A 230,686-nucleotide genomic window follows, 5' to 3' on the forward strand; every position below is an offset into this window, starting at 1 on the left:
CAGCAGTTCTTAAAAGCTGAAGCATTGAAAAACGAATTAAAAGACTACTATCTAAATCCGCAATGGATGACGGATCGTGAAGCGGATATGCCAATTGAATACTCAGGTAAAGAGTATTCAATCTTTAGTGAAGATGCGCTTTGGAGTATGCTCAGCGACCATGATGAGTTAGCAAGAAAGTGGATGCGTCTGGGGCTTGATGCGATTGATAAGAAGTAAAAATCGCCCTAAATCACCCCAATACCACTCAACAATAATTGCCCGCCTGCAAATAATAGCAACACGCCAAAGGCACGCTTAAGCGTGAGCGCAGGTAATACATGGGCAAGCTTGGCACCGACTTTTGCCATAGCGAAGCTAACGACTGAAATACATATAAATCCTGTGACATGGACAAAGCCTATCGTACCCTCAGGTAGATTGACCACATCTTGACCAAACCATGCAAATCCTGCCGCGCCAGCCAATGCAATCGGTAGACCGCAAGCCGCTGAAGTACCGACCGCCTGCTTCATTGGCAGTCCTGCCCAATTTAAAAACGGTACGGTCAAACTACCACCGCCGATGCCAAAGATAGACGATGCCATACCAATCCCTGTCCCCGCGCCAAATTGAACGCCAGCTGGCGGTAACGGCTTGCCCAATTGTTCTTTATTGGATAAAAACAACATTTTTAATGCAACCAATAATGCGCCAACACCAATGATGGCCTGCAATACCTTGCCATCAATCATATCAGCGATGCCTGCACCCACTAGACTACCGATGACCAAGCCTAATGCCATCTTGCGCCATACTTCCCAGCGCACACCGCCACGCTTATTATGTGCAGTCAATGAGCTAATAGAAGTCACCACAATGGTCGCAAGAGAAGTACCAATCGCTAAATGCGTAACGACTGCAGGTGAAAAATCATAGGCAGTAAAAATCCACACCAATGCTGGGACGATAATCATGCCGCCGCCGACGCCAAACAAACCCGCACTGACGCCCGCAAACGCTCCTGCAATCACAAACCATACATACAACATCATCGAATTGGCCTTTTGCTTGTTTTTTGAATGTTTTTGTCGTGCCTGACTACTTTTTTGTCTTCTTATTTTTTTGCCTGTCTACTTGGCGCATACTCTCAAGCTAAATCAGAGGTATTAAATAGGTATAATCGACCATATTACATTTGCCAAACTCTCAGCCGATCTTTATGCTGTTTGTCTTATATTGTCTACTTAAGACAAGTGCCAGTATACCAAAGATTACCCATACGACCTTAACTACAGTGACTAAATTTATGCCGTCATCAGCCAGCACCTCCGTCTATTTATCTGAGCTTACGCATTGTCATGTAATCAGCAGCGCCTCTACCAATACTGAGCTGATAGAACGTGTCCAAGATGACACACTGAGCGCCACTGAATTACATCTATTGACGGCTGAGACTCAAAGCGCAGGACGTGGGCAACGGGGGCGTTCATGGCAATCACCGCGCGGCAATGTCTATCTGTCGTTATACCATCCAGTGCATACATCCATTAGCGGCTTGTTATCGTTACTCGTCGGTGTCGAGCTGGCAAAAATGCCTATTATCCAAACGTTAAATGAGCAGCTGCGCGCGCAAGGTTTGACCCCTATTGGCGTCAAATGGGCCAATGACTTGGGCTTTTATCAAAACCTGCCTAAACCAGATGAATCTCAATCAAACAAAGCCACACTAGACACCCAAATTATTCAATTTAATAAACTTGCCGGTATTTTGATTGAACCCGTATGGAAAGCAGGTAAATTGGTCGGTGTGGTCATAGGTGTTGGACTCAATGTACAAGCTGCACCAAAGCTAACCGCGCAAACTTGCGAAGGCATGAGCTATCAAGCGATCAGCTTACAAGACATTTACGCGATGCTGAAAGCAGATACCAATAATAAGAGCAACGATATCAATCTACCAACCTTACAAACGCTTTATCAACAAATGAGCAAAGCGTTGATAGCAGCGATGACGCGCTTTGAGCACTTTGGGATAGAAAAGCCAACTGGACACACTTATTATCTGGACAGCTTTTTGCAAGAATTTGCGACGATGGATGCACTGGCAGGTCTGCGGTTACGTGTGACTCAAGACCATGATGATAAAGCGCATGTGGTGACTGGTCATGCCTGCAGTATCGATACAAACGGGTGTTTGCAATTGCGTGAAGATAACGGTAAGATTTCTGCGCTTTTTACGGGCCGTATTGACGTAACTCGTGAGGCTTAGAGCACATACTTAACGAGCACTATATAAAGGGATTTTTATGCTCTGGTTAGATCTTGGAAACACCCGTCTTAAATACTGGCTCACTGATGATATCGGGCAGATAGTCGCACACGATGCCAAGCAGCATTTGCAAGCGCCTGCCGAATTACTCATGGGTCTAACCGATCGCTTTGAACGTTATGCACCTGACTTTATCGGTATCTCGTCTGTACTGGGTGACGAGCTCAACGCCAAAGTAACAGAAACGCTGAGTCGTCTAAACATCCCATTTGAGTTTGTCCATGTCGATGCGGCGCACCCATTGATGCGTAGCGACTATAATGATGAGCAACTTGGCTGTGATCGTTGGTTACAGATGCTGGGCGCGGTCGATAAGAAAAAACGTCAATGTGTAATTGGTTGCGGTACAGCGGTGACAATTGATTTGATTGATCACGCGACACATTTAGGCGGTTATATTTTCCCCAGTATTTACTTGCAGCGTGAGTCATTGTTTTCTGGTACCAAGCAAATCACCATCTCTAACGGTACTTTTGATAGCGTCAGTCAGGGCACCACCACGCAAGATGCGGTACATCGCGGTATCTTACTATCTATCGTTGGGGCGATCAATGAGATTAGCCGTCGCCATCCCAACTTTGAAGTGATCATGACTGGCGGCGATGCATCCATTATCGCCCAGCACGTCAACCGTTCAGTGCGCTTGCGTGATGATTTATTATTAAATGGTCTGGCACGCTATTTTGACCATAGCAAACAGACATAATGATTTTATAAGATAGAAAATAGACATAAAAAAAGCAGGACGTTTTGAGCGACCTGCTTTTTTGTTATAGCCTGTTCGATTTCAAACCCATACAGAGTGCTAATGGGATGAGTTTTCACAGCCTCTGTCACGCCTGCGAACAGCAAGCAAGAAAAATTTAGCCCATTAGCACGAGGATATTAATGTATCGATGTTGTTTTGAAATTAATATCCAACGAACATTCAATAATTTTTACTTAGTCTCGTTAAACAGTTCACGACCGACCAGCATACGGCGAATCTCACTGGTACCTGCACCGATTTCATACAGCTTAGCATCACGCCAAAAGCGACCCAGCGGATACTCATTGGTATAGCCATTACCACCGAAGATTTGAATGCCCTCGCCCGCCATCCACGTGGCTTTTTCAGCGCACCATAAAATCACACTGGCACAATCTTTACGTACTTCTCGACTATGACCTGCGCCGCGTTGGTCTAGCATATCGAGATTTTTACCGACAGTATATAAGAAGCTACGTCCCGCTTGCAAGATGGTATACATGTCTGCGACTTTACCTTGAATGAGCTGAAACTCACCAATCGCTTGACCAAACTGCTTGCGGTCGTGGATATAAGGGACGACATTGTCCATCACTGCTTGCATAATACCGATAGGACCTGCGGCCAATACTGCGCGCTCGTAATCAAGACCACTCATCAGTACTTTAACGCCTTCACCAACGCCACCTAAGATATTTTCTTTAGGGACTTCAACATTGTTAAAGGTCATCTCACCGGTATGACTGCCGCGCATGCCTAGTTTGTCGAGCTTTTGTGCTGTACCAAAGCCTTCCATGCCTTTTTCAACGATAAATGCCGTCATACCTTTGGCGCCCATCTCAGGGTTGGTCTTAGCATAAACAACCATCACGTCTGCATCAGGACCATTGGTAATCCACATTTTGCTACCGTTTAATATGTAGCTGCCGTCTTTTTCTTCTGCTTTTAGTTTCATACTGACCACATCAGAGCCAGCGCCCGTCTCACTCATTGCAAGTGCACCAACGAATTCACCACTGATTAATTTTGGTAAATACTTTTGTTTTTGTGCCTCATTACCATTGCGTTTAATCTGGTTGATACATAGGTTTGAGTGCGCGCCATAGCTTAGAGCGACGGATGCAGAAGCGCGGCTAATCTCTTCCATCGCGACCATATGGGCGACGTAGCCCATATCAGCACCACCGTACTCTTCAGGAACGGTAATACCATGCAGACCTAGGTCGCCCATCTTTTGCCACAAATCCATTGGAAACTCATCGCTACTGTCAATTTCAGCCGCGCGCGGGGCAATCTCATTAGCCGCAAACTGCTGTACCACATCACGTAACGCGTCGATATCTTCGCCAAGCTGAAAATTTAATCCAGGTAAACTCATAACTATTCCTTGTATATAAATGTTTTAATAATTAAATTTTAATCTGTTTTTAGAGCCATTACATCTTCAGTGCATTTAGTTAGGACTGACGCTTATTAATCAGCGCACGTGCCACGCTAGAACCATTGCGGCGACCGAGAAACTCACTAATACGCTCACCTGTTACGACCAATTTATCTAAATCAATGCCAGTGCTAATGCCCATACCATGCAGCATATAGACGACATCCTCGGTTGCGACATTGCCCGTTGCGCCTTTGGCATACGGACAGCCGCCAAGCCCCGCCACTGAGGTATCAAATTCGCTGACGCCCATCTGTAAGGCGGCCAAGGTATTACTAACGGCTTGACCATAAGTATCATGAAAATGGCCTGATAGCATAGCTATATCAGCATATTCTAAAGCGGCTTGTAGCGCGCGCTGTACTTTCAACGGAGTACCAACACCAATGGTATCGGCAATACCAATCTGCTCTGAACCAATCTCAACCAAACGCTTGGTCACGTACGCCACTTGGCTTGGGTCAATCTCGCCCTCATAAGGGCAACCGACCGTACAAGAGATAACGCCGCGCACTTTGATGCCATGCTCTTTTGCCGCAGCGGCAACGGGGGCAAAACGTTCAATACTTTCATCAATACTACAATTGATGTTTTTCTGACTAAAGGTTTCACTGGCTGAACCAAAAATTACGATTTCATCAGGACGGTGCACGATGGCATTCTCAAAACCGCGCATATTTGGTACCAGTACCGAATAGATAACGTCATCACGCTTATTACCTGCAAGCGCGGTCATCAGCTCACTGTTGTCGCCCATTTGTGGCACCCATTTTGGCGAGACGAAGCTGGTTGCCTCCAGCTTTTTCACCCCTGCTGCGATTAAATCGTTGATAAGCGTCTGCTTCACTGCAGTTGGCACTGTCGTTGATTCATTTTGCAAGCCATCACGTGGACTAACATCAACGATTCTGACATGGTCTGGATACGAATGGCTCATGGTTATTATCCTTTTATTGCCCTTATACTTCGGTTCTTAAGCTTCACTAGCTTCGGTATCGATACGGAGCAGCTCATCACCATCAGCCACTGAGTCACCTGCTGCAAATAACAACTCTGCCACTACCCCATCAGTCGGTGCGGTAATGGTATGTTCGATTTTCATTGCTTCAATAACAGCGAGTGGCTCACCTTTTTTGACTGTGTCGCCGACTTCTACTTTAAATGCCACTACCTGACCTGGCATTGGTGACTTTAAGCTGCCGACCGCTGCAGACTCTTCGCCCACGTGCGCCATGATATCGATCAGCGTAATCTCGTCACGACCGCTGTCGGTGAACACATAAACGATCTCATTATGTACCCAACTTTGAGCGCTAATACGTGCGCCATCAATCCATAAAGTATGATTATGTGCGTCGCTGCTGGCGTAACTCACATCACTCTCATAAATACTTTCTGTCTGAGCGGCTACATTAACATTATTTTGAGTATCGTTACTTGCGATCTCTTTTTCAATAATCAATGTAAAGCTGCTGGTATTTTCAGCACCCTTTTTGCTGTCAGAATAATGTGCGTTGTGCCAATTGCTAATACGAGCGCTATAAGATTGCTCATCATAAACCAAGCTAAACGATCTTGTATAATCGTTATAAGCACGAAAACCAGTAGGCTTACTAAATGGATCTGCATCTGTACCTTGGGCAGCGCCTTCACTGGCAAGCTGCTGCGTAATAGCAGTCACAACCAGCGTCGATAACTCAAGCGGATGCTGATTAAACAACTCATCATGCTCACGTTCAATCAACGCAGTATCAAGATTGGCTTTACTAAATGACTCAGTATTAAGAATATAACGCAAAAACGCCACATTCGTCGGTAAACCAACGATGCGCGTTTGTCCCAGTGCTCGATCGAGTTTCGCCAATGCTTGCTCGCGCGTTGGCGCATGAACGATAAGCTTTGCAATCATAGAGTCGTAAAACGGGCTGATTACATCACCTTCGCGTACACCATCATCGATGCGCACGCCTGCGCTGTCATTATTAATTATAAAGGTACTATGTTCAGGCTTTTGATAGGTAAATAAAGTACCTGTCGCTGGTAAGAAGTCATTGTCAGGATTTTCAGCACAGATACGCGCTTCAATCGCATGACCATTGATCGCAAGCTCATCTTGCGTTTTTGGTAATGGCTGACCTGCCGCGACCAAGAGTTGCCATTCAACCAAGTCTACACCAGTAATGGCCTCACTGACTGGATGCTCAACTTGCAGACGGGTGTTCATCTCCATGAAATAAAAACTCATAGCGCCTTCGCGCTGTTCAACGATGAATTCAACCGTACCTGCACCAACATAGCTAACGGCACGCGCGGCTTCTATCGCTGCTGTCCCCATCGCTTTACGCATAGCCTCATCAACGCCTGGCGCTGGTGCTTCTTCTAGCACCTTTTGATGGCGACGCTGTACCGAGCAATCACGCTCAAACAGATGCACATAGTTGCCGTGCGTATCACCGAATACTTGGATCTCGATATGGCGTGGTTTGAGGGCGTATTTTTCAATCAATACTTGATCATTACCAAAGCTGGTAATCGCTTCACGGCGACATGAATCTAACAAGTCAATAAAGTCGCTGCCCTGCTCTACGATACGCATGCCTTTACCGCCACCGCCAGCGCTGGCTTTAATCAATACCGGATAGCCAATATCATCTGCTTGCTGTTTTAAAAACTGGGCATCTTGATTGTCACCATGATAACCCGGTATCAGTGGCACGCCTGCCGCTTCCATCAAACGCTTGGACTCAGACTTACCGCCCATGGCGCGAATCGCATCGGCAGATGGACCAATAAAGACCAGACCTGCGTCTTGACAGGCTTGCGCAAAATCCGCATTTTCACTCAAAAACCCATAACCCGGATGGATCGCTTGTGCGCCAACATCGAGAGCAATTGCAATGATCGCATCGCCTTTAAGATAGCTATCTTTCGGGGACGATCCACCCAAATAAACCGCTTCATCACAGACAGCGACATGCTTGGCTTCGCGGTCAGCATCAGAATAAACAGCGACGGTATTCACACCCAGACGCTTGGCAGTCGCGGCCACCCGGCAGGCAATTTCACCACGGTTGGCGATTAGAATTTTAGAAAACATAACTATCCCTGTGTCTTGTCATTTTTATTTGTCGTCTTGGCTATCGTTGTTTGCGGCTAGTCTACCGTCAACCAGTCAGGCTTACGTTTTTGCAAAAACGCTTGTACGCCTTCCTTACCTTGTGTGGATGAACGGATATCAGCAATGCCTTTTACCGTATCGGCAATTAAGTCATCACTAATAGGCGCGCCTGCAATATCATGCAACAGCTGCTTGCAAGTTTTAACCGCATCGGGGCTGTTTTTGACCATCTTGGCACAGAATGTTGCCACTGCCTCATCTAATACTTCTTCGCTGACTCGCTCGTGGATAAAACCAAGCTGACGCGCTTTTTTGGCATCAAACACTTCAGCACTTAAGAAATAACGCTGTGATGCTCTAGCACCTAGCGCTCTAATAACATAAGGGCTAATCGTTGCAGGGGCTAGTCCCAAACGCACTTCACTCAAGCAAAAGTTCGCAATCTTAACGGCGATAGCCACATCACAAACAGCCACTAGACCCATACCACCTGCATAAACGTCACCTTGAATAGCAGCAACTGTCGGCTTAGGACACTCATAGATAGTTTTAAGCATTTGCGCGAGTTTATCAGCGTCCGCTAGATTTTCTTCATAGCTATAATCTGCCATGGCACGCATCCAGTTAAGATCGGCACCCGCACAGAACGCTTTGCCGGCAGCCGCTAACACGATGACTCGCACATTATCATCAGCGCCAAGCGTGGTAAAAACCTCGGTCAGCTCGGCAATCATTTCATCATTAAAGGCATTACGTATCTCAGGACGATTTAACGTCACCGTCGCTACGTGCTGCTCAATATCAACCAATAGGCTTTTATAGTTATTCATAAAGGGTTATCTCAATGTTTTATAGTAACTTTCTCTATATTTCCTATGTATGTATCTTTTTATAGATAATTAATTAAAAGACACTTAATCAAACTTTTAGTCAATCCATAATAATATTAATACAAGGAAACCGAATGTAGATGTACAAATCGTACTTCAAATAAGGTTGACGCAGTAGTAAATTATTATGGGCAGACCTTAAAATTCTTACATTCTAAAGACCCCATAAGTCGTCTCTTCAATCGGTGCATTATAGGCAGCGCTAAGACCTAAAGCCAGTACGTTACGAGTATCAGCAGGATCAATCACGCCATCATCCCACAGGCGCGCCGTCGCATAATAGGGATGGCCCTGCTTCTCATACATATCAAGAATCGGCTCTTTAAATGCAGCCTCATCCTCGCTACTCCATTCTTCGCCCTTACGGTCAAAATTATCACGCTTGACGGTTGCCAGTACTGAGGCTGCTTGCTCACCGCCCATGACAGAAATACGCGCATTTGGCCACATCCACAAGAAACGAGGGCTATAAGCACGGCCACACATGCCGTAGTTACCGGCACCAAATGAGCCACCGACAATAACGGTAAACTTCGGCACTTTGGCATTGGCAACTGCCATCACCATCTTAGCACCGTGACGAGCGATACCTTCGTTTTCATACTTACGCCCGACCATAAAGCCAGTAATATTCTGCAAAAATACTAATGGAATTTTACGCTTACAACATAGCTCAATGAAGTGTGTGCCTTTTTGCGCTGACTCACTAAACAAGATACCGTTATTGGCGATAATGCCGACTGGCATGCCTTCGATATGCGCAAAACCACAAACTAGCGTGGTACCGAAGCGCGCTTTAAATTCATCAAAGGCACTGTCATCGACGATACGAGCGATGATTTCTTTAATATCAAAAGGTTTACGCTTGTCTGTTGGAATGACGCCATATAGCTCTTTGGCATCATAACGTGGTGGACGGGGTTTGATTTGATTCGGAATTTGCTTAGCAGGACGATTGAGATGACTGACGATATTACGGGCAATCGACAACGCATGGGTATCGCTTTGTGCTAAATGATCGACGACCCCCGACAGGCGAGTATGCACGTCGCCACCGCCCAAATCTTCAGCGGTGACCTCCTCCCCCGTTGCTGCTTTCACAAGTGGTGGCCCACCCAAAAAGATGGTGCCTTGGTCTTTGACGATAATAGATTCGTCACTCATCGCTGGCACATAAGCGCCACCCGCCGTACAGCTACCCATGACTACGGCAATCTGTGGAATGCCTGCAGCACTCATATTGGCCTGATTAAAGAAAATACGACCAAAGTGCTCTTTGTCTGGGAATACGTCATCTTGGTTTGGCAAGTTCGCGCCGCCTGAGTCCACCAAATATACACAAGGTAAGTTGTTTTCTTGGGCGATTTCTTGCGCGCGCAAGTGCTTTTTGACCGTCATCGGATAGTACGTGCCGCCTTTTACCGTAGCATCATTACAGACGATCATGCATTCAGTACCGTTGATACGGCCAATACCAGCAATCACGCCAGCTGCGGGAATATCCTCGCCATACATATCATGCGCGGCCATTGGAGCCACTTCTAAAAATGACGTACCCACATCAAGCAAGCGCTCGACACGCTCGCGCGGGAGTAGCTTACCACGCGCCAAATGCTTGGCACGGGCACGCTCTGAGCCGCCTTGAGCGACCTTACGCAGGTGTATATATAAGTCGTCGACCACTTCTTGCATAGCAGCACTGTTTTGCTGAAAGTCGCTCGCGTTTGGGCTCAACTTACTGGTTATGATAGTACTCATGATATCCCTTTTCTTTAATGCGTAGAGGTAAGTAGCTTTTTTAGGCAGATTATTCTAAGCGTTACTCACATAATTAATCTTTAATATTTTAGGCTCAGATGTTTTAGGTTCAAATATTTTAGACCTTATAAACAAGCTTATTACAAGCTCAGCTCGTCTTTCATCATCTCAACGATTTTATACTTTTGAATCTTGCCTGTAATGGTCATCGGGTATTCTTCGACGAAACGATAGTAGGTCGGTATTTTATAATGGGCAATGTTATTACGGCAAAATTCCTTCACCTCTTCTTCGGTTAAGCAATCAGGCTCTTTGGGAATAATCCATGCTGCTAATACTTCACCGTACTTAGCATCAGGTATGCCAACGATTTGCACATCGCGAATCTTAGGATGGCGATATAGATAGTTTTCAATCTCTACTGGGTAGATATTCTCACCACCACGAATGACCATGTCTTTGCTACGGCCTACCACTTTGACATAACCATCTTCATCCATAGTAGCCAAATCCCCTGTGTGCATCCAATTATCTTGAATGGACGCGCGAGTTTTGAAGCGGTCACCCCAATAGCCTTTCATCACCGAATAGCCGCGCGTGAGTAGCTCGCCTTTTTCTCCTAGCGGGACAGTCTCACCTGTTTCGGTATCGATGATCTTGACTTCGAGCGCTGGCTGCACCAGTCCGACAGTGGAAACCTGCTTTTCAAGCGGTGTGTGCTTGTTTGTCTGACAAGATACTGGACTGGTCTCGGTCATACCATAAGCAATAGTGACCTCGCTCATGTGCATCTCATCAATGACGCGGCGCATGACTTCAATCGGACAGCTCGAGCCTGCCATAATACCGGTACGCAAAGTGGATAAATCATATTGGTCAAAATCTGGATGATCGAGCATCGCGATAAACATCGTTGGCACCCCATGCAAACCAGTACACTTTTCTTCTTCGACTGCTTGCAGGACACTTAATGGATCAAAACCATCGTTAGGATATACAATACAACCGCCATGGGTCAAAATGGCTAAATTACCAAGTACCATACCGAAACAGTGATAAAGCGGCACAGGAATACACAATATATCATCGAAAGTGAGGTTCATCGCCTCACCGATAAAGTAGCCGTTATTTAAGATATTACGATGGGTTAAGGTCGCACCTTTTGGCGTGCCAGTCGTACCACTGGTAAATTGCACATTAATAGCGTCAGTATTTTTGAGCTGCGCTTGCCGTTCGGCAACGCGTGGGTCGTTAGCATCACCTTCGCTTATCCAGTCAGAGAACCTTTGCATATAACTAAAAGTCTCATCATTACCTGGCTCATCAATCCAAATAATACGCTCAATCGTCGGTATTTCGACCAAATCTAGCTGATTATAAGTTTTATGATAAATCTCTGGACACAGCTCACGTACCATTTGCGTATAATCGCTAGTCTTGAAATGGCGCATTAATACGAGTGCCGAGCAGCCCAATTTATTCAAGGCATACTGTAATTCAAAGGTGCGATAGGCAGGATTAATATTGACGAGGATAACGCCAACTTTAGCGGTCGCTAATTGCATCAAAAGCCACTCGCTATTGTTGTGCGACCAGATACCGATGCGATCACCAATCTCAAGTCCCATCTCTATAATGGCGCTGGCGAGTTGATTGACCTTTTGTTGTAGTTGCTGATAAGTCCAGCGGATACCTTGATGGCGAACGACCAATGCTTCACGCTCTGGATATTTAGAGACAATAGCATCGAAAAAATCACCGATAGTCGCTTCAATCAGTGGTACATCAGGACCTTTGTCGTAGCTTTGAGAAAGTGGCGCATTGGCTGAGCGCGCACCCATGTTGACGCTGGGAATGTTAGCTAGGATAGTATCGAAATCAATATTTTGTGTCATAACGAGTCCTTTCGTTTTATCTTTTTATTCTATATAAAAACAGCCCGTAAGCCGATTTTTCATCCTTGAATCTATATCATATATTATTATCTATAGTAACGCTTCAAATGAAAGACTGTCAATATTATCGATACAATATGTATCATTTAAAAGCAATTTTTAAGAAAGACACATCTTCCATTACTGATTTGTCAGTATTAAGTATAACCAGAAGTAAAAAATCAGCTTGCTACCACTAGGGCATAAAGCTGACTTTATCAGTGTTTAACACTTCTGTCTTTATATCTTTAGCATTCAGTTGTAAGTCTTTATAAAAATAGCACTTATAAATTAATGCTTATAAATTAATGACTTATGTTTGTTAGCAGCTATCTATCTACCATAGTCTACTCTAAACCTAGCTCCTCTATCATTTGTTCAACGATTTTATACTTCTGAATTTTGCCCGTCACGGTCATTGGATATGCATCTACGAAGCGAAAATAGGTCGGCACTTTATAATGAGCGATATGGTCACGACAAAATTGCCTTATCTCTTCTTCGGTCAAATTTCCCGGCTCTTTGGTAATGATCCACGCCGCCAACACTTCCCCATATTTTTTGTCAGGCACGCCAACGATTTGTACATCACGTATCTTAGGATGACGATAAAGGTAATTTTCGACTTCTACAGGATAGATATTTTCGCCGCCACGAATGATCATATCTTTACTACGCCCAACCACCGTAATGTAGCCGTCTTCGTCCATCGTTGCCAAATCACCCGTATGCATCCAGCCATCCTGAATGGCTTTTCGAGTTTTAAAACGGCTGCCCCAATAGCCTTTCATGACCGCATAGCCGTATGTGAGTAGCTCGCCTGTCTCTCCAATCGGGACAACATCACCCGTTTCGGTATCCACGATTTTGACCTCAAGCGCTGGCAGCACCATCCCTACTGTCGACACTCTCTTTTCAAGGGGCGTTTGTGAGCTGGTCTGACAAGAAGCTGGACTGGTCTCGGTCATGCCATAAGCAATGGTTACTTCACTCATGTGCATTTTATCCATGACGCGGCGCATGACCTCAATAGGGCAGCTAGAGCCGCCCATGATACCGGTGCGCAAACTGGACAAATCAAAACTATCAAAATCTGGATGATCCAGCTCCGCGATAAACATCGTCGGGACGCCAAGTAAGGCGGTACATTTTTCTGCCTCCACTGTTTGCAATACTGTCAGCGGATCAAAGCCATCATTGGGATAAACCGCGCAACCACCATGGGTTAAAATGGCTAAGTTGCCACCCACCATGCCAAAGCAATGATAGAGTGGCAATGGGATACATAGCCTATCCTCTTCGGTAAGTTTCATTCCTTCGCCCATAAAATAGCCGTTATTTAGGATATTACGATGCGTTAAGGTGGCGCCTTTGGGTGTGCCAGTTGTGCCACTGGTAAACTGCACGCTAATAGCGTCGGTGTTTTTGAGCTGGGCTTGGCGTTTTGCAACGCGAGGGTCATTGGCATCTCCCTCTGCCATCCAACTAGAGAACTTTTGCATAAAATTAAAGTCTTCATCGCTCTCTGGCTCATCAATCCAAATAATGCGCTCAATGGTTGGAATCTCCACCAAATCAAGCTGTTGATAGCTTTTATGATAAATTTCAGGGCATAGCTCGCGAATCATTTGCGTATAGTCACTGGTTTTAAAATGACGCATCAATACCAAGGCCGAGCAGCCCAATTTATTCAGCGCATATTGCAGCTCAAAGGTACGATAGGCAGGATTAATATTAACTAAGATGACACCGATTTTCGCTGTCGCTAATTGCATCAGCAACCATTCGCTATTGTTGTGCGACCAAATAGCGATACGATCACCTATTTCAAGCCCCATCTCAATCATGGCACTAGCCAGTTGATTAACCTTTTCTTGTAGCTCGCGATAGGTCCAACGGATATTCTGATGACGCGAAACCAGTGCTTCACGCTCAGGATATTTATGGACAATGGCATCGAAAAAATCACCGATGGTCGCTTCAATCAGCGGCACATCAAGTCCTTTATCATGGCTTTGAGACAGTGGCGCATTCGCTGAGCGCGCACCTACATTAACTTTGGGAACATTATTAAGAATACTGTCGAAATCGATAAGCTGAGTCATAACGAGTCCTTTCGTTTTGCTATTAGTTTGATTGTTGCCTTATAAGCATTCAAAGCGCTGCTAAGGTAAATACAATATTCCTCCTTGAATATTCTGTTAACTATATGATCTAGTTAAATCATGCCCTAACCAATATAGCGCCTCAAATAAAAGCCTGTCAACAATATTGATACAGTACGTATCGATTATGATTGTTGCGCAGTACCATCAAGTTAACGATTAACAAAAAGTATCCGCTAGATATTAAAAAAAGCCAGCGCTGCATTGGGATGGCAGCACTGGCTATGATTTAAGAAGTTTTAGCAATTAAGCTTTAGGCATGACAGGCGCTTTAATAGTCACTGTCGCACTGACTTCGTCGTTATCATCTAGCAAATCCATGATTAACTCGTCATCAGTTTCAGTCTTTACCTGCCAATTGCCTGTCGCTTGTGGCACACCAGTCGCCATGACAGAGATGGCTTTATTTTTTAAACGAATCATCGGTGGCTTATGCTCATAGCCCTCATGCTCATGACCTAATATATCGTCGGCAATGGTAGCCGCTTGTGCTCGTAGTGGCGCGACATAACGACAGGCAACGCCATTGATGGACATGCAGTCACCAATAGCATAAATATTAGAAGCATTGGTACGTAATGTTGTCGCATCGACCACGATACCGGTACGGCGATTGAACTCAACCCCAGCAGCGGCAGGCAATTTATCATCGACAGTGAGGCCTGTACTAGCTATCACATGGTCTACGATTAAGGGTTCAGGCTGCTGATCAGCCGTAGAGTCGGCACCTGCTATCGGCTTATAGTTTACTTGTAATTTATCATGGCCACTTGTACTGTCATTATCATTGGCGCTGTCGCTAACACGCGTCACGTCAGACACTTGATAACCACCCAAAAAGTTAATCCCTTGAGATTTGACTGCTTGAGCGATACGAGCTGTGGCTTTTGACGGTAGCATTTGTGAAAGCGGTGCATCATTTAAATCAATCAGCGTCACCTCATGCCCAGCTTTTAATAAATCTTCTGCAATCTCCGTCCCAACCATACCCGCTCCGACGATAGCGACATGTTGACTACCCGTTGCCAGCTTTTCTTGCAGTTGACCAAAGCGTTCAATATGATTAACGTGCCAAACCAAATCTTCTGGCAAGCTTTGCGGAAAGATAGGATGAGCGCCCATTGCTAGTACTAATTTATCATAGCCAATAGTGGCGTAATCCACATTGGCCGGATCTGAGCGCGTAGCAGAGATAAGATGTAATTGCTGACTGGCTGCATCGATGTCACTGACTTGGGTATTGGCAAGTAAATTGACGTTTGCATTCTTAGCTGCATCACTACCTGTAGCCCGTACTAAGTCCGACGCGCGTTTGTTTTGACTAATCGCCATGGTTAGCATGGGCTTGTGGTAACGATCTGCACTATCTGTCGTGACCAACGTGATTGCAATGTCTTTATCTTTCGCACGAATGGCGTCAATGACATGCCAACCCGCCAGTCCTGCCCCAACAATGACGATACCTTTTGATGTAGATGAATGTTCTGCACTCATATAAGCTCCCATTAAGTTGACTATTATGTTTGTTAAGTTTTACAAAATTTGCTGGATATGATTGCTCTTATTGTATCAGTAAACAGCCATGCACTCATCTATTCTCCCGCATCGCTTACGATGTAGTCACTCATTTCAATATTGAGGATATAAACTTACTTACACAAAAAAGCGCCTATTTATAGACGCTTGATATCATTATAAAATGAAATAAACTTTTAATGGTTCAAAATCTTTGACAAAAACATCTGCGCGCGTTCACTTTTCGCGCCTTCAAAGAATTCATCCTTACTACAATTCTCAACGATATAGCCCTCATCCATAAAAATAATACGATTGGCCACCTGGCTGGCAAAGCCCATCTCATGAGTCACACACATCATTGTCATACCGTCGCGTGTCAGCTCGACCATCACATCAAGTACTTCTTGAATCATCTCAGGGTCAAGAGCGGAGGTTGGTTCATCGAACAGCATCGCTACGGGATCCATTGCAAGCGCACGGGCAATGGCGACCCGCTGCTGTTGACCTCCAGACAACTCGGCCGGATACTTCGCCGCTTGCGCTGTCAGTCCCACCCGATCCAAATATGCCATCGCTTTCTTTTTGGCCTCAGACTCTTTACGGCCCAATACTTTAATTTGTGCGACGGTCAGATTGTCGATAATGGTTAAATGTGGAAACAGCTCAAAGTGCTGAAACACCATACCAACGCTACTACGCAGCTTAGGTAGGTCAGTCTTTGGCGCACCGACTGAAATACCATTGACCATAATCTCACCTTGTTGAAAAGGCTCAAGACCATTGACAGTCTTAATCAAGGTCGATTTACCACTGCCCGATGGGCCACAAACCACTACCACATCACCCCTATGTACGTGGGCAGTACAGTCGCTCAAAACCTGGAAGTCGCCATACCATTTGCTGACGTCAGTCATTTGAATGACTATCTCATCACTGGCATGACCATTGTTTGTCACCAGTCCGCCAAAGTCATTTGTATACGTATCAGCATTACTCATCACTGGCTCCTAACCACATTATTTTAAAGTTATTAAAAAACACTCAAAACCTCAGACGTTTTTGTACATGTTGCACACCGATAGAAGCGCTTAAGCTGATGACAAAATATACTGCGCCTGCGCCTAATATATAAGGTGTCAATAAACCCATCAGCTCACCACGGACGTAGGCTGCACGGAAAAAGTCTGTCAAACCAATAGCAAATACCAACGTCGTATCTTGGAATAAAATAATACATTGTTGTAAGATAAGTGGCAGCATTTTGCGAAAGGCTTGTGGTAATACGACCAAACGCATGGTCTGCCCATAAGTCATACCCAAGGCTTTTGCAGCATTGACTTGCCCACTACCAATAGACTGAATACCTGCCCGTACCACTTCTGAAAAGTAGGCGGCTTCGAACATCATAAAAGCAACGACACATGAAGCAAAGGCGGCATCAAGTTGCAAGTATTTACCAGCTACCCAAAAATAAATCATCGGTACGGCAAAATAAAACCATAGTAATACTAGTAACAGCGGTACAGAACGAAAGTAATTGACGTAGAGTTTGGCGGGTACTTCTAGCGCCTTAATACCAGATAAGCGCATTAAAGCGAGTACGGTTCCTAAACTGATACCACCGAGAATGGCTAAAAACAATACTTTTAAGGTGGTTAGCATGCCACCCATTAGACCTGGATAGGCCGTTGCAAGTTCGGTCATCATACTCATTTCTGACTCCCTGCAATAAGCCCTGGTACACGCAGTTTGCGCTCAATCAAACCCATGATGGCGATTAAGGATAGATTAAATACCAAATAGATAACAGTCGCGTAAGTATAAATCTCAAGGTTATTTTGAGTATATTCGCTAATGGTTTTGGTCTGGCTAATGAGCTCCATTACGCCGACCAAAGAGGCCACTGATGCGTTTTTAAAGCAGTTGGTCAGCTCAGAGCTAAGTGGCGGCAAGATGATACGAAAGGCTTGGGGTAATAAGACTTGTTTATAAGCTTGCGGAACACTAAACCCAAGAGCGTAAGCGGCATTGATTTGACCTTGTGGTAGTGACTCAATACCCGTACGCACTTGCTCAACGATACGCGCAGCGGTAAATAAGCCAAGCCCGATACTTGCTGAGAGCATGGCTGAGGTATTCGGAGACAAGTCTTTATACCACCATTCTTGTAAGGCCGGTGTTAGCCAACCAGGGGCGACATAAAACCAAAAGAATAATTGAACCAATAAGGGGATATTACGAAAAAAAGTGACGTAGGCGGTGCCGACACTGCGCGCAGTCTTACTTGGCAAGGTGCGCATGATACCAAAGATGGTACCAATGATCATGGCTATCGCCCATGCAATACTACCAATCAATAACAACCAGCCAAGACCGGTGATCATCCAATGTAAGTACAGCTCATTACCGATACCGGTTTGCTCAAAGAGCACACCCCAGTTCCAGCTATAATTCATTTTGTCTCTCCGAGCAGCGGAAGATAGACTCAAGCGTTAGGTCAATCTAGATGATTTTCCTAAGCGCATGAGTCGGCTATAGTGAGGGACAAATGTCTTATTGTGCAGCGTCTTGTGGCTGAGCACTATCGTGCGGGTTAGCAATTAAAGCCTTTAAGTTGTCTGACATCTCAAAGTTGAGATTGACGTTTTTCGGTGGAATAGGGGTTAAGAACCATTTATCATAGATGCTGTTAATCTCACCTGAGCTAAAGGTATTGGCAAGCGCTTCATCGACCACCGCTTTAAACTCAGGGTCGTCTTTGCGCATCATACAGCCGTAGATTTCAAACGACTGTGGTTCACCTACGATGACCCATTCATCAGGATTTTTGGCTTTGGCTTTTTCGCCAGCGAGCAGTACATCATCCATCATAAAGGCATCGGCACGGCCGTTCTCTAACATCAAGAAACCTTCACCATGATCTTTTGCAGAGATGACGTTGGTGTCCATATTATTTTCATCATTATATTTGCGAATGTAGCGCTCTGAAGTCGTACCGGCCGTAGTAACTAAGGTTTTGCCTTTTAAGTCTTCAAAATCTTGAATGCCAGAGTCAGTTTTGGTTAACAAGCGCGTCCCAATCTCAAAAAAGCCATTAGAGAACGCAACTTGTTTTTGGCGCTCCTCATTATTGGTCGTTGAGCCACACTCAAAGTCTACCGTACCGTTTTGTACCAGTGGGATACGAGTTTGTGAAGTGATAAGATTATAACGGACGTTTAAATCTGGCATGTTTAGCTTTTGCTTGACCGCTTCGACAACTTTCATCTCTAAATCGTGTGCATAGCCCATTGGCTGGTTGGGATCATCAGCGATATAAGAAAATGGGATTGAGGAGTCACGATAACCGACGACGATAGTGCCAGAATCTTTTATTTTTTGTAGGGTACCACTAGCACTCGCGGCAGTTTCCGTCTTTGCAGCGTCGTCTGCTGGAGCTTCGCTGGTCGTTTGATTACTGTTATTACAGCCAGCTAAGCCAAACGCCATAGCAGCAACTAGTGTTAGAGGTTTTGAGAGCGAGTAAGCCATAAGATACATCCTTTTATCAAATTAGTACAAATAGTGATAACTCTGAACATTGTTTATCCTACTGTCCAGCATCCTTGCTGTTACTTTCAGTTATCATAGAGCAACTTAATGTTACTGTACAATACTTTTAACACTCTTAATAGACTTTTCTACGTATATTCATAATATCTCATGTATTGCAACAAGATTTGTATCAGCACATAAAGTCTCTATTGGAACACTATGACTTAAACTTAATTATCATGCTTGTGGCGTTGTTGATAATTTACCAATAATCCCCATAAAGTTAGCAACTTCTTAATCATACTAACGCCTTATGACTCAAACCAATCACAATACTCAAATAACGACAGCTGCCACGGCTTCTACCAATAATGACGTACGTCAGCGCTTTTTTATTCAAGACTCACCTGTACGTGGTGATGTCGTTCGTCTATCACGTAGTTATGCCAGTACTATCGCTCAAAAGCCCTACCCTGAAGCGATTAAGCGCTTGCTAGGTGAGATGCTAACGGCGGCCAGTTTGCTTATTGGTACTGTCAAAATAGACGGCCGCTTATCTATTCAATTACAATCATCAGACAGCGACAGTTTGCTGAATTGGGCAATGGCTGAATGTGATCAAAACGGTATTATTCGTGCGCTTGCCAGCTGGAAAGCTGATACAGATGAGCAAGTACAAGCATGGGAAAACATGACCCGTGCTAATGAAGCCTTCGCTGAGCTTGGGGCTATGGGTCAAGGTGTGTTATTTATTAATATTCAGCCCGATGGCGGTGAGGCGTATCAAGGTATCGTTGAGCGTAGCCATGACAATTTGGCTGATTGCTTGGCCCATTATCAAAAGCAGTCTGCACAAATTCCAACGCTGATTAATTTGGCATCTGACGGTTTGCAAGCGGGTGGTATATTGGTACAAATGCTGCCTCGTACTGCTGAGGAAACCTATGAGGTAGAACAAAACGAAGACGCGGGTATCGATGATGATCTATGGACGCGTTTAAGCGTTTTGACTCGTACGGTCAAAGCCGAAGAGTTGACCACACTTGATACCAACGAAATCTTGTATCGTTTGTACAATGAAGAAAACGTCGTCGCCCCTGACCCTGTCGAGCTAGCCTTTGGCTGTACTTGTTCACGTAAAAAGTCAGAGATGGCGATTGAGCAAATCGGTGAAGCAGAAGCTTTGGATATCATCGAAGAGCAAGGCGGTACTTTTGAGATGGATTGTGGATTCTGCGGTGAAGTTTATAAATTTAACAAAGACGATGTTACAGCGATATTTGCTGAGTAGTTATTATTAACTTACTTTGTTTTATTTGAACTCATAATTAAAACCCTCAAGTGTAATGCTTGGGGGTTTTATTTTACTGGATGAATGTAGATAAAAAAATAAAACTACACCCTCACCTCGATATTTTCAGGATAAGAATGGATGCAAGTGCCAAGTACATCTCCGTCCTGATTAGCGCTACTCTGACCGTTATCCAGCAGCCATGCGACCACTTGTTTGTGCACTCTATCGTTATAAAGTAAATTGTAATGACTCACGCCATAGAAAATAGCCTTGTGTCCTTCAGGTACTGACAAAGCATGTTCACCATCATATTCCCCTAGCGCAGATTCTATCGTCACCAGACCATCACCTAATAAGCTTGTGGCCTTGGAGTCGTAATGAGCTTCAACTAGTGTGGCGGCGATAAAATACGTATTGACATGTAGCGGCAACCGCGCAGGATGATGGAACTCTTGCGGCAGTACACTGCGACCTTCTAAAGACATCCAGTCATCGTCACGAATACTACCATGACGCAAATCGATGATGCCTGTACTACGTAAATCGCCCAGCTTCGCAAGTGATCCTGCAAAAGGCAGTTTGGCTATCATATCCTGTACAAAATAGCCGATACGCTCTAGGCTTGCCCCATGATGCGGTGAACCAAGAGTAATCAAATTACCCACTCGCTTTACCCAATCAAAGCCTTGCTGTTTACCGTAAAACAAGGCACTACGAGCGACCAATCCGCCCATGCTATGTCCAACTAAGTCTATCTGACTGATGTTTGGATTATGTGCTACCAGCTCTTGTAGTACTTTGGAGAAGTTACGACCATTGAGCGAGATACGTCGTCCGGTATTGTAATCAAGATATAGAACGGTAGATTCTGGCAGACTGCGCTTAATATGTGCACCAAGGCTGTTTGGTTCAGCTGGTTGCCAGCTTAAGTGACTCATGCAAAGACCATGGCACAAGATAATAACGCGTCCTGATATCTCTTTGTTTTGCAGCTGTCCACTTCTTGGACGTGAGGCGCTATCGTATAAAATCATGGGAATCGCGAGGGGATTGTCATGATTGACCAGATGATCGCCCATCACGCCATTTAGGACGTTGATAAGCTGTTTAAAAGATTCTGGTAGCGGACGGGCGTCTTTTTGACTAATTACGTTTTTATACAATCGCAGTGCCAATGCTAGATTATTGCCAACTAAGGATGCTACCCGGCGTACCGCTCCATAGATTCGACCGGTGAGACCACGTTGCCATTTACTGACATTGCTTTCATTAAAACGCCCCAAAAGACGTAAAACAATCTCACGGTGAATAGCTTCTACAATATCAGTTACCTCCACCACTCCCATTGTAGCAAGCTGTGCTAATCCCTCAAAAAAGTCGCTTAAAGATATAGGATTATATGCAATGGTGGTTCTATCATCGTTTGCCTGTAACTCTATTGCATCATCGATATAGATATATTCAAGCTTAGCCAGCTCTTCATATAAGTCACCTTGAAACCTTGAGCTAGCATCAGAGCCAGAGCTTATATTAGGCTCAAGCTTATTTTTGGCAAATAAATTGTGAATCGAATCGATAGAATCTAGATTGTTCATAGTTTTGACGTATCTGGTGATAAGAGTACCTATTCATAGTATCTGCTATATCAGATAAACAAAACCTCTATCCTGTCACATAAGATTGCTGTGCTCATCTTCAATAAATACGAACAACTCACCCTCTATGTCGTTCTCACATCCGTTGCAAACGACTCTGCCAGTATCACATCTCCGTCCTCGCGAGTAATCATGACCGTAGCTGAGCGCGGTGTACTACCGCCTGCGACTGCACCCCACGTATTACCAGGATGCTGAATGTTAATAAATAACGTTTTGAAATCTGGTGTTAGGGTAATACCCGTCACCTCGCAGCCTTCAGGACCGACAAAAAAACGTTTGATATTATCATTATTTGCTCTCATACCGACACGAGTTTGTTGTCCTGCCGAGGTAGTTTTGAGCGTGCCATCGCTGACATTACCCGGTAATGCTGCGAGCAACATACAGTTAGTAGTGTCGGTATAAGCGCCGTCATCAGTCTGAATCCACAATACCCCACGTGGGTCAAAGTACAGACCATCTGGGGAAGAAAGGTCGTTATTGTCATTTAATTGCGATAAGTTCTCTGCTGACAAAGTACTCGGCGCAGCAAATAGATAAATATCCCACTCAAAGCTCGTTGCCGCATGATCACCTCCTGCTTCTGCCCAGCGAATAATATGACCATTGTCATTGCCGCGCGCTTTACCACGAGCCTCATAACTACGCGGGTTGGTTGCAGACACTGGTTGGTCATCACGTTCACCGCGATATTTATTATTGGTCAAAGTCACATAAACTTCACCAGTAATGGGACTGACCGATACCCATTCAGGACGGTCCATCTTGGTTGCCCCTAACGTGTCAGCAGCAGCACGAGCAAACACTAATACGTCATCTTGTCCATTGAAGGGCAGCACGCTATTAGAGGCATCCAGTCCGTTTTGACCATGAACCAGCGGCTGCCACTCACCACTACCATCGTCATGAAAGATTGCAACGTATAGCGTGCCCTCATTCATATACTTGTCACCGGCTTTTAGGCCCATCCCTATATCTTTATTGGACCACAAAGCTTTGGAGACAAACTTATAAATATATTCACCGCGAGCATCATCACCCATATAAAAAACCACTGGTTTGCCTTGCTCAACAGGTGCATAGGCACAGTTTTCGTGAGCAAAACGACCCAACGCTGTGCGTTTTTGTGGCATAGAATGTTGGTCAAAAGGGTCGATTTCAGTGATATAACCAAAAGTGTTAAAACCATTTCGGTAATCGTCAGTCGCGGTTGCACCGACAGCAGTCATGTCCCAGCGGGAAAATTCATCAGAGATTTTGGCGTCTTTGGCTTCTGGGGTATGCCATAAATACCCTGAGCTGGCAAAATTTTCTATGGCACCATAACGCTCACGACCATAATTCTGCGCGGCAGTTAATTGACTGGAATCTTGACCACGGGCAAAGACTCCTAAGAAATTCTCTTCTGTGGTCAAATATGTACCCCAAGGCGAGAGTCCTGCACCGCAATTATTATTAATCCCACGAGTCTGAAAGCCTGTTGGATCAAATTTGGTCTTGACCAAATCAGAGCCAGCAACTGGCCCTGCTAACTGCGATTGAGTACTGCTAGTAATACGGCGATTATATTTTGAATTGAGTACCATCTCATAACCTATGCCATCGGCACGGCGAGTCATCTCAACTACAGCCACGCCATGACAATTGGCTTCACGGCGCACATCGCTTGCGAGGCGGCGATTTTTGAATATAGGCGCAGCATTATTATCTTGGATTACATGGTAACCAAACGGGCTTAGCTCGCTACTATTTACGTATTCATGGTTCATGACTAGCAGACCATTCTCTGATTCTTTAGCATCGTATCCATGACCCTTTTTGCCAAAGAACCACATGCCATCATGGTTATCACCCATACGCCAATCAAACGACTCAGCGGACTGCTCACGATTGTCTTTCCAATCATTAATACCAGAAATTAATGGTGTGCCCAGTGGTAATATCATCTCAGCTTTATAACCTTCTGCTACACTCATTGTTTCGGCAGTGGAGTGTGCGACTGCTTCAAACTTTAAAGTCTCAGGACGCTTTAAATCACCTTGCGCAGGAATAGCAGCATTATTGTCGTTATTGACAATGGGGCTTCCAGTACTACTTTCATCATTGTCAGCACATCCGACTAAAGGAAGTGCGCCAAAAAAAGCAGCTGCTGTCAATCCTGTACCACCTTTTAGGATACTACGGCGGTTTAGACGACGATCGATAATGCTTTGAAAGTCAGTATTATGAGTAGGATTGGAGTCTTCAACAACTTCGTGGGCAAGATTTTGCTTATCATTCAGTAGTGTCATTTTATTCAATAATGTCATTGTCAGTCACCTTGCTGTTAGGCTGGATTAGCATAAACGGGGTCAGTAGCAGCTTTGTAATTACCACTACGAAAATGCGGATTACGCTTGAGTCTATTGAACTTTTATGACGATACGATGACATTTAAATAACAGGCTTTATTTAAACAAAAAAATCCCAAGCATTGGCTTGGGATTTTATATTTTCAGACATCAAGTTTTTATTTAAGCTTATAGTTAAAGCAACACTATTGCACTCGCGCCTGCCACTCATGGGCGCCCAGTACCAGCTTTAGCTCGTCATCTGCATGCAGTATACCAACCCCACTTGGGGTGCCGGTCATAATCACATCACCTGCTTGCAAACTAAAAGCATGGCTAATCTCGGCAAGTAACTCATAAACAGGAAACAGCATTAGCGCGCTATTACCATCTTGCTTAAGCTCATCATTAATATAAAGCTGGTAGTGCACATCGCTACAGTCGCCAAACGCTTGCGGATCAATCCAGTCAGCGAGCACACATGCGCCATCAAAGCACTTTGCCCGCTCCCATGGATGGCCTTGTTCTTTGAGCTCACTTTGTAAGTCTCGCAAGGTCAAATCTAGCCCTAGCGTGACTGCTTCAATTAAACCAGTCGTACTGACAACCTCTTCTAACGAAGCTGACTTTAAATCCTTGCCCAAACGTATACAGAATTCTGCTTCGTAATGTACTGGATATACTTTTCCACGAGGTGTATCACGGACACTACTAGGAATAACGTCTGATAAAGAGATAATACTTGAAGCAGGCTTGATAAATAGTAATGGACGCGTTGGAACAGCATTGCCAAGCTCAGCGGCGTGGGCAGCATAATTACGACCGACGCAGACGACTTTGCCTATCAAATGACGCTTGTTTTGGTTGCTGGTATCATCGTCTATGCTAAACTCATTAGCCTCTCTAACAATGTCATTAATCAAAGAAACATGGGGGGATTCAGTCATAATGCGTTCTCACTATAAAAGGAAGTCATACGAGCATTTATCAAGCAACTTTCATCACTATTTTTCATTATTATCTTTTAGTAGCGGTCAATCAATCGCTCTATCGTAATGTATAATCATCTGTGTAATAGAAACATGGTCTTATATCACGGGATAGTACGTGTCACGACATCTGGTGGTACGTAGCTGGTATGACGATTCATGCGTTTTTCAAACCTGCCAAAAACGAATAAAATCACCCATGACAGTAGTAAGTAGACGACACCTGCAGCGAAGAATAATTCCATCAAAGTATAAGTACGGGCGCTGATAGTACGAGCTACCCCAGTGATATCCATCAGCGCAATTGTTGAGGCTAAGGCACTACCCTTAAGCATAAAAATCACTTCGTTACTATACGCTGGAATCACAATACCAAATGCTCGCGGCAAAGTAATACGGGTGAGCTTTTGCCATTTTGACATGCCGATCGCATCGGCCGCTTCAAGCTCACCGACTGGGATGGTCTGAATGGCTCCACGAATAATTTCGGCAAGATACGCACTCGTATTCATCGTAAACGCGATAATGGCACACCAATAAGCTTGGCTAAGTACTGGCTCCCACAAGAACGAATCACGAACGGCTTCAAACTGGCCAAGACCATAGTAAATCAAGAATATTTGTACCAGCAGCGGCGTACCACGAAAGAAGAAGATATACAAAAAAGGTATAATCTGTACCAACCAGCTTTTGGATAATCTTAATAACGCTAAAACCAAACCTAAAAATAGCCCAATGATGCCTGAGACTACCACCAGTTGCACGGTCAACACTGCACCGCCCAATAGATCTGGGATATGATCAAAAATAACCTGCCAATTCCAATCCATGAGTATCTCTCCTCTACCCTGTGGTCGATTGACGGCTAAGCTTCTTTGCATAGCGTGCTGCTGGATTTGCACGCCATTCAAGCCACATCATAAAGCCGGTTATGAGCATCGTCAGCCCCAAATAAATAATCGCTGCTGCCATATAAAACGTAAAAGGCTGCTGGGTTGACTGAGCGGCGCGCGATGACTGATACATAATATCTTTAAGACCGATGACTGATACCAAAGCGGTATCTTTGAGCAGTACCAAAAATAAATTACCCAAACCTGGTAGGGCAATCTGCCACACTTGCGGTAAAGTAATCCGATAAAACGTCTGAAGAGGACGCATGCCAACCGCTTGAGCCGCCTCACTTTGACCTACTGGAATCTCCTGAATGGACATCCGTAAAATCTCGGTCGCATATGCACCAAAGGCAATAGACAAGGCCATGACCCCGCCCCAAAACGCACTGATCTCAATATAGTCGTTATAACCAAACTTTTTGAGTACGCTCATCAGCAGTATAGAGCCGCCATAATATATAAACAGCACCAATAGTAGCTCAGGAATACCGCGCATCGTGGCTGTATAGACAGTCGCAATTTTACGTAGTATCCAAATCTTGGACAGCTTAGCAGTCGCACCCAAAAGCCCGAGGACCATGCCTATAACTAAGCTGGTCAAGGCAAGCTTGATAGTGACGGTTGCGCCGCTCAGTAAGAGCGCGCCAAATCCTTGTAAGTCAAACACAGTTGTCCACTCAGTCTCTTTATATTAGCAAGTTAGCAGAATGTTAGTTAAAAGAATCAGTATCAATCGTCTTATATTTTCTAGAGCAGCAACTCAGTTAAACTTGTGCACAGACGATGATGGATTGACTCGGTAGAAATGCGCCGTGATTTTATCATAATCGGCAAGCTCTATGTTACTGCTCATAAGCAAAACCTGTCTATAAATGAACATTGCTATTGTCAAAACCCCGACTACGAGGATAAATTTGGCAAGACTGTACAGTCAGTAAGATAAAAAACCATCGACAAAATAAAAAGGATATCACCAGTTTGGCAATATCCTTTTGACTAATAAGATAAGTATTTTGGGGTTGGCTTATAAATCATTAGAGCAAGACATCTCTATTGAGCAGCAGTATCTGCGATAGGTTCATCGGTTACCACAGTTGGCGTAGCCTCATTATCAGTATCAGTCTCAGTCGCCGGCATAGCAAAGTACTTTTGGTTGAGCTTATCGTAAGTACCATCAGCTTTTAGATTCGCCAATGATTGATTAATTTTTGCTTGCAAAGCATCGCCAGGACGCACAGCGATTGCAAAGTTATCATCGATATCGATCTCATCACCTTTGACCACATATCCGCTACCTGATGGTGAGCTTAACCATTCTAGCGCTGGCAGCTTATCAGAGATCATTGCATCAACGCGACCTGACCCTAAGTCCAAAAACGCATTGCTCAAAGTATCATATAACTTCATATTGGCTTTTGGATAAGCCTCCTCTAACCACTGTGAAGAGATGGTCGAGCGCTGGGCGGCGATAGAGTGAGCATCGATATCACTACTCAGACTTGGATCAAAGCCACTGTCTTTTTTGGCCAAAAATACCAAGGTATTGCTAAAATAAGGATCAGTAAAGCTGACTTGCTGCGCGCGCTCTGGCGTTATAGACATCGCAGCTACAATCGCATCATACTTGCCGGCCTTCAGGCCAGGAATGATACCGTCCCAATCTTGCGCCGTAATCTCACAGGTGACTTGCATATCCGCACAAATGGCATTGGCCATATCGACATCGAAACCGCCGAGTGTCCCATCTGCATTGGTATAGTTAAAAGGCGCATAAGCGCCTTCGGTACCAATACGTAGCATCTCACCTGACTCAGTCGCCGCCGTAGTCTCATCAGCTGTTGCATTAACGTTCTCAGCACTGTCTTGACTATTACTACAACCAGCTAACGTAAACGCTGCCGCCATAGCCAATGAAGGAGCTAATAAACGATTCACTCTAGTCGATCTCACAACAGACATATTCGCCATTACGATCGCGGAAACAAAATGGTTGCTCATAATCATCCTTGATATTTACTAAAGACCAACAGCTCAGATTTTACTTATTAAATCCGCTATTAATTAGTCGCCGATTCTGTTTGCTCTTCTTCAGCAATCATAGCATTGGCATCGACGCCCTCTTCGTCCACGACGACAACTTTTTCAACACCGTCGGTGGTTGCCGCTTGTTGGGCCGCAGCGGTTGTGCTGGTACCAAAGTAGCTACCAGTGATCTGATCATAGACACCATTAGACTTTAGCTCAGCCAACGCTTCATTGAATTTGGCAACTAGAGGATCACCTTTACGAAAGGCCATGCCCATGGCATCTTCTTCGGTACTAATCTCTTGGCCTTTGACTTCATAGTCTTGACCAGCTTCTGTCTTTAGCCAATCAATACCTGTCACTTTATCTGACATCATTGCACGTACGCGACCTGAAGTTAGGTCTAGATAGGCATTGTCTTGAGTATCATAAAGCTTGATGTCAGCATCAGGGTATTCGTCTTGCAGGTACTGTGACGAGACCGTTGAGCGCTGCGAAGCTACAGGCTGTCCTTTTAGGTCAGCGACACTGATGTCATCGCCTTTTTTGCCGATTAAGATAATGCCAGTGTGAAAGTACGGATCCGTAAAATCTACCACTTCTTTACGCTCAGGTGTGATCGACATACCAGCGATAATCGCATCGAATTTTTGTGCATTAAGTCCAGGAATAAGACCATCCCAATCTTGAGAGATTACCTCACACTCAGCTTGCATTTGCGCACATAGCGCATCGACCAGTTCAATCTCATAACCGATAAGTTTGCCATCAGCATCTGTGTAGCTAAATGGCTTGTAACTTGATTCGGTGGCGATTTTTACATTAATAGGCGCATCAGAAACTGCTGTATCAGAGGCAGCGCTCTCTTCTGGTGCAGTACTATTGTTACAGCCAGCCAGCATCAGCATAGCAGCGCTAAGCGGTGCCAACCATTTGGCTTTATTTACGATTGATGATGTCATAGATATTGTCATAATTGCTACTCTCTTATTTCTAAAACAGATTTTTATTGACCAAAGTTTTCTTGTTCAAGACGAGCAAGCTCACCGTTGCTGCGGATCTCACTCAACGCCTTATTAAAGTCATCTTTAAGAGAGTCGTTTTTACGTACAGCGATAGCAATGTTGTCATCATTATCTATCTCATCACCAACAATACCAAAGCCTTCGGGGTTATCTGCTAACCACGATTTGGCAGATACTTTTTCGGCCAATACAGCATCACTACGACCAGATTTTAGGTCTAGGTAGGCATTATCATAATTATCATATAATTGAACCGTATTACCGTCTTTACCTTCATAATTGTCCTGCAAATAAGCACCTGGAGTCGTTGAACGTTGACCGCCCAACGTCAGGTTTTGCATTGCCATTGGATCAAAACTGCCAGTCGTATCGGTCAGCCATACCATGGTATTTGCAAAGTAAGGCTCAGTGAAATCAACCTTTTCTTGACGCTCAGGAGTAATCGACATACCTGCGACCACAGCATCATACTTTTGAGCCAATAGACCTGGAATGATACCGTCCCAATCTTGTGCGACGATTTCACAGTTGGCTTGCATCTGCTCACACAAAGCATTGGCAACATCGACATCGAATCCTGCCAAGCTGCCGTCAGCATTAGTATAGTTAAAAGGAGGGTAAGCACCCTCAGTTGCGATACGAATCGTCTTACCAGCCGCGTCCGCTGCCGGTGCATCAGCGTTAGTATCAGCGGCCTCGTTGGCAGGTTGACTACAGGCACTAAGTGCAATGGCCGCGGTGATGGTCATTGACGACCACAATAGGCGAGAGTTCGACATCATACGTTCCTCATTTTTTAATAAAATTTTGATAAAGATTTGTGTAGTTTTAACGTCTGGCATCCTTGCCAGATATAAATACAATAACAAGTATTGACATTTTATGAACAACTCGATAATACCTCACTCAAATATCAAAAACAAACGTTTTGCATATTGACTGTTATTATCGAGCAATAAAGCATCAAATGAGGATAAAAGACATACCTAATGTTTGTATGTTATCGCCACTATCTGACACTGTCAGAATGACTCAGAATGACAAAGTCAAATAGTGGTCAGGTAATTGATTATCTGAAGCTAAGGCTAATATATGGCACGCTATATAAAAGATTATAGATAAGTTTAGCTATTAGTTTTGATTGTGCGATGCCATAAACTCTTTGACTCGCTCTGAGGTAGGGTTGTCAAACACTTGTTCGGGTGTGCCTATCTCTTCAATCACACCTTGGTGCAAAAACACCACTTTGTTTGAAACTTCACGAGCAAAGCGCATCTCATGAGTGACAATTAACATCGTACGCCCCTCCTCTGCTAAGTCGCGCATAACGGTCAGCACTTCATTGACCAGCTCAGGGTCAAGTGCAGAAGTTGGCTCATCAAATAATAATACCCGTGGTTGCATAGCAAGTGCACGAGCGATCGCAACACGTTGACGCTGACCGCCTGATAAGTTGGCAGGATAAGCGTCTTTTTTATCAAGCAAACCAACTTTATCTAGCAGTTTTTCTGCATCAATGATAGCCTGCTCTTTTTTGACTTTTAATACTTGTGTTGGTCCTTCAATGATGTTTTGAAGAATGGTCTTATGCGGCCACAAATTAAAGTTTTGAAAGACAAAACCCACACGGGCCCGTAAGCTATCAAGCTGCTTGTTGTCTGCTGCTTGCATCTCGCCAGATTTGGTTGGCTTTAGCATGAGCTCTTCATTGCCAATGCTTATATGCCCTTGTGTTGGTTTTTCAAGTAGATTAATACACCGTAGTAAAGTCGATTTACCAGAGCCAGAAGACCCTAAGATAGAGATCACATCGCCATCATAAGCAGTCAACGATACACCTTTGAGCACAGCCAATGAGCCGAAGCTTTTATGAAGATCTTGTAACTCTAAGGCAATAGGGCGAGTCGAGTTTGCGGCAGTCTCAAGCATGGGTCGGTAGATTTCCAATAAAAATAAATAAAGGGAGAAGCGTAATAATAACTTAAAATGATGCTAATAAGTTCTATAGGACGTTTGCGCCACATTGTCGCCTAAAACAAGACCAAAAGGCAAACTTTCTATCTATTTTTTGTGCTTGATATCTCTTGCTTCTTTATCCTTTTTCCATAAAAATAGCTCAGACAGCGTTAGCATATCTGAGCTTACATATGATATTACTGTTTTTTATATAAAACTGGTAATAGTCAGCTTAAGTTATAGCCAGTTTATAGGCTTATCAACAGCCAGTCTGTAAGCTTATTAATAGTAATTTAAGAGATTAAAATTAGTAGGTTGATACATGCTCTTCTGATTCGCTACCGTCTAGTATCTCAGTGTCGTCAGCCACTTCAGACTCATCAGCCGTAGCAACGGCAACATCATCATTCACCATAGGATCATCAGAGATATCTGCACTGTTGACTCCTTCTGTGACTTGCTCGACATCATCAACACTAGTGGCATCTTGCTCTACTTCTACTTGCGCATCCATAGCTGTTTCGTCTTCACTCATAGGTGCTTCTTTATCTGCACAAGCACTCAATGTTAAAGCCGCTGCTGCTAAAGAAGCGTAAAGCCACTTTTTATGCATAGGTTTGTGAGTGGTCGTATCTGAGGTAGTCATATCTTTAATAGTATTCATCTGAACTCTCCGTTGCTTAATAAGCATAATGGGATGAAAAAATTTTCTAAACCCACTTAATGGATATTGAGTTTAGGGAATGTCTGGTTATTTAGTACTCAACTATACTGATAACTGTTTGTCACTACCTTAGTATTTACAGCACAGTTATGTTAAAAGTGCGTAACCGCGTACGTATTAAGTTTTTTATATGATTATTTTGAGTTAACAGACTTACGAATAGACAATATTTTGATTTAAATCTTATATTTATAAAGGCTGGCAAAGACATTGTAAGTGACAAAAATTGCTAAGTAAAAGCAGATACTGTTCACAAATTCATCTTTACTATCGACGGTAACTCCTCTATGTTAAATAGCATCACGTTGTGAAGGCGAAAAAACGTAAATTCTTGCCAATGACAACCCCTTATTAGTGAAAAACTCTCATCCACACACACAAGGAACCCTTCTATGAGTCAATCAAATACCGCAGATGTCGCTACTTACATGCAACAAGTCGGCAAACAAGCTCGTACAGCATCGCGTACGCTTGCCGCTGCCAATACTGGCGATAAAAATTCAGCATTGATAGCGATTCGTGATGTATTAGTTGATAACAAACAAGATATTTTATCTGCTAACAAAATCGATATGGATAACGGTCAAAAAAACGACCTTGAAGCAGCACTCTTAGATCGCTTAGAGCTCAACGAAGATCGCTTTGAGGGCATGCTTCAAGGTCTAAAAGATGTCGCAGCCCTGCCTGATCCTATCGGTGAGGTCACCGATATGACCTATCGCCCATCTGGTATTCACTTAGGTAAAATGCGCGTGCCACTTGGCGTCGTTGGCATGATTTATGAGTCACGCCCAAACGTTACTTTAGAAGCTGCTTCATTGGCCCTAAAATCAGGTAACGCCATTATTCTACGCGGTGGCTCTGAAGCCTTTGAATCCAATCAAGCAATCGCTAAATGTATCCACCAAGGCCTAAAAAAAGCGGGCCTCTCTGAGCATAGCGTACAAGTACTGCAAACCACAGATCGCGCTGCCGTTGGCGAGCTTATTACTATGACAGAATACGTCGATGTCATTGTACCGCGTGGCGGCAAAGGCTTGATTGCTCGTATTAGTAATGATGCCAAAGTACCCGTCATCAAACACTTAGACGGTAATTGCCATACCTTTATCGATAGCGACGCTGATTCAAAAATCGCCATCGATGTCAGCGTCAATGCAAAAACCCATCGCTATGGCACATGCAACACGATGGAGACGTTATTGCTCGATGACACGATTGCAGATGAGCTATTACCGAAGATTGCTGAAGCTATCGTACAAGCTGATGACGCCATGCAACTACGTCTCGATGATAAGGCGCAAGCTCTCTTGAATGACAATGCCAAGCTTGAGGGTCACCTATCGTCTGCAACCGATGAGGACTGGGATACCGAATATCTAGCGCCTATCTTAGCGATTAAAATCGTGGCAGGCATCGATGAAGCCATTGAACATATCAACACCCATGGCAGCCATCATACTGATGTCATCATTACTGATAACTATACTAAGTCGCAGCGCTTTATTCGTGAAGTGGACTCAGCAAGCGTCATGATTAATGCTTCTAGTCGTTTCGCAGATGGTTTTGAGTATGGCTTGGGCGCAGAGATTGGCATCTCAACCGACAAGATTCACGCGCGTGGCCCGGTAGGACTCGAAGGCCTAACCTCACAGAAGTGGATCGTCTATGGACATGGTGAGACACGTGCCTAACTTGTTGTCTCTTGTTAACTTTTACTCCTTAACCTACCACTTATGACCTAACCTCAAGTATAATCCACAAAAAACGTCAGCCCCATTGCTGGCGTTTTTTTATTGAGGGTAAATGGGCCATAAAAACTCACTTTCTCAATGAAAACCATGATAAAGATCAGGTTGCAACATAACGAAAACATTATATAGGAACATGGTCTCATGCAAAGTGGCAAAATTAAGCACTATAACTCAGATAAAGGCTATGGCTTTATCGATGTTGATGAGCAAAGTGAAGATGTCTTCTTTCATGTCAGTAACGTCAGGTTGTCGCAGCCAATTACCGTAGGTCAACGAGTCTATTTTAATAGCGAACGTAACCATAAAGATCAATTGCGAGCAACTGAGGTTACGGATGCTTCGTTGAGTATCGAAGAGAGTTCCGCCAAAGTAAATCACGCCTCAATACGTTCAAACCAAAGTCATCAGAGCGGCAGTCAGAGACTAAGTGACGTGAATAGCCGTAACGATACTAGTAACTCTAATAGGCAGAACAAAAAAAGCTGGAAATCGACTGCTCTTAGCGTACTTATTCTTATTGCCATCATATTCTTTGGCTATACAGAATTAAAGCTGGCGTTACTCGGTGATGCTCCATCTAATACTACGTCAACCTCTTCTTATATTGAGACACAGACAAACGCTATCACTGGCGACCCTCAGATAGACCAAACAGTCGCGCTGATTCAACAAGGTGGACCTTTTCCATATCCGAATAAAGACGGTACTACCTTTTATAATCGTGAAAGCAGACTGCCTGCCCAGTCCCAAGGCTACTACCGTGAGTACACCGTACCTACGCCTGGGGTGTCTCATCGAGGAGCGCGGCGTATTGTCACTGGTGGCAACCCTCCTACCGTCTATTATTTGACCATCGACCATTACGATAGCTTTCAAAAACTGCAGGTAAACTGATATGAGCCAAGCCATTTACTATATTAATCAAAACGGTATAACACTTAGTGATAGCATTCCTGAGCAGGCTATCGATATCCCAATCGGTAAGGTTTTTGATAAAGAAACACTTTTAACAAGTTTAGCCGAAGCGTGCGATTTCCCCAGCTACTTTGCCCATAACTGGGACAGTGCGTGGGATTGTTTGACAGACAGTAAATTTGCATATCTAGCGCTTAATTTGGCTGCGGTAGAGAACATAAACACTGAGGACTTTAACGTTTTTAAAGGCATTATTGAAGATGCCTATAAGGACTTCGGCAAGCCGCAACTTTGGGTGACTATGCCGACAAAAGACAAGGATTAGTCGCTAATTATCACGAGACCTAAATTTGGGATAAATATAATTTTGTCCCAAATTTGGGTTAATTTATATTTAGAGAAAGGATTGAAGTATGGAGATTACTTTAAATGGCTATTACACCTTGATACTAGCCACTTTAGTACTACTGCTAGGGCGTTTTTTGGTTAAAAATATTAAATTTTTAGAAAACTTTAATATTCCAGAACCAGTTGCAGGTGGTTTGGTCGCTGCAGTCGTTGTTTATATATTAAATATATTTTGGGGATTTAGCTTTAACTTTCACCAAGGATTGCAAACGGCGACCATGCTGATGTTCTTTGCCTCTATCGGTCTGAGTGCTGATTTTAGTAAGCTCAAAGCAGGTGGTACGCCATTATTAGTTTTCACCATTGTGGTTTCCGTTTTTATTATCTTGCAGGATATCGTTGGTGTCGCGATGGCAAGTGCTCTTGGACTTGACCCTTTACTTGGGTTGGTCACAGGTTCTATCGCGCTTACTGGTGGACATGGTACAGCAGGCGCCTGGGGCATTACTTTAGAGGAGCAATATGGCGTAGTCGGTGCAACGACTCTAGGTATCGCTGTTGCAACTTATGGTCTAGTCGCAGGCGGCGTAGTCGGTGGGCCTGTAGCTCGTCGGTTGATTCAAAGGCTTGGTATAGAGCCAACTCCCTACAATCAAAGTCCAAGTGATATCGAAAAGGTAACAGGCGCGCAGTCACTATATAGTACCAAGCACGACGAAGACGACATTTTAAATGATAAAGAAATCTTTGAAAGACCTGACCACATTCGTCTTATTACTGCGTCCTCTACTATCGAAACTTTGGCATTGTTCGCCGGTGCACTGGCGTTTGCAGAAACCATGACATTGGTTGCAGCCGATACTTGGTTTGAGTTGCCTACCTTCGTCTGGGCGCTGGCAGGCGGTGTGATTATTCGTAACGTACTGACGATATTTTTTAACTTCGAGATGTTTGACCGTGCCATTGATGTATTAGGTAACGCCTCTTTAAGCCTGTTTTTGGCCATGGCATTGTTGTCACTAAAACTATGGCAGCTGACTGATTTGGCAGGACCTGTACTGATTATCTTAATTGTACAAACGGTGATTATGATTATCTATGTGTACCTAGTAACCTTTAAGGTAATGGGCAAAAACTACGATGCTGCTGTCTTGTCAGCAGGACATTGTGGTTTTGGTATGGGAGCAACGCCGACTGCGATTGCAAATATGCAGGCGGTCACCGATCGCTACCTGCCTTCGTATAAGGCGTTCTTAATTGTGCCAATGGTTGGTGCATTCTTTGTCGATATTGTCAACGCTACGGTATTGCAAATATTCGTTAATTTGCCGTTTATGTAAAAACAAGACTTTTTAGACCAGTCTTAGTAATAATTAAAGCCCCAACTACACTTTGGTTAGTTGGGGTTTTTAGTTAGCGTGTTTACTGATCACATAGTTTAAAGAACAAACCTTACGTTTTTGTTACGCAACTTATAATGACACCAAAACCATTAGCCGTTATCAATGTTGTATAAAAATATTGAGGTAAATTATGTTAGTGTTTGCAGTAATCATTGTTGTATCAGGCGCCCTTATCGTCGGGGCGCTTTGGGGTTTGTATGGACGACTACCTAGCTGGCTTGAAGGCAACTTGTTGGCGGTCGCAGGCGGCGCACTGACGATATCAGTGGTCATCGAGCTATTACAACCAGCTGTGACTGATAGCGGAATTTGGATCACAGCGGCTTTCACTTTATTAGGCGCCATCGTATTTGCAGGTGTTGACTACCTGATTGATGAAAAACTCAACTCAGACGGCGGTGGTGGACTATTGGCTGCTATCACACTTGACGGGGTGCCTGAAAATTTGGCGCTAGGCGTATCACTTCTAAGCGGTAACGTAATGCAAGTCGCTGCATTAGCAGGTTCTATCTTGTTGTCCAACCTTCCAGAAGCGGCCGGCGGTGCCAAAGAGATGCGCAAAAATGGCAAAAGTAACAAGAAAGTGCTCATGCTCTGGATCGGTGCTGCTGTTTTGTTATCGCTTGCTGCTATCTTAGGTAAGGTGCTGCTCAAGGGCGTTGATGAAGAGATTATTAGTGCTATCGATTGTTTCGCTGCTGGAGCTGTTATTGCTTCTCTAGCGACTGAGGTGTTTCCAACTGCTTTTAAACGCGGCAACCACTGGGCGGGTATCAGTGCGAGTGTTGGCCTGATATTGGCGTTGGCCTTAAATCAGCTTGGTGGTTGATGTGTTTGGCATGGCTGATACGTTGGCTGCCTAATCTCCGTGTACTATAATTCTGAATACTATGACCAAACCATCAATGTTCCAAAATCACGACTGGAAATTTAGCTATAACAAGGCTGTCAGTTACTCATAACCTTAAGCATAAAAAGACAGACTTTTTTATAACAAGAAAAAACCGCTCAGCCTAAGCTGAGCGGTTTTTTTTATCCAACGACTAATAAGCGCTGGCTAAATTAAGAGAACTGGCTTACTGGTTTTTTTCGTAAACTGGTAGCTCTTTACAGATGGCTTCTACTTTGTCACGTACATCAGCCAAGACTTTTTCATCACCGCGGCTATCTAGAACATCACAAATCCAGCCAGCCAAATCACTAGCTTGCGCTTCGTTAAAACCACGTGTAGTAATCGCTGGCGTACCGATACGGATACCAGAGGTGACAAACGGAGATTTTGGATCATTTGGTACAGCGTTTTTATTGACAGTGATATGCGCATCGCCAAGCCATTTATCCGCTTCTTTACCCGTCATTTCTTGCTTAACCAAGCTAATCAGCATTAGATGGTTTTCAGTACCACCAGAGATGATTTCATAACCACGCTCTTGGATAACTTTAGCCATCGCTTGGGCGTTTTTGACGACTTGCTGCTGATAGGTTTTGAAGTTGTCTTCTAGCGCCTCTTTAAAGCAAATCGCTTTGCCCGCGATTACATGCATCAATGGACCACCTTGGTTGCCTGGGAATACCGCAGAATTGAGCTTTTTCGCCAGCTTCTCATCGCGAGCCAAGATCATACCTGAACGCGGGCCACGTAAGGTTTTGTGCGTTGTCGTAGTGACTACATCAGCAAATGGTACTGGGCTTGGGTAAACGCCACCAGCGATAAGACCAGCCACGTGTGCCATATCTACTAGTAAATACGCGCCTACTTCGTCGGCGATTTCACGGAAACGTGCCCAATCTACAACCTGTGAGTATGCTGAAAAACCAGCAATAATCATTTTAGGCTTATGCTCTTTTGCCAAACGCTCAACTTCATCATAATCGATAAGGCCAGTGCCCTCGACCAAGCCGTACTGTACGGCGTTGTAGTTAAGGCCTGAAAAGTTAATATGCGCGCCATGAGTTAAGTGACCACCCGCGTCTAGGCTCATGCCTAGTACCGTGTCGTTAGGCTCAAGCAATGCTAAAAAGACGGCTGAGTTTGCTTGGCTGCCTGAATGCGGCTGTACGTTGACATATTCAGCACCGAACAACTCTTTTGCACGATCAATAGCCAATTGCTCAACGACATCAACGTGTTCACAACCACCGTAATAACGCTTGCCTGGATAGCCTTCAGCATATTTATTGGTAAGGTCTGTACCTTGCGCTTCCATCACAGCTTGCGAACAGTAGTTTTCTGAAGCAATAAGCTCGATATGGTTTTCTTGACGTACACTTTCAGCTTCCATGGCTTTTGAAAGTTCTGGATCAAAATCCTTGATAGATATATCTTTAAACATATAAATGTCCTATATATTGACTATTATTAGAAAGGCGTTGTTAGAAAGAAGAAGCCTAGAGACGGCATCTCGGTAACAGCAATAGTTTTGATGTACTTCTGCACTTAGTGTATCGCTATGGGCAAGTGTAACATGAAATTTTATGTTATGAACGCAAAAAACCCTTACCTTAAGCTAAGCGAATTAGATGGTTTTATAGCGTGAATAAATGGCCAATAAAATAAGCGTTTTTCTTATCTTAATACATGCCAACACATGTTAAATACGTCATATCTAGCAATGTTTATCTAGCAAACCTACGATTATTAAAAACCCTCAAGCATCACTAGACAAAAATGCTGATAAAAAGGTTTCACTAATAAGTAGTTTACGTCTATACCAGTCATAACACGTTTGACGTTGCCACCCATCGTCAGTTAAGCAAATAGAGCGCTTATTAGGTAAAGTACGGCTGCGTTTAAATAAGACATAGCCGATAGGAATACCTTTTAATTGCTGCAGACGACGCGCACCTCCCTTTAGACTTGCTAAAGGAAAGACACTCTGCGCCTGTACCCAAGGCTTATCATCATTACCATACAACCGAACTTCGCGTACCCACGCTAGTATTGGACGATTAAGTGCGGAGCTATGCAGACCTAGTTGCCGCTTTTGGTTTAACGTAAGCTGACGATAACCTTCAAAGCTACGCTCTACGCGTAATGGCTGCCCTGCCTTTTCTTCTAGCATTGCAGTCAATGAACCTTCGGCATTGAGCCATGGTAATAGCTCAATGGGCGGTGGCAAAGTATTGAAATAATCAAAGGAGTAACTGGGCATAAGTGACTAAATGTGAGAAGTTAGAAAAGAAAAGCTAATATTACTCATAACTCTCAAACCTTATCAATCATGATCAGTAAACTCTGGCATGTTATCAATATTAAACGGTAATGCATCGTGCGCTTGCTGGCGATATCGCGCCATTTGTAGTCGATCTTTTGCGCAAAAGTCAGCAATCGCTGGTGCAAAACGTGGATCATAAATACGGTGCAATGAGTGTGTTTTAGTTGGAATAAATCCTCTTATGAGTTTGTGCTCACCTTGAGTACCGGGATCAAAATGCGTCAAACCTTGCTCAATGGCAAACTCAATGCCTTGATAATAGCACAGCTCAAAATGCAAACTATCATACTCACCAAGCGCACCCCAATAGCGCCCATATAAAGTCGCATTGTCGCTATGGGGTTTGTCGTATAAAAACAAGCTACTGGCAATAATCTCATCATTAGTATCGTAAGCTTGTACTAACAACAGACACTCAGGCATCTGTTTTGCTAATGCCATAAAAAACGCTTCTTTTAAATATGGCTGCTGTCCGCGGACGGCATAGGTCATTACGTAACAATGATAAAATGCCTTCCAATCCGCCTCAGTAATCTCATCTCCGCATTTACGAACGCAACGAATCCCCTGGGCAATCACTTTTCTACGCTCAGCACGAATATTTTTACGTTTTCTAGCCGTCAATGTCGTTAAGAACGTATCAAAGTCTGTAAACGGCTTGCCATCTTGCAGTAAATCCTTATTTTGCCATAAGAACTGACAGCCTTGGCGCTCAAGGATAGGATTATTTGCAGTAAGCGCCTCTATTTCAGTATGGGTTATTTGTGCCGGATCACTCACATTATGAGCAGGCATTGCTGACATTGCCAGCTTGGCCAATTCTGGCGTTACAAACAGTCCATGCCAACTTGACGCTCCTACTTGCTGGGCAATGTCGTCTACTCCTGCCATAATCATTTTTACGATATTGGTATCAAGCGTTTCGCCAGCCGCCAACCATAAGCGCTGCCCAGTAATTGGGGTATAAGGAGAGCTTGTCACTAGGCGCGGATAATAGTCAAGACCATATTGCGCGTAAGCTTGCGCCCATGCATGATCAAACACAAACTCACCGCGATGATGATTTTTTACAAATACTGGCATGACGGCGACAGCTTGAGCGATATCTACTGGTTCTATGATAGTATCGATCGTAGCTTTGTGACCCACATCATCTGTACGATAAACCAAAACGAAAATAGGCAACCATCCTGCCTGCTCGCCAATGGCATGTGTATCTATCAATGCCTGCCAAAAGGCAAACGACATAAAAGGCGTATCAGGCAATTGCCAATCGATTTGACTCTGCCAGCTTGTGTCTTTGAGTAGTACATATTGTAAATTCATAATTCTCACATTGCATTTTCTTTATGGTTTAGCGTATCAAACGTCAACTATTTTGCTGTCACAATTTGCAAAATATCCCATTAAAGCAAACAATAATGTTCAAAAAATTGAGCTTTATGCTCAACCAATACAAAAAGTCATCTACAACGCTGCAGATGACTTTACTTATTATGTTGTATGATTATAGCCAAGCAAGGCGTTTGCTACATAAACCACAGATATTTACGTTATCGATTGGTTTTATAAATATACCAAAAAATTTGCCCCTAGATAATAGTTGCAAAAAACGTTAATTGCATGGAAAAGATGATATCAGTGTCGATGACTGGTAGAATAAAGCTGTTATTAGATTAATATAATTTAGATACATAGGATATGAGCAAAAACAGTACACTTAGTTCATTAAACAAGATTGACATTGAGCGAATTTATAGCGGATTAGCTATAATGTGCTGTCAATCAGTTACTTTTAAAAATGGTTTCTTTAGGGCAACCTTTTGAAATCTTATATTAACGCCTGTAAATGAATATGAGTAATAGAAAATTTTAAGCCGTTTCAACTTTTGGAACTGCATATAATGTACTGGTTATAGCCATATAGTTCGTTATCGCTTAGTAGCATTTAGCATTTAGCATTTAGCATTTAGCATTTAGCATTTAAAATAATACTAAGCCTTATTATTAACTACCGACTAAAGGATTACCCTACTAAAATGTCAAAAATTATTTATACAAAAACTGATGAAGCCCCAGCGCTAGCAACTCTGTCGTTCTTACCTATTGTTAAGGCTTTTACACAGACGGCAGGGATTGCTGTTGAGACCAGCGATATTTCTGTTGCTGCCCGAGTATTGGCTGAATTTCCTGAATACTTAAATGAAGAGCAACGCGTTCCTGACAATTTGGCTGAGCTTGGTCGCCTAACACAAGAACCTGATACCAATATTATCAAACTACCTAACATCAGTGCCTCTGTGCAACAGTTGAAAGCGGTAATCAAAGAGCTACAAAGCAAAGGCTACGCGATACCCAATTTTCCAGAAGATCCTCAAACGGATGAAGAAAAAGAGCTGCGTAAGCGTTTTGGTAAAGCGCTGGGTAGTGCAGTAAACCCTGTACTGCGTGAAGGTAACTCAGATCGCCGTGCACCAAAGGCTGTCAAAAACTATGCTCGCAAACATCCGCACTCTATGGGTGAATGGAAGCAATGGTCAAGCACGCACGTATCGCACATGCACGGCGGTGACTTTTATGATGGTGAGCAGTCTATAACATTAGATAAAGCTCGCACTGTCCGCATGGAATTGTCGCTCGATGACGGTACTAAAAAAGTCTTAAAACCTGAAATTGCGTTGCAAGACAAAGAAGTCATCGATTTGATGGTCATGAGTAAAGATGCACTGCTAGAGTTTTATGAGCGTGAAATGGAAGACTGCCGCGAAGCTGGTATTTTGTTCTCATTGCACGTAAAAGCCACCATGATGAAAGTTTCTCACCCTATCGTCTTTGGTCATGCAGTAAGAATCTACTATAAAGAAGCCTTTGAAAAACATGGCGCGTGTTTTGATGAGTTAGGCATCAACGTCAACAACGGCATGGCTGATCTATACGATAAAATTTCAGTATTACCAGCATCGAAGCGTGAAGAGATTGAGCAGGACTTACATGCCTGTCAAGAGCATCGCCCGCGTCTGGCCATGGTCGACTCTGCAAAAGGTATTACCAACTTCCATTCTCCAAGCGACATTATCGTAGATGCTTCTATGCCTGCTATGATTCGTAATGGCGGTAAAATGTGGGGCGCCGATGGCAAATTATACGATTGCAAAGCCGTTATGCCTGAGTCTACTTTTGCTCGTATCTATCAAGAAATGATTAATTTTTGCAAATGGCATGGTAATTTTGATCCAACGACGATGGGTACTGTCCCTAATGTCGGCCTTATGGCTCAAAAAGCTGAAGAGTATGGCTCGCATGATAAGACCTTTGAATCTAGCGATACAGGTATGGCACGTATTGTCGATATTGACACCGACGAAGTCTTGCTCGAAAAAGACGTCAAAAAGGGTGATATCTGGCGCATGTGTCAAACCAAAGACTTACCGATTCAAGACTGGGTGAAACTTGCTGTACGCCGCGCACGTGAATCAAATACGCCTGTTATCTTTTGGCTAGATCCATATCGTCCGCACGAAAACGAGCTCATCAAAAAGGTTAATATGTACTTAAAAGACCATGATACTGATGGCTTACATATTGAGATCATGTCACAGGTTCGTGCGATGCGTTATACCTTAGAGCGCGTGGCGCGTGGTCTGGATACTATTTCTGCGACTGGTAATATCTTACGTGATTATCTAACAGACTTATTCCCTATCTTAGAGTTGGGCACGAGCGCAAAAATGCTTTCAGTTGTACCTTTAATGAAGGGTGGCGGTCTGTTTGAAACGGGTGCCGGTGGTTCTGCTCCAAAGCACGTCGAGCAGCTGGTAGAAGAAAACCATCTACGTTGGGATTCGTTGGGAGAGTTTTTAGCCTTAACTGAGTCTTTGGAGCATTTGGCCAAAAACGATAACAATACCAAAGCACAGGTATTGGCAGATACGCTTGATAAAGCGACAGAAAAACTGCTATTGAATGACAAATCACCATCACGCAAAACAGGTGAGTTAGATAACCGTGGTAGTCACTTCTATCTGGCTATGTACTGGGCTGAAGAGCTTGCGGCACAAGAGCAAGACAGCGAGCTAAAAGAGAAATTCTCTAAATTTGCGCAAAGTCTTGAGAGTCAAGAAGACGCTATCGTTAAAGAGTTCAATGACGCTCAAGGTAAATCTGTAGATATCGATGGCTACTATTTTGCCGATGAAAAGTTGGCTGAGCAGGCGATGCGCCCTAGCACAACATTCAACGAAGCTATCAATTCGTTATAAGTACGTAATTGGTTAAAATAACAACACCCCAACGGTCTAAGATCGTTGGGGTGTTTTTTTCGGTTTAAGAAATTAGTGAAACAAAGAATCACTATGTAGCGTTATAAGCAACGCAGGTTTAAAGCTGACGTTCCATGAACTTTTAAGCGCTCATATGCTTGATGACTGCTGCACCGAACTCCGAGGTACTAAGTAAGGTAGCCTTTGGCATCAAGCGCTCAAAATCATAAGTCACTGTCTTATTAGCAATCGCACCTTTTATACCTTCAATAATCAGGTCTGCTGCTTCAACCCAGCCCATATCACGTAACATCATCTCAGCTGACAGTATTAACGACCCTGGATTTACTTTGTTTTGACCTGCATACTTTGGCGCAGTACCATGAGTGGCCTCATAAACAGAAACAGCGCCGCCTTTATTCGCGCCTGGTGCGATACCAATACCGCCAACTTCTGCTGCCAGTGCATCAGAGATATAGTCCCCGTTTAAGTTTAGTGTTGCCACCACTGAGTAATCTGCAGGACGCATTAGTATTTGCTGTAAGAATGCATCGGCGATGACGTCTTTAATGACAATCTCATTACCTGTTTTGGGATTCTTCATTGTCATCCAAGGACCGCCATCTAACAACTCGGCGCCAAAACGCTCCGCAGCTAACTCATAGCCCCACTCTTTAAATGCACCTTCGGTAAACTTCATAATGTTGCCTTTATGCACTAAGGTTACATTTGGCAAGTCATTATCGATAGCATGCTGGATGGCTTTGCGCACTAGGCGCTGTGTGCCTTCTTTTGATACAGGCTTGATACCGATACCGCAGTCTTCAGGGAAGCGTATTTTATCGACACCCATCTCATTTTGTAAGAAGTCGATGACCTTTTTGGCATCTTCACTACCCGCTTTCCATTCAATACCAGCGTAGATATCTTCTGAGTTTTCACGGAAGATGACCATATTGGTCAATTCAGGATGTTGGACTGGACTTGGGACACCCTCAAACCAACGTACTGGACGCTGACAGACATATAAGTCAAGCTCTTGACGTACTGCAACATTTAATGAACGAAAACCGCCGCCAACTGGTGTGGTTAATGGACCTTTGATACTGATGACATAGTCTTTTAAGACATCTAATGTCTCGCTTGGCAAGTAGTCACCTTCGTAGATTTTGGCAGCTTTTTCACCAAGGTAGGCCTCCATCCAGATGATTGATTTTTTGCCATGGTAGGCTTTGTCTACAGCAGCATTGACCACCTTTATCATGACAGGCGTGATATCTATACCGATACCATCACCTTCAACGAATGGAATAATGGGATTATTAGGAACGTTTAACGACAAATCAGCGTTGACTGTCACTTTTTCTCCGTCTCTTGGTACGATAACCTTGTTATAAGACATAAATAAAATTCCTTGATTATGTGTTAGGGTTCTCAGGCCCATTGATCACTTTGTTATGTGACAAATATTTGCTATAAATATTTCAATTACTAGCACTACAAACACCTTTATCCAATCATGGTTTTGTAATTGAGATTAGCTAACATGATGTTTGTTTAGTATGCTATTGACTCAATATTCCTTTCGTTTTGTCTGACTATGTTGAACGCTTATCAACTGGTATATTTATAATATGATGGCTGTTCATGCTTAGTACATACTTAGTATAAGTAAAGAATAGTGCCTATTTTAACATCTATTCTCAAACGGTTTGGTTTCAAAATGTCAGACGATAATAGGTAGCGCAGTCTTCCTTTGTATCACATAAAATCTTTTCTTTTTTGTTTGGATATATTTGCCTTATGTCAACCTCAAGCCTTGTTTTATTTAACAAACCTTACGGAGTACAAAGTCAGTTTCGTGACGATAGTAACAATGACCATACTACGTTATCTGAATACTTCACTGACAAGTCTTTGAGAGTGGCTGGTCGATTGGACGCGACTTCAGAAGGCTTACTTATTTTGACAAGTGATGGACGGATAAACAAAGCCATCACGCATCCACCAAAGGCCAATGATGGGCACAAACAAGGTAAAACTTACTTGGTACAAGTTGAGGGTATCCCAACTCCTGAGCAACTACGTCAGCTTGTAACAGGTGTTGTTTTAAAAGACGGTAAGACGCTGCCTGCTAAAGTCAAACATCTAAACGAAGACGAATTACCGATGCCTCTTTGGGCACGTAACCCGCCTATTCGCGAGCGTAAAAGCGTCCCTGACTCCTGGCTAATGCTGACCATTTACGAAGGGAAAAACCGTCAAGTACGTCGTATGACAGCGCATGTTGGCCTGCCTTGCTTGCGCTTAATCAGATGGTCAGTGGCTGGGTTTGAATTGGGCGATCTAGGTGTTGGTGAGTTTGTACGTATTCACTTAAGTAAAGAGCGCTGTCAGCAGTTAGGTATCATAAAGTAATAGAACACAGGTTGTAGCAAATTTGCTGCTGACATTTAAAACGTTAGCGACTCGAATTAGCAAGACTAATCTGCTAATATCCATTATTTGTTGTGTTTTAGCCAAATGGTTTGTCAATTTATTTATTCATTCATTTGACTGACTAGCGGCTTATTTATGTTAAGGACATATCATGGCTTCTTATCGTTATCCTCTTCCTGCTATAGCTATTAGTGTTACAACGCTACTTGTGCTTAGTGCTTGCCAGCCAATCACTGAAAACTCAGAAAGTACAGTCCTTCAAAACGATGAGACAACGACCATAGAAGAGGTTGTAGCACCTTCAACTCAAGCAACTGAACAAGCAACCAAGGTAGATGAAACGATTGATGGGCATGCAGGTCATCATATGCCAGATGCAGCTATGAGCGCTGATGATGTACAAATGAGCGATATGCTCAAAGATTACAGTAAGTCGATGGCAAGAATGCATGATGAGATGATGATCGGGATGAATTATAATGATCCGGATACTGCATTTGCCAAAGGCATGCTTGGACACCATCGCGGTGCCTTAGATATGGCAAAAACTGAGCTTAAATACGGTACTGATGAGACTATGCGTAAGCTTGCGCAAGACATTATAGACTCACAGCAAGTTGAGATTGATACTATAAATAAGTGGCTTGCCAGTCATCCTGATGCCGCTAAACCCAAACCTGATACTCAAGCAATGCAGCAAGCCTATGCTAAGGGTATGGAAACTATGCATGGGGAGATGACACTTGGCATCGCAGACCCGATGCCTGATATGGCATTCGCTCGCGGGATGCTGCCACATCATATAGGTGCAGTAGATATGGCAATGGTGCAGATGAAGTATGGTAAAGATACAGAAATGCGTCAGCTTGCACAGCAGATCATTGATACACAGCAGCGTGAAATTGAGCTGATGCAAGATTGGATTGCTCTGCAAGAGATCGATAATAACGAGCTCAATCAATAGCCTTACTTTTGATAACGCTCTATGCCATCAAGCCACATTTGCCAAGCCGGAACAGTCTGTTGACGCGCTCCGTCTTGCTCTTGCGAGCTGTCTGTTTTAGCCAACCGTAAATTTATCTTATGTGGAAATGCTTGTTCCACTCTATCTTGACCTTGCATGATCACGTTAGGCAATACGGTGACACACATCAGCTCATCACGGCGGAATAGATGACAAGTAACTTTATGCTGAGCGTTACTTAAAGCTGTTAGTTGTTTACTATCAGCCTTGATACCATCGATAGCGATAATGACATCATGAGCTGATATTCCAGCCTTTGCTGCAGCGCTACTACGTTGTACCCGATTGATTTCTAGACCTGCTGGTGTCTCAGTGTAACGTATGCCCCAAGGTATCTTTTTATCGGCTGTTTCTTTGACACCATCATGAATGGTAATTCCATTGTCAGTAAGCAAGCGCTCAAGAGGCAACTCCTCCACCCCATTGACATAACGGCGCTCAAAGTCTTCCCAGTCTGCTATTGGCATAAACTGACCGATCACCGTACCCATATCAGCACTACTGATACCAATGCGCTTATTGTCCTTTTGCTTGGCCTGCTCATAAAACGCTTTCACCACATCGAATAGGCGGTAGCGACCAGCGCTTTTTTGCTGTAGCGTCAAGTCTAAGCAAAGAGCGACTAATGCGCCTTTGTTGTAATAACTGATCCCTGCATTGCCAGTATTTTCGTCGCTACGATAAAGCTTAATCCACGCATCAAAGCTTGATTCCGCGACACTTTGGTACGCTCGTCCATCTGTCTGATAGTAGCGATTAATTTGTTCAGCTAATAGTTTGAGATAACTTGCTTTATCAATTACCCCTGAGGCTTGCAGCATAAAATCATCAATGTAAGAGGTAAAACCTTCAAACACCCAAAGTAGCGGTGTGAATACTTCTTTGCGCAAATCAACCTCTAGCATCACATCTGGGCGTACGGTCTTGACCCACCACGAATGAAAGTACTCATGGCTACATAAACCCAAAAAGCGCTGATAGTCGCTACTTGGTATCTTAGGCTCATCAAAACTTGGTAAGTCACGGCGCGGGGTGATCAGGCTGGTAGAGTTGATATGCTCAAGGCCACCATAATCTTGACCACTGGCGTAAGTCATAAAGGTATAGTCATCAAACGGCGCATCACCCAGCCAATTGACATACGTCTGACAAATCTGCGTCACATCTTGCTGCAAGCGCCCCATGTTGGCGTTGTGTTTGCCAGAGATAAAAAATCGATGACTCAATGTCTGATGCATATCGTCTTGAACGATAAAGTTAAATGATGTTTGAGCGGCAATCTCAAAAGGATGATCTATCAGCTCATAGTAACTGTCTGCTAGTAAACTATAGCTATGCTTACCATGACCATCTTGCGCATCAACGTGTAGATGCGTGGCCTCAAGACCGCATGCCAGTGTGATATCACTATCATCATTAGTCGTCAGATTCTGCTCTGCTAAAAATGTGGCTGGTACGATAAGGCTTACCTGTACTGGTTTTCTCTCTTGTCCTTCTACAGCCAAGGCAAGCGACGTAAAATTTCCATACAAACGCTGCTGGTCGACATAGGCAGTACGCACTGATAAGTCATAACAATAAACTTCATAATGGACGCTTAGCAGCTGCCCAGCTTCAACCTGTGGTAGTTGCCATGTATTTTTATCAATCTTATTAGCACGTTGTTTGAAAGAGCTGGCACCACTATGTTCTTTACTTTCTTGATTCTCTATTCGGTAATAAACTGCCGTAATATTACGAGCAAACTCACGCATCAAATAGCTGCCTGGTATCCATGCTGGCAACCATAAGCGCGGTGATGCTGTATCTGCTATAAAGCTTAGCGTAACATCGACTAAATGCTCAAAAAAGCGGTCAAAATCGAGCTGATAGCTAATATCAGTAGTAAGTTTTGGTGCAGACTGATGATTTGATGAGCGGTTTTGTGATAAGGATAGAGTTGTCATATTAGATACTTATTATGGTGTTTAACGTTATGGTAGAAGCCTCAAGTGCAAAACGCAACCAATAAGCAATGAGTAATATGATCAATGCATCTTAAAATGAATACAGAGTGATTGAGACGGTGAATAAAACAATGACTGAGGTAAATTTTTTAACTCTTGTCTGGCAAAACGTAAAGTTAACGAGACAAAGTGGTATCAGTAGCGCATCAACACGCTTGCCCTGTGTTTATTTTAAGCTGACTGATATAGTAAAAATTGAATAAATTTCATGAATATTGGCATTTTTTATGTTTTTTGCCTTGAAAGTTATTATTACCATCTCAATTAAAGATGCTAACTGTTAAAGTTACTTTTATAAGTTTAAATAAACTGACGATAATTGACTAATGATATGGCTTTTGGCTTACTGATTGGCTTTTTTAGGTTTATTGCAACCGCATCTAATTTTTTACATAGATATATTTAGGATAATTTATGACTACTATCGCAAAAGACACTGCCGTCAAATTTAATTACACGCTAAAAGACGACGAAGGCAACATTCTTGACCAGTCACCAGAAGGTCAACCGCTTGCTTATTTGCATGGCCATAGCAACATTATTCCAGGCCTTGAGCAGCAGCTAGAAGGTAAATCTGCTGGCGAAAAAGTTAATGCAGTCGTTGAACCTGCTGATGGCTACGGCGAATACCAAGAGCAAGCAGTACAGCACGTGCCACGTGATAACTTTCAAGGTGTTGACGATATCCAGCCTGGTATGCAGTTTCAGTCAGAAGCTGGTGGCCAAGTTATGTTAGTGACGGTTACTGAAGTATCTGATGATCAAGTGACTGTTGATGCCAACCATCCACTAGCTGGCAAGCGTTTAACGTTTGATGTAGAAATTCAAGAAGTACGTGCAGCAACTGAAGACGAACTCAACCACGGCCATGTACATGGCGCAGGTGGCGTTGAGCACTAATCTATCATAAATGAGATAGAACGTTGAACAATGAGTAGTAAACATTACTTATTGTTTAAACCAAAAAAACCAGTAGCGATGTCTACTGGTTTTTTTTGGTCTAAACGATAAGAGTAGTTGTCTTTGAACATTATCGTAAAAAAGATGTTATGGATGTCTTGGAAATAAAACCATTCCCTTTCAAACGTAATAAAACCGCACAACGACAAGCGCTATGCGGTTTCTATCACCAACCATCCTTGTTTACGTTATGCTATACCCAATCCCAAGACATAGTATAACTGTTAGGCATCCAGCCTTATCATCCGTAATGAGCAATCCATCCCTGAAACAATTTATAAACAACCTACAAATACCAATCCCTAGTATTAAACATAGTATCGTCAAACTGTGCACTGGGTCTATAATCGCAGATTGCCCCTCGCTTAGTAAGAGGTTGAAACGACATTGTCTGTAAGCATATGCTTACAGACAATGTTCAAGGTATTTAAGGCTCTATTGTTGTTTGCAGTTTTTCTTTAGGACTGGGCGTCGCTTTTGGATCAGCGCTTAGCATTAAATAAGCCGCCTCGCTGATAAAAGCTTCGTCCTCTGGTAGCTGCGGACGTTCATCAACTTTCATTTTGCTGCGCTCTTCAAATTTTGCATCCATGGCTGCTTGATAAGTATCCCAATTGGCATATGGACTCTTACCTGTCGCTATTAAACGTTTATTCTCAGCTTGCAATGAGCGCTGCTCAATCAACTCCATCTTCGCTCGGCGACTATTTATATCCAAATCAATGGGCTTTTTTTCATCATCCATATCGCGTATGTCATTTAGAGTAGATAGATAAACAAACTGCGGATTTTGCTGTTGACGTATTTTCGATTGCTGGTTCAAGGTGGCAAGCGTGTCTGAAGCAAACTTACCTTCAGGCTTATATGCCGCTGTTTTGATAGTATCCCATGGTAGCGCTTTTTTCTGTGCGCGCTCACCAAAGGTAGCATCATCATATATATTTACCAACTCTACATCAGGTACAACCCCTTTATTCTGTGTACTACCCCCTGTAATACGATAAAACTTACGCTGAGTTAATGTTGCAGAACCCAGCGCTAGATTATCCAACTGAATCTGTGCAGAGCCTTTACCTGTCGTTGTGCTACCAACCACCAAACCTCGTCCATAGTCCTGAATAGCTGCCGCAAAAATCTCACTAGCAGAAGCTGAAGCTAAGTTTGTGAGCACCACTAACTTGCCATCATATAGCTGTTTGCCACCATCATCATCGCGATACACTTGAACATTGCCACGGTTATCACGTATTTGTACTAATGGCCCACCTTTGATAAATAACCCTAGCATCTTTGCTACTTCATCCAAAGAGCCGCCTGGATTGTTACGCAGATCCACCACCAGACCATCGATATTTTCTTTATTTAGGGCTTTGATTGCCTTTTCAGTATCAACACTGACACTACGATAATCTTCACCATTGCGCCGCGCACGATAGTTCAAATAAAAGCTTGGTATCTCAAGCACACCAATGCGTTTTGGCGTGTCATCAATGTTAGGACGTTGTACCTCTACGATACGGTGCGTGACTCCTGATTCTTCTTGCTCGATAATGTCACGTACGACTGTAATAGTACGAGCACTCGCCTCTGGTGTATTGGGCTGACGCACTTTTAGAGTCACTGAAGTCCCACGTTTACCGCGAATCAAACCGACAATCTCACGCGTTGACCAGCCGACCACATCGATCATGGTTTTGCCATCTTCAGCGATACCGATGATGAGATCGTTGGGTTTGATTTGACCCGTTTTGGCCGCAGGCCCACCATCGACTAAAGTGACGATACGTGTATAATCTGGGTTTTTACGATCTGGACGAATAGAGACCCCGATTCCTTCTAGCTGTAAGCTTGACTGAATCTGTAGCTCAGTCGCCTGAATAGGCGCATAATAGTTACTATGTGGATCGTAAGTGAGCATGGCAGTATTGAGTACTGTCTCCATAATCTCATCGTCTTTTAGACGTGACATCTGCCCTTGTTGGCGCGACAAACGATTTAATAAAATCTCACTTGGCGTACGCTGATCATCACGTACTAAATCTTGACCACGAGTAATGTCAGGGTTATCTAAAAATATCTGCTCTTTGCCTTTTTCACTTTCCTTACCTAAAGAGATACTTATTAACTGAAATTTTAACTGACGTGCCCAATAATCACGCTGTGCTTTTTTGGTTTTAAAATGTTCAAGCTTCTCTCGGTCAAGAATGATGGTCTCATCACTTGTCAAATCAAGATCCGTTTTGAGCATTCTTGTGGCCATATCGAAGTACTCATTTGAGCGTTTGCGATAACGCTCAAAAATATCGATACCAGCAGATAGATCACCGCGCTTGAGTCGATTGCCAAATTCGCTTGCATATTTCTTTTCGAATTCATCAACATCAGATTGCAAAAACAACGTATGATTTGGGTCTAGATTATCAATGTACATAGACAAAATTTCACTGCCCATTTCACTATCAAGTGGTTGGTTCAAATAATGACTGCGGTCTAATAGTGCCGCGACTTGCCTAGTTGTAATTTTTTGTTCAGGAGTTTGGACAAACCCTTCAGTACCAGTATCTGCTACTGCTGTACCATAGCTTTGTGTCAGAATAAGCCCAGCTACGCCAACTGACGCTGCGCTGAGTAACCACTGTGCTGGTTGTTTTTTCATTATGTGTACCTGGTTGTTTTAAGTGATAAAATGCCTAAAATGTGTCTTAAATTGTCCTATCAATATGTCTTAAACGGGTTTGTTACTATAGAATACTTTGCGTTCAATATTAGCATGGTCATTGGCTTACAACTGTCTCAAACTGTATAAACAATCTTACACGCTACGTCTTTACATACCAAACTTTCTATCGTCTTTATTGTACGTGCTATCATATTTATAGTAATGGTTTGATCAACGCCAGTTATACAACTTAAGTTGTGGTAATAATTCTATACTTAAATGGTAGCGATGATAAATATACTAACAGCTGTATCTGCTAAATTAACATAGGTCTGATAAGCGACAACTGGCATAATAGGTTGATAGAAAAAGGCAGTTTTCACCCATGCTGCTTTAATGATGTCATCATCAAACCAATAATATCAATAACCAGTCATTATCAAAACTCATAATATAAGTGCACAGCACTCTAAGGATCTTGCCATGTATGGTGTGTTAATGATCGATATCGGTAGCACCGCATTGACAAATGAAGACATCAGTTTACTAGAACAAGCCCAAGTTGGTGGCGTAATTTTGTTTGCACGTAACATCGTCGATGCCGCACAAGTACGCGCGCTATGTGACGATATTCGCTATCATAACCCTGATATTCTCATCGGTGTCGATCAAGAAGGGGGGCGCGTTGCTCGGTTACGTAATGGGTTTACACCAATACCCGCTATGGGTAAGCTTGGTGAGTTGTTTGATCATCATTCAACTGAGGCGCTAAGCTGCGCCTATGATTGTGGTTATTTGATGGCTGCTGAAGTATTAGCAGTGGGGGTTGACCTCAGTTTTGCACCAGTACTTGATAGAGATGGCATTAGTCAAGTAATCGGTGACCGTAGCTTTCATAAAGATCCGCAAGTGATCGTCGCTTTGGCCACACAGTTTATGCGTGGTATGAGAGCGGCTGGTATGGCAACCACAGGCAAGCATTTCCCTGGTCACGGCGCTATCGCTCCTGACTCTCATGTGGCAGAAGCCATTGATGATCGCAGCCTTGATGAAATACTAGCCACTGATATGCAGCCTTTTGCCCAGACATTACCATGGCTCGATGCACTGATGCCAGCGCATGTGATATTTTCGCAAGTAGATGATAAACCTGCAGGTTTTTCCAAGGTTTGGTTGCAAGACATCATTCGTGATCAGCTCAAATTCGATGGTGTTTTATTTTCTGATGATTTATGTATGGCAGGCGCACAAGCGGCTGGCGACATTAGCGACCGTGTACGTGCAGCCATCAAAGCCGGTTGTGATATTGCTCTAGTATGCAATGATCGCATTGCAGCTCATGAAGCGGCCAAGGTTGCTCAAGAACTGCCCTACCCTAACCAAAGCCGCCTCAAAACTATGTGTGGACAGGTACCGTCATGGCAAGGAGATTTAAAATCGACCTGCCAGCAGTTTGAATATTGGCAGCAAGCTAAGGAGAATGTTCTAAAGACGTTTTTTAATGCTCAATCTGATTTTTCGCTACCCCAAAGTGAATATAAGGAACTAGACCCAACTGACTACAGATAAATAGTTTTGGTAGTTAAGTAGTTTTTATCGTCTTTGAGGACATTTTATATAACAAAAAAACGCACCCTTAAAAGGTGCGTTTTTTTAAATTAGCAGTTAAATTTAATCCTTATTGTGGGTCTAATACCGTACCTTGAGTAGGATCATCACCATCTGGCAATACATCATCATTGTTGTTGTCTAATGGATTTAAATCTGGATCTGGCACAGTAGCATCTACGCCATTGTCATCACCGTCCACCGTCATATCATCATTATTGCTATCCAACGGATTTAAGTCTGGGTCAATAGCATCATTGGTAATCGTACCACTGGCACCTGTACCATTCAGTGTAGCTTCGTCGTTAACAACAAATTCGATACGACGATTGCGGAAGCGTCCTTGTTCGGTCGAGTTATCAGCGATAGGCTCGCTTTCACCCATACCTTTGGTTGTAAGCTTACTTGCATCAACACCTTTAGAGACCAGATACTCTTTTACGGCTTCAGCGCGGTCACGAGACAATTCCATATTGTATGCATCAGAGGCCTGATTGTCTGTATGTCCGATAATCACTAATTCAACGTTAGGGACTTCTTGGACAACATTGGCAGCACGATCAAGAAAAGGTTTGTTCACCTCTGGAATCATCGCTTTATCAAGCTCAAAGTTAATCACCTGAATACTCAAAGCACGAGCAACATCACGAGGGTCTGGGTTTTCACCAAGATTATCGACAGCAGCCTCTGCTGCAACCAAACTATTATCAATCTCATTCTGTAGATCTAATGGGCCCTCTGCTTTTATAGACAGTGCTGGTGCAGCCGCTTGTAAGTCAGAGATGAGCTTATCAAGTACATCTGTATCAGCCGAATTAACCACGATTTCATCGCCTTTGATGATCATACTAGCGTTTGGCACACTTTTGATAATTGGTAAGATAGAAGCCAGTTGTGCAGCAGCTGGCATATCTGTTGAAAAATTATCATCTACATCTGCACGGCACTTATCAGCCTCATTGCCGAAGGTGCTACTCATAGCATTCATAATGGTTGTTTGTAATGTCTCATCACCCACATTCATACGGCATGCATATAAGGTATTTGCCTCGCCAGTAGCAATACGAATAGAGGCCGGCTCCACACTAGCGGCGACCGCAGCTACCGCTTGACCATCATCTTCAACTGACTGTTCAGTAACGACTGGAGTAGCTACAGGTTCTGGATTGTCTTGACACCCTCTTAATAACGCCCAAGCCAATGCACCTAAAATAATCAAACCGATAATAGGTAGCAAAGCTTTCATAAAACTACCAGATTCTTCTTCTTTGTGCTGAAGTGGCGCCATACTGGTAGTATCAGAAATGCGCGTACCAGCGGCAGCACCAGCACCAAGCATACCAGCAGGAACTACTGCACTGGCCCAAGCAGGAATATGATGCTGATAATCAGCAGAATTATCGCTTAAGAACTGTGGTACAGGCGTCGTACCTGCTAGGTTTTTGATTTCATGATAAGCAAGTGGCGCTGCCATAGCGACTAAACCACGAGCCGCCGTTGCGTCCACATTATGAGCACCAGCAAGCTCACGTGAAATACTGTCACGGTGCGAGCCGTCAGTCCATACGCGATCATAAAAGCTCTGATCATCGCGGGCAATATTTTCGTTAGCAAAACGTCCATAGGTGTCTTTATCTGCTAAACGTGCAGCAAAAATCGCATAGAATTGTTCTAGCAAACTTTTTTTAGCGGGAGACTGATCATCTCCTAATACTGCAGGGCTAACGGTACGTGTTAAATGACCAATGATATCCATAATGTACTTCCTCCAATCATTCTTGTTTTATGTCTAACTCATTCAAAAGATATAAAAAATCTATTATAAATCTGTATATAGATAAATAGTCCAAATAAAAAAGTGCTGAGCACCTTATATTCTGACTAATTTTATTCATATAAGATTTACAATTAACTACTCATTTATAAAACTTAACTATCAGATATTATAAAAGCAATGCATAAATCAACTCTACAAACACGCTGTTGTGCAAATGATACATTAGGTAATTTTTGAGATGTGGCACGTAACTGTATCGCTAATACCTTACAACTTCTTAACATAAAGATAAAAATAGTATGAAGATCAAATATCAATCGCTACGTAGACTTTGATTAAATCGTTAAAAACTGTTTGAATATTTCAGTGCGTGCTTATCTTTCCTGAACGATATTCTTATCAACTGGCCTCTCATTACGTAGCTTCTCAGCGACAATCGTAGTATTGGCCAAATTATCAACCTCTGCTGCTGACATAGAACCAGTTGAAGTGGTATACGAGCGCTCGTTGTTAGGCTGGTTATTCATATCTTTATTAGCATTGGTATTGTAGGGTATTGTTTCTGTTGTACTACTTGTATCGTTATTTGATTGCCATGCACTCTGGTTGGAACTCATATCGTTATTTTGAAGGTTATTGTTTTGAGGATAAGTCTCGTCATAAGTATTGTTTAGTGGTTTTTTTATATCGCTAGACTGATTATCGCGACTGTTCATCATACTTATATCATCGTTATTATTGACGGTTATCTCGTCGCTATTTGCTAATGGTAAGGGCGCAGCATGGGTAATCATTGCTGTCGGTATTATAGTCCGTACATCAGTCACTAGGCGTTGGAGTAATACGTCATCCGGTACTTCTAGGTTAAGCGCGGCGTTCTGTAGTTGTAATCGTGCAAAAGGAACTGCGCGCAGTAGCGTGAATACACGGGGCAACGCTTCTACATCGATGTTGGATAAACGCTTAGCAACACCTTGCTTTACTTCTAGCATACAAGAATTTGCTTGCTCTCCAAAGCTGACGTGTAAGGCTTGATTCAGCGCATTTTGTAACACTGTATCCCCTACAGTCGCGGTACAAGTATATATATTCCCACTGTCATCTATCACAACCAATAGCTCCACTGGTGATAAATCTTCTACGGCAGGCTCAGTTGTCGGCTCAGCTTTGACAGGTATATCAGCAACTGGCCCTACAGGTGCAGCGGTTAGATAATTAGGCTTGATGACGAATACCCATGCTAGCCCGATGGCGAGCAGTGCGCCAATCAATAGCAAGACCTTTACTATCAGATTATTCCTCGGGTTACGAGTACGGCCTTTTAAACGACTCTCAGAAGTGTCTGAGTCACGATAGTCAGATGGATTAGCATAAATAGTATCTGTCGTATCGATTAAAGGGGGTTGTTTATCTAAGTTTATAGCGTCGTTGTCTGCATCCTTTGGCGATATGACCTTCTCTGCCCATACTGGCAAATAAGGCCTAACTGACAGTTGCTGCGTCTGTAAAAAAACAGGTAAAAACTGACCATCGGCTAACACATTCAGCTCTTGATAGGTCAGCGATGCAGCATTGTTTAGTAGCTTTTCGGTGGTCTGTGTATCAACATGATGGCTTGTCGCCAATTCATCAATTAACCATTGACGCAGGCTTGCCTTTTGCCATAGCTGCTCAAACATCGTGATGCTTGAGATCTCAGGGCTCAAAGTTGCTGGTACTGATATGTCTTGATCAGCATGTAACAACTGCGTATATACATCAGGCTGAGCTAAACGTGCAATAAAAATGGCATAAAACTGTTCAAGTAAACTAACATGCGCCACGTTATTATTATTACCTAACACCGCTGTCGTTACCGTTTGGTCAAGCTGATCAATGATAGTCATAAATATTGCCTTTGAAGCGAGATAATATATAGGGGATTCACGTCAAAACCGATGTAATACAACTGAGATGAAATGGCCGTATTCTTAGTCATAGTAGCGCGCAGAAAATACTTATCTTGTTTGTATGTGATTATTAAGTTAACGATTTTATTTTGAACTGACTATAGTTAATTTGCTATAAAAACGATACAGCAAGACTGGTATAAATTTTTTACAGGGTCTGTCAGCGTAGACACAGCAATCAAGAAAAATTTATATCAGTTGTGCATCACGTTACAACGTATCGGTTTTATTCGGTATCGACTATATAGTAAAGGTAATAAAAGTAGCTTTTGTAAATATGGCTATAATATGCGCTATTGATTATTTAGTTAATCATAATTTTAGTTATTAGATTTTAAAAAAACCAAAATAGCTTTTTTCATTGAATGGTTATATCGATATTATACTTTTAAGCAAAACTAATTTTAAAAGTCGATAGTAAAAACCTATAAATAAACCCTAATGTCGCTCCTGCGGTCGATTTAAAAATATGATTTATGTACGTTAAATTAATTACCTATTCAGTATAATTTGTATACGTATGTAAATTCATTCAACCTATGGCCGTCTTTTAACTTTATAATCTGACCCATTGGTCGCTGTATCTATGATAGATGCTGATAATATGCATCTAATCTATCGTACCAAAACGTAATTTTTGACGTATATTAATCTCTAAAAGCACCTTGAGCTGTAGCAACTAAGCTTGCAACGTCTTTGTTTATCAGGCTTGGCCTAAGGATTACTCTTTGTTTAATCACACGACACTTATCATTATAGTCACAGTCATCGTAAGTTTATTAGCATGGCAAAATAAAACGCTGTTTAATCGATTAATTTTTTACCCACCAGCGGTAAGTAATGGTCAATGGTATCGCTTTGTCAGTCATGGCTTTATCCATGCTGATAGTATGCATTTACTGTTTAATATGTTTACTTTGTATTTTTTTGGTCGCGCTATAGAAGGGCTTTATCAGCCATTTTTGGGTGGATATGGGTTTGTGGCTTTTTATTTGTTGGCCATTATCATTGCAATGATACCAAGCTATCTGCAAAATAAGAAAAACGCCAGTTATTTAAGCTTAGGTGCATCAGGTGGCGTATCAGCGGTATTGTTTGCTTTTATTCTGTTGGCGCCATGGGAGTCCATCTATCTGTTTGCTATTGTGCCGATTCCTGCGATACTGTTTGCTGTTGCTTATGTTGCCTATAGTATCTACGCTGACAAACGTGGTGGCTCTAATATCAATCATATGGCTCATATGTGGGGCGGTGCATTTGGTGTGGTAGCGACCATCATTCTTGAGCCACAAGTACTGCCACATTTTATTAATGCTTTACTTTCTCCTAGTTTTTAGCTTATCTAGTATATGGTGTCATTTACTTTTTAATCTCATTTACTTTTAGGTTTTGATAACGACTTATGATTATAGATGTTATTGGTGATATTCACGGTTATGCTGACAAACTGACGGGATTGCTTGAGCAATTAGGTTATGTCCATAATGGGCAATACTTTGTGCCGCCAGATGGTCATCGTGCGCTCTTTATTGGTGACTTAATTGATCGCGGTCCTCAGCAAGTAGCGACCCTTGAGATTGCTTTTGCTATGTTAGATGCTGACGTCGCTGATATCGTCATGGGCAATCACGAATATAATGCAATCGCGTTTGCAACGCGTGATCCCAACAACCCTGAACGCTACTTGCGCTCACATGATGAAGTCCATACGCGTCAGCACGAAGCATTCTTGGCTGAAGTCCCCTTTGACTCAGAGCTACATCATTATTGGCTACAGCGCTTTTATGAGATTCCTTTATGGATTGAGACTGATTATGCCTGCTTTGTCCATGCTTGCTGGGATGTGGACAGCATGGCGCTGCTCAAACCCTTACTTACAGCCGATAACTGCCTAACCCCTCATGCGCTTGCAGTGACTTCAAAAGAACACACCCCACCATTCGATGCTTTAGAGCGTGTGCTAAAAGGTGTGGAGACGCCATTACCGGATGGCATTGTTATGATTGACAAAGAAGGCACTAAACGCTCACGTGTGCGGGTACGTTGGTGGCTCGACAAGTTAAGATCGCGTACGCTTCATGAGATTGCCCGCGCACCCACGTCAGCACTGGCACAGATTCCAGTTGACGCTTTGGCTGAGAATATTGACTTTGCTATAAAAACTCATAAGCCTGTGTTTGTCGGACATTATTGGCTGGCAGGCGAGCCTGAACCGCTCAGCTCGCAGGTCGTTTGTACGGATTATTCAGCAGCGATTGATAGTGGTTATCTGACTTGTTATCAGCTCGATACCACTCAACCGCTACCTCTACAGTCTGCCAACTTTGTGCAATATCGCCCTCATTAAACCATATTCATTTAACGAATATGAGGATAATGTGAGTATTATCATTAAAACATGGCTTTACGGCTATAGCATAATTTTTGTATGATGGTCGTTTTGAGGGTATTACATTATGAGCACCGTATTGGCGACCGAAAACCCCAAGCCTGTCTCCTCTCCTACTGGCCAGCCAAAAGTGGGTATCATCATGGGTTCGCAGTCTGATTGGGCAACCATGAATTGTGCCGCACAGCTACTGGCCGACTTTGATATTGCTTTTGATTGCGAAGTTGTCTCTGCCCATCGTACGCCTGATAGACTATTTGATTATGCAAAAGGCGCCAAAGACAAAGGCTTACAAGTTATTATTGCTGGTGCAGGCGGGGCTGCGCATCTACCAGGTATGTGCGCCAGTCAGACGCCGCTTCCTGTATTCGGTGTACCAGTGAAATCATCGATGCTAAGCGGTTGGGATAGCTTACTCTCTATCGTACAAATGCCTAAAGGCGTGGCGGTTGGGACCTTAGCAATCGGTACTGCTGGCGCTTATAATGCAGCCTTACTTGCGATTCAAGTACTGGCTTTGCATGATAGTACCATCGCTGCCAAACTTGATGATTTACGACACACTCAAACTGAGACCATCTTAGCCAGTCCTACGCCTGGTATTATTAACCGTTAAACAATATTTGTATAACCATGATTCCTCATTTTCTTCATTGAGATGAGTTAAATTTAATGGTTCTCCACTTGATATTTAATTTCAGATAGGTTTTACTGACTACAAGGTGCATACATTGCACCTTTTCCTATTTTAAACCGTACGTTTTAATTCATTTTTAATCCAAAGAGTTTCTCATGACCACAGCAAACGCTTATCCTGTTACGCAAACTATCCATACCATCGGTATCTTAGGCGGTGGTCAGCTTGGTATGATGCTCGCACAATCTGCTCTGCCACTTGGCTATCAATGTATATTTTTAGAAGACAACCCTGACTGCCCTGCCAGTCTTTATGGGCAGGTATATAGCAATGAGCAATTAGACGACTTCATTGCTGTAGCCGATGTATTTACATTGGAGTTTGAAAACACCCCAACATCGACTGTCGAGAAGTTAGCAAACCTTGCAGCGGCGGGCAAAAAACAAGGTATGTTTCCACCGCTCATCGCCCTCGATATCGCTCAAGATCGCTTGAAAGAAAAGCAGATGTTTAATGATCTTGATATCGCGACGGTACCTTTTATGGCGGTGAGTACGCAAGCTGAATTAAAACAGGCTTGTGAGCAATTAGGCTTGCCTATTGTCCTCAAAACCAGTCGCGGTGGTTATGACGGTAAAGGTCAATACGTCATCAAGCAAGACAGCGATATCAAAGCCGCTTGGCAAGATCTTAAAGATGCAGTCAGCGGTAAAGGCAGTTTAACACCAACTCCTGCGCCCCTTATTGCAGAAGGCTTTGTTAACTTTAGCCGTGAGGTCTCTATCATTGCAGTCCGCGCCCAAGACGGTAGTGTGCGCTGTTATGACTTGGTTGAAAACCATCATCATCATGGCATTTTAGCCAAGACCCAAGCACCTGCCGTTGGTACCAGCCACATATTTAATCAAGCCAAACAAGCTATTACTACGGTTATGAACCATTTAGGTTATGTCGGGGTGATGGCACTAGAATTATTCGTTGCTAAAGATGCGCGCGGTCATGATTATCTACTTGCCAATGAAATTGCACCGCGCGTGCATAACTCGGGACACTGGAGCATTGAAGGCGCTATCACTAGTCAATTTGAAAACCATATCCGCGCGGTCGTTAACTTACCATTAGGCGATACAGATAATGTCCATCCTGCGATTATGGTCAACGTACTAGGACAGTATCCTGATATCAGTGCGGTGCTGGCTATCGATGGCGCGCATTATCATAGTTATCACAAGGCGGAGCGTGAAGATCGGAAAATCGCCCACATAACCTTGATGCCTAACGATGTGACCGACTTAGAGCCTTCAATGGCTAAATTGGTAGCCGTGTTACCTAACAAAGTTGGCTTAGATAAAGAATATATGCCTATCCAAAAAAGTCAAAAACAGCAAGATGAGCCAAGCAATCAAGATGCCACAGAGCTTGATGACAAAAACGAAACGTCCATCAAAAACACTGATATCAAAAACACTGACATCGAAAATACTGATTTAGCAAATAAAGACAGTCAAATGGCTAGTGCGCCTGACGTTAAGGCAAAGACAGAAAAGGCTAAGAAATAATGCAAATTTGGGTGGATGCTGATTCGGTACCGTTAATTGCTAAAGACTTGATTATCAAAACTGCCGAGCGTACGCAAACAGTGGCAATATTCGTCGCCAATCAGCCTATTAAACTACGTAAGTCACCGCTGCTCGTCATGACCGTGGTGCCGTCGGGGTTTGACAAGGCTGATGACTATATCGTAGAACAAATACAATCAGGCGATTTGGCTATTACTAGCGATATTCCTTTGGCCAATGATATTTTGGACAAAGGTGGCTTGGTTTTGACAACCCGCGGTATGGTCTATGATAAAAACAACATCAAGCAAAAGCTCAATATGCGCGATTTTATGGATACCATGCGTGGCACTGGCGTGTTAGAGCTACAAGAGATGAGTGGACAAAAGCCTTATGGCGATCGCGACAAAAAAGCCTTCGCCGATGGTCTAAACAAACTGGTACGTTAACTTTTCAGTTCTTAATCATCTCACCTCCCTTGCAAACCTTATACACTCTATAACCAAACACTATGCAACTGGCACGCTTCATAACGAAGTGTGCTACCTATTCTTGTTACCGTATATACAGTTTTCAATACTTACTTTTGACAAGTAGTTTTTGAATACAAAGTACTCTTATTATAAAGATTTATAGCATAACGACAATACAAACAAAAATAGGAAAGAATATGAAAATTTTAGTCATAGGTGCCAGTGGTCGCGTTGGTAGTGATCTGGTTGAGCGATTATTAGCTGATAACCATCAAGTGGTCGGTACTACCCGTCAAGATGAAATATTATTTAATGATGATAATTACACGCAGTTAGATTTGGACATTACCGCCGAGAAAAATGCTATTCAGAGCCAAATCGCTGATGATATCGAGGCAGTATATTTTGTCGCTGGGTCTGGCGGTAAGGGCGTGTTAGAAGTTGATTTGCATGGTGCGGTTAAGACGATGCAGGCGGTAGAGGACAAAGGTATCAAACGTTATATCATGCTAAGCACCGTGTTTTCATTGGATACCAGCAAATGGGACAACCCTGCTATCGCTGACTTAAAAGACTATTACATTGCCAAGCATTATGCGGATCAGTGGTTAGTGAATAACAGTACACTCGACTACACTATCGTGCAAGCTGGTGCTTTAAAAGAGCGTGCAGGCACTGGTAAAATCGCTGTAAACAGTACTGAGGCTGGTGAAAATGCCATTGAGGACGTTGCCGCTACGTTAGTAGCAGTATTAAATGCCGATAATACCAATAAGCAAGTCTTTAGTATGCAAAATGGTGACACTGCTATTAGTGATGCTATTGCAAAATTATAATATAACGTAGCGCTAAAAGAGCTAAAGCGAGTAAGCCTAAAGGTTTGCTCGCTTTAATTTTGGAACGCCTTGTAAAGTAATTATGTTATCAAATAGCTAGAGTAGCGAAGAGGATTGTGACATATCAACTTAGTAACAAACCAACTTAGTAACAAGCCAAATTAGTATCTAAGCTAATTAATGCTAAGCTAATTAATGCTAGGCCAAGTCGCTTGGAAAAGTAATGACTTCTTCTAAGCTGGTTACCCCTGATAGCACCATAAGTAGCCTATCTAAACCCAATGCAATACCGCTACAAGCTGGCAAATCATCACAAGCGGCAAGCAGATGCTCATCTATAGGCATGTTCGGTAAGTCATGACGCTGACGCAATAGATTGTCTTGTTCAAAACGCTGCTTTAATGCTGCACCGTCTGCCAGTTCATCATAAGCATTGGCAATCTCAATCCCATTGATATATAGCTCAAAGCGTTTAGCAACTAGATTGCCGTCTTTGTCTAACTCAGTCTTAGCGAGAGCCGCTGTGGCAGGTGGATAGTCGATAATTATCGTCGGTAATTCGTGTCCCAGATTTGGCTCGACAGCATGGCTGAATAATAAATCTAACCACCCTTGCCGACTATCTTCTTTATTATCTATATCAGTATCAAAATCAAAACCTGCCAACCCTTTGTCTTCTGCAACCGCTTCTAGTGCTTCTATACTGGCCGTCAAAGGATGGATTCCCACAAAGTCCATAAATGCGTCAACATAACGATAGTGATTCATGACTACCGGATAGCCATATAACGCCTCTAACAATTGACCTAGCTCGTCAGCTAGCTCCGTCAAACTATAGTACGGCTGATACCATTCAAGCATGGTAAATTCAATATTATGCCGCGTCCCTATCTCATTATCGCGAAATACAGAGCAAATCTGATACATAGGCACTTGCCAGCTGGCAAGAAGACGCTTCATCGCAAACTCAGGCGAGGTATGTAGATAATAAGTATACGGCTTATCTTGATAAGTGACTTGCGCAGCCACTGATTGCAAAAAAGTATCGGTATTACCCGCTTGCGATAGTAGTGGCGTCTGCACCTCAAGCACTTGACGCGTTGCAAAAAACTGGCGTATACCACTAAGCAGTTTTGCACGTTTTTGTGCCATGGAAAGTGTCATAGTTGGCGCGTAGACAGGCTTAGAAGTATGAGTAGAAGTACGGCTTGATGGGTTCATTATTATCCAATATGATTATTAATAATATCTTCTTAAGATTGATATCTACCGTCTTTAAAACTGCCACTCACGGCGCAAATGATAATCACGACGCAGCTGGTCAAAATCCGCGCCACTTACCTGTCCATTAGTTACTTTTTCGCGCAGTTCTCTATCATCCTGCATAATGTCATAAAACTTTATCAGTCTATCTGGATAGGCTTTAAGCTCAGACCATAGATACATGTTGACTGGCAATAGCTGCTGCATAGCTTGTGTAGGCGTGACAGCAAATTCTTCACATAATGCATCATAGACCATTTGCGTACCGCGTAGCTTGCCTTCTAAGGTATAACCAGCGATATGCGGGGTGGCGATAGCCAGCTTTGTTAGTAACTGTTCAGATATGTACGGCTCATGCTCAAACACATCGAGCACTACTTGACGCTCATTACTCTTGATGTCAGCTTGTAATGCTGCTGCATCGATAACTGGTCCGCGTGCACTATTAATGAGTAAAGTTTTGGACGGCATAGCATCTAATACGATTTTATTAATTAAGTGCCGCGTAGGATAATCACTACCACTAGGATTATTATTGTCTTTTTTGTCAGTCAGCGGTACATGTAAGCTAATAACGTCACTTTGGCTAATGACCTCATCAAAGCTGGCATTATTGATGTTCGATGCAGGTAATAGCGGATCATAACCCAATACTTGCCAGCCAAGATCAGTAGCGTATTGCGCAAGTATACTACCAATATTACCAAGCCCGATAATACCCAATGTCGGTGACGTCGATAGCTGCTGCCAGTACTCTGGGCGCAAGGTTAAGATAGCCGTCAACACATATTGCGCCACCGAATGCTTGCTACAACCCGCTGCATTGGCAAAAGTAATATTGCGTGTTGTCAGATACGCTTGGTCGACATGATCAGTACCAATCGTCGCTGAGCCGATAAATTTAACGCTATCATTGTCTGCCAATAAAGCTGCATCAACCTTGGTCACAGAACGGATTAACAATACATCTGGTTGCAGCTTAGCCACCAATTGCGCGTTGATATCTCGTCCAGCAACTTTGATAATATTAACCGTTTGATAAGTATTTTGGCCCAACGTATTTTCATTAAAAAAATCTTCAAGACCAGCGATATTGCTATCAGCGATGATGGTAAGCTTATGATTGATTTTAGATGTCATAGAATCAGAGCTTATAACATTAGACATAAATGAGCGCCTCGATTAATGGTGGATAGATAATATGGACATACGCTATTAGACAGCAATACTGCCTAACGAATAACTCAGCTTTTTGTTTTCTTTTTTATCAGATCATCAAAATCTAACAACATCTGATTATCTACTAGCGTCACCTCTTTTGGCGCAAAAATCTCATCTCTATGCTGAGAGATCCATTCACGCCATACAGCAAGTCCAATGGCCAGCACTACTGGTCCGATAAATAGACCGACAAAACCAAACGCGGTAAGACCACCCAACACACCAATAAAAATAATAATAAAAGGAATTTTAGTCGCACCACTAATTACAATCGGACGTATCAAATTGTCCACCCAACTAATGACTAAAATACCCCACAATGCCAGACCAATGCCTTCTGTCGTATGCCCTTGACTCAATAGCCAAAACGCCACCGCGCCCCACGCAAACGGCGTACCAAACGGTATTAACGCAATCATAAAAGTTACGATGGTCAGTAAAATAGGGCTGGGTGATCCTGAGAAATAATAGCCAATACCGGCAAGCAGCGCTTGTGCCAATGCAGTCAGACCGATACCGTATACCACCGCGCGTGTGGTTGTACCAACCGAATCAATATAACCGTCGATTCGATTGCCAATGACGTTGCGTAGTGCCTGACGAATCTGACGTATCAAACTGGTCCCATCCCGATAAAAGAAAAACAGCGTCATTAGCGCCATACCAAGCTTGGCTAAAGTACTGAGTACCACATCTAGGGCTACTTTGCCATAGTATAAATGCGATTGAATCCAAGCGCGAAACGCCTCAAGTGTCCCTTCAGGGTTTTTGTTAATTTGCCACAAAATATCTTTTATCTGCTGACCGATAACGGGCAATTCTTTAAAATAATCGGGTACATCAAGGTAGCCTACCTTCACACGGTAGATTAAGTTGCTATAGAGACTAAGCGCCTCTTGTTGCAAAATAAACACTCCTATCACCAGTGGCACTCCGATAATCAACGAGATACTGACCGTCATAATACCAGCACTAAAATCCGGACTAAGTCTGACTTTTTCATGAAAAAAGGTATAGATTGGAAAAGTCACGTAGGCTAATATCGCTGCCCATAAAGCTGGTACAATAAAAAACTGCACTACCTGAAAGCACAGAATAAATAACATTATCAGTAAGGTAATAGCGAGCAGGCGTTGAATGACGACTTCTTTTGTCCAGTTTTCAATCATAACTTTTGAACCAAGCATTGACAGTAAGAAATTAGCGAGCTTTTTACTGCAAAATTTATAAATGAATAGACATCCGCTTATAGATGATGTCTACAAACTATATCCATGTATAACAGAGCTATATAATAAATCTGTTTGATAAATTTGAGAGTCTTTGAACTTTTATTTTTGTTCTTTATGCTGTCAACTATATCCTATTCACAGCTCAATAACTTATATACAACAACAAATAATTTATTGATTGACCTAACTGACTCAATATTGTCAACTTGGTAAAAAAACTTAAATATTGGCAATCATTATGCAATAACGTTCTATAAATAAACAATGATGTGTTGTAATTTTTACTTACAATTTCACTTTTATTTAGCAAAAAATTGACGTTTATGTGATACAGAAAAATTAATACTTATTACAATAATACTTAGACAACTGAGTAGTCATCTATAGGGGTAAATCACTGCTGCGTTCTCGTAGGTTATACAATTGATGTTATACTAAAGCTATTAATTTGATTTTAACAATACTATGTAGATTTTTCGGACAATATTCTGTGCAAATGTCAATATCGCCGATCGTATGCAGGCGATTATTAGTATTGATTGATACTGTTTACCTAAAAATATTAGCATACAGTCTAATAATTAAAACGTGATGCCTGAGCAGGCTATAACTGCTAGCACCGTTCTATAGATACTTTTATTTTGGGTTCACAATAGCCCACCAATTTTCGTTGATATACTTATAGGAATAACAACAATGTCAAAAGACACTGATAACTCTAATCTTACGGCAGACAACTCTGCTAATACAACGAGTTCACCTTCAAACGATAGGTCTGCAAACAATGTAGCGCCAAATGAGGTTACCTTCGCTTTAGCCCAATCACATTTTTTGGTAGGGGATATCTCTGCCAATGCTAACAAAATGCGTCAACTTGCCATCCAAGCGCGCGATCAGGGCGCTGATGTCATTGTCTTCCCAGAATTGGCTTTGCTAGGCTACCCACCGCAGGATTTACTGCTTCGTCCAAGCTTATCTGGACGCATCAAAAGCGCATTATCGGCTCTAAGTGATATTCAAGATATTGTGATGATCGTCGGCTATCCACATGTTGACCATCATGGCACCTTTAACTCAGCCGCTATCTTGCATAATGGCCATCAAAAAGGTTTTTATCATAAACAGTTTTTGCCCAATTATGGGGTATTTGATGAACGCCGTTACTTTGATAAAGGCCGTAATCAAGTGTTATTTGATTATAAAGGCATCACCATCGGACTACTTATCTGCGAAGATTTATGGGAAAAAACACCCATTGCAGATCTCAAACAGCAAGGCGTCGACATCATTGTCAGTCTTAATGCTTCTCCGTTTGAGACGGGTAAGCAAGATATGCGTAAGACCATGCTGACTCAGCGTAGCCGTGAACACAAAGTACCCATTGTCTATGTGAATGCAGTAGGTGGTCAAGACGACTTAGTATTTGACGGTGGTTCTATTGTCGCGCAAGCCGATGGCTCTATCGCTCATGAAGCTCCACGCTTTTTAGATCAATTAATGCTAGCGACTTTAAATGTTGATAGCAATGCATTCAACACTCAAGAAAAAGCGCCACTAACGCTGAGCCGTGAGTCAGAGATGTACCAAGCGTTAGTCGTTGGGCTACGTGATTATGTCAATCATTCAGGATTTGGTGGCGTACTGGTTGGTTTATCAGGTGGTATCGATTCGGCCTTGACCTTGTGTATCGCTGTAGATGCTTTGGGTGCAGATAAAGTCTATGCTGTCATGATGCCTTATGAGTTCACTTCAAAGATAAGCTTAGAAGATGCTCAAGCACAAGCGCGTCGTCTAAATGTCTCTTATACTGTCTGCCCTATCTTTGATGCCGTCGAAGGTATTCGCCATACGTTAGCGCCATTATTCAACAAGTCACCTGCTGACACCACTGAAGAAAATATCCAAGCACGTGCGCGCGGTGTTATCTTGATGGCATTGTCTAATAAATTTGGACATTTGGTCATTACGACTGGCAACAAGTCTGAGCTAGCAGTCGGCTACTCTACTTTATATGGTGATATGGCTGGTGGCTTCGATGTGCTAAAAGACGTTTATAAATCACAGGTTTATAACTTGGCAAGCTATCGTAATCGCTTAGAGGATACGCCTGTGATTCCTGAGCGGGTCATTACTCGCCCGCCATCAGCTGAGCTACGTCCTGATCAAAAAGATCAAGACAGCCTACCTGATTATGAGGTATTAGATGGTATTTTAACCTTGTATATCGATGAAGATATGGGTTATCAAGCGATTGTCGATAAAGGTTTTGATGCCGATATGGTGGCCAAAACCATCAAAATGGTGGACAATAGCGAATATAAACGTCGTCAGTCACCGATTGGTACGAAGATTAGTCAAAGAGCCTTTGGGCGTGAACGTCGCTATCCGTTAGTCAACAAATGGTCGATTAATAGCTAAAAGTTTATTGGTTTTACTGTTTGGTTTTGATCATACCTTTATATTATTATGTTTATTATTAGCTGGGCACTTCTTGTCCAGCTTTTTTTATTAGCAGTACCTTAATTCCTTAGTATGATAGTTTTAGCATGGTTATTAAATATTTTATACAAGTACAAATACGTATTCGGTAACTATTCTATCAATGTATAAATCATAGTTATCATAACTTGCGGTGCTGCCTTTTTATTTACTTTCAAACCTTTCTATTCTTCTACCTTTCTTTGAGTACTTCATGAGTTTGCTAACCGCTAGTATCTGCCTTCTTTTGTTGCTTGCCCTAAGCGCTTTTGTTTCTGCTGCCGAGATTGCCATTGCCGCTGGTCGCAAAATTAAACTACAAATTATGGCAAAAGAAGGAGAAGTCCGAGCACTTGATGTCCTACATATGCAGGACAATCCTGGTAGCTTTATCACAGTAGTACAAGTGGTTTTAAACGCTGTCGCTATTTCAGCTGGTGCAGTGGGCGAATCAGCTATCAGTCCTTATCTACATCTTTTATTTAACAATGAAGCTATAGCATCGATTGTCTCTTTTGTCTTGATTACAAGCTTGTTCTCTTTGCTGGCTGACCTGATGCCCAGACGTTTGGCAATGTCTAGTACTGAGATTATAGCCGTGCGACTCGTACGGCCAATGATGCTTTTAATTTTTGTGTTCAAACCCATCATCTGGGTATTTGATGGTGCGGCAAATGTTATTTTTGAGGTGTTGGGTATATCAACAGCACGTCAAGATGATATGACGCCAGAAGATATTTATGCCGTTATGGATGCTGGGGCCGAAGCTGGGGTGTTAAAAAAGCAAGAACATCATTTGATAGAAAATATCTTTGAGATGCAAGAGCGGACAGTCACCTCAGTGATGAATCCCCGCGAACATATTGTTTACTTTGATACCAAAACAAGTACCGACAAAGTGGTCGAGACCATGATCGAGCAACCCCATAATAAGTTTTTGGTGTGCAATGATGATGACTTAGAGCATATCGTTGGTTATGTAGAGTCTCGTAGCTTTTTAGCGTTAGTCCTTAATCAGCAAAAGGTTAGTTTAACCGATAAAGCGCTATTAAAGCCGGCCCTATTCGTGCCTGACACCTTGTCTTTGTTTGAAGTGCTAGAGATGTTCAAATCCACTGGTGCGGACTTTGCCGTCATCGTCAATGAGTATGCAATGGTCGTGGGTGTCATAACGCTTAAAGACGTGATGAGCATTGTCATGGGTGAGCTTGTTACATTAGAAGATCAGCCTATTGTCCAGCGTACTGATAACTCTTGGCTGATCGACGGTATGACGCCTATCGAAGATGTGGTTCGTGCTTTAGATATCGTAAACTTACCGCGCAATCAAAACTATGAAACCATCAGTGGTTTTATGATGTATATGCTGCGAAAAATACCCAAAAAAACGGATACCATCGAATATGCCAACTATCGGTTTGAAATACTAGATACTGAGAAATTAAAAATCAATCAGATGCTAGTGACCAAACTTGAAGAAACTGCCTAGACATTCTGCAAAAACAGCTCTTTCTTGGAGAGGTCTGTCGATGATCTCAAAGACAAATAGTGAGAACAGTAAGTAACCTAATCAATCTCGTGCACCAAATATCGCTGTGCCAACCCTTACCATCGTAGAGCCGTTAGCAATAGCGGCTGCCATATCATTACTCATACCCATACTAAGCGTATCCCAAGCTTCTAAATCCGGATGTTCTTGCTTTATCTTTTCAAATAACATCTTGGTGCGTTTAAACGCATCTGTATTAGACTTAGCAGGAATAATCATTAAACCGCGTAATTGTAGGCGCTCATAGCCTTTGATAGCTGCTAGTAGGTCGGATAAATCTTCAGGGCGACAACCTGACTTACTCTCCTCATCATCTATATTAAGCTGTATAAGCACATTCAGTGGCGGCATATCTGTTGGACGCTGATCGTTCAGACGTTTTGCAATGATGTCACGCTCAAGCGTTTGTACCCAATCAAAGTTTTCGGCAATGTCACGAGTCTTGTTACGCTGAACATGCCCAATATAATGCCATACGATAGAGGCAGCTTCAGGCTGACCTTGTAGTGTCTTGATTTTTTCAATGGCTTCTTGCAGATAGTTCTCACCAAAATCCCGTTGTCCTTGCCGAGCCAATATAGCGATCATATCAGCAGGTTTGGTTTTCGAAACTGCAAGCAATATGACGTCTGACGCTGATCTAGTAGCTCTTTCCTGCTCCGTTATTAAATCATTAGCCTGCAAACAGGCTTGAGTTACTTGTTCGTTAACCTGTTGCCAGTTGGCGATTAAACGATGCTCATTCATATTGTATCCTTCTTATTATCTTTTCTGTCATCCAAAACTTGGTTTATAAAACCTTGAACATATAATGCTTGGCAAAAATTTTCTAAGAAAATTATACCGTTAATCGTCATTATTTACATTTAATCTGTTTCTTTTATGATAGAAATTGACTATTATTGTTATTAATTTGTTACTTTAGCTCACTTGCACTACTAAAGTAGGTATGAGCTGTAAATAAAGTAAAGCTAGTGTTATTAGTCTCCTAATAGCTCTATCAAACTTTAAAGTAATTTCAACACAGAAACTCTTTATTGCTCATTTTTACTGTACTGCTAGATAGGAACGCTCGACCATGGCTGAAAAAAGCAACTTAAGCATTGAAGATCTGCTGCGATTTACTGTTAAACATAAAGCATCAGACTTGCATCTATCAGCTGGCATGCCCGCCGTTATTCGAGCAGATGGCGAAATTACGCGTATTAATATGCCGGTTATGAGTCATCAAACTGTGCATCAGCTGATTTATGACATCATGAATGATAAACAGCGTGCCGACTTTGAGGAGTTTTTTGAGACTGACTTCTCGTTTGAGATTCCAAACCTAGCGCGCTTTCGGGTAAATGCTTTTAATCAAAACCGCGGTGCTGGTGCTGTCTTTCGTACCATCCCTTCAGAAGTTCTTACTTTAGAGGACTTAGGAATGGGTGATGTATTTAAACAAGTTTCGAACTTTAAACGTGGTGTAGTACTGGTAACAGGGCCGACTGGTTCTGGTAAATCTACTACCTTAGCGGCAATGATCGACTATATCAATGATACACGTAAAGAGCATATTTTGACTATCGAAGACCCTATCGAATTCGTTCATGCATCCAAAAAGAGCCTTATCAACCAGCGTGAGGTCCACCGTGATACGTTAGGTTTTGAGCCTGCATTACGCTCCGCACTGCGGGAAGATCCAGACGTTATTTTGGTCGGTGAGCTACGTGACCTTGAAACGATTCGTTTGGCTTTGACCGCTGCTGAAACTGGTCACTTGGTGTTTGGCACTTTGCATACCAGCTCTGCCGCGAAGACAATTGACCGTGTGATCGATGTTTTTCCGGCTGCTGAAAAAGATATGATTCGTGCAATGTTATCTGAATCGCTGCAAGCCGTTATTTCACAGACGCTACTACCAAAGCAAACAGGTGGACGTGTAGCTGCTCACGAAATCATGCTCGGTACACCTGCCATTCGCAATCTCATACGCGAAAACAAGATTGCCCAGATGTATTCTGCTATTCAGACTGGTGCTGGTGACGGCATGATTACGCTCGACCAAACTCTCAAAAACTTAGTCAGCAAAGGCACTATTAGCAAAGACGTCGCTCGTCCTTATGCAAAACAGCCTGAAGCATTTATATAACACTGATTTGACCCTCTTATTCTTACATTATATTTAGTACCTTTAACTTATTTTTTAATAACTCACTTTTAATTTGGATATGATATGGACTTCGATAAACTACTGCAACTCATGGTTAAGAAGAACGGCTCTGACTTGTTTATTACAGCTGGCGTTGCGCCTTCTATGAAAATAAACGGTACTATTTGTCCTGTAGGACAAGCGCCATTAACGGGTGAGCAAACTTTGCTTTTGGTCAAAAGTCTTATGACCTACAATCAGCAAAAAGAGTTTGAAGACACCAATGAATGTCAGTTTGCCATCTCAGATAAATCGCAGCTGGCACGCTTTCGGGTCAGTGCTTTTATGCAGCGTGATATGGCAGGCATGGTTTTACGAAAAATCGAAAACAAAATTCCAACGGTTGAAGAGCTGCGCCTGCCTCCTTCGCTAAAAGAGTTGGCGATGAAAAAGCGTGGTATCATCTTATTAGTCGGTGCTACAGGGACAGGCAAATCAACCACGCTTGCTTCTATGATCGGTCATCGTAACCAAAACTCTCATGGTCATATTATTACTATCGAAGATCCCATTGAGTTTGTACATCAGCACAAAGGCTGTATCGTCACGCAGCGTGAAGTTGGTGTCGATACTTTATCATTTGAAGCTGGGCTAAAAAACACCTTGCGCCAAGCGCCTGATGTTATCCTTATTGGTGAAATTCGTAACCGTGAAGTGATGGACTATGCGATCCAATATGCTGAAACAGGACATTTGGTTTTTGCAACATTGCACGCAAATAATGCCAACCAAGCGATCGATCGTATTATCCATTTCTTTGAAGCTGATCGTCACAATCAGTTGTTCATGGATCTCTCGCTCAACTTACAAGCTATTGTTGCGCAGCAGCTTATCCAAACGCCAGATGGCAAAGGCTACCGTGCAGCAATTGAGGTGTTGCTTAACTCACAGCTGATTAGTGACTATATCCGTAAGGGTGAACTACACGAAATCAAAGAAGTAATGACGCGCTCACGTGATAGTGGCATGCAAACCTTTGATCAAGCATTGTTCGACTTATACGAAAATGGTGACATTACTTACCAAGATGCGATTAAACATGCGGACTCTCCAAATGACTTGCGCTTAAAAATCAAACTAAACAGTAAAAATGGCAGTAAAGACATTGAAGAAAATGCCAGCAGCTTGTCTTTAAATATTGGCTAATTGCAATTTATTGAAATCAAGAAAACCAAGCATGCAAATAAAAAACCGCTTTCAAATTGAAGGCGGTTTTTTGTTTTAGTTAAGTCTATTGATTATTTTGCACTGTCTTTACATTCTTGATTGTTACAAATACCATATAACACCAGTGAGTGCCCAGACAGTTTAAAGCCATGCTCCGCTGCTACTTTTAACTGCTCTTCTTCAATGACCTCGTTATGAAACTCAATAATCTTGCCACAAACATCACAAACCAGATGATCATGATGCTCTTCTTGAGTGATTTCGAACACTGACAAATTGTTTTCAAAGTTATGACGTTCAACAATACCTGCTTGCTCGAACTGCGTCAATACTCGGTAAACTGTCGCCAATCCTACATCTTCGCCTTGCTCAATAAGCGCCTTGTATACCTCTTCTGCACTCATATGATGCAGCTCTGCTCTCTCAAGTAGCTCTAAAATTTTAATACGCGGTAAAGTTACTTTTAATCCTGCTTTACGTAAGTCCTGATTGGTAAAAGAAGCCATAATATCCCTTCTGACTGTTAAAGTCTTAACAAATAAAAATTGAAGAATAGTTATAGTGAATTAGTAGCTAGGCTATGCCCTCACTTTAAAAATGATGATAAAAATAAAATATATTGTAGTTATAAGCTTATGAATTGACACTATAAATTACTGAGTATATCAGGTAGCATTTGGTAAATAATGTCGTAAGTGGTAGGCAATTGCAAGTAAATGACGTATCATTTGTTCAAGATTGCCGGCAAGACTTGCCCAATATGCATTTAGCCGCGCCTAACCCATTTTTATGAGCCATCTTACCATGATAAAGCTATTAAATCGTTCTCCCCTTGGCCGTCAGTCATCTCATTACTCAGCCAATCTGCGCAAAATTATGATTACTGCAACCCTTGGCATTACTGTTGCCTTATCTGGTTGCTCATTATTTAACGTTTATAGAATTGATTTACCACAAGGTACACCAATTACTCAAACTCAAGCTCAAAAACTACAAGTAGGCATGAATCAAAACCAAGTATTGTACATACTAGGGAGCCCTGCTATCAAAGACACATTAGCACCCAATCGTTGGGATTATATCTACGACTACCAGGCAGGCACAGAAGGTGAGCGCAAAGGTATCACAGATGTCAAAAATGCCAGCCAGCATTTGATTGTCTATTTTGATGCCAATGGTATTGTCACTCGTATCGAAGGTATAGAAACCCTACCTCAGTCTTAACCATTTATATTTGCTTTTTTTTATCACGATTTTTGCGCTGAGACATGGGATCAGCGCTTAAGCTACGGTATACCTCGATGCGATCTAGAGGTTGTAATATGTAGCTTATAGGCTGTTTTTGTGCATAAATTCCTACATGCCAGCGCTTGGCAGTAGGCGTTATCATACTTGCTACTTGTTCGCACCATACGGCCAAGTTAGGAAACTGAATTAACCATCCAGCTTGTTCTAGTGCTTCATATAGAGTCGTACCTTCAACGACTTGTAATGTCAGATAATGTTGGCGCTTTACATCTTCAGCATAGGCCAGTTGCACTGTCATCATGGCTGGCTTATGAGAGCGTTTAGACGTATTCTCTATCAACTCAGCCATAGCAGTATCCAACCTACTAATGCTAAAATCAGTGCTAACGGTACAATGAGACGAATGGCCACGCGCCATAGGTTGTACGATGCTTCACTGCCAAAGTTTAAAGACTTACGCAAGTGACTGATTTTCATATGCCAGCCGGCAAATATAGACAGCACTAGCACTGCAATACTACTCACTATAACCAATAGACCCACTAGCCAAGCTGTCGGTACTATTGTGACTAGTAACAAACCTACAATCAATGTTATAACCAAGCCGACCACTAGGCCAAATTTATGCGCTAGCTGCTGGGCGCTATAATATAACAAATAGCTTGCTACAAATAATACGCCTGCATGGTATAGCAGTTGCCCAATGGGCGGTAGTGCTAAGCCACTACTGAATAATGCAATGATACCAATGACTAGCTGCAGTATCCAGATGGGTAGCACCAGTTTGGCAGCACGATAGGTATGAGGAGCCTTAGTCGAATGTGACTTGGTTACATTGAGACCATCTGGCTCTACTGCAGTTACTATCTGCTTCGTCACTAGATGCTGACCAAACCAGTATAGTCCAGTACCTGCTCCTACACTGACCAACGCAAGTGCAACCGCTCGTGCCCATTCGGTTAAGTTAATGTTCGTCATGGCGAATTCAACTTGCGGGAGGCCATTGGTCAGGCCCATCACTAAGCCTACAACCATCAGACCTAGACCTATAGGCAGAGGCGCGACCCCAAGCAAGCTTAACAATACTGCAATCACCATTAAACCACCAGCAACCGCAAAAACTGGCAAGCTAGGAGCGCTATTCAGCTCTGTCAGCGCAGATAAAAGACCGCTACTTGCTCCAGATATTATAAGTGCAGCAATCGCAATCGCTACTATCGCTGTCAACCAACCAAAACTACGCCATAACGGACTAGCATCAGCTTCGCGGGTTAGTTTTTGCATGCCTGCTAAGGGTGCTTCAATACTACGATAAGCCAAAGCAATCTCTGCATAAATCACTGGCAATGAAACCAATACCATCGCAAATAGCCACAACAACCAAAAGTCTATTTCACCAATTGAAGTAGGTGCAAACCAGCGAAAAAGCAGTAGTGGCAACAGTGCTGCCATAAAATAAGAAGCATAGCGGACCATCATAATCTCAATCCAAACGATCTAAAGTGAATAACAATAGGCAATTATACAGACCCATTAAGTATACAGACCCATTAAGGAAGCTGTATTTCTTTATACAATATAGGGACAGGCACCTATAAAAAAACCCCGAAAACGGGGTTTAATAATCAAATAGGCATCAATTAATGAATAGCACTTACATAATCCGACAAGATACGAATATCACGATCTGACAGTCTCGCTGCTACCGTCTGCATCATACCCATCTCGCCTTCTTTGGCTGCATCGTTGACACGTTTTTGATCGTCGCTTGCGATATCGTCCACGCGGCCCGCTGCACGGAACAGTTTTAACTGAGTAGCGATATATTCTGCGTGCTGACCACCTAGTTTAGGAAATGCGGCCCAATCATTACCAGCTGCATCTGGACCATGACAGCCTGCACAACCAATCACACCGCGTGACTTATCGCCACCTAAATAAAGCTTGGTTGCTTCTTGATTGGTTGCAGGATTACCAAAGCCCACGCCCCAAGGTGACTGCTCAGCATAGTATCCTGATACGTTAGCCATATCTTGCTGCGACAAATTAGCAACCTGCGACTGCATAATGCCGTTTTTGCGGTATCCAGATTTAAAATTGACCAATTGCTTATATAAGTACTTTACATTTTGACCGCCAAGATTTGGCTGAGCTGGCACGACACTCACTCCATCAACACCATGACAAGCGGCACAGACCGTTTCTGCAATTTGTTTACCTGCATTAGCGTCATATTCAGGAACAATAATAGCAGCTTGTACGCTGAAACTTGCAACACATAAGCTGGCGGCAGCGATTAACTTTTTCATTGATACAGATCCTACTAACTCGCCGTAAGTATTATCTCGATTGATTGTATTAACAGAGCACTCACCAAATCACACAAGCACGTCTATAGCTTGACTAAATTAATCATGAAATTTGCGGTGTTCATAACAAGCAGCCCGAAAGCACTTACTAACATCAGGGTTTATTTGCAATTATTATAGCAAGACTTTAAAGAATTTGCCTACTTAATCATAGTAACTAACGTTTTTTTATCTAAAACTAAGCATACAACATATTTTGTAAATCATCTGCCTGTTTTATAAAATCTTATAGGTATCATTAGGATACTCAAAGGTCTATAAAGTAGAATTGACAGCTAAGTTTCTCGCTACTTACTCATATATTCAATCAATTTGCGATAATCATCATCACTACAGCTATCACATAATCCGCCCGCTGGCATTTGAATCATGCCACCCTTTACAGAATCAATCAGTGCAGGCATACCTTTTCGTTCTATAAGGCGTTGCCACTGAGCGCTATCACCTTTCTTGATGGCATTTAATGCCCCACTGTCATGGCAAGCCGCGCATGAGTCATTGTAGATTTTGGAGATATCAGTTGCTGCATGACTACTCGTCATAGCAATGCTGATGACAAGTGCCACCATACTACTACTCAAGGCTTGGCCTATTTTAATGCTACTAATATTTAATAAACGCATATGATATCCTCTTTAACAGAATAATCATGTCTACAATTATTCGATACATAAACTTGTTAACTGATAATATCTTATATTGTAACGATATATGTCGAGTCAAAGTAGTATTATCTCGTTTAATGTTAGTAACGCTTAAGCGTTGTATGATAATTTTGCTAAGCTGCTATTCACTTTAGTGTTATGCTGTCATATATAGAACGGCAGAGATAAGCAATATACCAAATAGATCATCGTAACACTCATCCTTTATCTGGCTGCTTATTGGTATTAAAAGTCATTCTAAGTTTTATATTATCGATGTGACAGCTAGCCGCTTATCTTTTTTTGACTTGTTCTGTGATGTTATTTCAAACTTCGTTTTAATTTTTTGATTGTTAATGAGTCATTTATGAGTACCCCGTTTAAAGATGTTGCCGCTGAACATGCGGTGTTTAATACCAAAGCCCGCCAGCGTATCCAGCAAACTGAATTTATGACGTCGGCGCCTACTTTTCGTCTTTGTCCGCCAGATATCGGACTAGAAGTCGCTTTTGCAGGACGCTCAAATGCGGGTAAGTCCTCGGCTATCAATGCGTTAACCAACCAGCGTCAGCTTGCCCGCTCGTCTAAAACGCCGGGACGTACACAAATGATAAACTTTTTCAGCATTGGTGATACCAACAGACGCTTGGTTGACTTACCAGGCTATGGTTATGCAGCTGTCCCGCTTGAGATGAAAAAAGAATGGCAGGTAGAGTTAGAAGAGTATCTGGTATCACGCTCAAGTCTTGCAGGTTTAGTGCTGATGACAGATATTCGCCATCCTCTTAAGTTCTTTGATGAGCAGATGCTACATTGGGCTAAAGATGGCGAGTTGCCTGTCCATATCTTATTGACTAAGGCGGACAAACTCAAATATGGGGCATCAAAAAATGCCTTACTTAATACTCGTCAAGCCCTAAAAAAACTGGGGTTAAACTGTACTATTCAGCTGTTTTCTGCATTAAGAAAAGAAGGCCTTGATGAGCTGGCAGGCGTGATGGGCAAATGGTACGATTACAAACTTGATGATGACAAGCTGGTTGAGTCAAATCTTCAGTCGCTTCCTGCTACTCAGCTAGACGCTGAACCACAAGATGTTAAATCACAAGATAGTCAGTAAGATGCTGAATAACCATCATCTGCATAAATTAAAAAAGGGTTTATCATAATTAGTGATAAACCCTTTTTCTGTTCATTACGTCTCTTATTTTAACCACATAGTAGCTCTGTTAAAGCTTGGGGTGTATCAACTTGATAAGTCGGCTGCTGAGCGGCGAGCTCTTTATTGGTTGCCGTACCATAATCTACAGCAATACTGGTCATACCAAGCTTGTTCGCCATTTGAATATCATAAATACTATCACCGATAAATACAGCTTTAGATATACTGTGCTGCGTATGCTCTAAGATATCTGTCAGCATCTGCGGGTTGGGCTTGGAGCCTGACTCATCAGCACAACGAGTTATCTCAAAGTAGTGCTGGCTAGCAGATGCGGTAAGCACCCTATCAAGACCTCGTCTTTTCTTACCCGTCGCTACAGCCAATTTGCGGCCTTGCTGCTGCAACGTTTGTAACATGCCTTCTATAGGAGTAAAAAACGGTGTACGGTGACTGTTAGGAATGTAGTAGTCAGCATAACTTTGTTGAATAGCAAGCTTTTGTGACTCATTCGCTTGCGGATATAAAATCTCAATACCATTCATTAAACTCAATCCGATAATATCTTTGACTGCTTGATTAGTGGTGCAAAAACCATGCGCCTCTCCAGCAACATGCATGGACTCAACGATTAAACCGATCGAATCCATCAAAGTACCATCCCAATCAAAGATAACCAACGTCTTATCTGCTAAGCGATGATTAGACTGTTTACTCATAAATTTACCTTAGCGCACGGCAATAAACCAAAAATTCGATGTCAATACATTAGTAGTCAATACATTAATATAGGGGAGGGTTAAGTTTATTCTGGCAATGCAGTTTGCTCCGGCAACCAGTCTGCCATATCATCTGGTAACGGGGCGGTAATGATTTTATAGCCTGGAATATCTAGTCGCCATGCGTGCAAGCACAAGCGATGAACGCCTGATTTATCATGTACATTATACTTGTCATCACCCAAGATCGCATGACCGATATGGGCCAAATGTACACGGATTTGGTGCGTGCGTCCTGTCAATGGTTTGGCTTCAATCAAGCTGACTGGCTGACCTGCCAGTATAAAACGGCTATGTACGATGATATCCGTTTGGCTGTCTTTAGATTGCAGGTCCTGATTTTGTGAGGTACTGCTATCCACTTTGACACGGCGCTCACCATTAGCAAGCGTGTAACGTAACAGTGGGGCATCAATACGTTGCTCATTCAGAGCAGGCTGCCCTTTTGCCAGACATAGATAGTGCTTTTGAATGGTTTTGTCAACTAGGTGCTGCTGCAGCACTTTAAGTGTTGAGCGCTTCTTAGAAATCATAAGCAGGCCTGAGGTATCTTTATCAATACGATGAATCAGCTCTAGGTACTTTTTACCAGTCACCTCACGCATGGCCTCGATAACACCAAAATCAAGTCCACTACCGCCATGTACTGCGATACCAGACGGCTTATTGAGTACCAACAGCCCATCATCTTCATACACTACGCGCGCTAATAGGCTCTTCGCAAACTCAGTACTAATGATGGGTTTTTCGCGGGTTGCCAACTGAATAGGTGCGATACGTACGACATCGTCGCGCTCTACTCTATCATGTGCTTTGCAGCGCTTATTGTTCACTCGAACTTCATCTGACCGTATCATTTTATAAATATGAGATTTTGGCAGCCCTTTTAAGCGGTTTAATAAAAAGTTATCTAAACGCTGGTCATGCTGATGGCGAGTAACTTCAAGGTAGTTAACCTTTCCAAAGTTGCTAATTTCATCATCAGCGCTTTGTGGGCGCGTCTTGCTATTGAATATTGCTGGAGCTTCATGGGTAGGTGCATCGTCAGTCATTTTGGAATTTGTCATTTTTAGTTAGGTATTTACACAAAGATTTGTTATAGTTTACCATGTTGAGCGCCAATTAAGCAGAGACTAAGACAATAATCGTTATTGTCTTAAACAACTTATTGTTATCATTATTACTGGCTAGTAATGAGTTGATCTGGCGATTTTTGCACGCATCATCTACTTTCAGGACATCCTGCTCAGTAACGTCTGGCGTGATGTCCAATAAAAGGTATTTATACCAAATTAATCGCTTCGGTGATAATGGCAAACATGCTAAATTATCAAGCGGTAATAGAACACAACTACTCATTAACACACGGCCATGACTTGATTTTTTAATCATTGGGTTGGTGCAGCTGGGTAAGTAATGTTAATCCGATGTTAAGAGTTTACAGCTGCCTGAATATTGGCGGTCAAACAGATAAAACGATTGTCATACAAACAATGTATAGCCTACCGAGCTTGTAAGCCGGTTACCTATTCTGTTTGCCAAGTACGCCCCGCTGAATAACAGTGCAGTGGCACTTTTAACTTAAGATTCTTCTAAGACAGTTAGATGTTATAAAATAATAGATAGATAAAATCATTGAATTAATTTGAGCTGATATTAAGACGTTCGCTAGTGTTAACAGTTTAGACAAAACGGCGAATAAATTGTGACTTTGTGGTAAGTGCTTGGATACCCTTACAAAGTAAACCAGGTACGCCTTATATGTCAATAATCTTTGTAAAACCTAACATAGTAATGTGTTAGGTACTAGCCTTGAAACCAGTATAGGATGATTGGCATTAGATCATGTTACAGCCCTACACTCTGTATCAAAATTACTTAGAACGATTATTTTAGTCACTTTAAACACAGTCGTTAAATTTGAACCAACGATCAGCGACGATGACCTTTTAATTCGATACCTGTATTTATCCGAGCAGTACGCTCGCCCTACATCTACTAATTTTTAGTATTAGCATGACTTATCATCGCCACTTTACTTTGATTATATTTATGTTGTTTGCTGTCCATTTGGCAGCCTGAATAATCTGTTGGTGCTTTTTATCGTTAAAGCCGCTTGATAGCAGATTTTTTATTCAGAACCACTCAATATAATAACCCTTCTTGTCATTGTCCTGTGTACTCATAGGATAATAGTATGAAACGCATTTTGATTAACGCCACTCAAAACGAAGAAATTCGTGTCGCTTTGTGTAAAGGCAATCATCTCTACGATTTTGACCTAGAAAACCGTACCCGCGAGCAAAAAAAATCCAACATTTATAAAGGCCATGTCACCCGTGTCGAGCCATCACTTGAGGCCGTATTCGTTGAATACGGTTCACAGCGTCAAGGGTTTTTGCCTATTCGTGAAATCTCTACCGAATACTTAAGTGGCAACCCACGTGATGAAAATATCAAAAAGCTTATTAAAGAAGGCGATGAGCTGATCGTCCAAGTTGAAAAAGAAGAGCGCGGCAACAAAGGCGCGGCTCTCTCCACTTATGTCTCGCTCGCTGGTCGTTATTTGGTACTGATGCCCAATAACCCTCGTGGTGGTGGTATTTCGCGTCAAATCTCCGGCAAACTACGCGAAGATATGAAGCGTATGCTTGCCAATCTTGATTTGCCTAAAGGTATGAGTGTCATCATTCGTACTGCAGGTATTGGCAAAACTCAAGAAGATCTGCAACACGACCTAAATCATCTGCTCAATATTTGGCAAGCCATTCAAGAACAAAACAAAAAGTACCCATCACCACGCTTGGTTCATCAAGAAGCAGGTGTGGTGACACGTGCGGTACGTGATTATCTGCGTGACGATATAGCTGAGATTTGGATTGATAACGAAAACGCTTACATTGAAGCGGCAGGATTTATCGATGCAGTGATGCCAACACAAGCGGACAAACTACGCAAATATACTGACTACGAGCCTATGTTCGCACGCTTTAGCATTGAAAAGCAGATCGAGACCGCTTACCAGCGTGAAGTACGCCTGCCATCTGGCGGCTCAATCGTCATTGACCAAACTGAAGCGTTGGTATCAATCGATATCAACTCGGCCAAATCTACTAAAGGTTCAGACGTCGCTGAAACTGCCTACCATACCAACTTAGAAGCAGCTGATGAAATCGCTCGCCAATTACGTCTACGCGATATGGGCGGCTTGATTGTCATTGATTTCATTGACATGAATGACAATAAGCACCAAAAAGAAGTCGAAAAACGCCTGGTTGATGCGACCAAATATGACCGTGCTCGTGTTCAGTTCGGCGAGATATCTAAGTTTGGTTTGATGGAGATGAGTCGTCAACGTCTACGCCCATCATTAGAAGAGTCTACTGGCTATATCTGCCCACGCTGTCATGGCAACGGTATGATTCGTGATCTGCGCTCTTTATCATTGTCTATCATGCGCCAAATCGAGCAAATCGCTTTAAAAGAACGTCAAGGTGAAGTACAAGCAGAAGTACCAACTGACATTGCCGCATTTATTTTAAATGAAAAACGCGACAGCTTGGTTTATCTTGAACAAGACAGCGGCACACGTATCACTATCCTGCCACATGCTCACCTAGAGTCGCCCAATTTTAAATTGCATTTTAATCGTGATGGTTTTGCACCGACAAGCTATGAGCGTATCACTGATACGCAGCAACAAGAGCATAATGACCTCGGTTATGACGTTGACTGGCAAACATCAGAAAAAGAACGTCCTGAGCAGCAGCCTACTCGTCAGCCGCGTAAATCAGCTGATAACAAAAGTAGCCCAGACAATCGTGCAAGCAATCAAAGTAACGGACGCGCGTCATCATCGAATGTAGGCCAAAATAGCCATCGAAACAATGGCTCAAATAACGAACCAAAAAATACCGACAACCATCAGCATACTGACAATACGCAAGTAAGTACGCAAGTCTCCTCAGCGCGTGCTGCCACAAATCATACTACACAGAGTAATCAGCAGGTCTCTACTACGCAGCCAAAAGCCGTTGCTTGGCTGTCTAATCTGTTTGCGCAAGCGCCGCAAGCACAGACTGCAAACAGTGTTAGTAGTCGTGATGCCGCTGAAGCTATTGAAGCATTAGTCAATACTGGGGCGCAAAGCTTAGGTTCGTTTGGGCAAGTGGATCGTACAGCGTTAGATAACAGCCAGCATTCATCAAATCAAAGTGATGATCCGCAAAATGTACGTCAGCAAGACGATAACAATACTCAAAGTGTCACTCAATCATCAAAGCAAAGCGCGCTTGATGATGACAAAAAAGAGAGTCACAGCGACGATAGAAGAAAGCGCAAGTCACGCAAATCAAAATCTTCTAAATCGCGTCAAAGAAAAGATCAGCGCGATGACAACGATAGCGCAGATAATAGTACAGATGATACCAACGATAATAATCGATCTGATACGCAAGATGGACGCGAACGTGATAATAAGCGTGGCAACGATCGTAACGGCAATCGTCAAAACACTCGCCAAGACAACCGTAATAATCATCAAAATGCCAGCGAGCGTACAGAAGATAGTACCTCGAGCGAGCAGTCACGTACGAAACGCAAGCCTCATAGCCAGCGCAACTCACGTGGTAAGCTTGAACGCGGGCAAACCTTAACAGTTGACAATGATACTAAGCAGAATAATCAGCAGTCCACTGCCAATGCGGCAAAAGGTAAACCACAAGCGAATGCTCAGCGCGACCAAGACCCCAATGAAGTAGTATTACAGGTCAATGAAGCGCCGACTAAAAGCAAGGCTTCAGAAGTAGTGCATCTTTCTTTGGACGACAGTAAATCGAGTCAATCGTCGTCTAAAGCTATGGATACGCAAGAAGCTGGTCAGCATAATGTTGATGACAAAGACAAGGCTGCTAAACAACGTCATCCAGACAAATCTGAGACGACAACATCTAAGTCAGAAGATCGCTCATCATCCACTGCGAGTAGCGCTAAACCTACTGAAAGCTTAGTTGAGAGCAAGGCTCAAAGCGCTGAGTCAAAAGGTAATTCATCTGATAGCACATCATCATTTGAAGAGAGTAAAGAAGAAGTCGCTAATGCTAAGGCAACCTCTCAGCCATCGGCTCAAAAAGTAGCTTTAGAGCCAAAAGCAGCTAAAGCTAGCAGCATACAATCTGCTGCTGATACTCAGCCAGCTGAAAACGATGAGTCTAAAAATGGTAATAAAGCTGATGTGATAAGCAGTACAAATGAGGATACAAAAGGTAATAACGCCCTCACGTTTACTCACGAGGCCTTATTTGCCGCTCGTTATGTGACTGCTGATAAGTTTGGTCAAGCAAGCAATGACCCACGTGTCGTCCGACGTCAGCAGCCAACACCAGTCGCTGAGACTAATGCACAGGCGAGTTCTGCACCTGCTACCATTCGCGGTACAGTTGGTGAGTTTATTCACGCAACGTTAGCAGATGCACAAAGCCGCTTGGCAGATAAAGGGGTTATCAGCTGCTTTATTCAAGCGATTGAAGCACATACGCAGCATACTGACGCTACTGACCTGACTAACATTGACACTAGTCATGCAGACGATAGCCAAGATGAGGCTTTTGACTTTAGTAATTATGGTTATCAGCCTTTAGATGCTGATTACTTGACCCAGTTTGATGCCATGACTCAAGCAGCGAGCCAATTTGCTACTGCTCAAGGCAAGACAGAGGTCGCACCTCAGGCTATTGGTCAACGTGCTAGTAATGATCCACGTGGGCAGCATCCTGACTATCGTGCTGAAGAACAGCAGGCCATATTGAGCATTTCTGATGACCATCAAGTCGATGCTCATGAAACCGCAGCCGCTGCATTGGCCAGTGAAGTACAAGCTGACGACATCACTGTTGAGAGTGAACAGCTGTTAAAAGCAGATCAGGCGTTACTTGATGATAGCAAAGCTGCTGAGCATAGCGATGCTACAAAAGAGGACAGCCAAGCAGCTAAATCAAAGACGACTATTGCCAGTTATAAAAACATGATCGAGAGTGTCGCTGAGCAGCTGCTGCCACAGACTGGTATGTTTAATTTGACCACGCCAAAGGTGCCAAAAGCGCGTAGTCGTAAGCCAAAGTCTGAACATATAAAGCCTACGCAAGCTGAAAAGTCTGAAAATGACCATTCAAGTAGCGACAGTTGATTATTAGCCCTGATATAATTTGTATAATTGGTATAACGCAACTTTTATAGCAATTTTATACTTATAATTTAAAAAGCCCCAAAGTTACCAGTAACTTTGGGGCTTTTTAATGTTTATATAGTAATCAGATAGTGTTAGTGCTATGACGCTTTAATGAGCGGAAGCTCCGTTACCGCGTAACTTATTGACCATAGTAAAGATAGCGACCACTACCGCACCAATAATAAAGCCTATCAAACCATTTAACAGCGCTGTCGTCACACTTTCAAAAATGCCGGTTAAGTGCGCCAGATCCTCTACTCCATGATGTAAAAAACTGATACCGTGCACTAAAATACCGCCGCCCACTAAGAACATCGCCAACGTGCCAGCGATAGATAGAAACTTCATCAATTTTGGTGCAGCTGCAAACATCACCTTGCCAAGCTTTTGTTTAAAACTGCTTTCTTGCTCCATTAAATGCAAGCCTGCGTCATCTATTTTGACAATACCGGCAACCAAACCATAAATACCAACCGTGATAGCAATCGCTAAAATAGACAATACCAGACTACGCTCTAACAATGTGGCACTCGCCGTTGACCCCAAAGCGATGACAATAATCTCTGCTGATAAAATAAAATCTGTACGTATCGCGCCTTTGATTTTTTCTTTTTCAAATGCCACCAAATCCACTGTTTCATCGGCATTGGCAAGGCGACGCGCACTTTGTTCTTCGTCATGCGGCAAAGCATGTGGCCAAAATCTATGGATAACTTTTTCAGCGCCTTCATAAACCAAAAATAAACCACCGCACATTAATAAAAAGGTTACCAATGGTGGGTAAACGGCACTGATAAGCAGCGCAGCTGGCACCAAGATAAGTTTATTAACAAAGGAACCTTTTGCTACCGCCCAAACAACTGGCAACTCGCGATTGGCTTTGACACCAGTGACCTGTTCAGCGTTTAGCGCAAGATCGTCACCCAATACACCAGCGGTCTTTTTGGCCGCAACCTTAGTCATTACTGAAACATCATCTAATATCACACTGATATCATCAAGTAGGGTTAATAAACTGGCACCTGCCATGCTCTCTCCTTAGCGTAAAATCGCTCAAATAGTTAATAAGTATTAAAATTGATCATGTTGATTTGTCTTGTTTACTGTAGCCTACTGAGCTACTGCAACATATGAAATAGTAGGAATGTAGCTTATTTTACTTTTTTGTTCGATCATTACCAAATTATTAGTTAAGTAAGTTTTGGTTTTGACTGTCATTTATAAAAATATGTTAGTATATGGCACTTTATCACTATTTATGTTATGACTCACTGCTTACTTTATAATTGAGATGATTCGTCATCATAGCCAGAGTGTTGTAGCTTAGAATTTATTCGTTTGACTGCTGATAAATAAAGAGACTTATATCGTCTGTCTTTATACTGAGTTTTTATTACAATCATGATCAAGCGCGTCCGTTTATAGGAAATGCCGTATGTCCTTACCCTCTGTATCTACTAGCCTAAAGCCTGCTAACATCTCTACTCGTCGTAAGCTCTCAGGCGCCATTATCAGTGCGCTACTAGTTACTGTCGCGACAGGCTGCTCAAACAATACTGCCGATACTACCAGCAAGACCAGTGTGGTAAGTAGCACAAAGGCAAGTAGTACAACCAGCACCTCCAAACCTGCTGCCGATAGTGATCAATCGGTCGTTACAGCATTGCAATCGAACCTAGGAGCGTCTGGTATCGACGAAAAAATTGTCTCCGCAGTACCAACAGAGATGGATGGTATTTATTGGGTAACCGCTGAAGGGTTGCCAGCATTTTTTACTGATAAGTCAGGCAAACATATCATTCAAGGTCAGATCATCTCTGTCGGACAAGGCGAACCTGTCGATATTAGTGGTGCGTTAGTTGCTCGCACTGCGCAAGAGGCGCTCAAAGCTGTAGACAAAAAAGACATGATTATTTATCCAGCTAAAGGCGAGACTAAGTCAGTGGTGTACTCTTTTACCGATGCTGATTGTCCTTACTGCACTAAATTGCATTCAGAAATGGATGAGCTCAATGCGCTAGGGATTGAGGTTCGTTACCTAGCTTGGCCTCGTAGCGAAGGAAGCATTCCCAAAATGGAAGCCATTTGGTGTAGTGAAGATCGCGTTGCGGCTATGAATCAGGCAAAATCAGGCGCCAATGTCATGGCTCCTAGCTGTGAGAGTCCAGTAAAAGAGCAAATAGAATTGGGCGCCCGTCTTGGTGTACGCGGAACGCCTGCCATCTTTACTGAATCTGGTCAGCAGATTGGTGGTTATCTACCAGCTAAACAATTGGCACAGACAGCGATCGATGCCAGCTAATCGCCTACTATAATATCATCGGCTTTAGCAACAGTCAGCTTAGGTAGACGTCACAATTGCTTGTCGGTATGATACGGTGAGATGCTATATAAAAATGGCTTTATTGGTAATAGTTAACGTTACAAGAGCCATGTTTTCATCTTATATAATTTACTATCATTTAATTTTCTGAGGATACTGTGAGTAAATCCATCAAACTAGCGATACTTGGCCTAGGTACCGTCGGTACTGGCGTGGTCAATCTAATCAATGATAACTTAGCTGAGCTTAAACGTCGTAGTGGACGCGACATTATTATTACCGAAGTTGGTACACGTCGTCAGCGTGATGATATCGACCCTAGTATCGTCCAAAACGATGATTTGATGGCAATTGCTGCAAGTGACAACGTCGATATTGTCATCGAAGTCATTGGTGGTACAACTCTTGCCAAAGACATTATTATGCATGCCATTAAGAATGGTAAACACGTCGTTACAGCCAACAAGGCGTTACTTGCTGAGCATGGCAATGAGATATTTGCGTTGGCGGAGGCCAATCATGTGCACGTGGCTTATGAGGCAGCAGTGGCAGGTGGTATTCCTATTATCAAGGTTATGCGCGAAGCACTTGCCGCCAATAAAATAGATTGGTTAGCTGGTATCATCAACGGTACTGGTAACTTCATCATGACTGAGATGCGTGATAAAGGGCGTCCATTTAAAGACGTTTTGGCAGAAGCACAAGAGCTTGGCTATGCTGAGGCAGACCCGACATTTGATGTTGAAGGTATTGATGCTGCTCACAAGCTTGCTCTACTCGCCTCTATCGCCTTTGGCATTCCATTACAGTTTGACAAAGTATATTGCGAAGGTATCACTGGTATTACGCTACAAGACGTCAACTACGCTGAAGAGCTGGGCTATCGTATCAAGCATTTGGGCTTTGCCGTTCGCCGGAGTAGTAAAGATGATCCACAAGGCAGCGCTGGCATTGAGCTACGCGTACATCCAACATTGATCCCGCAAGACGCTTTACTTGCCAATGTGAATGGGGTAAAAAACGCGGTACTGGTGAACTCACATCCTCTAGGACAAACGCTGTATTGCGGTGATGGCGCAGGCGCAGGCGCTACCGCCTCAGCAGTAATGGCAGATGTCATGGATCTTGTACGTGTATTAGGCCCCAACGATCGTAACAGTCATAGCGAGCACAGTAATCATGTGCCTCATTTGGCGTTTATGCCGGAAGAGCTATGTGATACGCCTGTCTTACGTGCCGAGCAGATGATAACAGGCTATTATCTGCGTGTACACGCTTATGACAACCCAGGCGTATTGGCGGATATCACTCGCATCTTAAGTGATGCTGGTATCAATATCGACGCTATTTTACAAAAACCTGCTCACAAACTTGGACAAGTACCTGTCATTATTTTGACATTACCAGTCATTGAAAGTCAGATGAATCTGGCGATTGAAAAGATCGAAAAATTGACTGCGGTTGCTGATAAAGTCGTCCGTATTCGCTTAGACGAGTTGGCCTGATGATATAAATCAGTAGTGACCAGTGAGTTATCTTAGTAAACCTTGATTTTTATCTTAACAATGCACATTATAATAATGATTCTTTATTAACGATTAGTGAGGCACAGTGTTCATCTAAAGCGCTGAGTTTTAATTTAAAACAGGTAAATGAGGCAGAATAACGATGTCGAACGATGCAATTGTAATTATTAATGGTGCGCGTACGCCAATGGGCAGTTTTCAAGGCGCTTTAAAAGATGTCAGTGCTACAGAGTTAGGTGCGACAGCTATCAAAGCAGCCGTTGAACGTTCAGGTGTGAGCAGTGACAATATTGATGAAGTCATTATGGGATGTATCTTGACCGCTGGATTGGGTCAAGGCCCTGCTCGTCAAGCCATGCGTCAGGCAGGTCTACCTGATGAGACTGGCGCCGTGACGATCAACAAACTTTGTGGTTCGGGTCTAAAAGCGGTTATGCAGGCGCATGATGGTATCAAAGCAGGTAGCTTTAATGTGGCTGTCGCTGGTGGTATGGAGTCGATGACTAATGCGCCATATATTATGCCAGGGGCACGTGGTGGCTATCGCATGGGGCATAAAGAAGTCAAAGATCATATGTTCTTAGATGGTTTAGAAGATGCAGAGACTGGTCGCTTGATGGGTCAGTTTGCGCAAGAAATGGCCGATGAAAAAGGCTATACGCGTGAACAAATGGACGAGTTTGCGATTGAATCACTAAATCGTGCGTTGACTGCGATTAAAGAGGGTCATTTCAAAAACGAGATTGAGCCTGTCACTTTTGAGACTCGTAAAGGCGAACAAACGGTCGAGGATGATGAAGAGCCAGGTCTTTCTAATGCAGATCGTATTCCTAACCTACGTCCTGCGTTCGCCAAAGAAGGCACCATCACTGCAGCTAATGCCAGCTCAATCTCAGACGGTGCTGCTGCTGTCGTGATGATGAAAGAGTCACAAGCGCAGTCTGAAGGTCTAGACTACCAAGCCCGTATTATTGCGACTGCTTCTAACTCACGTCATCCAAGTGAATTTACCATTGCTCCGATTGGTGCGATCGAAAAAGTATTGGCTAACGCAGATTGGTCAGTTGAAGACGTCGATCTTTGGGAGATCAACGAAGCCTTTGCCATGGTTACTATGGCGACGATGGATGCGTTAGACATTGATCATGCAAAGGTTAATATCGAGGGCGGTGCTTGTGCTTTAGGTCATCCTGTAGGTTGCTCAGGCGCTCGTATCCTGATCACGCTTATCAACTCATTACAGCGCACTGGTGGTAAAAAAGGTATTGCAACCTTATGTATCGGTGGCGGTGAAGCGGTAGCAGTAGCTATTGAGTTGTCTTAATCAAAAGACATTGTCAAAAGCTTTTATTATGACGCTATTGGATATGTCGTCACAATGCATCTAGTCAGATGACTGTGTAATACTTATCATTTTGATACTGATAACTCCATAACCGTACTATTAATCAATAGTACGGTTTTTTTTGTGCATGGCATACAACAATATGGTTAATATTTATGTGTGTAAAAATGCGTTAACTTATACCCAATTGATGTTATGACACTTACAGCCTATTACACGCAATTACGTCAGTTGCACATTTTGCTACCTTGTTTCTATATCTCGAGTAAAATCGCGATGTTACGATAGTTACAAGTTGATGCAGTCACTGTTTAGTTGTCAGTCAACAATGATAAGCATGATTCTTTATCGTTACTGACTGAATTCACTACTTATAACTGCAAATAATGAAGTAGAGGAAGAGTCGGTGTATTCTGACTTATTCAACGACATATTTATCATTGGCGTTATTTTTTGACGCTACTATTTTATTTATAAATAACCATTTACTCATATAAAAGGAAGACAATAATGAGCCAACTAATTCGCTTACAAGACATCCAAGCAACTCATCGTGACCTTATTGGTGATGACTATTATGACCCAACAGGCAAAACTGCTTACGGTGTCAATGAAGAAAAAATCGGTAAGATCGATGGCGCACTAGTAGAAGATACTACTGGCCGTATTCGCTATCTAATCGTTGACGCAGGCGGCTGGTTTAGCTCAAAAGAAGTTTTAGTACCAGCGGGTTTAGCGCGTATTGTTGGTGATGATGTATTCTTTGATAGTTTAACCAAAGCACAAGCTGATGCCATGGAAGAGTATGATCATGACTATCAGTATAGCTATAAAGAGCAGTACGAAAAAGATCGTCAAGCATTTGTAGCTGACACTGTACCAGCAGAAGAGCGTATGGAAGTTGCAGACCATGCTTATGATGCACCAAACACGCTAGAACTACTAGAAGAGCGTCTGACAGTAAATAAAGATCGTATCGTTGCAGGCCTAGTAAAAGTCGGCAAGCATGTTGTGACTGAAGAGCGTAACGTTGAAGTAGATCTTGAAGAAGAGCATGCTAACATTCAACGTACTACTGTAGATCGTCCATCAGAGCGTCGCATTGGTGACGTGACTGATAACGAGACTATCGAAGTTGAACTAGAAGCTGAACGTGCTCGTGTTAACAAAGAGACTTATGTTTCAGAAGAAGTTAATGTCGGTAAGACCACTGAGCGTCACACTGAAACCATCGTAGAAACTATTCAGCGTGAAGAGCTAGATATTGACCGTGATGGTAATGTTGTTGACCGTGAAGGTAACATCGTAGACCGTGATGGTATCACTGCTGAAGATGTACGTAGCGCACGTGGTATGTAATATTCTGATCTATCGTTTATCCTAATATGATAACTGCGATTAGGTAGCGTGAATATATAGCTAAGTAATCATCCTTAGCGAATTAAGGTCAGAGTTTGTCTCTGGCCTTTTTTTATGTCTTTCCCATGAATAATAGGCTTATATGTCGTTATCTAATCATATTAGTAAAATACTTGCCAATAATAAGGAACGTAATGATGAATACTAACCACGAAAAAGAGACCAATAATAAGTACAGTGCAAACGAAAGCGAAAACCAACGAGCGGGTACGACACCGCTATCAGCGTCTACGGCAAAGCTAGAGGATCATGCAGGAGAGAATAAACTGGCAGCGCCGCATACTACGGATAGCAGTGCTATTAGTAACCGTTTAGAATTACTAGAAGAGCGTCCAGTCATCAACAAGGAGCGCCTAGACGTCGGTAAAGTGACAGTGACTAAGCATACCCGTACCAAGTCTATTGAAGTGCCAATTGAGCTAGTAGAAGAGTATGTCACGATTCGCACTGAGTACAACGATGCTGAAAGCCAAGATCTGCTATCAGGTAACTATGATGAAAAAGACATTTTACGCCATGTTGAACCCTCATTAGATAGTAAGGCGGTAGTCACTATCAATGGTAAACAAATAGAAGTTGGCGATGCTCCTGTTGAAATCGTTTTATCACGTCAAGTGGCAACCATTACAAAAGATACTTATGCTATTCAAGAAATCGAAGTCAATAAGACCACGCATACGCATACAGACAGTATCCAAGTTGAGCTACAACACGAAGAACTAGATGTAACCGAGGAAGGGTTTTTAGAGCACGAAACTTCTCGTGTTCGTAAAGACTAGTCCTACCCGAAGCAAACTTATTTATTAAAAATAAGCGTGTTAAAGTTGAAAGTTAGAATATAAAAAAAGCAACGTGAACGTTGCTTTTTTTATGTCAGAATTAAAGTATACGGCTATTAATGCCTAGGTCTTATTACACTCGTAAGTACTGATATCCGTTTCGTCCTCGCCTGCTGTACGCATGACGCCTGTTGCACGCTCTTCGTGTGCCACGCGCCACTGAGTAAAGCCTTGACCACCATCCATAGCTGTATCAACTTCAAATACTTCAGGGTTGGTGCCTTCATTGGTTTGCATCAATGTAACTGTACCCATATCAGTACCGATAACCACTTGATTGGTTTCATCTTTATAAGTCGCTTCAACTTTTAAAGCAGGTGTACACAAATAAGTTATTTGAGTCAGATCAGTATTAACATTGGCAATCGTATCATCCTGTACTTCATTTAACGAAGCATCCTCAGTCGCGACGACGGTATCACTAGGGTCTGCTGGATCAGCCGACATTGGTACTGACTCTTCAGCGTTGATGCTATCCTCTAGGCTCGGCTCTGGCTCTTGCTGCTGCTGACAAGCACTGATGCTAATCGCACTAGCGAGTAAACCTGTCATCAAGGCCGTCATACGTAATTGTTTTAATTGTCCTAGATTCATCATTGTCTCCCAGATTGTTATGGTAAATACTATAGCGTGTCCGCCTATATTCGCCTATGTTGAATTTGTAAACAGTCATGACAAATTATCAAAATTCTTATTTGATAATCATATAGGTCTATCCATAGCCTACGTTAAGCAGCCAATGATCTTGCATAAAAATACCTATCACTGCTAACAGGGATAGGTAATTAAAATAAGCAATTAGGTATAAATTTTGGTGTTAGATTTTTCCATGGCATTGTTTGTATTTTAGACTAGAGCCACAAGGACAAGGCGCGTTACGGCTGATATTCATACCGGCATACGGGTTTGGCTCAGCGTCATTTGCATTATCAGGAATACTGACTCCTGCACTTGCGCCTGCTGCTACGCCTCCAGCAAGATTGACACGCATCTGACCGTTTGCCCGTTCACCTGGGTTTTGAGGGCGCGGCGTTGGCTGCGGTTCACCTGATAAGTTATCGACATCGTTATGCTCGAACTGCATTTTCATGCGCTCAGCATCTGCACGTTGCTGCGCTTCTAGTGCTTCTAACTCTTCTTTAGTTGGAATATGGACACGTGATAGATCTTGCACTGTCTCTGATTTGATAGCACCTAGCATCATCTGAAACAGCTCAAAGGACTCACGCTTATATTCTTGCTCAGGGTTCTTTTGTGCATAGCCACGCAAGTGAATGCCTTTACGTAGCTGATCCATCTGTGTTAAATGCTCTTTCCAATGCTTATCAAGGCTTTGAAGCATAAAGTGACGCTCAAGCTGGGCGGCGCTTTGGTCGCCCATTTGCTCACGGCGACCATGATAATGCGCTAGTGCTGTTTCGATAATTTTTGCTCGCAAGCCTTCTTCATCAAGACGACGGTCTTCATCGAGCCAATCATTGAGTGGCATGTAGACTTTGAACTCTTCTTCAAGCTCATCTTCTAATCCATCAACATTCCACTGATCATCGACAGAACCTGGCGGGATAAATTGATTAATCATGGCATTATAGACTTCATGATGCATCACTTCGATGGCATCCAGTAAATCCATATCATCGAGCAAATCATCACGCTGAGCATAAATAACTTTACGCTGCTCATTGGCCACGTCATCATACTTTAGCAAGTTTTTACGCGCATCAAAATCTCGGCTCTCAACCTTACCCTGAGCGTTTTCAATCGACTTTGACACCATCTTATGTTCGATAGCTTCGTCTTCTTTGAGACCCATAGCACGCATCATATTGACCACGCGATCACCAGCAAAGATACGCATGAGATCGTCTTCAAGCGATAAGAAAAAGCGCGACATACCAGGGTCACCCTGACGACCGGCACGGCCACGTAGCTGGTTATCGATACGACGAGACTCGTGGCGCTCAGAGCCGATAATATGCAAACCACCTGCGGCGACCACTTGATCGTGCTTGATTTGCCATTGGGCTTTTAGGCGTTGCATCTCATCAGCACTGACTGAGTCTATGTCTTCAATAAATGACTGCCAGTTACCACCCAAGATGATATCGGTACCGCGGCCTGCCATGTTGGTTGCAATAGTAACGGATTTTGGGCTACCCGCCTGCGCGATGATATCAGCCTCGCGCTCATGCTGCTTGGCATTTAGGACGTTATGCTTAACGCCTTCTTGATCGAGCAAATAAGATAACTCTTCACTGGCTTCAATCGTCGCTGTACCGACTAGCACTGGCGCGCCTTTATCCTGTATCTCTTTAATCTCGCGAATAATGCCTTTGTATTTACCCAGTTTGGTCAAAAATATCTGATCATCCATATCGACCCGGGCTATGGGCTTATGGGTTGGGATGACAATCACTTCCAAATCATACGTCGACTTAAATTCTGCCGCTTCGGTATCGGCCGTGCCGGTCATACCTGATAACTTGTCGTATAAACGGAAAAAGTTCTGGAAAGTTGTGGTTGCAAGCGTCTGGTTTTCGGCTTGAATCTCGACGTTTTCTTTGGCTTCGACCGCCTGATGCAGACCTTCTGACCAGCGACGACCTGGCATCGTACGGCCCGTATTTTCGTCAACGATGACCACTTCGCCTTCATCGACGATATAGTGCACGTTTTTGACAAATATGTGATGGGCGCGAATAGCCGCTTGTACGTGAGCTAATAAGGGTAAACGGCTTGGACTATACAGACTCTCATTTTCACCAAGCTCGCCTACTTCGATTAAGAAACTCTCAATCTTTTCGTAGCCTTTTTCGCTGATTTCGATTTGACGGTTTTTTTCATCAATCCAAAAATCTTCATCTTCATTATTCTTATTGGCTTCTTCATCTTTTGAGCGCACAAGCACCGGAATAATAGTATTAATCAGTGCATACATCCTTGATGAATCCTCGGCTTGACCTGAGATGATCAAAGGCGTACGCGCCTCATCGATTAAGATAGAGTCAATCTCATCAATGATACAAAAGTTCAGCGGGCGCTGCTTTTTCTCGCTGAGACTAAAGACCATATTGTCACGCAGATAATCAAAACCGTACTCGTTATTGGTACCATAAGTGATGTCCGCTTGATAAGCATCGACCTTTTCTTGTGCTGGTTGCTGTGAGTAAATCACTCCAACCGTCAGTCCCAAAAAGTTAAATAGTGGACGGTTCAAGTCCGCATCACGAGCGGCCAAGTAATCGTTGACCGTGACCACGTGGACACCTTTACTACTAATAGCATTTAGATAAATCGCCAAGGTCGCCATCAAGGTTTTACCCTCACCGGTCTTCATCTCAGCGATTTTGCCTTCGTGCAAGGTGATACCACCGATCAGCTGCACATCATAGTGACGCATGCCATTGACCCGCAGTGACGCTTCACGGCAGACGGCAAACGCTTCAGGCAATAGCGCATCTAAGCTCTCACCTTTTTGAAAGCGCGCTTTGAACGCTTCTGTTTTTTGTTGTAATTGTTCATCAGACAGAGCTTGCACGCCAGCCTCTTGGGCATTAATCTTGGTGACCACCTTACGCATACGTTTTAGTTCGCGGTCATTTTTGGTGCCAACCACACTGCCTACAATCTTTGATAACATAATTTTTTAACCTATGGAAATATTCGATAATTAGCGTAAATATAGTCAGCACAACACAAAATCGATAAGTGACGCCAAATGCATAGTCACTTATGATAGATATAAATCGTCGTTGTACATTGCTTGCAAGCGTGTCTTCGTACCAAAAACCCATGTCTTAACAGCACTATGCCGCTTGTAAAGTGCATCGACTATAGTAGCCAAAGCTTTACCCGCCGTCCTATCATCATCCGACCCAGTACTATCTGATGAAGCATCGCCAATAAAATGTGCCGTCATTATATATGGTTATGGCGCGGATGAATACAAGGGCAACCGGCGGATATTTGCCAGCGCTGAAACGCGGCAGGTCATGTTAAAATGGTAAATATTTGGCTATCGCCAAGCGCTGTTATCTACCTACCGTGTACCCAACTCTATACCTTTTATCAGCAATATTTAAGCCAAGCAATATAAGAGAACATGAATGTCTGCTAAACCACTTGATGTAAACCATGCCACCTCCAAAACCCTAACCATAGGCGATGCTGTCTACGATTTGGCCCATCATACGCCAATGATGGTGCAGTATCTGACCATGAAAGCGCGCTACCCAAATGCCTTGTTGCTCTATCGAATGGGCGATTTTTATGAGCTGTTTTTTGATGATGCCAAGCGTGCCGCGCAGATATTGGACATTACTTTAACGCGCCGCGGCACTGACAAAGCCGGCAACACTATCGCGATGGCAGGTGTACCCTTTCATGCTGCAGATAGCTACATGGCACGGCTCATTGCCGCTGGGCAAACGGTGGTGGTCTGTGAGCAAATCGATGAGGCAGCCGATAGCAACTCTTATCCAAGCATCGGCGAAAAAAGCAAAAAAGATAATACGCTACACAATAAAGGTAGCACTAAAGCCGCTAAGGCTAAGCCGCCCACCATCATGCGCCGCGAAGTGGTCAAGACGCTGACTGCTGGGACGATAACCGATGATGCACTTATCGCGCCCAATCAGACGCCTACTGTCGTCGCCATCGACATCGCCACACCGAATCCAAAGGCAAAAGATCGTAAACTGCCTATCCAAGCTGCAATCAGTCAACTGGACTTGACGGCAGGGACGCTCACCACTCAAACCCTAAGTGTGGATAGTAGTACAAGCGTTGCAACTGGAGAGAATAGTGATATAGCAACGCTACAAGCGCAAATGCTCACTGTCTTGGCACGCTTTGCCCCTAGTGAGTGTATCATCAGTGAAGCCACCAGTGAAGACTGGCTACTGTGGTTACGTAGTCATCTCGACTGCCCTATCATCGAAGTGGCGGCCAATGACTTCCACCGTGAGCACGCGACCGCAACGCTGTGTCAGCAGTTTGACGTACAGCGCTTAGATGGTTTGGGTATTAGTGATGCGCCCCTCAGTCAATCTAGCTGTGCTGCGCTGATACATTATGCACGCCAAACGCAGCAGCGCCAAGTGCCGCAGGTCAACCAGCTTATCGTTGAACACAGTGACGACTATCTGATTATCGATGCCAACAGCCAGCAAAATCTTGAATTGTTTACGCCTGTTAGTGCGAATGGAACGTCTCTGATATCGGTACTCAATCACTGCAAAACGCCCATGGGACGACGGTTATTGGTACAGCAAATGAAGCGTCCACTACGCTTACATACTCGTATCAACCAGCGCTTGGATGCGATAGCCAGCCTAATAGAAGTAGACAGTGCAAAAAACCATTTATCCAATAAAAATGCGATATTAATCACACACTTAGTCACACACTTACGCGACACCCTCAATGCCATTGGTGATATCGAGCGTATTAGCAGTCGTATCGGTCTGATGAGTGCCAAACCGCGCGATCTACGTAAGCTCGCCGATGGGATTGCCAGTAGCAATCATCTAACGACGCTACTGACCGAAGCGGGCATCCATCCTGAGCACACAGGATTACTACCGATGCTGATGCAGCAACTGCCCACTCAGCTGCCAACCGTACAAGCCGTCGCCGACCTTATCGAGCGCGCTATTGTCATAGAGCCACCTGCTCATATCCGTGATGGCGGTATGCTTGCAGCGGGTTATGATGAAGACTTTGATCGCTTGACCCATCTGCATGACAATATCCAAGCGACCCTTGATGAGATGGCAGAACGTATGCGGCAAGAGTGTCAGCTGCCAAGTCTAAAAGTCGGCTTTAATAAAGTCAGTGGCTTTTATTTTGAGCTGCCCAAGATGCAGGCTCAAAATGCGCCCAGTCACTTTATCCGTCGCCAAACACTCAAAAACGCTGAACGCTTTATCACTGATGAATTAAAAACCGTCGAAACCGAATATCTAAGCGCACAAACCTTGGCACTGGCGCGAGAAAAACAGCTATATCAGCAATTGCTGACCACGCTTAGCGACCATTTAACCGAGCTACAACAGTTAAGCGCCGCTATCGCTCAGATAGACGTCCTTAGCAATTGGGCGCAGCTGGCTATGACTCATAACTGGCAACGTCCAGTCATGCATGATGGCGCATCAAATAGCGTTATAAATAGTAAAAATGCAAAAAAAGAAGACAATAAAAACAGTAACGCTCAGCAAAACCAGCTGAACTTTGACGGCGCTAATCAAAGTCAGGCTCAAAGCCAACGGTCAGATCAAGCGCAAAGCCAAACCAGCATCGATATCCGTCAAGGTCGTCACGTCGTTGTCGAAGCGGCGTTAAATCCAGCCAATACGCACCAACAAAACACGCAAAATGACCATCCTAGCCATTTCGTTGCCAACGACTGCGCGCTTGGCAGCGATGAGCATCCCGAACGCTTATTAATCATTACTGGCCCTAATATGGGCGGCAAATCGACCTATATGCGTCAGACTGCCCTGATCGTGCTACTCGCTCATTGCGGCAGCTTTGTACCGGCTGAACACGCTCTTATCGGTGATATCGACCGGATTTTTACTCGTATTGGTTCTGCCGATGATCTGGCTGGCGGCAAATCTACCTTTATGGTGGAGATGATCGAAACCGCCAATATTTTGAACTTGGCAACAGATAGATCACTGGTACTCATGGATGAAGTCGGCCGCGGTACGGCAACCACTGATGGGCTTGCTATTGCACACGCTTGCGTCAATCGGCTACTTGAGATTGGTTGCTTGACCTTGTTTGCCACTCATTATTTTGAGCTGACTGCCCTGGCAAACAACGAGCTGGCAAATAATAAGCAGGCAGACAACGAACTATCAAACGATGAGCTGACAAATAAAAACGACAAGATTCGCAATGTGCATGTCGCGGCAAGCGACGTTGATGGGCAGCTATTACTGCTACATCAAATCCGTGAGGGCGCGGCAAGCTCCAGCTTTGGGTTGCATGTCGCCAAGATGGCAGGCATACCAGCACAAGTGCTAAACGATGCCAAACGTTATCTTATCGACAACTTAAGGTCTGAGCAGACCAAAAGCACTGATGACAAAACTGAATTAACTAAGTCGGCAAATGATAAAGGCCAGACATTCGATCAAAGTGATATAACTGAGGCGACTGTAGAAACCAATGCACAGGCAAGTTATCTAGCAGATAATAAACAACAAAAACAATTGCTTAGCTTATATGACGAGCTGATAAATACTGATCCTGACAGTCTAACGCCCAAGCAAGCTCATGACTTATTGTACGATCTTAGACAACGCATCAGTCGCTAAAGGGGTTTGTTAAAATCGTTTAAAAGCGCTAAAATATGCATTATTTTCATTATTCTATTCAGGCATTAGCCGAATCAATAACAGGTAGACCTCAATATGACCTTCGTCGTTGCAGATAATTGTATTCTTTGTAAACATACTGACTGTGTGGAAGTCTGCCCTGTGGACTGCTTTTATGAAGGGCCAAACTTCCTTGTCATTGATCCTGATGAGTGCATCGACTGCGCACTATGCGAGCCTGAATGCCCAGCCAATGCGATCTTCTCAGAAGATGAAGTGCCTAAAGGGCAAGAGATATTCATTGAGCTGAACGAAGAGCTGGCGCAAAAGTGGCCAAACATCACGGAGATGAAGCCGCCTATGCCAGACGCTGAAAAGTGGGACGGTGTCGAGGGTAAGATTCAGTATCTTGAGAAGTAGATTGATTTATTAGATAATTACTCTTAATGATATAGAGGCTGTAGCTTTTTGCTATAGCCTTTTTTATTGAAAGGCTTTTGATAAGCTATATTGTAGGGTAGGTTAGCAAAGCGTAACCCGCCAGACGTTATTCAAAATGAAATTATAGAAATAGCTAAATTTTAATCATGATAATATTGTTTTATTATAATTAACTTTTTCGTAGAACCCATGAAAAACTATCGTAGAAATAGACAAGCTGGGGCAACTTATTTTTTCACGTTTTGTCTAAATGATAGACGCAGCTCTCTTTTGACTGACTACATCGATGAATTAAGACAGGCTTATAGGAAAACTCAGTCAAAACTACCTTTTACTAGTGAGGCTATGGTAATACTTCCCGATCATATTCATGCGCTATGGACGATGCCCAACAACGACGATAATTATCCTGCCCGTATCAGGCTATTTAAAAGTCACTTTAGTCGTCAACTGCCTCAATCGCTCAAACAAACGAGCAGTATCAGTCGCACCAATCGTAAAGAAACTGGCGTTTGGCAACGGCGATATTGGAAACATACGATACGTGATGAGTTAGATTTTAATAATCATATGGACTATATTCACTTTAACCCTGTCAAACATAAGCTGGTAAGTTGTGCCACTGATTGGGCGTATTCTAGTTTTTTGCATGAGGTTAAAAAAGGAAGGTATGCTAAGGATTGGGCTACGGAAGCATTTGATAATGAAGCTATTGGAGAATAATAAATTTTGGGTTAATTGATCTTTTGCTACTAACAAAGGCGGGTTACGCTGCGCTAACCCACCCTACATAGTCAAATTAACAAAATTAACCTTTCGTAGGGTGGGTTAGTTTTATCAAATTCTTAACAAGAATTTTGTTAAAACGTATTCCGCCACTTTGTATTATGCTAATAGAAAATCCTATTTAAAGAATTTTCCTTGCAAGCCCTACTCTCTCGCTGCTTTTTAAATCTAAAAACCATTTAACGATATGATAACGTTAGATGGTTTTTTTATAGACTCTTTATAGACCGATAATAATACCTATCTAACCTAGGCAAATCATCAGTATGCACGGGTTGCTGCGCATTAAAAAATCCAGATTGAGCCAGCTTTTGACTACCAGGACAGGCAAAATTACATAGCATGATATTTTGTAGATTGACACTGTCGTATTTGGTCAGCACGTAGGCGGTATCTCCAAATACTTCTTGCCAATTTTTGAGAATGGTTTGGGTATAGCCATGCTCCTTTCGCGGTATGCCGATGATATTTGCCATGATATCGTTACTGTTGGCTTTGAACTGTGTCAACGCTTCAAGCGTGTACAGATTACTCGCAACATGTTGACCTTGAAAGGCATCAATGAGCATAAAATCATAACGGGCTTCTTTATTTCGGGTCAAATAGCCTCGAGCATCATCGCCTATAAACTCAATATTTGCCGCGATGGGTGCTTTTAAAAAGTGTTTTTCGATAATCTTTGGTAAGTCTTTGTCAATGTCGATAACGGTAAGCGCCATCTCGGGATTGTAATGTGCCACTTCACTTGGTGTGCCCATACCTGCACCACCCAAAAACACCAAGGTCTCGGGCTTGGTTTGTCCGATGGCTTCTACGGCAATCTCACCATACCAATGACAGTTTTTTTTGGTGGCGTATACCCAGCAGCTACTCGTCGACTGTCCTGGCTTGTCAGTGATAGTGACTGCCAAGTCTCTACCCGCCAGCGTATCTTTGATAAACCAAGCCCCTGTCGCGGTCTGGTAGCCAGTATCCACTCTGTTCATCATAATAAACGCCGCCGTCATGACTAGTGCCGAGGTAAAGAGCAAATAGTTGGTGACATGATCAGACGGCTTGATCGGCTCGTCGCTCTCTATTTGGATGGCAAGCTTGGTACAGAGCCATGCACTAAATGCCAATGACGCTATAAATAGCGCCAAGCTACTCATAAGCCCAATATAAGGCAACAAAAAAATCGGCGTCACGGTTGAGCCAAGTACGCTACCTACCGTGGTAATCGCTACCATCGTGCCAGCGTTTTTGCCCGCGTCAACACCATCGTCATTTTTGTATTTCAATGACAAAAACTGAGTAATAAGAGGAATGGCAGTTGAGCCAAACGCTAGCCCTACCCCGAACAGCAACCCGACACCGATTGCGGCGATGATAGGGCTGTCGGTACTGGATGTCATGGCTGCCAGTAGGGGCAACTGAATAATACAGGCGATGGCATGAGAGATGGCGGACAATGACAACACATAGCCTGCCTTTAGTAACGCTTGCCTTGGGGTGTATACTGCTTGCGATAAGCGCCCGCCATACCAGTAGCCAACGGCGATGGCGATCAGTACCATTGCCAGTATAACGCCAGTGATGGAGATGGATGAGCCAATATAGGTGGCTGATATACGAATGGCATAAATCTCGATACCAAGACCAGCAAAGCCTTCAAGTAGCGCAATGACCAAACATATCATTAAGACTTTTTTTTGCATAAGCTGAATCATTATAGGGGTGAGCAATTATGCAGAGTTTACACTATTCTTATTATTAGATGGGATGGTAGCTATGGTTAGTTACCTATGAGGATTTATAAATAAAAAAAGCCAACGTGACGTTTGGCTTTTGAGATATTGAGTAGGGTTTTTTGTAGGCTGGGTTTTTAACCCAGCATCGTGAACTTGCAGAATAAAAAAGCTGGGTTAAAAACTCAGCCTACGCCAACTAAGGCAGTATACGACACGGCGAACCGTTAGGAATATCACATTCAATACGAACATTTGAAGGTTGTTTAGCAGTCGCTATGATTTTTTGTTGAGTCTCTAGTGTCCAGCCTGTAGCATCGGTTATGGATTGACAAGCACTTATAACTGGAGCAATTATTGATACACTAGTATTATTTTCGTCTTTGAGCGTATAAAACACCTTATTACTATACCCTTTGACTTCTGATAAACAAGCGCTTTGTTTGGCTTTAGAAATATATTGCGTATAAATAGGAGTCGCAATCGCAGCCAATAAACCAATGATAACCACTACAATCATCATCTCTACGACTGTAAAACCTTTTTGTAATTGTTGAGTCATTATATTCGACTAAAGTTGTATTTAATGAGTAAGGTATAAAGCAGAAACTATGCCAATATGATTGTCTATTTAGTACTAATGGGTTTTTAAATATAAAAAAGCCAAACATGATGTTTGGCTTTTTAAGTAGTACGCTCATATTGTGAGCTGGGCTAAAAGTTCGGCCCACCCTTACTAGTTTTTAACTAGAATTACCAATATTTTAAGTTGGAGCAGTACATGTACCTACACTATTGCCTTCGATTAAGTCTTTAGCCGTCGTTTGAGTTACAGTTGTAGAATTACACCAAGTAATACCAGTACTACCTAACGTAGGAGTAAACGCTATTTTTTTGCCATCTACTCCACCACTGTTAATTCCTGTAGCTAAGGTCATTACAATCACACCATTCTCTGTAGCAACAGAAGCTACTTCTTGAGTTGCTGTAAAACTAGCATCTGCTGTAATTCCGTTAGAACCACTATCACAATCAGTTAATGCGCCTGTTTCTTGAGCACACAAAGCAACCTCAGTTTTTAAAGTTTGAGCAGCTGTAAGAGCTTTTCCAACTTTTGCTTTAACTGTATAGTTCTGATACTGGGGAATAGCGATCGCAGCTAGAATACCGATGATCGCAACAACGATCATTAGCTCGATAAGGGTAAAACCTTTTTGTGTAGTAGCGTTCATAAGAACTCCTTTAGATAATAGGTTGACAGCGTCGCCATATATTAGTTGGGCGTAGATACCTGCTGTCAGTGATATAAAATGCACGCTACCATATAGCGCATGCTGTCTTAATATGACTCTTAACAGGAGTGTTGCAGGTACTGTGCCAACTTTTTAAAGGAGAGGGGTCGAGATTTGATTATTTTGCTCACACTCAGTGTGTCATTATCCGTGCTTAAGATAAGCGGTTTTATTTAGCGATTGAACGGTAAAAATATAGTTAAATATTATTAGATTATAAAAGTTATTTAAGATAACTAACTACTAAAAAACGAATGGTAAGCTAAATTAAAATAGAATTAATAGGTAAATAAGGACTAAATACTAGTAACAAATTTTGTCACCATTTTTATCATCATGATAATGTTACTAAATTGTTGCAGCAAATTGTCACTCTCCAAAAAAGGTACTTTGGTCTAGATTGGAGAGATGACATTTTGTGTCAGGATGGGTTGATGGCGGGCGTATCAATTGTGGTATAAAGCTAACGATAAGAGCTAATTCCACTCATCGCCTGTACCGCAAGTTGCGACATTATTGACGTTACGGCATTTATTGCCTTGATAATTAAGGCTTAATGCACCGTCATTTGCCATCTGAGTACCAGCTTTTGGCGTAGCGGTAATACGCCATTTGGCGGTAAGCGGGTTGGGCGTAATAGCGATAGTATAAAGAGCATCGCCTTGCTTGGGATAGTCGCCAGCCAAATCTGTATTCACACCGCTACTGATAGCGTCATAGCTACCTTGTGCCAATTTGCGACTTTGAATCTCGGAGGCGATGTTTTGCATCTCAGTCATCATGTCCCCGCGTTTGGTCTTGATGGTATAGCCTTGATAGCTAGGCAAAGCGATGGCTGCGAGTATGCCGATGATAGCGACGACGATCATCAGCTCAATCAGGGTAAAGCCTTTATTACTATCTTTTGTTTGCATTACCAGCTCTCCGAATAGCTACCACAATCACTAGAGGCGAGAGTGACACTACTGTCATTATTTTTAGTTTTGCACTGTATGCCGTTGCTACTTAATAGGATTTTTTTGGCGGATGCATAGTTGCTATTGGGCTCTGCCATCATCTTCCAAGAGCGACCAACGGCATTGCTTACATTGCCACCTGTCTGCGTAGCGACTAGGCTTTTGGTTGTATCAGTCCCATCGACCAGACTGATCTTGTAGCGATAGTTGGTCGCATTGCTGCCTTTTGGCAGATAAATGGTTTTATTGTCAGATTCATCAAACCCGTAAGTCATCTCTCCGTTTGCATTGATGCTCTTTTTGGGGACAAAGCCTTTATAAGTTAATGCCGAGGCTCGCCAGCGGTTCAGCTCTATCTCTAAGCGCTTCATTTGCGACTGTGTTTCAAGCTCGGCATTACGTATGACATATTGACGATAAGAAGGCACGGCAATCGCTGCTAATACTCCGATAATCATGACCACAATCATAAGCTCAATCAGAGTAAAGCCTTGATTATGAGCGCCTCGAGGAGCGCTATTATTGGGTAGGATATACTTATGATGCATAATCGTTTTATCCTAGTCAGAGGACTTTCGATACCAGCGCTGGGTGTCAAGCACATAGCCGCTCGTATTACCGAATATACCTGCTGATCCCATACCATCTGTATCAGAGGGTCTGCCGCTGCCATTGACATTATGCGGTAAGACGTCGGGCGTGGTATCCAAAAAGCTTCTATCACCGTAGCCACTACGATTTTGATCGACAGCTTGTTCGGAGAATGTTTGGTTGCCTATCAGGACTTGCACATTGGTAAAGTCTTTACTAAAAGCGCCTAGTGATAGCTCTTGTATGCCTTTACCTGCACGTACAAACCCGCCTGTGCCATTTTTGGAAGTATCATCTTCACAGACTCCCCACGGCAAGCAATACAATTGACGCTCAGAGCCACCAACTACTTGAGCTGAGCAGGTATTGACGGTCGTGTCATACTGCATCTCGGGGCTATAGGCGGTCATATAGTAAATACCGCCCATCGCTAAGCCATCTCCCATGCTTTTGACGTGTTTGATGTTTGAATAACCATCAAAATAGGTCAACGGATAGCTCCAGCCTTGCAAGACACCGTTTTTTAGGGCAGATATCACCCCAGACTTGGTTTTTGGTATTGGGGAAACAATGTCTGTAGGCGTCGTTATCTTGTCGAAAGGTAGTGATGCCAAGTCATTCAATGTCAGATCGTCTGCTTCTAAAGCGATATTATTACCGTATAAGTTTTGATCGACGATATCTCTATCTATGATGCCAAAGACTCGATTGGACTCTAATAGGCTATTACGATGACGTGATAATGGACTACTACGATCTCCTGAGGCGATATTTACTACAGCTATACGCTGTGTATTGGCACCATCAGGCTGAAAGAAGCTGACTGATGGCTGGGCGTAAAATCGGTATTGTAGACCTTTATTGACCAATAACTTTGAGGTCAAATCACTAATGCTATCACCACTGGTATTTAGCACTCGTACGACGCGGCGCACAAAGGTATTGAGACCTGTACTTGAGCTGATGCTTTGACCGTTCTGCAGATCGACGCGGTATAACTGACCGCCCAAATCTCCGAAGTATAAATGATCAATGAGTCCATCGTTGTCACGATCTAGCGTCGTAATTTCACTGACGATACTATGCTTCATAGAGGATACGCTGACGTTTTTGCCACCTGTCGTCGCGCCTGATATCGAAGCAATCAGCGCTCCTGTATCTGCATCGGCAATATATATCGCATTGCCTTTTGCTTGAGCAATACTGCTACAGCCTTCAATATTATTGGTAATAGAGTTTAGTTTAAAGGTAGGGTCTTCATAACATTTGTCATAGCCACCAGCGAAGATGATGACGTCTTTGATAGCGTTTTTACCAGCGCCTATCTTGACTTTACCGACGACAGGCTTTGACATAATCATACCCATACGGCTATAGCCTGACGTTGTATCATTGATCGTAAACAGCTTGCTTGGCTTGGTCATCGTGCTTACGTCGAGCCCGTATAGGCCTACCCCACCTTTGCTCAAGCCGCCATATACTTTCATACTACTGGCAGAGACAGAACCACTACCATCAGCAGCGAAGCTATATTTGTACTCGCCCGTTGATGTCCATGGCGCATCCACCCCAAATACTGGCGTTTTTGTCTTCGCATCGGTATTTATCGCTGCATCTTTTAAGGCTTTTAGTTGGCTTTTTATGAGTACCTTTGGGACAAAAGCGAGGGCTTCTTCACCAGTTGCAGACTTTGCCAAATGCAGCGCGCCTTCCATAGAACCAAACATCACGTAGTCATTACGATCACTTGGGTCGGTGGAGATTTGACCTGCATCAGCATCGATGACGCCATTGCCATCGCTGTCTTTATCAGGTGAGTTGATATTGCCGCCATAGCTGACTACGGTTGGCTTGGAATGTAGTACCCCGCCCAAGACCTTAACGTCGCCGCTAGGAGAGGTAATCAGCTTTGCAAGCTCAGTTTCTTGATTGCCAGCTGCGTTTATCTTATTGATTAAAGCGGTATCAATATTGATGTCATAGCCCAAAAAGCTAAGTAGATATAGCTTCTCTGCTGCGCCATAGCTGCTATCTAATTCATCAAATCCTACTAACTTACCAGCAGTCACTGCTACTTTTTTAAGTCCAGTGCCACTCTCGACATAGACGGCGCGAGTAGTATTATTGGCGGCGGTTGGTGACTTTAGTTGTGCGTAAAACCCGCCTGCGGTGATGCGATCATTAACATTGATCGTATTACCATTACTATCGACACTTTGATAGTTTTTGGTGCTCCATAGATCACGAGCATTTGGATTTAGATCTGCTGGGAACTTTTTCCCTGTTGTATCGATATTACCGTCTTTATCGATGTTGACGTATAGGCGTGTATCAGCAGTGGTGCCCTTTGCGGACTTACCGTATAGCGTACCTTGATTGACTTCATACTTCTTTAGGTTGCCTGGCCATACCATAAGATTAGAGCCTACTTTGGGCTCAAGCATCGGCAGATAAGCATAAGGTTGAACGTTTTGTGCACTTAATGGATCTTGAGGAATGGTAATCGTGCCCGAGGGTATACTGGCTAACTCGTTATCGAGCTTGGTCACAAAGGACAACACACTATTGACGATGTCTTTTGAGTCCTTGGCATAATAAAAGCCACCCTCACCAAAGCCGCCCACACCAGCATAACCGTTAAAGCCTGTCTTGGTATCCTTAGATTCCATACCTAAATTACATGAATTCTGCGCATCTTTATTGGTTAATAGATCACAGCGGTAGTACTTTTTCTCATAAGGCGTGCCATCATGCAGAGTTGCTTGTATTGACTGGTAATTATCAGAATTATTAAAAACATCAAAACTACTACCAAAACCTACCATAGCCGTTTTAATGCCTTTATCATTTAATGCCTTAGCATAGTCACCGATACAATCCCAGCGTGCGTTACTCCCAGCAGCAGCACCCGTATTGTTCATTAAACCGCTACATTGAAAACTTTGATTGGTCAGCGTTGCATTCATTATATACTGAGTATAGTTTGCTCCGTTGTTAGGCTCACCATCTGTCAACATGTATACACCAGTACCAGCACATTGTGAGCTTTCTGGCTTGATATAATTGTTGTTGTTACGAATAACACCATCGTTGGTCGTGTTCAAAAAACCGCTATAGGTACTTGTACCTGCAGCAGTAGAAGTACCCATTACATAAGCGCCTGCTTCTGCAAAGGCCCTAGCAATCGGTGTACCACCACTAGGAGATACATCTGCTACGTATTCTCTTATGTCCTCTTTTTGATCATCATTTAAAGGCTTAGCAGCAACGCCTATCTTTCCATAGCGCGCATTATTGTAGCCATACGCGCCTGCACCCATACTGACACTACTGTCCATTCTCGGGTTACGAAGCAGTTTAAATACGGCGACCTTTAACGCACTCATTCTATCCAAGCGCCAGTTGGTTGGTACATCACGCGCAGCAATCTCAGTGACCGTGCGGGTATCTTCAGTACTAGTGTCTATACAATAATTGATGTTATAGCTCTCGCCATCATCGTTACGGGACTCACTGATAAAGTTTATCTTAACATTTGAGTTATTTGTTTCCCGATAATAGCAAGGTTTATTGTTATCGCCTTTTAAATTAGGTGTTTGATAGTTGTAGGTTACATTGGTAGGCACAATAACAGTATAATCTCTGTAATACCCTCGAGTACATTTCCCTTTCCAGTTATATTTAGTACAAACAAACTCTGTTCTTGTTTGTTCTCTATTTTCTACTATTGTAAAAGGGTCGTATTGATAATCTTTGCTACCATAGTCATCCCATAAGCTTCTACTGTCCATACTGCCTGACTTATCAAGCATCAGCATAACTGTGGGTTGAATCTCGCCCACAGGAGGTTGGTAGATCGACAGATCTCCCAAAGTGTTATAGCTTGCAACCCCTCTGGCGTCATAACTAACTGCCGCTTGAGACTTGGTAGCCATACCAATAGTAGATAATGCCAATGTAAGCGCTGTGACTTTAAACAACGTCTGAGGAGTACAGGGTTGTACTGATAATGAATTGAGCTTTTTCATGTTGTACTCCTTGGAGTGTAAGTATTGTTACAAGACAGCATAGAGCTTCTTTGGCTTAGTTTTTTGAACCTGTTGCGCCAGCGGCTTTGGGCGTACCAGATGCAGTAACATTTAATAGCTTTTGACAAGCGTCGCTAAACGCATTGTTTGCAGTACCTTTGCCGTAGTCCAAGCATTTTTTAGAGGTCAGTATATTCTCAAGCTTGACATCCTCTACTAGGGTCGTCGCTGGGACCCCAATACGCGCTAAACACTGCGTCAGTGTCTCATCGTAATACTTGGTGATGTCTTTATCGTCTTTGTCTTTAGCGCTATAGCCAAAGTCAGCAGCGTTTTGATTGGGTTTTTTTAGACATTCTAGGATGTCGCTCTCTTTTGCTTGCGTAAGTCCAGGTAAGAACGAGCTACTAAACAGACGAAAGTTCGGTGAGCTACTAGCAACGTTAGTCGTGGTGATGGTCTGCTCTAAGGGTACAAACTCAAAAGGCCCTGCCGCTACCATATCGCTACTAGGCCGAGTGACCGCTACTTGCGTCATCACGTTGTTGCGTGCGCTACTAAAATCTTCTGCTTTACTGACACGGCAAAACCCGCCCGTATTTGAAGCGCCTGTCGTCAGCTTACTACCACCGCTTGGATCAATCACGGTTGCTTCATTCATTCTAAAAAAGTAGTCGGCGCGCGGACGATAACAAAATACAATTTGATCCCCGCGATTCTCTTCTGCTCCAATGTTCATAAAGTAACCAAACATACCAGCTGAGCTAAGCGCTAGGTTTTTTTGAGTCACTGCGTCGGCATCAGTTGTGTCTACATTGATAAGCTGCTCGATACTTTTATTATTATTGTCTGCTGTGTTCAGTAGCAGTGCATCTGCTTGATCACTCGTTGCAAGTTTTAAGTCTGTCGTACTGCTTCTTACTGCTATAACGCCTGCTAGCGTAATAAGAACTAAAAATAATAAAACCACAATCAAGGCGACACCTTGCTGATGAGTAGGCATAGACAAATGCTTTTTCATAGTATTTCGCCTTATATTGAGGGTTTCTGTCTTGCGTTTCGCAGCGCAATTTCATTTTGAAAAATAAAGCGTAAGTATTTTTTTTCTACATCGGTTGCATCCGTTTTTAGAGCGACATCATTACCCAAAACGGTAAAATTATTAGATAGCTCTGAGGTTTGGACGACGTTGTTGGAGCGTATGATGCCGCCCACTTTTACTGATATAACATCTGGTTTGTCTGTCAGATCAGTGTATTGTTTGACCGTGTAATAGCGTATGTCATCAGCCTCTTTGGTGCCGAGCAAGATATCGAAGTAATCCATATTTTGAATAACGACGACGCCTTTATCGCCGAAGTCTTTTATCCGGTTTTTGGCGGTCAATACAGTAGCAGGCTTGTCTGCTCTACCTTGCTCTTTATAGTCATCCATATCTTCGGTAATGTATTTGCCAGCGTCACAATATAAAGAGAGTTGATTGGGTTTGGAGGCATCTTGAGCATTTAAATAATAGCGCTCTATAATGATTTGGCCATCAATGACTTTTTTGACTTTATTAATATTAACTTCTCTTGGACCCAAAGCTGCCCTACCTTCACAGTCAAACATATTCTGCGGCGCTCTAAACTGTATCGTTAGCTGTCCGCTTGGTGTGTCTGTCGCAGTCATCGCTGACCATTGATTGCCTGAGCCTTTCGTTGTTACATCGCCAGTATTGGTTAGTAATGTCAGAGGTATTTCTTTATCACCATCCAACTTTATGTTTTTTAGGTTGCCAGCTTGGGTCAACACCACCCCTGCCCCAGCATTGGTATCATTGATAGTGTCTGCCAGTCCCAAGTTAGCCAGTCGTATATGCTCTTCTAGCACAGGGATACCAAAGACGCTTGAGTCAATAATGCTTGAGCCTGCTTCTTGTAGAGTGACCGATCTAACATTGGCAATATAGACTTGCATTACCGCTGCTGATATCAATAAACCCAATACTAAAGAGATCATCAGCTCCACCAAGGTAAAACCTTGCTGAGTTGGCGGTAGCGTATTGGTAGGCTGTTTGGATAGATGACGATGTATAGTAGACATCAATAAGCCTCCATAATAAAACATGAGGCGCTAGGCTTATAAGTGCCGTTGGCATCCGTACAAGAATACTTTTCGTCATTCATAGTCGGTTTAGTCTGACTCCACGCTGCAATGATACATTGGCGCTCATTCATATCATTGGTATCTGTACAGACCTCCATATTCAGCGCGATTTCTTTTTCACAAGCAGCGACGAGAATGATGCCAACATTATGGTTGACCATCTCATCGATACTACAGTCGTCCGTATTACAATCAGGAGCTGCAGTACTATAAGTTTTGACATCTTTACAGTAGGCGCTTATGTCGTAATCGCTATTTACTTTTTTACTGCTTTTATAAACGCTATTTACCTGCTCTCTATAGATTGGACCAGTATTTGGTAGTATGCGCATACTCTCTGACAAAGACTTCATAGTAGATATAGAGCGAGTACGCATCAGGCTCTCATCAGTCGCTTTTATAGCGCTCATTTGCATAGCACTAAAACCCAATACCGCCACTGTGAGTAGCAGCAGCGCTACCATAACCTCGATTAAGCCCACACCTGCCTGAGTCGTTTGTGTCTTCATTAGCAGCTCCCAACGGCCGTAATATTGATATTAGCGATACTGTTAAGGCTGACTTGCCTAGGAGTCTCACTAGTAGAAGCATCATCGCAAACGGTATAGCTAACGCTGGCGCCACCAGCCATGACTTTATTAGGCTGAAAGGTAACTTCAGTGACCGTAGTAGGAGTAATCTCTTGATTGATTGTGCTTTGAGAGGCGATATTATAGGTAGACAAAACGGTACTACTGTCGTCCTGTAAGGTGATGGTCTTGGGCGTGCTACTGTCGTATACCACTGTGATGTTTTGCCGGCGTATGATACTTTCAGCTTTCGCTTCTTTAAGCGCACTCTCTATGGTTGAGACAGTTGACTTTACTCGCTGATTGGCTAACTGGTTGCTGATATTGGGCGCGGCAATGCTTACAATGATCGCCAGTACAGCTATCGTTATCATTAGCTCAATCAGGGTAAACCCTGCGCTGGTTGCTGGTCGTTGGTAAGATGAGCTGTACAAAGATGCATCCACATCAATATCCTATTAATAACAATCATACATAATGACAACGACCAGTTTATTTATATAAAGAATAGACACTACTTAGCTAGTTTTTTGTTTATTCTTAAATACTGTTGCAATATTCATTCCAGTGTGATGGTATCAGCAGGTAATGCTTTAGAGCAGACAACCCACGTGATAAATGAATTTATCAATGAAATAGTTATAAGAGTCGACATAAGAATGGACAATGTAGCATAGATACATTTCTGTATCATTAATAATACATAAAAATATCTTTAAATATTATTTATTAACATTATTTGTCTAGGTGTCGTGACTGCCGTGCGCAAGTGCATAGGCTGATATATGGTAAATATCAGAGACAGGCATGTTTTTATCGTGGAATGTACTTTGATTTATAGGATGGGTCTGACTATAAGAAGATGACTTGGCAGACAGTGTTCGAGCCAGTGCTTGTAGACTTGCTCCTGTGGTCGCCACATCATCAAATAGCAATATACGTTTGACAGGCGGCAATGTCGTCAACGTAAAAGCATCGTTTAGGTTCGTTAGGCGTTCTGCACGCGTTAGGCCTTGTTGACTAACAGTATGATCAATGCGCTGGACACCTTGCCAGATAGGTATATTCCAATGCTTGGATAAATATGCAGAAAGAATAGTCACCGGATCAAAGCCGCGCTCAACTAGGCGATTGGCGGTGGTAGGCATGGGTAAGATGACACTATTTTGGCTATGGCAGCCGGCTGGTCTTGGGAGCTGACGCAATACATGTACCAATAAAGGCAGTTTGGTCATGTCCTCTGAATGTTTAAAAGCTCGAATGGCTTGGCGAATTGGATAGTCGTAATAAGTAGCAGCTTGGATAGTAAGAGAAGCACCTGCGGCAATATCTACAGTAAATACCTTGGGGAGCCACGCGATATAATCATGACAGCGTGCACATAAAATGCCTTTATATAAATAACGCCGTATATGATTGTGAAGCGATGGGGCTGCGCTGCTGGGTATGGAAGCTGTACTACGATAGACATGACATAGCTGACAGCGTAAATTTATATACTCTGCCAGCCATAGGCCGCTTTGATATGGTGCTAAGCGCTGCATAAATAACGAGGACACTTATCTATAATATTTAGCGAATTATAGCCCTCTCCAGTCATTGAGCATTATCCCAACACCGATAGCGGTATTTTTATGGTTGTAGTCGATGATGGACTCACCATAACCATGGAACAGCTGAACATAACCATTGACGTTGTTGGACAATGGATAGATATAATCGACTTGCGCTGCGCCTTTTTCTGTCTTTGGGTTATAACGCAAAGTACCGCTGACACTGTGTTTGTTTGGCAAGTCATATAAGAACTTCATATCACCATAACCCAAGAAATCTTCGATATCTGGGTTATCATCCGTGTCGCCACTCTCGGTACTGACTCGCGTCCACAGTCTTGGTACAATCGCAAACTTACCCCATTCAGCACCAGCCATAAGATAGGCACGGTTCCATGAACGAGACAAATTGTCAGACTGACCGTTTGAGTGATGCGAAGCTCCCGCCCCTAACATACGCAAGCGTCCGCCAAAAGGTAAGTTTGCTGTGACAGGCTGAGTTACAAATACCTCTGGCTCATAGTCAGTTGCTCGAAACGGACGAGAGTTGTCTTCATTGTAGACCTGCCAATGCGACTGCTGCGTATAGCCAAACCACATATCGGCATTGGTATCGAATAAGTCCTCTGCGACCTTAGTCTTAATAGATACTTGCAGTTTTAGCTCAGGTACTCTTAGCTCATTGGGACTAAAAACCTCCTCATCTCGAGTCGGCGTGCTTGGACTACGGTTGGGCTTGGCATTTAAAAATAATGGCAATAAATACATAGGACGGTGTGGACGCGCTGACCAAGTCCCGCGCTCACTGTTTTGGTCCAAATCATAGGCCAGACTCAGCGGTGTGTATTTTTCGATATCGCTTTGAGTCACGCCGACATCATCTAATATCTCGGTTTGTGTCTTGTCTATCGCGGCCTTATTTGTTCCATTATTGGAAGACAACTGATTGGCAATGAGTACCGTATCCGCAGCTGCTACAGTATCACCCTGCATCTTAGTCATATCTTCTGCAAGTACCACCTGCGGCTCACCCGAAATGGTACTTTTAATGGTGCTTGCCAAATCTAATGGTTGCTTAGTCGTGGTATAGCTTGGCGTCTCGCCTTGCTCTGCAACTTTGTCAAAACAGGCCAGTCGTGCAGCGGCCGTACGTACTTGCGTACATTCAAAAAACAATTGTGCTTGCTGTGCGACAAAAGCATCGTTAGACAGTTTTTGATTATCAACGTTTGGTGTCTCTAACTGCTCAACAGTAGCTTCCTGCACGTCTATAGCTAATTCATCATTTATCTGATTGTTATCTACCGCATGCACTTGCATGGTAAAACAACTCAGTGCCACGCCAACTGCTATGCTCAAATGGGTTTTGGTTACTGTGTGCTTAGTAGCTTGAGAAACAAAAGCAAGGCCCATCATCTGACGCTGCAAAGCTGTATGAACAAACATAAGTGTCCCTTGTGTTAATTGACACGATGGTCAATAAATTATCTACGATGACTAAAATCAAACTTGATCGGTAAAAAGCAACTACGGTATTTTATTAGTACAACTTAACTATTGTTGCTTTAGTGTAATAAATATAACCGCATTATACTAGAGTTATTTGTCTTTAGTACAATGTTAAATAACAAGAATTTGTCTCTAACAAATCTTTAAGCGTACGCTTGGCAAGTAAAAAGAGCCAGTCACTGTGTCATAACAGTATACTGGCTCTTTTATCGTGTGGACTTTTATTAATGCTGCATTATTTGTTGAGTGCAGTTAAAGTCTCTTCAAACTTTGAGCGTCCAATCTCACCAACTTGCTGATTTATCAATTGTCCATCTTTGTAATACAACAATGCTGGCGGACCAAATAGTTGGTAGCGCGCCAAAATTGCCTTTGAGTCTGGAGTAGTTTCAGTGATATCAAGCCTGATCAGCTGCCAGTCTTGCATCTGCGCTGGGCGATTATGAAACAAGTTTTTATCCATAATACGACATTCGACACACCAATCAGCCGTCACATCCACGATGACTTTGGGATTTTCGACAATGATTGTATCTAATTGCGCAAGTGTCGTAATGTGCTCATCGTTTGCATTACTACTACCAACCGCTTGACCACTATTCGACTGTAGCATCGTCGGTGCAGCGCTCAGTGACGCTAACGGATGGAGACTATCATCGTTGCCAAGTGCTGCCCCAATTATCAAGCAAGCGGCCCAAATACCAGTCACTAGACCAAGTGCTTGGGTAAACATTCGGCCACGACCCAGCCAGCTCCATGCCCATGTCGCCACTACCATAAACCATAATGCCCATACTAACAGCATTATAGGCGATACAAATACGCGCTCAATTAATAACAGCGCTACTGCAAATAATAATAAAGCAAAGCCTTGTTTGACCCAGTTCATCCACTCGCCAGCCTTTGGTATGATTTTGCCTTGAGTGGCACCAATCAAAATCAGCGGTGCTGACAAACCAAAACCAAGCATAAATAAGGCGGCAAAACCAAGTAACGGACTACCAATAGTCGACACTGCAAGCAAGGCGCCAAATAGTGGCGCGGACACACAAGGCGATACGACCAATGCTGATAAAAACCCAGCAATGAGGCTACCTCCCGTACTACCAAGCTTACTGTCACCCGCTTGACTCAAGCCTTGCATCTTACTACTAATGGCTCGTGGCAGACGAATAGTAAACACTCCCAGCATATATAGCGCTAATAAGACAAAAATAATAGCAAAGCTAATCAAGATAATTGGGTTTTGTAGCCAGCCAATAATGCCTAATGACTCGCCAAACACCGCGATGACTGCACCCAAAATACCATAGGCAGTAGCAACCCCAATGGCATAACTGGTGGTCAATATTACGCCTCTTTTTACTGTTGGGTTTTTCTCACGTGCCACGATATTGGCGACGATAGGCAGCATCGGTAGCACACAGGGGGTTAGTGCTAAGCCTAAACCTGCTAAAAATAATAAACCTAATGCCAACCATGGATGCGAAGCAAGACCAAACGGATCAGTATCGACTAAACTATCCTCGTTGACAGTAGAGCTGCTGGCATTGCTGGCCGTGTTGTTATTGGTCGTATTGCTATCAACCGTACCGCCACCGATGACATTGGTATCTGCTCCAGAAATCGTATTGGTTGTAAGCTCGTCATCTAAAGAACTGTCATCTAGTAAGGCATAGTCAATCACCTCATCATCTGTCTCTACTTGCTGTGCTGTAGGCGTAGCATTTTTTATATCAGTTGCAGTCGCTGTGTCTGCTGTCGTGGCAGCACTCATAGCAGCTTTGACGGTAGAGTCTGTCGTCTGATCTTGAGAAGACGTACTATTGCCACTCGCTGCAGTCTGCGGGGTAGTCGCAGCGATATTGACAGTAGTATTTATCTTTTCAGGCGGGTAACACAGTCCCGCTTTGGCGCACCCTTGCCAGCCAATAACTACTGCAGCATCGTCCACGCTTTTGCCATTTGTACTATTTAACGTCGTGGTAGCAACCATATTGGCTTGATCAAATACGGGCACACGACCAAAGGTGGGATCATCAATAGAAACAGCCGTCTGATTAAAAGTAAATGGCGTCGCAGTTATACCAGCAGGCAAGGTAAGCTTTATTTTATCTTTATAGACATAGTGCTCAGGCGTGATGTCGAAGTTGATCGATAACTGCGTCCCTGTCGCGACAGGCTTACTGACACTACCCACCTGAAACGCTTGATCGACGGGTAAAAACTTTGGCTTCGCTGAGCTTTTATTATTACCAAACAAATCACCCAAGCTAACAGCTTGAGCTGTCATAGATGTGGCGGTCAGTCCAGTAGCGACCAATCCAGTAGGTAGTAGTCCTGTCAGCAATGAGCTACTGCTTAAAGCAAACGCTAACAGATAAGACTTTTTGGAAGAACGATTTTTATAGGAGGATGGAGGTTTTTCTGGTGTCTTAATGGACATAAAGGACTGCCTATTGATTACTAATACTGACATCGACTCGGTCGATATTTACTTACGTTGTGCTGCGATATCAACCGTGGTTCTGATTTTCTCTGGCGGGTAGCATAATCCAGCTTTGGCGCAGCCTTGCCAACCGATCACGAGCGGTGCATTCTTTGCCCCTTTGCCATTATTGGTCGTAAGTGTCGTCGTCGCTATCATATGCTTTTGAGTAAATACTGGAACCTTGCCAAAAGTTGGATCATCGATTGAGACTGGTGATTGGTTAAACGCAAACGGCGTTGCGCTCACCCCTTTCGGGAAATTTAAAGTAAGCTGGTTTTTGTAGACGTAGTGACCTGGCGTGATATCAAAGGTGATGGATAAACGCGTGCCTTTGGATGTTGCATTGGTAATGCTATCAACTTGGAAAGCTTTATCCACTGGTAAAAACTTCGACTTTGTAGCACTATTATTACCAAACAACTCACCTAAACTTGCTGCCTGAGCAGTCATAGCAAGCATTGAAGAACCCATCATCATTGAGGTGCTCATGATAGCAAGTGTAAGCGCATTAGACTTTTTAGAAGTGCGTTTGGATACTGCGACTGATTTTATTATTGGTGTTTTGATTGGCATGAATAATTACCTTTAATTGCTGCTTTCAATAAACGAGGGCTAAAATCTAACTATTCTGGCGATGGTATTGGTATCAAACGAAAAGACTGTAATGTTAAAAACTTTAGTATGACAACTTATATAAGAACGGCGCTAACTTTCGTATTAATAAAAAATATCAACCAATAATGTCTTATTGGTTGATAATAGTTACGATCCAGTTATCCGTTTCTGGCCGTTATTACTGAGTACGCTAATGTCTCTATTTATAGTTTTGCATAGATGTCAGCGTCTTGACCTTCGCCGCCTTGTTGACCATCTGCACCCAACGAAAATAAATCATAAGGGCGACCTTCACTACCTGGAGAGACATACTGCAGCTCATTTTCCCAACCATCAGTTGGATAGCCACCTTTGATATAACCCCCTTCAGGATAATTCTTCGCGTCCGCAGGCGGTGTGCTCAGCGCTTCCAAACCCTGCGCTGTCGTTGGGTAGCGTGAGTTATCTACCTTATACATATCAAGCGTATTAGATACGGTCGATAAGGCCGTTTCTGTCGTTTTAACCCGCGCTTTGTCGCTCTGGCCCACGACTTTTGGCACGACCAATCCTGCCAAAATAGCCAAAATGACAATGACAACCATAATTTCAATCAGCGTAAAGCCTGACTGGCTAACGTTCACTGCCGTCCGTTTATTGATGACGTGTACGTTATTTATATCTGCATGAGATTGTATACTTTTCATAGGGTGCTGCTTTGCTGCTTTGGTTGGGGTTTTATCACTCATAATCATCGCTTTTATCATTACCGTTATACACAAATATCAAGACGATTATCACTATAGACTATGATTGTATATTTATCTACTAGCGCACTTTGATTTTAAATTTTGATTTTAAGTTTTGGATTATCGCTGTCCCTACTTATAGGTACATAAACCTCTATATATGTATAAACGTCACTGTTTATAAAGGTCACTATAGCCCAAATAATCAATGAACGACAGTGTATTTGCCTATCATTGATTAATATACAACAGTAAGCAAAACTTAAGAAACCTGCTGTAAGGTTAAAGTGATACGGTCAAATAGTAAACCGCCCGAACTAACCTGCCAAGTCGTTCATATTCACAATCGGCAGCATAACTGCCATCACAATAATCATCACGACGACGCCCATCAGTACTAGCATCAACGGCTCTAATAACGACAGCAAAGTACTAATAAAGTTGGTCGCTTCTGCCTCTTGCATACTGGCTGCTCGGCTGAGCATATTGTCAAGCTCACCCGAGTTTTCCCCACTTTTTATCATCTGTACCATCATCGGTGGGAAATAAGACGTTTTTTCGAGTTGGCTTGATAAGCTGGCACCTTCTGTTACTCGATCTGCAGCAGTAACGATGGTTTGTTTAATATGTAGATTGGTGGTGACGGCGGCGCCAATATGTAAAGCTTCAATTAATGGCACACCTGAACGTACCAATATCGCAAGTGTACTGGCAAAGCGGGCAGCATTGAGACTTTTAGAGAGCCGTGCCAATATTGGCAACCGAAGGACGATGCTATCAATAGCAAGCTTGCCTGCTTGCGTTTGCGCAAACCGGTAAAACAAAAAAGCGCTACTTATGAATATTAATAGCATCAGCCACCACCACTGGGTGATGGCATTGGACATCGCTAGCACCACCTGCGTAATTAATGGCAGTGCCTGCTCAGACTGCTCAAACACTTTGACAATCTTAGGTACCACAAAGCTCATCAACCCCATAATGACACCGACTGCCATGACCATTAGCACAATAGGATATACCATCGCACCTTGGATTTTTTTTTGTAAGGCAAAGCGGTTTTCAGTATAGTCGGCCAATTGATTAAGAATCAGATCAAGATGACCTGACTTTTCACCAGCCGCGATAGTGGCAATATATAAAGGCGGAAAACTCGCAGCTTGCTGTAATGCACGGGCAAAGCTTAAGCCCTCTAGGACGTGTGAGCGCACTGCCAGCATAAGAGACTTGATATGAGTTTTGGGCGATTGCTTGGCGACAGCTGCTAGGGTTTCTTCGAGTGGAATACCAGCTGCTAGCAGGACAGAGAGCTGGCGAGTTAATAGCGCCAGCTCATATGCAGATGGCTTTTTATAACGACTGCGCTGTCGACCTTGCTTGTCATTGACAGCATTGACCTCTACTGGCGTCCATTGTTTGTCACGGATCTGCTGGCGTACTTGCCGCGCCGAGTCACCTTCTAGTAACCCTTTTTGGACATCGCCTTGGTCATCAAGCGCTTTATAATGATAAGCAGGCATAACAGCGAGTATCCTAAGGCAATAGATGAGAAAAGAAGTGGTGAGTCATGTCTTTAAAAAAGTGGCGTAGAATCATTACTCTCGGGCATCATTCCTTGTAATAACAATACATCTAAATGCTGCTGCTGTAGCTTTTTATCAAAATCATTAACTTCGGCGATAAGCATTTTTTCGATACGTTTATCAGACGCATAGACGCTAAGACGCGCGCAAATGACTGCCAACTGGTAAATACGCTTTTTACAATAGCTGTCTAAGCCTTGCAACAAACGCACCATATAAGGCGTCTCAAGACTAGCATAGTCATACCCTTCAACCACTTGCTCACCAAGTGCTGTGACGCCGTAGCTAATAGACAGGTGCGCACAAAAATAACAGCTGAATAAATAACCAACCACATGACCAATATAATATCCACGATCATACGTAAAACTACTCACCCCAAAGTGACCAAGCACATAGCTATTTAGACTGGCTTGATCCTCAATAGGTTTGGGGTGTTTTAGCTGACCCACAGTTGCAAGTCTTAGTGGATTATGACCATCTTGCGCCGTCAGCTGCCACCCTGCTGGCTGCTGAGCTGGCATATGGCGTACGATGTCAGCGATAATATCATCGACCACATGCAACTGCTGCCATAAGCGCTCAAGTGGATTGACATCGAGCAGGCCACGCTTATCAAGCTGCTGCGCAAGCTTATACTGCTGATACTCTGCAAACTGACTCTTTAACGTCTGTACCAGATAGGTTGGACGTACATTTGCAGAAGCCAAATATAGCAAGCGAGTACGCTCATGCTGCAGGCGATAAAGTGTTAAACGCAGCTCAGCCACACTAGACTCTGAGGTGTCAGTTGCGTGAACAGCAGATGACAAAGAAGATGACGTGGTAAAAAGAGCAAGCAGCGCCGCTTTATCTCTCACTGCCGATTCTTGTAGCGATGATAATGTCTCATGGCTACTTCTATCATCAAAGATGGAGGCACTACTATCGCTATTTATCGTAGTAGATTGTAGGGTATTGTTAAAAGTCGGTTGGGTCATAATGTACCATCACCAGCAAAAAATAAATGTGGCCTTCAGTATCATAAGCGTATATCTAAGCTATATATTTAAATGCCATAACTAAAGATAACAAATAGCCAGATATCGTAGTGACTGCGTTTGGACTACTGACTATTATATAGTACCTGAACGCACTTTGGTTGTCAGTGTTATGGCCGCTCTTTATCTGAATTTTTAAAGATGGGAACTTATAAAATACTTACGCTGTCAGTTTACGTTGATACTGCTGACGATAAGCTTTTGGTGATACACCATAAACGCGCTTAAAGGCTTGACTAAAGGTGGAGTCTGACGCATACCCTACTAGCTCACTAATACGGCTGATGCTGTTTTGCTGCAAACGTAGATAACGTGCTGCCAAGCGCAAACGGTAATCAATTAAATATGTCAAAGGCGGCATTCCAACCACATCTTTAAACCGCTGAGCAAAGCTTGAGCGCGACATTCCTGCTACCTCAGCAAGCTTATGAATCGTCCAGTTTCGATCTGGTGCATAATGCATCGCTACCAAGGCTTTGGATAAAAATGGGTCTTTTAGCGCTTTAAGCCAATTGTCTGTCGCCTCAGGCAAGCTCTCTATATAGGTGCGCAGACACTCAATCATCATAATACTGGCCCAATGGTTGATGACTGCCGTCTTACCCATACGCTCATGCTCAGACTCCAAGGTCAACAGCTTGACCTCGACATCAATAACGCCAAATCGACCATCAGACATCTCGGCAAGCTCAGGCAATATCGTTGGCAGAACTGACAATAATGGTTGCGTCATCTCTTTTTCATATTTACATTCAATCAAAATCAAACATGCATTGATCTCACCTTCTCCATTGAGATCTATAACATGGCTTTCAGATTCATTGAGCATCTCATCTAGAGGTTTGGCATTATCACCATGATGATTAAGTGCATAGCTGACATGTTTATAGGAGTTTGAGATCATAATTGTATCGCCAGTCTTTGCCTCTCGTATCTCACTGCCGACATCGATACAAAAACTACCCGATAACACTAAATAAAACAAAATCGTATCTTTTCTATCAATTGAATATGACCAATTACCTCTACCATTTAGACGGTAGTAATTTGTCTCAAACAAATGCACGTTCTGTAATAACATACTAAGTGCGTCCATTAACAATTTCCTCAATAATGTATGGCAACTTACGGCAGCTACGCCGAACTCTGCAAAATAAACTACCTAAGAGACAATACACAAGAAAAATCGTTTACTGTGGACTGCTATTAAAGTTATACGCACGCTACACACATTTTATATTGATAGCAGCGAGACAATATTCTTTGTATAGACTATTAATATACATAGTATTAATCAGAAAGATACTGTTTCTTAAGTGTAGATTTAGGATACTGCTTAATAATGGGGGTTATTTCGCTAAAATTAACAATAAATGCGTAGAAGACAGTATGGGCATTTTTTTAGAAACCAGATAAAAGATAGGTACTAAGCCAAATGAAATTATCAAGCTTACAAAAAATAGCTATAAAATGAATAAAAAGATAGGAAAGAAAAACGCAGACGAAAAAAAATGCCAACGAGGGCAATTTATGTATGTAAAAGCAGATATATCAAATAAAAATTGGGGCGACTGATGGGACTCGAACCCACGACAACCGAGATCACAACCCGGGGCTCTACCAACTGAGCTACAACCGCCATAACTATTGCCAAGGAAGGCAAGATTTGCAGGCTAAATGGCGCGCCTGGCAGGGCTCGAACCTGCGACCACCTACTTAGAAGGCAGGTGCTCTATCCAACTGAGCTACAGGCGCTCTTAAGGGCTTTTACGTATTAAGTATAATTCGTAATGCTACGAACAAAACTATTATACATAAAAAAAAGCCTGTAAGGCTCTTAAAATAGATGGTCGGAGTGATAGGATTCGAACCTACGACCCTCTGGTCCCAAACCAGATGCGCTACCAAACTGCGCCACACTCCGATATTCTCTATTATCTCGCTAGTTTTGTCACTTAACTCGTTATCGGCAGTACCGCTAACTTGTTAATGTTCCTCGCTATCGAGGTGCATATATTAAGACTTATAGTCGGTAGTGTCAACACCTATTTTTAATTATTTTCATCAATTTTGACTAAGTACTTTATCAACGAATTGTTTGCACAGATATCTGCATAATATTTGCTTTTAATCGCCTAAATTTTTTAGGCGATTAAAGTAGTTTTATTAAGCGTTCCAGTCGTAACATTAAAAGGCATGAGCCATAGTGTCGCGGGGTTCGACTCTATAGAGTCAATAGACTGCTGAAGTGCGACTGGTTGAGCGGTGTCATCCATGACCGGATAGACCAGCCAAACTTGCTTAGCTTGGTAAGCTTGAGCATAACTGATCAGCTGATACGCATCAGTAGCGCTAATATCACGCGCATGAGTCAGTGTCTTCCATTTGATATCAATGACGTGACTACAGTGAGTGGTGTTAGCATCCGCCTTACTGATGTGCTGTTTTTGGCTATTTGCTTCGGTAGCTGTATTATAAATCAATAAATCTGGCTGTATAGACAGACATGTCTGCCCTGTAGCATCTCGAAGCCATACATCTTTTTGCTGAGTAAATGTTTGGTAAATAGGCTGGTTGATACTGGTGGACTGCTCAAACAGCTGCGTAAGACGCAAACTTGCCCACTGCTCAAAAGCTTGGTTCATATTAATCAGCAAACATAGGCGTATCTGCCCACCTTTATGGCCAACACCATTACCTGTAGGCATAGTTGAGTACTGCATTTGAAGTAGCCAATACGCCAAATCTAATAGCTTATGTACAGACTGCCGCTGCAACCGAGACAGTGGCTGTGTGGTTAGCTGCTGCTTTGCCCTTTGATAAAGAGAGCTTAGTCTTTGTTGCTCGTAGTGGCTAAACTCAGTAATCTGTCGCCAGTACACCAGCTTAGACAATAACGCTGCGGACAACGACATAGAGTGTGGGTGATAGCCTTGAGACGTGCCTGCTAGCTGCTCAAGAAAAACCAACGCACTTTTTATCAGACGATTGGCCAGCATATCGACGCTTAACTGGTCTACTTCACAAACAAACTTATGAGGCTGATGACTATTATGCTTTAGCTGCTCTTTAATCAGTAGCTTACCTTGTAGCATCGACTGGTTGTGGCTTTGGGTTTGATACTGCTTGGTTGGCTGATAGCTGGACAATAGCTGCAAAAACTGGCTGATGAGCCATTGTGATAGCGGCGGCGTTTGTGTCGGTAATGGCGTAAGATATTGACTAAGCTGGCCTAAGGTTTTGGTGTGCGGCAGCTTATGATGTCTACTAGATAATACCATCAAATCGGCCAGCATCATCTGTACCCATTGACGCGTCCGTATGATTTCATCGCTTTGGTTAAGGCTGTTTTTTTGCATGACTGCCGCTGCTTTAGGCAGTATCTCAAGCGTAATGCCACTTGGCAGCAAAACAATACCGATATAGTGACCCACCTTGAGCTGCCACTGTCCACGTTGGCGCTTAATGCTAAATACCGCAAATTCTTGCGCAAGCAGCCAAGCAAAATCATCGACGTCAATAAAGTCCTCTGCTACCAAGCGCTGGTGTTCAAACACGCTCATAGTCGCATGACCCACTGTATTTGAGTCAGGAAATGAGCATCCAGCGCTATAATAATGACTGTTTATTGGTATATGTTTCATTAAAATTAATACAAACGTTGATAAACATAAGGTTTGACAAACTCGCCAGTCTGCCTCACAAGCTCTGGATTGATAGTATAGCTAGTAGATGCCATCATCGAACCTCCAAACGCACTTTGATCAGCGAACATAGGGTGTTGATGGTCTTTACTTAACGATTGCGACAGACTGCGTTGACTGTCATGAATAAACTGCGAGGTCACTGCCTGCTGCTCATCATTAAATAGATACTGTAATAAAGCCACTTGCCCACCAACAGCTTGCGCCAATTGTGGAATAATTTGCTCTACCAATACTGTTTGTAGCTGTGTCAAACTCTTTACCGAGTATAAAAAGGCATGACCAAGCTGCGCCTCTTGCCCCAAGGTTTGCATGATACGCTGATTCAGCCCTGTTAACAGTTTGGCCAAATCTACCTCTTGTGATGACTTATGCTTATTTGAGCTTTGATGCGCGTCTGTATGATCTAAAACGCGAATAATTGGCAGCAATTTGGGCTGCGGAGGACAGTCGATAAAGCGAAAGCGTCGACGCAGTGCCATATCAAGCGGCGCTAATGAGTGATCTTGCGTATTCATTGTTGCATAGATATCGACATTGGCAGGCACGCTAAAGGCTCGCCCAGAATAAGCCAAATTCACTTGCATGGCATTTGGTTGCCCGCTACGTTTATCAGGCTCAATCAGACTAAGTAGCTCACCAAATACTCGGGAGACATTGGCACGGTTAATCTCATCAATGAGCATGGCATAACGATGTTCCGGATCATTGGCAGCGCGCTTACAAAGCTTTAAAAAAGCCCCATCTTGGATATCATAGCGCATCTGATTGCTAATCCCTTGCTCACCTGCTTGGCGGTTGATTTGAGTACCCTGCCCCCTTGATTCATCACCGCCCATCACCGGGCGAATGCCTTCGACAAACTCTTCATAGCCATAGGCTTGATGAAAGCTGACCATACTATAGTACTGCTTTTGTACAGGCTGATTGTCTTGTTGCGCCTGTCGGAACTCGTCAAGCTGCTGCGACAACTGAGTCAATAACATCATACTCTCTGGCAGTAGATGCCACGCTCCGCTTTCGTCTTTATCAAAGTAAGCTTGGCTTGCGCGGTTCTTATAGGTCACTGTTTTTGAGCTGGCCGAACTGTGCATTTGCAGCACTGACCATGCTGTATTGCTCAGGTTTTTCTCACGTGCATTTTGCGCCGCCTTAGCGATAAAAAACTCGTGATTGACGATTTCAGGCACTTTTACCAGCTCTTTTTTTTGAACCTTAAAGTCTAAAAATATCAGGCACACCACATCGCGCCAGCTAAGCTCAAAAAGCAACTGTAACAACAGCTCATTGCCATCCGTGATGGGCAAATAATGGGTATACTGTTTGGCAGTTTGTAACAATCGATAAGTCTTACCTGTGCCTGCGACACCCGTATAAATAATATTGGTAGGCTCGCTAATGGGTCTGTCATTCATAACTTCACTCAATATTAAAAACGATTGATAAAAACAATAGACATAAGGTTTGCAACTTTTCGATAGTTACGTTACTACTATTTTGTGTGCAGGGTCATTTATGGTACTAATATTAATCAGATGCAAGTAGTAATCAGATGTATTGCTTTATTCGTTATCTAAAAATGCCCAACCAGATTAATTTGAGGAACGTTGTATGTCAGGATTATTAAATAAGCTACCCAGTAAATTATCGACGAAGATACCAGCTAAGTTACCTGAAAAAATATCTGATGCGCTAACCCCTCAAGCAAATACCCCGTCGAACCCTAGCTCGCTTAAGCCAGTAAACAATCAATTTACCAAGCTGCTATCCATTACCAAATATCTACCTACTGCTGCACGCTCAACTATTTTATCCAAAGCCTTTGGTAAAGTCGTGCCTTATGTGGGGACCACGGGTGTCTATTACGAAACCGTAGAACCCAATCAAGTGGTAGTCAGCTTAAACAATAATAAACCTGTACAAAACCATATTGGCTCTATTCATGCGGTCGCTGTTACACTACTTGCTGAGACCGCCACAGGCTTTATCTTAGGGTTAAACCTACCTTCTGATCGTGTGCTGTTGATAAAATCTTATTCTGTCAATTTTTACCGTCCGCTCAAAAAAGGGCAAGTAGCAGCGGTCGCTACCTTAAGTGATGAACAGCGCTCAGACATTTTAGATACCCCCAAAGGCGAGATGGTTATTCCATGCATCATCAACGATCGTGAGTCTGACAGCGTGCGTGATCCCATTACCGTTGAGATGACATGGGCATGGATACCTAAGGCTGAATTAGAAGCCCGTCGTCAAGGCAAACCTTTTGATAAAGCAACTGACACTGACAACGACAACAAGACTGAAACTGAAACTGAAACTGAAACTGAAAACCTATCTTCCACCGATAATAAATAACCAGTAGACGATAACGTAAATAATCAACAACAAGGAGTCAATAATGTCTAAACTTACCAATCAATTTATCAGTCGCCTATCTAAGGCATTTTTTGTGGGTGCTTGCTCACTGGGACTGGCTATTAGTGCAAATGCTGCTCCGGCAGCAACTACCAACGCAACTACTATGACCAAATCTAAGCCTGTCTTTTTAGGTGATGGCGGTGACTATCCGTTTTCTAGTGCTGTTCGAGTTGGTGACACTTTATATATGTCAGGACAAATTGGGTTTAAAGACGGCAAACTGGTAGAAGGCGGTATTAAAGCCGAAGCCGCGCAAACGTTAGACAATATCAACGACGTATTGCTGCAATATGGCTACCAAAAGTCTGACATCATCAAATGTATGGCGATGCTGACTGATATGAACGACTTTAATGCGTTTAATGAAGTCTATAAAGCCAAACTCGCCAAACCCTACCCTGTACGCTCAGCATTTGGTGTCAAAGACTTGGCCGCAGGTGCTAGCGTTGAAGTTGAATGTATGGCAGCAAAATAATAGCTCCAATTATACAATGATAGCGTCCTCAGTTAGGGCGCTTTCTTTGGTGACGCGTAGTACTTCTTCTAATGTCGTCTGTCCCGCTATCACTTTATGCAAACCATCGGCACGAATCGATGGGGTCTTTTGACGAGCATAAGACTCAAGCTCATACTCCGCAGTATTACTATGAATCATACGTCTTAACGTATCATCAATTGGTACGACTTCATATATTGCTGTACGCCCTTTAAAGCCAGACTGATTGCACTTATCACAGCCAACGGGATTTGGTAGCTTAAGCGCTGTCGTCACCGAGGCTCTAGAAACAGTTTCAATACCAATCTCAGAGAACAGCTTTGCTTGCTCACTATCTGCCGTTTGCCACGTATGACAATGGGTACAAAGGGTCCGCACCAGACGCTGCGCGACCACGCCAATAAGCGAAGACGATAATAAGAACGGCTCTACCCCCATATCTTGCAGGCGAGTCACCGCACCGATAGCGGTATTGGTATGCAGTGTTGATAACACCAAATGCCCTGTCAATGACGCTTGTACTGCAATCTCAGCAGTTTCGATATCTCGAATCTCACCAACCATGACCACATCTGGATCTTGTCGTAACATCGCCCGCAAACTTGTGGCAAAAGTCATATCTACTTTATTATTCACTTGGGTCTGACCAATACCATCAAGCTGAAATTCGATGGGATCTTCAGCCGTTAAGATATTGCGGGTCTGATCGTTTAAATCAGTCAATGCAGCATATAGGGTCGTCGTTTTGCCTGAACCCGTAGGACCTGTCACCAAAATAATGCCATGCGGACGATGGATTAAGCGTTTAAGCTCAGTATAGTCATTGTCTGCAAGCCCAAGATAAGTCATATTGAGGCGGCCTGCTTGCTTATCTAACAAGCGCATGACCACGCGTTCCCCAAAGCTTGAGGGCAACGTTGATACCCGCACATCGACCTCACGCCCTGCTAGCCGTAGACTGATACGCCCATCTTGTGGCACGCGTTTTTCTGCGATGTCAAGTTTGGCCATGACTTTGATCCGTGAGACCAAAAGCGGTGCCAACTGACGTTTGGGCGTAATGATTTCTTTGAGCTCACCATCCACCCGAAAACGGACAACCAGACGCTTCTCAAAAGTCTCGATATGGATATCTGAGGCATTAAGACGTATCGCTTCTGATAATAGCGCATTGATGAGACGTATAATAGGCGCATCATCCTGCTGATCCATCAAGTCTTCGGTCTCAGGCACACTATCTGCTAAGCTGTCCAAATCTGGATGGTCTTCAAGACCAGCGGCGATATGCTGGGATTCACCCGTATTGCCTGCATAAGCTGCATTCAGGCGTTTTTCAAATTCGTCCATGCTGATGCTGTCATAAACAGGCACACCGCGTACGCCTTGCTGCTGCAAAAATCGCACAGCTTCATTGATGGCAGAAAGCGGTGTGGCTTTGGTCAATACCAACGTCGGTGGCAGCTCAGCATCTATCGCTAAAATCACTAAAAGCTGGTGGCGTTTTGCAAAACTGTACGGCAGTTGCATCATAAAAACGACCTGATAAAAATAAAGTGGGTGATAAACAAATTCATAAGTGCTTAGCCTCTTTAGTAAAGGCGTTAGGGTTTTTAATAAGTAGGCAGTATCTAATATAAGTGCCTTATACTTACATGATTAAACTCAGTAAAGTTATCGGTAAGCGCTTATGAGTTTGTTATAATAACATTTTGTTTTATATCATTAGCAAGGCTTTTACGACCTTTTACGATTCGATAAGCGTATATCAGTATTGACTCCTAGTACTATTTTTGATTTCTAGTACTGGCTTTGACTGCTCGTATTAGTGCTGCTTATGCCTTTCATCTTTTATAGTCCGCCCGTTATTAGGATTTCAGATATGTCTCAAGCCTCCATTCAAACTACCACTGAGAACTCCCCTATTGTTCAAGATACTTTTACTGTTGGTAGTCGCACCTTTTCATCACGTCTATTGGTCGGCACTGGTAAATATAAAGATATGGCTGAGACCGGAACCGCTATTGCAGCCTCAGCGGCCGAGATCGTCACTGTCGCTATTCGTCGTACCAACATTGGTCAAAACAGTAACGAGCCGAACTTGTTAGATGTCATCTCGCCTGACAAATATACTATTTTACCCAATACTGCTGGTTGCTTTGATGCTGAGACGGCAGTTCGAACTTGTAAGCTTGCGCGTGAACTGCTGGGAGGTCATAACTTAGTTAAGCTTGAAGTATTGGGTGACGAAAACAGTTTGTACCCCAATATTATGGAAACTTTAAAGGCGGCAAAAGTACTGATTGATGATGGCTTTGAGGTGATGGTATACACATCAGACGACCCCATTGTCGCGCAAGAGCTAGAAAGTATGGGCTGTGTGGCGATTATGCCTTTGGGTAGCCTTATTGGTTCTGGTCTTGGACTCCTCAACCGTCATACGCTCAGCCTTATCATCGAAAACGCTAAGGTGCCAGTATTGGTTGACGCTGGCGTTGGTACTGCCTCTGATGCAGCTATTGCCATGGAGCTTGGTTGTGATGGTGTACTTATGAACTCAGCGATTGCCAATGCTCAACGACCAGTGATGATGGCCCATGCAATGAAACACGCTATTTGGGCAGGTCGTGAAGCGTTTTTGGCAGGGCGGATGCCTATGCGTAAGATGGCACAAGCCAGCTCGCCGCAAACTGGTTACTTTTTTCAATAAAATAGTTTTAATACCCAGTCGTTTATATACTTAATTTAACCGCTGTTCATATCGATGTGCCGACAGGCTACTTATAATACGCAGCTCACTGACCTTACTCATTGACCCTAAAGGACACCCCATGCGCTTACTGACGGCAGTTGATCAGTTATTTTTACTTCTTGAGTCGCGTAAACAGCCTATGCATGTGGGCGGCTTGTTTTTGTTTGAACTACCGGTCGACGCTCAAAACGCAGAGGGTGATTTTGTTTATCAGCTGGTAAGACAAATGCAAACCTCTGACGTACCACCAAGCTTTCCGTTCAATCAGGTACTCGAACGGTTGTTGTTTTGGAAGCAAGATGAAGATTTTGATGTTGAGCATCATTTTCGTCATGTTGCCTTGCCAAGACCTGCTCGCGTCCGAGAGCTACTGATGTACGTCTCAAAAGAGCATGGGCGCTTACTTGATCGGGCGATGCCACTATGGGAATGTCATGTCGTTGAGGGCATTCAACCAGAGACTGACGATAGTCCTGAACGCTTTGCCCTATACTTTAAGATTCATCACTCATTGGTCGATGGTATCGCTGCCATGCGCCTCATCCAAAAGTCGCTTTCACAGTCACCGTATGAGCCTATGACGCTGCCAGTGTGGTCACTCATGGCACGCCATCGTAATCAAGTAGATGCTCTGATACCTACTGGACGCTCTGTGACTCGTATTATAAAAGAGCAGCTATCTACCATTAAGCCGGTATTTACCGAACTACTGGATAACTTTAAACATCATGGCAAAGACGATTATGTTGGCACCTTTGATGCTCCCATGAGTATATTAAACCAGCGCATCTCTGCCTCACGGCGAATTGCAGCGCAATCTTATGATATGCAGCGCTTTGATGACATCGCTGACAAACTCGATGTCAGTATGAATGATGTGATACTTGCTGTTTGCTCTGGTGCCATACGGCGTTACTTGCTCAAACTTGATGCGTTACCGAATAAACCCTTGATTGCTTTTGTACCGATGTCATTACGCAGCGACAATAGTACCACTGGCAATCAAATCTCATTTGTTTTGGCAAACTTAGGCACGCATTTAGATGACCCTCTTCGTCGACTACAGCTGATCAATGGCAGTATGAATAGTGGAAAACGTCGGTTCCGGCGTATGAATCAAGCACAGGTAATCAACTATAGTGCCATCGCTTATGCGTGGGAAGGCATTAACCTATTAACGGGGATATTCCCCAAAAAACAAGCTTTTAACCTTATTATCTCTAATGTACCTGGGGCTAAAAAGCCACTGTACTGGAACGGCGCACCGCTCAAAGCACTGTATCCAGCTTCTATTATATTAGATGGTCAAGCAATGAACATCACGCTTGCCAGCTATTTAGATAAAGTAGAGTTTTGTATTACCGCTTGTAGCAAGCTGTTGCCGCATGTACAAGACATGCTGGGCTTGATTGAAGAAGAGCTTGCTGTACTAGAAAACGTGAGTAAAGAAAAAGAATTGGGACTACGTGAATAACGTTGAGGGCTGTGAATAACGTTAAAGGTCTCATCTTATAAAATTACCATAAAAAAAGCTGACCCTATCATAGAGTCAGCTTTTTAAATTTTTTAAACACAACTTTTTAAGTACAGTCTTATTGGTGCAACGCCCTTATACAGCGTCACGCCATGTTGGCACCACTATTTGCATCAATGGTTTTAGTAGCTTGACGTTACAAGCAAAAATAGAGCCTGACTTCATGGAATTATGTGCGCCTGTATGATCAACCACGACTCCGCGTGCCTCTGATACGATCAGCTCACCTGCTGCGATATCCCATGGCTTAATAGACATCTCAAAATAACCATCAAAACGCCCTGCTGCCACATAGCATAAATCAAGTGCTGCCGAGCCCAAACGACGCATTTGACCACCTGCCTCAGACACTTTTTGTAAGCTTTCAAAGTGCTCTTTAGCAAAAGAGATGACTTCACCATTACGATGACGTTCAAGTGGATGACCAGTCGTAAACAACCCACCATCGATGGTCTTACGCTCGCTTACGTTGATACGGCGCTGGTTTAGACGTGCGCCCTTGCCTCGGCTGGCAGAGAACATCTCATCACGAATAGGGTCATATACCACACCGTGCTGAGTAACGCCTTTGTGCTGCACAGCGATCGATACACAAAACTGCGGTACTCCGTGGACGAAGTTTTTGGTCCCATCAAGTGGATCAATAATCCAGCACCAATCTGCATCTTCACCGCGGCCTTCTTGCATACCAAACTCTTCACCCAAAAACGAATGGTTTGGATAATTGCTTTTGAGGGTCTCGATAGTGAGCTCTTCACTAAAGCGATCAATGCGTGTCACTAAACCGTCGATACCTTTTGACTCAGTATCAAACTCAATTTTGTGGCGATTTTGATGCGCGTGTAGAATCTCTGCACCAACTTTTTCGGCAGTACGCGCTGCGATGACGACCATGGGTTCCATAAATAACCTATCTACTTGTTGAATAAATAAAATGAATGAAGACTACAGATATTACTATTGCTTACATAGTTGGCACACCAATTGTCTGCCAATCTATGCCTTTCTTATACGATCTCAAACAGCCTGATCGCAACATACTAAAAACAAAAAACGATAAATAACAGGCTTACCATGGCTAATGGCCACCATCAAAAATCATGCAAGCTGTAAAAAAATTAGCACCTACGGCAAGCAGGTGTTACGCCAAACTATCATGCTTTGAGCGAAGTCAATAAACGCTGTAACTGTGTGACCACGCCATGAGTGTCTAAACCACAATCCGCCAATTGTTCTGCTTGTGAACCATGGGCAATAAAACGATCAGAAATACCGATATTAGCAATAGCTGGACGGCTAACAGCAAATGCAGCAGACGCATTGAGCAAATACTCGTTGACAGCGCTACCTGCACCGCCCATGATCATATGCTCTTCTAAGGTTGCAATATGCGTCACACCTTGCTCAATCAACGTTTCAAGCAAATTGGTATCCAATGGCTTTACCCAGCGCATGTTGACGACTTGCACCTGACAATCACTGGTTGCACCATCAGATGTCAATATCTTGGCCGCTTGCTTGGCCGTCGCTACCATCGTACCAAAGGCCAATAGCGCAAGCTTGTTAGTAGCATGGGCATTTCCCAATACGGTCTCTACCACGGCTTGTCCTATCTTATAGTTCTGTGCTGGACGACTTATCATCGCGCCAGTGCCGATGCCTCGTGGGTAACGAACCGCTGTGCTTCCTTCATACTCATAGCAAGTATTAAGCAGGTGATAGCACTCGTTTTCATCTTTTGGCGCTGCAATAAGCATGTTGGGTACGCAGCGCAGAAAAGCCAGATCAAATACGCCAGCATGGGTTGCGCCATCCTCTCCAACAAGACCGGCTCGATCAATCGCGAATGTCACATCAAGATTTTGCAATGCAATATCGTGAATAAGCTGATCATAACCACGCTGCAAAAAGGTGGAGTATATCGCGACAATGGGCTTGACGCCTTGCGTTGCCATACCGCCCGCAAGTGTCACCGCATGCTGCTCAGCAATGGCCACATCAAAAAACCGCTCTGGGAACTGGCGGGCAAAGTCAATCATCCCAGAGCCCTCTTCCATCGCTGGAGTGATCGCTAATAGCCTATTATCTTGTGCCGCTTTATCGCATAAAAACTGCCCAAACACTTGCGAATACTTTAGTTTAGAAGGCTTATCTTTAGTAGCTTCACTCTCGATAGTCGCTTTATCTTTGGCAAAGTCACAAGCGACAATGTCTTCAGCAGGTAATTTGCTAATGGCATGATAACCGACGGGATCGGCTTCCGCAGGCGCAAAACCTTTGCCTTTGGTCGTATAAATATGTACTAGTACTGGTCCTTTTACCTGTTTGGCAAGTGACAATACTCGTAGCAGCTCAGGAATATTGTGACCATCAAAGGGCCCAAAATAGGTAAAACCAATGGCTTTAAACAAATTGTCTTCTAACTGCGGTACATCACGATGTTCACTATGACGTTTGCGTCGATCAAATGCCTGCATGTTTGGACGATGGCGCAGCACCGGTGCCCCTGTATCTGAGATATCAACTTGATAACCTGACTCCCAAAGCATCGCTAAGTGTCGCGAAAACCCACCAATAGAACACGATATCGACATGTCATTGTCATTTAAAATGACCAATAAATCCGCATCTTGCTGTACAGCATCATTCATAGCCTCAAAAGCCATACCACCAGTCATTGCGCCATCACCAATGACACAAGCAACCGTCTGCGGGCGCCCTTGATAGCGTAGCGCCAAGCTCATACCCAAGCCTGCTGAGATAGACGTTGATGAATGTCCTACGCCAAAAGTATCGTAAACGGATTCCACACGCTCAGGGAATGCTGTCAAACCATTTTTGGCGCGTATACTACTGAGCTTATCGCGACGACCAGTGAGGACCTTATGCGCATACGCTTGATGACCCACATCCCAAACAATCTGATCTTGAGGTGTATCAAGCAAATAATGCAGAGCGATAGTCAGTTCAACCACACCCAGATTCGCCCCAAAATGCCCACCACTTTGACCCGCTGAATACAATAAAAACAAGCGCAGCTCATCGACCAACACGATTAATTGCTCAGTGTTGAGTGCTTTGATGTCTACAGGCGCATCAATTGTATCAAGTAGCGGCGTATAAGGACGCGTGCGCGGTATCTGCTTAAAAGTCTGTTGCAAGCCTGATAGGTGTGCAGCAGAATCGGTAGCCAATGGCCTAGATAGCGACGTATGAGGTGACGCAGATGCTGACTGAGACTGTAAAAAATAAGGTGACTGCTGCATAAATCGTACGATACCTACCAAGCTGCTGACAAAGCGCCATCTTACTATATCGTCATACACCGTTATCATATTGATACGGTGTTATGAAACCATCTACAATAGCTAGGTAGTATATACTGCTATTACTTATAGATTGCGATATGCTTAGCGCATCGTCACTGTTTATTAGTATTTACATGAAACTATTTACATGTTTTGTTTAAATGTACCATTATCATAGACATAAAATAAAAGTAACCATGACAATAGTAAATCAATAACCATATATTGCATACTATGCACAAATGACGATACAGTAATATAAGGGCAAAGACTTGTCACTGTATCCGTTAAAATAGTATGGCATAATAGCATTTTTTTTAAACTGTCGCTTTACTCATCGTGCATCGTCTGTGAACTTTGTGTGTTTTTCTCACAATCACGTTGAAAAGTTATCATTATGAACATTATACAATGATAACCAGCTAGTGACAGTTATTATGAACAGGGGTTTTGCAAACATATAGCTTGCTTATCCCGCTCTTCGACACATAGCCGTTACGATACGACTATGGCCTTTATAATTTCTACTGCCACGATGATCGGCCTATGCAGGACATCAATGTCATATCAATTTATTACCAGTGCAAAACTACCCACTCGTCACGGCGAGTTTGACCTTCATGTATTTGAAAATGAAGACGGTCAAGAACACGTGATGCTTAGTGTTGGCCTACCAGTGGTAGACCCTCTGCCAGAAAAAAACACTATGCAAACACGCCCTATAAAACCTCATACCAAGCCAGTAGAGAGCTCTGTACCTTTAGTGCGCATCCATTCTGAATGCTTGACAGGCGATGCTTTTGGCTCGTTAAAATGCGATTGCGGACCACAGCTTAATACGGCTATGGAGGCAATACAAGCGACTGGCTACGGTGCTATTTTATATCTGCGTCAAGAAGGTCGCGGTATTGGATTGACCAATAAAATTCGTGCCTATGCTTTGCAAGATCAAGGCCATGATACCCTAGATGCCAATCTTATGTTAGGGCTGCCTGCTGACGCGCGCATCTATGATATGTGTGGCCCTATGCTTGCTCATGTAGGCGTTGATGAAGTTCGTCTTATTACCAACAACCCGGATAAAGTGTCTTATTTAACGGACAATGGTATCAATGTCGTTGAGCGGGTACCATTGGTGGTCGGGGTCAATGACAGCAACGCTGATTATTTGGCCACCAAACGTGACCGTATGGGTCATCTGCTTGATAAAGAGTTTTATACCAAAGCTCATCTTAATAAATAAACTTATCATCAAAAATCTTTACCAACGGCTATAGTGATAGAAATTTTTATGAGCATTCCCAATCTAAACAGTACTCCCAAACACAATACTGATGCTAACGGCAACCAAACCACGCCGACACCTGATGACATCACACGTGTACGTGAGTTTTTGGTTGACCTACAAGCGCGTATTTGTCAAACACTAGAAGCGCAAGAGCGTGACGGCGGCGGCGATGCAACCTTTGTTCCTGACGACTGGGAGCGTCCAGAAGGTGGGGGCGGACGCTCGTGTGTTTTAGCAGATGGCAAGGTCATCGAAAAAGCAGGTGTCATGTTTAGCCATATCCATGTTCATAACTTGCCCGCTTCAGCAACTGCTCGTCACCCTAACATTGCCGGTCGCAAGGCACAAGCAATGGGTGTATCTCTAGTCGTACATCCCAAGAATCCAAACGTCCCTACCAGCCACGCTAACGTGCGTTTATTTGTCGCAGAGGCTGCAGGCGAAGATCCTATTTGGTGGTTTGGTGGCGGTTTTGATTTGACGCCGTTCTATCCTGTATTGGCTGACTGTGTTCATTGGCATCAAGTCTGTCATAATCTGTGCACGCCCTTTGGTGACAGCGTCTATCCTGATTTTAAACAGTGGTGTGATGAATACTTTCATTTGCGTCATCGAGATGAGCAGCGCGGTATTGGTGGTCTATTCTATGATGATGTCAATACTGAGAGTCGTGGCTGGGATTTTGAGACCTGCTTTGACTTTATGAAAGCGGTAGGTAATGGTTACCTTGAAGGTATCGTGCCTATTTTTGAGCAGCGTAAAGACATCCCTTATACTGATGAGCAGCGCGAATTTCAGCTGTATCGTCGCGGTCGTTATGTCGAGTACAACCTTGTCTATGATCGCGGCACTTTGTTTGGGCTACAAAGTAATGGCCGTATCGAGTCTATCTTGGTAAGCATGCCGCCCCTTGCCAGTTGGCATTATCGCTTTGAGCCAGAGCCTGACTCACCTGAGTTTGAGCTAACCGATTTTTATCTAAAACCGCGCGATTGGTTGACTTTATAATCCTTGTTGGCATAATGGAGCTTACAATGGTCAATCAGTATTTTTAGTATAATCTATACCGTATAGTGGTCATTGTATTGCGCTTATACCTAACGATATTTTATAAACTGTCTATTCTTTATGGACAGCATCGTATCCAATTACGAATGAAGGTCAGCTTTTATAGCTGACCTTTATTTTTATAGTGCTATTAATTATAAAGTTACATGCGCTTACAAAAGTGTACGCAAGAGACCTACATCTATCATAGCATCCACCGTTACATTAAAGACAATGCATATAGAATAGACACTTATGAGTAACCATTGTTTATAGGCGTCTATTTTATATTTTACATAACCATCTCATTTAAGGATTGGCATTGGTTAGATGCTTCCTATTAGCCACGTATAAAGGAGTTATATACATGACACAAGTTCACGCTAACAAATCGATAAAATCAATCTTCGGCGTTACGCTTATGGCAGCGGCACTTGGCCTCACCGCTTGTAGCAGCCCTACTCATCCTGATGTTAAAGCGCGTCAAGATATTATGAAAAATTATGGCGATTCAATGAAGGTCATGGGCGGCATGGTCAAAGAACCAGATACCTTTGATGCTGAAGTATTTCAAGAGCAAGCCGCGTTTTTGGCGGAAGAGTCTAAGACCCCTTGGAATCATTTTGTAGATGCTGAAGCTGTTGGTAATGCAAAAGAAGAAGTTTGGAGCAACAACGAGGATTTTATTGCTCGTTCAGAAGATTTCCAACAAGCCAGTGCTGAGCTTAATATGGCGGCATCAACGGCAACCAGCGCCAGCGATATCGAAGCTGCTTTTGGTGCGGTTGGTAAAAGCTGTAAGTCATGCCACGATGACTATCAAGTAGAAACAGATAACTAAAACAGTCTAAATCAAAGATTATGGTTAATCATGCGTTGTTGGTGACCATAATCTATAAGGTATAAAGGGTCAGCAGTGCGACTAGCTTCTAGGTTTCGTCAGCGGCAAACAGTACGTTGCGTACCACAGAGCGAGAATCTGCCGACCCACCAAGCGAGCCTGACAGCACTCCCACCGCTGCCAAAAAGGCAGCCAGTCGCATATGAGCGGCAAAGGTAGCACCGTCTTTATCAGAAGTCCATGTGCTCATCAGTGCATCCGGAAACACAAACACCACCACGCCGTACATCAACACGCCAAACATAAAAAACATACAAATTAAGGTCAGTACCAGTGCCAAATAGGTGGCTGCCGCTGTAACCACTGAACTCTCCGACGTCTGCCCTCGCCGTGTTGCAATCAGCCGAAAAGAAAAAGCTCGATATAGCACAAAGCTGGCTGCCAAAAAACTTGTAATCACAAAGACTGTGAGCTGTCCGTAGGAAACTGAAGCAGCAAAATCCCATGTCTCCCCGCCAAATATAAGGACGATAATCACTGAAAGCGCTGTTGCGATCATGGTTGGTAGCTTGGTGGTAATGCGTAACGGATTCGCTCTAATAGCGCCGCGAAATATTCGAGGAAGGTTGCCTAAGATGTGACGTATGATAAAGGTAAGCTTACCGCCCCTAGAGTAACGATCATTGGCTTCTTGTGGCAAATTTTTGACCATCTGCTGCTGCTGAATCACTGTGAAATGTCGCATGGCGTCAAGATCGTCTGACATCTCCACTCGCGCCAAATAGTTGGTTGGCTCCTTTGTATAGCTTAGGTTGAGCAGTCGCCCAAAGCAGTGCAGCATTATCGTGGTAAGTCGCTCGGTACGAAGCCCTTTTTGTAAAAGCTTGTCCTCTCCATGATCGACCAAGCGGCGCGTGGAGATTACAGCCACGTTCGTAAGCTGCGATGGCAGCGCAAGAAGGTAGGACATCGACGCGGCGGCAATCTCCACATCTGTAACGATAAGCAAAAAGGCCAGTTTGCGTTCAGTCTTTTCGTTGATACCGATCTGTACAAAGTCGAGGGCTTGGTAGCCTTGCTTGCTAGGAGTAAGGCTATGCCCTGTAAAGGAAAACGACGACACCTCAATATCCAACGTCTTTTGGACAACTTGATTAAACGCAACCATAGCTGCTTCAGTTAAGGTATCTAAAGCACTGTGGTCTTGTTTTTGAGCCACGCTAAGTTTCATGACTCCAAGGGCGATGGTTCTTTTAGTCATAGGCGAAGACTACTCAACGTAGACAAACATTGTGGCCAAAGCAGAGGCCTTATTGTAATCAAGCTATTTTTCAGCTTTATCGGTATTAACAGCTTGATGTTCATTTAATCTATTGACGATGGCTTTTACTGAAGGATCGCTTAGATCTATCGTCCTTATTGGGAAGGGGATATTGATATCTGCTGCATCCAGCGCTGTCTTAATCTCAACGATGACTTGATGAATCGAGGCGACTTTGTTTGCTTGAGTACCATCTTCGATAAACCAGCGTACTGTCAGATCTATAGACGAGCCACCAAAGCCAGTTGCGATAACACTTGGTTTAGCTTTCGTCGATACGCTATCGGCCTTATCTAACGCACGTAAAATCTCCGCTTTTGCCGTCTCAATATCGTCTTCATAGCCGATACCGACTGCCACTTGCAGACGGCGCTGCTTATACGCCGTATTGACAGTCAATGCTGACGTATACAGATCTGAGTTTGGAATGACCACTTGCCGACCATCATAAGTCCTGATAGTCGTCGCACGGATTTTGATGTCTTCAACAGTCCCTTCATAATCGCCTGAGACAATCTGATCGCCGATACGAAAGGGTTCTGAGAGCAGCAGCAAAATACCAGAGAGCAGGTTTTGAAAAATATCTTTAAACGCAAAGCCAATGGCGACCGAACCGATACCAAGTGCACCAATCAGCTTGGCAGGCGTAAAACCTGGCACTGCAATGACCATGGCTATCATAAAGCCAATAAAAATAATCAGTGCCCCGCCTACCCGCTGAAACACTTTGACCAGATTTTGATGTCGACTCCGACTACCTAATAGTTTGTGAACGATTTTTTTAAATACTATTGATAAAAACCAAAAAATTAGGATAACGATAATTGATGCAACAAAATATGGAATACGCTCGACAAAACCAACCAATATCTCATTTGCTGAATCTATGATGCTATGATACGTCAGCTCATCGGGCGTGGTAGCTGGATCAACAGCAATGGTGTCTGCCTCAGGGCTAGGCATATAGGGGAAGCTCCTTAAGTTATTTACCTTTTTTATTAAGTCATTGTCTTTCAGTCATTGTCTTTTGGACGCTGCAATTTAACGCATCAAGTCAGCTTGTACAATCTCAATCCAGTAACCATCGACATCTTTGATAAAGGCGATATTTTTCATACTGCCATCTTCAGGACGTTTTTTAAATTCCACATCGTTTGTATCAAACCAAGCTATCGCTTCATCTAAATTGGGTACGCTAAAGCAAATATGACCAAAGCCTTGCGGCTCGCTATTGCCATCATGGTAGCTAAAGTCGGTCTTGTTTTCAGTACCATAGTTGTGGGTCAGCTCTAAAATACCGCGTTGACGGAACGCAAAGATTTCCAAGTCACTACCTGCTGGCAAGTTTTCGCGCTCGCTTTCTGTCAGCTTGGCCAAAAAGTATAAATCAAATTCCATATCAGGGAACTTTTTTACCGCGAGCAAAGTCATACCCAGTACGCCAGTATAAAACGCTAAGGACTTAGCAGGGTCTTTTACCCGTAGCATGGTGTGGTTAAATGTAAAACCTGTGGTTTGAGCGGAGATGGATTGGACACCATTTGCGTTTACGCTACTTGTAGGCTGGGTTATCGTTGAATTGTGGTTATCAGTTGTCGAGTTAGAGGCTAAATTAGACATAATCATCCTAATAAGTGACAAAAAGTGATTGGGAAGCTAGCAAACCACTGTAACTATAGTAGCGATCTGCTAAGCCACTTCATCGTAATAAAAATTCATAAAACTATTGATAAAGTTTTGTAAGAGCGTGTCTTTAATATGCTGAGCTTATGATACTGACTAGTTCTCTAAAAACCGTACTTTTCCTGTCTCTAAGTCATACTCTGCACCAACGATAAGCAGCTGACCACTATTGGTTAGATCTTCTAGCGCACGCGAACCATGTTTTAGTTGACTGACTGACATACGCACATTAGCACTGATAGAACGCTCAAGTAATTCGTCCGCATCTACGTCTTGACCATTGGCCGTCGCAAGCTCATGCAAGTTATAAACGCTTGGGCGAATACGATCGACGATAGATTGTAAGTTGGGCGTATAGTTCTGCTCAGGGTTGATAAGCGCTTCAACACAAGCCGTCACCGCACCGCAGTGTGAATGTCCGAGCACCACCACCAGCTTGGTACCGAACTTTTCGGCTGCAAACTCAATTGAACCGATTTGTGATGGTGCCACCACATTACCTGCTACCCGAATGACAAATAAATCACCCAAACCTTGATCAAAGACAATCTCAACGGGCACGCGTGCATCTGAGCAGCCCAAAATTATCGCTAGTGGATCTTGATCATTGACAAGCTCAGGGCGTCTTTGCATACAGGGGTCGGTATTAGTCAGGCTATCGACGTAACGTGCGTTGCCTTCTTTTAAAAGCTCGAGTGCTTCTTGACCTGTTTTTGGGCGTGTATCATTCGGCATAAAGTGTCCTTAATTATTGATAATTATTAGAGCATTAAATGGCTTTAGATTTATTTTCTAGCGATTACTTAGCTCGTGGTCTATTAGTAATTCTTAAGCCTTTTGGCTCATTATATTGGTCAGCCATGAAGTAATTGTATAGGAATAGAGGCTAAAAAATGATAAAAAAATTGTGTTAAAGTCATTTTTTCAATTAAAAACTAGAAGTAGTCTCTAGAGCGTATTAGATTTTCGCGTACGTTTCGGCTTTACACAAATGATGAACCTCTCAAATTATACATAGAAATACTAGGAAGATGCTTTAAAAAATAGCAACACTTTTGCCGTCACAGCCTACGCAACAAATAACGAACTTGGCTTAATTTATATTAAGGGTTTGTTATAATGTATAGTAACCAGACCACGCTTATGCTTTGCCAAACCACGTTGTTTACAGTGTCTTATCTTAAAAGATGTACTGACATGCTGGACACTTAGGAACGAATATTATGACCGACTCATCTACGAATACGCCCTACAACCTTGCATCATCTGACACTGTACTGTTACAACTGACTGGTCTAAAAAAAACTTACGATCAAACAGAAGTATTAAAAGACATCAACCTTGATATCAAGCATGGTGAATTTTTAACCTTGCTTGGCCCATCAGGTTGTGGCAAGACGACACTACTGCGCCTAATCGCTGGGTTTGAACAGCCAAATGCTGGGGCAATATATTTGGATGGCGTACAGATGGCAGGTCTGCCCGCCGATAAGCGTCCGGTTAATACTGTGTTTCAGCAGTATGCGTTGTTTCCACATATGAGTGTCGCACAAAATGTCGCTTATGGTCTTAAACTCAAAAAAGTCCCCAAAGCTGAGATTCAAACGCGGGTGCGCGAGATGCTGGCGATGGTACAGCTCGAGCACTTAGCCAATCGCAAACCACAAGATCTATCAGGCGGTCAGCAGCAGCGCGTCGCCATTGCACGTGCGGTGATTAATCGCCCTAAGTTGCTACTGCTTGATGAGCCACTATCAGCGCTTGATCACAAGCTGCGTCTGCAGATGCAATCTGAGCTAAAAAGGTTGCAACGAGAATTAGGTATTACTTTCGTTTTCGTCACTCACGACCAAGAAGAAGCGCTATCTATGTCAGACCGTATCGCGGTGATGAAAGACGGTACATTCCAGCAAATTGGCACGCCGATTGAGATTTATGAAACCCCTGCCAATTTATTTACCGCCAAATTCATTGGTGAAACCAACCTATTTAAAGCCGAAGTGAAAGGTCTCTATCCTGATCAGCCAGATCGTGATGGACGAGTGACCAATGGGCGCATTGAGGTTGAGGTCTGTGAAGCACAGGCGCAAGACGGGCCAACGACGTTACGTAATTTGCGCCGCCCTGATTTTGCTAACGGTGTACAAGTGGGTGATATCGTTAATTTACTACTCCGCCCTGAGGATTTGCGAATTTATGATCCCAATGATAAAGAACATGGTGGCTTACTCGGTCATGTTATTGAGAGTAACTATAAAGGCAGCACCTTAGATTCGATTATTGAGTTAGCAAACGGTCATATTATTAAAGCCTCTGAGTTCTTTGATGAGGATGATCCTAGCTTTGATTATAAATTGAATGAAGCAGTCAAAGTCTCATGGGTGGATGGTTGGGAATGGGTATTGCCAGAAGACCATCTGACGGAGCGGAATGCACCTGAACAAAATGAAGCTGGGCAAAACGTATTGGCGCAAAATAAAATTGTGCAAAAGGACGGCAGCTGATGGCAGGTAATAGCCGTTTCAATTTGGGCAGCAAAACCCCTTTCCGCACCGCAACGCTTTGGTTGATCTGGGGTTGGCTACTGATATTTGCGTTATTGCCAAATATATTGGTGATCGCTGTCAGCTTTCTGACTCGCGATAGCAGTGCTTTTATTAGCTTGCCTGTTAGTATCGACAGCTATATACGCATGATTGACCCATTGTATTTTGAGGTCTTCGTCCATTCGTTATGGATGGCAGGCATTACCACGGTCATCTGTTTATTGCTTGGTTACCCTTTTGCGTGGCTGATATCCAAAGCGAAAGTGCGTTGGCAGCCGCTGCTGATGATGCTATTAATACTGCCGTTTTGGACCAACTCTTTAGTGCGGACTTATGCACTAAAATTGCTGTTCGCCAATAATGGTTTGATTAATAAAACCCTACTAGCGATAGGCGCTATCGATGCCCCTATTGATATTTTATACACCCAAGGCGCGGTAATAGCAGGTTTAACTTATTTGTTATTCCCGTTTATGGTATTACCGCTCTATGCAGTATTTACTGATTTGCGTAATGACATGCTGCTCGCTTCGCAAGATTTGGGCGCTTCAAAAACGCAGACCTTTTGGCACGTGGTACTACCATTGACTACACCTGGGATTATCTCAGGGGTGCTATTAGTGTTATTGCCAGCAATGGGTATGTTCTATGTGGCAGATATTTTGGGTGGCTCGCGCAATTTATTGGTTGGTAACATTATTAAAAACCAATTTTTGGATGCGCGCGATTGGCCATTCGGTGCAGCAGCCAGCGTATTATTGACCCTTGCAATGGCCGTACTATTACTCGCCTATCGTGCCAGTAGCCGCCGCATTGGCAAGACCGACTTTAATGAGGTGGCCTAATGTCTGATAATTCATTAAGCAACTCATCAAGTCGCTCATCCGTTAAGAATAAAAGTTCTATGAGGATTGGCAACATAGCCGCTAAGGGCTATCTTGGCCTGATTTATACTCTGTTGTATTTGCCCATTATCGTCTTGGTGGTAATGTCATTTAATAAGTCAAAAATTGGCTACAACTGGGGCGGCTTTAGCCTCAAATGGTACGAGTCGCTGTTTAATAACCAAGCGATGCTTGATGCATTTTGGCATTCTATTGTATTAGGTTTGGTCGCTGCGACCGTCTCAACGTTGATAGGAACGTTGACTGCCCTCGCACTACATCGTTACAACTTTCGCGGCAAAGGTCTGTTAAATGGGCTGTTATTTGTACTGATGATGTCACCTGAGATTGTCTTGGCTATCTCATTGCTCGCATTATTCTTATTAATTGGTCTGCAATTAGGTTTCGTATCGCTGTTACTCGCGCACATTACCTTTTGCCTGCCGTTTGTAGTCATCACGGTGTTTGCACGCTTAAGCAGCTTAGATGAGCGCCTGATGGAAGCCGCGCGTGATTTGGGCGCTAACGAATCAACGATGGTGCGTACAGTACTGATTCCCGTCATTCTGCCAGCGGTAATGGCAGGTTGGTTGCTTGCATTTACCCTGTCTTTAGATGACGTGGTGGTATCAACCTTTGTCACCGGCCCAAGCTATGAGATTTTACCGCTACGAATTTATTCGATGGTGCGGGTAGGACTCAAGCCAGAAGTAAACGCCATTGGTACGTTGTTGCTTGCCGCTTCTCTTATCTTAGTCATTATCTCGCAGCTGCTGTTACGTCGGCGCTAGTTATTAACAATCTATTAATAAGAAACTTTTAATAATAGCATTTGAGTGGAATTCACTGCTACATTAGTTATAATGAATTTTTCTCACCTCAGCGATCAGGTTGCCTTATGTTAGAACTCCGCCATCTCAATACTTTAACGGCATTACGAGCGCATGGCTCTTTGGCCGCAGCTGCTGATGAGCTGCACGTCACCGCTTCTGCAGTGTCGCATCAGCTAAAAGAGCTAGAGAATTACTACGATATTAGCTTGGTCAATCGCCGCACACGTCCGCTCACCTTTACGCCTGCGGGTAAAACGGTACTGGCATTGGCAGACAGCATCATGCCGCAGGTCACCCGCACCAAATCCAATCTTAAACGCTTAGCTCACGGTCAAGCTGGCAGATTACGCCTAGCGTCTGAATGTCATAGTTGCTTTGATTGGCTGATGCCGATACTCAATCATTACCGCCGTGAATGGTCAGATGTGGAGCTGGACTTTGCGACTGGCTTTGAGCCTGAACCGCATCATCTGTTGATGGAAGGTGATATTGACCTGCTCATTACCACCAGTGATTTACCGATAGAGGGTATCAGCTATCAGCCCCTATTCGAGTATGAGAGTCGCTTGGTGTTATCGCCAACGCATGATTTGGCCGCGCAAGAGTTTATTGAGCCCAGTGATTTAACTGATGAGACTTTGATTGCTTATCCGGTGGAAGCCAAGCGCCTTGATATTATCGCCAACTTTATGACACCTGCAGAGGTAAGTTTTGCGAGTATTCGTACCACAGAGTTGACCGCGATGCTTATTCAGCTAGTCGCTAGTGAGCGCGGCGTAGCGGCATTACCTGACTGGGTAGTGGCAGAATATGAGAAAAAAGGCTGGGTGGTTTCAAGACCCTTAGGGGATGGCGTACATTGTCAGCTGTATGCAGCGACGCGTACCTCAAGTCAAGATACCGCGTATATGCAGGGGTTTGCGAGTTTGTTGGAAGGGATTGTGAAGCCGGTTTAACATTTTACTATAGTTATCAAGTGTTTTCTGCAACCCAATCATAATCAGGATCAAACCCACCGTCATTTATAACTTTCATAATAAAATTATATTCTTGAAAATCGTCATTCCTATACACTAACCAACTAAATAGACGAACAATCGCATCTATCGAAGGGCGGTCTTTACCATTCATTGATAATAAGTGATCTAGAGTTAGTTTTAAACCTAAAGAAACACTATCTAGGTTTATTGTATATTCTTCAGGAAGATTAGCACGATGACGACGTAGGGCTGTTATATCCTCTATATGTTTTACATCGAATGGCTCTTTTCCAAAAATTAATGTATAAGCATAAACACCAAACGCCCAAGAATCATAATTTTCCGTATTATTACCCTTTTCTAAGAAGTCTGGCGGCATACAGACGAAAGATGATAGAACTCTACGATTATTATCTTGAAAAACAGCATCTAAGTCTAAGTCTCTTACTTTATCATAAACTTCATTATATATAGAGTTTTCATCACTATCGTCTCTTTGGCAATTACCCATATCAAGAAATTTAACTCTTGGATCGTTTTCCACACTAGTTGGATCCATCCAATGGTTTGCAAGTAGTAGTATATTTTCTGGATGTAAATCTCTATGTACGTAACCAACCTTATTAAAATAATTCATACTAGATGCAATACGATGTAAGAGTGAAATCTTATCTTTAATTGTATATTCACTTGTATCTAACTCAGAGAGAAGCTCACCTTCTTCATATAAATAACCGAAGTAGTAAACTGAATTATTATATAAACTGCCTAAATAAACCTTTATAGTAGGTAACGGATAACTGGTCTCAGGTCCTATAAATCGACTTATATCAGAAGTAAATTGACCATCTTTCGGCCGCGAATTAGCTGGGTTATACATTAGAACTGAATATTCAAGCTTAAACCTCTCTATTTCAACAGAGTTTCTAGGCGCAATCAAAAACTTAAAAACAACTTTTTCATCACCTTTTTTGTATAAACTACTTAAAGCACTTTGCCCACCTAATCTTTTAACGAATTTAAAGCCATCTATTTCTAATAGGTCCAACTTCTCTAATAACGCGTCAGAAATCATAAGCTATTTCTCATCATCTTTTTCAATATTGAAATGAGTGCAGTACAACATAATCTCGCCTCTGAATTCTATAGGTAACTCATCGAAGCTAGACACTACAGCGTAATCCCTACTTTCTAGCCAATCTATAATTTTATTTTCGTTTTCTAGATCATCAATCTCGTCCTGAATATTAATGAAATCATCAACATTACTACTGTATATTAATCGATAGTTCATAGTGTCTGGAACTGTTATCTCATAAGCTTCACCGTATTCAGCAGCTTGATGACAATTACGAGTACAAAAAATAGTCTCGCTTCTGGCTTTAATTCCAAATTTATCGTCAAACCATTGGTCTGCAATTTTATGTACAAAAAGATCAGAGTCTTTTGGTCTTCTCGGTCTCATCAAATTTTCGTTTTTATTTAGACCAAACTTTACTGAGCCTGTAAACCCTCTGAATATTTTCATGATTAGTGTTCTATTCCTTATATAATAATCCAGAAAATATATAGGATAACTCTTATATCAAACGACTAAACGAGCAACATCTACCAAAGCTCACAAAACCATCTTAAAAAAGTAAAACCCAAGCGCGGTTGCTAGCAAAGTCAGTCCGACGTGCAACCCTATCAGTGCCAAACCTGCCAGCAGCCGTCCATCATGCATAAAACTAAATACCTCAGCGCTAAAAGTGCTAAAGGTCGTCAGCCCGCCCAAAAATCCTGTTATCACAAATACCCGTACATGATCAGACAAATGGCTTCCCATTCGCTCAAACCATACCAGCGCCAGACCAATTAGCAGACCGCCCAACACATTTGCGCCAAGCGTACCAAGCGGTATCCAGCTGTGCAGCAGATTAAAACGTGTTAACCACGCTCGCAAGCAAGCTCCAAGTGCTGCTCCTAAACCAATGGCGAGCCACTGCATAGATTATCCTTAGTTTGTATGGATTTGAAACTTTATACCGCAGGCAACTCGGTCATCGGCCAACGCGGAATACAGCTAACTGCCAAATCATCTGACTGACCCGCTTGTAGACGCTCATAGCCTGCATAAGCAATCATCGCCCCATTATCAGTACATAACGCTGGCGGCGCATAATGCACAGTGGCATTAATTTTGGCCAGCTCAGCTTCTAAGGTCTCGCGCAGATGCGTATTGGCACTGACGCCGCCCGCAATCACTAAGCGGCTCATGCTGACTTGCTTAAGCGCTTTCACGCATTTTTTGACTAGTGTATCAACCATAGCATGCTGAAAGCTTGCGGCAATATCGGCGCGCACTTGTGGATCGCTATCAGAGCCAGCAGTGTCTTTGATAAGGTTATGCACGGCTGTTTTCATACCGCTAAAAGAAAAATCCAAGCCGCGATGTAACATTGGTCTTGGCAGACTGTAGGCATTTTTATCGCCATTTTCAGCCAGTTTGGCAATATTAGGACCGCCAGGATAAGGCAAGCCTAGCATTTTGGCGGCTTTATCAAAGCACTCACCTGCGGCATCGTCGATCGACTCACCCAAAATTTCATACTGCCCGATGCCACGGGCGGCGATCAGTAGCGTGTGCCCACCAGACACCAATAGTGAAACAAATGGAAAGTCTGGCGGATTGGCGCCCATCAGCGGTGCGAGCAAATGCCCTTCCATATGATGGACCCCAATCGCAGGGATATCCAAGCCATATGCCAAGCTGCGACCAAACAAGGCGCCCGTCATCAATGCACCGATCAAGCCTGGGCCTTTGGTATAAGCGATGGCATCGATCTCGCTTTTTTTGACATCACACTGCTCGAGCAGCTCATTGAGCAAAGGTACCAGCTTACGTATATGATCACGGCTGGCAAGCTCGGGCACCACACCGCCATAGAGCGCATGCAACTCTATCTGTGAATACAGTACTTGTCCGACCAAACCTTGATTGTCATCATGCATCTGCTCACTGTCAAAGATCGCCAGCCCCGTCTCATCACAAGAGGTCTCTAAACCCAATACCTTCATAGTTTTGCCTTTATGCTTTTGTCTTCATATCGTTTTTTGCGATGTTTTTCATTATTTAGCATCTAAAAAAATATGCATAAAAAAACCGTCATTGTCAGTCACAATGACGGTCAGTTTAGCAAATTTCAATAGCCAATATGCTCTATATATAGAGTATCACTGAACTGCCTCGACCATATAATCAACCGCAGCATAAACTTGCGCTTCACTTATCTTATCAGTCGCTTGCGCTGGCATCTTATTAAAACCTTTAGCTGAATGCATATGTAGCGTCTCTATACCTTTAGCAAGACGCGGTGCCCATGCAGCCTTATCACCGTATTTGGGCGCATCGAGCAGACCTGCTTCGTGACAGACTTTGCAATTGGACTCATACAGCTTTGCTCCTGCATCAGCTGCCAACATCTCAGGCTCAGCAGCCGTTTCTTGCTCTGTTTCTTCAGTCATCGCTACTTTAACTGGCTCAGCTTCCACTTCAACCATAGGTTCAGCTTCGACCACAGGTTCAGGCGTCATGGTTTCAGGATCTGCTACAGATGCTTCTTCTACCACTGTGCTTGTCTCAGCAGGTTCATCCATCGTGGCAGACTCGTCAGCAGTGTTATTATCACCACTACAAGCACTTAATAACAGCAATGTGCTAATACTAAAAGCAGATAAAGTTAGTTTGTTTATCATCATAACTCCCCTCTTAGTTTATGTTAGCAGCTACTCATTCGTTTCTGGTTCAGCATCAGTTTCTGTTGCTGCAGTATCAGTAGCTGGCGTAGTTGCACTATCAGTCGTAGTTGCGTCGGTATCGTCAGTAGTGGCTTCTGCTGTAGCAGGCTCAGTCATGCCTTCTTGTGTAGTCATAGTAGCATCTGCTTCTGTACCATCTACAGCAGTGTCATCGGCTCCCTCTACAGGCATTGGCGCTGTCTCTGGAAACTCCATGTCTTCAGCTTCAGGAGCATTTTGACGAGCCAATTCAGCGGCTTCTTCTACTTTGTCCACTGCTAAGACCTCATGTGACTCGCCGTCTTTGTCACCACTACAAGCGGTAACACCCAACCCAAGAGTAACAACCATTGCTGCGCTTAACGCTGTATTTAGTACTGTTTTTTTCATTCCAACACCTTTAATAAAATGGAGACAGCATCTTGAATATGCCTACTACTAGATGGGAATTATCATAGCATAAACTCAAACCAAACCGTTATACGCAGTAAGGTTTTTTATTCACTCTTCTCTTATCTACCTACCTTAGCTTTAAGCGTGTCTATAAAGGCTTGTAAAATGGACAATAATGCATGTTTATCGTCCATTTTACACGACAATACCCATCGTTAAACGCACTAAAAGCATTGACTTTGTTGCTATTTTTTATTAAAATACCTGCCCTTGTGCTATAGCACAAATTATCCTAGTTTGAGCTGATGCCGGTAATCTTGAGATATTACGGCTAAATACTAATACACAGCCAAACTAATGCCCTTATATCTCATCCTAATCAAGGAGTCTTCATGCCTGCAGTTAAGGTTAAAGAAAACGAACCAGTTGATATCGCTATCCGCCGTTTCAAACGTGCTTGTGAAAAAGCTGGTGTATTATCAGACGTACGTAAGCGTGAGTTTTATGAAAAGCCAACGCAAGTACGCAAACGTAAAAAAGCTGCTGCCGTAAAGCGTTATAAGAAAAAACTGCAACGCGAAACTATTCGTACCACTCGTATGTACTAATCACTAATACGATTAGTTAAGTACAAGCGCTACACTAACGCCACTGTTATCAATAAATAACAGTGGCGTTTTTTATGCTACAATTTTTGTTATTGCTGTTGTTTACACAGACTTTTATTAATAGGTCAATCATAAAGCACCTTCTTAAAAGCCTAACGAATAAAACTTAACGAATAAGGATAATAATAGTGAGCCAACTTAAACAGAACTTATCGGACAATATCACAGCCTCTATGAAAGCGCGTGAGCTTGAGCGCGTCAAAGTACTACGCAATGTGCAAGCGGTCGTCAAACAAATCGAGATTGACCGTCAAAAAGAGCTTGATGATGCAGGCGTCTTAGAAGTGCTACAAAAGCAGCTAAAACAACGCCAAGAGTCGTTAGCTATCTTTACTGAAAATAGCCGTGATGACTTGGCAACCAAAGAGCAGTTTGAGATTGATATCATCAATGAGTTTATGCCGCAGCAGATGAATGACGCTGAGCTGGCCGCCTTAGTCAATGCAGAAATCAAAGAACAAGGCGCAACCTCAATGCGTGATATGGGTAGTGTCATGGGCGTACTGAAAAATAAGACTGCTGGTCGCGCTGATCCTGCACTCATCTCAAAACTGGTAAAAGACGCGCTACAAGGTTAATCCTTACTGTTTAAAGATAGCCGCTGCTATCTAAACAACCGCCTAAGGTTTAAAATCTTTGGCGGTTTTTACGTTTTTAATTTCTTGTTCGATATTGGCCAGTAATGGACGAGCACTGCTGCTCTTTGCGCTAGCGTCCAATTGTTCGACCAGTCGTTTGGCCTGCGTAAGTGAGATAAGTGCCGACTCGTAACGACCATTCCATAGCTGATCATGACTGCGATAACGCAGCGCATTAATCGTGGCGATACGGGCTACTTGCGGCGATGGAGCAGTTTTGGCCAGCTTCTCATTGGCCAGCTGCAGGCTTTGCCACGCATAGCGATCGCTTGGCTGCTGCTGGGTCAAAGGCTTGAGTAGCGCTTGTGCTTGGGTCGGCTGATTATCATTGGTCAATGCTTCTGCCAGATACAATCGCAAATCGCGGCGCTCAGGATAGAGGCGCTGCTGCTCTGCTAATACGTCTGCTGCCTTGGTCCAGTTGTTTTGTTCACTTAACACTTGGCTATAGGTGATAGATAATAGCGGCTCTAGTATTTGTCGCTCAGCTGCCGGCAAGCCTTGTAACTGCTGCATTGTTTTATTTGCTTCATCAAAGCGCTGCTGCTCTCCATACCAGTGTGCTAACGCCAGTTTTGCCCCGACGCTATTGCGGGCAGCAGTCGTTAGAGCGGTTTCTGAGACGTGCTGGCCCATGGTCTGTACTCGCCAGTAAAGCAGATCAAATAAAGCTTGATGGCGCTGCTGCTGGATCAATGATAAAGGTGGATAACGCTGAGCTCGACTTTGTGAGTCGCTTAGGCGTTCATTACTAAGTGGATGCGAGCGTACAAAGCTTGGCAAAAATCGATTGGCAACTTGATTTAGCTGGTGTTGCTGATTCATTGTAGCAAAGAATCTTGGCATTGCTCGTGGGTCGTAGCCTGCCTGTGTCATAATTTGCATGCCCACACGGTCAGCTTCGCGTTCATTATTACGGCTAAAAGCCATGCTACTGTTCATAGCTGCGGTTTGGCTGCCCATCATGACAGCAGCGCCAGCATCCCCGTCAGCTGCTGAGGCAGCAATCGCTGCCAACATGCCGCCTATTTGCATCAGCATGGCTTTTTTGCGCTCATCTGCACCGCTTTCGTAATGTCGCTGGCTAATATGGGCAACTTCATGTGCCACAACGCTTGCCAGCTCATCCATACTATTTGCCGCTAGTATCGTTCCTGTATTGATACCGATGACCCCTCCTGGCGCAGCAAAAGCGTTGATACTTGGATTATCAATAATGACTACCGCCAGTGGTGCTTGCTGCCGTACTTGAGCATTGAGACGCCATGTCATGTCTTTTATGGTCTCTTGAACCCAAGGATCATGCTCCATCTTGGCACGGCCATTGATATTTTGTAGTGACCACTCACCCAGCAGCTTGTTTTGATACTGGTCAGCGAAGCTTAGACCCTGACCTTGCAAATTTGGTAGCTGTAACTCATCAGATTTTTCGGTTTGCCAAGTGCCATACGTTGAGCCTGTCATTAATGCTGATGGCGTTGATGATGTTATCGGCTGCGGGGTAACAGTAGCAGCATAGCTCTGATGACCAACAAGTAGCGGGAGCATAAGCAGGCCTGCATATCGTAATATAGACTTTTTGCATAGCCAAGATAACCGCCATAATCGAGTCTGCGGTTTGTCGGCTGTACGCTGATCTGCTATAAGCTCGTTGCTTAAAAGGCTATTTAAATAATTCAAAGGTATGTCCTGTTCTATTAGCTACTAATGGCCATAGCGTTTTTTGACTATACGAGGTTGGCTATACAAGGTCAATTTTTATGATGATTTTAATAGCTCAATCATAGCGTTGACTATATTCAACTGCTTTTGCTCTACTACAGTTTGTTATAATATAACCGTTATTTCAAAATAGTTATGTTTCATATTGACGATGTTTTTACTTTGCAGTAATTTGCAACGATTTTAAACGTTGGTTTTTAAAGTTTAATTAATCATGGCTCAGATGTTAAGGATTTTATCTATGTCTGCAAAAGGCAATTTAAATACTACGATATACACACCTCATCAGGTCTGTTTGCAGCAATCATTATCTGCTACCGAGCAAGATAAGATTGCGTCTTTACTGCGTTTATTACCAACCTACTACATCAATTATATTGAGTCAGCTGAGGCCGTAGACCATACCCAGCCTGTCATTAAAATAAAAAATATGGTAGATGGACGCGGACTTGCTTGTCCAATGCCACTACTAAAAACCAAAGTCGCACTGCGTAGTGTAGCGAGTAGTGAGTCGTTATATGTCGTAGCAACTGACCCCAACTCTCAAGCAGATATTGCAGCATTTTGTCAGCAGTCGCGTAAGCCCAATGATACTGACCAGCTGCTTTTGACTCTCAATCAAATGACTACTGAGCAAGAGACGGATAACACTTCGATGAAGACTTCCGATACAATATTTCACTTCATCATTACCAAAACCGATAGCAACTAAGCGTCGCTATCCTTTACAATTGAGATAACACAGAATTTTATCTGAATATTTGCTTATTTAATGTTTGCTTACCTATATTAACCAAGGTCAAGAATATGACTACTCCATCTACTGAATCGTCCACAACAAAAAAGACGCAAGACAGTGCTGGTACTGAAAAAAATGCTGCACGTGAAGCGGCGCTAAATGCGGCAGCGCAGCGCCCGCCTTATGATGCTAGTGCACTAGAGGACACCAGTACGCGTGACTTAGTACCTGCCATGCCAACCCATCTGTCTGCACCAGGGGTGAACTTGGGTGCGTATATCAATACTGTCCATCAGATCCCTATCTTGACACCGACGCAAGAGCAAGAGCTTGCCCATCGCTACTACGATGAAGGCGATGTCGAAGCTGCGCGCTTATTGGTCATGTCACATTTGCGTTTTGTTATTCATATTGCACGCAGTTACTCAGGGTACGGTCTACCGCAGGCTGATTTGATTCAAGAAGGCAATTTGGGATTGATGAAAGCGGTTAAACGTTTTGATCCTAATAAAGGCGTACGTTTGGTATCCTTCGCGGTGCATTGGATTAAAGCTGAAATCCATGAATTTGTAATTCGTAACTGGCGTATCGTTAAAGTTGCCACTACAAAAGCCCATCGTAAATTATTCTTTAATTTACGTAGTCTAAAAAAGACCAATAATCAGCTGACGCTAGAAGAAGCGGATGCTATCGCAAAAGACTTGAATGTCACACGCAAGCAAGTGCTAGAGATGGAGTCACGTCTGACGTCTTACGACGCCTCGTTTGAGACCCAATCAAGTGACGATGATGATGGACGTTATGCGCCGCAGTTGTTTTTAGAAGATGGTATTGATCCTGCTGAGATGATAGAGGAGTCTGATTGGGAAGAAAGTAACTCATCAGCATTGATTGCAGCGATGGATACCTTAGATGACCGCTCGCGCGATATCGTCGAGCAGCGTTGGCTGACAGAGCAAAAGTCTACCTTGCATGAGCTGGCTGCCGTCTACTCTATCTCAGCGGAACGGGTACGTCAGATTGAAAAAAATGCCATGGATAAAATTCGTGATGCGATGACTATTGAAAGCGTTATTTTGCCTGATGACATTCAATAACCATATTGTCTGATATAAAAATTGAGCTCATAAAATAATATTCAATCAATAGTCAGATATAATTTTAATAGTCTAAACGTATTACTTATAATAAGTGTGGTCGCATGGTGAATTGGATAAGTGTTGCAGCGATAAATCTCGCTATCGCTATCGGTCTAGGCGCGTTTGGAGCGCATGCTATCAAAAGCATGGTGAATGCACAGCAGCTTGATTGGTGGCATACGGCAACGCTATATCTGTTTATTCATGCACTTGGATTATTGGTTATCGGACTCTTGATTCGTCTAGGCTATGCGACTTATGTCAGCGCTTGGCTGCTGCAGATTGGTATTATTATATTCGCTGGTAGCTTATTTGCGATGACTCTAGGCGCCCCGCGTTGGTTTGGCGCTATCACGCCTGTAGGCGGTGTCTTATTGATAGCAGGATGGCTATGGCTCGCCATTACTGTATTTAAAATGAGTAAATAACGATAAACCGTTATAACCTTAATATAACCCATCGAATAGCTATTGAATTAAATCATTGTTTTGAGGGAGCAAATATTATGAGTACTATTCATGTTAATGGAAGAACCTTACAGACCACGCATCAAACTGTGCAATTGGTTGTCAATGAGTTGGGACTGAGTAGTGGTCGCTATGCGGTCGAAGTCGATGGTGAGCTTGTCCCTAAAAGCGAGCTTGCACAGCTACGTATCGTTGAAGGTATGAATATAGAAGTCGTACAAGCAGTCGGTGGTGGTTAGATCGTATCTCTGCCTTTTGTATCAAATGAATAACATATAAAAAGACCTTAACACATGATGTGTTAAGGTCTTTTTATATGTTATTCATTCCTCTTGTCTTGGTTTTTTATTGTATTTATTATGACTTTATTGCTTGATTTTCTTATTAACTATCTCATGATACATTAAGTCGCTGGAGCAACTTCAACTCCTGATAACTCTTCATAGCGACCATCACGTCCTGCACCGCGGACTTTTTTGCGTTCTTGACGAGTTTTATACTTGCGTACTTGTCTATCAAGCTTGTCTGCCATCTCATTAATGGCTTTATACATATCATCTTCACACGCTTGGACGAACATTTCTTGACCTGAGACTCGCATGATCGCTTCGGCTTTATGACTCTTTTTGCCGCCGTCGTTTGCACCGCTATTATCTAGCGATAGTATCACTTGAATACTTTGAATCTGGTCAAAGTGACGCTCTACTTTTTCAAGCTTCTCACGTACAGCTGTGTTCATTGCATCGGTTACGCTGATATGGTGACCACTGATAGAAACGTTCATATGCTGATCCTTATATTTATTACTCATAGTCAACAGATGGTTTGGCACACCGACCTATACCACCTTGCCTTATCAATAACAGTAGTAGAGTCATCATATATTCATTCTGTGGTAAATCCTCTAACAACCACTTATTTATAATATAGAGTAACTGCTGTAAATTTATTATTGATATGCTTCTAATTTGTCATGAAAGCTGATTAGTAGCAATACGCTATATTGTAATTAAATGTAATCAAGTCTTTTGTTCTTTTCACAATTATATATAATCAGGAATTTTTATTTTTTATTGAGACTGTTATATGAAACAATCTTTCTAGTAGATATCAGCCGCTACTAAAGCGCTAAACCTTCTATCTAGTATCACCCAATCTTTATAGTTAAAACATTTTTACGAGATGAGCAGTTCTTAATACTTTTGTTTGCGCTGCGTAGAAGAGCTGATATTCATCGCTTCTCGATACTTGGCTACTGTACGTCGTGCGATATCTATACCATCAGTAAGTAGCTGAGTTTGAATACGGCTATCGGATAAGGGCTTTTTGGGATTTTCATCCTTAATAAGCTGCTTGATCATGGCACTGATAGCAGTAGATGAGATGTCTCCATCATTACTGCTAACATGGGATGAAAAAAAGTGCTTGAGAGAAAATAGCCCTTGAGGGGTTAAAATTGTCTTGCTAGTGGTCAGGCGCGAGACAGTGGATTCATGCAGCTCTACTTCTTCTGCCACATCTTTTAGAATCAGCGGCTGCATCGCTGTAGCCCCATGTTGCAAAAACTCGTCTTGACGGCGTACGATACTAGTGGCGACCTTTAACAAGTTTTGATTACGCTCCTCGATACTACGAATGAATAGCCGGGCGTCTGTGAGGTTTTCACGTAAATATTGATTGTCAGGACTGTCGTCACCGCGTTTCACCAAACTTGCGTACTCTTGATTGACCCTCAGTTTTGGTAATGTCGCTGGATTTAGACGTACATGCCAGCCGCCCTCTTTTGCTTCGCCATTGGACGTTTGACGTATCGGGGTCACCAACACATCAGGGATATCGTAGCTGGCAGGAGGCTGAGCGTAATCAGGCTGCGTGTTTTGAAAGGACAGTCCTGGTGCAGGGTTCAAGGTACGCAATAAGTTAATAGCAGGGGTAATATGCGCAGGTAATAAGCCTGTGGTCTCAGTCAGCGCTTTAATATTGTTATTGACCAAATAATCACTAGCAGATAGCAGCGCCTGAGCATGCGCTAAATGTTCCGTATTAGGATCAAGCTTGTTCAACTGAATCGCAAGGCACTCACTTAAATTGCGCGCGCCTACGCCGAGCGGGTCACAAGATTGAATAATACGTAGTACCACTTCTATCTCGTCACGCTCAATCTGCTCATCCCATTGATAAAAGCTTGCCATTGTATCGAAACTTTTGAACAGCTCGTCAATATCCAATTGTACAAAGCCCATGTCATCCATCGAATCTACTAGATACTCTGCTATTAGAGTATCTGCGTCTGAAAGATGTTTAAAATTCAGCTGCCAGCGTACATAGTCTTGGATACTGGCGCTGGTACTGCCTTGATAATCATCAAGCTCGTCGTAATCTGTGCTCGCTGCGGCACTACTCCCACTAAAGCTTCCGATATCATAGTTACCGTAGCTTTCATCGCTATCCGTGCTCTGATAATCGCTGCTTGAGTACGTATTGTCTGCATCAGTGTTGTCCATAGCACTGCCATCGATGTTTGCTTGTTGTAGTTTATCTAAGCTGTCGCTAAAAGTGTCATCGTAATCAGTAGCATAATCAGTAGTGCCATAATCAAAAGTATCATCATTACCATCCGATGCGTCAGACGATAGACTTACTTCGCTATTATCATTCCACATCTCAAGCGTTAAGGAGTCATCTAATGCATCTGCTGCCGTATCGTCACTGTCTTCATACTCGTACTCATCTTCCTCAATGCGCTCAAGTAATGGATTGCTATCCAACTTCGCTTGAACCTCTTGTGCAAGCTCAAGGCTAGAAAGCTGCAACAATTTGATGGCTTGCTGCATTTGCGGGGTTAGCTTTTGGGAGGTAGATAGCGTGGTCGCCAATCCAAACGACATACTCATAGCTTATGTATTACACTCCGATATTATTACTTTAATCATATATATTTATGGCTCACGGATAACGACTCATACTTTTAAGCGTATGTATCTTTATAAGCTTATACCATTTGCAAAAATAAAAATAGCAGGTAAAACAATTACCAGCATTTAGCATGGTAGCTTAAATAAGATTAGGCATATTAGATCATTTTACAAGCTGATAGCGATAGGCAGTACAACTGCACTGAACAATGACGATAGCATTATTTGTCCTAATTTTGCTATGATAATTTATATCTTAAAACAATAACTGAGAATAAATACATGGATAACCATTTGCCTAATCATAAGCTTACGGTCGCTGCGGTACAAATGAATAGCCAACAAGACGTTGATGCAAACCTAGCGACTATCAAATCTGCTATTAAGGAAGCTTGTACTCAAGGCGCACAGCTTATAGTGCTGCCTGAAAACTGCTGTAGTATGGGACGGCAGTTTGCAACTGCTGAGCGCTTTGAGTCGCTCTCAGCTACCCTAGCGGACTATGCACGTACCAACCGCGTTTATTTATTGGTAGGGTCGCTACCTTGTTTTTATCGACCAGATGGAGTCGTCGTGCCCGATGGACGTCTACGCCAAGTTAGTCAGCTATTTGGCCCTGATGGGACGCAGGTCGCACGCTATGACAAGATTCATCTGTTTACTGCCACTGTGGCTGATAAACAAGGCAGCTACAACGAAGCGGCCACGTTTGAGCCTGGCATGCAGACAGTCGTGGCGCCCATTGAAGCAAACAATTTAGTCTATCAACTTGGGATGATGGTATGTTTTGATTTGCGCTTTCCAGCCCTAGCTCAGCGTCTACGCCAAGCTGGAGCCGACTTATTAAGCGCGCCCTCTGCTTTTACTTATTTGACAGGACAAGCGCACTGGTCGCTATTGTTGCAAGCTCGCGCCTTGGACAGTCAATGTATGGTCATTGGTGCGGCGCAAGGCGGTGATCATGCGTACAAAAACGGCAACATTCGTCAGACATGGGGACATACGGCCATTACTGATTTTAATGGTACTGTCAAAGACTGTTATGACAACAGCCATCTTGATAATCAAACCCAAGACAAAAACTATGCTTTGGTGTTTGCAGCTTTAGACAAGCACGCTCAAGAGCAGGCACGGCAAAAGCTGCCTATTTTTCAGTGTCATCACCTAGCATAGTCAACATCACCGTCTATTTTTGTACCATATTATTCTCTCTCGTTTTGTGTGTGCGTCGCACGTGGATGAGCGCGGTCATAGACTTGGGTCAGCTTGGCAAAATCTACATGAGTATAGATCTGCGTGGTACTGATATCACTATGGCCTAGCATCTCTTGGACAGCGCGCAAGTCGCCACTACCTGAGAGCATGTGCGAGGCAAAGCAATGGCGCAGTAAATGCGGATATAGGTTTTGAGCGATACCCGCTCGCGTCGCTGCTACTTTGAGACGCTGCTGCACAGCGCGCGTTGATAAGCGGGTACCTAGCTTTTCACTGATAAATAAAGCGCTATCTTGTTGTTCCACCCACAGGTTGCGATGCGGTAAATAGCGATTGATGGCTGCGGTAGCCTTGTTGCCTAATGGTACGAGACGGGTCTTATTGCCTTTGCCCGTAATCCGCACCCGCAAATCGGACAAATCTATATCATTGATATCCAGCGCCACCAGCTCACCCACGCGCAGACCACTACTATACAGTAGCTCAAACATCGCTTTGTCACGCAGCCATAACCGGGCCTGCTCGGGTGTATCAGGCATCTCTTGATCAAGTAATTGGGTCAATAAATCAACATCAGCAATAGAAGGCAACGGTCTAGCGCTGCGTTTTAGCTGATAGCCAGTAGTGGGATTGATACGTGCCAACCCCTCCTCAATCATCCAGCCGTAAAAATGCCGAATAGCGGACAGCTCTTGTTGGACACTTGCTAGCGCCAGCTTATCTTCATCCAAGCGTTGACTGATATGCTGCGCAAGTGTGCGTTTATCACAACGTGTCCATGTCAGCTGCTTACCACGTAAAAACAACGCCAGTTGATTTAGTCCAGCGAAATAAGACTTTAAGGTATGCATGGAGTGATTGCGCACCGCCAAAGTGTTTAGCCAGCGATGCACTGGCGACAATAACTCACGTAGCGTCTTATCTATTTCTATAGATTCAGCAGGCATGTAAATATAGTCATCTTTAATAGACATAAAGTGTCCTTGATGCCTCAAATACCAAGTAGTTGACTCAGTTTGATGAGTTGACTGGGTTGGGTTTGATTCCTGCTTGTGCCATCAAGCCGTCTGGGCTAAATACACCCTCATACACAAAGGCCGTTGGACCGGTCATCATCACTGAGTAGCCTGGCTGCCACTGAATGATCATACTACCGCCATATAGCTGCGCCCGTATTTCTTCGCCTTCATCAAGCCAGCCCTCGCGTACGCCGACGGCTACTGCCGCACAAGCACCTGTCCCGCATGCTTGGGTCTCACCGACGCCGCGCTCATAGACACGCAGACGGATATGACGCTGATTCATGATCTGCATAAAGCCTACATTGACGCGCTCTGGGAATGCTGGATGTGACTCAATGGCCTTACCTAAGGTTTCAACATCAGCGTCTAGTACATCATCGACTTTGATGACAGCATGCGGGTTACCCATATTGGCAACATAGAGCTGCATAGGTGTACCATTGACGTCTAAATGATAGGCGTTTTGAATTTTGGTCGTCGCTCTGGGCGTAAATGGTATCTCATCTGGCTCAAACTTGGGTTTGCCCATATCGACTTCCACCCAACCATAGCGATCCGTCGTCAAGGCAATGATACCGCCTGCGGTCTCGACACGTAAGCGCTGTTTAAATGACAGTTTACGCGCTTGCACAAAACGGGCAAAACAGCGCGCTCCATTACCGCACTGCTCAACCTCTGTGCCATCGGTATTAAAAATACGATAACTAAAATCAACATCTGGGCGCATCGGTGGTTCGACGACGAGTAATTGATCAAAGCCAATACCTAGATGACGATCACCCAATAATTGCACCAACTCTCTGGTCAAATCTAAGCGCTGGGTCACCAAATCAATGACCATAAAATCATTGCCCAGACCATGCATTTTGGTAAATTCTATTAGCATATCCTTGTGTCCTATTGTATTTTTATGTGTCCGTTATATTAGCATGGTGTCTGCCACAATGATAACTATCAGCGCGTTAGAGACTGTATGAATCCATTAAAATAATAAATAACTGTGCTTATCATAATGAAACTCATAGCGACCATAATCACCGCCATAAAAAACCCATTGTCATGATAACAATGGGTCGTTATTACATCGGCAAGAGTGGCAGTTACTCTATCTATAATGCACTCTACTTTGCGTTTTGCCAAAGTATCTCATCTGCATATAATGCTTCAACAGTTTCACGTTTGCGAACTAGCTGATGACGACTTCCTGCAACCATGACTTCACTTGCACGCGGGCGTGAGTTATAGTTGCTACTCATGGTAAAGCCATACGCTCCTGCACCAGTAATCGCTAAAATGTCACCAGTTGCAAGTGATAATAGACGGTCTTTTGCTAAGAAATCCCCAGTCTCACAAATCGCCCCAACGATGTCCCACGGCTGAGTGCCATCTGTCTCGATACCTTTACTAGGTAATACGTTGGGAATCACTGCCATTTCAGCTTGATATAATGCAGGACGAATCAGATCATTCATCGCAGCATCAACGATGGCAAAGTTTTTATGCGCTGTTGGCTTTAGTACATCGACACGGGTCAGCAAAATACCTGCATTGGCGACCATGCTACGGCCTGGCTCAAAAAACACTGGTAAGCCAAGCTCAGTCAGTTTCGGTAGGAGTGCTTGCGCAAAGTCATGAATAGAGACTGGCGACTCATCAATATAACGCACGCCGAGACCACCGCCCAAATCAATATGACGCAGCTCAATACCTTTTTCACGCAAGCTATGGACCAGCTCAATGACTTTATCCAATGCAGCAATAAAGGGTTCAACTTCCGTTAATTGTGAGCCAATATGACAGTCAATACCAACAATATCAATATGCGATAAAGCAGCGGCCTCTTCATAGACAGCGACGGCCTCTTCATGGGCAATACCAAACTTATTGTCTTTTAGACCGGTTGAAATATAAGGATGGGTCTTGGCATCGACATCGGGATTGACCCGTAGCGATATCGGTGCACACTTATCGAGCTGCTTTGCTACCTCATTAATTAATGTCAACTCACTAATAGACTCAACGTTAAAGCAGCCAATACCTTGAGTTAGCGCATATTCGATATCGCTTTTGGTTTTACCGACGCCTGAAAACACGACTTTACTGGCCTGCCCACCGGCTGCCAATACGCGCATAAGCTCACCGCGCGAGACAATATCGAACCCTGCACCTGCTGCCACAAGCACACCCAACACCGCAAGGTTTGAGTTTGCTTTCACTGCATAGCAAATCTGATGGTCAATCGCTGCAAAGCTGTCGCTATAGGCTTGGTACACATCGAGTATTGCCTGCTGCGAATATACATAGCATGGCGTATTGTAGCGTTCTACCAACTCATGAATACTTACCTGCTCCATCCATAGCCCATCTTGATTGTAGTGAAGTTCAGGTAGATGGTTGGTTAAGGCTACTGGATCGACATACATTCCTTGCTCAGTATGGATGGTTACACCGTCAGCTTGCAATTTCGTCTCACTCATATCGGGTTCTCAAATCTAATCAGGTTATCAATTATTAAAGTTAATAGTCGTTAGGATCGTCACTGGCGCTAGGCAGTGTCTGCTGTTGCTCTAAATACCGGCTCTTGTCATAGTTGTCATCATCGAGAGTAGCAAAAGCGGCATCTTGTGGATGACTGGTACTAGCTAGTTGATCTGAGGCAGCTACCGTCTGACTACTAGGCTCTGCTAAGTAAAGTGCCCCTTTTTGTCCGCAACCCGACAGTCCGAGCATAACGGCACTACCAATCGTCAATGTCCAGATAGCATAACGACCAGAGTTGGCAGATAAATTTTGGGTGCCTCTAGTATCTAAAGAGCGGCGTATAGTAAACATATGATAGATAACCTTGCAACAGTGGAGATGCTATAAGAAGTATTATAAAAGGGCGTTGAAATTTAGCACGAGCCAATCATAGCATTATTCACTAAAGCTATGCTTGCCTTGAGTTTTATTAACGGATAATTTTACTGGTTTTTTGACCACATTACTCTAAAACATCGCTTTGTTAGCTCTCTATTTATTTGCCTACTTTTAACTTATGCCATGTAGGCATACCTTGTCTTAAAGGTTTGTGAAATTATCAAAAAAGATGTTTAGAATCGGACGGACAAACTTCCTTACAATTTTGATAATAAGCAAACTTGCCTTTATAGCGCTTGCTATAGCCACTGCGGATGGAGAGCCATGTTCGGTGAACAGTTGTTATGATGCCTTGACGAGCGCCAATCTTTAACCTTATAGTTATCGAGGTATAGCAACCACCCCTCATAAAACACAATCTAAGGATAGAGCATGAGCGACAGCGCCGTTAACCCCACTCTCAGCGATCAAGAGACGACATCAACACTGACTAATCCTACCTTGGTACTTAACTGTGGTTCATCTTCTATCAAATACGCCCTAATCAGCGAAGATGAATCAACCCGCATCACTGGTCTCGCTGAAAACCTAGGTCTCGATACTGCCCGCATTAAACACAATACTTTAGATGGTAGAAAACTAGAAATTGCTATTGCAGGTGGACGACATGAGCTGGCCTTGCAAAAAATCCTCGAGCTACTCGAGCAGTACCATTTTGTCGCAGTCGGTCATCGCGTGGTTCATGGTGGCCGCGAGTACTCAGAGGCCGTTCGCGTAAACGAGCATGTGCTATCAGAAGTAAAACGCCTAAAAGTATTAGCGCCGCTACATAATCCTGCCAATGCGCTTGGCATCGAAGCTGTGCAAGCTATCTATCCTGAAATTCCGCAAGTCGTCGTCTTTGATACTGCTTTTCATCAGACCATGCCGCCAGTTGCTTTTCTTTATCCGCTGCCAAAATCACTGTATGCAGATCACAAAATCCGTCGCTATGGCTTCCACGGCACTTCGCACGCCTACGTCTCAGAACGTGCTAGCCAAATCACAGATGCCAAAGGCCCTCATGGTTGGTTAACCGCGCACTTAGGCAATGGCTGCTCGGCGACCGCCGTCTATGATGGCAAGAGCTTAGATACCAGTATGGGACTCACACCGCTTGAAGGTCTTATGATGGGTACGCGTAGTGGTGATGTCGACCCAAGCTTACATATTCATCTAAAGCGTCAGCTTGGTTTGAGCTTAGAGGAGATCGACAAGATGCTCAATAGCGAAAGCGGTCTGCTTGGCATCTCAGGGTTATCTAACGATCTGCGCACCATCGAAGAAGCGGCCAATGAAGGCCACAAAGATGCGCAGCTCGCCATTGAAATGTTCTGTTATCGCGTTGGCAAGTATCTGGCCAGCTTGAGCTGTGCGCTGCCCGAATTTACTGGTATCGTATTCACTGGTGGTATTGGAGAGAACTCAAAGACGACTCGTGCGCGCATCTTAGATGTCATGCGTCATTTTGGTATTAAGTTTGATGCGGACAAAAATGCCAGCCTAGTCGGCGGTAGCGAAGGCAGCTTCCATAGCGACGATAGCAGTATTGAGCTGTGGGTTGTGCCAACCGATGAAGAGTGCCGTATTGCGCAAGAGACCCGCCAAGCCCTAGGACTCGCTTAAAAAGACGTTTACTTCTATGAGAAGTAAGACCTTTTTATGACTTCCTCGATATGATAACTTTCCTTAGGGATATAATAAATAAACAGTAGGATACGCTATGCAAACCATATTACTTGTTCCTATCAGCCGCGGTATCGGTGTGACGTCAGCGGCATTAGGCCTGATTCGCGCATTAGATTATAACGGTATCAAAGCGGGCTTTATGAAGCCGTTTTTGCAAGATGATACGCTCGACAAACAAAACAGCTTGGACAGCTCAAGCGCATTAACCATGCACGCTTTTGGTCTAACCCCGCCCAAGTCCATCAACCGTCAGCGCGTTGAGCGTATGATTGGAGATGGCAACCTTGATGACTTGATGGAAGAAGTGGTTATTAATTACCACACCATCGAAGGTGATCAAGATGTGATCATTTGCGAAGGCTTGGTTTCGACAACTGAAGCTTCTTATGCAGCCCAGGTCAACCGCGCTATCGCTCACGCACTTGATGCAAGAGTTATCTTTGTCAGTACGGCTGATACCCAAAACCCCGCCCATCTTGCTGATAAGCTCGATATGCATGCGCGTGAGTTTGGCGGCATTGCAAGTGAGCGTACGTTAGGCTGCATCTTGATGCGAGTTGATGTGCCCAATACCTTTGAGAACCAGCCAGTTGCCCCTGGTGAAGCTGTCTTTGAGCTTGACAAGAGCTTCATTCAAGAAGTGCAACGCTTGTCACCGCATTTTGATACTGAGCAATTTCGCTTAATCGGTGTCGTACCTTTTAGCGACTCGTTGTCTGTCCCTCGTACTTGGGATATCGCTGCCGAGCTTGATGCCACTTGGTTAAACGTTGGCGAAGCAAAAACGCGCCGAATCAATCATATCAGTTTAACGGCTCGCTCGATTGCACGTATCGATGAAGTTTTTAATCGTGGTACTTTGATTGTCGTACCAGGTGACCGTGATGATTTATTATTGGCCACAGCTTTGGCTTGTATCAATGGTATTCCTTTGGCAGGCCTAGTATTAACAGGCGGCGTCATGCCAAATGAGACCGTCGCTGAGCTATGGCAATCTGCGATCAAAACTGGCATTCCTGTCATGAGTGTCGAGACTGATAGCTATGAGACCGTGCAAAACCTTATGCACATGAGCGCTGAGATTCCAAGTGATGATACCGAGCGCGCGCTAGATGTTACCCGTTATGTGGCGGCGCATTTAGACTTAAGCTGGATCAAAGAGCAGTTCAGCGGCGATCACAAACCGCGCTTATCGCCAGCCGCTTTTCGTCATCAAGTCGTCGTAAAAGCACAAAATGCCAAAAAGCGTGTGGTGTTGCCAGAAGGCTCTGAACCACGCACGGTAGAAGCTGCTTGTATCTGTCAAAGCCGCGGTATTGCTAACTGTGTGCTGCTCGCTAAGCGCGAAGATGTCGAGCAAGTCGCCAAAAACCGCGATTTAATCTTGCCAGAAGGGCTTGAGATCATTGACCCTGATACGCTTGATATGAATAAATATATCGCGGCAGTCGTTGAGCGCCGTAAAGGTAAAACGACAGAAGAGATGGCGGCTGAATATCTGCAAGATACGGTTTATCTAGGCACTATCATGCTACAAATGGATGAGGTCGATGGTCTGGTGTCAGGTGCAATTCATACCACAGCCAATACTGTACGCCCTGCATTTCAGCTGATTAAGACCGCCCCGCAGTACTCGTTAGTATCGTCAGTCTTTTTTATGTTATTGCCTGAGCAAGTGGTCGTGTATGGCGACTGCGCTATTAACCCCGATCCAACGGCAGAAGAGTTGGCTGAAATTGCTATTCAATCAGCACAATCTGCTGCCGCGTTTGGCATTGAGCCAAAAGTCGCTATGATCAGCTATTCAACAGGTGCTTCAGGTACTGGTGCTGACGTTGAAAAAGTCACACGCGCCACAGAGATCGTTCGCGAGCGCGCACCTGAGCTGGCAGTTGATGGTCCATTACAATATGACGCCGCCTCGGTCATGAGTGTGGGCAAACAAAAAGCGCCGGACTCCAAGGTTGCTGGCCAAGCCAATGTGTTTATTTTCCCTGATCTAAACACGGGTAACACCACTTATAAAGCGGTGCAGCGTAGCGCCAATGTCATCAGTGTCGGCCCGATGCTACAAGGCTTGAATAAACCAGTGAACGATCTATCGCGCGGCGCACTGGTTGATGATATCGTTTATACCATCGCTTTGACCGCCATTCAGGCTTATAGTGATTTGATTTAAGCATTTATTATCTGCTAGAAACCTAGAGCCGACTATCTATATGATAGTCGGCTCTTTTGTGGTTATTAATGACAGCAGCGTCCTTGTCCTCTACAATGAGGCCAACCTGTTTTATTATATTTTATCTATGTATGTCAGTTTCCAACCTTCATAAAGACGATAACTTAATACCGTCTCCCGCTATCCGCGCTTATCTTGGTGGCTCGTTTGACCCTGTGCATAAAGGTCATTTGCAAATGGCCATGTATGTCTATCAGGTTTTATTACCCATCGCTGAGCGACAACAGCGCGAACTGCACGTGTCATTACTACCCAATGCGCGCTCTCCATTTAAAAACGAGAGTACAGACCCTAAGCATCGTCTGGCGATGTTAAAGCTTGTGACAACCAACATACCGCTACAAATTTGCGAGCTTGAGCTGTGGCAGACGCCGCCTGTATATACGATCGATAGTGTGCAGACACTACGTGAACGTCATCCAAACGACAGCTTAATATTTATTATGGGTATGGACAGCGCCCGTAGTTTAAATAAATGGAAAGACGGGCTTCGGCTCACCGATTATGTAAATCTTTGGATTTTTAACCGTACAGATAGCTCCGATTTATCAACACCAAGAGTAGTCGCTCATATAGACGATGACCCATGCTCGCTATCTTTGCAAAATATCGATGCTCTGTATAGCGAACTTCCTAAGCAGCTACAAGCCCAAACCACCAAAACCGTGCAAGACTTAGTGCAGCCGTTCAATGACTCGGTACACAACCGCGCATCCTTGAAAAACACTGACCAAGGACACATTTATATTGACCAACTTCAAGTCAGTGCCATATCGAGTACTGAGATTCGCAAACAGTTAAAAATAAGTGCTGCTAAGGCAGATACTGCACCAAATACTGTGACTCAGCTAATAAATCCTACTGTTTATCAATATATTATCGCCCATCGGCTATATTCTGCGGCGCAATTCCGTTAAAATCATCCTATCTTTGTCATTTTGCATACCTCGCCTTTATTTACAACTGACTATATATGAGCAGTTGGCGGCTGCAAACTGACGACTTACTATTTTATTTTTAATATTTACGTTTCAAGAGATTAAAATTTATGATTAATACTATGAACGACAAACGCTTAAAAGAGTGCTTAACTGTCGTTGAAAACACGTTAGAAGATATGAAAGCCAAGAACATTACCGTGATCAATGTCGAAGATTTGACGGATGTCATGGAGCGAATTGTCATTGCTGAAGGCACCTCTAAGCGCCATGTACGTGCGATGGCAGATAGCGTCGGTGCTGAAGCTAAGCAAGCTGACTTTATGCCTCTTGGCCGTGAAGGCGGTACAGACTCTGATTGGACGTTGATCGATTTGGGCTCTGTCGTTGTGCATATGATGACTCCGCAAGCGCGTGAGTTCTATGACTTAGAAGGTCTATGGTCATCACCTGATCAATTGGCTGAACTGGTAGCTACGCCACGTGAAAAGAAAACAGCCGGTCGCCGCAATAAAAATAAATAAGATTGTTAATTGCGATAATCGTCAAACATTAAAAAAACTACCATTAAAAAGACCAGAATAGATATCTGGTCTTTTTTTTGTTTAAATTTTGAGGTGTTGATAAATTTTAAAATGCTAAGACCGTATAATGATAAATGATTAAGCTAAGATAATATCCATCATTAATACCCAGCATTAATGACAGCAATGATATAGCCAATCGCCTAATAAATCCCTATAAATTAGGAAAATTCATGAGCATACAATCGATAGAATCTTCTACCCAACACAACAAAGCTGACTTTAATCAAACCCTACCTCTACGCATTGCAACCTTGGTTGAAGTACGAGCGGGCAAAGCCATGCCATTCGCACGCGAGCAGATGAGCGCCATCGATAAAGCACCGGTCAAAGCTCCCGTCGCTGTCAACTTTATGGGTCTCACTACTGATGAGCAAGCCGATCGTCGGCATCATGGCGGCCCGCTAAAAGCAGTACATCAACTGCCAACCGCGACTTATGACAAGATTAATGCAGAATTTGACTTAAAGGTACGCATCGGCACATTGGGAGAAAATTTGATTACCACAGCCATAGATGGTTTGTCTGAGATGAATGAAGCTACCGTCTGTATTGGTGACGTTTTTCAGTACGGGGATATCGATACTAATGATAGCGTACAGCTACGCATCGTTCAGCCGCGCCGCCCTTGCTACAAGATTAATGACCAAATCGGACAATTTACCAAAGTGCCTAATATCGCTGCATGGGTGAGCAAACAAGGTATCGCTGGTTGGTACTTTGAGGTCGTGCGTGACGGTATGATTGCTGCTAACTTACCTGTCTATTTAATCGAACGTCCTTACCCATTTGCGACGCTCTCAAGGCTGTGGCAGCTGTCGAACTCAAAAGAAAAATTTGCAATAGACATCATAGAACCTTGGTTAGCCATCGAATGCTTGGAGGAGAGTTGGAAAACCGTTTTGGCTAAGAAGATTCGGAAGGACTAAACAGATTTTCTAAGAAAAAACCTTTAATATCATCTCTTAAATTAATTAAACTTGAAATTTGATTAATTCATCAACGTTTATAATAGTGATTTCAAACAAGTTATAACAATAGTTAAAGGTTTTTTTGCGTAAAACTGACTGCATAGTGAGTATGCTTGCGCATTAAATATTTGGCTCTCAAAGAGGATTGTATGAGCGAAAAAACTGAGAGCATCAGCTACCTGCAAGCGATAGCGATTAGCGTAGGAGCAATTATAGGATGGGGTGCTTATGTGATGCCAGGCGATTTATTTTTACCGCAGTCGCAGCTATTGGGCTCTTCTGTCGCCATCATCATTGGCACTTTAGCTATCTATATGGTCGCCCAAGCCTATATTAATTTACTAACCCAAACGCCAGAAAACGAATCGGGCGGTATCTATTGGATCGAAAAATACATCAGTAGAAAACACGCGTATGTTTATGGTTGGGGCGTGGCGATAGGTTATATCTCTATTGTGGCGCTCAATATATCAGCCGTCGCATTGCTATTAAGGTATTTATTGCCTAGTAGCTTACAAATAGGCTATTTGTACACGATTGCTGGTTGGGAAGTTTACGCCAGTGAAGTATTCTTATGTAGTGCTGCCATCATTTTATTTAGCTATATCAATTTGCGCGGCGTACAAGTCGGCGCCAAGATTCAACTGTATATTGCGCTGTTTATGATTGTATCAGTCACTGCCCTATTTTTTGGTTCACTATGGGCGACGCCAACCACGCAACCTTTTTTGCCCACAGATATGCAAAGCAGCTCCATCACAAGCTTAGCGTGGTTACCTATCCTCGCCGTCATGCCTTGGGCGTATGTTGGTTTTGAGACCACACCGCAAATATCCAAATCTATTAGTGATTCGAAAAATAAGACCAGAAGTATTATCTTAATCTCGCTTATCGCCGGTATTTTATTTTATTCTTTGATCAACTATTTTACCGCTTTAAATATGAACTTTGATTACCAAGCGATTAAAGATAGCAATTGGGCGACTGGTGAGGGAATAGATAACCGTATTGGTAGCATCGGCATTTGGCTATTGTCCATCGCCATGATTGGCTCTATCCTTAGCGGCATCAATGGCTTTATATTATCGTCAGTCAAACTGTTAGAGTCTATGGGCGACTCGTCTTTACTGCCTAGTATATTTACCGATAAAAACCATCACTTTAGTAAGAAAAAAACCGTCATATTAATATGTTTGGTTTGCCTGTTCTCTCCTTGGCTTGGCAGAAACTATCTACTTGATATCGTCAGTATGGCGTCTCTAGGGATTACCGTCGGCTTCGCTTATGTGACGTCCGCAGATCTCATCAACGAGCGCAGAAAAAATCAGGCAGGCTTATTAAATTATCTTGCAGTCTTGGTCAGCCTCATCTTTATATCGCTGCTGCTACTGCCCTTCTCGCCTGCTGCATTATCGTTGAACGCTTATATATTATTGGCAGTATTTATCATTCTAGGTGCGATTGGTTATAAAAGGATAATTCCAATGTCCAGTGCTAGTGTGAGTTACAAATAGTAGCCGTTGTAATTGATTTACTTTAGAAACCATATATTAGAGAGAAGTTTGCAGCATCAATCTGTATAAAACGTAACCAAAAAGTAACGGTAAGCACTAGGTATAATTCAATACTATATGCCTATCTCAAACAGGCTCATAACCTGCCTCAGCACTGTCTATGCAGATTTTGCATATATAGATGTTTGTCCACCGCATCCGCACTCCATCAGGAATAAAGGTTATATCCGTGTTGTCGTCCATTTGAGTGCGAAAAATCACGCCTCTACTTGCCCTCAGCTGCTTTATTAAAGGCTGAGGGCGGCAAACCATTTATCCCTTTATACCTATTATCGGTTTGCCTTCAAGAATGAAATACTATGACCAATCACAACGCTTCAACCAGACACTCATCAGCAAACAAGTCTTCTCTTATTTTAACGGCACTATTTGCGGGCGCACTCGCCACCGTTATCTTTGATTTCTGGGGTCCATCGCTGTCTCCCATTCTCGGTTTTGCTGAGCTTTCGACCATTAAGCTACCTACCACGATGATCGAGGTTTTGTTCGGTTCAGCGCCAACGGGCACGCCTGAGCTGATTCATTACATCACAGGCTTAATCATCTATCCGTTAGGCTGGTTTATCGTCGTACGTCCTCTGTGGAAGGCTATCATGCCATCGCTTCATTGGACGCTCACGGCTGTGGCTTATGGCATCGTGCTCTGGGTATTTGCACTCTATGTCGTCGCATACCTCATTACTGGGTTGCCACCGTTTCTTGGTTTTACAGAAGTGACTTGGATCGCGCTCGTCGGTCACGTTCTTTACGCTTTAGTATTTGCGTGGGGTGCAGAAACACGTCTATTTAGTTAAACATGGCGCTGCCAGCGCTCATCTCTGCTGTTTTGTATTCAAACAAGTCTTAATTGTCTCAATTTTTTCACTAACAAAATAGGCTAATCAATTCAACCTGTGCATTACGATAATATTTGTGATGCGCTAATATTGACTCGTTGTCTCGAATTTGCGGTAACGACTCATTGATATCATTGATATCCTATCCAAAATCAGAAACAATAGTAGGCTTAGTACCACCCCTCTTATGACTCTCCTTTTATACAGAGCATTTCATGGCAAAAAACATCACCTCTTTAGCACTCGCATCAGTATTAACATCGTTCATGACATTGCCACTCATTGGCTGCGTCGCCACCTCAGAACCACGCTACATTATCGACAGTGAAACCTATCAAGCTCAAGGTAAAAGCGAGCGTATCAAAACCATTGTCCTGCACTATACGGTCTCAGATAATGACAGATCTATAAAAACCTTGACCACTGGCAATGTGAGCGCGCACTATCTGATTTTAAATCAGGGCGATGATAAGATTTATAACTTAGTGCCAGAGTCTGAGCGCGCATGGCATGCCGGTGATAGCGGCTTTGCTGGACGCACCATCTTGAATGACACCTCTATCGGCATCGAAATTGTCAATGCTGGCATTAAACCTGAATATCGAGACGCGCTTAGAAATGGCGAGCTGGAATATCGTCCTTATGAGCACTACGTGGCGTTTGATGAATTGCAGATTAAAAAGGTCGCCACGCTGGTGCAAAACATTGCCACGCGCTATGACATCTCACCAAAAAATATCGTTGGTCACTCTGATATAGCGCCGTCACGCAAAATCGACCCTGGTGCCAAGTTCCCTTGGGAGCGACTGTATAAAGAGTACAGCATTGGCGCTTGGTATGATGAATTTGATAAGCAGTTTTTTATGCATCCAGACGCGTTTGCAGCAGCTACGATACATGAAATTAAGCAAGAATTTCGCAATTACGGTTATCAAATTAATAATAGCGATGAATGGGATAAAGCCAGCCGTGATGTGATTTATGCGTTTCAACTGCATTTCAGATTGCAGCAGCCTACGGGTGAGATGGATTTGGAGACTTACGCGATACTACGCGCACTCAATAAGAAGTATGCTGGTCGTGATAACTTTTATTGAGATTGGGTTCTATAACAAACCCTAGTTTTAAAACCTTAGCAAAACGATGTTCTTTAATTGATATTTGCTAATCAAACTTGCTAATCCATGCTTGTTAATCAATGCTTGCTAATGAGGTATCTTATGACGCTACGCATCCATGCTCTATTTCACACTGATTATGAAGACTTTAACTTTATCAAGCAGTGGGCAAACAGTCACAATCATACTCTTAATGTCAGTCGCTCTTACGATAATGATTCATTGCCTGAGCCCGATAGCTTTGATTGGCTGATTGTCATGGGTGGGCCGATGAGCGTCCATGATGAGGAAAAACACCCTTGGCTCATCAAAGAAAAACGCCTGATAAAACAAACGATTGACGCAGGCAAAACGGTCATCGGTATTTGCTTAGGGGCGCAGCTGATTGCTCATTGTTTGGGCGCTAACGTCCAGTCATCTGGGGTAAAAGAGATCGGTTGGTTGCCGATTCGTTTGACGCCCGCAGGTCAGGCGCATCCTTTATTACAAGATTTACCCAAGCAAGACTTTACCGTGTTTCACTGGCACGGTGAGGGCTTTGACTGTCCAACAGGTGCGAGCATCATTGCGGAAACGGACGCTTGGGCGAATCAAGGTTTTGTTTATCAAACCCCGCTGCATAAAGAACTGGGCACTTGGGTACTAGCTTGGCAATGTCATTTTGAAGTGACTAAAGAGAGCCTTGCCAAGATGGTAATCAATGGTAATAATTCCATTCAAAGTGGGCTGAAAGAATATCCAAACACCGTACAATCACCCGCTGAAATAATCGCGCTGGGTGATAAATATATCGAAGCAAATAACGCAAGGCTATCTGCGATGCTAAATCGGATGGCGGCAAGCGTAAATAAATAATATAAGGAGTCAATCATGAGCAATTCACAACAAGATGAACAACAAGCGCTTGAGAAATATTTAGAAGAAAAAGCTGAGCAAGAGCAGGAAAAACAACAAGAGCCTGAGCAACTCTCTGCGTATGATGCTTGTGTACTAAAAGAGAGTGCTAAGATTCATGAGTTGATTGCTGAAGCTAAAAAGAAGACTAATGAACATTTAGAGGATGAATAATTGGATGATTACTATAGAGTAGGTTGATTTTGACAAACCTTTATACAGAATGAAGGCAAGACATAGCCTACTGTTTGGTATGCTAAACAAGTATTTAAAAAACTCAACGATTAAGTACATCTGTGATATTACGATTGATTGATTTAATACAATCAATAGCTCCATCAAGTAAGAAATCTAAAGCTTTACCATACCCATTGCTGACTGTAGATGTATCAAACCCTAGCTTTTCAAGCACCTCTATAGCTTCCTTTACAGATTCACTAGTTTCATGAGACTCGGCGTTTCTTAAATCATTGTTGACGAATAAGGGTGCCATGGCAAGATTATCTTTTTTCCAATTTGTCATATTTGCTGAACCAGCTAACGCACTTTTATCTTCAAATTGCTCATTCAAATGTTCTAGAATATTTAAAATCCCCTGAAGTATTTTTAGTCCTTTCAAACCAGTTAGCTCACCTTTATCTACGCCTAATGTTCGTAGAACTCTTCTTAAAATCCCTACTTTTAATCTAACTATAATCTCGTTTAGAGTTTTACAGCGTGATAAAAAATCCTGCTGATACATATCTAACGGGGCAACCTGAGCCATACGCTTGATAATTGGAAAATTTTCAAATCCTTCATCGTTATAAGATTCCCGGTCAAACTCACTAAACTGACTAGGGAAAATAATTTCACCGTCAACCGCTTTAACAAGCTTTGGTAAGTTTTCACTTAACTCTATTAACTGTAGTAATAATCTATCTACTTTAGAAACAATATGCTCTTCTGCACTATCTCTTGCTAAAAACTCTTTTTCTGACATCGCATATTGATATGCATGACAAACCTCTTGATCAGGTATACTTTTATATAGCTCATAAAAGGGGATTTTTATTATATTTCTTCCTACTCGTTTACAATCTGTAAATGACCACTGACCTTTATAAGAAGGGCAACTGGAGAAATAATTATAACCTTTGAAAGGTACGGTAACGAATACGTTATTTTTCTCATACTTTTCTAAAAACCTATCATCTAAATAGGCATACTCATTGCTACGAATATCTCTAACTCGCTTGCGCGTAATAGGTTGTGAATCACCAGGCCATACCAACGAATAAATATCCTGCTCACTGCATAACACTGGCGAGATTGCTACAACCGACGCCCATAACTGTAACAGTAGCTTTCCATCAACTTCACGTATATCTAATTTACCCCAGCCATTTCCAATAGTTTTATTATAACGACTACTACCATTCAGTAATTGTCGTACTTCAGGACCATCATCTATATATGCTTCATAGAAGAAAATTCGCACACCATAGCAACCTGTCATCCATAAGTATTTTCTTAGATAATCATTTCGCATTGTCCAATAAACATCTCGCTTGAGTTTAAACTCAAACTCGGAAGCGATATCTCCTTCGGTCACCCCTATGATTGGTCGTGATAAATCATCATAAATTATTTTTTGTTCATCGTTACCTACAACCCTTGGTGACAATCCTAAAGTCATCCACACTTTTTCAGCTAAGTTATAGGAATAACGTGCCCCATCGCCCCATGACGCGACAATATAGTCGTATCCTGACACAGTTGTTTTAATTGGATAAATGCCACCTACTTCATCACAGATTGGCGTAGATGATTTGACTGTACCTTCTGCACTTTCTGATAGCACTTTGAGAAATTGAATATCTTTCTCAGGAACACAAGCCATGAGCATATGTAGATGTTCATATCCATTCTTATACTGATTCTTTTCAAATTGAGTAGTTACATTTATTTTACTATCTGGTATATCGACGCTCTCTTGTGAAAGAAGCGACTTTAAATTTAGCGGTACACAGCTCATTGGTAGAGGGAATTCATTTGTGTAGTCGATTATTTTTGTCATCCAAATAGTATCCATAACGTAAATTCAATAAAGTAAAAATCGCGTCTGTACAAGATTAAATTTCTTAGCAACAATAGATAGTAGCAAGAACACGATGTCACCGCTAGCCCCGTCTGTAGCGGTATCCTGCTTGTTTGGGCGAGTTGCGATGGGTAGGTTTTGGGGTGGCGACGCGGAGCAAGCGACGACCCAAACCGTAGCCAGTGCCTCGCCCAGACTGGCAGATACAAGCGGAAGGCGGGAAATGCTCTCACACAAAACCAAACCCTAAACACAAAAAAGGTGAGCCAAAGCCCACCTTTGCTATATGAAAAACAGTTATCTAAAATAATAATCTAAACCAACTTAGCCTATATCTTAACAAACCCACGCCCGCGCATTACGGAACATCCGCATCCACGCGCCGTCCTCAATCCCAACCCACAGCTTGCCCGTCTGTATATGAGCTAAACAACCCTATATAGTTTTGAAGAAATAGCCCTATCCACCAGCTATTTGAGCTAGTTATTGCAATGGGCTAATGATAAAATCACCGCTTACGGAGTTATAGATAGTATCGCTGCTCGTAGCATATTGTTGGCTTCCCACATCGTTGGTTTGATTGAAGCTTAGGATGATGTGCGACTTTAATAATTTGGTTTTATTAGCAGTTTTCATATCTACATTATCAAGTGGGCTCCCATAATATCAAAAAAGGAATCTTTATGTATCAGGCCTTTCAAAAGCATCTACAGCAAGAAATCAGCGATATACGTGCAGCAGGACTATATAAAACTGAGCGCGTCATCACCTCCCCGCAAGATGCGCTAATCAAGATCGCCGATGGTCGTGAGGTGCTGAACTTCTGTGCCAATAATTACCTTGGATTGTCCGACCACCCTGAGATTAAAAAGGCGGCGATCAAAGCCATCGAAGATTCAGGCTATGGTATGTCATCGGTGCGTTTTATTTGTGGTACGCAAGATTTGCATAAGAAATTAGAGGCGTCGATTTCTAAGTTTTTTAATACCGAAGATACGATTCTTTATGCAGCCTGTTTTGATGCCAATGGCGGTGCATTTGAGCCACTATTGACCAGCGAAGATGCCATTATTTCTGATTCGTTAAATCATGCCTCCATCATCGATGGGGTGCGCCTATGTAAAGCAGCGCGTTATCGCTACGCCAATGCAGATATGCAAGATTTAGAAACGCAATTGCAAGCGGCGCAAGCACAGCGTTTTCGTTTGATTGTCACCGACGGTGTGTTTTCGATGGATGGTAACGTGGCACCGATGGATGAGATTTATGCGTTGGCACAAAAATATGACGCCATGGTAATGATTGATGAGTCGCATTCAGCAGGCGTGGTCGGTCGCACTGGTGGCGGCGTGACTGAATTGTTTGATCTACGCGGTGATATTGAGCTTATCACTGGTACTTTAGGTAAGGCGTTTGGCGGTGCTATCGGCGGCTTTACGACCGGTAAAAAAGAAATTATTGAGATGTTACGTCAACGCTCACGCCCGTATCTGTTTTCAAACTCTATTCCTCCTATGGTGGCGGCGGCTGGGGTTAAAGCATTTGATATGCTGTCTCAAGACAATACCCTACAAGATAAATTGCATGAAAATACGGCCTATTTTGTGAAGCAAATGCAAGATGCCGGCTTCGATATCAAGCCTACCGAATCAGCCATTTGTGCAGTGATGCTTTATGACGCCAATGTCTCCCAGCAAATGGCAAATGCGCTACTTGAAGAAGGTATTTATGTAATTGGCTTCTTCTACCCTGTCGTACCCAAAGACGAGGCGCGCATTCGTGTTCAGCTCTCTGCTGCCCATACTACGGAGCAGCTAGACCAGTGTATCGCTGCGTTTATCAAAGTCGCTAAGCAAATGAAAGTGATTGATTAGAGCGTATTCAACACGCCCTACAAGTAGTTCGGTATTTGCCTACTGAATTCAACAATGAAATGTAATGCAATTAAATAAGAGAGAAGTATGAAAGCACTGGTTAAAGCCCATGATAAAAAAGGCATCTGGATGCAAGATGTGCCAGAACCAAAGGTTGGCATCAATGACGTTAAAATAAAAGTTAAAAAAACCGCCATTTGTGGTACAGATTTGCACATTTATAAATGGGATGAGTGGTCACAAAAAACCATCAAGACGCCGATGATTATCGGACATGAATATGTCGGTATTATTAGTGAAGTGGGTGATGGTGTGAAGCATTTTGAAGTGGGTGACCGAGTCACTGGAGAGGGGCATATCGCTTGCGGACATTGCCGTAACTGTCGCCGTGGTAAGCTACACGTGTGCGAAAACACTATCGGCGTAGGCGTTGACCGCGATGGCGCGTTTGCCGAATATCTGGTAATACCTGCCGATAACGCCATCAAACTTGATGAGCGTATCAGCGACGATATGGCAGCCATTATGGACCCCTTTGGCAACGCCACGCATACCGCTTTATCATTTCCTGTACTTGGGGAGGATGTGCTGATTACGGGTGCAGGGCTGATTGGTTCAATGGCAGCGGCAATTTGCCGCTTTGCAGGAGCGCGTAATATCGTGGCAAGTGATATCAGTGATTATCGCTTGGAGCTTGCCAAAAAAATGGGCGCTACTATGACCGTAAACCCAGCCAAAGGTGAGACCATCGAAGGCGCCATCGATGAGTTAAACATGCACGGCTTTGATGTTGGGCTTGAGATGTCAGGCTCGCCTCAGGCTTTTAATTCGATGATTAATAACATGTATAACGGCTCTAAAATCTCTCTTTTAGGCATTTTACCTAATACCACCACGGTGGATTGGAGCAAGATTATTTTCAAGGCATTAACCCTAAAGGGTATTTATGGCCGTGAGATGTGGGAAACGTGGTATCAGATGGAGCAAATGCTGATTAGCGGTATTGATTTGTCGCCAATCATTACCCATCGCATGCACATTGATGACTTTCAAGAAGGCTTTGATATCATGGAAAGTGGGCAATGCGGTAAGGTGATTTTAAGCTGGGATTGATTTTGGTGGGTTTTGAGAGTCACAAATGTAAGTGACTGAGTCGTGGTTTAGCGCTAACTATAGCGGAACTAACATTACAGTATAACTTTTAACGATTCTCAGAAATCAGCTGCCAAAAGAACTTAACCCCAAACACAAAAAAGGTGAGCCGAAGCTCACCTTTTTTATTATCTAAGATTAATTCAAATTAGCCTAACGCAACCAAGCCCGCGCATTACGGAACATACGCATCCACGCGCCGTCTTCATCCCACTCCTCTGGTTTCCAGCTGTGATTGTAGGCACGTAGCGTCCGCTCAGGATGCGGCATCATGAGGGTGACGCGACCATCGGTGCTACATAGACCCGTGACACCGCCGAGCGAACCGTTTGGATTGAGTGGATAGGTCTCGGTTGGATGACCTTGGCTATCGACATAACGCATGGCGAGCTGACCGTGTTTTGCCATACCGTCGATTTCGGTGTTGTCTAATGTGGCATAGCCTTCACCGTGCGCCACCGCGATTGGCAAGATGCTGTCTTGCATGCCTTTGAACAGGATCGACTTGGTGCGCTCGACTTTGACGTTGACCGTACGCGCTTCAAAGCGAGCGGATTTATTAGCGATGAAGCGTGGAAAGTTTTCCGCACCTGGGATTAAATCTTTGAGCTGCGCCATCATCTGACAACCGTTACAGACGCCAAGTGAAAAGGTATCGGGACGGGCAAAGAAGCGCACAAACTGCATGCGCAATTCATCATGGAACAAGATAGAGTTCGCCCAGCCAGAGCCTGCGCCAAGTACATCACCATAACTAAAGCCACCACAAGCGACCAGACCATCGAAGTCACGTAAGTTGATACGACCTTCTAGCAAGTCACTCATGTGCACATCGACCGCTTCAAAGCCCGCTTGGGTAAAGCCTGCTGCCATCTCTGACTGACCATTGACGCCTTGCTCACGCAAGATAGCGACTCTTGGTTTATTGTCGCGGCTGCCCAAGTACGGTTCTTCGACCTTTTGATTGAGATCAAAGTTTGGTGCAGCGATGAGGCCTTTATGGCTGGCATCGCTAATCAAGTCATACTCTTGCTGCACGCATTCTGGATTATCACGGCGACGGGCGATTTGATAGCTGACCTGACTCCACTCTTGCTGCAGCTCAGAACGGCTAAAGCGTAGGGTATCGTCACCCATGTGCAAAGGCGTCTGGATAATGAGGCTATCTTCCTCAGTACTTTGACCGACGAGGCTTAGCATATCGCTGACATTAAATTCTTCTGCCAGTTGCATCAAGGCCGCGACGTTTTCGGGTAATACTTGAATCACTGCGCCCAGCTCTTCACTGAATAATTGACCGAGCAGATTTTCATCAGCCAATGACAGCTTGATACCTTGACGACTGGTGAATTGCATCTCTGCGATCGTTGCCAGCAAACCACCATCACCGATATCGTGATAGGCGCTAATGACGCCTTGTGCGTTGCCCGCTTGGATAAAGCTAAAGAAGTCGATTAAATCGCTAGGCTTATCAAGGTCTGGACACTCATTACCCAATTGGCTTGCTGTTTGTGCAAGGATTGAACCGCCGAGGCGCAATTTACCTTTTGATAAATCAATACGGTAGAACGCGCTATCGCCGTTAATCAATTCTGGCGTTAAGGTTTTTGCCACGTCGACAACAGGAGCAAACGCGGTAATCACAAGGCTCATTGGCGAGACGACTGATTTGTCTTGGCTTTGATTGTCAGCGTCTTCGTCACTCCAGTTGGCACGCATCGATAGCGAATCTTTACCAACTGGGATAGCAATACCGAGTGCTGGGCATAGCTCTTCACCGACAGTATGTACCGCGTCGAATAATGCCGCATCTTCCGCGTCATCACCGCAAGCGGCCATCCAGTTCGCTGACATGGTGATATCAGACAGCTGCGCAATACGCGCACCGGCGATATTAGTAATCGCCTCACCGACCGCTAAGCGCGCAGAGGCTTTAGGGCTAATCAAGGCGACTGGCGTACGCTCGCCAACGCTCATCGCCTCTCCAGTCATAGGTTGATCATCTAACGCAATCAAACCTGATGCCGTCACCGCGCAGTCAGCGACTGGCACCTGATAGCGACCCACATACTGATCACGCACCACCATACCAGTGATAGAACGGTCACCAATGCTGATTAGGAATGATTTACTGGCAACGGTTGGATGACGTAGCACGTCTTTAATGGATTCGGACAAATTAAAGTTATTAAGCTCTAACGCTGGCAACGTACTCTCTTGACGCTCAAAGCTACGCTGCATTTTTGGTGTACCACCGAGCAACACTTGCATCGGCATATCAACTGGCTGCTCAGAGAGCAACTCATCATTAACGACCAGCTGACGTACTTCCGTCGCTTCCCCTAAGATGGCATACGGGCAGCGCTCACGGGCACAGATCGCATTGAACTGATCTTTACTCTCTGGGCGAATCGCTAGTACATAGCGCTCTTGTGCTTCGTTTGACCAAATCGCCATCGGCGACATGCCAGCTTCTAACGACGGGATTTTACGTAGATTGAGCACCGCGCCCATTTCATGATCATTGACCAGCTCTGGCATCGCATTAGACAGACCACCGGCTCCGACGTCGTGGAGAGAAACAATTGGGTTGCCGTCTTGACTGTTGTTACTGACATCGCCATTATTGTCTGACTGTCCATTACCAGCAAGCGCCCAACAGCGATCAAGGACTTCCTGACAGCGACGCTCCATCTCTGCGTTATCACGCTGCACTGAGGCGAAGTCCAATCCTTCATCTAGCTCACCACTATCGACCGACGATGCTGCCCCGCCGCCAAGACCAATCTGCATCGCAGGGCCACCTAGGACGATAAGCAAATCACCTTGTTGAATGGCGTTTTTCTCAATGAGGTTACGTTTGATATTGCCGTAACCACCTGCCAGCATGATCGGTTTATGGTAACCGCGCATCTCACTACCGTCTTTGGCGGCTGACGTATCAAGTTGAAAACTACGGAAGTAACCGCAGAGGTTTGGACGACCAAATTCGTTTGAGAAGTTGGCACTACCTAATGGGGCTTCTGTCATAATCTCAAGGCTGGTCGCCATACGATCCGGCGTACCATAATCCTGCGTGCTTAATTGACCTGATGTCTCCCACTTTTCCGCAAGCTCTGGGATATGCAGATGTGACACATGGAAACCAGTCAGACCAGCTTTTGGCTTACCGCCGCGGCCCGTTGCACCTTCATCACGAATTTCACCGCCTGCGCCCGTCGCTGCGCCTGCATAAGGGGCAATCGCGGTTGGATGGTTATGGGTTTCGACTTTCATTAAGATATCGATTTCTTCTTGATGAAAATTGTAAGGATGGGCAGCATTAGGATCTTGAGCATCAGTAGGAATGGAATAAAAACGCATCCCCTCTGCCCCTGCCATCACCGCAGCGTTGTCTTTATAAGCAGACAAGATACCTTGTGGATTCGACTGATAAGTATTCTTAATCATTTGGAACAAGGATTTTGGCTGTATCTCGCCATCAACTGTCCATTCGGCATTAAAGATTTTATGACGGCAATGCTCTGAGTTGGCCTGTGCAAACATCATCAGCTCAACGTCAGTTGGATTGCGCTTTAGCTCATTGACGTAAGCATTCATCAGATAATCGATATCTTCACTCGATAACGCAAAGCCAAACTCTGTGTTGGCTGACTCTAGTGCTGACTGACCTTGTCCAATCACATCGATATGATTGAGCGAAGCTGGGGCTTCATCGTCAAACAATTTATCTACATCATTTAAGTCATAAACCAAGCTCTGGGTCATACGGTCAAACAACAATTGCTCAGCGGCAGCAGGCAATGTTGTACTTATCTCACCGTCTGTTGTTCCATCAAGGGTTAGCGTATAAACAATCACCCGCTCGACACGATTGATCTTAATGTCACAGTTATTAAAAATATCGGTCGCTTTACTGGCCCACGGTGAAATCGTACCAAAACGTGGACTAACAATCACTTGTAATTGGCTGTCTTGCGGGGTGGTAAGTTGGGCATCCTCTTTAATACCAAACAGGTCCAGCGCTTTTTTCTGCTCATCACCTTCAAGTTTGCGTGATAATACATACACTTGCTGGGTATGAATTTGGCTGACATTTAGCTCGGTTTTTTGCTGAAACTGACTGATGAGTTGCTGCGTCTGAAAATCGGTAAGAAACGGTTGTCCGGCGATGGTCATCATAAAGGCATAATCCGTAAGATCAAGGCATCTCTGCCATGCAAAGTAAATGGTCCGTGTATTATAACAAGAAGGCTAATAATAAGCAGGGGTAAACCATGATAAATTGCCCACCCTACTTATAAATAATTTCTGAGCTGTTGTTACAATATCTATTTCTTTTTATCAGCAAACTTTTGCCTAATCTGACACATTTTTTACTTAACTCTTATACGTTTTACAAACGCTCACATCGTCTTACGGGCAACCTATATAATCAGGCAGGCAACTATCGTTATTCTACAACCAGCTAATAATTAAAACCATTAACACAGTTTTCACAATAATTTCAATTTTAACGTAATAAGGATATCTATTATGAATAAACAAGAACAAATCGATAAAATCCAAGACGTAATTAAAGACGTAAAGTTTGCCATGATGAGCACTATTAATAGTAAAGGTGATGTGCATGCATGGCCGATGACGACGAGTGAAGCCAGTATCGCTGATAAAGAGATTTGGTTTATCGGTGACAAAACCTCAGATGTCGTAAAAGATATTCAAGACAATCAAAAAATAGGCTTGTCTTATGCCACTCAAGACGAAAAAGACTATGTTTCTGTCAGTGCCAATGCAGAGCTGCCAACAGATAAAGATAAGCTAGATGAGCTATGGTCACCTGTCTACAATGCGTTTTTTGAGCACGGTAAAGAAGACCCAAATGTACAACTTATTAAAGTAGTACCACATGGCGTAGAATGCTGGTTGAGTGGTAGCTCTACTGTAAACATGTTTAAGATGGCTACAGCCGCGGTACAAGATGGTAAGACTGCAGAAGATATTGGCGAGCAGTTCTCTGTATCTTTATAATATAAGCGTCTTTTATATTGTAAAAACGAGCAGTTTGATGACTTGAGACGCCAGTAAGCCATTGTTTATTGGCGTTTTTATAGTATGTAAGTTTTATAGCATGTAAACCTCAATATTTTAAATAGTAAAGGACAACTATTATGAGTAAACAAGAAAAGATGGATAAAATCCAAGCGATGGTAAACAATATCAAGTATACGATGATGACCACTCGCAATCATGAAAACCACCTCCATTCGTGCCCAATGAACACCACAGAAACCAGCATCGGTGCTAAAGAGATTTGGTTTATCGGTCACACACCTTCTGACACTGTTGATAATATTAATAAGAACCCAGAAGTAAACTTGGCTTACGTCAGCCAAGATGATAAAAGCTATTTGTCTATCACTGGTAAGGCTGAATTGATCGAAGATCGAGAAAAGCTTGATGAGCTGTGGTCAGTAATGTACAACGCTTATTTTGAACAAGGTAAAGAAGACCCAGGGGTACAGCTAATCAAAGTCGTTCCTCATGGTGCAGAATATTGGGAAAATGGTAACGCCATTACTAGCGCTGTTAAAATGACGGCAGCGGCAGTCACAGATACTGCTATTGAAAAGAGTTTGGGTGAGAATTTTTCAGTAGAACTCTGATGATTTGTTTAGACATCATTAGATGTTATACATAAAAAAAGCCAGTGCGATAAGCGACTGGCTTTTTTATGCAAGATTGTGCACGTAAATGAAATTAAATCAGTATTAACACGCTCTATCTAACCACTTTGTTTTAAATATGGCCATGCTGCTTTTAGATAAATAAACATGGACCACAAAGTTAAAATCACTGCAGCGACCATCAGTACATACCCTATCATCTCAAGCGACTCCCAGTTTAATAGAAGCACAGTGATGGCTATCATCTGAAACGTCGTCTTAAGCTTACCTACATACGAGACCGCCACACTAGTACGATTACCAAGCTCTGCCATCCACTCCCTTAATGCCGATACTGCAATCTCACGAGAGATAATCACAATCGCTGCTATCGCCATAATGATATTAGGATGCCACTGTACCAAAATAATCAGCGCTGCTGCTACCATCAGTTTATCAGCGACTGGATCTAAAAACCGTCCAAAAGCCGACATCACATTAAGCTTACGAGCAAAGTAGCCATCGAGCCAATCTGTAATGGCAGCGACAACAAACACCCCAGTTAACAATAAATGCCGTAGTAAACTGTCACTAAACTCACTCATTCCTACCCGCGCGATGACATTGTCTGAGATGGCAGGCATGCCAATACCCATGGCTGGTGGCCAGTAAGCTATCGCTACAAACAATGGAATCATCAAAATACGCGCAATAGTAAGATTATTGGGTAGATTAAAAATGCTTTTGTCGTTTTGCGGTTGTAGCGGCTCTTTTGTATGCAGTTGTGTGCTTTCGGTCATGGTAAGCCTAGTGTTATATAGACATAAGAATGCCTGCTAGCTTAGCATTTTTCTTGTATTGCGTCATGCCATCTTCTGCGAGTTTATCGATACTATTTTGAGAGAAAACGTTTATTGAACGAAAAGTTCTAACAAATAAAATATTTCAAAATGTGACATTGTATTAAAACTCTCTTAAGAGTAACTTCATGTAATTTAAGTAGCCAATTAAGGAGAACATCAGGTAATATAAATATATTAGAAGAAACAGTTGTACACTGAGTTTTCACTCCAAATTATAACTGTTTATGTTTCTGATAACGCTAGAATCTCTATAAAAATAATAAGTTTTTACTGTAATTGTAGACACACTACATACTCAGTTTTCCTCAGCCCACAGTTTCCTCCTCTGTGGGTCTTTTTTTGTCTTAAATTTCTGAACCCTATTTATCAAAATCTCTAAACTCTATTTATTAAAATTATAGTAACTTAATGATTTTGCCACTACCTATTAAAAACTTATATAAGTATATACTTCGCTTTTAGCGCTGTTCTCCAAAAAAAGAGGACAAAGAAGCGAGCAATGCTTCTTGATTTATACCTTCCCCTATAAATACGATATCTTTGGATGTAAAACTACTTCTGACAGCAGGGAGAATCTCAGGTTGCTGCATGACTTTGCGTACAGATTGTAGCAATAGCGGACCTTCATCCGTGTGCAAAACGCCCTTGACTCGCAGAATCGTATCACCCCGCGCATGCAGCAACGCCGATAGCCAAACGGTAAACTCAACCCAACCGACTTCTTTAGGAATCGGCAGCGAAACCACAGTCGTCGGAGCAACCCCATTGACAAGAGTCGTCTCATAGATTTCGGTCGGCGCTGGTAGTTTAGGTACAGGGCTTTCGACGCCGAATGTGGATAAGGAGATTGGGACAGCTGGATTAATGTTACTAATAGTCGAGACAAGGTTTGATAGGGACTGCTCAGCTACTTCTTTTGATTTTGCAATGACAATGCGATCAGCCGACAGTATCTGCTGACGACACAATGCATCAGTCTTTAGCGCCATATGAAAATGTAGCGCATCAGCCATAATAACCGTTTCTTTGAGCGCAAAATGGTAAATGAGAATCGGATGCTCTTTGATGGCGACTATGATTTCTTTGGGATCAGCCAAACCACTGGTTTCTATAATCAAGGTATCAGAAATAAGAGCATCAGCCAAATCGCTTGTTTGTCCGTTCGTTCTGGATTCGGCAACCGTAAGCAGTGCTGATATGAGCTCCTCTTTGCCTTTTGGGGTACCCGCGGTTCCAGTCAGAACGTTGACACTCATTGCTTCGCCCAACAGCAAATCATCAACAGGCTGCTCGGCCGCTTCTTGGGTGAATACTTGAGCACGGCCAAACCTCTTAGTAAAAAGCGCATGCCGCAGCCACGTGGTCTTACCTGAACCCAGATAGCCGCTTAGTAGAACGATATTGAGACGATTGTCTTGTGAGGTTTGCATTAAAGTCAAGCCATAGAGTGAGGTGCTAACGGATCGATTGCAAAGCCTTGACGACGTTCTACTTCAGCCCACAGCTCAGTTAGATTATCAACCATGACGCGGGCCCCGCCTGGACATATCAGCTGAAGCTGCGGAATTACCCCATCAGCATAAACGGAGAACCCATAAGGTTTTAGCACCCGCTTTAAGACAGACATTCTTTGAAACATTGCTCTCATGCGAATGCTGCCTTTTTGAGCGCCTGCTTCTGTCCAATGCCCTGGGGCAGCTGGGTTTCCACATCCATTACACATGACTCTTCTCCCTATAAGTGACCAGTATTTTAACAATGCCACCAAGATCCATAAATTTATCAATGCAGCGTTCAAATAACTTCCGGACGCTTACCACCTTCAAATGGGAAACGTGTGCGAAAATCAGCAGCGATATCTTCGAATGGCATCCAAACAACCCCTTCATGACCGTTGATATAGTCAATTAGACGCTCAAGCATCATGAGTACATGTGGACGTCCAGAGACATCCGGATGAATCGTGAAGGGAAACACGGCATAGTCCATATTACGGTAGACCCAGTCAAACTGATCACGCCACATTTGCTCGATATCGCGTGGGTTGACAAATCCATGACTGTTAGGGACATTTTTCATAAACAGCATTGGGGGTAAATCATCCACACACCAGTTGGCAGCAATCTCGACCAAATCGATCTCGTCGCCATGGGTCATAGGATGCATCCATTCTTCTGCAGTTTTTGAGTAGTCAATAACGTTCCAATCATCGCCAACTCGAGCATAGAAAGGCTGAAAATCACGGTAACCTTGGCTATGGTCATATTTAAAATTATATTTGGCTAAGATTTCAGGGGTCGCAGCTGACATCTCCCACCACGGTGCCACATAGCCACGCGGGCTTTGACCTGTCAGCTTAGTAATCAGCTCAACCGACTTTTCCATGACTGCCTCTTCTTGAGCGCGGGTCATGGCAATGGGGTTCTCGTGCAAGTAACCATGCGCGCCTACTTCGTGACCATGATCGACAATCATTTTGGCAATGTCTGGAAAAGTTTCGATACTATGACCAGGAATAAAAAACGAGGTGCGTAGATCGTATTTTTTAAATAACCTTAATAGCCGTGGTACACCAACTTCAGATGCCCAGACGCCGCGCTGAATGTCTGAGGGGCTATCCCCACCACCGTACGATCCAATCCATCCTGCTACTGAATCTACATCTGTACCAAAGCCACATATAATGGTTTTTTTACTCATGTCTCACTCCTTTGATGGTATAGGTTACTAGCCTTTGTTTGGGGTCTTATCTTTACTTACTTGATAGTTATTTAACCGCTTCTATGTAGATCTGTCATCGGCTTTGAGTAATACGCTCTCGACACTCAGCGCTGCCGCTAACAAATCACTGTCTCGGCCGCTGGTCATCGATAGCAAAATACTAGTAGGCATCTGGTTTTCATCTATGCCGTTTGGTAAAGCGACGCCGCACCAGTCCAAAAAATTACCTAGAGCCGTATTGCGCAGCATCAGTTTGTTGGTTTGCAAGTACAAGTCATCGTCTTCTTCAAGCGGTTTAAGCTTAGGCGCCGTAATAGGCGTGGTTGGAAACAGTACAATTTGCTTATCTAAAGCTTGACGGTTTTTTTCAATCAATCTTGCACGCTTCCGTTGAATGACAAGCAAATCTCGCGCACTCATCTCTCCTGCATCAAGAATACGGTCAAGGATTCTTGGATCTATCTGCTTTGCCTGTGCCGAATGTACCAGATCCCAATGCACATCTAGTGCTTCTGGGCCAACTAAGTAGCCATGCTTACGGGCAAGCGCCCCTATATCGTCAAACTCATCACATACTCCGCGAGTGATTGTCGCCCCTGCCTGCTCAAGTGCGCGGACAGAAGCTTCAAAATTTTGGATTACCGCCTCTTGCGCGTTTTCAAAGACGACATTACTGGGAATAAAAAATTTGAGTTGGTCAATAGGTGAAGGTTTGGGTATGGCAATCGCCCGCCCATTAAGAATTTGTGCCGCACCAATACAGCTCTTTAGATCAGCTGCAAGCGGACCAAAGGTGTCTAACGTCGGTGAGAGCGGCAACGTACCACCATTTGGAAACGCAACGCTAGAGCCTTTATAGCCGACTATGCCGTTTAGTCCAGCAGGAATGCGTATCGAGCCACCAGTATCACTGCCGATAGCCAATGGCACCAGACCGCGCGCGACAGCTACCCCGCACCCTGAAGACGAGCCGCCAGGAATGCGAGCAGGGCCTGAGCCATGAGGGTTTTTAGGTGTACCAAAATGTGGATTAAGACCAAGGCCGGAATAAGCAAACTCGGTCATATTAAGACAGCCGATTGACACAAGGCCTGCTTGAGAGGCATTGGCCACCATATTGGCATCACAAGGGGCAGGCGCGTTGGATTTAAGAATCACAGAGCCTGCGGTGGTCACTCGATCTTTTATATCAAAAAGGTCTTTCCATGCGATAGGTATACCATCCCACGGGCTTAGTGGCTTACCGTCACGGCGACGTTGCCTAGAAGCATGAGCTTCTTTTAATGCGCGCGCTTCAAACAACTCTGTAAAAATAGCGGGATCGGAAGAGCGGATGTTTGCAAACGTCTCTTCTACCAGCGCAACCGGACAAAGACTACCTTCATCGAGGCGAGCTGCCATATCTAACGCTGACACAGACTCCTTGGTAATTTTGCTCACAACCCGTTCGCTCACAACATACTCCATACTATTGATTTTATTAGAGATTGCATTATCAACCATAGGCTAAAAAAACAGAGGAGTCAATTGGCATCCATGAGTAAAATCTTTCTATTTACCAATAAGAAACAATCATCTAATTTTATGATTTTTATATGAGTCAATGACAAACAAAATGCATGATTGTTTGATTACTATCACTTATTTTTGACTTTAAATGGCTCTGAAAATTGTAGTATTAAAAAACCCACCACAGATAAAATAATCGCTATCTCGTAACGACCATAAGCCACTGAAATACCGATAGCACCTGTGTTCCATAAGCTGGCTGCCGTCGCGGTGCCCTTTGAGCCTTCCTCATTCTTAAAAATAGCGCCACCACCGATAAAGCCCATACCAGTGATAATGGCGTACATAATCCTCGCTTCGCCTTCAGACTCGTAGATATCCATACCGACTAACATAAAGGCACATGAAGCAATAGTCACCAACGGAAACGTTCTAAGTCCTGCACCGTTATCCTTCATTTCACGATTGAGTGCAATCGGTAATGACAATATAAAAGCAATGCTTAATTGAAAAAAATGGTACTGCATTAAGTCTATATCTAGATCGAATCCAAACATAATTTACGACGCTCTCTATCTTTAAGTTAAAACTAAATAAATTTGGCTTATTTTATCCACTCTACTTTACTGATCGCTTGTACTGTGTCTTTTGCCATTTGATAGCAGCTTTCAATATTACCTTGTCCGCACCAGTCGCCACTAACAATCCATTGATGGGTTTGATCGAGCAATACTCCTAACGGATCACAAGCCTGCTTGTTTTTGGTATCCATGACTGTCGCAGCATAGCGCCAACGATGACAGTCTATTTTACTGGGCGCTGTATCAGCGCTCCAATGCAATGCTCGCTGTGCAGCCGCTAGCAATTGCGCTTTAATGATTTCGATATCATCATCGACATGCTCTTCTGACCAGTCGTTGCGCGCATGAATGGTGATACTTGGGAGTAGCTCATCACGAGCAGGCTTTTGATGTTCAACAAATATTCTATCGAGTATTGAATGACTCACATAAGCCACATCCCATACTGGCCCTGCCTGATTGATCAGAGTTTTAGGGAGCATCTCAACATTATCCCAGCCCAGCATAAGCGTATAGCATGCTTGCATTTTTGGTTCGGTAATTTTGGCATGCTCTGTAAAGCCACTGTCTGCCATCAGCTCTACTGCTTGACCGTTAGGTACAGTACAAATGACCCAATCAAACCAGCCAAGACTATTGCCTACCTCATCGAATAACTCAGTTTTGTTAGTATTATCTTGTCGGCTCTCAGTTTGTGTCTGGCTAAGTGGTGCGACGCGAGTTTTAAAGTTAATAGTCGTATGCTGTAACTCATCAGCCAACGCGCGTCCCCAACTGGTCATTTTAGGGGTGCCAACATAACGCGCGTGATTGGTATCCCATTGCTCTTTTTTCTGAATATTAGGTAAGCAAGTATTTTGAGATTGAGCATTTTTATTTTTTTGAACATGGTCGTTAGCTGGCGTCAAATCAACTACTTGAGCGCACCACGGTTGCAGTAATGTTGAGTCTAGCCAAGGCGCAATGAATTGCTGAAAGCTAGAGGTTTTTGCTGTAAAAAACTGTGCACCAAATGCCCATTGCCAGTTTTGCTTGGTCTTATTATCGGTGTGATAGCGCGTAGCTAGGCGGCCAACGCTACGCGACTTCTCAAAAATAGTCACGTGCAGCATTGATGCATTATTCGATGGTTTATTTTGTCGCTTAATAAAAGCGCGTTCCAACAAAGTCGCTGTCAATAAACCCGTCAATCCAGCTCCGATAATGGCTATTTTCGGCGCAGTGCTTTGATCAGTGTTTAGGCCAGTATTAAAGGTAGCCTGATTGTCATGGTTAGTCTGTTTTGCATGGTTGCTAATGGATGGCGAAGAATGGTCAGTCATGAGTGCAGTAGGCCTTGTAAGATTTGGCAACGATTAAAACCTCATTAAAAACGAGTCTTTGTGTTTTTGTGATGCTGTCTATATTAAAAAGTCATGCTATTAAAAACAGCATGACTTTTGTGATATTTGATGTTTGTCTAGTAAAGTTGCGTGCGAACCATACTGATGATCCCTATTTATAACTATGGTTCGCTATTTTATTGCTTACTAACAGTTGCTTACTAACAGTGTTTTGCCTCGCGTTCTGCTTTGACCACATCAATTATCTTGTTGATGACCGAGCTATCAGCAAGGGTAGATAAATCACCAAGCCCAACATACTGCCCTGCAGCGATATTACGTAAGATGCGACGCATAATCTTACCAGATCGGGTTTTGGGTAGAGCCTCAACGACATAGATAGCATCTAAATTGGCAATTGGCCCAATCTCGGTGCGCACATGGCGATTTAACTCAGCTTTTAGCTGATCGCTTGCAACCTCTCCTATACTGAGAATAATAAAGGCGGCAATACCTACGCCGCGAATGTCATGCGGCATACCGACGACAGCGGCTTCAACCGTAGAAGGATGAGCATCTACTGCACTTTCGACTTCTGCAGTGCCCAAGCGGTGCCCTGAGACATTAAGTACATCATCGACGCGGCCGGTAATCCAATAATGCCCGTCTTCATCGCGTTGTACCCCATCACCAGTAAAGTAGTAGCCTGGATACTCAGTAAAGTAGGTCTCTAAAAAGCGTTCATGGTCATGATAAATAGTACGCATTTGTCCCGGCCAGCTATTACTGATGACAAGATTGCCCTCAGCGGGACCTTCAAGAGCCGTATCATCGGTATCGATCACTTGCGGTATGATGCCATATAAAGGATTCATCGCAGCACCCGGTTTGAGCGCTACCGTACCTGGTATCGGAGCCAGCAAAATACCACCTGTTTCGGTCTGCCACCATGTATCTACGATTGGGCAACGACCACCACCAACAACATCATAATACCAATCCCACGCTTCAGGGTTGATAGGTTCACCAACGGTACCAAGCAGACGTAAACTTGAGCGATCAGACTCACGGACAAAGGTATCACCCTCTTTCATCATCGAGCGAATCGCCGTCGGCGCCGTATATAAAACCGTAATTTTATGCTTATCGATAATATGACCAATCCGCGCCCATGTTGGATATTCAGGCACGCCCTCAAACATCACTGTCGTCGTACCATTGGCAAGCGGCCCATAGGTAGAATACGTATGACCGGTCACCCAGCCGACATCTGCCGTACACCAATACACATCATCGTCTTTGATATCGAAGACATCGCGGAAGGTTGATAGCGCGTAGGTGATATAACCACCAGTCGTATGCAGCACACCTTTCGGTTTGCCAGTTGAACCAGAGGTATATAACAAAAATAACGGGTCCTCGCTATTCATGACTTCAGGCTCGCACTGCTCTTGCTCGCCGGCTATTAAAGAATGATACCAAACATCACGGCGACCACTCATCGGAATTGAATTACCTGTACGATGCACGACAATGACCTTTTCAACGCTATCAGTACCCTCCATATCTAGCGCACGATCAACATTGACCTTAAGCGGATTGTGCTTATTACCGCGTAGACCTTCATCAGCCGTAATCACGATTTTGGATTGGCTATCAACGATACGGTTACCTAAGCTCTCAGCAGAGAATCCACCAAACACCACCGAATGCACCGCACCGATACGCGTACATGCTAGCATCCCTACCATCGCTTCAGGTATCATCGGCATATATAGGGTCACACGATCGCCTTTTTTGACCCCAAGCTTACGCATCGCATTACCTAAACGACAAACTTCAGCATGAAGCTCTTTAAAGGAGATAATCTTATGCAAAGAAGGGTGATCCCCTTCCCAAATAATGGCAGGCTTGTAGGGGTTGGTTTTAAGATGTCGATCAAGACAGTTTACCGAAATATTTAGCTCGCCATCCTCGTACCATTTAATACGAAAGTCGTCCAAGTCATAATTGACGTTGCTAATAATAGTTGGCTTTTTCATCCAATCAATCAGCTCAGCACGCTCAGCCCAAAAAGCATCAGTGGCCTCGGGTGATTCGACTGACCGCTCATAGTCTTGGGCATACTGCTCAGCAGTGGTATTGGCAGCGGCGATAAACTCAGCCGTAATAGGAAAAGATTTTTGAGTCATGAGACATTCCTTTTTTAATTATCATTGTCTGCATAAAATATCGAAAATAAGAGATATTGAAAATAAAAGAAAAAACTATCTAATAGACTGACTGAAACTGAAGCAATAATACGACTATCAGACAATGCTAATCGGCAGCTCATCAGTCACAACGGTGGTTGCAGACAACAGGCTATCATCTTCCATAATGAGTGACGCCTCAATTCTAGTTTGACAAATAAGAAGAAGTGATGCAAGACACTAACGACTAATTACAACAATTCCAATGTACAGCTGTTTACTTATGTATTTATACTTTCTATTAGGGCATGGTAAAAACCTGATAAGTATTTAATCCTTGTAACCCTAAGTTAAATATGGACAATAGCCACTCTAGATACACTGTTTGAATGATACTTATATCGGCGTATTTGTATCATTGCTTCTACCTTATTTTTACGTTTGTTTAAAAGCAGCGCTTTATGGACCAAAACCGTCATGGACAATAACACCCATTATGATGTCATCATTGTTGGCGCAGGAGCCTCAGGGCTATACTGCGCACTCACCGCTGGGCGTCGAGGCCGCCGCGTATTGGTGCTCGATCATGCCAATAAAGTCGGCAAAAAGATCCTGATGTCGGGCGGTGGACGCTGTAACTTTACCAACTACTTCGTCGAGCCTGAGCATTTTATCAGTGCCAACCCACATTTTTGTAAGTCAGCACTGAGCCGTTACCCCAGTTGGGAGTTTATCGGCATGGTTGAACAGCATAAAATCCCATACCATGAGCGTGAGCACGGTCAGCTGTTTTGTGATGATTCTGCGCAAGATATCGTCACTATGCTACTTGATGAATGCGCGGCGGTAGGTGTGCAAATACGCATTAATACCCAGATTGATAAGATCGATGTCAATGAGACTGAATATAAAAGATTCAATCTATCGACCTCTAAAAAACTGAGTAAAAAAGATATCGCCAATAGCGTTAAACCTTCGCAACACAAATACAGCTGTGACTCGTTAGTCGTGGCGACTGGTGGCCTATCTATACCAACGATGGGCGCAAGCGGTCTTGGTTATGAGCTGGCGCAGCAGTTTGGGCATCAGCTTATGCCAACCGATGCCAGCCTCGTGCCCTTTACCTTTACCGATAAGACGGGCGAGCTTATCCGCGCCTTGGCTGGTATTAGTTTGCCCGTAATTGCCAGTAACGAGCGCATCTCGTTTAAGCTGCCGTTACTCTTTACCCATCGCGGTCTATCTGGTCCTGCCATGCTCCAGCTGTCCAATTATTGGCAGACGGGCGAGCACATCAATATCAACTTACTGCCTGATATCGATGTCACCACCCTACTACTTGCTCATAAAAAATCGCACCCAAAGCAGCTCATCCGTACTGTACTGGCAGACTATACAGACAATGCATTGCCTAAAAAACTACTGACAGCCCTACAGACAACGCTGTGGGATGATATTAAAGACAAAGAGCTTGCCAATATTAAAGATGAGCGCCTAAGCGAGCTTGGGAATACTATTAATAATTGGCAACTCAAACCCTCTGGTACGGAAGGCTATCGTACCGCTGAGGTGACGCGTGGCGGCGTAAAAACCGATGAGGTGTCGTCAAAAACAATGCAGAGCAATTTTCAGGACGGTCTATACTTTATCGGTGAGGTGCTTGATGTCACGGGCTGGCTTGGCGGCTATAACTTTCAATGGGCCTGGGCAAGCGGTTTTGTCTGCGGTGAAGTCGTTTAACCATTAATACAAGCTCAAAAAAAGCCGCCCTACTATGACAGTAAGGCGGCTTTTTATTATATTAACATGTAAAACTAAGCGTACACTTACGCTTGTTTTTGCTCCAAATACGGATAATCGGTATAACCCTCAGCACCGCCACCATAGAAGGTTTGTGGATGCTGCTCATTGAGCGGCGCATCTTGACGAATACGCTCAGGCAAATCAGGGTTTGCAATGAAATCACGACCAAACGCAACCGCGTCAATATAGCCTTCACGGACATTTCTTTCTGCTTTTTCGGCCGTATAGCCACCCGCTGCAATGATCGTATTGTCAAAGGCATCACGAATACGCTGGCGGAAACCGTCATTATATGGCGTGCCTCCTGCCCAATCAGGCTCAGAGAGATGAAGATACATCAAACCGCGTTTATTGATTTGCTCAATGAGCCAAATGTTATCATCTTCATCATAGCCGGCTTCTACGGCGTTAAACGTGCCTTGTGGCGAGAGTCGAATACCGACGTGATCGTTATCCCATTCATCAACACAAGCATCGATGACATCAAGGGTTAAGCGCGCGCGGTTTTCACGACTGCCGCCGTACTCGTCATCACGCTTGTTGGTTTGCTCAACCCAAAATTGATGCAACAGATAACCATGGGCACCATGAACCTCTACGCCATCAAATCCTGCTTCTCGTGCCGTCTTGGTTGCATAAGCAAAGTCCTTAATCACTTGCTTGATTTCATCAGCGGTGGCTGGACGTGGTGGCGTGGTTTCAACGCGAATCGCTTGATTATCGCTATCACGTAAAGAGGTGCGAGCGCCGACTTCGACGTCCGACGCTGAAATAGGCGCTTTACCATCAGGCTGTACACTTTCATGTGCCACTAGACCAGTATGCCATAGCTGTACGACGATCTTGCCGCCTTTAGCATGGACATTATCGACGATGGCTTTCCACGCGGTCATCTGATCTTTAGTATGGATGCCAGGCGCACCTGCATAACCTTTTGCTTGAAATGATACTTGCGTCGCCTCAGCGATCACAAGGCCCGCTCCCGCTGCACGCTGTGAATAGTATTCACCTGCTAATGCCGTTGGTACATCGCCTGGCTCAACAGCGCGTAGACGAGTTAGTGGTGCCATAATGATGCGGTTTTTTAGGGTTTGAGTGCCCATTTTTACTGTTTCAAATAAATTATCGTAAGCCATAGTATGCCTTGTTTGTGGTTATAAAAAATATGGGTAAAAATGATATTCATAACTATAAAGCAATCTATTTATAATTATGAAAACTTTATGAGTCATTAGGTCAACAAAATGTATGTTTGTTCGATAGATCAGTAAGTACTTTTCGAATCAATACCCATTAGATGATCACCTCTTAAATGGATATCTATCAAATAAGAATCTGTATTCAAGAACATACGTCTGAATACTTATACTTAAGTACCAATACGTACCAATACTTAAGCACCTATATTGAACGACCGTTCTCTTTATAAGGGATGACTATGATTATTCAAGTAAGCTTTACAAACCGAAACACCTTTTCAGCTCTATTTGATAATTGAAAAAGGTTACAGATTGACTATCTCTAAAGAATATAAAAGAGTAGAATGTATACAAGCAAACAATAGTCTTCTAATGATTCGATAAGATTGTCCTAATTTTTTACAATTAAGCCAATTTATTGCATATTGAATAGTCAAAATAATTTTTTAAAAACTAAGATTAATACTCTATTGAGTATTAAAAGGATGCAGTCTGTGCAAATGAACAGAAGAACACTCATCATAGGTGCAAGCTTACTGCTTGGCCTAACTGCTTGCCAGCCGCCTTCGGATAAAACTGATTCATCAGATACGCCCTCAACGTCAGCACAAACCGAAACAGCGCCAAGTACACAGCCTCTTGCAGAAGCGAAAACGCCAAAAGCTCTTACTAAAGCGTTGGTCACACTATCTGAAAAAACATTAAAAGAGCAGCTCATTTGTTCCAAGCTTGATGACACGATAAATACCATCGATAATAAAAGTAAGATCGAAAATATTCATGCAGTTCAGCGTCAAATAGAGGCTTGCTTGCCAGTGGCAGAAAATGCCGAGATACTTCAATGGCTAGAAGCCTACCAAGCGATGTATGGACGTTTTTTGAATACTGATAGCTCTATGGATGATGAAGCGTTTTACAGCGTCATGGATAATATTGACCAAGATGAAAAATTAACGGTAGCGCAATTAAAGCTGGTAAATCCTCGTGTCCGCTATCTTATTAGCTTGGTAAGGAGCAAAGCTGACGTCAGTGTCCGATATATAGGCGAAGGTCACTTTGCCTTTCATCACGATCTTTCGGCCATGGCTGATATGTTCACCCCTTATCTACCAGATGACCAAAGTGAGTTTATCCAGCGAATGGCGCAAGACAATCAAGAGATATTTTGGTTCGATGCTGCAATTGGTATATCTCTTGAAGAGTTGGTTGAACGCGCTGTATTTTGGGAAGATTTTATAGGCCGTTACCCAGATAGTAGATTCTATGATGATGCCAAAGCTTTGCTAGATACCTATCGCTATCTACTCTTTTTTGGCTCAGAAAACACTCAATGGATCGATGATGAGGCCCGCAAATTTTATCTGTTAAAAGACGAGCGCTTGATGACGCAATTGACTGAGCGTACTGATAGTCAACTGGCTGAAGACGTACAAAAGCTTTTGGTATTTATGGCGCAGTCGGATAGCGAACGTCAACAGTTATACCCTGTTCCTGATAAAGATGAAAACGGCCATAAAATAAACGAATGGGAAGTAACTCATTATCAATTGAGTCAAGCGTTAGATATATCTTCGCTACGTGATACAGTTAGAGATAGAAACTGTTTGCATGGTGTCATTTGTGTAGACAAGGACAAGCAATAAAACCCTATTTTATACATACCGATTCCAAAAATATTTAGATAGGCACGCCCACACTATTTGTTACTGTTTTATGAGTACTCGTGTTTTACGACCTTAGCATCTTTTTAAAAGAGATATTTAAAGACAGGTATGTACCAAATAAAATGACTGCTGAGCCAATAATTGCACCCAAATCTAACGCTTCGCCCAGCAATACATAACCAAAGAATATCGCAAAAATTGGAATGACTAAAGTGATACTCGTCGCGCGCATTGGACCGATATTCTTAATCAGCTGATTCATAAAAATCAGCGCGATTGCTGTCGAAAACACTCCGATGCAGATGACAGATACCCATGCTTGTAGACTAATACTCTTGCCATATGGAAACTCATATAAGCCAATAGGTAGCATGACCATGCTGGCAATAATGGTCGAGCCAGCAGTGATAGCAATCGGCGACAAGCCTTGCAAATAGTTTTTGGTGATATTGGCCCCTGTGGCATAACCGACACAGCCTAGTAGCGCATAGCCCATTGGCAATAACCCTTCAAGCAAACTTGTGTCTGACTCACTACCAGCAAATAGACTCTCACTCATCAAAATCACGACACCGACCAGACCGATAAATAAACCAAGAATTTGCTTTTTTGAGAGCTTATCATTAAAAAATGTACTGGCGATAAAGCCACTCATCATCGGCACAGAGGCGTTTAGCACTGCCAATACACCAGCGTTCACTGACTGGGCTGAGAATGAAAATAGCACAAATGGAATGGCCGTAGAAACCAAGCCGACGACGGTCAATAGCTTCCAGTTTTCACGAATACCGCGCCGATTCTCCAAGCTGATCAATACAAAGACCAGCATAGTGAAACCTGCGAACAGCACTCGTAGGCTTGCAAATGCTATCGAACCAAACTCAGGAACCCCAACACGATAGAATATAAAAGACAGCGACCACATAAAAGAGAGGGTAAAAAAGATAATGAGGTCGCGTTTAGTCACTGGTGAATCCTATTAAGCGTTTAGACTGCTTTTGCTAAGTCGTAAAAAGTTATGTCATGAGACGTATTATGTCGTTAAAAACGCCATGATGATAACTTGTTAATCGCTCTTTAGGTGCGGTTTTATGTATTCGTCAGTAATTAATTCGTTATAACTTGACTTTATCCAAAATAAAATCAATATCTTTGTCACCACGCCCGGATAAATTGACCAAAATAGTCTCATCAGGCGACATGTCTTTGGCAACTCTCATCGCATAGGCAATGGCATGGGCAGTTTCTAAAGCGGGAATAATACCTTCTAATCTTGATAACGCCATAAAGGCATCCAAGCACTCTGCGTCGGTTGCCGACTCATAAGTCGCTAAACCCATATCGCGCAAAAGCGAATGCTGTGGCCCAACGCCTGGGTAATCAAGCCCTGAGGCAATCGAATGCACGGGGGCAGGCTCGCCATCTTCATCTAGCAAGACATAACACTTAAAGCCATGCAGCGTGCCTTTTACTCCCAACGTCATGGTAGCGGCGTGATTGGATGTCTCTAAGCCTTCACCTGCAGGTTCCACCCCAACTTTCTCGACCTCTTTGTCGTCCAAAAAACCACTAAAAATGCCGATAGCATTAGAGCCACCGCCGACACAAGCGACCACTTTATTAGGGAGCTTACCAGTTGTCTCTAAGAACTGCGCTCTTGCTTCGCGGCCAACGACCGATTGAAAATAACTGACGATTTCAGGATACGGTGCAGGGCCTAAAGCTGAGCCAATAGCAAATAGACTGGTATCCAGCTCATCAAGATAAGTCTCAAAAGCGCTATCGACCGCCTCTTTTAGTGTCCCTGCCCCGCGCGATACAGGGACGATCTTCGCGCCTAGTATTTTCATCCGGCTGACATTGGGATGCTCTTTTTCGATATCAACGACACCCATATGGATCTCACACTCAAGGCCCATCAACGCCGCTGCGGTTGCCAACGCCACGCCATGTTGCCCTGCGCCCGTCTCCGCAATGACCTTGGTTTTGCCTAGTTTTTTGGCAAGTAATACTTCACCTAAGCAGTGATTAATCTTGTGCGCGCCCGTATGATTGAGATCTTCACGCTTAAAATAAATCTGCGCCCCGCCGCAATGTGCGCTTAAGCGTCTGGCATGAAATATCGGACTTGGGCGACCAACATAAGTCTGACGCAAGCGGCTCATCTCTTTGATAAAGTCATTATCTTTAATAATTTCGCGAAATCCTTGCTCAATGTCATCCATGGCTTTGGCAAGTTCTGGATGTTCAATCTTACCGCCGAACTCACCGTATAGACCATCGTTACTTGGCAAGATAGAGTGATGTAAGCCATAGCTGTCGGTCATATTGTCTGTTGTCATCGTTAAACCCTAGTATCTGAAATTATAATGTTGAAAGTTGTGATATTTGACGACTTATAGTCTGAAAAATTGTCCGAGCACGTTATTTTATAGCGTTATAATAAAACTTTTGTATTAACGTTCTAGTACACTGAAACGTATTTTAAGGTAAGTCTTGTTTAAGGTCAATAACTAGCGTTGATTTGCACGTATTTATATAGTCAATCCACTAAAAATAAGTACTGTGTTACTGAGATGAATGTTTTGCAGCATTGAACAATCGAACAGTGACAAAGACGCATAGTAAGGGCGATTTATATCAAGACGTGTTATGAAAACTTCATTACTTAATTTTCTACAGTCATCATCCACCTGCCCATCTTAATAGAACGTAACTTACAACAATGTCTCTATAAAACTATTCACACTTTGGACTAGAAACGTTTTATATTACTGATTAGGTCTTTTACGATAACTGAAACAGGGATGCTGACGATGTTACAGACAATAGTGAAACAAGCACCAAAACAGACAATAAAAGTCTTAGCTATAGCCATGATGGTTGCAGGTGTAACCGCATGTAATGATGACGATAGCGAGACGATCATTACCCCTGTCATCACATACGGGGAGTATGGTACCGAGACCGCGCTGACCTTAGCGCGTGACTATTCAGGGCGTTATATGGGGTCGAGTACCGAGCTTGCTGCTGCTCAATATATGAAACAGCGCATGACCTTTGGCGCTAATGGCGATGAAGTGATACTAGAGCCTTTTACTTTTGTCGCGTCTCGTGGGCCATTTGCTGAGCAAGCGATTACCAGTCAAAATGTGGTTGTTACTCATGAAGGCACAGAAAACACCGGACGAACCTTATACGTAGGCGCTCACTATGATTCGGCAACGCAGTATCCTAATTATATCGAGCTTGAAGGATTAGATGACAATGCCTCAGGTTCTGGCGTACTAAGCGAGCTAGTCTATCATTTTAACGGAGTCAAGACCGCAGATACGATTAAGTTTATAGCCTTTGGCTCTGAAGAAGGCGGACTGCAAGGTTCTAAGGCGTTTGTCGCAAGCTTAAGCCAAGATGAGATTGACAATGCTATTGGTATGATAAATTTAGACAGCTTGCTCACAGGCGATAATATGTATGCCAATGCTGGGGACAATAGTTATGACGATGATGGCAATGAGATTGCAGCCAATGTCAAATTACGTGAAGCGGCGCTGCGTATTGCAAACGAGCTTAATCTTAGCTTGCAAGTAAACCCCGCTATCATTCCTCCGGGCGAAACCGAGCCTTACAAGCCATTTGGCGTAGGCTGTTGTAGCGATCAAGAATCGTTCGACAGTATTATGCCTGTCGTTGCTTTTGAGGCAACCAACTGGAGCCTGGGACCAGATTTTGACGGCTATACGCAAACGGATAATCCCGACATACCAGGCGGCTACTCATGGCACAATCCAGACGTGGATAATGAAGCGGTATTGACACAAGCGCTCGGCGAAGAGCGGATCAAACAGCGCATGAGTGCCTTTGCTCGGATTGTCACTGAGCTTATCGCAGAACAGGTACAAGCTGAGTCTATTAGATAGATTAGAGCCGTAGGGTGGCGTTAGACTTGTTAAATTCTCGTAGAGAATAAAAACAAGGCGTAACCCATCATTGAAAGCAGAAGATCATTCGGTGGGTTACGCGTTCGCTAACCCACCCTACGCCACACTTAAAAATTAATCGAAAGCAACATATCTAATCCTATTAACCCTTCAAAACCATTCCCTTCTCCCGCACCCCCATTGAATTAAAGTCCCGCGTCGGCAACAATAACTGCTACTAACAATCTCCATAATAAAAAGGACACCCAATGAAACTGCGCATTCTAAAATCTGCCGTTACCAACCCATGGTTTAACCTTGCGACCGAAGATTGGATATTTAACACGCTGAACCCTGACTCGCATACGCTATTCTTATGGCGCAATAGCGAGACCGTGGTCATCGGGCGCTCGCAAAACCCATGGGTAGAGTGCAAAATCGATAAAATGGAAGTAGACGATTTATTTTTGGCGCGGCGTCAGAGCGGCGGCGGCGCGGTGTTTCACGATTTGGGCAATACCAACTTTACCTTTCTATCGCCTAAAAACGACTACAATCAAGAAGCGAACTTTACCATCATTATTAATGCGCTAAAGAAACTGGGCATAGACGCGGAATTGTCTGGTCGTAATGATATGCAAGTCGGTGATAAAAAAATATCAGGCAGCGCCTTTAAACATGCGGCGGATCGTAGCTTTCATCATGGTACGTTACTGGTAAATGCCAACATGCAAAAGCTGGGTGATTATCTCCATCCGCATCCCCTCAAATTAAAAGCCAAAGGTATCAAGTCCGTGCGCGCTCGCGTCGCTAACTTGGTTGAGTTTAATGAAGACATCAATCACGATATCTTATCTAATGCGATTATTGAGGCGTTTTGTGAGTATTATCGTGACATTGGTTATGGCGACACCGCGCTAGTAGAAGAATTGGATGAAGCCAGTCTCGCTAAGCAGCCTAACCTGAATAAATACTATCAACAAATGGCAGATTGGGATTGGCGCTTTGGTAAGACCCCTGAATTTAGCCATCATATCGAGACGCGATTTGATTGGGGTATTATTGATTTGCACCTTGATGTAAAACACGCAGTCATTAGCGAGGTGGTCATCTTCTCTGATGCGCTAAATGTGGAATTGATCGATCGGTTAAAAGAGACATTGACTGATATCAAATATGATAGGCATGAGATTAAAGCTGAGTTTGATGAGTTGAGCAAAGCGTGTTCTGATTTGGCATTGCAGATTGATGACGTGTCTGCGTGGTTAATAAGTGAAATGGAAACTTAGAGTGTGATATGTATTTTGGCATAGCAGACTGGGAGCTTATCTTATGGAACCTATTACTATTCTTTTCTTTGCCTTAAGCTCTTTTTTAAGGCTAGAGCACTCGCCTATTGTTGCCGACAAAACGACAGTAACCATACAACCGCAAGGTCAGCAGATAGAGATAATTCAAGAAGATCTATTTACGATAGTTCATAAAGACGACGATTTAGAGGTAGTCAAGGAGGAGCAAACTGCTCTATTCTCTGAAGCTCAGCAGAATACGGCATGGGCAAAGGAGCTAAATAGCTTTACTGATAAAGCGATTACTTTTTCATCAACAGACAACCAGCTCAATACACATATTACGCTGACTTATCAGGATGAAACAGACTTGCGAGCGTTGGGCGTTTGGTACGATGCGCAGCAAAATCAGTTTTCTATCAATTATATACCCAATGATAATTTGCAAACCGAAGATGGTCAGCGATTAGGTAATTATTGGGTTTTTGATGGTGATAAGACTTTTAGCTTCACGCTTGAGCCTTTTAAAGCGCTCCCTACTGATTATAAAAGCACGGACTATCAGAAATATAGTATTCCAATAACCGTAATTTTAGACGAAAACTAAAAACGTCAAAGCTCTACTTTGGCTTAGACAGTTGACGCTCTTTTATAGTTTACTCTATCGACAACCCATCCAAAATCAATTGCGATAGTTGAGCTGCTAACAAAAATCGTTACCTTTCTTTAGCTTTCATAAAGGTATGTAACACTACAATCTATTATGATTTCCTTATTCGGTAGTGCAAAGTTCTACTCAAATCTCTTTAACTACTTAATAAATACTTATTATGATAATGAGCCTAAAAGGAATTCACTATGTCAAACTTCAACATGAAAAATATCGCTATCAGTTCGCTACTAGCTTTGTCTACTTGCTTCGCTATGGTCGGTCAGGCAAATGCTGCTCCTCACTCAGACACGACGCATCTAACACAAAAACAGAAAAATACCATTGCTGCTAAGCAAAAAGCGAAACAACAAGCCGCATTAAAAGCTAAACAGAAAGCGAAACAACAAGCCGCATTAAAGGCTAAACAGAAGGCTAAGTATCAAGCAGAGATACAAGCTAAGCAAAAAGCCAAACAAAAGCTAAACAACAAGTGGCATTAAAAGCTAAACAGAAGGCTAAGCATCAAGCAGAGATACGAGCTAAGCAAAAAGCCAAACAACAAGTCGCATTAAGAGCGAAGCAGAAAGCAGCTAATCATAGTAGTAAGTTCAAACAAAAAGATTATAGATTTAAAGATGAAAAAAGATGTGGCTAATTAAAGCGTATCGCTAGTGGAAAACAACTATGTTACATATAAAATCCACGACTGAGATTCAGTTGTGGCTTTTGTGCTTTTGTTAGGAGTGGAGACAAAGCTTAATTCATTGTTTGATGTCAAAATCATACGTTTGCACATTAAAATCTAGATAAGCTTCCCTAGCTTTTAACTCTTTTTTTCAAATCCCAAGAATCCAGTTCGCATTCACAGTAGTAAATTTTAATACCTTGATCTTCCCAGTTCTGTATCGTCGATATGTAATCATTTTGAGAGATTGTTGCCGTTTTTGATACATTTTTATAAGTATTTTCACCTAAATATATCTCCTTTATTGAGCTTTTAGGAATAGAAAAACAGTATAAAGGTCTACCTCCTATAGTAATTTTTTTAAAGTCCTGAAAAACTTCTTTACTAGCGTTATTGTCAGCTTTCTGGCTTTTAACTTCTTTGACTACTCTTACTTCTTCTTCATAAGCCCAATCTAATGATTTATATAAGAAGGCTCTTTTAGCAAGATTAAATATATCACTCTCAAAAGAAGCGTTTTTGCCAATACTCATTAATTCATCATCAGTAATTATGTCTAAATCATTCTGTGGTTTAGTTTTTGTATATATTATTTCACCAAACTGATATGGAACGAAATTATCGGAAAGTGAATGAAAGTTAGCTTCATCAACATCAATTCCAATAACAACACCTTTATGCGAATCTCCATAATGAGACCACATTAATGAATTTAGTGGTTGTCTAGTCAAAGACAAAACAACGTACCCTCGAGAGAATCTATTTCTACAGGCATTTTGAGCAATTTGGGGGCTTATCTTTGAATCTAGTCTTTCTTTAAACCCAAAAGAGGTACATTCAAAAGGATCGTTAAAATCATCTAAACGTGTAAAACCAATTGAAGACGTTTCAATAGCTTTTATTGCACCTGATAATGACATGTATTTGTATAAAATCATTGAGTTCATTCCTAGTTAAGCAATAGTAGTCGGTTTCTTAAACTATAGCTACCACAGTAAATAGCATAGACGAAATCGATTAGATAGAACCAAAAAAAAAACGGCAAGATAATCAATCTCGCCGCCTCTTATCTGACCTAAAGTCTTAAACCCTAAATCAATACCGCAACCTCAGCCCCATCACGAATTGCACGTTTGGCATCCAGCTCTGCCGCCAGTTTAGCGCCACCGATGAGATGGTATTGCGCGTCTGGCGCATCACCGACATTTGGCATCAACTCTACCACGGACTCTTGACCAGCACAGACCACCACGCTATCGACACGTAGTAGCTGGCTTTGCCCTTGATTGTTGGTGATCCAAATACCTTCGTTAGTGATTTTTTCGTACTGTGCGCCTGATACTTGGATAACGCCATGCGATTTGACATGAGCGCGGTGTACCCAACCTGTAGTTTTATTGAGGCCGCGACCCAAGCGTCCTTTAGTCCGCTGCATGAGATACACTTGGCGAATAGGCGTGATGCCTTCAGGCTTAATCAAGCCACCCTCAGTTTGATAGTCAGGGTTAGCAGTGACACCCCACTCTTCGCGCCATTCGCTAACTGATTGCGCTTTTGGACGATAGCTTGGATCTTTTAGCGTTTCAGGAGCTAGCTCATCTAATGGCTGACCATGACGTGCAGTGAGATATTCGCTGACGTCGTAGCCAATACCACCAGCGCCAATGACAGCGACCGTATCACCGACTGATTTTTCACCAGATAGCAATTCTGCATAGCTCATCACTTGTGGCAAATCAGCGCCTTCCAGCTTACCTGCTAGGCTTCTTGGTACTACACCAGTAGCAACGATGACATGATGGAACTTGGCTTTCTCTAGCATGGCTTTATCAACTTTGGTATTGAGTTTAATCTCAACGCCTAAATGCTCAAGCTCATTGATATAGTAGCGGATGGTCTCAAAGAACTCTTCTTTACCTGGGATAACTTTGGCATAGTTAAACTGGCCACCTAAGATGTCTTTTGCTTCAAACAGTGTCACTTCATGACCACGTAGCGCGGCAACATGCGCCGCTGACATGCCAGCGACACCGCCACCGATGACGGCAACTTTTTGTGATTTTTTAGTTTTCTTATAGACCAGTTCGGTTTCATGACAAGCTTGTGGGTTGACCAGACAAGTTGAGCGTTTATTCTCAAATGTGTGGTCGAGGCAGGCTTGATTACACGCGATACAAGTATTAATGCGGTCAGCTTCGCCGTTTTTGGCTTTGTTAACCCAGCTTGGATCCGCTAAGAATGGACGCGCCATCTGAATCATATCCGCTTGACCACTGGCGACGATTTCCTCAGCGGTGTCTGGCATATTGATACGGTTGGCCGCCATCATAGGGATACTGATGTGCTTTTTAATTTCAGCGGTAAAGTCGACAAAGGCAGCACGCGGTACGCTCGTTACAATCGTTGGTACACGCGCTTCATGCCAGCCGATACCGGTATTCATGATCGTCACGCCCGCTTCTTCTAGCGCTTTAGCCACAGTGATGACTTCATCCATGACGTTGCCGTCTTTGACTAAGTCAATCACTGACAAACGAAATAGAATAACAAAATCTTCACCAGCCGCCGCGCGCACCGCTTTGACCACATCAACTGCAAACTTCATACGATTCTGAATATCACCGCCGTATTCGTCCTTACGCTTATTCACATGACGCGATAAAAACTGATTAAGCAAATAACCTTCAGAGCCCATGATTTCGACACCATCATAGCCTGCTTGCTTGGCAAGTTTTGCACAGCGTGCATAGTCCTTCACCGTCTGCTCGATGTTTTTAATGCTCATTTTACGCGGTTTAAACGGAGTGATTGGCGACTTAATAGGACTTGATGACACGATAAATGGATGATAACCGTAGCGACCACTGTGCAGGATTTGCATGATAATTTTGCTGTCATATTTATGCGCCGCGCGAGTGACCCGCTGATGATTAATAACGTCAGCTCTCGTATTCATGGTGCCGCCAGCAGGCAACAACCACCCTTCACGATTGGGCGAGATACCACCAGTAATCATCATCGCCACACCGCCCTTTGCGCGCTCCGCAAAATACGCCGCCAGTTTACCGTAGTTATAAAAGCGATCTTCAAGTCCTGTGTGCATTGAGCCCATAACCACACGGTTTTTAAGGGTAGTAAAGCCCAAATCTAACGGCTCAAACAAGTGCGGATAATGCTCAGATGCATTGGCGGTATCCGTCGCCATGTCAGTGCTCGCAATACGATCAGAGGTCTTAGTATTTGAGTCTGCTGGGCTTACGCTATTAGGGCTGGCGCTCATATCATCGTCCTTATGAATTAATGGGTTATATTTTTATCACTTGCTCACAATAATCTGATGTCATCGGTAGTCTAGTTCTCCATACGATGATTCAGCCTACTTTTAACTTGCTCATATTCATATCATTGAGTATGGGGTATATTGGGTTTAAAAATGATCATATTTAATGATTCAGTGTTCATTCTATCGTAACACACCGCTATTATTCACAGCTACGCAGACAAGCGACTGACGAGTGAGCAATATGTTTACATCACTGTGTTCATAACATTATTTACTCTGTCTTTTTAATTAAATAGTTAGGTAAAGGCCACAAAACAAACTCGCTTTCTAAGTACAGTTGTCTATAATAAAAAGAACACGTGTTAATCAAGATGGCTATTAACCTGCAAAATTTAATCTGTAAAAGCCAATATAAAAAACCGTCAAATTCATAATACGATAAAGATAAAGGACTATTTCCATGACCGACTTTCATACGGGTCTTAGCAAAAATGCAGCCAACTATCAACCGCTCACTCCAATTGACTTTATTATCCGTAGTGCGCAGGTCTATCCTGACAAGGCCGCCATTATTTATGACGATCTAGAGCACAATGACCTCATCCAGACGTGGCAGCAAACTTACACTCGTTGCCGTCAGCTAGCAGATGGCCTGCGCAAATTAGGCGTTGATAAGAATGATACGGTCGCGGTCATGATGCCGAACACCCCAGCGATGGTCGAGTGCGCGTTTGGTGTACCGATGTCAGGTGGCGTAGTATGTACGTTAAATACCCGTCTCGATATCAATGCCTTGACCTTTTGTCTACAGCATTCAGAAGCCAAAGTATTAATTTTAGATAGTGAGTTTGCTGAACATGCTGAGATTATCGATGAAACTTTTCCAAACTTGATTGTCATTCATGCAACAGACGCTGCAGTCGATGTAGAGCGTTTTGGACAGATGAGCTATGAAGAATTGGTTGCCAGCTCAGACAGTCTAGATAATTGGGAAAAGCCTGCTGATGAATGGGAAGCAATTGCGCTCAATTATACGTCTGGCACCACAGGCAAACCTAAAGGCGTGGTCTATCATCATCGCGGTGCCACGCTCAATGCTGTCTCCAATATTCTAGATTGGGATATGCCCAAACACCCCATGTACTTATGGACGTTGCCTCTGTTTCACTGTAACGGCTGGTGTTTTCCGTGGACCATCGCTGAGCGTGCTGGTGTCAACGTCTGCTTACGTAAGATTGATGCCGACTTAATCTTACAGCTTATTGCTAAGCATAAAGTGACGCATTATTGTTCAGCACCTATCGTACACAACATGATTGCAGGCGGTAAGCCTGAATACAAAGAAGCGATTAATCATGAAGTCAAGGGCTGGGTCGCTGGTGCGCCGCCGTCTGAAACCATGCTAGCGGCTATGGAGGCGATGGGCTTTCATATCTCGCATGTATATGGCCTTACAGAAGTGTATGGACCAGTGACGGTCTGTGCCGAGCAAGCAGAATGGAATGATCTTGATGTCGCAGCACGCGCGCAAAAGAAGTCGCGCCAAGGTGTGACCTCACATTTGATGACTGGGTTTGAGCTGTTTAAACAAGGCACCACCGAACCGGTTGCCGCTGATGGCAAAGAGATGGGTGAGCTGGCACTGCGCGGTAATATGGTGATGAAAGGCTACCTCAAAAGCCGCAAAGCGACCGAAGAAGCCTTCGCTGATGGTTGGTTCCGTACCGGTGATTTGGGCGTCAAATACCCCGATGGTTATATTAAAATTATGGACAGACTCAAAGACATCATCATCTCAGGCGGTGAGAATATCTCTAGTATCGAAGTCGAAAACGTTTTATATAAATTGCCTTCGATTCAAAGCTGTGCAGTAGTCGCTGCCCCGCATGATAAATGGGGCGAAGTGCCAGTGGCATTTATCGAGATTCATGAAGGCAGCACCTTACAACGTGATACTGTTATGGAACATTGCAAACAGCATTTAGCAGGCTTTAAAGTCCCTAAATATATTATCTTTGCAGAAATTCCAAAAACCAGTACGGGTAAAGTACAAAAATTTGAGCTGCGTCAAGCGGCCGTCTCACTTGCACATGAGACGCCAAAAGTAACGTCTAGTGCAAAATAACTCTTGAACTTGAGTTGTAAGCTATTGCATGCGTAAGCTTAAGACACAAAAGAAAGCTCAGTCTATTTTCTTAGACTGAGCCTTTTTTTATTTTAGGCTTCCTTTTTATTAACCAATCTTTACATCAACCAAGTCCATGTTAATTAAGCCTAGGCTCAAGCCATTGATAAATCAGCATACCTATTATCATCGCTGAAATAAATACATAGGCCTGCCACTGTCCGGTACCAAGCAGCACAATTCCTGGCCCTGGACAAATACCCACCAATCCCCAGCCGATGCCGAATAGCATTGCACCAATTAACAACTTTTTCGTGATGACCGTTTTGCTGGGCATATCAATTACGGTGCCAATCCAGCTAATCTGTTGACGCTTGGCCAATTGTACGCCAACAATAGCAACCGCTAAGCCACCACCCATCACTAGCGCTAAGGAAATATCCCACGCCTCAAAGACATCTAAAAACCCTTGTACTTTAACAGGATCGGTCATACCTGATACCAGCAGCCCAAACCCGAATAATAATCCAGCCAGTAATCCAATTATGTTTTTTAGCATTGTTATATCTCACTATCATCTTTTATTAATAGTATCGAACATCGTCTGTGTAATACGCTACTTATGCCATTTAGCATTTACAGCAGCCCTAGTACATGTCGACCGATATAGACGGTCACGATACCAAAGAACATAAAGGTCACGGTCGCTGCCATAGAGCGTGGTGACATACGTGCATTGCCACAAATACCATGACCGCTCGTACAACCTGAGCCTAGACGCGTACCAAAGCCGACCAGCAAACCTGCGCTGATTAACAATGGTAAAGAAGTACTAATTTCCATATTTGGGAGCGGTCTTACTAGCTTGTATAGTAATGGCGAGACAACGAGACCAAGTATGAATAATACTTGCCATATCTCGACGTGCTTGGGTTTGAGCAGGCTTGAAAAAATACCACTTATACCTGCAATACGTCCAATACCCAGTAGCAGGACGACGGTCGCTACCCCTAGCATTAAACCACCCACTAAGGAGATTGGAGTAAATGCTTGCCAGTCTACTTGTATACTCATAACGCATTACCTACCAGTTTTTATTAAGTATTTACTTGTTTCACGTTCTATAAAAATACATTATATTATAAAACATAATAAAAAGGTAAAAAAATACTGAACCTATATTATATAAGCTCAGTATTTTTAGCCAAAAGTAGCTTAGTAGATACAGGTATTATTTTGCTAATACTTCATCAAGTACTGACTCAAAACGTTGTACCGCACCGTCAATATCCGTTAATTTATCTAAACCGAATAAACCTAAGCGGAAGGTTTTAAAGCTATCAGGCTCACCCACTTTTAATGGTACGCCAGAGGCGATTTGCATGCCAGCTTCAACAAAAGCGCTACCTTTGTGCATATCGTCACGTTCAGTATAAGAAACGACGACACCTGGGGCTTTAAAGCCATCGGCTGCGACGCTCTCAATCCCTTTATCTTCTAGTACTTTACGGACGCGTTTGCCTAATTCCCACTGCGCATCACACAGTTTATCAAAACCAATCTCTTTCGCTTCGTTAATCGTATCGCGGAACTGACGCAAGCTATCTGTTGGCATTGTAGCATGATACGCATGACCGCCATTCTCATAAGCACGCATGATATTTAACCACTGCTTTAAGTCAAGGCTAAAGCTGTTTGATTCGGTGTTATCTACTTGTTTGACAGCAGCATCGCTTAACATAACCAGTCCAGCACAAGGGGTGCTGCTCCAACCTTTTTGCGGTGCGCTGATAAGCACATCAATACCCAAGTCTTTCATATCCAACCAGACACAACCTGAAGCGATACAGTCAATTACTAGTAAGCCGCCAACGCTATGAGTCGCCTCTGCTAGTGCTTTGATATAGTCTTCTGGCAAGATGATACCGGCTGATGTCTCGACATGCGGAGCAAAAACGATCGCTGGTTTTTGTTCTTTAATATTAGCAACGGCAGTTTCGATATCGACGGGTACAAACGGTTTTGGGGCATCGGTATCTTTGGTGCGATCAGCGGTTAAGACCGTAGACGACTTAGCAATATTGCCTTTTTCTAAAATTTGCGTCCAGCGATAGCTAAACCAACCGTTACGGATGATTAGACAGTCTTGATCTTTTGCTAGCTGCACGGCGACTGCTTCCATGCCATAAGTACCAGATCCTGGAACAATGGCGACGGCATCAGCGTTGTAGACTGATTTGAGCTCGCTAGATAGGTCATTCATTACTTGCTGAAAGACTTTTGACATATGATTGAGGGCGCGATCAGTATAGACCACTGAATACTCTAATAAACCTTCTGGGTCGATATCTTGACGTAATGCGGTCATGGGACACTCCTTGTTTGTTGTTAGACTATGTAGGTGTTATTAATTTTTGATTATAAAAAAGCTTGGTTATAGCAAGTTTTTGCTACTAAACTTGGGTACTGATACGATTATCTAGGCAACAGTACCAAACAATGAACACCGAGTAATAATAGAGGGTATGACATAGGATTGACGATATAGCGCTTTATCCTAGCGCTATTGCCGTTGTTGGTTATGTTTTTTATAGCTTAGATTTTATAACTTAGGTTCTGTAACCCTTAGGTGATATCTGCGCCATTGTTGATGCTACGCGGCGGTAGGCGGGTCAAAATGGTCACTGACAATTTAGCATGGCAACATGCAGTAAATTGCAAGAAGCGCAGTAATACTACTGTCGATGATCGCCACATTGTTATCACCTAGTGCATATATGACAGCTTGATAGTAGCACTGATAATGACGGTTGACAACGGTTTGTTGGCGTCATAATAGCGCCTATACAATCGATAACTTATTAACAACCAAAAGACAATTATTAACGCTTACGGTAAGCGTCGTGCAGGCCCGATACGACAAACTCAAGCAATTCACTATCGCCTTCACGAGCCGCTTTACGCATAAGCTTTGATGGTGCATGCGTGAGCGTTTGGGTAAGACGCCGTGATAGCTCAGTGATGACATCTTCAGCGCTCGCTTCTCCTTGCTCAAGTTTTGCAATAGACTCATGCAGAAGTTTGTCGACTTGGGTATGCGTCGACATACGATAGCGCTGAATATCTTTTCCTACTTGCTTGACTTGAAAGCTGCGTTCCATTTCTACGACCAATTGACTCACTAGCAGCTCAGCATCGACGGCGGCTTGCCTGCGCTGCTCGATATTGCCTGCGATTACATGCTGCAAGTCGTCGACAGAATACAAATAAACATCGTCAATACGACTAATCGTTGAGTCGATATCACGCGGTACGGCCAAGTCAATCATTAGTATGGGCCGATAGCGGCGACGTTTTAGCGCTTGCATGGTCATCGGTCTATCAATCAATAAATCCATGCTACCGCTGCAGCTACTTACAACATCGGCCTCTGCCAGTACTTGTGGCAAATCTTGTAAGGATCTAACCTCCACACTGCGGTTAGAATGACGCAGCTCTGCCGCTAGCGCTTCTGCGCGCTCAGGATTGCGATTGCAGATGATAATTCGCCCTACTCCAAGCCCTGCAATATGAGTTGCGACCAAGCGGTTCATCTCACCTGCTGCAACCACTAATAAAGTACGGCTAGGTAAATCGTCAAATATTTGGGTGACCAATTTGGCTGCTGCAAATCCGAGCGAGACAGCCTGAGCGCCAACTTGGGTTTCATTACGCACACGCTTGGCGGCTGCAAAAACTTGATCGACAATCCAGCCTAACTGGTTACTGAGTGCTTTTTCGTCCTGCGCAAGATGCACGGCTCGCTTGATTTGACCTAAGATTTGCGGCTCACCGAGTATCATAGAGTCAAGACCCGCTGCCACTCGCAGCCAATGAGTAAGCGCATGCGTATCGCGATGTACGTAAAGATAAGCATCAATGTCATTCAATGGCACCTGCTTAAAGTTAGCAAGCCATGTTTTGATCTGCAGGATATGAGCGTTAATAGATGACGAAGAAGCGTTGGTGCTGGCAATAGAATCATTACCAAGCGCACTGTTATTGGGAGTTTGAGAGGCTGATAATTGAGGAACTAGCGCATAGATTTCAGTACGGTTACAAGTTGAGACAATCACACTTCCATCAGTAAAGACCTCTAATTGCTCAAGGGCGATGGTCACATCATCACCCACGAACGCCAAGCGCTCACGTAGAGCGACTGGTGCGGTTTTATGATTGACCCCAATGACCACTAATCTCATTATCGATAGACCATAGACATAACGCTCACCGACCTAATCTATCACTATAGTGTGCCCAAGGTATGTTGCAGCATACTACAGTCAATGATTAGCTGGTGCATAGACGTGACGTTATTGATTTGAATAGGTTATATAGCAGATACTATAAATATAAAACCGCTTATTATATCATTGTTACCGATTTTATTTAACACCTGCTCATTTGCGCTAGCTATTCGCTTGTATCTGGGCGCATGACTAACAAATCAACCGCTATATATGCTTTTACTAAATATTATTGCTAGATATGAAGAGTATGACCTTTCACTATCGTCAAACTATAATTAAAAACAAATATGCTATGATTGACACAGTTATTATTAAAATCGTTTATCTGGTTTTTTTACTTTTTGCGCATATTGCTCACTTTAACACATCGATAGTAGTGGTTATTTCTCATCGTATTCTGTTAATCTCTGCTTTGTCTATTAGGTAACACGAGTACTATTGTTTAGTCTCTAGATAGGCCTTTATAATGAAATGTCTTTTTTATTAGTGAATACCCTTATTCTATGATCTTTTTTGGGTGGTTGTTTCAGTCAAAGTTTGCGCTATCGTCTGTGTACGATTGTCAATTTAATTTTCAATATTTATTAAATGACATGCTGAATCGTCTGCGTAAGCGTCGTAAGCTAATTTTGTTATTGGCCACTTTGCTGTGTGTTGACACTTCTGCTCATGCAAATTTCATCGATACCCCAACGCTGATATGTACACCTAAAACAGTCGTCGATGTAGTCAGTGACTCAGCTCGACATGTCATCGATAAAAATAGTACTCAACATATGACGTTTCATAAAGACGATACTGATTTGATGGTGTTTCCACTGACCTCTCACTTAGTCGATACTGATGACCATAATCAACTAAAGGACCAATCCAGAAACCAATCGATAGATAGTACAATCAATACTACAAAGCTGCCCTCAGCGACTGTCTTACAGCCAGAGCTTAGAGAACCCAGTTTGTATGCTTTACTAAATGCAGAATTCGCGGCAGATCGCGGTGATATTGAACGGGCGCTAACCCTTTATAAGCAGCAGTCTTTTAAAGAAGATGCCACAGCAGTGTTTGAGCGTGCGCTGAGCTTGTCGCTGCGTCATGACAATGTCGGGGACTCGTTACAGTTTGCCAAAATGTGGCAAGATCAAAACCCTGATCACGTACCCGCTTGGTTTTATGTGGCGCATTTAGCGCTTAAAGCTCACGACTATACTCTAGCGGGTCAGTCCTTAGACCGTATTTTGCGCTATGATCCACGTACTGATTTGAGCGACATATTGATTGGTATTTACCCAACGACAGACAGCGATCAGCGTGAGCTCTTAGAAGCCTTACAGCCTATTAATAGCGAGCAAAACGCCTCTTTATCAGTGTTAAAAGCAGGCTTGCTGTATCAATTTAATGAGCCTGAGATTGCCATTATTCATATCAATAGAGCTTTGTTACATCAGCCTGATTATGTGCCTTTTATTACCCTAAAAGCCGATATCTTACGCAAAACCGAACCAGCAGAGACGGTGCTTAATTATATCAATCAATCACGCCTGCGTAATCCTGATAGCAAAAGCTTGTACTTATATGAAATCCGCTATTTGCTTGATCTACAGCAGAGCCAAGAAGCCCTAGAGTTACTCCTTGAAGCGCATCAGCGCTTTAATGATGCAGAGATTACTCTATTGGCCGCTTTAGTCAGCTTGGATAATGAAGAATACCGTAGCGCTGACCGCCTCTTAAACGTACTGGCAAAGACTCCTACTTATCTAGATCAAGCATATTATTATTTAGGTATTAGCGCAGAGCGACAACAGCGCTTTGAGCAAGCCAAATCTTATCTAAAGAGCGTCATGCAAGAAGATTTGGTACTGGCAGCACGCAAAAAAGTGGTCGATCTTGAACTGCTAGATGACAATATTGATGCTGCGATCGACACATTGGTTAATCTGCGTAAACAGTTTACCGTCTTTGCTCCCGAAACTTACGTCTTACAAGCCAATATCTTATGGCAGCACGACCAAGCTGAGGAAGCTCTACAGTTATTGACTCGCGTCAGCCGCAAGTACCCTAACGATCAGTCCATACTGTTCGCCCGTGTACAACTGCTCGATGATCGTAGTGACTATATTATTAAACGTACTTTGCTTAATCACTTGCAAGCGCTAGATCCTAACAATCTGTCTTACCAGCTAAGTTATGCTCAATTACTTTTGGCTAATGATCAAAACTCTGAACAAGGGTTAGAGCTTGCCCAAAACATACGCCAGGTTCGTTTCGATGATCCTCGCTACGATAACGAGCTGCATTTGCAAGCACTAAACGTACTGGCTAGCAGCGCTTTGGCCAATGAAAACTATGCACAAGTCATCGAGTACCTAAAAACCCCTTATGATGTGCTGCCAACGCTGCGTTCAGGTGTGCTGTTGCTACGCGCCTATCAAGGACTGGGCGAAAGCGCAAAGGTCAACGCGCTACTGGCGGACTTGCAACAGCGTTTTTCGTTTGGACAACACAACGTCAATGACCGCGTACAGCTTTATTAAAAGGTAATTGAATGAATAATTGTCATTTTTTATCATATACAATCATTACTCATGCAACCAATAAGTCTCTAACAACAGGGCATAACTGAGTAACAAATTGAGCGTAATATTTTTAGCATTAACTATATTAAGTTTGTAAATTTTGAGGAATAACCATGTCTGCACGCTCAACAACACTACGCCATAAACCCAATAAATTAGTCGCATTCAGCGCGATGACCGCTGCATTATTAATAACGTCTGGTTGTCAGTCTTTACAAGGTACAAGTACTAATGCTGGCCCCTCAACTATAGTGCAAGCTCAAAAACTTGATAATTTCAATATTACAGGCAAGATTGGTGTGACCATGCCTGCCAATAGTGCGACTAATACAGGCGCGCAAGGTGGTAGTGCTTTTTACGCTTGGGGACAGCAAAACGAGCGCTTTGCCATTGAATTGATTGGTGCGTTGGGCATTGGCAAAACCAATATCGAATATGATGGCCAAACGGCAACTTTAGTCAGTGAAAAAACAGGTACCTTAACCGCCGACAACCCTGAGACTTTGCTACAAAAAGCCACTGGCTGGCAAGCGCCTATCTCACAAATGCCGTATTGGATATCAGGGCGCTCAGCACCTTCAGACAGCGCCCCACAACTTGATGCGCAAGGTCGACTCATAAGCTCAGTTAATGGTCAATGGACGGCAAGCTTTACTTACAAAGGTACAGATAAACTGCCTGTTAAGATTAGCGCTGTGCAGCCAAAAGGCCACAAAGTCATCATGACCATTAATCACCAAAACAGCTGATAAATATAACCAATGACGACCGATAATTCCTTGACTTCAAAAGCGTCCATAACACGCTTATCTCCTGCCAAGATAAATTTATTTTTGCATATCGTAGGTAAGCGTGCAGATAACTATCATAATTTGCAAACGGTTTTTCGCCTACTTGATTGGGGCGACTATTTGCATTTCTTAGTTGCCGACACGGTAGTTACGATTAAGGGTCAAGATGTAAGTAATATCTGTCGTCAACTGTTGACCTTGTCTGGTGCAGATACTATTACTAGTGTTATAGAAGATAACTTAATTATTAAAGCCGCTCATGCTTTATTGACTGCTGCTTTGGAGTCAAAAAAACTACCCAAGCAGCTACCGCAAGTATATATTGGTTTAGACAAGCGTTTGCCGATGGGCGCAGGTTTAGGCGGCGGCTCTTCTAATGCCGCAACTACCTTATTAACATTAAATGAGATTTGGCGATTTAACTTCACTCAAGATGAGCTGATAAAAATCGGTGCGACGATTGGTGCAGATGTGCCAATATTTATTTTTGGGCAAGACGCTATCGCTATGGGTATTGGCGAAGAATTGACCGCCATTAATTTGCCGAATCAGCACTATCTAATCCTAACACCAAATGCTCACATCAATACGGCAACACTCTTTGCGCATCCTAAATTACAGCGTGATATCACACCACTCTCAATACAAACGATTGAAAATCAGTTTGACAATTATCTGCAACACTTAACTGCACCCTATCACAATGTTTTTACTCCAGTCGTCACCAGCCTTGCGCCCGCGGTTGATGAAGCATTAGATTATTTGAAAAGTTTAGAAAAAGTGGCATCAGGCACAGCACGAATGACTGGCTCTGGTAGCGCAGTGTTTTTACCATTGGATGCGGGTATTGCCAGTGATAAGGCGCTGTTGGCAAAGTGGATTGCAGAGGCGCCTTGTATGGGGTATGTGGTGAGAAGTTTATAGCTATTACTTAAAAAATAGGGTGCGAACAGCCTACCTGAAATACTTAATCAAATAAGAGTTTTAGATGATAAAACCAGCCAAATTAAATAAAGGAGATACTGTCGCTACCGTATCCCTCTCTTGGGGGGGAGCAAGTGAGCTTCCGCATCGTTATCAAGCTGGCAAACAGCAATTTCAAGATACCTTTGGCGTGAATGTCATTGGAATGCACAACACCCTAAAGCCTGCTAAATGGTTACAAGAAAATCCACAGGCGAGAGCAGATGACCTACATGAAGCGCTGACTAATCCCAATGTAAAAGCCATCATTTCTAATATTGGCGGATCAGACAGTATTCGTCTATTACCTTATATTGACTTCGACTTAATTCAGAAAAACCCAAAAATATTTTTAGGTTTCTCAGACTCTACCATAACCCATTTTATGTTTTACAAAGCAGGTGTTACCTCGTTTTATGGCACCAGTCTATTGGTTGGTTTTGCTGAAAATGGCGGTATGCATGACTATGTCATTGAAGATATTAAACGCACTCTATTTTCTAGTAGACCTATTGGACAGATTCAGCCAAGTACCGCCTGGACAAGTGAGTGGCTCGAATGGGAAAACCCTGAACTTGCGACTAAAAAACGCATGATGACCCAAAGCCGAGGATGGCGTTGGTTAAATGGTCAGAGTAAACAACAAGGAAAAGCTGTAGGTAAAGTAACTGGTGAGCTGCTTGGTGGTTGTATAGAAGTACTAGAGTTTATGAAAGATACGGCTCTATGGGTGAGTCCTGCAGATTGGCAGGGCAAAATCTTATTTATTGAAACCTCCGAAGATCAACCTTCGCCTACCTTTTTTAGATATTGGTTACGCAATTATGTAGCATCCGGCATTATGGGACGCATTAGAGGAATTATTCTTGGGCGTCCTGAAGATAACAAATTCTGGCGAGAGTATGATGAAGTGTTACTCGATGTGATCTACAATGAAGCTGGACTGAGTCATTTGCCAATCATAACAGGGATGGATTTTGGACACAGTAGCCCGACTTTTACCCTACCCCTAGGTGTAAAAGCGCAGATTGACTGTGACAATCAAACTTTCTCTATTATAGAAAGTGGCGTTAGTAAATAGATTGAGTCATCAAGCGCAGTAGCAAAGACTTGTATGGTGTGGCCTAGCGTACCATTTATAGTTGTCTTAACTCAATATCAGTGTACTGGGCGCACCCTACACAAACTTGTATAGAATGCGTCTTACACACCGAAAAGATACGGATCATTAAAAATGGTGTGTGCAAGACATACTTATTCAAGCTCAACCTACACGCTAACCTTGCAGTCCTAGCCAAACCTTAGCAGCTGACTCTTCGTCAGGGTTAAAGCCTTTGATGTCCAGATTTGGTATCATCCATCCTTCAATTTCAGCAACCTTTTGTAGCCATTGCTGCTCACTGATAACTGCCATCTTGCCAAAATACTTCATGGTTGCCCATAACTCAGGCATACGTCTCATCTCATCCATTACTGCTGAAAAAGATGGCATGGCAAAGCTATCAATGCGATAGAGTAAAGTGGCGTTTTGTAGTTCAGTATTTGGGTCAGCCTGAACCATAGACACCGTTGCCTGCACCCATTCATCAAGTAGACGATTCATATCATCACTATGTATTTTGCCATTAATGGTTAATTCAATGTGATTGTTACTGTGCTTGGTTAGAAGATAAGTCATATCACTTTCCTTATTTCGTACGTGCTAGTAGTGCTATCTATATTACCTTATTTTCTTTATGGTATTGAGTAAGACATGTGTATGAATGCGGCTTCGTTAAAACAACTATGAACAACTATGAACAACTATGAATAACGACTATGATTGCTTTTCATTACTGAATTGCCAAAACTACCTTAGAGTTTACTTTTTACGAATAAAAGGCAGAAAAGAACATAAATGACTTGCAAAATCTCAAAATTTACTTATAATAGGTCGCCACAATAGGGGTATAGCCAAGTTGGTAAGGCATCAGGTTTTGATCCTGACATCCGTTGGTTCGAGTCCAGCTACCCCTGCCATTTTTTAGTTTGGATTGCTGATTTATAGCAATTGACAACACCTTCCCAGTTTCGGTATAGTTCGCAATGAACACCGCTCGGGAACACCGTCTTAGACGGTTGAATAGGTAACGACGTCAGTCTAGTATTTTATCAATATTTAGCTTTCGTACTACCTAGACATTACAGGGGTATAGCCAAGTTGGTAAGGCATCAGGTTTTGATCCTGACATCCGTTGGTTCGAGTCCAGCTACCCCTGCCATTTTTTACTGTAAAAGTAGTCTTCAATTATTTTCACCACTCTTTTCTTTATTTGGGCAGTTAGACACTGCTTAGTGGTCGCTGCTTGAGTCAATAAATAGGACTTCAGTCATGCCTTATTTGGCAATTTTTACGGGCAATGCCCATCCAGAACTTGCGAAAACCGTCGCCGACCACCTACACATCCCTCTTGGTAAAGCTGACATCACCCGTTTTTCTGATGGCGAAATTGCTGTGGAAATCAAAGAACACGTACGCGGTAAAGACGTGTTTATTATGCAGCCGACTTGTGCACCAACCAACGATAATTTGATGGAAATCATGATGATGGCGGATGCGCTTCGTCGTTCTAGTGCTGGCCGTATTACAGCAGTTATGCCGTATTTTGGTTATGCGCGTCAAGACCGTCGTCCTCGTTCTGCTCGCGTACCTATCTCGGCCAAAGTCGTCGCTGACATGCTAAATATCGTTAGCATTGATCGCGTCATGACGGTGGATCTACACTCAGATCAGATTCAAGGTTTCTTCGACATTCCTGTAGATAACATCTACGGCACACCCGTCCTTTTGAACGATTTGCAAAAGCAAGACTACGACAACATCATGGTGGTTTCACCTGACGTTGGCGGTGTGGTTCGTGCGCGCGCAATGGCCAAGCAATTAGGTGATACTGATATGGCGATTATCGATAAACGCCGTGCCCGTGCCAACGAGTCACAAGTCATGCATATCATCGGTGATGTTCGTGATCGTGACTGCGTTATCGTTGACGATATGGTCGATACGGCAGGTACGCTATGCAAAGCGGCTGAAGCCTTAAAAGAAAACGGCGCCCGTCGTGTATTGGCTTATATCACTCACCCTGTCCTATCAGGTAATGCTCTAAAAAATATCAGCGAATCGGCATTGGACGAAGTGGTCGTGACTGACACCATTCCATTGTCTCCTGCTGCGCAAGCATGTAGCAAAATCCGTCAAGTCTCTATAGCTCCGATGCTGGCTGAAAGCTTACGCCGTATCAATAATGAAGAGTCAATCAGCGCTATGTTTGATGCTTAAAGATTATATTTTTATTATTTGATATTTATGATTCTGATTACTTAATGATTAGCGCTAAAGGTTAACTTTAGCGCTTTTTTTTGCTTTAATATTTTTGCTCATGGTCAACCGTCTATCATTTGTCACGTAAGAGCTTCTTAATCTTCATCAAATTATCTAAGCCTTTATTATTGCTGCAAAAACACGTATAATGCGCGCCTGTATGCGTTATTCGTAAGTTTTAAGCATTTGAGGCTTAGCGGTGTGACTCATACTATTTAAGGTATCGATTATCCGGTAGAAGACTGGTCGCAAGTCTTAGGTTACTGGTAGATACTTCACATACACTCTATAGGATTATATCCATGACTATCGATCATTTTGCAATTAATGCGGTTGACCGCTCTGCTGAACAACAAGGTAAAGGTGCGAGCCGCCGCCTACGTAAGCAGAACTTAGTTCCTGCTATCATTTATGGTGGCGGTGAAGAACCAACGGCTATCTCAATTAAATTAAATGAGATGGTAAAGTCGCTTGAATACGAAGCCTTCTTTTCACAAATCTTGACGATCACGACTGATAAAGGTGAAGAACATCAAGTCGTTATTAAAGACTTACAGCGTCATCCTGCTAAAGGCTTTCCAATGCATGCTGACTTTCAGCGCATTATCAAAGGCCAAAAGATCAACATGAACGTTCCTGTGCATTTCGCTGGTCGTGAAGAAGCTCCTGGTACAAAAGCAGGCGGTATCCTATCTACGTTGGTTACTGAAGTTGAAATCGTTTGCCTACCATCACAGCTACCTGAGTATCTAGAAGTAGATGTATCAGGTATGGAAATCGGCGATCTATTCCGCTTATCAGACATCGACTTACCTGAAGGCGTGATTATCTTTGATCTTGATATGGAAGATGCGCACGACCGTACTATCGTTAACATGCAGCCACCAACGGTTGAAGAAGTTGACGAAGATGCTGAGGAAGTTGATGCTGACGAAGTACCAGCTACCGAGCAAGCTGACAAAGCTGACGACAAAGACGCTGAATAATTGATTATCAATCAGTAGACACCGCTCTACTGTATTTATAATAGTAGCAATTTTGTTGATAAAGAAACAGCAGGTGATCATTGTCTCCTGCTGTTTTTGCTAGTATTATTTACAAAAATAGCTGACAGCGTTATTTTTGTAAATAATATTCATTTTAGGCTATTTTACTCTTTATACTATTTTACTCTTTGTAGTTAGCTTAACCCTCATTTTAGGCAAGGTATGTTATGGCGATAAAACTCATTGTTGGTCTTGGTAATCCTGGTGAGCAATATATGTTCACTCGCCATAATGCAGGTTTTTGGTTTGTGCAGCATATCGCTCATCATTTTAATATTGCCTTAAGCCCTGATAAGAAGTTCCATGGCGTGACCGGACGCGGACAAGTATATGGTCATGATGTGCGCTTGCTACTACCCCTAACTTTTATGAATAAATCGGGACAGTCAGTCGTGCCGATGGTCAATTATTACAATATCGCCAATGATGAGCTACTGATCGCTCATGATGAGCTCGATATTGATGCCGGTAGCATCAAGCTAAAAACGGCGGGCGGTCATGGCGGTCATAATGGCCTGCGTGATATTACCCCGCATATTGGAAACGACTTTCATCGCTTGCGCGTCGGTATTGGGCATCCAGGACATAAGTCTAAAGTGAGCGGACATGTGCTCTCTAAAGCATCGCCTGATGAACAAATTGCGATCGATAGTGCACTCACGACAGCTTTTGAAGCGCTACCTTTATTATTAGAGGGCGATATTGAACGCGCGCGTTCGCAAATTAATAGTTTTAAACTACCTGCCTAAACGGTATGATACTTTTGGTTAAATTTACCTAAAACTGATGATGCTATCTTGGCTTTATCAGTCGGTAGGTAGCACAAACTTTATAAGGTCTTGATTTAACCTTTAATTTTTATGTATCTGCCCCCATTAACTGATTACTTTTGTTACGCTAAGGAAGCAATTCATGCTACTTAATATGCTTAAATGCAAATTGCACCGTGCCCGCGTCACGCATGCTGAGCTCCATTATGAAGGCTCATGCGGTATCGATGGCGATTTATTAGATCTTGCTGGATTACGCGAGAACGAATCTATCGACATCTATAATGTCACCAATGGTAAGCGCTTTCGCACCTACGCTATTCGCGCTGAAGCTGGCTCTGGTATTATCTCATTAAATGGTGCCGCCGCTCACATGGCAGACTTGGGTGATATCGTCATTATTTGCGCTTATGCTCATTTTGACGAAGTTGAAGCCTCGACCTACCAGCCAAAACTGGTTTATTGTAATGAAGATAACACCGTTAAAGACACTGCAAATATTATCCCTGTGCAAGTGGCTTAATAGTTCCGATAAAAAGTCAAAAGCGCCTATCTTTATAGTTAGCCTGCATTAAACTTTGCAAAACTATTTATTCCGATACAAAAGCTGAATCCACATTGTGGTTCGGCTTTTTTTATATCAATCCAGATTTAATAATTCATCATTTTTGAAGGAAAGTACCCATGTGGTTGGCAGGTGTTGCGATACTGATTGGTTTGGCCATTCTGGTTTGGAGTGCTGATGTATTCATTGATGGCGCAACCGCATTAGCAAAGACATTAGGTGTACCTAGTTTTCTGATTGGGGTGTTGATCTTAGGATTGGGTACCTCCGCACCTGAGATGGTGGTATCGATATTAGCAGCGCTAGATGGTAGTCCTGAGCTTGCCTTAGGTAATGCTTACGGCTCAAACATCATCAACATTGCGTTAGTCTTGGGGGCGACCGTTCTCATCAGCCCCATTGTGATTCATAAAGGTATTGTAGCACGTGACTTACCTATGCTATTACTCATTACTGCTCTGTCAGCATGGCAATTGCGTGATGGCGTACTAAGCTTGAACGATGGTATCTCATTACTAACCTTATTAGTCATGGTCTTGAGCATCCAAATCGTGCTGAGCCTACGTGAGGGCAGCTCAAAGCCGAAAAACGATGTCATCGAAGACAGCGATACAGTAAAAATTGTTCCGGTCACAAACAATACAATAGAAAGCTTAGGGATAAAAAGCACTGATTCAGGTTATATAGAACCAAGTTTGGCACGGGGTTTGGGTAGCTTGTTTGTGGGTATGCTGATGCTGGTCTTAAGCTCACGAGCGATTGTTTGGGGTGCAATTGAGATGGCGACATT

General features: G+C 43.3%; 193 protein-coding genes and 5 tRNA genes (2 of these 198 cut by a window edge). 87 read left to right on the forward strand and 111 right to left on the reverse strand.

Features of this window, described 5'->3' with window-relative positions; translation table 11 throughout:
* Window positions 1–219: the 3' portion of a DUF4298 domain-containing protein gene (locus ACTXGH_RS03485; RefSeq protein ID WP_439262782.1), read on the forward strand. It extends 81 nt beyond the left edge of the window; only the last 219 of its 300 coding nucleotides appear in the window; its start codon lies off the left edge, out of view; the stop codon is at window positions 217–219.
* A gap of 8 nt (window positions 220–227) precedes the next feature.
* On the opposite strand, the gene ACTXGH_RS03490 is transcribed toward ACTXGH_RS03485, so the two are convergent.
* Window positions 228–1,031 (reverse strand): sulfite exporter TauE/SafE family protein, encoded by an 804-nt coding sequence (locus ACTXGH_RS03490; RefSeq protein WP_439262913.1) that lies wholly within the window; start codon window positions 1,029–1,031, stop codon window positions 228–230.
* A gap of 257 nt (window positions 1,032–1,288) precedes the next feature.
* Between ACTXGH_RS03490 and ACTXGH_RS03495 the strand changes: the two genes are divergently transcribed.
* A complete protein-coding gene (locus ACTXGH_RS03495; RefSeq protein ID WP_439262784.1) occupies window positions 1,289–2,251 on the forward strand; it encodes a biotin--[acetyl-CoA-carboxylase] ligase in 963 nt (320 codons plus the stop codon).
* A 37-nt stretch (window positions 2,252–2,288) separates the two neighbouring features.
* Window positions 2,289–3,017, forward strand: coding sequence for a pantothenate kinase (locus ACTXGH_RS03500; protein ID WP_439262786.1), 729 nt, complete (start codon window positions 2,289–2,291; stop codon window positions 3,015–3,017).
* 232 nt (window positions 3,018–3,249) lie between these two features.
* Here ACTXGH_RS03500 and ACTXGH_RS03505 read toward each other — a convergent pair whose 3' ends face one another.
* From ACTXGH_RS03505 to ACTXGH_RS03560, 12 genes are all read right to left on the reverse strand, one after another.
* Entirely contained in the window at window positions 3,250–4,437 is a 1,188-nt protein-coding gene (locus ACTXGH_RS03505; protein WP_299218180.1) for an isovaleryl-CoA dehydrogenase, read from the reverse strand.
* Window positions 4,438–4,516: 79 nt separating this feature from the next.
* Window positions 4,517–5,437 carry a hydroxymethylglutaryl-CoA lyase gene (locus ACTXGH_RS03510; RefSeq protein WP_439295600.1) on the reverse strand — a complete coding sequence of 307 codons (921 nt, stop codon included), beginning with the start codon at window positions 5,435–5,437 and terminating at the stop codon, window positions 4,517–4,519.
* Window positions 5,438–5,473: 36 nt separating this feature from the next.
* Complete coding sequence (locus tag ACTXGH_RS03515) at window positions 5,474–7,597, reverse strand: acetyl/propionyl/methylcrotonyl-CoA carboxylase subunit alpha (RefSeq protein WP_439295599.1); 2,124 nt, start codon at window positions 7,595–7,597, stop codon at window positions 5,474–5,476.
* A gap of 56 nt (window positions 7,598–7,653) precedes the next feature.
* Entirely contained in the window at window positions 7,654–8,448 is a 795-nt protein-coding gene (locus ACTXGH_RS03520) for an enoyl-CoA hydratase/isomerase family protein (RefSeq protein ID WP_439262790.1), read from the reverse strand.
* 207 nt (window positions 8,449–8,655) lie between these two features.
* A complete protein-coding gene (locus ACTXGH_RS03525) occupies window positions 8,656–10,266 on the reverse strand; it encodes a carboxyl transferase domain-containing protein (RefSeq protein WP_439295598.1) in 1,611 nt (536 codons plus the stop codon).
* 140 nt (window positions 10,267–10,406) lie between these two features.
* Entirely contained in the window at window positions 10,407–12,161 is a 1,755-nt protein-coding gene (locus ACTXGH_RS03530; RefSeq protein WP_439295597.1) for an AMP-binding protein, read from the reverse strand.
* A gap of 386 nt (window positions 12,162–12,547) precedes the next feature.
* Window positions 12,548–14,305, reverse strand: a complete 1,758-nt coding sequence (locus ACTXGH_RS03535) for an AMP-binding protein (RefSeq protein WP_439295596.1) — start codon at window positions 14,303–14,305, stop codon at window positions 12,548–12,550.
* 306 nt (window positions 14,306–14,611) lie between these two features.
* Window positions 14,612–15,859: an FAD-dependent oxidoreductase gene (locus ACTXGH_RS03540; RefSeq protein WP_439295595.1), complete on the reverse strand. Its 1,248-nt coding sequence runs from the start codon at window positions 15,857–15,859 to the stop codon at window positions 14,612–14,614.
* A gap of 218 nt (window positions 15,860–16,077) precedes the next feature.
* A complete protein-coding gene (locus ACTXGH_RS03545) occupies window positions 16,078–16,797 on the reverse strand; it encodes an amino acid ABC transporter ATP-binding protein (RefSeq protein ID WP_439295659.1) in 720 nt (239 codons plus the stop codon).
* A gap of 127 nt (window positions 16,798–16,924) precedes the next feature.
* On the reverse strand, window positions 16,925–17,596 hold the full coding sequence (locus tag ACTXGH_RS03550) for an ABC transporter permease subunit (RefSeq protein WP_439262795.1): 672 nt from the start codon (window positions 17,594–17,596) through the stop codon (window positions 16,925–16,927).
* A complete protein-coding gene (locus tag ACTXGH_RS03555; RefSeq protein ID WP_439262796.1) occupies window positions 17,593–18,339 on the reverse strand; it encodes an amino acid ABC transporter permease in 747 nt (248 codons plus the stop codon). The genes ACTXGH_RS03550 and ACTXGH_RS03555 overlap by 4 nt, the downstream gene beginning before the upstream one ends.
* A 97-nt stretch (window positions 18,340–18,436) precedes the next feature.
* Complete coding sequence (locus tag ACTXGH_RS03560; RefSeq protein WP_439295658.1) at window positions 18,437–19,372, reverse strand: glutamate/aspartate ABC transporter substrate-binding protein; 936 nt, start codon at window positions 19,370–19,372, stop codon at window positions 18,437–18,439.
* A gap of 358 nt (window positions 19,373–19,730) precedes the next feature.
* On the opposite strand from ACTXGH_RS03560, the gene hslO reads away from it, so the two are divergent.
* Window positions 19,731–20,708: an Hsp33 family molecular chaperone HslO gene (gene hslO / locus ACTXGH_RS03565; RefSeq protein WP_439295594.1), complete on the forward strand. Its 978-nt coding sequence runs from the start codon at window positions 19,731–19,733 to the stop codon at window positions 20,706–20,708.
* Window positions 20,709–20,812: 104 nt separating this feature from the next.
* Here the strand turns inward: hslO and ACTXGH_RS03570 are convergent, their stop codons facing one another.
* The 10 genes from ACTXGH_RS03570 to ACTXGH_RS03615 form a co-directional block, all read right to left on the reverse strand.
* Window positions 20,813–22,306: an alpha/beta fold hydrolase gene (locus ACTXGH_RS03570; RefSeq protein WP_439295593.1), complete on the reverse strand. Its 1,494-nt coding sequence runs from the start codon at window positions 22,304–22,306 to the stop codon at window positions 20,813–20,815.
* A gap of 125 nt (window positions 22,307–22,431) precedes the next feature.
* Window positions 22,432–24,660, reverse strand: a complete 2,229-nt coding sequence (locus ACTXGH_RS03575; RefSeq protein ID WP_439295657.1) for a PhoX family protein — start codon at window positions 24,658–24,660, stop codon at window positions 22,432–22,434.
* Between the two features lie 245 nt (window positions 24,661–24,905).
* Entirely contained in the window at window positions 24,906–25,646 is a 741-nt protein-coding gene (locus ACTXGH_RS03580; RefSeq protein ID WP_439295592.1) for a fumarylacetoacetate hydrolase family protein, read from the reverse strand.
* A 146-nt stretch (window positions 25,647–25,792) separates the two neighbouring features.
* Window positions 25,793–26,518: an ABC transporter permease gene (locus tag ACTXGH_RS03585; RefSeq protein WP_439295591.1), complete on the reverse strand. Its 726-nt coding sequence runs from the start codon at window positions 26,516–26,518 to the stop codon at window positions 25,793–25,795.
* 13 nt (window positions 26,519–26,531) lie between these two features.
* A complete protein-coding gene (locus tag ACTXGH_RS03590) occupies window positions 26,532–27,251 on the reverse strand; it encodes an ABC transporter permease (RefSeq protein ID WP_439295590.1) in 720 nt (239 codons plus the stop codon).
* A gap of 383 nt (window positions 27,252–27,634) precedes the next feature.
* A complete protein-coding gene (locus ACTXGH_RS03595; RefSeq protein ID WP_439295656.1) occupies window positions 27,635–28,552 on the reverse strand; it encodes an ABC transporter substrate-binding protein in 918 nt (305 codons plus the stop codon).
* Window positions 28,553–28,641: 89 nt separating this feature from the next.
* Window positions 28,642–29,571: a transporter substrate-binding domain-containing protein gene (locus tag ACTXGH_RS03600; protein WP_439262810.1), complete on the reverse strand. Its 930-nt coding sequence runs from the start codon at window positions 29,569–29,571 to the stop codon at window positions 28,642–28,644.
* Between the two features lie 44 nt (window positions 29,572–29,615).
* The gene (locus ACTXGH_RS03605) at window positions 29,616–30,416 is read right to left on the reverse strand and encodes a transporter substrate-binding domain-containing protein (RefSeq protein ID WP_299218206.1); all 801 of its coding nucleotides are present in this window, start codon (window positions 30,414–30,416) and stop codon (window positions 29,616–29,618) included.
* A gap of 349 nt (window positions 30,417–30,765) precedes the next feature.
* Window positions 30,766–31,563, reverse strand: a complete 798-nt coding sequence (locus ACTXGH_RS03610; RefSeq protein WP_439295588.1) for an ABC transporter ATP-binding protein — start codon at window positions 31,561–31,563, stop codon at window positions 30,766–30,768.
* A gap of 334 nt (window positions 31,564–31,897) precedes the next feature.
* Window positions 31,898–32,254: a hypothetical protein gene (locus tag ACTXGH_RS03615; protein WP_439295587.1), complete on the reverse strand. Its 357-nt coding sequence runs from the start codon at window positions 32,252–32,254 to the stop codon at window positions 31,898–31,900.
* Between the two features lie 452 nt (window positions 32,255–32,706).
* Between ACTXGH_RS03615 and ACTXGH_RS03620 the strand changes: the two genes are divergently transcribed.
* The 5 genes from ACTXGH_RS03620 to ACTXGH_RS03640 all read left to right on the forward strand — a co-directional run bounded on the left by ACTXGH_RS03620 (window position 32,707) and on the right by ACTXGH_RS03640 (window position 37,563).
* Window positions 32,707–34,008 (forward strand): glutamate-5-semialdehyde dehydrogenase, encoded by a 1,302-nt coding sequence (locus tag ACTXGH_RS03620; RefSeq protein ID WP_439262815.1) that lies wholly within the window; start codon window positions 32,707–32,709, stop codon window positions 34,006–34,008.
* Window positions 34,009–34,209: 201 nt separating this feature from the next.
* Complete coding sequence (locus tag ACTXGH_RS03625; protein WP_439295586.1) at window positions 34,210–34,962, forward strand: ribonuclease domain-containing protein; 753 nt, start codon at window positions 34,210–34,212, stop codon at window positions 34,960–34,962.
* A 1-nt stretch (window position 34,963) separates the two neighbouring features.
* Window positions 34,964–35,308: a barstar family protein gene (locus ACTXGH_RS03630; protein ID WP_439295585.1), complete on the forward strand. Its 345-nt coding sequence runs from the start codon at window positions 34,964–34,966 to the stop codon at window positions 35,306–35,308.
* An 88-nt stretch (window positions 35,309–35,396) separates the two neighbouring features.
* Window positions 35,397–36,671, forward strand: a complete 1,275-nt coding sequence (gene gltS / locus ACTXGH_RS03635) for a sodium/glutamate symporter (RefSeq protein ID WP_439262821.1) — start codon at window positions 35,397–35,399, stop codon at window positions 36,669–36,671.
* A 193-nt stretch (window positions 36,672–36,864) separates the two neighbouring features.
* Window positions 36,865–37,563, forward strand: coding sequence for a ZIP family metal transporter (locus tag ACTXGH_RS03640; RefSeq protein WP_439295584.1), 699 nt, complete (start codon window positions 36,865–36,867; stop codon window positions 37,561–37,563).
* Between the two features lie 247 nt (window positions 37,564–37,810).
* Here the strand turns inward: ACTXGH_RS03640 and glyA are convergent, their stop codons facing one another.
* The 3 genes from glyA to ACTXGH_RS03655 form a co-directional block, all read right to left on the reverse strand.
* A complete protein-coding gene (gene glyA / locus ACTXGH_RS03645; RefSeq protein WP_439295583.1) occupies window positions 37,811–39,067 on the reverse strand; it encodes a serine hydroxymethyltransferase in 1,257 nt (418 codons plus the stop codon).
* Window positions 39,068–39,382: 315 nt separating this feature from the next.
* Window positions 39,383–39,886, reverse strand: a complete 504-nt coding sequence (locus ACTXGH_RS03650; protein WP_439295582.1) for a chorismate--pyruvate lyase family protein — start codon at window positions 39,884–39,886, stop codon at window positions 39,383–39,385.
* Between the two features lie 63 nt (window positions 39,887–39,949).
* A complete protein-coding gene (locus ACTXGH_RS03655; RefSeq protein WP_439295581.1) occupies window positions 39,950–41,275 on the reverse strand; it encodes a GNAT family N-acetyltransferase in 1,326 nt (441 codons plus the stop codon).
* Window positions 41,276–41,988: 713 nt separating this feature from the next.
* Here ACTXGH_RS03655 and ACTXGH_RS03660 point away from each other — a divergent pair.
* Window positions 41,989–44,208, forward strand: coding sequence for an NADP-dependent isocitrate dehydrogenase (locus tag ACTXGH_RS03660; protein WP_439295580.1), 2,220 nt, complete (start codon window positions 41,989–41,991; stop codon window positions 44,206–44,208).
* 142 nt (window positions 44,209–44,350) lie between these two features.
* Here the strand turns inward: ACTXGH_RS03660 and icd are convergent, their stop codons facing one another.
* Window positions 44,351–45,610, reverse strand: coding sequence for an NADP-dependent isocitrate dehydrogenase (gene icd / locus ACTXGH_RS03665; protein WP_439295579.1), 1,260 nt, complete (start codon window positions 45,608–45,610; stop codon window positions 44,351–44,353).
* A gap of 401 nt (window positions 45,611–46,011) precedes the next feature.
* Here icd and ACTXGH_RS03670 point away from each other — a divergent pair, with 401 nt between their 5' ends.
* Together ACTXGH_RS03670 and copM are read left to right on the forward strand one after the other, a co-directional pair.
* The gene (locus ACTXGH_RS03670; RefSeq protein WP_439295578.1) at window positions 46,012–46,626 is read left to right on the forward strand and encodes a pseudouridine synthase; all 615 of its coding nucleotides are present in this window, start codon (window positions 46,012–46,014) and stop codon (window positions 46,624–46,626) included.
* Window positions 46,627–46,798: 172 nt separating this feature from the next.
* Window positions 46,799–47,611, forward strand: a complete 813-nt coding sequence (gene copM, locus ACTXGH_RS03675) for a CopM family metallochaperone (RefSeq protein ID WP_439295577.1) — start codon at window positions 46,799–46,801, stop codon at window positions 47,609–47,611.
* A gap of 2 nt (window positions 47,612–47,613) precedes the next feature.
* Here copM and ACTXGH_RS03680 read toward each other — a convergent pair whose 3' ends face one another.
* Window positions 47,614–49,617 carry a M61 family metallopeptidase gene (locus ACTXGH_RS03680; RefSeq protein WP_439295576.1) on the reverse strand — a complete coding sequence of 668 codons (2,004 nt, stop codon included), beginning with the start codon at window positions 49,615–49,617 and terminating at the stop codon, window positions 47,614–47,616.
* Between the two features lie 474 nt (window positions 49,618–50,091).
* On the opposite strand from ACTXGH_RS03680, the gene ACTXGH_RS03685 reads away from it, so the two are divergent.
* On the forward strand, window positions 50,092–50,577 hold the full coding sequence (locus tag ACTXGH_RS03685; protein WP_299218235.1) for an FKBP-type peptidyl-prolyl cis-trans isomerase: 486 nt from the start codon (window positions 50,092–50,094) through the stop codon (window positions 50,575–50,577).
* Window positions 50,578–51,064: 487 nt separating this feature from the next.
* On the opposite strand, the gene ACTXGH_RS03690 is transcribed toward ACTXGH_RS03685, so the two are convergent.
* The gene (locus ACTXGH_RS03690; RefSeq protein ID WP_439295575.1) at window positions 51,065–53,293 is read right to left on the reverse strand and encodes a carboxy terminal-processing peptidase; all 2,229 of its coding nucleotides are present in this window, start codon (window positions 53,291–53,293) and stop codon (window positions 51,065–51,067) included.
* Window positions 53,294–53,779: 486 nt separating this feature from the next.
* Here ACTXGH_RS03690 and nagZ point away from each other — a divergent pair, with 486 nt between their 5' ends.
* Window positions 53,780–54,865 (forward strand): beta-N-acetylhexosaminidase, encoded by a 1,086-nt coding sequence (nagZ, locus tag ACTXGH_RS03695; RefSeq protein WP_439262843.1) that lies wholly within the window; start codon window positions 53,780–53,782, stop codon window positions 54,863–54,865.
* 109 nt (window positions 54,866–54,974) lie between these two features.
* Here nagZ and ACTXGH_RS03700 read toward each other — a convergent pair whose 3' ends face one another.
* On the reverse strand, window positions 54,975–56,660 hold the full coding sequence (locus tag ACTXGH_RS03700) for an OmpA family protein (protein ID WP_439295574.1): 1,686 nt from the start codon (window positions 56,658–56,660) through the stop codon (window positions 54,975–54,977).
* A 395-nt stretch (window positions 56,661–57,055) separates the two neighbouring features.
* Entirely contained in the window at window positions 57,056–58,567 is a 1,512-nt protein-coding gene (locus ACTXGH_RS03705; protein WP_439262847.1) for a hypothetical protein, read from the reverse strand.
* A 791-nt stretch (window positions 58,568–59,358) separates the two neighbouring features.
* Between ACTXGH_RS03705 and ACTXGH_RS03710 the strand changes: the two genes are divergently transcribed.
* The 6 genes from ACTXGH_RS03710 (at window position 59,359) to ACTXGH_RS03735 (ending at window position 64,524) form a co-directional block, all read left to right on the forward strand.
* On the forward strand, window positions 59,359–59,967 hold the full coding sequence (locus ACTXGH_RS03710) for a rhomboid family intramembrane serine protease (protein WP_439295573.1): 609 nt from the start codon (window positions 59,359–59,361) through the stop codon (window positions 59,965–59,967).
* A 65-nt stretch (window positions 59,968–60,032) separates the two neighbouring features.
* Window positions 60,033–60,977, forward strand: coding sequence for a metallophosphoesterase (locus ACTXGH_RS03715; protein WP_439295572.1), 945 nt, complete (start codon window positions 60,033–60,035; stop codon window positions 60,975–60,977).
* Between the two features lie 109 nt (window positions 60,978–61,086).
* Window positions 61,087–61,635, forward strand: a complete 549-nt coding sequence (purE, locus tag ACTXGH_RS03720; protein WP_439295571.1) for a 5-(carboxyamino)imidazole ribonucleotide mutase — start codon at window positions 61,087–61,089, stop codon at window positions 61,633–61,635.
* A 176-nt stretch (window positions 61,636–61,811) separates the two neighbouring features.
* On the forward strand, window positions 61,812–63,215 hold the full coding sequence (locus tag ACTXGH_RS03725; RefSeq protein WP_439295570.1) for a 5-(carboxyamino)imidazole ribonucleotide synthase: 1,404 nt from the start codon (window positions 61,812–61,814) through the stop codon (window positions 63,213–63,215).
* Window positions 63,215–63,664 carry a YaiI/YqxD family protein gene (locus ACTXGH_RS03730; RefSeq protein ID WP_439295569.1) on the forward strand — a complete coding sequence of 150 codons (450 nt, stop codon included), beginning with the start codon at window positions 63,215–63,217 and terminating at the stop codon, window positions 63,662–63,664. The genes ACTXGH_RS03725 and ACTXGH_RS03730 overlap by 1 nt, the downstream gene beginning before the upstream one ends.
* A 221-nt stretch (window positions 63,665–63,885) precedes the next feature.
* Window positions 63,886–64,524, forward strand: coding sequence for an NAD(P)H-binding protein (locus ACTXGH_RS03735; RefSeq protein ID WP_439295568.1), 639 nt, complete (start codon window positions 63,886–63,888; stop codon window positions 64,522–64,524).
* A 198-nt stretch (window positions 64,525–64,722) separates the two neighbouring features.
* On the opposite strand, the gene epmA is transcribed toward ACTXGH_RS03735, so the two are convergent.
* From epmA to ACTXGH_RS03750, 3 genes are all read right to left on the reverse strand, one after another.
* On the reverse strand, window positions 64,723–65,745 hold the full coding sequence (epmA, locus tag ACTXGH_RS03740) for an EF-P lysine aminoacylase EpmA (RefSeq protein ID WP_439295567.1): 1,023 nt from the start codon (window positions 65,743–65,745) through the stop codon (window positions 64,723–64,725).
* Between the two features lie 54 nt (window positions 65,746–65,799).
* Window positions 65,800–66,927 (reverse strand): 4-phosphoerythronate dehydrogenase, encoded by a 1,128-nt coding sequence (locus ACTXGH_RS03745; protein WP_439295655.1) that lies wholly within the window; start codon window positions 66,925–66,927, stop codon window positions 65,800–65,802.
* Window positions 66,928–67,031: 104 nt separating this feature from the next.
* Complete coding sequence (locus tag ACTXGH_RS03750; protein WP_439295566.1) at window positions 67,032–68,177, reverse strand: AI-2E family transporter; 1,146 nt, start codon at window positions 68,175–68,177, stop codon at window positions 67,032–67,034.
* Between the two features lie 759 nt (window positions 68,178–68,936).
* Here ACTXGH_RS03750 and ACTXGH_RS03755 point away from each other — a divergent pair.
* Both ACTXGH_RS03755 and paeA read left to right on the forward strand, forming a co-directional pair.
* Window positions 68,937–70,658 carry an NAD+ synthase gene (locus tag ACTXGH_RS03755; protein ID WP_439295565.1) on the forward strand — a complete coding sequence of 574 codons (1,722 nt, stop codon included), beginning with the start codon at window positions 68,937–68,939 and terminating at the stop codon, window positions 70,656–70,658.
* A 274-nt stretch (window positions 70,659–70,932) separates the two neighbouring features.
* Window positions 70,933–72,207: a polyamine export protein PaeA gene (gene paeA, locus ACTXGH_RS03760; RefSeq protein WP_439262863.1), complete on the forward strand. Its 1,275-nt coding sequence runs from the start codon at window positions 70,933–70,935 to the stop codon at window positions 72,205–72,207.
* Between the two features lie 81 nt (window positions 72,208–72,288).
* Here paeA and ACTXGH_RS03765 read toward each other — a convergent pair whose 3' ends face one another.
* A complete protein-coding gene (locus tag ACTXGH_RS03765) occupies window positions 72,289–73,014 on the reverse strand; it encodes a YggS family pyridoxal phosphate-dependent enzyme (protein WP_439262865.1) in 726 nt (241 codons plus the stop codon).
* Between the two features lie 331 nt (window positions 73,015–73,345).
* Here ACTXGH_RS03765 and ACTXGH_RS03770 point away from each other — a divergent pair, with 331 nt between their 5' ends.
* Window positions 73,346–74,401, forward strand: coding sequence for a type IV pilus twitching motility protein PilT (locus tag ACTXGH_RS03770; protein ID WP_299218267.1), 1,056 nt, complete (start codon window positions 73,346–73,348; stop codon window positions 74,399–74,401).
* A gap of 84 nt (window positions 74,402–74,485) precedes the next feature.
* Window positions 74,486–75,607 carry a PilT/PilU family type 4a pilus ATPase gene (locus ACTXGH_RS03775; RefSeq protein ID WP_299218269.1) on the forward strand — a complete coding sequence of 374 codons (1,122 nt, stop codon included), beginning with the start codon at window positions 74,486–74,488 and terminating at the stop codon, window positions 75,605–75,607.
* Between the two features lie 92 nt (window positions 75,608–75,699).
* Here the strand turns inward: ACTXGH_RS03775 and fur are convergent, their stop codons facing one another.
* A complete protein-coding gene (gene fur / locus ACTXGH_RS03780) occupies window positions 75,700–76,134 on the reverse strand; it encodes a ferric iron uptake transcriptional regulator (RefSeq protein ID WP_068034202.1) in 435 nt (144 codons plus the stop codon).
* Between the two features lie 283 nt (window positions 76,135–76,417).
* Between fur and ACTXGH_RS03785 the strand changes: the two genes are divergently transcribed.
* Window positions 76,418–76,852 (forward strand): outer membrane protein assembly factor BamE, encoded by a 435-nt coding sequence (locus ACTXGH_RS03785; protein ID WP_439262867.1) that lies wholly within the window; start codon window positions 76,418–76,420, stop codon window positions 76,850–76,852.
* A 4-nt stretch (window positions 76,853–76,856) separates the two neighbouring features.
* On the opposite strand, the gene ACTXGH_RS03790 is transcribed toward ACTXGH_RS03785, so the two are convergent.
* The 4 genes from ACTXGH_RS03790 to ACTXGH_RS03805 all read right to left on the reverse strand — a co-directional run bounded on the left by ACTXGH_RS03790 (window position 76,857) and on the right by ACTXGH_RS03805 (window position 79,868).
* Window positions 76,857–77,225 carry an RnfH family protein gene (locus ACTXGH_RS03790; protein ID WP_439262869.1) on the reverse strand — a complete coding sequence of 123 codons (369 nt, stop codon included), beginning with the start codon at window positions 77,223–77,225 and terminating at the stop codon, window positions 76,857–76,859.
* A complete protein-coding gene (locus tag ACTXGH_RS03795) occupies window positions 77,213–78,355 on the reverse strand; it encodes a hypothetical protein (RefSeq protein ID WP_439262871.1) in 1,143 nt (380 codons plus the stop codon). Before ACTXGH_RS03795 ends, ACTXGH_RS03790 begins: the two co-directional genes overlap by 13 nt.
* Window positions 78,356–78,516: 161 nt before the next feature.
* Window positions 78,517–79,185, reverse strand: a complete 669-nt coding sequence (locus ACTXGH_RS03800; protein WP_439262873.1) for a c-type cytochrome — start codon at window positions 79,183–79,185, stop codon at window positions 78,517–78,519.
* A 347-nt stretch (window positions 79,186–79,532) separates the two neighbouring features.
* Entirely contained in the window at window positions 79,533–79,868 is a 336-nt protein-coding gene (locus ACTXGH_RS03805; protein ID WP_299218281.1) for a c-type cytochrome, read from the reverse strand.
* A 388-nt stretch (window positions 79,869–80,256) separates the two neighbouring features.
* Between ACTXGH_RS03805 and yihA the strand changes: the two genes are divergently transcribed.
* Complete coding sequence (gene yihA / locus ACTXGH_RS03810; RefSeq protein WP_439262876.1) at window positions 80,257–81,009, forward strand: ribosome biogenesis GTP-binding protein YihA/YsxC; 753 nt, start codon at window positions 80,257–80,259, stop codon at window positions 81,007–81,009.
* Between the two features lie 89 nt (window positions 81,010–81,098).
* On the opposite strand, the gene ACTXGH_RS03815 is transcribed toward yihA, so the two are convergent.
* From ACTXGH_RS03815 to ACTXGH_RS03825, 3 genes are all read right to left on the reverse strand, one after another.
* On the reverse strand, window positions 81,099–81,767 hold the full coding sequence (locus tag ACTXGH_RS03815) for an HAD family hydrolase (RefSeq protein WP_439262878.1): 669 nt from the start codon (window positions 81,765–81,767) through the stop codon (window positions 81,099–81,101).
* 86 nt (window positions 81,768–81,853) lie between these two features.
* Window positions 81,854–82,879, reverse strand: a complete 1,026-nt coding sequence (locus tag ACTXGH_RS03820) for an RluA family pseudouridine synthase (RefSeq protein WP_439262880.1) — start codon at window positions 82,877–82,879, stop codon at window positions 81,854–81,856.
* A 70-nt stretch (window positions 82,880–82,949) separates the two neighbouring features.
* The gene (locus ACTXGH_RS03825) at window positions 82,950–83,186 is read right to left on the reverse strand and encodes a hypothetical protein (RefSeq protein ID WP_439276812.1); all 237 of its coding nucleotides are present in this window, start codon (window positions 83,184–83,186) and stop codon (window positions 82,950–82,952) included.
* Between the two features lie 838 nt (window positions 83,187–84,024).
* On the opposite strand from ACTXGH_RS03825, the gene ACTXGH_RS03830 reads away from it, so the two are divergent.
* Complete coding sequence (locus ACTXGH_RS03830) at window positions 84,025–88,011, forward strand: Rne/Rng family ribonuclease (protein ID WP_439295564.1); 3,987 nt, start codon at window positions 84,025–84,027, stop codon at window positions 88,009–88,011.
* A 150-nt stretch (window positions 88,012–88,161) separates the two neighbouring features.
* Here the strand turns inward: ACTXGH_RS03830 and ACTXGH_RS03835 are convergent, their stop codons facing one another.
* The gene (locus ACTXGH_RS03835) at window positions 88,162–89,082 is read right to left on the reverse strand and encodes a DUF808 domain-containing protein (RefSeq protein ID WP_299185740.1); all 921 of its coding nucleotides are present in this window, start codon (window positions 89,080–89,082) and stop codon (window positions 88,162–88,164) included.
* 406 nt (window positions 89,083–89,488) lie between these two features.
* On the opposite strand from ACTXGH_RS03835, the gene ACTXGH_RS03840 reads away from it, so the two are divergent.
* The 5 genes from ACTXGH_RS03840 to ACTXGH_RS03860 all read left to right on the forward strand — a co-directional run bounded on the left by ACTXGH_RS03840 (window position 89,489) and on the right by ACTXGH_RS03860 (window position 95,445).
* Window positions 89,489–90,355, forward strand: a complete 867-nt coding sequence (locus ACTXGH_RS03840; protein WP_439295563.1) for a DsbC family protein — start codon at window positions 89,489–89,491, stop codon at window positions 90,353–90,355.
* Between the two features lie 179 nt (window positions 90,356–90,534).
* Window positions 90,535–91,881, forward strand: a complete 1,347-nt coding sequence (locus tag ACTXGH_RS03845) for a homoserine dehydrogenase (RefSeq protein ID WP_439262885.1) — start codon at window positions 90,535–90,537, stop codon at window positions 91,879–91,881.
* Between the two features lie 163 nt (window positions 91,882–92,044).
* Window positions 92,045–93,226 carry a thiolase family protein gene (locus ACTXGH_RS03850; RefSeq protein WP_439295562.1) on the forward strand — a complete coding sequence of 394 codons (1,182 nt, stop codon included), beginning with the start codon at window positions 92,045–92,047 and terminating at the stop codon, window positions 93,224–93,226.
* A 531-nt stretch (window positions 93,227–93,757) separates the two neighbouring features.
* Complete coding sequence (locus tag ACTXGH_RS03855) at window positions 93,758–94,606, forward strand: DUF2382 domain-containing protein (protein ID WP_439262889.1); 849 nt, start codon at window positions 93,758–93,760, stop codon at window positions 94,604–94,606.
* A 194-nt stretch (window positions 94,607–94,800) separates the two neighbouring features.
* Window positions 94,801–95,445 carry a YsnF/AvaK domain-containing protein gene (locus ACTXGH_RS03860; protein WP_439295561.1) on the forward strand — a complete coding sequence of 215 codons (645 nt, stop codon included), beginning with the start codon at window positions 94,801–94,803 and terminating at the stop codon, window positions 95,443–95,445.
* Window positions 95,446–95,568: 123 nt separating this feature from the next.
* Here the strand turns inward: ACTXGH_RS03860 and ACTXGH_RS03865 are convergent, their stop codons facing one another.
* The 3 genes from ACTXGH_RS03865 to ACTXGH_RS03875 all read right to left on the reverse strand — a co-directional run bounded on the left by ACTXGH_RS03865 (window position 95,569) and on the right by ACTXGH_RS03875 (window position 99,424).
* Window positions 95,569–96,102: a hypothetical protein gene (locus ACTXGH_RS03865; protein WP_439262892.1), complete on the reverse strand. Its 534-nt coding sequence runs from the start codon at window positions 96,100–96,102 to the stop codon at window positions 95,569–95,571.
* Window positions 96,103–96,322: 220 nt separating this feature from the next.
* A complete protein-coding gene (gene secA / locus ACTXGH_RS03870) occupies window positions 96,323–99,145 on the reverse strand; it encodes a preprotein translocase subunit SecA (protein WP_439295560.1) in 2,823 nt (940 codons plus the stop codon).
* Window positions 99,146–99,235: 90 nt separating this feature from the next.
* Window positions 99,236–99,424: a hypothetical protein gene (locus ACTXGH_RS03875; protein ID WP_439295559.1), complete on the reverse strand. Its 189-nt coding sequence runs from the start codon at window positions 99,422–99,424 to the stop codon at window positions 99,236–99,238.
* A 187-nt stretch (window positions 99,425–99,611) separates the two neighbouring features.
* On the opposite strand from ACTXGH_RS03875, the gene mutS reads away from it, so the two are divergent.
* The 3 genes from mutS to ACTXGH_RS03890 all read left to right on the forward strand — a co-directional run bounded on the left by mutS (window position 99,612) and on the right by ACTXGH_RS03890 (window position 103,994).
* A complete protein-coding gene (gene mutS, locus ACTXGH_RS03880; RefSeq protein WP_439295558.1) occupies window positions 99,612–102,830 on the forward strand; it encodes a DNA mismatch repair protein MutS in 3,219 nt (1,072 codons plus the stop codon).
* Window positions 102,831–102,926: 96 nt separating this feature from the next.
* Window positions 102,927–103,250 (forward strand): ferredoxin FdxA, encoded by a 324-nt coding sequence (fdxA, locus tag ACTXGH_RS03885; protein ID WP_299185756.1) that lies wholly within the window; start codon window positions 102,927–102,929, stop codon window positions 103,248–103,250.
* 210 nt (window positions 103,251–103,460) lie between these two features.
* On the forward strand, window positions 103,461–103,994 hold the full coding sequence (locus ACTXGH_RS03890; RefSeq protein WP_439295557.1) for an REP-associated tyrosine transposase: 534 nt from the start codon (window positions 103,461–103,463) through the stop codon (window positions 103,992–103,994).
* Window positions 103,995–104,266: 272 nt separating this feature from the next.
* Here ACTXGH_RS03890 and ACTXGH_RS03895 read toward each other — a convergent pair whose 3' ends face one another.
* From ACTXGH_RS03895 to ACTXGH_RS04005, 23 genes are all read right to left on the reverse strand, one after another.
* Complete coding sequence (locus ACTXGH_RS03895; RefSeq protein WP_439295556.1) at window positions 104,267–105,754, reverse strand: fused MFS/spermidine synthase; 1,488 nt, start codon at window positions 105,752–105,754, stop codon at window positions 104,267–104,269.
* Window positions 105,755–105,983: 229 nt separating this feature from the next.
* Entirely contained in the window at window positions 105,984–106,346 is a 363-nt protein-coding gene (locus tag ACTXGH_RS03900) for a prepilin-type N-terminal cleavage/methylation domain-containing protein (protein ID WP_439295555.1), read from the reverse strand.
* A 202-nt stretch (window positions 106,347–106,548) separates the two neighbouring features.
* Entirely contained in the window at window positions 106,549–107,016 is a 468-nt protein-coding gene (locus ACTXGH_RS03905) for a pilin (protein ID WP_439295554.1), read from the reverse strand.
* A gap of 536 nt (window positions 107,017–107,552) precedes the next feature.
* Window positions 107,553–107,990, reverse strand: a complete 438-nt coding sequence (locus tag ACTXGH_RS03910; RefSeq protein WP_439295553.1) for a type IV pilin protein — start codon at window positions 107,988–107,990, stop codon at window positions 107,553–107,555.
* A complete protein-coding gene (locus ACTXGH_RS03915; protein WP_439295552.1) occupies window positions 107,990–108,580 on the reverse strand; it encodes a type IV pilin protein in 591 nt (196 codons plus the stop codon). The genes ACTXGH_RS03910 and ACTXGH_RS03915 overlap by 1 nt, the downstream gene beginning before the upstream one ends.
* A gap of 12 nt (window positions 108,581–108,592) precedes the next feature.
* A complete protein-coding gene (locus ACTXGH_RS03920) occupies window positions 108,593–112,651 on the reverse strand; it encodes a pilus assembly protein (protein WP_439295551.1) in 4,059 nt (1,352 codons plus the stop codon).
* A 55-nt stretch (window positions 112,652–112,706) separates the two neighbouring features.
* The gene (locus ACTXGH_RS03925) at window positions 112,707–113,672 is read right to left on the reverse strand and encodes a PilX N-terminal domain-containing pilus assembly protein (protein ID WP_299189553.1); all 966 of its coding nucleotides are present in this window, start codon (window positions 113,670–113,672) and stop codon (window positions 112,707–112,709) included.
* Window positions 113,673–113,683: 11 nt separating this feature from the next.
* Window positions 113,684–114,736 (reverse strand): PilW family protein, encoded by a 1,053-nt coding sequence (locus ACTXGH_RS03930; protein ID WP_439295550.1) that lies wholly within the window; start codon window positions 114,734–114,736, stop codon window positions 113,684–113,686.
* Window positions 114,736–115,308, reverse strand: a complete 573-nt coding sequence (pilV, locus tag ACTXGH_RS03935; RefSeq protein ID WP_439295549.1) for a type IV pilus modification protein PilV — start codon at window positions 115,306–115,308, stop codon at window positions 114,736–114,738. The genes ACTXGH_RS03930 and pilV overlap by 1 nt, the downstream gene beginning before the upstream one ends.
* The gene (locus ACTXGH_RS03940) at window positions 115,308–115,814 is read right to left on the reverse strand and encodes a pilus assembly FimT family protein (protein WP_439295548.1); all 507 of its coding nucleotides are present in this window, start codon (window positions 115,812–115,814) and stop codon (window positions 115,308–115,310) included. The genes pilV and ACTXGH_RS03940 overlap by 1 nt, the downstream gene beginning before the upstream one ends.
* Window positions 115,815–116,111: 297 nt before the next feature.
* Window positions 116,112–116,912, reverse strand: coding sequence for a ComF family protein (locus ACTXGH_RS03945; RefSeq protein ID WP_439295547.1), 801 nt, complete (start codon window positions 116,910–116,912; stop codon window positions 116,112–116,114).
* A 36-nt stretch (window positions 116,913–116,948) separates the two neighbouring features.
* On the reverse strand, window positions 116,949–118,367 hold the full coding sequence (locus ACTXGH_RS03950; RefSeq protein WP_439262159.1) for a phospholipase A: 1,419 nt from the start codon (window positions 118,365–118,367) through the stop codon (window positions 116,949–116,951).
* A 298-nt stretch (window positions 118,368–118,665) separates the two neighbouring features.
* The gene (dsbD, locus tag ACTXGH_RS03955) at window positions 118,666–120,876 is read right to left on the reverse strand and encodes a protein-disulfide reductase DsbD (RefSeq protein WP_439295546.1); all 2,211 of its coding nucleotides are present in this window, start codon (window positions 120,874–120,876) and stop codon (window positions 118,666–118,668) included.
* 48 nt (window positions 120,877–120,924) lie between these two features.
* Window positions 120,925–121,494: a protein-disulfide reductase DsbD domain-containing protein gene (locus ACTXGH_RS03960; protein WP_439295545.1), complete on the reverse strand. Its 570-nt coding sequence runs from the start codon at window positions 121,492–121,494 to the stop codon at window positions 120,925–120,927.
* Between the two features lie 245 nt (window positions 121,495–121,739).
* Window positions 121,740–122,264, reverse strand: coding sequence for a type II secretion system major pseudopilin GspG (gene gspG / locus ACTXGH_RS03965; protein WP_439295544.1), 525 nt, complete (start codon window positions 122,262–122,264; stop codon window positions 121,740–121,742).
* Window positions 122,265–122,581: 317 nt separating this feature from the next.
* The gene (gene gspF, locus ACTXGH_RS03970; RefSeq protein ID WP_439295543.1) at window positions 122,582–123,784 is read right to left on the reverse strand and encodes a type II secretion system inner membrane protein GspF; all 1,203 of its coding nucleotides are present in this window, start codon (window positions 123,782–123,784) and stop codon (window positions 122,582–122,584) included.
* A gap of 53 nt (window positions 123,785–123,837) precedes the next feature.
* Entirely contained in the window at window positions 123,838–124,827 is a 990-nt protein-coding gene (locus ACTXGH_RS03975; protein WP_439262169.1) for a hypothetical protein, read from the reverse strand.
* Window positions 124,828–125,047: 220 nt separating this feature from the next.
* Window positions 125,048–125,983, reverse strand: a complete 936-nt coding sequence (locus tag ACTXGH_RS03980; protein WP_439295542.1) for a helix-turn-helix transcriptional regulator — start codon at window positions 125,981–125,983, stop codon at window positions 125,048–125,050.
* Between the two features lie 467 nt (window positions 125,984–126,450).
* Window positions 126,451–126,526: transfer RNA gene (locus ACTXGH_RS03985), tRNA-His, on the reverse strand.
* A 39-nt stretch (window positions 126,527–126,565) separates the two neighbouring features.
* A tRNA-Arg gene (locus ACTXGH_RS03990) sits at window positions 126,566–126,642 on the reverse strand.
* A 92-nt stretch (window positions 126,643–126,734) separates the two neighbouring features.
* A tRNA-Pro gene (locus ACTXGH_RS03995) sits at window positions 126,735–126,811 on the reverse strand.
* A 220-nt stretch (window positions 126,812–127,031) separates the two neighbouring features.
* A complete protein-coding gene (locus ACTXGH_RS04000; protein ID WP_439295541.1) occupies window positions 127,032–128,450 on the reverse strand; it encodes an McrC family protein in 1,419 nt (472 codons plus the stop codon).
* Between the two features lie 86 nt (window positions 128,451–128,536).
* Window positions 128,537–130,006, reverse strand: a complete 1,470-nt coding sequence (locus tag ACTXGH_RS04005; protein ID WP_439295540.1) for an McrB family protein — start codon at window positions 130,004–130,006, stop codon at window positions 128,537–128,539.
* Window positions 130,007–130,202: 196 nt separating this feature from the next.
* Between ACTXGH_RS04005 and ACTXGH_RS04010 the strand changes: the two genes are divergently transcribed.
* Both ACTXGH_RS04010 and ACTXGH_RS04015 read left to right on the forward strand, forming a co-directional pair.
* Window positions 130,203–130,946, forward strand: coding sequence for a DUF4442 domain-containing protein (locus ACTXGH_RS04010; RefSeq protein WP_439295539.1), 744 nt, complete (start codon window positions 130,203–130,205; stop codon window positions 130,944–130,946).
* Between the two features lie 43 nt (window positions 130,947–130,989).
* Window positions 130,990–131,484, forward strand: a complete 495-nt coding sequence (locus ACTXGH_RS04015; RefSeq protein ID WP_439295538.1) for a RidA family protein — start codon at window positions 130,990–130,992, stop codon at window positions 131,482–131,484.
* Between the two features lie 9 nt (window positions 131,485–131,493).
* On the opposite strand, the gene gspE is transcribed toward ACTXGH_RS04015, so the two are convergent.
* The gene (gspE, locus tag ACTXGH_RS04020) at window positions 131,494–133,035 is read right to left on the reverse strand and encodes a type II secretion system ATPase GspE (protein ID WP_439295537.1); all 1,542 of its coding nucleotides are present in this window, start codon (window positions 133,033–133,035) and stop codon (window positions 131,494–131,496) included.
* Window positions 133,036–133,384: 349 nt separating this feature from the next.
* Here gspE and ACTXGH_RS04025 point away from each other — a divergent pair, with 349 nt between their 5' ends.
* Both ACTXGH_RS04025 and ACTXGH_RS04030 read left to right on the forward strand, forming a co-directional pair.
* Window positions 133,385–134,212 carry a thiazole synthase gene (locus ACTXGH_RS04025; protein ID WP_439262182.1) on the forward strand — a complete coding sequence of 276 codons (828 nt, stop codon included), beginning with the start codon at window positions 133,385–133,387 and terminating at the stop codon, window positions 134,210–134,212.
* A 121-nt stretch (window positions 134,213–134,333) separates the two neighbouring features.
* Complete coding sequence (locus tag ACTXGH_RS04030) at window positions 134,334–135,728, forward strand: WS/DGAT/MGAT family O-acyltransferase (RefSeq protein ID WP_439295536.1); 1,395 nt, start codon at window positions 134,334–134,336, stop codon at window positions 135,726–135,728.
* 135 nt (window positions 135,729–135,863) lie between these two features.
* On the opposite strand, the gene ACTXGH_RS04035 is transcribed toward ACTXGH_RS04030, so the two are convergent.
* Together ACTXGH_RS04035 and dxs are read right to left on the reverse strand one after the other, a co-directional pair.
* Window positions 135,864–136,691: an inositol monophosphatase family protein gene (locus ACTXGH_RS04035; RefSeq protein ID WP_439295535.1), complete on the reverse strand. Its 828-nt coding sequence runs from the start codon at window positions 136,689–136,691 to the stop codon at window positions 135,864–135,866.
* Window positions 136,692–136,942: 251 nt separating this feature from the next.
* Window positions 136,943–139,054 (reverse strand): 1-deoxy-D-xylulose-5-phosphate synthase, encoded by a 2,112-nt coding sequence (gene dxs, locus ACTXGH_RS04040; protein ID WP_439295654.1) that lies wholly within the window; start codon window positions 139,052–139,054, stop codon window positions 136,943–136,945.
* Between the two features lie 601 nt (window positions 139,055–139,655).
* Between dxs and ribA the strand changes: the two genes are divergently transcribed.
* The 3 genes from ribA (at window position 139,656) to ACTXGH_RS04055 (ending at window position 142,272) form a co-directional block, all read left to right on the forward strand.
* Window positions 139,656–140,339 (forward strand): GTP cyclohydrolase II, encoded by a 684-nt coding sequence (gene ribA, locus ACTXGH_RS04045; protein WP_439262187.1) that lies wholly within the window; start codon window positions 139,656–139,658, stop codon window positions 140,337–140,339.
* 48 nt (window positions 140,340–140,387) lie between these two features.
* On the forward strand, window positions 140,388–141,392 hold the full coding sequence (hemF, locus tag ACTXGH_RS04050) for an oxygen-dependent coproporphyrinogen oxidase (protein WP_439295534.1): 1,005 nt from the start codon (window positions 140,388–140,390) through the stop codon (window positions 141,390–141,392).
* 406 nt (window positions 141,393–141,798) lie between these two features.
* Complete coding sequence (locus tag ACTXGH_RS04055) at window positions 141,799–142,272, forward strand: c-type cytochrome (protein WP_439295533.1); 474 nt, start codon at window positions 141,799–141,801, stop codon at window positions 142,270–142,272.
* 88 nt (window positions 142,273–142,360) lie between these two features.
* On the opposite strand, the gene ACTXGH_RS04060 is transcribed toward ACTXGH_RS04055, so the two are convergent.
* The 4 genes from ACTXGH_RS04060 to ACTXGH_RS04075 all read right to left on the reverse strand — a co-directional run bounded on the left by ACTXGH_RS04060 (window position 142,361) and on the right by ACTXGH_RS04075 (window position 146,011).
* On the reverse strand, window positions 142,361–143,533 hold the full coding sequence (locus ACTXGH_RS04060) for a hypothetical protein (RefSeq protein WP_439295532.1): 1,173 nt from the start codon (window positions 143,531–143,533) through the stop codon (window positions 142,361–142,363).
* 63 nt (window positions 143,534–143,596) lie between these two features.
* Window positions 143,597–144,556 carry a mechanosensitive ion channel family protein gene (locus ACTXGH_RS04065; protein WP_439295531.1) on the reverse strand — a complete coding sequence of 320 codons (960 nt, stop codon included), beginning with the start codon at window positions 144,554–144,556 and terminating at the stop codon, window positions 143,597–143,599.
* A 78-nt stretch (window positions 144,557–144,634) separates the two neighbouring features.
* The gene (gloA, locus tag ACTXGH_RS04070; RefSeq protein ID WP_439295530.1) at window positions 144,635–145,213 is read right to left on the reverse strand and encodes a lactoylglutathione lyase; all 579 of its coding nucleotides are present in this window, start codon (window positions 145,211–145,213) and stop codon (window positions 144,635–144,637) included.
* Window positions 145,214–145,372: 159 nt separating this feature from the next.
* A complete protein-coding gene (locus tag ACTXGH_RS04075; RefSeq protein ID WP_439262197.1) occupies window positions 145,373–146,011 on the reverse strand; it encodes a carbonic anhydrase in 639 nt (212 codons plus the stop codon).
* A gap of 488 nt (window positions 146,012–146,499) precedes the next feature.
* On the opposite strand from ACTXGH_RS04075, the gene potA reads away from it, so the two are divergent.
* From potA to ACTXGH_RS04095, 4 genes are all read left to right on the forward strand, one after another.
* Entirely contained in the window at window positions 146,500–147,780 is a 1,281-nt protein-coding gene (gene potA, locus ACTXGH_RS04080; RefSeq protein WP_439295529.1) for a spermidine/putrescine ABC transporter ATP-binding protein PotA, read from the forward strand.
* Window positions 147,780–148,667, forward strand: coding sequence for a spermidine/putrescine ABC transporter permease PotB (gene potB / locus ACTXGH_RS04085; protein ID WP_439295528.1), 888 nt, complete (start codon window positions 147,780–147,782; stop codon window positions 148,665–148,667). The genes potA and potB overlap by 1 nt, the downstream gene beginning before the upstream one ends.
* Window positions 148,667–149,497, forward strand: a complete 831-nt coding sequence (gene potC, locus ACTXGH_RS04090) for a spermidine/putrescine ABC transporter permease PotC (RefSeq protein WP_439295527.1) — start codon at window positions 148,667–148,669, stop codon at window positions 149,495–149,497. The genes potB and potC overlap by 1 nt, the downstream gene beginning before the upstream one ends.
* 107 nt (window positions 149,498–149,604) lie before the next feature.
* Window positions 149,605–150,495, forward strand: a complete 891-nt coding sequence (locus ACTXGH_RS04095; RefSeq protein ID WP_439295526.1) for a LysR family transcriptional regulator — start codon at window positions 149,605–149,607, stop codon at window positions 150,493–150,495.
* Window positions 150,496–150,511: 16 nt separating this feature from the next.
* Here ACTXGH_RS04095 and ACTXGH_RS04100 read toward each other — a convergent pair whose 3' ends face one another.
* The 6 genes from ACTXGH_RS04100 to ACTXGH_RS04125 all read right to left on the reverse strand — a co-directional run bounded on the left by ACTXGH_RS04100 (window position 150,512) and on the right by ACTXGH_RS04125 (window position 154,689).
* The gene (locus tag ACTXGH_RS04100; RefSeq protein ID WP_439295525.1) at window positions 150,512–151,594 is read right to left on the reverse strand and encodes a protein kinase domain-containing protein; all 1,083 of its coding nucleotides are present in this window, start codon (window positions 151,592–151,594) and stop codon (window positions 150,512–150,514) included.
* Window positions 151,595–151,597: 3 nt separating this feature from the next.
* The gene (locus tag ACTXGH_RS04105) at window positions 151,598–152,047 is read right to left on the reverse strand and encodes a hypothetical protein (RefSeq protein WP_439295524.1); all 450 of its coding nucleotides are present in this window, start codon (window positions 152,045–152,047) and stop codon (window positions 151,598–151,600) included.
* Window positions 152,048–152,137: 90 nt separating this feature from the next.
* Window positions 152,138–152,509 carry a fluoride efflux transporter CrcB gene (gene crcB / locus ACTXGH_RS04110; RefSeq protein ID WP_439295523.1) on the reverse strand — a complete coding sequence of 124 codons (372 nt, stop codon included), beginning with the start codon at window positions 152,507–152,509 and terminating at the stop codon, window positions 152,138–152,140.
* A gap of 32 nt (window positions 152,510–152,541) precedes the next feature.
* Window positions 152,542–153,579, reverse strand: a complete 1,038-nt coding sequence (gene tsaD / locus ACTXGH_RS04115) for a tRNA (adenosine(37)-N6)-threonylcarbamoyltransferase complex transferase subunit TsaD (RefSeq protein WP_439295522.1) — start codon at window positions 153,577–153,579, stop codon at window positions 152,542–152,544.
* Window positions 153,580–153,735: 156 nt separating this feature from the next.
* Window positions 153,736–154,260: a c-type cytochrome gene (locus ACTXGH_RS04120; RefSeq protein ID WP_439295521.1), complete on the reverse strand. Its 525-nt coding sequence runs from the start codon at window positions 154,258–154,260 to the stop codon at window positions 153,736–153,738.
* Window positions 154,261–154,287: 27 nt separating this feature from the next.
* Window positions 154,288–154,689, reverse strand: a complete 402-nt coding sequence (locus ACTXGH_RS04125; RefSeq protein WP_439295520.1) for a hypothetical protein — start codon at window positions 154,687–154,689, stop codon at window positions 154,288–154,290.
* 395 nt (window positions 154,690–155,084) lie between these two features.
* On the opposite strand from ACTXGH_RS04125, the gene rpsU reads away from it, so the two are divergent.
* Window positions 155,085–155,300, forward strand: coding sequence for a 30S ribosomal protein S21 (gene rpsU / locus ACTXGH_RS04130; protein WP_010195908.1), 216 nt, complete (start codon window positions 155,085–155,087; stop codon window positions 155,298–155,300).
* A 188-nt stretch (window positions 155,301–155,488) separates the two neighbouring features.
* Window positions 155,489–155,938, forward strand: a complete 450-nt coding sequence (locus ACTXGH_RS04135; protein WP_299218393.1) for a GatB/YqeY domain-containing protein — start codon at window positions 155,489–155,491, stop codon at window positions 155,936–155,938.
* Window positions 155,939–155,980: 42 nt separating this feature from the next.
* Here the strand turns inward: ACTXGH_RS04135 and ACTXGH_RS04140 are convergent, their stop codons facing one another.
* The gene (locus tag ACTXGH_RS04140; protein WP_439295519.1) at window positions 155,981–157,546 is read right to left on the reverse strand and encodes a M48 family metalloprotease; all 1,566 of its coding nucleotides are present in this window, start codon (window positions 157,544–157,546) and stop codon (window positions 155,981–155,983) included.
* Window positions 157,547–157,961: 415 nt separating this feature from the next.
* Here ACTXGH_RS04140 and ACTXGH_RS04145 point away from each other — a divergent pair, with 415 nt between their 5' ends.
* The 4 genes from ACTXGH_RS04145 to thiS all read left to right on the forward strand — a co-directional run bounded on the left by ACTXGH_RS04145 (window position 157,962) and on the right by thiS (window position 160,304).
* A complete protein-coding gene (locus tag ACTXGH_RS04145) occupies window positions 157,962–158,432 on the forward strand; it encodes a sulfurtransferase TusA family protein (RefSeq protein ID WP_439295518.1) in 471 nt (156 codons plus the stop codon).
* A gap of 260 nt (window positions 158,433–158,692) precedes the next feature.
* Window positions 158,693–159,556 (forward strand): RNA polymerase sigma factor RpoH, encoded by an 864-nt coding sequence (gene rpoH / locus ACTXGH_RS04150; RefSeq protein WP_197409062.1) that lies wholly within the window; start codon window positions 158,693–158,695, stop codon window positions 159,554–159,556.
* Window positions 159,557–159,660: 104 nt separating this feature from the next.
* Window positions 159,661–160,026 (forward strand): DUF423 domain-containing protein, encoded by a 366-nt coding sequence (locus ACTXGH_RS04155; RefSeq protein ID WP_439295517.1) that lies wholly within the window; start codon window positions 159,661–159,663, stop codon window positions 160,024–160,026.
* A 77-nt stretch (window positions 160,027–160,103) separates the two neighbouring features.
* Window positions 160,104–160,304 carry a sulfur carrier protein ThiS gene (gene thiS, locus ACTXGH_RS04160; protein ID WP_058367968.1) on the forward strand — a complete coding sequence of 67 codons (201 nt, stop codon included), beginning with the start codon at window positions 160,104–160,106 and terminating at the stop codon, window positions 160,302–160,304.
* Window positions 160,305–160,468: 164 nt separating this feature from the next.
* On the opposite strand, the gene hpf is transcribed toward thiS, so the two are convergent.
* Both hpf and rpoN read right to left on the reverse strand, forming a co-directional pair.
* Entirely contained in the window at window positions 160,469–160,849 is a 381-nt protein-coding gene (gene hpf, locus ACTXGH_RS04165; protein WP_439295516.1) for a ribosome hibernation-promoting factor, HPF/YfiA family, read from the reverse strand.
* Between the two features lie 409 nt (window positions 160,850–161,258).
* Entirely contained in the window at window positions 161,259–162,959 is a 1,701-nt protein-coding gene (gene rpoN / locus ACTXGH_RS04170) for an RNA polymerase factor sigma-54 (protein WP_439295515.1), read from the reverse strand.
* Window positions 162,960–163,262: 303 nt separating this feature from the next.
* Here rpoN and ACTXGH_RS04175 point away from each other — a divergent pair, with 303 nt between their 5' ends.
* Complete coding sequence (locus ACTXGH_RS04175; RefSeq protein ID WP_439295514.1) at window positions 163,263–164,153, forward strand: carbon-nitrogen hydrolase family protein; 891 nt, start codon at window positions 163,263–163,265, stop codon at window positions 164,151–164,153.
* A gap of 29 nt (window positions 164,154–164,182) precedes the next feature.
* Here ACTXGH_RS04175 and ACTXGH_RS04180 read toward each other — a convergent pair whose 3' ends face one another.
* The 4 genes from ACTXGH_RS04180 to lptM form a co-directional block, all read right to left on the reverse strand.
* On the reverse strand, window positions 164,183–165,169 hold the full coding sequence (locus ACTXGH_RS04180) for a tyrosine recombinase XerC (RefSeq protein ID WP_439295513.1): 987 nt from the start codon (window positions 165,167–165,169) through the stop codon (window positions 164,183–164,185).
* A gap of 37 nt (window positions 165,170–165,206) precedes the next feature.
* The gene (dapF, locus tag ACTXGH_RS04185) at window positions 165,207–166,103 is read right to left on the reverse strand and encodes a diaminopimelate epimerase (protein WP_439262227.1); all 897 of its coding nucleotides are present in this window, start codon (window positions 166,101–166,103) and stop codon (window positions 165,207–165,209) included.
* Between the two features lie 235 nt (window positions 166,104–166,338).
* Window positions 166,339–167,694: a diaminopimelate decarboxylase gene (gene lysA / locus ACTXGH_RS04190; protein WP_439295512.1), complete on the reverse strand. Its 1,356-nt coding sequence runs from the start codon at window positions 167,692–167,694 to the stop codon at window positions 166,339–166,341.
* A gap of 40 nt (window positions 167,695–167,734) precedes the next feature.
* Window positions 167,735–168,049: an LPS translocon maturation chaperone LptM gene (gene lptM, locus ACTXGH_RS04195; protein ID WP_439262230.1), complete on the reverse strand. Its 315-nt coding sequence runs from the start codon at window positions 168,047–168,049 to the stop codon at window positions 167,735–167,737.
* A 459-nt stretch (window positions 168,050–168,508) separates the two neighbouring features.
* On the opposite strand from lptM, the gene ACTXGH_RS04200 reads away from it, so the two are divergent.
* From ACTXGH_RS04200 to ACTXGH_RS04245, 10 genes are all read left to right on the forward strand, one after another.
* Window positions 168,509–169,741: an acetate/propionate family kinase gene (locus tag ACTXGH_RS04200; RefSeq protein WP_439295511.1), complete on the forward strand. Its 1,233-nt coding sequence runs from the start codon at window positions 168,509–168,511 to the stop codon at window positions 169,739–169,741.
* A 97-nt stretch (window positions 169,742–169,838) separates the two neighbouring features.
* Complete coding sequence (pta, locus tag ACTXGH_RS04205) at window positions 169,839–171,983, forward strand: phosphate acetyltransferase (RefSeq protein ID WP_439295510.1); 2,145 nt, start codon at window positions 169,839–169,841, stop codon at window positions 171,981–171,983.
* Window positions 171,984–172,114: 131 nt separating this feature from the next.
* On the forward strand, window positions 172,115–172,960 hold the full coding sequence (locus ACTXGH_RS04210) for a nicotinate-nicotinamide nucleotide adenylyltransferase (RefSeq protein ID WP_439262234.1): 846 nt from the start codon (window positions 172,115–172,117) through the stop codon (window positions 172,958–172,960).
* 131 nt (window positions 172,961–173,091) lie between these two features.
* Window positions 173,092–173,505 carry a ribosome silencing factor gene (gene rsfS, locus ACTXGH_RS04215; RefSeq protein ID WP_439262236.1) on the forward strand — a complete coding sequence of 138 codons (414 nt, stop codon included), beginning with the start codon at window positions 173,092–173,094 and terminating at the stop codon, window positions 173,503–173,505.
* Between the two features lie 233 nt (window positions 173,506–173,738).
* On the forward strand, window positions 173,739–174,494 hold the full coding sequence (locus ACTXGH_RS04220; protein ID WP_439295509.1) for an MOSC domain-containing protein: 756 nt from the start codon (window positions 173,739–173,741) through the stop codon (window positions 174,492–174,494).
* A 191-nt stretch (window positions 174,495–174,685) separates the two neighbouring features.
* Window positions 174,686–176,050 carry an APC family permease gene (locus tag ACTXGH_RS04225; RefSeq protein WP_439295508.1) on the forward strand — a complete coding sequence of 455 codons (1,365 nt, stop codon included), beginning with the start codon at window positions 174,686–174,688 and terminating at the stop codon, window positions 176,048–176,050.
* A gap of 359 nt (window positions 176,051–176,409) precedes the next feature.
* Window positions 176,410–176,904, forward strand: coding sequence for a hypothetical protein (locus ACTXGH_RS04230; protein WP_439295507.1), 495 nt, complete (start codon window positions 176,410–176,412; stop codon window positions 176,902–176,904).
* Between the two features lie 257 nt (window positions 176,905–177,161).
* Window positions 177,162–178,043: an N-acetylmuramoyl-L-alanine amidase gene (locus ACTXGH_RS04235; protein WP_439295506.1), complete on the forward strand. Its 882-nt coding sequence runs from the start codon at window positions 177,162–177,164 to the stop codon at window positions 178,041–178,043.
* A gap of 123 nt (window positions 178,044–178,166) precedes the next feature.
* Complete coding sequence (locus tag ACTXGH_RS04240) at window positions 178,167–178,919, forward strand: type 1 glutamine amidotransferase (RefSeq protein ID WP_439295505.1); 753 nt, start codon at window positions 178,167–178,169, stop codon at window positions 178,917–178,919.
* A 15-nt stretch (window positions 178,920–178,934) separates the two neighbouring features.
* Complete coding sequence (locus tag ACTXGH_RS04245; RefSeq protein ID WP_439295504.1) at window positions 178,935–179,132, forward strand: hypothetical protein; 198 nt, start codon at window positions 178,935–178,937, stop codon at window positions 179,130–179,132.
* A 103-nt stretch (window positions 179,133–179,235) separates the two neighbouring features.
* On the opposite strand, the gene ACTXGH_RS04250 is transcribed toward ACTXGH_RS04245, so the two are convergent.
* Window positions 179,236–181,032, reverse strand: a complete 1,797-nt coding sequence (locus tag ACTXGH_RS04250; protein ID WP_443561720.1) for a hypothetical protein — start codon at window positions 181,030–181,032, stop codon at window positions 179,236–179,238.
* Window positions 181,033–181,111: 79 nt separating this feature from the next.
* Between ACTXGH_RS04250 and ACTXGH_RS04255 the strand changes: the two genes are divergently transcribed.
* The 3 genes from ACTXGH_RS04255 to tdh all read left to right on the forward strand — a co-directional run bounded on the left by ACTXGH_RS04255 (window position 181,112) and on the right by tdh (window position 184,025).
* Entirely contained in the window at window positions 181,112–181,288 is a 177-nt protein-coding gene (locus tag ACTXGH_RS04255) for a hypothetical protein (RefSeq protein ID WP_439295502.1), read from the forward strand.
* 433 nt (window positions 181,289–181,721) lie between these two features.
* Window positions 181,722–182,912 (forward strand): glycine C-acetyltransferase, encoded by a 1,191-nt coding sequence (kbl, locus tag ACTXGH_RS04260; RefSeq protein ID WP_439295501.1) that lies wholly within the window; start codon window positions 181,722–181,724, stop codon window positions 182,910–182,912.
* Between the two features lie 87 nt (window positions 182,913–182,999).
* Window positions 183,000–184,025 (forward strand): L-threonine 3-dehydrogenase, encoded by a 1,026-nt coding sequence (gene tdh / locus ACTXGH_RS04265; protein ID WP_299218441.1) that lies wholly within the window; start codon window positions 183,000–183,002, stop codon window positions 184,023–184,025.
* A gap of 192 nt (window positions 184,026–184,217) precedes the next feature.
* On the opposite strand, the gene purL is transcribed toward tdh, so the two are convergent.
* A complete protein-coding gene (gene purL / locus ACTXGH_RS04270; protein WP_439295500.1) occupies window positions 184,218–188,246 on the reverse strand; it encodes a phosphoribosylformylglycinamidine synthase in 4,029 nt (1,342 codons plus the stop codon).
* Between the two features lie 354 nt (window positions 188,247–188,600).
* On the opposite strand from purL, the gene ACTXGH_RS04275 reads away from it, so the two are divergent.
* Both ACTXGH_RS04275 and ACTXGH_RS04280 read left to right on the forward strand, forming a co-directional pair.
* Entirely contained in the window at window positions 188,601–189,095 is a 495-nt protein-coding gene (locus tag ACTXGH_RS04275; RefSeq protein ID WP_299218447.1) for a pyridoxamine 5'-phosphate oxidase family protein, read from the forward strand.
* Window positions 189,096–189,235: 140 nt separating this feature from the next.
* Window positions 189,236–189,730 carry a pyridoxamine 5'-phosphate oxidase family protein gene (locus tag ACTXGH_RS04280; protein ID WP_299218449.1) on the forward strand — a complete coding sequence of 165 codons (495 nt, stop codon included), beginning with the start codon at window positions 189,236–189,238 and terminating at the stop codon, window positions 189,728–189,730.
* 119 nt (window positions 189,731–189,849) lie between these two features.
* Here the strand turns inward: ACTXGH_RS04280 and pgsA are convergent, their stop codons facing one another.
* The 8 genes from pgsA to acs all read right to left on the reverse strand — a co-directional run bounded on the left by pgsA (window position 189,850) and on the right by acs (window position 198,918).
* Window positions 189,850–190,530 carry a CDP-diacylglycerol--glycerol-3-phosphate 3-phosphatidyltransferase gene (gene pgsA, locus ACTXGH_RS04285; RefSeq protein ID WP_299218451.1) on the reverse strand — a complete coding sequence of 227 codons (681 nt, stop codon included), beginning with the start codon at window positions 190,528–190,530 and terminating at the stop codon, window positions 189,850–189,852.
* 521 nt (window positions 190,531–191,051) lie between these two features.
* Window positions 191,052–192,023 (reverse strand): GTP-binding protein, encoded by a 972-nt coding sequence (locus ACTXGH_RS04290; RefSeq protein WP_439295499.1) that lies wholly within the window; start codon window positions 192,021–192,023, stop codon window positions 191,052–191,054.
* Between the two features lie 5 nt (window positions 192,024–192,028).
* Window positions 192,029–192,316 (reverse strand): hypothetical protein, encoded by a 288-nt coding sequence (locus ACTXGH_RS04295; RefSeq protein WP_439262254.1) that lies wholly within the window; start codon window positions 192,314–192,316, stop codon window positions 192,029–192,031.
* Between the two features lie 71 nt (window positions 192,317–192,387).
* Entirely contained in the window at window positions 192,388–193,293 is a 906-nt protein-coding gene (locus tag ACTXGH_RS04300) for a polysaccharide deacetylase family protein (protein ID WP_299218457.1), read from the reverse strand.
* Window positions 193,294–193,374: 81 nt separating this feature from the next.
* On the reverse strand, window positions 193,375–194,769 hold the full coding sequence (locus tag ACTXGH_RS04305) for an amidase family protein (RefSeq protein ID WP_439295498.1): 1,395 nt from the start codon (window positions 194,767–194,769) through the stop codon (window positions 193,375–193,377).
* A 182-nt stretch (window positions 194,770–194,951) separates the two neighbouring features.
* Window positions 194,952–195,380 carry an MgtC/SapB family protein gene (locus tag ACTXGH_RS04310; RefSeq protein ID WP_439262258.1) on the reverse strand — a complete coding sequence of 143 codons (429 nt, stop codon included), beginning with the start codon at window positions 195,378–195,380 and terminating at the stop codon, window positions 194,952–194,954.
* Between the two features lie 47 nt (window positions 195,381–195,427).
* On the reverse strand, window positions 195,428–196,726 hold the full coding sequence (locus ACTXGH_RS04315; RefSeq protein WP_439295497.1) for an NAD(P)/FAD-dependent oxidoreductase: 1,299 nt from the start codon (window positions 196,724–196,726) through the stop codon (window positions 195,428–195,430).
* Between the two features lie 221 nt (window positions 196,727–196,947).
* Complete coding sequence (gene acs, locus ACTXGH_RS04320; protein ID WP_439295496.1) at window positions 196,948–198,918, reverse strand: acetate--CoA ligase; 1,971 nt, start codon at window positions 198,916–198,918, stop codon at window positions 196,948–196,950.
* Window positions 198,919–199,395: 477 nt separating this feature from the next.
* Between acs and ACTXGH_RS04325 the strand changes: the two genes are divergently transcribed.
* Window positions 199,396–200,658: a BaiN/RdsA family NAD(P)/FAD-dependent oxidoreductase gene (locus tag ACTXGH_RS04325; protein WP_439262263.1), complete on the forward strand. Its 1,263-nt coding sequence runs from the start codon at window positions 199,396–199,398 to the stop codon at window positions 200,656–200,658.
* Window positions 200,659–200,744: 86 nt separating this feature from the next.
* Here ACTXGH_RS04325 and nemA read toward each other — a convergent pair whose 3' ends face one another.
* The gene (gene nemA / locus ACTXGH_RS04330; RefSeq protein WP_439295495.1) at window positions 200,745–201,857 is read right to left on the reverse strand and encodes an alkene reductase; all 1,113 of its coding nucleotides are present in this window, start codon (window positions 201,855–201,857) and stop codon (window positions 200,745–200,747) included.
* 557 nt (window positions 201,858–202,414) lie between these two features.
* Here nemA and ACTXGH_RS04335 point away from each other — a divergent pair.
* The gene (locus tag ACTXGH_RS04335; RefSeq protein WP_439295494.1) at window positions 202,415–203,563 is read left to right on the forward strand and encodes a hypothetical protein; all 1,149 of its coding nucleotides are present in this window, start codon (window positions 202,415–202,417) and stop codon (window positions 203,561–203,563) included.
* Window positions 203,564–203,648: 85 nt separating this feature from the next.
* Here the strand turns inward: ACTXGH_RS04335 and ACTXGH_RS04340 are convergent, their stop codons facing one another.
* The gene (locus tag ACTXGH_RS04340; protein ID WP_299218474.1) at window positions 203,649–204,551 is read right to left on the reverse strand and encodes a DMT family transporter; all 903 of its coding nucleotides are present in this window, start codon (window positions 204,549–204,551) and stop codon (window positions 203,649–203,651) included.
* Window positions 204,552–204,699: 148 nt separating this feature from the next.
* Window positions 204,700–205,926 (reverse strand): tryptophan synthase subunit beta, encoded by a 1,227-nt coding sequence (gene trpB, locus ACTXGH_RS04345; protein ID WP_439295493.1) that lies wholly within the window; start codon window positions 205,924–205,926, stop codon window positions 204,700–204,702.
* Window positions 205,927–206,400: 474 nt separating this feature from the next.
* On the opposite strand from trpB, the gene ACTXGH_RS04350 reads away from it, so the two are divergent.
* From ACTXGH_RS04350 to ACTXGH_RS04370, 5 genes are all read left to right on the forward strand, one after another.
* Window positions 206,401–207,504 carry a M28 family peptidase gene (locus ACTXGH_RS04350; RefSeq protein WP_439295492.1) on the forward strand — a complete coding sequence of 368 codons (1,104 nt, stop codon included), beginning with the start codon at window positions 206,401–206,403 and terminating at the stop codon, window positions 207,502–207,504.
* A 269-nt stretch (window positions 207,505–207,773) separates the two neighbouring features.
* Window positions 207,774–208,793 (forward strand): lipoate--protein ligase, encoded by a 1,020-nt coding sequence (locus ACTXGH_RS04355; protein ID WP_439295491.1) that lies wholly within the window; start codon window positions 207,774–207,776, stop codon window positions 208,791–208,793.
* Between the two features lie 43 nt (window positions 208,794–208,836).
* Entirely contained in the window at window positions 208,837–209,400 is a 564-nt protein-coding gene (locus ACTXGH_RS04360; RefSeq protein ID WP_439295490.1) for a hypothetical protein, read from the forward strand.
* Window positions 209,401–209,651: 251 nt separating this feature from the next.
* A complete protein-coding gene (locus tag ACTXGH_RS04365; protein WP_439295489.1) occupies window positions 209,652–209,945 on the forward strand; it encodes a hypothetical protein in 294 nt (97 codons plus the stop codon).
* Entirely contained in the window at window positions 209,936–210,100 is a 165-nt protein-coding gene (locus tag ACTXGH_RS04370; protein ID WP_439295488.1) for a hypothetical protein, read from the forward strand. Before ACTXGH_RS04365 ends, ACTXGH_RS04370 begins: the two co-directional genes overlap by 10 nt.
* Window positions 210,101–210,261: 161 nt before the next feature.
* Here the strand turns inward: ACTXGH_RS04370 and ACTXGH_RS04375 are convergent, their stop codons facing one another.
* Both ACTXGH_RS04375 and ACTXGH_RS04380 read right to left on the reverse strand, forming a co-directional pair.
* Window positions 210,262–211,068, reverse strand: a complete 807-nt coding sequence (locus ACTXGH_RS04375; protein WP_439295487.1) for a DUF2971 domain-containing protein — start codon at window positions 211,066–211,068, stop codon at window positions 210,262–210,264.
* Window positions 211,069–211,220: 152 nt separating this feature from the next.
* Window positions 211,221–213,335, reverse strand: a complete 2,115-nt coding sequence (locus ACTXGH_RS04380) for a 2,4-dienoyl-CoA reductase FMN-binding domain-containing protein (protein WP_439295653.1) — start codon at window positions 213,333–213,335, stop codon at window positions 211,221–211,223.
* Between the two features lie 538 nt (window positions 213,336–213,873).
* Here ACTXGH_RS04380 and ACTXGH_RS04385 point away from each other — a divergent pair.
* Window positions 213,874–215,538, forward strand: a complete 1,665-nt coding sequence (locus ACTXGH_RS04385) for an AMP-binding protein (protein ID WP_439295486.1) — start codon at window positions 213,874–213,876, stop codon at window positions 215,536–215,538.
* Between the two features lie 139 nt (window positions 215,539–215,677).
* Here ACTXGH_RS04385 and ACTXGH_RS04390 read toward each other — a convergent pair whose 3' ends face one another.
* The 5 genes from ACTXGH_RS04390 to hemA all read right to left on the reverse strand — a co-directional run bounded on the left by ACTXGH_RS04390 (window position 215,678) and on the right by hemA (window position 219,779).
* Window positions 215,678–216,097: a DUF6691 family protein gene (locus ACTXGH_RS04390; RefSeq protein ID WP_439295485.1), complete on the reverse strand. Its 420-nt coding sequence runs from the start codon at window positions 216,095–216,097 to the stop codon at window positions 215,678–215,680.
* Between the two features lie 77 nt (window positions 216,098–216,174).
* The gene (locus ACTXGH_RS04395; RefSeq protein WP_439295484.1) at window positions 216,175–216,612 is read right to left on the reverse strand and encodes a YeeE/YedE family protein; all 438 of its coding nucleotides are present in this window, start codon (window positions 216,610–216,612) and stop codon (window positions 216,175–216,177) included.
* A gap of 157 nt (window positions 216,613–216,769) precedes the next feature.
* Window positions 216,770–217,906 carry an aminotransferase class V-fold PLP-dependent enzyme gene (locus tag ACTXGH_RS04400; protein ID WP_439295483.1) on the reverse strand — a complete coding sequence of 379 codons (1,137 nt, stop codon included), beginning with the start codon at window positions 217,904–217,906 and terminating at the stop codon, window positions 216,770–216,772.
* A gap of 257 nt (window positions 217,907–218,163) precedes the next feature.
* Complete coding sequence (locus ACTXGH_RS04405; RefSeq protein WP_439262287.1) at window positions 218,164–218,295, reverse strand: hypothetical protein; 132 nt, start codon at window positions 218,293–218,295, stop codon at window positions 218,164–218,166.
* Window positions 218,296–218,420: 125 nt separating this feature from the next.
* Entirely contained in the window at window positions 218,421–219,779 is a 1,359-nt protein-coding gene (hemA, locus tag ACTXGH_RS04410) for a glutamyl-tRNA reductase (protein WP_439295482.1), read from the reverse strand.
* A gap of 641 nt (window positions 219,780–220,420) precedes the next feature.
* Between hemA and ACTXGH_RS04415 the strand changes: the two genes are divergently transcribed.
* From ACTXGH_RS04415 to ACTXGH_RS04430, 4 genes are all read left to right on the forward strand, one after another.
* Window positions 220,421–222,358 (forward strand): tetratricopeptide repeat protein, encoded by a 1,938-nt coding sequence (locus ACTXGH_RS04415; protein WP_439295481.1) that lies wholly within the window; start codon window positions 220,421–220,423, stop codon window positions 222,356–222,358.
* 155 nt (window positions 222,359–222,513) lie between these two features.
* Window positions 222,514–223,149 (forward strand): lipoprotein insertase outer membrane protein LolB, encoded by a 636-nt coding sequence (gene lolB / locus ACTXGH_RS04420; protein WP_439295480.1) that lies wholly within the window; start codon window positions 222,514–222,516, stop codon window positions 223,147–223,149.
* A gap of 12 nt (window positions 223,150–223,161) precedes the next feature.
* The gene (gene ispE / locus ACTXGH_RS04425; RefSeq protein ID WP_439295479.1) at window positions 223,162–224,115 is read left to right on the forward strand and encodes a 4-(cytidine 5'-diphospho)-2-C-methyl-D-erythritol kinase; all 954 of its coding nucleotides are present in this window, start codon (window positions 223,162–223,164) and stop codon (window positions 224,113–224,115) included.
* A 64-nt stretch (window positions 224,116–224,179) separates the two neighbouring features.
* A complete protein-coding gene (locus ACTXGH_RS04430; RefSeq protein ID WP_439295478.1) occupies window positions 224,180–225,235 on the forward strand; it encodes a S66 family peptidase in 1,056 nt (351 codons plus the stop codon).
* Between the two features lie 195 nt (window positions 225,236–225,430).
* On the opposite strand, the gene ACTXGH_RS04435 is transcribed toward ACTXGH_RS04430, so the two are convergent.
* A complete protein-coding gene (locus ACTXGH_RS04435; protein WP_439295477.1) occupies window positions 225,431–225,832 on the reverse strand; it encodes a SpoIIAA family protein in 402 nt (133 codons plus the stop codon).
* Between the two features lie 265 nt (window positions 225,833–226,097).
* On the opposite strand from ACTXGH_RS04435, the gene ACTXGH_RS04440 reads away from it, so the two are divergent.
* The 7 genes from ACTXGH_RS04440 to ACTXGH_RS04470 form a co-directional block, all read left to right on the forward strand.
* Window positions 226,098–226,173, forward strand: a tRNA-Gln gene (locus ACTXGH_RS04440).
* Window positions 226,174–226,339: 166 nt separating this feature from the next.
* Window positions 226,340–226,415: transfer RNA gene (locus ACTXGH_RS04445), tRNA-Gln, on the forward strand.
* A gap of 110 nt (window positions 226,416–226,525) precedes the next feature.
* A complete protein-coding gene (locus ACTXGH_RS04450; RefSeq protein WP_173239542.1) occupies window positions 226,526–227,473 on the forward strand; it encodes a ribose-phosphate pyrophosphokinase in 948 nt (315 codons plus the stop codon).
* A gap of 344 nt (window positions 227,474–227,817) precedes the next feature.
* Window positions 227,818–228,501: a 50S ribosomal protein L25/general stress protein Ctc gene (locus ACTXGH_RS04455; protein ID WP_299218529.1), complete on the forward strand. Its 684-nt coding sequence runs from the start codon at window positions 227,818–227,820 to the stop codon at window positions 228,499–228,501.
* 227 nt (window positions 228,502–228,728) lie between these two features.
* Complete coding sequence (gene pth / locus ACTXGH_RS04460) at window positions 228,729–229,310, forward strand: aminoacyl-tRNA hydrolase (protein ID WP_299218531.1); 582 nt, start codon at window positions 228,729–228,731, stop codon at window positions 229,308–229,310.
* Between the two features lie 163 nt (window positions 229,311–229,473).
* Complete coding sequence (gene panD / locus ACTXGH_RS04465) at window positions 229,474–229,854, forward strand: aspartate 1-decarboxylase (RefSeq protein ID WP_010196068.1); 381 nt, start codon at window positions 229,474–229,476, stop codon at window positions 229,852–229,854.
* Between the two features lie 161 nt (window positions 229,855–230,015).
* A protein-coding gene (locus ACTXGH_RS04470; protein WP_439297119.1) for a calcium/sodium antiporter crosses the window boundary here: on the forward strand, window positions 230,016–230,686 show its 5' portion. The gene runs 370 nt beyond the window's last position; the window shows 671 of its 1,041 coding nt (coding positions 1–671); it begins with the start codon at window positions 230,016–230,018; its stop codon lies off the right edge, out of view.

The organism is Psychrobacter sp. 1Y10, assembly GCF_052259005.1.
Taxonomy (GTDB): domain Bacteria; phylum Pseudomonadota; class Gammaproteobacteria; order Pseudomonadales; family Moraxellaceae; genus Psychrobacter; species Psychrobacter saeujeotis.

What these genes read in the sequence shown, in the direction of transcription:
- ACTXGH_RS03490 (WP_439262913.1), bottom strand. Translation starts at nt 1,031, where the DNA reads ATGTTGTATGTATGGTTTGTGATTGCAGGAGCGTTTGCGGGCGTCAGT.
- ACTXGH_RS03495 (WP_439262784.1), top strand. Translation starts at nt 1,289, where the DNA reads ATGCCGTCATCAGCCAGCACCTCCGTCTATTTATCTGAGCTTACGCAT.
- ACTXGH_RS03500 (WP_439262786.1), top strand. Translation starts at nt 2,289, where the DNA reads ATGCTCTGGTTAGATCTTGGAAACACCCGTCTTAAATACTGGCTCACT.
- ACTXGH_RS03505 (WP_299218180.1), bottom strand. Translation starts at nt 4,437, where the DNA reads ATGAGTTTACCTGGATTAAATTTTCAGCTTGGCGAAGATATCGACGCG.
- ACTXGH_RS03510 (WP_439295600.1), bottom strand. Translation starts at nt 5,437, where the DNA reads ATGAGCCATTCGTATCCAGACCATGTCAGAATCGTTGATGTTAGTCCA.
- ACTXGH_RS03515 (WP_439295599.1), bottom strand. Translation starts at nt 7,597, where the DNA reads ATGTTTTCTAAAATTCTAATCGCCAACCGTGGTGAAATTGCCTGCCGG.
- ACTXGH_RS03520 (WP_439262790.1), bottom strand. Translation starts at nt 8,448, where the DNA reads ATGAATAACTATAAAAGCCTATTGGTTGATATTGAGCAGCACGTAGCG.
- ACTXGH_RS03525 (WP_439295598.1), bottom strand. Translation starts at nt 10,266, where the DNA reads ATGAGTACTATCATAACCAGTAAGTTGAGCCCAAACGCGAGCGACTTT.
- ACTXGH_RS03530 (WP_439295597.1), bottom strand. Translation starts at nt 12,161, where the DNA reads ATGACACAAAATATTGATTTCGATACTATCCTAGCTAACATTCCCAGC.
- ACTXGH_RS03535 (WP_439295596.1), bottom strand. Translation starts at nt 14,305, where the DNA reads ATGACTCAGCTTATCGATTTCGACAGTATTCTTAATAATGTTCCCAAA.
- ACTXGH_RS03540 (WP_439295595.1), bottom strand. Translation starts at nt 15,859, where the DNA reads ATGAGTGCAGAACATTCATCTACATCAAAAGGTATCGTCATTGTTGGG.
- ACTXGH_RS03545 (WP_439295659.1), bottom strand. Translation starts at nt 16,797, where the DNA reads ATGACTGACGTCAGCAAATGGTATGGCGACTTCCAGGTTTTGAGCGAC.
- ACTXGH_RS03550 (WP_439262795.1), bottom strand. Translation starts at nt 17,596, where the DNA reads ATGAGTATGATGACCGAACTTGCAACGGCCTATCCAGGTCTAATGGGT.
- ACTXGH_RS03555 (WP_439262796.1), bottom strand. Translation starts at nt 18,339, where the DNA reads ATGAATTATAGCTGGAACTGGGGTGTGCTCTTTGAGCAAACCGGTATC.
- ACTXGH_RS03560 (WP_439295658.1), bottom strand. Translation starts at nt 19,372, where the DNA reads ATGGCGTTTGGCTTAGCTGGCTGTAATAACAGTAATCAAACGACCAGC.
- hslO (WP_439295594.1), top strand. Translation starts at nt 19,731, where the DNA reads ATGACTCAAACCAATCACAATACTCAAATAACGACAGCTGCCACGGCT.
- ACTXGH_RS03570 (WP_439295593.1), bottom strand. Translation starts at nt 22,306, where the DNA reads ATGAACAATCTAGATTCTATCGATTCGATTCACAATTTATTTGCCAAA.
- ACTXGH_RS03575 (WP_439295657.1), bottom strand. Translation starts at nt 24,660, where the DNA reads ATGACACTACTGAATGATAAGCAAAATCTTGCCCACGAAGTTGTTGAA.
- ACTXGH_RS03580 (WP_439295592.1), bottom strand. Translation starts at nt 25,646, where the DNA reads ATGACTGAATCCCCCCATGTTTCTTTGATTAATGACATTGTTAGAGAG.
- ACTXGH_RS03585 (WP_439295591.1), bottom strand. Translation starts at nt 26,518, where the DNA reads ATGGATTGGAATTGGCAGGTTATTTTTGATCATATCCCAGATCTATTG.
- ACTXGH_RS03595 (WP_439295656.1), bottom strand. Translation starts at nt 28,552, where the DNA reads ATGGCGAATATGTCTGTTGTGAGATCGACTAGAGTGAATCGTTTATTA.
- ACTXGH_RS03600 (WP_439262810.1), bottom strand. Translation starts at nt 29,571, where the DNA reads ATGACATCATCAATCGTAAATAAAGCCAAATGGTTGGCACCGCTTAGC.
- ACTXGH_RS03605 (WP_299218206.1), bottom strand. Translation starts at nt 30,416, where the DNA reads ATGATGTCGAACTCTCGCCTATTGTGGTCGTCAATGACCATCACCGCG.
- ACTXGH_RS03610 (WP_439295588.1), bottom strand. Translation starts at nt 31,563, where the DNA reads ATGCTTGAGACTGCCGCAAACTCGACTCGCCCTATTGCCTTAGAGTTA.
- ACTXGH_RS03615 (WP_439295587.1), bottom strand. Translation starts at nt 32,254, where the DNA reads ATGAATACTATTAAAGATATGACTACCTCAGATACGACCACTCACAAA.
- ACTXGH_RS03620 (WP_439262815.1), top strand. Translation starts at nt 32,707, where the DNA reads ATGAGTCAATCAAATACCGCAGATGTCGCTACTTACATGCAACAAGTC.
- ACTXGH_RS03625 (WP_439295586.1), top strand. Translation starts at nt 34,210, where the DNA reads ATGCAAAGTGGCAAAATTAAGCACTATAACTCAGATAAAGGCTATGGC.
- ACTXGH_RS03630 (WP_439295585.1), top strand. Translation starts at nt 34,964, where the DNA reads ATGAGCCAAGCCATTTACTATATTAATCAAAACGGTATAACACTTAGT.
- gltS (WP_439262821.1), top strand. Translation starts at nt 35,397, where the DNA reads ATGGAGATTACTTTAAATGGCTATTACACCTTGATACTAGCCACTTTA.
- ACTXGH_RS03640 (WP_439295584.1), top strand. Translation starts at nt 36,865, where the DNA reads ATGTTAGTGTTTGCAGTAATCATTGTTGTATCAGGCGCCCTTATCGTC.
- glyA (WP_439295583.1), bottom strand. Translation starts at nt 39,067, where the DNA reads ATGTTTAAAGATATATCTATCAAGGATTTTGATCCAGAACTTTCAAAA.
- ACTXGH_RS03650 (WP_439295582.1), bottom strand. Translation starts at nt 39,886, where the DNA reads ATGCCCAGTTACTCCTTTGATTATTTCAATACTTTGCCACCGCCCATT.
- ACTXGH_RS03655 (WP_439295581.1), bottom strand. Translation starts at nt 41,275, where the DNA reads ATGAATTTACAATATGTACTACTCAAAGACACAAGCTGGCAGAGTCAA.
- ACTXGH_RS03660 (WP_439295580.1), top strand. Translation starts at nt 41,989, where the DNA reads ATGTCAAAAATTATTTATACAAAAACTGATGAAGCCCCAGCGCTAGCA.
- icd (WP_439295579.1), bottom strand. Translation starts at nt 45,610, where the DNA reads ATGTCTTATAACAAGGTTATCGTACCAAGAGACGGAGAAAAAGTGACA.
- ACTXGH_RS03670 (WP_439295578.1), top strand. Translation starts at nt 46,012, where the DNA reads ATGTCAACCTCAAGCCTTGTTTTATTTAACAAACCTTACGGAGTACAA.
- copM (WP_439295577.1), top strand. Translation starts at nt 46,799, where the DNA reads ATGGCTTCTTATCGTTATCCTCTTCCTGCTATAGCTATTAGTGTTACA.
- ACTXGH_RS03680 (WP_439295576.1), bottom strand. Translation starts at nt 49,617, where the DNA reads ATGACAACTCTATCCTTATCACAAAACCGCTCATCAAATCATCAGTCT.
- ACTXGH_RS03685 (WP_299218235.1), top strand. Translation starts at nt 50,092, where the DNA reads ATGACTACTATCGCAAAAGACACTGCCGTCAAATTTAATTACACGCTA.
- ACTXGH_RS03690 (WP_439295575.1), bottom strand. Translation starts at nt 53,293, where the DNA reads ATGAAAAAACAACCAGCACAGTGGTTACTCAGCGCAGCGTCAGTTGGC.
- nagZ (WP_439262843.1), top strand. Translation starts at nt 53,780, where the DNA reads ATGTATGGTGTGTTAATGATCGATATCGGTAGCACCGCATTGACAAAT.
- ACTXGH_RS03700 (WP_439295574.1), bottom strand. Translation starts at nt 56,660, where the DNA reads ATGGATATCATTGGTCATTTAACACGTACCGTTAGCCCTGCAGTATTA.
- ACTXGH_RS03705 (WP_439262847.1), bottom strand. Translation starts at nt 58,567, where the DNA reads ATGACTATCATTGATCAGCTTGACCAAACGGTAACGACAGCGGTGTTA.
- ACTXGH_RS03715 (WP_439295572.1), top strand. Translation starts at nt 60,033, where the DNA reads ATGATTATAGATGTTATTGGTGATATTCACGGTTATGCTGACAAACTG.
- purE (WP_439295571.1), top strand. Translation starts at nt 61,087, where the DNA reads ATGAGCACCGTATTGGCGACCGAAAACCCCAAGCCTGTCTCCTCTCCT.
- ACTXGH_RS03725 (WP_439295570.1), top strand. Translation starts at nt 61,812, where the DNA reads ATGACCACAGCAAACGCTTATCCTGTTACGCAAACTATCCATACCATC.
- ACTXGH_RS03730 (WP_439295569.1), top strand. Translation starts at nt 63,215, where the DNA reads ATGCAAATTTGGGTGGATGCTGATTCGGTACCGTTAATTGCTAAAGAC.
- ACTXGH_RS03735 (WP_439295568.1), top strand. Translation starts at nt 63,886, where the DNA reads ATGAAAATTTTAGTCATAGGTGCCAGTGGTCGCGTTGGTAGTGATCTG.
- epmA (WP_439295567.1), bottom strand. Translation starts at nt 65,745, where the DNA reads ATGAACCCATCAAGCCGTACTTCTACTCATACTTCTAAGCCTGTCTAC.
- ACTXGH_RS03745 (WP_439295655.1), bottom strand. Translation starts at nt 66,927, where the DNA reads ATGACATCTAAAATCAATCATAAGCTTACCATCATCGCTGATAGCAAT.
- ACTXGH_RS03750 (WP_439295566.1), bottom strand. Translation starts at nt 68,177, where the DNA reads ATGATTGAAAACTGGACAAAAGAAGTCGTCATTCAACGCCTGCTCGCT.
- ACTXGH_RS03755 (WP_439295565.1), top strand. Translation starts at nt 68,937, where the DNA reads ATGTCAAAAGACACTGATAACTCTAATCTTACGGCAGACAACTCTGCT.
- paeA (WP_439262863.1), top strand. Translation starts at nt 70,933, where the DNA reads ATGAGTTTGCTAACCGCTAGTATCTGCCTTCTTTTGTTGCTTGCCCTA.
- ACTXGH_RS03765 (WP_439262865.1), bottom strand. Translation starts at nt 73,014, where the DNA reads ATGAATGAGCATCGTTTAATCGCCAACTGGCAACAGGTTAACGAACAA.
- ACTXGH_RS03770 (WP_299218267.1), top strand. Translation starts at nt 73,346, where the DNA reads ATGGCTGAAAAAAGCAACTTAAGCATTGAAGATCTGCTGCGATTTACT.
- ACTXGH_RS03775 (WP_299218269.1), top strand. Translation starts at nt 74,486, where the DNA reads ATGGACTTCGATAAACTACTGCAACTCATGGTTAAGAAGAACGGCTCT.
- fur (WP_068034202.1), bottom strand. Translation starts at nt 76,134, where the DNA reads ATGGCTTCTTTTACCAATCAGGACTTACGTAAAGCAGGATTAAAAGTA.
- ACTXGH_RS03785 (WP_439262867.1), top strand. Translation starts at nt 76,418, where the DNA reads ATGAGCCATCTTACCATGATAAAGCTATTAAATCGTTCTCCCCTTGGC.
- ACTXGH_RS03790 (WP_439262869.1), bottom strand. Translation starts at nt 77,225, where the DNA reads ATGGCTGAGTTGATAGAGAATACGTCTAAACGCTCTCATAAGCCAGCC.
- ACTXGH_RS03795 (WP_439262871.1), bottom strand. Translation starts at nt 78,355, where the DNA reads ATGATGGTCCGCTATGCTTCTTATTTTATGGCAGCACTGTTGCCACTA.
- ACTXGH_RS03800 (WP_439262873.1), bottom strand. Translation starts at nt 79,185, where the DNA reads ATGAAAAAGTTAATCGCTGCCGCCAGCTTATGTGTTGCAAGTTTCAGC.
- ACTXGH_RS03805 (WP_299218281.1), bottom strand. Translation starts at nt 79,868, where the DNA reads ATGCGTTTATTAAATATTAGTAGCATTAAAATAGGCCAAGCCTTGAGT.
- yihA (WP_439262876.1), top strand. Translation starts at nt 80,257, where the DNA reads ATGAGTACCCCGTTTAAAGATGTTGCCGCTGAACATGCGGTGTTTAAT.
- ACTXGH_RS03815 (WP_439262878.1), bottom strand. Translation starts at nt 81,767, where the DNA reads ATGAGTAAACAGTCTAATCATCGCTTAGCAGATAAGACGTTGGTTATC.
- ACTXGH_RS03820 (WP_439262880.1), bottom strand. Translation starts at nt 82,879, where the DNA reads ATGACTGACGATGCACCTACCCATGAAGCTCCAGCAATATTCAATAGC.
- ACTXGH_RS03825 (WP_439276812.1), bottom strand. Translation starts at nt 83,186, where the DNA reads ATGAGTAGTTGTGTTCTATTACCGCTTGATAATTTAGCATGTTTGCCA.
- ACTXGH_RS03830 (WP_439295564.1), top strand. Translation starts at nt 84,025, where the DNA reads ATGAAACGCATTTTGATTAACGCCACTCAAAACGAAGAAATTCGTGTC.
- ACTXGH_RS03835 (WP_299185740.1), bottom strand. Translation starts at nt 89,082, where the DNA reads ATGGCAGGTGCCAGTTTATTAACCCTACTTGATGATATCAGTGTGATA.
- ACTXGH_RS03840 (WP_439295563.1), top strand. Translation starts at nt 89,489, where the DNA reads ATGTCCTTACCCTCTGTATCTACTAGCCTAAAGCCTGCTAACATCTCT.
- ACTXGH_RS03850 (WP_439295562.1), top strand. Translation starts at nt 92,045, where the DNA reads ATGTCGAACGATGCAATTGTAATTATTAATGGTGCGCGTACGCCAATG.
- ACTXGH_RS03855 (WP_439262889.1), top strand. Translation starts at nt 93,758, where the DNA reads ATGAGCCAACTAATTCGCTTACAAGACATCCAAGCAACTCATCGTGAC.
- ACTXGH_RS03860 (WP_439295561.1), top strand. Translation starts at nt 94,801, where the DNA reads ATGATGAATACTAACCACGAAAAAGAGACCAATAATAAGTACAGTGCA.
- ACTXGH_RS03865 (WP_439262892.1), bottom strand. Translation starts at nt 96,102, where the DNA reads ATGATGAATCTAGGACAATTAAAACAATTACGTATGACGGCCTTGATG.
- secA (WP_439295560.1), bottom strand. Translation starts at nt 99,145, where the DNA reads ATGTTATCAAAGATTGTAGGCAGTGTGGTTGGCACCAAAAATGACCGC.
- ACTXGH_RS03875 (WP_439295559.1), bottom strand. Translation starts at nt 99,424, where the DNA reads ATGACGGCACATTTTATTGGCGATGCTTCATCAGATAGTACTGGGTCG.
- mutS (WP_439295558.1), top strand. Translation starts at nt 99,612, where the DNA reads ATGTCTGCTAAACCACTTGATGTAAACCATGCCACCTCCAAAACCCTA.
- fdxA (WP_299185756.1), top strand. Translation starts at nt 102,927, where the DNA reads ATGACCTTCGTCGTTGCAGATAATTGTATTCTTTGTAAACATACTGAC.
- ACTXGH_RS03890 (WP_439295557.1), top strand. Translation starts at nt 103,461, where the DNA reads ATGAAAAACTATCGTAGAAATAGACAAGCTGGGGCAACTTATTTTTTC.
- ACTXGH_RS03895 (WP_439295556.1), bottom strand. Translation starts at nt 105,754, where the DNA reads ATGCAAAAAAAAGTCTTAATGATATGTTTGGTCATTGCGCTACTTGAA.
- ACTXGH_RS03900 (WP_439295555.1), bottom strand. Translation starts at nt 106,346, where the DNA reads ATGACTCAACAATTACAAAAAGGTTTTACAGTCGTAGAGATGATGATT.
- ACTXGH_RS03905 (WP_439295554.1), bottom strand. Translation starts at nt 107,016, where the DNA reads ATGAACGCTACTACACAAAAAGGTTTTACCCTTATCGAGCTAATGATC.
- ACTXGH_RS03910 (WP_439295553.1), bottom strand. Translation starts at nt 107,990, where the DNA reads ATGCAAACAAAAGATAGTAATAAAGGCTTTACCCTGATTGAGCTGATG.
- ACTXGH_RS03915 (WP_439295552.1), bottom strand. Translation starts at nt 108,580, where the DNA reads ATGCATCATAAGTATATCCTACCCAATAATAGCGCTCCTCGAGGCGCT.
- ACTXGH_RS03920 (WP_439295551.1), bottom strand. Translation starts at nt 112,651, where the DNA reads ATGAAAAAGCTCAATTCATTATCAGTACAACCCTGTACTCCTCAGACG.
- ACTXGH_RS03925 (WP_299189553.1), bottom strand. Translation starts at nt 113,672, where the DNA reads ATGAAAAAGCATTTGTCTATGCCTACTCATCAGCAAGGTGTCGCCTTG.
- ACTXGH_RS03930 (WP_439295550.1), bottom strand. Translation starts at nt 114,736, where the DNA reads ATGTCTACTATACATCGTCATCTATCCAAACAGCCTACCAATACGCTA.
- pilV (WP_439295549.1), bottom strand. Translation starts at nt 115,308, where the DNA reads ATGAAGACACAAACGACTCAGGCAGGTGTGGGCTTAATCGAGGTTATG.
- ACTXGH_RS03945 (WP_439295547.1), bottom strand. Translation starts at nt 116,912, where the DNA reads ATGCAGCGCTTAGCACCATATCAAAGCGGCCTATGGCTGGCAGAGTAT.
- ACTXGH_RS03950 (WP_439262159.1), bottom strand. Translation starts at nt 118,367, where the DNA reads ATGTTTGTTCATACAGCTTTGCAGCGTCAGATGATGGGCCTTGCTTTT.
- dsbD (WP_439295546.1), bottom strand. Translation starts at nt 120,876, where the DNA reads ATGTCCATTAAGACACCAGAAAAACCTCCATCCTCCTATAAAAATCGT.
- ACTXGH_RS03960 (WP_439295545.1), bottom strand. Translation starts at nt 121,494, where the DNA reads ATGCCAATCAAAACACCAATAATAAAATCAGTCGCAGTATCCAAACGC.
- gspG (WP_439295544.1), bottom strand. Translation starts at nt 122,264, where the DNA reads ATGAGTGATAAAACCCCAACCAAAGCAGCAAAGCAGCACCCTATGAAA.
- gspF (WP_439295543.1), bottom strand. Translation starts at nt 123,784, where the DNA reads ATGCCTGCTTATCATTATAAAGCGCTTGATGACCAAGGCGATGTCCAA.
- ACTXGH_RS03975 (WP_439262169.1), bottom strand. Translation starts at nt 124,827, where the DNA reads ATGACCCAACCGACTTTTAACAATACCCTACAATCTACTACGATAAAT.
- ACTXGH_RS03980 (WP_439295542.1), bottom strand. Translation starts at nt 125,983, where the DNA reads ATGGACGCACTTAGTATGTTATTACAGAACGTGCATTTGTTTGAGACA.
- ACTXGH_RS04000 (WP_439295541.1), bottom strand. Translation starts at nt 128,450, where the DNA reads ATGAGCGTGTTTGAACACCAGCGCTTGGTAGCAGAGGACTTTATTGAC.
- ACTXGH_RS04005 (WP_439295540.1), bottom strand. Translation starts at nt 130,006, where the DNA reads ATGAATGACAGACCCATTAGCGAGCCTACCAATATTATTTATACGGGT.
- ACTXGH_RS04010 (WP_439295539.1), top strand. Translation starts at nt 130,203, where the DNA reads ATGTCAGGATTATTAAATAAGCTACCCAGTAAATTATCGACGAAGATA.
- ACTXGH_RS04015 (WP_439295538.1), top strand. Translation starts at nt 130,990, where the DNA reads ATGTCTAAACTTACCAATCAATTTATCAGTCGCCTATCTAAGGCATTT.
- gspE (WP_439295537.1), bottom strand. Translation starts at nt 133,035, where the DNA reads ATGATGCAACTGCCGTACAGTTTTGCAAAACGCCACCAGCTTTTAGTG.
- ACTXGH_RS04025 (WP_439262182.1), top strand. Translation starts at nt 133,385, where the DNA reads ATGTCTCAAGCCTCCATTCAAACTACCACTGAGAACTCCCCTATTGTT.
- ACTXGH_RS04030 (WP_439295536.1), top strand. Translation starts at nt 134,334, where the DNA reads ATGCGCTTACTGACGGCAGTTGATCAGTTATTTTTACTTCTTGAGTCG.
- ACTXGH_RS04035 (WP_439295535.1), bottom strand. Translation starts at nt 136,691, where the DNA reads ATGGAACCCATGGTCGTCATCGCAGCGCGTACTGCCGAAAAAGTTGGT.
- dxs (WP_439295654.1), bottom strand. Translation starts at nt 139,054, where the DNA reads ATGCAGCAGTCACCTTATTTTTTACAGTCTCAGTCAGCATCTGCGTCA.
- ribA (WP_439262187.1), top strand. Translation starts at nt 139,656, where the DNA reads ATGTCATATCAATTTATTACCAGTGCAAAACTACCCACTCGTCACGGC.
- hemF (WP_439295534.1), top strand. Translation starts at nt 140,388, where the DNA reads ATGAGCATTCCCAATCTAAACAGTACTCCCAAACACAATACTGATGCT.
- ACTXGH_RS04055 (WP_439295533.1), top strand. Translation starts at nt 141,799, where the DNA reads ATGACACAAGTTCACGCTAACAAATCGATAAAATCAATCTTCGGCGTT.
- ACTXGH_RS04060 (WP_439295532.1), bottom strand. Translation starts at nt 143,533, where the DNA reads ATGACTAAAAGAACCATCGCCCTTGGAGTCATGAAACTTAGCGTGGCT.
- ACTXGH_RS04065 (WP_439295531.1), bottom strand. Translation starts at nt 144,556, where the DNA reads ATGCCTAGCCCTGAGGCAGACACCATTGCTGTTGATCCAGCTACCACG.
- gloA (WP_439295530.1), bottom strand. Translation starts at nt 145,213, where the DNA reads ATGTCTAATTTAGCCTCTAACTCGACAACTGATAACCACAATTCAACG.
- ACTXGH_RS04075 (WP_439262197.1), bottom strand. Translation starts at nt 146,011, where the DNA reads ATGCCGAATGATACACGCCCAAAAACAGGTCAAGAAGCACTCGAGCTT.
- potA (WP_439295529.1), top strand. Translation starts at nt 146,500, where the DNA reads ATGACCGACTCATCTACGAATACGCCCTACAACCTTGCATCATCTGAC.
- potB (WP_439295528.1), top strand. Translation starts at nt 147,780, where the DNA reads ATGGCAGGTAATAGCCGTTTCAATTTGGGCAGCAAAACCCCTTTCCGC.
- potC (WP_439295527.1), top strand. Translation starts at nt 148,667, where the DNA reads ATGTCTGATAATTCATTAAGCAACTCATCAAGTCGCTCATCCGTTAAG.
- ACTXGH_RS04095 (WP_439295526.1), top strand. Translation starts at nt 149,605, where the DNA reads ATGTTAGAACTCCGCCATCTCAATACTTTAACGGCATTACGAGCGCAT.
- ACTXGH_RS04100 (WP_439295525.1), bottom strand. Translation starts at nt 151,594, where the DNA reads ATGATTTCTGACGCGTTATTAGAGAAGTTGGACCTATTAGAAATAGAT.
- ACTXGH_RS04105 (WP_439295524.1), bottom strand. Translation starts at nt 152,047, where the DNA reads ATGAAAATATTCAGAGGGTTTACAGGCTCAGTAAAGTTTGGTCTAAAT.
- crcB (WP_439295523.1), bottom strand. Translation starts at nt 152,509, where the DNA reads ATGCAGTGGCTCGCCATTGGTTTAGGAGCAGCACTTGGAGCTTGCTTG.
- tsaD (WP_439295522.1), bottom strand. Translation starts at nt 153,579, where the DNA reads ATGAAGGTATTGGGTTTAGAGACCTCTTGTGATGAGACGGGGCTGGCG.
- ACTXGH_RS04120 (WP_439295521.1), bottom strand. Translation starts at nt 154,260, where the DNA reads ATGATGATAAACAAACTAACTTTATCTGCTTTTAGTATTAGCACATTG.
- ACTXGH_RS04125 (WP_439295520.1), bottom strand. Translation starts at nt 154,689, where the DNA reads ATGAAAAAAACAGTACTAAATACAGCGTTAAGCGCAGCAATGGTTGTT.
- rpsU (WP_010195908.1), top strand. Translation starts at nt 155,085, where the DNA reads ATGCCTGCAGTTAAGGTTAAAGAAAACGAACCAGTTGATATCGCTATC.
- ACTXGH_RS04140 (WP_439295519.1), bottom strand. Translation starts at nt 157,546, where the DNA reads ATGCTCCCGCTACTTGTTGGTCATCAGAGCTATGCTGCTACTGTTACC.
- ACTXGH_RS04145 (WP_439295518.1), top strand. Translation starts at nt 157,962, where the DNA reads ATGTCTGCAAAAGGCAATTTAAATACTACGATATACACACCTCATCAG.
- rpoH (WP_197409062.1), top strand. Translation starts at nt 158,693, where the DNA reads ATGCCAACCCATCTGTCTGCACCAGGGGTGAACTTGGGTGCGTATATC.
- ACTXGH_RS04155 (WP_439295517.1), top strand. Translation starts at nt 159,661, where the DNA reads ATGGTGAATTGGATAAGTGTTGCAGCGATAAATCTCGCTATCGCTATC.
- thiS (WP_058367968.1), top strand. Translation starts at nt 160,104, where the DNA reads ATGAGTACTATTCATGTTAATGGAAGAACCTTACAGACCACGCATCAA.
- hpf (WP_439295516.1), bottom strand. Translation starts at nt 160,849, where the DNA reads ATGAACGTTTCTATCAGTGGTCACCATATCAGCGTAACCGATGCAATG.
- rpoN (WP_439295515.1), bottom strand. Translation starts at nt 162,959, where the DNA reads ATGAGTATGTCGTTTGGATTGGCGACCACGCTATCTACCTCCCAAAAG.
- ACTXGH_RS04175 (WP_439295514.1), top strand. Translation starts at nt 163,263, where the DNA reads ATGGATAACCATTTGCCTAATCATAAGCTTACGGTCGCTGCGGTACAA.
- ACTXGH_RS04180 (WP_439295513.1), bottom strand. Translation starts at nt 165,169, where the DNA reads ATGTCTATTAAAGATGACTATATTTACATGCCTGCTGAATCTATAGAA.
- dapF (WP_439262227.1), bottom strand. Translation starts at nt 166,103, where the DNA reads ATGCTAATAGAATTTACCAAAATGCATGGTCTGGGCAATGATTTTATG.
- lysA (WP_439295512.1), bottom strand. Translation starts at nt 167,694, where the DNA reads ATGAGTGAGACGAAATTGCAAGCTGACGGTGTAACCATCCATACTGAG.
- lptM (WP_439262230.1), bottom strand. Translation starts at nt 168,049, where the DNA reads ATGTTTACTATACGCCGCTCTTTAGATACTAGAGGCACCCAAAATTTA.
- ACTXGH_RS04200 (WP_439295511.1), top strand. Translation starts at nt 168,509, where the DNA reads ATGAGCGACAGCGCCGTTAACCCCACTCTCAGCGATCAAGAGACGACA.
- pta (WP_439295510.1), top strand. Translation starts at nt 169,839, where the DNA reads ATGCAAACCATATTACTTGTTCCTATCAGCCGCGGTATCGGTGTGACG.
- ACTXGH_RS04210 (WP_439262234.1), top strand. Translation starts at nt 172,115, where the DNA reads ATGTCAGTTTCCAACCTTCATAAAGACGATAACTTAATACCGTCTCCC.
- rsfS (WP_439262236.1), top strand. Translation starts at nt 173,092, where the DNA reads ATGATTAATACTATGAACGACAAACGCTTAAAAGAGTGCTTAACTGTC.
- ACTXGH_RS04220 (WP_439295509.1), top strand. Translation starts at nt 173,739, where the DNA reads ATGAGCATACAATCGATAGAATCTTCTACCCAACACAACAAAGCTGAC.
- ACTXGH_RS04225 (WP_439295508.1), top strand. Translation starts at nt 174,686, where the DNA reads ATGAGCGAAAAAACTGAGAGCATCAGCTACCTGCAAGCGATAGCGATT.
- ACTXGH_RS04230 (WP_439295507.1), top strand. Translation starts at nt 176,410, where the DNA reads ATGACCAATCACAACGCTTCAACCAGACACTCATCAGCAAACAAGTCT.
- ACTXGH_RS04235 (WP_439295506.1), top strand. Translation starts at nt 177,162, where the DNA reads ATGGCAAAAAACATCACCTCTTTAGCACTCGCATCAGTATTAACATCG.
- ACTXGH_RS04240 (WP_439295505.1), top strand. Translation starts at nt 178,167, where the DNA reads ATGACGCTACGCATCCATGCTCTATTTCACACTGATTATGAAGACTTT.
- ACTXGH_RS04245 (WP_439295504.1), top strand. Translation starts at nt 178,935, where the DNA reads ATGAGCAATTCACAACAAGATGAACAACAAGCGCTTGAGAAATATTTA.
- ACTXGH_RS04250 (WP_443561720.1), bottom strand. Translation starts at nt 181,032, where the DNA reads ATGGATACTATTTGGATGACAAAAATAATCGACTACACAAATGAATTC.
- ACTXGH_RS04255 (WP_439295502.1), top strand. Translation starts at nt 181,112, where the DNA reads ATGTCACCGCTAGCCCCGTCTGTAGCGGTATCCTGCTTGTTTGGGCGA.
- kbl (WP_439295501.1), top strand. Translation starts at nt 181,722, where the DNA reads ATGTATCAGGCCTTTCAAAAGCATCTACAGCAAGAAATCAGCGATATA.
- tdh (WP_299218441.1), top strand. Translation starts at nt 183,000, where the DNA reads ATGAAAGCACTGGTTAAAGCCCATGATAAAAAAGGCATCTGGATGCAA.
- purL (WP_439295500.1), bottom strand. Translation starts at nt 188,246, where the DNA reads ATGATGACCATCGCCGGACAACCGTTTCTTACCGATTTTCAGACGCAG.
- ACTXGH_RS04275 (WP_299218447.1), top strand. Translation starts at nt 188,601, where the DNA reads ATGAATAAACAAGAACAAATCGATAAAATCCAAGACGTAATTAAAGAC.
- ACTXGH_RS04280 (WP_299218449.1), top strand. Translation starts at nt 189,236, where the DNA reads ATGAGTAAACAAGAAAAGATGGATAAAATCCAAGCGATGGTAAACAAT.
- pgsA (WP_299218451.1), bottom strand. Translation starts at nt 190,530, where the DNA reads ATGACCGAAAGCACACAACTGCATACAAAAGAGCCGCTACAACCGCAA.
- ACTXGH_RS04290 (WP_439295499.1), bottom strand. Translation starts at nt 192,023, where the DNA reads ATGCAAACCTCACAAGACAATCGTCTCAATATCGTTCTACTAAGCGGC.
- ACTXGH_RS04295 (WP_439262254.1), bottom strand. Translation starts at nt 192,316, where the DNA reads ATGTGTAATGGATGTGGAAACCCAGCTGCCCCAGGGCATTGGACAGAA.
- ACTXGH_RS04300 (WP_299218457.1), bottom strand. Translation starts at nt 193,293, where the DNA reads ATGAGTAAAAAAACCATTATATGTGGCTTTGGTACAGATGTAGATTCA.
- ACTXGH_RS04310 (WP_439262258.1), bottom strand. Translation starts at nt 195,380, where the DNA reads ATGTTTGGATTCGATCTAGATATAGACTTAATGCAGTACCATTTTTTT.
- ACTXGH_RS04315 (WP_439295497.1), bottom strand. Translation starts at nt 196,726, where the DNA reads ATGACTGACCATTCTTCGCCATCCATTAGCAACCATGCAAAACAGACT.
- acs (WP_439295496.1), bottom strand. Translation starts at nt 198,918, where the DNA reads ATGACTCAAAAATCTTTTCCTATTACGGCTGAGTTTATCGCCGCTGCC.
- ACTXGH_RS04325 (WP_439262263.1), top strand. Translation starts at nt 199,396, where the DNA reads ATGGACAATAACACCCATTATGATGTCATCATTGTTGGCGCAGGAGCC.
- nemA (WP_439295495.1), bottom strand. Translation starts at nt 201,857, where the DNA reads ATGGCTTACGATAATTTATTTGAAACAGTAAAAATGGGCACTCAAACC.
- trpB (WP_439295493.1), bottom strand. Translation starts at nt 205,926, where the DNA reads ATGACAACAGACAATATGACCGACAGCTATGGCTTACATCACTCTATC.
- ACTXGH_RS04350 (WP_439295492.1), top strand. Translation starts at nt 206,401, where the DNA reads ATGTTACAGACAATAGTGAAACAAGCACCAAAACAGACAATAAAAGTC.
- ACTXGH_RS04355 (WP_439295491.1), top strand. Translation starts at nt 207,774, where the DNA reads ATGAAACTGCGCATTCTAAAATCTGCCGTTACCAACCCATGGTTTAAC.
- ACTXGH_RS04360 (WP_439295490.1), top strand. Translation starts at nt 208,837, where the DNA reads ATGGAACCTATTACTATTCTTTTCTTTGCCTTAAGCTCTTTTTTAAGG.
- ACTXGH_RS04365 (WP_439295489.1), top strand. Translation starts at nt 209,652, where the DNA reads ATGTCAAACTTCAACATGAAAAATATCGCTATCAGTTCGCTACTAGCT.
- ACTXGH_RS04375 (WP_439295487.1), bottom strand. Translation starts at nt 211,068, where the DNA reads ATGATTTTATACAAATACATGTCATTATCAGGTGCAATAAAAGCTATT.
- ACTXGH_RS04380 (WP_439295653.1), bottom strand. Translation starts at nt 213,335, where the DNA reads ATGGCGACGGATACCGCCAATGCATCTGAGCATTATCCGCACTTGTTT.
- ACTXGH_RS04385 (WP_439295486.1), top strand. Translation starts at nt 213,874, where the DNA reads ATGACCGACTTTCATACGGGTCTTAGCAAAAATGCAGCCAACTATCAA.
- ACTXGH_RS04390 (WP_439295485.1), bottom strand. Translation starts at nt 216,097, where the DNA reads ATGCTAAAAAACATAATTGGATTACTGGCTGGATTATTATTCGGGTTT.
- ACTXGH_RS04395 (WP_439295484.1), bottom strand. Translation starts at nt 216,612, where the DNA reads ATGAGTATACAAGTAGACTGGCAAGCATTTACTCCAATCTCCTTAGTG.
- ACTXGH_RS04400 (WP_439295483.1), bottom strand. Translation starts at nt 217,906, where the DNA reads ATGACCGCATTACGTCAAGATATCGACCCAGAAGGTTTATTAGAGTAT.
- ACTXGH_RS04405 (WP_439262287.1), bottom strand. Translation starts at nt 218,295, where the DNA reads ATGTGGCGATCATCGACAGTAGTATTACTGCGCTTCTTGCAATTTACT.
- hemA (WP_439295482.1), bottom strand. Translation starts at nt 219,779, where the DNA reads ATGAGATTAGTGGTCATTGGGGTCAATCATAAAACCGCACCAGTCGCT.
- ACTXGH_RS04415 (WP_439295481.1), top strand. Translation starts at nt 220,421, where the DNA reads ATGCTGAATCGTCTGCGTAAGCGTCGTAAGCTAATTTTGTTATTGGCC.
- lolB (WP_439295480.1), top strand. Translation starts at nt 222,514, where the DNA reads ATGTCTGCACGCTCAACAACACTACGCCATAAACCCAATAAATTAGTC.
- ispE (WP_439295479.1), top strand. Translation starts at nt 223,162, where the DNA reads ATGACGACCGATAATTCCTTGACTTCAAAAGCGTCCATAACACGCTTA.
- ACTXGH_RS04430 (WP_439295478.1), top strand. Translation starts at nt 224,180, where the DNA reads ATGATAAAACCAGCCAAATTAAATAAAGGAGATACTGTCGCTACCGTA.
- ACTXGH_RS04435 (WP_439295477.1), bottom strand. Translation starts at nt 225,832, where the DNA reads ATGACTTATCTTCTAACCAAGCACAGTAACAATCACATTGAATTAACC.
- ACTXGH_RS04450 (WP_173239542.1), top strand. Translation starts at nt 226,526, where the DNA reads ATGCCTTATTTGGCAATTTTTACGGGCAATGCCCATCCAGAACTTGCG.
- ACTXGH_RS04455 (WP_299218529.1), top strand. Translation starts at nt 227,818, where the DNA reads ATGACTATCGATCATTTTGCAATTAATGCGGTTGACCGCTCTGCTGAA.
- pth (WP_299218531.1), top strand. Translation starts at nt 228,729, where the DNA reads ATGGCGATAAAACTCATTGTTGGTCTTGGTAATCCTGGTGAGCAATAT.
- panD (WP_010196068.1), top strand. Translation starts at nt 229,474, where the DNA reads ATGCTACTTAATATGCTTAAATGCAAATTGCACCGTGCCCGCGTCACG.